This is a genomic window from Streptomyces sp. NRRL S-350 (assembly GCF_000719705.1).
Classification (GTDB): domain Bacteria; phylum Actinomycetota; class Actinomycetes; order Streptomycetales; family Streptomycetaceae; genus Kitasatospora.
Window position 1 is genome coordinate 1 of sequence record NZ_JOHO01000003.1, and the last position, 230,686, is coordinate 230,686.

189 protein-coding genes, 5 tRNA genes and 3 pseudogenes (1 of these 197 cut by a window edge) are annotated in these 230,686 nt (G+C 73.3%); 129 read left to right on the top strand and 68 right to left on the bottom strand.

What is annotated here, in order from left to right; translation table 11 throughout:
* From IF30_RS40940 to IF30_RS0103860, 4 genes are all read right to left on the bottom strand, one after another.
* Positions 1-469 (bottom strand): response regulator transcription factor (locus IF30_RS40940; protein ID WP_030231934.1); only part of this gene is annotated, 469 nt, incomplete at its 3' end.
* A complete protein-coding gene (locus tag IF30_RS48555; RefSeq protein WP_199807819.1) occupies positions 466-1,329 on the bottom strand; it encodes a hypothetical protein in 864 nt (287 codons plus the stop codon). The genes IF30_RS40940 and IF30_RS48555, both read right to left, overlap by 4 nt.
* A 360-nt stretch (positions 1,330-1,689) precedes the next feature.
* Positions 1,690-2,541 carry a class F sortase gene (locus IF30_RS0103855; protein ID WP_234322576.1) on the bottom strand — a complete coding sequence of 284 codons (852 nt, stop codon included), beginning with the start codon at positions 2,539-2,541 and terminating at the stop codon, positions 1,690-1,692.
* Positions 2,528-2,959 carry a hypothetical protein gene (locus tag IF30_RS0103860; protein ID WP_037898943.1) on the bottom strand — a complete coding sequence of 144 codons (432 nt, stop codon included), beginning with the start codon at positions 2,957-2,959 and terminating at the stop codon, positions 2,528-2,530. The genes IF30_RS0103855 and IF30_RS0103860 overlap by 14 nt, the downstream gene beginning before the upstream one ends.
* 537 nt (positions 2,960-3,496) lie before the next feature.
* On the opposite strand from IF30_RS0103860, the gene IF30_RS50135 reads away from it, so the two are divergent.
* The 3 genes from IF30_RS50135 (at position 3,497) to IF30_RS0103880 (ending at position 6,585) form a co-directional block, all read left to right on the top strand.
* Positions 3,497-3,625, top strand: coding sequence for a hypothetical protein (locus IF30_RS50135; protein WP_267884497.1), 129 nt, complete (start codon positions 3,497-3,499; stop codon positions 3,623-3,625).
* 90 nt (positions 3,626-3,715) lie between these two features.
* Entirely contained in the window at positions 3,716-5,755 is a 2,040-nt protein-coding gene (locus IF30_RS49045; protein ID WP_234322585.1) for an ABC transporter ATP-binding protein, read from the top strand.
* Positions 5,752-6,585, top strand: coding sequence for a serine/threonine-protein kinase (locus IF30_RS0103880; protein WP_051709252.1), 834 nt, complete (start codon positions 5,752-5,754; stop codon positions 6,583-6,585). Before IF30_RS49045 ends, IF30_RS0103880 begins: the two co-directional genes overlap by 4 nt.
* Before the next feature lie 39 nt (positions 6,586-6,624).
* Here IF30_RS0103880 and IF30_RS0103885 read toward each other — a convergent pair whose 3' ends face one another.
* Positions 6,625-7,434 carry a hypothetical protein gene (locus IF30_RS0103885; protein WP_030231945.1) on the bottom strand — a complete coding sequence of 270 codons (810 nt, stop codon included), beginning with the start codon at positions 7,432-7,434 and terminating at the stop codon, positions 6,625-6,627.
* 201 nt (positions 7,435-7,635) lie between these two features.
* On the opposite strand from IF30_RS0103885, the gene IF30_RS0103890 reads away from it, so the two are divergent.
* The 5 genes from IF30_RS0103890 to IF30_RS0103910 all read left to right on the top strand — a co-directional run bounded on the left by IF30_RS0103890 (position 7,636) and on the right by IF30_RS0103910 (position 13,108).
* Positions 7,636-8,907, top strand: a complete 1,272-nt coding sequence (locus IF30_RS0103890; RefSeq protein WP_030231947.1) for an MFS transporter — start codon at positions 7,636-7,638, stop codon at positions 8,905-8,907.
* 183 nt (positions 8,908-9,090) lie between these two features.
* Positions 9,091-9,324, top strand: a complete 234-nt coding sequence (locus IF30_RS0103895) for a hypothetical protein (protein WP_030231950.1) — start codon at positions 9,091-9,093, stop codon at positions 9,322-9,324.
* A gap of 188 nt (positions 9,325-9,512) precedes the next feature.
* Complete coding sequence (locus tag IF30_RS0103900; protein ID WP_324605605.1) at positions 9,513-10,058, top strand: methylated-DNA--[protein]-cysteine S-methyltransferase; 546 nt, start codon at positions 9,513-9,515, stop codon at positions 10,056-10,058.
* Between the two features lie 352 nt (positions 10,059-10,410).
* The gene (locus tag IF30_RS0103905) at positions 10,411-11,829 is read left to right on the top strand and encodes a family 2B encapsulin nanocompartment shell protein (protein WP_030231957.1); all 1,419 of its coding nucleotides are present in this window, start codon (positions 10,411-10,413) and stop codon (positions 11,827-11,829) included.
* A gap of 229 nt (positions 11,830-12,058) precedes the next feature.
* The gene (locus IF30_RS0103910) at positions 12,059-13,108 is read left to right on the top strand and encodes a family 2 encapsulin nanocompartment cargo protein polyprenyl transferase (protein WP_030231960.1); all 1,050 of its coding nucleotides are present in this window, start codon (positions 12,059-12,061) and stop codon (positions 13,106-13,108) included.
* A 150-nt stretch (positions 13,109-13,258) separates the two neighbouring features.
* Here IF30_RS0103910 and IF30_RS0103915 read toward each other — a convergent pair whose 3' ends face one another.
* Positions 13,259-14,299, bottom strand: coding sequence for an NAD-dependent epimerase/dehydratase family protein (locus IF30_RS0103915; RefSeq protein ID WP_030231963.1), 1,041 nt, complete (start codon positions 14,297-14,299; stop codon positions 13,259-13,261).
* Between the two features lie 426 nt (positions 14,300-14,725).
* Here IF30_RS0103915 and IF30_RS0103925 point away from each other — a divergent pair, with 426 nt between their 5' ends.
* Positions 14,726-16,060 carry a DUF1254 domain-containing protein gene (locus IF30_RS0103925; RefSeq protein ID WP_030231967.1) on the top strand — a complete coding sequence of 445 codons (1,335 nt, stop codon included), beginning with the start codon at positions 14,726-14,728 and terminating at the stop codon, positions 16,058-16,060.
* Between the two features lie 41 nt (positions 16,061-16,101).
* Here the strand turns inward: IF30_RS0103925 and IF30_RS0103930 are convergent, their stop codons facing one another.
* Positions 16,102-18,081 carry a BACON domain-containing protein gene (locus tag IF30_RS0103930; protein ID WP_158834731.1) on the bottom strand — a complete coding sequence of 660 codons (1,980 nt, stop codon included), beginning with the start codon at positions 18,079-18,081 and terminating at the stop codon, positions 16,102-16,104.
* A 309-nt stretch (positions 18,082-18,390) separates the two neighbouring features.
* On the opposite strand from IF30_RS0103930, the gene radA reads away from it, so the two are divergent.
* Together radA and disA are read left to right on the top strand one after the other, a co-directional pair.
* The gene (radA, locus tag IF30_RS0103935) at positions 18,391-19,938 is read left to right on the top strand and encodes a DNA repair protein RadA (RefSeq protein ID WP_030231971.1); all 1,548 of its coding nucleotides are present in this window, start codon (positions 18,391-18,393) and stop codon (positions 19,936-19,938) included.
* 199 nt (positions 19,939-20,137) lie between these two features.
* Positions 20,138-21,196: a DNA integrity scanning diadenylate cyclase DisA gene (disA, locus tag IF30_RS0103940; protein WP_030231972.1), complete on the top strand. Its 1,059-nt coding sequence runs from the start codon at positions 20,138-20,140 to the stop codon at positions 21,194-21,196.
* Positions 21,197-21,345: 149 nt separating this feature from the next.
* Here the strand turns inward: disA and IF30_RS47505 are convergent, their stop codons facing one another.
* A complete protein-coding gene (locus IF30_RS47505) occupies positions 21,346-22,248 on the bottom strand; it encodes a hypothetical protein (RefSeq protein WP_030231974.1) in 903 nt (300 codons plus the stop codon).
* Between the two features lie 274 nt (positions 22,249-22,522).
* Here IF30_RS47505 and IF30_RS0103950 point away from each other — a divergent pair, with 274 nt between their 5' ends.
* On the top strand, positions 22,523-23,398 hold the full coding sequence (locus IF30_RS0103950) for an A/G-specific adenine glycosylase (protein WP_107054327.1): 876 nt from the start codon (positions 22,523-22,525) through the stop codon (positions 23,396-23,398).
* Positions 23,399-23,623: 225 nt separating this feature from the next.
* Here the strand turns inward: IF30_RS0103950 and IF30_RS0103955 are convergent, their stop codons facing one another.
* Complete coding sequence (locus IF30_RS0103955; protein WP_030231977.1) at positions 23,624-25,219, bottom strand: MDR family MFS transporter; 1,596 nt, start codon at positions 25,217-25,219, stop codon at positions 23,624-23,626.
* Positions 25,220-25,430: 211 nt separating this feature from the next.
* Here IF30_RS0103955 and IF30_RS40950 point away from each other — a divergent pair, with 211 nt between their 5' ends.
* Positions 25,431-26,087 carry a TetR/AcrR family transcriptional regulator gene (locus tag IF30_RS40950; protein ID WP_234322577.1) on the top strand — a complete coding sequence of 219 codons (657 nt, stop codon included), beginning with the start codon at positions 25,431-25,433 and terminating at the stop codon, positions 26,085-26,087.
* Positions 26,088-26,165: 78 nt separating this feature from the next.
* Here IF30_RS40950 and IF30_RS43215 read toward each other — a convergent pair whose 3' ends face one another.
* The 16 genes and pseudogenes from IF30_RS43215 to IF30_RS40955 form a co-directional block, all read right to left on the bottom strand.
* Positions 26,166-27,110, bottom strand: coding sequence for a M23 family metallopeptidase (locus tag IF30_RS43215; RefSeq protein ID WP_051709178.1), 945 nt, complete (start codon positions 27,108-27,110; stop codon positions 26,166-26,168).
* Positions 27,111-27,611: 501 nt separating this feature from the next.
* Positions 27,612-29,960 carry an immune inhibitor A domain-containing protein gene (locus tag IF30_RS0103970; protein WP_037898946.1) on the bottom strand — a complete coding sequence of 783 codons (2,349 nt, stop codon included), beginning with the start codon at positions 29,958-29,960 and terminating at the stop codon, positions 27,612-27,614.
* Positions 29,961-30,303: 343 nt separating this feature from the next.
* Positions 30,304-32,823 carry an ATP-dependent Clp protease ATP-binding subunit gene (locus tag IF30_RS0103975; RefSeq protein ID WP_030231988.1) on the bottom strand — a complete coding sequence of 840 codons (2,520 nt, stop codon included), beginning with the start codon at positions 32,821-32,823 and terminating at the stop codon, positions 30,304-30,306.
* A gap of 650 nt (positions 32,824-33,473) precedes the next feature.
* Positions 33,474-33,824 carry a histone-like nucleoid-structuring protein Lsr2 gene (locus IF30_RS0103980; protein ID WP_030231991.1) on the bottom strand — a complete coding sequence of 117 codons (351 nt, stop codon included), beginning with the start codon at positions 33,822-33,824 and terminating at the stop codon, positions 33,474-33,476.
* Positions 33,825-33,916: 92 nt separating this feature from the next.
* Positions 33,917-34,453 (bottom strand): amino-acid N-acetyltransferase, encoded by a 537-nt coding sequence (locus IF30_RS0103985; RefSeq protein WP_030231994.1) that lies wholly within the window; start codon positions 34,451-34,453, stop codon positions 33,917-33,919.
* Between the two features lie 9 nt (positions 34,454-34,462).
* Positions 34,463-34,909 carry a BlaI/MecI/CopY family transcriptional regulator gene (locus IF30_RS0103990; protein WP_030231997.1) on the bottom strand — a complete coding sequence of 149 codons (447 nt, stop codon included), beginning with the start codon at positions 34,907-34,909 and terminating at the stop codon, positions 34,463-34,465.
* Between the two features lie 305 nt (positions 34,910-35,214).
* Positions 35,215-36,771: a bifunctional lysylphosphatidylglycerol synthetase/lysine--tRNA ligase LysX gene (lysX, locus tag IF30_RS0104000; RefSeq protein WP_078891114.1), complete on the bottom strand. Its 1,557-nt coding sequence runs from the start codon at positions 36,769-36,771 to the stop codon at positions 35,215-35,217.
* 101 nt (positions 36,772-36,872) lie between these two features.
* On the bottom strand, positions 36,873-37,622 hold the full coding sequence (locus IF30_RS0104005) for a hypothetical protein (protein ID WP_078891115.1): 750 nt from the start codon (positions 37,620-37,622) through the stop codon (positions 36,873-36,875).
* A 156-nt stretch (positions 37,623-37,778) separates the two neighbouring features.
* The gene (locus IF30_RS0104010; RefSeq protein WP_030232009.1) at positions 37,779-38,564 is read right to left on the bottom strand and encodes a type III pantothenate kinase; all 786 of its coding nucleotides are present in this window, start codon (positions 38,562-38,564) and stop codon (positions 37,779-37,781) included.
* A gap of 46 nt (positions 38,565-38,610) precedes the next feature.
* Complete coding sequence (gene nadC, locus IF30_RS0104015; protein WP_030232013.1) at positions 38,611-39,579, bottom strand: carboxylating nicotinate-nucleotide diphosphorylase; 969 nt, start codon at positions 39,577-39,579, stop codon at positions 38,611-38,613.
* Positions 39,580-39,583: 4 nt separating this feature from the next.
* Entirely contained in the window at positions 39,584-41,254 is a 1,671-nt protein-coding gene (locus tag IF30_RS0104020) for an L-aspartate oxidase (RefSeq protein ID WP_030232015.1), read from the bottom strand.
* 16 nt (positions 41,255-41,270) lie between these two features.
* Entirely contained in the window at positions 41,271-41,720 is a 450-nt protein-coding gene (gene panD, locus IF30_RS0104025) for an aspartate 1-decarboxylase (RefSeq protein WP_030232018.1), read from the bottom strand.
* Positions 41,721-41,857: 137 nt separating this feature from the next.
* Positions 41,858-42,763, bottom strand: a complete 906-nt coding sequence (panC, locus tag IF30_RS0104030; protein WP_030232020.1) for a pantoate--beta-alanine ligase — start codon at positions 42,761-42,763, stop codon at positions 41,858-41,860.
* Positions 42,764-43,615, bottom strand: a complete 852-nt coding sequence (locus IF30_RS0104035; RefSeq protein ID WP_051709259.1) for a Rossmann-like and DUF2520 domain-containing protein — start codon at positions 43,613-43,615, stop codon at positions 42,764-42,766.
* 210 nt (positions 43,616-43,825) lie between these two features.
* Entirely contained in the window at positions 43,826-44,515 is a 690-nt protein-coding gene (locus tag IF30_RS0104040; RefSeq protein WP_030232026.1) for a response regulator, read from the bottom strand.
* A gap of 34 nt (positions 44,516-44,549) precedes the next feature.
* Positions 44,550-45,418 (bottom strand): annotated as a pseudogene (locus IF30_RS40955) (sensor histidine kinase).
* Positions 45,419-45,583: 165 nt separating this feature from the next.
* On the opposite strand from IF30_RS40955, the gene IF30_RS0104050 reads away from it, so the two are divergent.
* Both IF30_RS0104050 and IF30_RS0104055 read left to right on the top strand, forming a co-directional pair.
* Positions 45,584-46,648: an SAM-dependent methyltransferase gene (locus tag IF30_RS0104050; RefSeq protein ID WP_030232029.1), complete on the top strand. Its 1,065-nt coding sequence runs from the start codon at positions 45,584-45,586 to the stop codon at positions 46,646-46,648.
* Entirely contained in the window at positions 46,645-47,814 is a 1,170-nt protein-coding gene (locus tag IF30_RS0104055; RefSeq protein WP_030232031.1) for an NADH-quinone oxidoreductase subunit D, read from the top strand. Before IF30_RS0104050 ends, IF30_RS0104055 begins: the two co-directional genes overlap by 4 nt.
* A 61-nt stretch (positions 47,815-47,875) precedes the next feature.
* Here IF30_RS0104055 and IF30_RS0104060 read toward each other — a convergent pair whose 3' ends face one another.
* Positions 47,876-48,802 (bottom strand): hypothetical protein, encoded by a 927-nt coding sequence (locus IF30_RS0104060; protein ID WP_078891117.1) that lies wholly within the window; start codon positions 48,800-48,802, stop codon positions 47,876-47,878.
* 153 nt (positions 48,803-48,955) lie between these two features.
* On the opposite strand from IF30_RS0104060, the gene IF30_RS0104065 reads away from it, so the two are divergent.
* From IF30_RS0104065 to IF30_RS0104085, 5 genes are all read left to right on the top strand, one after another.
* Positions 48,956-49,918 carry a Ppx/GppA phosphatase family protein gene (locus IF30_RS0104065; protein WP_030232037.1) on the top strand — a complete coding sequence of 321 codons (963 nt, stop codon included), beginning with the start codon at positions 48,956-48,958 and terminating at the stop codon, positions 49,916-49,918.
* 643 nt (positions 49,919-50,561) lie between these two features.
* Positions 50,562-51,365: a sugar phosphate isomerase/epimerase family protein gene (locus IF30_RS0104070; RefSeq protein WP_030232039.1), complete on the top strand. Its 804-nt coding sequence runs from the start codon at positions 50,562-50,564 to the stop codon at positions 51,363-51,365.
* Between the two features lie 68 nt (positions 51,366-51,433).
* Positions 51,434-52,204: a class I SAM-dependent methyltransferase gene (locus IF30_RS0104075; protein WP_030232042.1), complete on the top strand. Its 771-nt coding sequence runs from the start codon at positions 51,434-51,436 to the stop codon at positions 52,202-52,204.
* A gap of 205 nt (positions 52,205-52,409) precedes the next feature.
* Positions 52,410-54,254, top strand: coding sequence for a dihydroxy-acid dehydratase (gene ilvD / locus IF30_RS0104080; protein ID WP_030232045.1), 1,845 nt, complete (start codon positions 52,410-52,412; stop codon positions 54,252-54,254).
* 80 nt (positions 54,255-54,334) lie between these two features.
* Positions 54,335-54,877 carry a hypothetical protein gene (locus IF30_RS0104085; RefSeq protein WP_030232048.1) on the top strand — a complete coding sequence of 181 codons (543 nt, stop codon included), beginning with the start codon at positions 54,335-54,337 and terminating at the stop codon, positions 54,875-54,877.
* Between the two features lie 4 nt (positions 54,878-54,881).
* Here IF30_RS0104085 and IF30_RS47510 read toward each other — a convergent pair whose 3' ends face one another.
* On the bottom strand, positions 54,882-56,243 hold the full coding sequence (locus IF30_RS47510; protein WP_037898950.1) for a hypothetical protein: 1,362 nt from the start codon (positions 56,241-56,243) through the stop codon (positions 54,882-54,884).
* A 123-nt stretch (positions 56,244-56,366) separates the two neighbouring features.
* The gene (locus tag IF30_RS0104095) at positions 56,367-56,816 is read right to left on the bottom strand and encodes a hypothetical protein (RefSeq protein WP_158834734.1); all 450 of its coding nucleotides are present in this window, start codon (positions 56,814-56,816) and stop codon (positions 56,367-56,369) included.
* 187 nt (positions 56,817-57,003) lie between these two features.
* Between IF30_RS0104095 and proC the strand changes: the two genes are divergently transcribed.
* The 7 genes from proC (at position 57,004) to IF30_RS0104125 (ending at position 63,539) form a co-directional block, all read left to right on the top strand.
* Positions 57,004-57,831 carry a pyrroline-5-carboxylate reductase gene (gene proC / locus IF30_RS0104100; protein ID WP_030232056.1) on the top strand — a complete coding sequence of 276 codons (828 nt, stop codon included), beginning with the start codon at positions 57,004-57,006 and terminating at the stop codon, positions 57,829-57,831.
* Between the two features lie 126 nt (positions 57,832-57,957).
* Positions 57,958-59,181, top strand: a complete 1,224-nt coding sequence (locus IF30_RS0104105; protein ID WP_030232059.1) for an MFS transporter — start codon at positions 57,958-57,960, stop codon at positions 59,179-59,181.
* Between the two features lie 147 nt (positions 59,182-59,328).
* A complete protein-coding gene (locus IF30_RS0104110; protein WP_051709185.1) occupies positions 59,329-60,525 on the top strand; it encodes an acetoin utilization protein AcuC in 1,197 nt (398 codons plus the stop codon).
* A 224-nt stretch (positions 60,526-60,749) separates the two neighbouring features.
* Complete coding sequence (locus IF30_RS0104115) at positions 60,750-60,959, top strand: helix-turn-helix domain-containing protein (protein WP_045699258.1); 210 nt, start codon at positions 60,750-60,752, stop codon at positions 60,957-60,959.
* 190 nt (positions 60,960-61,149) lie between these two features.
* Positions 61,150-61,248: a 30S ribosomal protein bS22 gene (locus tag IF30_RS44880; RefSeq protein ID WP_003948845.1), complete on the top strand. Its 99-nt coding sequence runs from the start codon at positions 61,150-61,152 to the stop codon at positions 61,246-61,248.
* A gap of 148 nt (positions 61,249-61,396) precedes the next feature.
* The gene (locus IF30_RS0104120) at positions 61,397-62,518 is read left to right on the top strand and encodes an NAD-dependent epimerase/dehydratase family protein (protein WP_051709261.1); all 1,122 of its coding nucleotides are present in this window, start codon (positions 61,397-61,399) and stop codon (positions 62,516-62,518) included.
* A 7-nt stretch (positions 62,519-62,525) separates the two neighbouring features.
* On the top strand, positions 62,526-63,539 hold the full coding sequence (locus IF30_RS0104125) for a lysophospholipid acyltransferase family protein (protein WP_030232072.1): 1,014 nt from the start codon (positions 62,526-62,528) through the stop codon (positions 63,537-63,539).
* A gap of 114 nt (positions 63,540-63,653) precedes the next feature.
* Here the strand turns inward: IF30_RS0104125 and IF30_RS0104130 are convergent, their stop codons facing one another.
* The 3 genes from IF30_RS0104130 to IF30_RS0104140 all read right to left on the bottom strand — a co-directional run bounded on the left by IF30_RS0104130 (position 63,654) and on the right by IF30_RS0104140 (position 67,689).
* A complete protein-coding gene (locus IF30_RS0104130; protein ID WP_030232074.1) occupies positions 63,654-64,952 on the bottom strand; it encodes a DUF5667 domain-containing protein in 1,299 nt (432 codons plus the stop codon).
* 270 nt (positions 64,953-65,222) lie between these two features.
* Positions 65,223-65,930, bottom strand: a complete 708-nt coding sequence (locus IF30_RS0104135) for an ECF subfamily RNA polymerase sigma factor, BldN family (protein WP_420791119.1) — start codon at positions 65,928-65,930, stop codon at positions 65,223-65,225.
* A 742-nt stretch (positions 65,931-66,672) separates the two neighbouring features.
* Entirely contained in the window at positions 66,673-67,689 is a 1,017-nt protein-coding gene (locus IF30_RS0104140; protein WP_030232078.1) for an HAD family hydrolase, read from the bottom strand.
* A 111-nt stretch (positions 67,690-67,800) separates the two neighbouring features.
* On the opposite strand from IF30_RS0104140, the gene IF30_RS0104145 reads away from it, so the two are divergent.
* From IF30_RS0104145 to hemB, 7 genes are all read left to right on the top strand, one after another.
* Positions 67,801-68,076, top strand: coding sequence for a glutaredoxin family protein (locus tag IF30_RS0104145; RefSeq protein WP_030232080.1), 276 nt, complete (start codon positions 67,801-67,803; stop codon positions 68,074-68,076).
* A gap of 160 nt (positions 68,077-68,236) precedes the next feature.
* The gene (locus IF30_RS50140; RefSeq protein ID WP_051709187.1) at positions 68,237-68,983 is read left to right on the top strand and encodes a 3'-5' exonuclease; all 747 of its coding nucleotides are present in this window, start codon (positions 68,237-68,239) and stop codon (positions 68,981-68,983) included.
* Between the two features lie 107 nt (positions 68,984-69,090).
* On the top strand, positions 69,091-69,987 hold the full coding sequence (locus IF30_RS0104155) for a redox-sensing transcriptional repressor Rex (RefSeq protein WP_051709265.1): 897 nt from the start codon (positions 69,091-69,093) through the stop codon (positions 69,985-69,987).
* Positions 69,988-70,012: 25 nt separating this feature from the next.
* Positions 70,013-71,353, top strand: a complete 1,341-nt coding sequence (locus tag IF30_RS0104160; protein ID WP_051709188.1) for a glutamyl-tRNA reductase — start codon at positions 70,013-70,015, stop codon at positions 71,351-71,353.
* Between the two features lie 41 nt (positions 71,354-71,394).
* On the top strand, positions 71,395-72,402 hold the full coding sequence (gene hemC / locus IF30_RS0104165; RefSeq protein ID WP_107054317.1) for a hydroxymethylbilane synthase: 1,008 nt from the start codon (positions 71,395-71,397) through the stop codon (positions 72,400-72,402).
* On the top strand, positions 72,399-74,048 hold the full coding sequence (locus tag IF30_RS0104170) for a uroporphyrinogen-III synthase (protein WP_030232091.1): 1,650 nt from the start codon (positions 72,399-72,401) through the stop codon (positions 74,046-74,048). The genes hemC and IF30_RS0104170 overlap by 4 nt, the downstream gene beginning before the upstream one ends.
* A 74-nt stretch (positions 74,049-74,122) precedes the next feature.
* Positions 74,123-75,103, top strand: a complete 981-nt coding sequence (gene hemB / locus IF30_RS0104175; protein ID WP_030232092.1) for a porphobilinogen synthase — start codon at positions 74,123-74,125, stop codon at positions 75,101-75,103.
* Between the two features lie 72 nt (positions 75,104-75,175).
* Here hemB and IF30_RS0104180 read toward each other — a convergent pair whose 3' ends face one another.
* The 3 genes from IF30_RS0104180 to IF30_RS0104190 form a co-directional block, all read right to left on the bottom strand.
* Positions 75,176-75,442, bottom strand: a complete 267-nt coding sequence (locus IF30_RS0104180; protein ID WP_158834737.1) for a hypothetical protein — start codon at positions 75,440-75,442, stop codon at positions 75,176-75,178.
* A 210-nt stretch (positions 75,443-75,652) separates the two neighbouring features.
* Positions 75,653-75,997, bottom strand: coding sequence for a hypothetical protein (locus tag IF30_RS0104185; RefSeq protein WP_030232096.1), 345 nt, complete (start codon positions 75,995-75,997; stop codon positions 75,653-75,655).
* A gap of 84 nt (positions 75,998-76,081) precedes the next feature.
* Positions 76,082-76,426, bottom strand: coding sequence for a hypothetical protein (locus tag IF30_RS0104190; RefSeq protein ID WP_030232098.1), 345 nt, complete (start codon positions 76,424-76,426; stop codon positions 76,082-76,084).
* Between the two features lie 300 nt (positions 76,427-76,726).
* On the opposite strand from IF30_RS0104190, the gene IF30_RS0104195 reads away from it, so the two are divergent.
* Positions 76,727-77,446, top strand: a complete 720-nt coding sequence (locus tag IF30_RS0104195) for a hypothetical protein (RefSeq protein ID WP_030232100.1) — start codon at positions 76,727-76,729, stop codon at positions 77,444-77,446.
* A gap of 75 nt (positions 77,447-77,521) precedes the next feature.
* Here the strand turns inward: IF30_RS0104195 and IF30_RS0104200 are convergent, their stop codons facing one another.
* The 3 genes from IF30_RS0104200 to IF30_RS0104210 form a co-directional block, all read right to left on the bottom strand.
* On the bottom strand, positions 77,522-77,902 hold the full coding sequence (locus IF30_RS0104200; protein ID WP_037898953.1) for a hypothetical protein: 381 nt from the start codon (positions 77,900-77,902) through the stop codon (positions 77,522-77,524).
* 113 nt (positions 77,903-78,015) lie between these two features.
* Complete coding sequence (locus IF30_RS0104205) at positions 78,016-78,285, bottom strand: chaplin (protein WP_030232104.1); 270 nt, start codon at positions 78,283-78,285, stop codon at positions 78,016-78,018.
* 109 nt (positions 78,286-78,394) lie between these two features.
* Positions 78,395-78,637 (bottom strand): chaplin, encoded by a 243-nt coding sequence (locus IF30_RS0104210; protein WP_030232107.1) that lies wholly within the window; start codon positions 78,635-78,637, stop codon positions 78,395-78,397.
* Positions 78,638-79,206: 569 nt separating this feature from the next.
* Between IF30_RS0104210 and IF30_RS0104220 the strand changes: the two genes are divergently transcribed.
* Positions 79,207-79,446 (top strand): chaplin, encoded by a 240-nt coding sequence (locus IF30_RS0104220; protein WP_030232109.1) that lies wholly within the window; start codon positions 79,207-79,209, stop codon positions 79,444-79,446.
* 252 nt (positions 79,447-79,698) lie between these two features.
* Positions 79,699-81,333, top strand: coding sequence for an RICIN domain-containing protein (locus IF30_RS0104225; protein ID WP_234322578.1), 1,635 nt, complete (start codon positions 79,699-79,701; stop codon positions 81,331-81,333).
* Here the strand turns inward: IF30_RS0104225 and IF30_RS0104230 are convergent.
* Complete coding sequence (locus tag IF30_RS0104230) at positions 81,318-81,947, bottom strand: DUF4291 domain-containing protein (RefSeq protein ID WP_051709192.1); 630 nt, start codon at positions 81,945-81,947, stop codon at positions 81,318-81,320. The genes IF30_RS0104225 and IF30_RS0104230 overlap by 16 nt on opposite strands.
* Positions 81,948-82,104: 157 nt before the next feature.
* Here IF30_RS0104230 and IF30_RS0104235 point away from each other — a divergent pair, with 157 nt between their 5' ends.
* Both IF30_RS0104235 and IF30_RS0104240 read left to right on the top strand, forming a co-directional pair.
* Entirely contained in the window at positions 82,105-83,385 is a 1,281-nt protein-coding gene (locus IF30_RS0104235) for a glycosyltransferase family 39 protein (protein WP_030232116.1), read from the top strand.
* Between the two features lie 63 nt (positions 83,386-83,448).
* A complete protein-coding gene (locus IF30_RS0104240) occupies positions 83,449-83,937 on the top strand; it encodes a MarR family winged helix-turn-helix transcriptional regulator (RefSeq protein WP_030232118.1) in 489 nt (162 codons plus the stop codon).
* A 27-nt stretch (positions 83,938-83,964) separates the two neighbouring features.
* Here the strand turns inward: IF30_RS0104240 and IF30_RS44885 are convergent.
* Positions 83,965-84,847, bottom strand: a pseudogene (locus IF30_RS44885) (sensor histidine kinase).
* Between the two features lie 233 nt (positions 84,848-85,080).
* On the opposite strand from IF30_RS44885, the gene IF30_RS0104255 reads away from it, so the two are divergent.
* From IF30_RS0104255 to IF30_RS0104340, 18 genes are all read left to right on the top strand, one after another.
* On the top strand, positions 85,081-86,625 hold the full coding sequence (locus IF30_RS0104255; RefSeq protein ID WP_078891120.1) for a glycosyltransferase family 39 protein: 1,545 nt from the start codon (positions 85,081-85,083) through the stop codon (positions 86,623-86,625).
* Positions 86,626-86,692: 67 nt separating this feature from the next.
* Entirely contained in the window at positions 86,693-96,286 is a 9,594-nt protein-coding gene (locus IF30_RS0104260) for a non-ribosomal peptide synthetase (RefSeq protein WP_051709193.1), read from the top strand.
* A complete protein-coding gene (locus IF30_RS0104265) occupies positions 96,273-108,647 on the top strand; it encodes a non-ribosomal peptide synthetase (protein WP_051709195.1) in 12,375 nt (4,124 codons plus the stop codon). The genes IF30_RS0104260 and IF30_RS0104265 overlap by 14 nt, the downstream gene beginning before the upstream one ends.
* 2 nt (positions 108,648-108,649) lie before the next feature.
* Positions 108,650-110,161 (top strand): serine hydrolase domain-containing protein, encoded by a 1,512-nt coding sequence (locus tag IF30_RS0104270; RefSeq protein WP_078891121.1) that lies wholly within the window; start codon positions 108,650-108,652, stop codon positions 110,159-110,161.
* The gene (locus IF30_RS0104275) at positions 110,158-111,468 is read left to right on the top strand and encodes an MFS transporter (RefSeq protein ID WP_078891122.1); all 1,311 of its coding nucleotides are present in this window, start codon (positions 110,158-110,160) and stop codon (positions 111,466-111,468) included. Before IF30_RS0104270 ends, IF30_RS0104275 begins: the two co-directional genes overlap by 4 nt.
* Positions 111,469-111,596: 128 nt before the next feature.
* Positions 111,597-112,619 carry a guanitoxin biosynthesis L-enduracididine beta-hydroxylase GntD gene (gntD, locus tag IF30_RS0104280; protein WP_030232136.1) on the top strand — a complete coding sequence of 341 codons (1,023 nt, stop codon included), beginning with the start codon at positions 111,597-111,599 and terminating at the stop codon, positions 112,617-112,619.
* Between the two features lie 51 nt (positions 112,620-112,670).
* On the top strand, positions 112,671-113,792 hold the full coding sequence (mppP, locus tag IF30_RS0104285; protein WP_030232139.1) for an enduracididine biosynthesis enzyme MppP: 1,122 nt from the start codon (positions 112,671-112,673) through the stop codon (positions 113,790-113,792).
* Positions 113,789-115,048: an enduracididine biosynthesis enzyme MppQ gene (gene mppQ / locus IF30_RS0104290; protein ID WP_051709198.1), complete on the top strand. Its 1,260-nt coding sequence runs from the start codon at positions 113,789-113,791 to the stop codon at positions 115,046-115,048. The genes mppP and mppQ overlap by 4 nt, the downstream gene beginning before the upstream one ends.
* Positions 115,035-115,898, top strand: a complete 864-nt coding sequence (mppR, locus tag IF30_RS0104295; protein ID WP_234322579.1) for an enduracididine biosynthesis enzyme MppR — start codon at positions 115,035-115,037, stop codon at positions 115,896-115,898. The genes mppQ and mppR overlap by 14 nt, the downstream gene beginning before the upstream one ends.
* A 36-nt stretch (positions 115,899-115,934) precedes the next feature.
* On the top strand, positions 115,935-116,837 hold the full coding sequence (locus IF30_RS0104300) for an ArsR/SmtB family transcription factor (RefSeq protein ID WP_158834740.1): 903 nt from the start codon (positions 115,935-115,937) through the stop codon (positions 116,835-116,837).
* Positions 116,838-116,849: 12 nt separating this feature from the next.
* A complete protein-coding gene (locus tag IF30_RS0104305) occupies positions 116,850-117,062 on the top strand; it encodes an MbtH family protein (RefSeq protein WP_030232149.1) in 213 nt (70 codons plus the stop codon).
* A gap of 63 nt (positions 117,063-117,125) precedes the next feature.
* Entirely contained in the window at positions 117,126-117,788 is a 663-nt protein-coding gene (locus IF30_RS0104310) for a response regulator (RefSeq protein WP_030232151.1), read from the top strand.
* Positions 117,789-117,881: 93 nt separating this feature from the next.
* Positions 117,882-119,057, top strand: coding sequence for an acyltransferase family protein (locus IF30_RS0104315; protein ID WP_030232153.1), 1,176 nt, complete (start codon positions 117,882-117,884; stop codon positions 119,055-119,057).
* 137 nt (positions 119,058-119,194) lie between these two features.
* On the top strand, positions 119,195-120,535 hold the full coding sequence (locus IF30_RS0104320) for a sensor histidine kinase (protein WP_234322580.1): 1,341 nt from the start codon (positions 119,195-119,197) through the stop codon (positions 120,533-120,535).
* A gap of 59 nt (positions 120,536-120,594) precedes the next feature.
* Positions 120,595-121,008, top strand: coding sequence for a hypothetical protein (locus tag IF30_RS0104325; protein WP_234322581.1), 414 nt, complete (start codon positions 120,595-120,597; stop codon positions 121,006-121,008).
* Between the two features lie 32 nt (positions 121,009-121,040).
* Positions 121,041-121,943, top strand: coding sequence for an ABC transporter ATP-binding protein (locus IF30_RS0104330; protein WP_030232156.1), 903 nt, complete (start codon positions 121,041-121,043; stop codon positions 121,941-121,943).
* Complete coding sequence (locus tag IF30_RS0104335) at positions 121,940-123,562, top strand: ABC transporter permease (RefSeq protein WP_030232157.1); 1,623 nt, start codon at positions 121,940-121,942, stop codon at positions 123,560-123,562. The genes IF30_RS0104330 and IF30_RS0104335 overlap by 4 nt, the downstream gene beginning before the upstream one ends.
* A gap of 10 nt (positions 123,563-123,572) precedes the next feature.
* The gene (locus IF30_RS0104340) at positions 123,573-123,764 is read left to right on the top strand and encodes a hypothetical protein (protein WP_030232160.1); all 192 of its coding nucleotides are present in this window, start codon (positions 123,573-123,575) and stop codon (positions 123,762-123,764) included.
* 210 nt (positions 123,765-123,974) lie between these two features.
* Here IF30_RS0104340 and IF30_RS0104345 read toward each other — a convergent pair whose 3' ends face one another.
* Positions 123,975-124,604 (bottom strand): hypothetical protein, encoded by a 630-nt coding sequence (locus IF30_RS0104345; protein WP_420791118.1) that lies wholly within the window; start codon positions 124,602-124,604, stop codon positions 123,975-123,977.
* Between the two features lie 312 nt (positions 124,605-124,916).
* On the opposite strand from IF30_RS0104345, the gene hemL reads away from it, so the two are divergent.
* From hemL to IF30_RS0104380, 7 genes are all read left to right on the top strand, one after another.
* Positions 124,917-126,245, top strand: coding sequence for a glutamate-1-semialdehyde 2,1-aminomutase (gene hemL, locus IF30_RS0104350; RefSeq protein WP_030232164.1), 1,329 nt, complete (start codon positions 124,917-124,919; stop codon positions 126,243-126,245).
* A gap of 62 nt (positions 126,246-126,307) precedes the next feature.
* On the top strand, positions 126,308-126,958 hold the full coding sequence (locus IF30_RS0104355) for a histidine phosphatase family protein (protein ID WP_078891139.1): 651 nt from the start codon (positions 126,308-126,310) through the stop codon (positions 126,956-126,958).
* 153 nt (positions 126,959-127,111) lie between these two features.
* Complete coding sequence (locus tag IF30_RS0104360; RefSeq protein ID WP_030232169.1) at positions 127,112-127,729, top strand: TlpA family protein disulfide reductase; 618 nt, start codon at positions 127,112-127,114, stop codon at positions 127,727-127,729.
* Positions 127,726-128,517 (top strand): cytochrome c biogenesis protein CcdA, encoded by a 792-nt coding sequence (locus IF30_RS0104365; protein WP_107054318.1) that lies wholly within the window; start codon positions 127,726-127,728, stop codon positions 128,515-128,517. Before IF30_RS0104360 ends, IF30_RS0104365 begins: the two co-directional genes overlap by 4 nt.
* 2 nt (positions 128,518-128,519) lie before the next feature.
* A complete protein-coding gene (gene resB, locus IF30_RS0104370) occupies positions 128,520-130,400 on the top strand; it encodes a cytochrome c biogenesis protein ResB (RefSeq protein WP_063752487.1) in 1,881 nt (626 codons plus the stop codon).
* A 3-nt stretch (positions 130,401-130,403) separates the two neighbouring features.
* Positions 130,404-131,534: a c-type cytochrome biogenesis protein CcsB gene (gene ccsB, locus IF30_RS0104375; RefSeq protein WP_030232176.1), complete on the top strand. Its 1,131-nt coding sequence runs from the start codon at positions 130,404-130,406 to the stop codon at positions 131,532-131,534.
* Positions 131,535-131,655: 121 nt separating this feature from the next.
* Positions 131,656-132,066 carry a hypothetical protein gene (locus tag IF30_RS0104380; RefSeq protein WP_030232179.1) on the top strand — a complete coding sequence of 137 codons (411 nt, stop codon included), beginning with the start codon at positions 131,656-131,658 and terminating at the stop codon, positions 132,064-132,066.
* Positions 132,067-132,088: 22 nt separating this feature from the next.
* On the opposite strand, the gene IF30_RS0104385 is transcribed toward IF30_RS0104380, so the two are convergent.
* Positions 132,089-133,189, bottom strand: coding sequence for a ScbA/BarX family gamma-butyrolactone biosynthesis protein (locus tag IF30_RS0104385; protein ID WP_158834743.1), 1,101 nt, complete (start codon positions 133,187-133,189; stop codon positions 132,089-132,091).
* 349 nt (positions 133,190-133,538) lie between these two features.
* Between IF30_RS0104385 and IF30_RS49055 the strand changes: the two genes are divergently transcribed.
* Positions 133,539-134,165 carry a ScbR family autoregulator-binding transcription factor gene (locus IF30_RS49055; RefSeq protein WP_051709212.1) on the top strand — a complete coding sequence of 209 codons (627 nt, stop codon included), beginning with the start codon at positions 133,539-133,541 and terminating at the stop codon, positions 134,163-134,165.
* An 18-nt stretch (positions 134,166-134,183) separates the two neighbouring features.
* Here the strand turns inward: IF30_RS49055 and IF30_RS0104395 are convergent, their stop codons facing one another.
* From IF30_RS0104395 to IF30_RS0104410, 4 genes are all read right to left on the bottom strand, one after another.
* The gene (locus IF30_RS0104395; protein ID WP_037898958.1) at positions 134,184-134,798 is read right to left on the bottom strand and encodes a ScbR family autoregulator-binding transcription factor; all 615 of its coding nucleotides are present in this window, start codon (positions 134,796-134,798) and stop codon (positions 134,184-134,186) included.
* Positions 134,799-134,978: 180 nt separating this feature from the next.
* Complete coding sequence (locus IF30_RS0104400) at positions 134,979-135,188, bottom strand: acyl-CoA carboxylase subunit epsilon (RefSeq protein ID WP_030232188.1); 210 nt, start codon at positions 135,186-135,188, stop codon at positions 134,979-134,981.
* A 74-nt stretch (positions 135,189-135,262) separates the two neighbouring features.
* Positions 135,263-136,864: an acyl-CoA carboxylase subunit beta gene (locus tag IF30_RS0104405; protein ID WP_030232190.1), complete on the bottom strand. Its 1,602-nt coding sequence runs from the start codon at positions 136,862-136,864 to the stop codon at positions 135,263-135,265.
* Positions 136,865-137,346: 482 nt separating this feature from the next.
* Positions 137,347-137,766 carry a PLD nuclease N-terminal domain-containing protein gene (locus tag IF30_RS0104410; RefSeq protein ID WP_030232193.1) on the bottom strand — a complete coding sequence of 140 codons (420 nt, stop codon included), beginning with the start codon at positions 137,764-137,766 and terminating at the stop codon, positions 137,347-137,349.
* Between the two features lie 92 nt (positions 137,767-137,858).
* Here IF30_RS0104410 and IF30_RS0104415 point away from each other — a divergent pair, with 92 nt between their 5' ends.
* Together IF30_RS0104415 and mqnP are read left to right on the top strand one after the other, a co-directional pair.
* Positions 137,859-139,316 carry a menaquinone biosynthesis decarboxylase gene (locus IF30_RS0104415; RefSeq protein WP_030232194.1) on the top strand — a complete coding sequence of 486 codons (1,458 nt, stop codon included), beginning with the start codon at positions 137,859-137,861 and terminating at the stop codon, positions 139,314-139,316.
* Positions 139,316-140,212 carry a menaquinone biosynthesis prenyltransferase MqnP gene (mqnP, locus tag IF30_RS0104420; protein WP_030232196.1) on the top strand — a complete coding sequence of 299 codons (897 nt, stop codon included), beginning with the start codon at positions 139,316-139,318 and terminating at the stop codon, positions 140,210-140,212. Before IF30_RS0104415 ends, mqnP begins: the two co-directional genes overlap by 1 nt.
* 32 nt (positions 140,213-140,244) lie before the next feature.
* Here the strand turns inward: mqnP and IF30_RS0104425 are convergent, their stop codons facing one another.
* From IF30_RS0104425 to IF30_RS0104450, 6 genes are all read right to left on the bottom strand, one after another.
* Positions 140,245-141,039 (bottom strand): hypothetical protein, encoded by a 795-nt coding sequence (locus IF30_RS0104425; protein ID WP_030232200.1) that lies wholly within the window; start codon positions 141,037-141,039, stop codon positions 140,245-140,247.
* A 164-nt stretch (positions 141,040-141,203) separates the two neighbouring features.
* Positions 141,204-142,202: an ABC transporter permease gene (locus IF30_RS0104430; RefSeq protein ID WP_030232203.1), complete on the bottom strand. Its 999-nt coding sequence runs from the start codon at positions 142,200-142,202 to the stop codon at positions 141,204-141,206.
* Positions 142,199-143,095 (bottom strand): ABC transporter ATP-binding protein, encoded by an 897-nt coding sequence (locus IF30_RS0104435; protein ID WP_030232206.1) that lies wholly within the window; start codon positions 143,093-143,095, stop codon positions 142,199-142,201. The genes IF30_RS0104430 and IF30_RS0104435 overlap by 4 nt, the downstream gene beginning before the upstream one ends.
* A gap of 54 nt (positions 143,096-143,149) precedes the next feature.
* Complete coding sequence (locus IF30_RS0104440; protein WP_030232209.1) at positions 143,150-143,536, bottom strand: GntR family transcriptional regulator; 387 nt, start codon at positions 143,534-143,536, stop codon at positions 143,150-143,152.
* Between the two features lie 254 nt (positions 143,537-143,790).
* Positions 143,791-144,507 (bottom strand): MOSC domain-containing protein, encoded by a 717-nt coding sequence (locus tag IF30_RS0104445; protein ID WP_030232211.1) that lies wholly within the window; start codon positions 144,505-144,507, stop codon positions 143,791-143,793.
* Positions 144,508-144,582: 75 nt separating this feature from the next.
* Entirely contained in the window at positions 144,583-145,335 is a 753-nt protein-coding gene (locus IF30_RS0104450; RefSeq protein ID WP_030232214.1) for a cyclase family protein, read from the bottom strand.
* 66 nt (positions 145,336-145,401) lie between these two features.
* On the opposite strand from IF30_RS0104450, the gene IF30_RS0104455 reads away from it, so the two are divergent.
* From IF30_RS0104455 to IF30_RS0104480, 6 genes are all read left to right on the top strand, one after another.
* Positions 145,402-146,076, top strand: coding sequence for a UbiX family flavin prenyltransferase (locus tag IF30_RS0104455; RefSeq protein WP_030232216.1), 675 nt, complete (start codon positions 145,402-145,404; stop codon positions 146,074-146,076).
* A gap of 119 nt (positions 146,077-146,195) precedes the next feature.
* Complete coding sequence (locus tag IF30_RS0104460; RefSeq protein WP_030232219.1) at positions 146,196-146,654, top strand: Lrp/AsnC family transcriptional regulator; 459 nt, start codon at positions 146,196-146,198, stop codon at positions 146,652-146,654.
* Between the two features lie 3 nt (positions 146,655-146,657).
* Positions 146,658-147,620, top strand: coding sequence for a threonine ammonia-lyase (locus IF30_RS0104465; protein ID WP_030232220.1), 963 nt, complete (start codon positions 146,658-146,660; stop codon positions 147,618-147,620).
* A 52-nt stretch (positions 147,621-147,672) separates the two neighbouring features.
* Positions 147,673-148,836 (top strand): aminofutalosine synthase MqnE, encoded by a 1,164-nt coding sequence (mqnE, locus tag IF30_RS0104470; protein WP_030232223.1) that lies wholly within the window; start codon positions 147,673-147,675, stop codon positions 148,834-148,836.
* A 127-nt stretch (positions 148,837-148,963) separates the two neighbouring features.
* Positions 148,964-150,289, top strand: coding sequence for a L,D-transpeptidase family protein (locus IF30_RS50515; protein WP_051709214.1), 1,326 nt, complete (start codon positions 148,964-148,966; stop codon positions 150,287-150,289).
* Between the two features lie 160 nt (positions 150,290-150,449).
* Positions 150,450-151,394, top strand: a complete 945-nt coding sequence (locus IF30_RS0104480; RefSeq protein ID WP_030232229.1) for a beta-ketoacyl-ACP synthase III — start codon at positions 150,450-150,452, stop codon at positions 151,392-151,394.
* A gap of 279 nt (positions 151,395-151,673) precedes the next feature.
* On the opposite strand, the gene IF30_RS0104485 is transcribed toward IF30_RS0104480, so the two are convergent.
* Positions 151,674-152,321 (bottom strand): TetR family transcriptional regulator, encoded by a 648-nt coding sequence (locus IF30_RS0104485; protein WP_030232231.1) that lies wholly within the window; start codon positions 152,319-152,321, stop codon positions 151,674-151,676.
* Between the two features lie 447 nt (positions 152,322-152,768).
* On the opposite strand from IF30_RS0104485, the gene IF30_RS0104490 reads away from it, so the two are divergent.
* Positions 152,769-155,162, top strand: coding sequence for a PQQ-binding-like beta-propeller repeat protein (locus tag IF30_RS0104490; RefSeq protein ID WP_030232232.1), 2,394 nt, complete (start codon positions 152,769-152,771; stop codon positions 155,160-155,162).
* A 55-nt stretch (positions 155,163-155,217) separates the two neighbouring features.
* Here the strand turns inward: IF30_RS0104490 and galE are convergent, their stop codons facing one another.
* Positions 155,218-156,204 (bottom strand): UDP-glucose 4-epimerase GalE, encoded by a 987-nt coding sequence (gene galE / locus IF30_RS0104495; protein WP_030232233.1) that lies wholly within the window; start codon positions 156,202-156,204, stop codon positions 155,218-155,220.
* A 244-nt stretch (positions 156,205-156,448) separates the two neighbouring features.
* On the opposite strand from galE, the gene IF30_RS0104500 reads away from it, so the two are divergent.
* The gene (locus IF30_RS0104500) at positions 156,449-157,522 is read left to right on the top strand and encodes a S1C family serine protease (RefSeq protein WP_420791120.1); all 1,074 of its coding nucleotides are present in this window, start codon (positions 156,449-156,451) and stop codon (positions 157,520-157,522) included.
* Between the two features lie 183 nt (positions 157,523-157,705).
* Here the strand turns inward: IF30_RS0104500 and IF30_RS0104505 are convergent, their stop codons facing one another.
* A complete protein-coding gene (locus IF30_RS0104505; protein WP_030232235.1) occupies positions 157,706-158,875 on the bottom strand; it encodes a sensor histidine kinase in 1,170 nt (389 codons plus the stop codon).
* A 388-nt stretch (positions 158,876-159,263) separates the two neighbouring features.
* Between IF30_RS0104505 and IF30_RS0104510 the strand changes: the two genes are divergently transcribed.
* From IF30_RS0104510 to htpX, 11 genes are all read left to right on the top strand, one after another.
* Positions 159,264-159,680, top strand: a complete 417-nt coding sequence (locus IF30_RS0104510; protein ID WP_030232236.1) for an NADH-quinone oxidoreductase subunit A — start codon at positions 159,264-159,266, stop codon at positions 159,678-159,680.
* Positions 159,671-160,330 carry an NADH-quinone oxidoreductase subunit B gene (locus IF30_RS0104515; protein ID WP_030232238.1) on the top strand — a complete coding sequence of 220 codons (660 nt, stop codon included), beginning with the start codon at positions 159,671-159,673 and terminating at the stop codon, positions 160,328-160,330. The genes IF30_RS0104510 and IF30_RS0104515 overlap by 10 nt, the downstream gene beginning before the upstream one ends.
* Complete coding sequence (locus IF30_RS0104520) at positions 160,327-161,517, top strand: NADH-quinone oxidoreductase subunit C (RefSeq protein WP_051709216.1); 1,191 nt, start codon at positions 160,327-160,329, stop codon at positions 161,515-161,517. The genes IF30_RS0104515 and IF30_RS0104520 overlap by 4 nt, the downstream gene beginning before the upstream one ends.
* The gene (gene nuoH, locus IF30_RS0104525) at positions 161,514-162,473 is read left to right on the top strand and encodes an NADH-quinone oxidoreductase subunit NuoH (protein WP_030232245.1); all 960 of its coding nucleotides are present in this window, start codon (positions 161,514-161,516) and stop codon (positions 162,471-162,473) included. Before IF30_RS0104520 ends, nuoH begins: the two co-directional genes overlap by 4 nt.
* Positions 162,470-163,090 (top strand): NuoI/complex I 23 kDa subunit family protein, encoded by a 621-nt coding sequence (locus IF30_RS0104530; protein WP_030232248.1) that lies wholly within the window; start codon positions 162,470-162,472, stop codon positions 163,088-163,090. Before nuoH ends, IF30_RS0104530 begins: the two co-directional genes overlap by 4 nt.
* Positions 163,087-163,821 (top strand): NADH-quinone oxidoreductase subunit J, encoded by a 735-nt coding sequence (locus IF30_RS40970; protein WP_051709218.1) that lies wholly within the window; start codon positions 163,087-163,089, stop codon positions 163,819-163,821. Before IF30_RS0104530 ends, IF30_RS40970 begins: the two co-directional genes overlap by 4 nt.
* A complete protein-coding gene (nuoK, locus tag IF30_RS0104540; protein ID WP_030232254.1) occupies positions 163,821-164,195 on the top strand; it encodes an NADH-quinone oxidoreductase subunit NuoK in 375 nt (124 codons plus the stop codon). Before IF30_RS40970 ends, nuoK begins: the two co-directional genes overlap by 1 nt.
* A complete protein-coding gene (locus IF30_RS0104545) occupies positions 164,192-166,252 on the top strand; it encodes an NADH-quinone oxidoreductase subunit L (protein WP_030232257.1) in 2,061 nt (686 codons plus the stop codon). The genes nuoK and IF30_RS0104545 overlap by 4 nt, the downstream gene beginning before the upstream one ends.
* 68 nt (positions 166,253-166,320) lie before the next feature.
* On the top strand, positions 166,321-167,952 hold the full coding sequence (locus IF30_RS0104550) for a complex I subunit 4 family protein (protein WP_030232260.1): 1,632 nt from the start codon (positions 166,321-166,323) through the stop codon (positions 167,950-167,952).
* Between the two features lie 56 nt (positions 167,953-168,008).
* The gene (locus IF30_RS0104555) at positions 168,009-169,601 is read left to right on the top strand and encodes an NADH-quinone oxidoreductase subunit N (RefSeq protein ID WP_030232264.1); all 1,593 of its coding nucleotides are present in this window, start codon (positions 168,009-168,011) and stop codon (positions 169,599-169,601) included.
* Positions 169,602-169,789: 188 nt separating this feature from the next.
* Positions 169,790-170,653, top strand: coding sequence for a zinc metalloprotease HtpX (gene htpX / locus IF30_RS0104560; RefSeq protein WP_030232267.1), 864 nt, complete (start codon positions 169,790-169,792; stop codon positions 170,651-170,653).
* Between the two features lie 32 nt (positions 170,654-170,685).
* Here htpX and IF30_RS0104565 read toward each other — a convergent pair whose 3' ends face one another.
* Positions 170,686-172,140 (bottom strand): PLP-dependent aminotransferase family protein, encoded by a 1,455-nt coding sequence (locus IF30_RS0104565; RefSeq protein ID WP_030232271.1) that lies wholly within the window; start codon positions 172,138-172,140, stop codon positions 170,686-170,688.
* Between IF30_RS0104565 and IF30_RS0104570 the strand changes: the two genes are divergently transcribed.
* The 3 genes from IF30_RS0104570 to IF30_RS0104580 all read left to right on the top strand — a co-directional run bounded on the left by IF30_RS0104570 (position 172,139) and on the right by IF30_RS0104580 (position 174,618).
* Positions 172,139-173,047, top strand: a complete 909-nt coding sequence (locus IF30_RS0104570) for a DMT family transporter (RefSeq protein WP_051709221.1) — start codon at positions 172,139-172,141, stop codon at positions 173,045-173,047. The two genes, IF30_RS0104565 and IF30_RS0104570, sit on opposite strands and share 2 nt — an antisense overlap.
* A 194-nt stretch (positions 173,048-173,241) precedes the next feature.
* On the top strand, positions 173,242-173,667 hold the full coding sequence (locus tag IF30_RS0104575; protein ID WP_051709222.1) for a BlaI/MecI/CopY family transcriptional regulator: 426 nt from the start codon (positions 173,242-173,244) through the stop codon (positions 173,665-173,667).
* Between the two features lie 3 nt (positions 173,668-173,670).
* On the top strand, positions 173,671-174,618 hold the full coding sequence (locus IF30_RS0104580; protein WP_030232277.1) for a M48 family metalloprotease: 948 nt from the start codon (positions 173,671-173,673) through the stop codon (positions 174,616-174,618).
* 188 nt (positions 174,619-174,806) lie between these two features.
* Here IF30_RS0104580 and mug read toward each other — a convergent pair whose 3' ends face one another.
* The 3 genes from mug to IF30_RS0104595 all read right to left on the bottom strand — a co-directional run bounded on the left by mug (position 174,807) and on the right by IF30_RS0104595 (position 177,635).
* Complete coding sequence (gene mug, locus IF30_RS0104585) at positions 174,807-175,349, bottom strand: G/U mismatch-specific DNA glycosylase (protein ID WP_030232278.1); 543 nt, start codon at positions 175,347-175,349, stop codon at positions 174,807-174,809.
* Between the two features lie 14 nt (positions 175,350-175,363).
* Positions 175,364-176,362, bottom strand: coding sequence for a phosphatase PAP2 family protein (locus IF30_RS0104590; RefSeq protein ID WP_051709225.1), 999 nt, complete (start codon positions 176,360-176,362; stop codon positions 175,364-175,366).
* Between the two features lie 100 nt (positions 176,363-176,462).
* A complete protein-coding gene (locus IF30_RS0104595; RefSeq protein ID WP_051709227.1) occupies positions 176,463-177,635 on the bottom strand; it encodes an aminopeptidase P family protein in 1,173 nt (390 codons plus the stop codon).
* Between the two features lie 561 nt (positions 177,636-178,196).
* Between IF30_RS0104595 and IF30_RS0104600 the strand changes: the two genes are divergently transcribed.
* Positions 178,197-178,691 carry a hypothetical protein gene (locus tag IF30_RS0104600; RefSeq protein WP_030232281.1) on the top strand — a complete coding sequence of 165 codons (495 nt, stop codon included), beginning with the start codon at positions 178,197-178,199 and terminating at the stop codon, positions 178,689-178,691.
* Positions 178,692-178,820: 129 nt separating this feature from the next.
* Here the strand turns inward: IF30_RS0104600 and IF30_RS0104605 are convergent, their stop codons facing one another.
* A complete protein-coding gene (locus IF30_RS0104605; RefSeq protein WP_030232283.1) occupies positions 178,821-179,309 on the bottom strand; it encodes a YajQ family cyclic di-GMP-binding protein in 489 nt (162 codons plus the stop codon).
* A 216-nt stretch (positions 179,310-179,525) separates the two neighbouring features.
* Between IF30_RS0104605 and IF30_RS0104610 the strand changes: the two genes are divergently transcribed.
* From IF30_RS0104610 to IF30_RS0104645, 7 genes are all read left to right on the top strand, one after another.
* Positions 179,526-179,606 (top strand) — tRNA-Tyr (locus IF30_RS0104610).
* 703 nt (positions 179,607-180,309) lie between these two features.
* Positions 180,310-180,399 (top strand): K(+)-transporting ATPase subunit F, encoded by a 90-nt coding sequence (gene kdpF, locus IF30_RS46355; RefSeq protein ID WP_037898961.1) that lies wholly within the window; start codon positions 180,310-180,312, stop codon positions 180,397-180,399.
* 1 nt (position 180,400) lies between these two features.
* On the top strand, positions 180,401-182,065 hold the full coding sequence (kdpA, locus tag IF30_RS0104625) for a potassium-transporting ATPase subunit KdpA (protein ID WP_030232285.1): 1,665 nt from the start codon (positions 180,401-180,403) through the stop codon (positions 182,063-182,065).
* Positions 182,065-184,179, top strand: coding sequence for a potassium-transporting ATPase subunit KdpB (gene kdpB, locus IF30_RS0104630; RefSeq protein WP_030232288.1), 2,115 nt, complete (start codon positions 182,065-182,067; stop codon positions 184,177-184,179). Before kdpA ends, kdpB begins: the two co-directional genes overlap by 1 nt.
* A 14-nt stretch (positions 184,180-184,193) precedes the next feature.
* Entirely contained in the window at positions 184,194-184,823 is a 630-nt protein-coding gene (gene kdpC / locus IF30_RS0104635; protein ID WP_030232290.1) for a potassium-transporting ATPase subunit KdpC, read from the top strand.
* Between the two features lie 131 nt (positions 184,824-184,954).
* Complete coding sequence (locus IF30_RS0104640; protein WP_030232292.1) at positions 184,955-187,621, top strand: sensor histidine kinase; 2,667 nt, start codon at positions 184,955-184,957, stop codon at positions 187,619-187,621.
* Positions 187,618-188,292 carry a response regulator gene (locus IF30_RS0104645; protein ID WP_030232295.1) on the top strand — a complete coding sequence of 225 codons (675 nt, stop codon included), beginning with the start codon at positions 187,618-187,620 and terminating at the stop codon, positions 188,290-188,292. The genes IF30_RS0104640 and IF30_RS0104645 overlap by 4 nt, the downstream gene beginning before the upstream one ends.
* 100 nt (positions 188,293-188,392) lie before the next feature.
* Here IF30_RS0104645 and IF30_RS0104650 read toward each other — a convergent pair whose 3' ends face one another.
* Complete coding sequence (locus tag IF30_RS0104650; RefSeq protein ID WP_030232298.1) at positions 188,393-189,661, bottom strand: hydrolase; 1,269 nt, start codon at positions 189,659-189,661, stop codon at positions 188,393-188,395.
* A gap of 254 nt (positions 189,662-189,915) precedes the next feature.
* Between IF30_RS0104650 and IF30_RS0104655 the strand changes: the two genes are divergently transcribed.
* From IF30_RS0104655 to IF30_RS0104690, 8 genes are all read left to right on the top strand, one after another.
* Positions 189,916-189,988, top strand: a tRNA-Thr gene (locus IF30_RS0104655).
* Between the two features lie 43 nt (positions 189,989-190,031).
* Positions 190,032-190,104: transfer RNA gene (locus tag IF30_RS0104660), tRNA-Met, on the top strand.
* Between the two features lie 83 nt (positions 190,105-190,187).
* Entirely contained in the window at positions 190,188-190,352 is a 165-nt protein-coding gene (rpmG, locus tag IF30_RS0104665; RefSeq protein WP_006604855.1) for a 50S ribosomal protein L33, read from the top strand.
* Positions 190,353-190,494: 142 nt separating this feature from the next.
* Complete coding sequence (locus tag IF30_RS0104670) at positions 190,495-190,953, top strand: MaoC family dehydratase N-terminal domain-containing protein (RefSeq protein WP_030232308.1); 459 nt, start codon at positions 190,495-190,497, stop codon at positions 190,951-190,953.
* A gap of 5 nt (positions 190,954-190,958) precedes the next feature.
* Positions 190,959-191,381 carry a MaoC family dehydratase gene (locus tag IF30_RS0104675; protein ID WP_030232311.1) on the top strand — a complete coding sequence of 141 codons (423 nt, stop codon included), beginning with the start codon at positions 190,959-190,961 and terminating at the stop codon, positions 191,379-191,381.
* A 134-nt stretch (positions 191,382-191,515) separates the two neighbouring features.
* Positions 191,516-192,079, top strand: coding sequence for a TetR/AcrR family transcriptional regulator (locus IF30_RS0104680; RefSeq protein ID WP_234322582.1), 564 nt, complete (start codon positions 191,516-191,518; stop codon positions 192,077-192,079).
* Between the two features lie 88 nt (positions 192,080-192,167).
* Positions 192,168-193,652, top strand: coding sequence for an MFS transporter (locus tag IF30_RS0104685; protein ID WP_037898964.1), 1,485 nt, complete (start codon positions 192,168-192,170; stop codon positions 193,650-193,652).
* 56 nt (positions 193,653-193,708) lie between these two features.
* Positions 193,709-194,752, top strand: a complete 1,044-nt coding sequence (locus IF30_RS0104690) for a UDP-N-acetylmuramate dehydrogenase (protein WP_030232320.1) — start codon at positions 193,709-193,711, stop codon at positions 194,750-194,752.
* Here the strand turns inward: IF30_RS0104690 and IF30_RS0104695 are convergent.
* Positions 194,749-195,840 carry an adenosine deaminase gene (locus IF30_RS0104695; RefSeq protein ID WP_030232323.1) on the bottom strand — a complete coding sequence of 364 codons (1,092 nt, stop codon included), beginning with the start codon at positions 195,838-195,840 and terminating at the stop codon, positions 194,749-194,751. The genes IF30_RS0104690 and IF30_RS0104695 overlap by 4 nt on opposite strands.
* A 109-nt stretch (positions 195,841-195,949) precedes the next feature.
* Positions 195,950-197,197: a pyridoxal phosphate-dependent aminotransferase gene (locus IF30_RS0104700; protein ID WP_030232325.1), complete on the bottom strand. Its 1,248-nt coding sequence runs from the start codon at positions 197,195-197,197 to the stop codon at positions 195,950-195,952.
* Positions 197,198-197,481: 284 nt separating this feature from the next.
* On the opposite strand from IF30_RS0104700, the gene IF30_RS0104705 reads away from it, so the two are divergent.
* From IF30_RS0104705 to IF30_RS0104790, 18 genes are all read left to right on the top strand, one after another.
* Positions 197,482-197,554 (top strand) — tRNA-Trp (locus IF30_RS0104705).
* Positions 197,555-197,701: 147 nt separating this feature from the next.
* Positions 197,702-198,040, top strand: coding sequence for a preprotein translocase subunit SecE (secE, locus tag IF30_RS0104710; protein ID WP_030232328.1), 339 nt, complete (start codon positions 197,702-197,704; stop codon positions 198,038-198,040).
* 209 nt (positions 198,041-198,249) lie between these two features.
* On the top strand, positions 198,250-199,167 hold the full coding sequence (gene nusG / locus IF30_RS0104715) for a transcription termination/antitermination protein NusG (protein ID WP_030232331.1): 918 nt from the start codon (positions 198,250-198,252) through the stop codon (positions 199,165-199,167).
* 165 nt (positions 199,168-199,332) lie between these two features.
* A complete protein-coding gene (gene rplK, locus IF30_RS0104720) occupies positions 199,333-199,767 on the top strand; it encodes a 50S ribosomal protein L11 (RefSeq protein WP_030232334.1) in 435 nt (144 codons plus the stop codon).
* Positions 199,768-199,843: 76 nt separating this feature from the next.
* Positions 199,844-200,566: a 50S ribosomal protein L1 gene (gene rplA, locus IF30_RS0104725; protein ID WP_030232341.1), complete on the top strand. Its 723-nt coding sequence runs from the start codon at positions 199,844-199,846 to the stop codon at positions 200,564-200,566.
* Between the two features lie 202 nt (positions 200,567-200,768).
* On the top strand, positions 200,769-201,551 hold the full coding sequence (locus IF30_RS0104730) for a hypothetical protein (protein WP_030232344.1): 783 nt from the start codon (positions 200,769-200,771) through the stop codon (positions 201,549-201,551).
* A 124-nt stretch (positions 201,552-201,675) separates the two neighbouring features.
* Positions 201,676-202,530, top strand: a complete 855-nt coding sequence (locus tag IF30_RS0104735; protein ID WP_030232347.1) for a hypothetical protein — start codon at positions 201,676-201,678, stop codon at positions 202,528-202,530.
* A gap of 97 nt (positions 202,531-202,627) precedes the next feature.
* Complete coding sequence (locus IF30_RS0104740) at positions 202,628-203,572, top strand: hypothetical protein (RefSeq protein WP_051709232.1); 945 nt, start codon at positions 202,628-202,630, stop codon at positions 203,570-203,572.
* 225 nt (positions 203,573-203,797) lie between these two features.
* Positions 203,798-204,676, top strand: a complete 879-nt coding sequence (locus IF30_RS0104745) for a hypothetical protein (RefSeq protein ID WP_030232353.1) — start codon at positions 203,798-203,800, stop codon at positions 204,674-204,676.
* A 358-nt stretch (positions 204,677-205,034) separates the two neighbouring features.
* Positions 205,035-205,598 (top strand): 50S ribosomal protein L10, encoded by a 564-nt coding sequence (gene rplJ / locus IF30_RS0104750; RefSeq protein ID WP_030232356.1) that lies wholly within the window; start codon positions 205,035-205,037, stop codon positions 205,596-205,598.
* Positions 205,599-205,686: 88 nt separating this feature from the next.
* Entirely contained in the window at positions 205,687-206,070 is a 384-nt protein-coding gene (rplL, locus tag IF30_RS0104755) for a 50S ribosomal protein L7/L12 (RefSeq protein WP_030232358.1), read from the top strand.
* 700 nt (positions 206,071-206,770) lie between these two features.
* Positions 206,771-210,247: a DNA-directed RNA polymerase subunit beta gene (gene rpoB / locus IF30_RS0104760; RefSeq protein WP_030232361.1), complete on the top strand. Its 3,477-nt coding sequence runs from the start codon at positions 206,771-206,773 to the stop codon at positions 210,245-210,247.
* Positions 210,248-210,347: 100 nt separating this feature from the next.
* Entirely contained in the window at positions 210,348-214,241 is a 3,894-nt protein-coding gene (locus IF30_RS0104765; RefSeq protein WP_030232364.1) for a DNA-directed RNA polymerase subunit beta', read from the top strand.
* A gap of 285 nt (positions 214,242-214,526) precedes the next feature.
* Positions 214,527-214,600, top strand: a tRNA-Met gene (locus IF30_RS0104770).
* Positions 214,601-214,767: 167 nt separating this feature from the next.
* Complete coding sequence (locus IF30_RS0104775) at positions 214,768-215,442, top strand: DUF4097 family beta strand repeat-containing protein (protein WP_030232367.1); 675 nt, start codon at positions 214,768-214,770, stop codon at positions 215,440-215,442.
* 121 nt (positions 215,443-215,563) lie between these two features.
* Positions 215,564-216,742, top strand: coding sequence for a sensor histidine kinase (locus IF30_RS0104780; protein ID WP_051709234.1), 1,179 nt, complete (start codon positions 215,564-215,566; stop codon positions 216,740-216,742).
* Positions 216,739-217,419, top strand: coding sequence for a response regulator (locus tag IF30_RS0104785; RefSeq protein WP_030232372.1), 681 nt, complete (start codon positions 216,739-216,741; stop codon positions 217,417-217,419). Before IF30_RS0104780 ends, IF30_RS0104785 begins: the two co-directional genes overlap by 4 nt.
* Before the next feature lie 159 nt (positions 217,420-217,578).
* Positions 217,579-218,280: a hypothetical protein gene (locus IF30_RS0104790; RefSeq protein WP_199807821.1), complete on the top strand. Its 702-nt coding sequence runs from the start codon at positions 217,579-217,581 to the stop codon at positions 218,278-218,280.
* A 128-nt stretch (positions 218,281-218,408) separates the two neighbouring features.
* On the opposite strand, the gene IF30_RS0104795 is transcribed toward IF30_RS0104790, so the two are convergent.
* A complete protein-coding gene (locus IF30_RS0104795; protein WP_030232378.1) occupies positions 218,409-220,199 on the bottom strand; it encodes a DUF2201 family putative metallopeptidase in 1,791 nt (596 codons plus the stop codon).
* Positions 220,196-221,260 carry an ATP-binding protein gene (locus IF30_RS0104800; RefSeq protein ID WP_030232381.1) on the bottom strand — a complete coding sequence of 355 codons (1,065 nt, stop codon included), beginning with the start codon at positions 221,258-221,260 and terminating at the stop codon, positions 220,196-220,198. Before IF30_RS0104800 ends, IF30_RS0104795 begins: the two co-directional genes overlap by 4 nt.
* Positions 221,261-221,372: 112 nt before the next feature.
* On the opposite strand from IF30_RS0104800, the gene IF30_RS0104805 reads away from it, so the two are divergent.
* From IF30_RS0104805 to IF30_RS0104815, 3 genes are all read left to right on the top strand, one after another.
* The gene (locus IF30_RS0104805) at positions 221,373-222,125 is read left to right on the top strand and encodes an SIR2 family NAD-dependent protein deacylase (protein WP_030232383.1); all 753 of its coding nucleotides are present in this window, start codon (positions 221,373-221,375) and stop codon (positions 222,123-222,125) included.
* A 168-nt stretch (positions 222,126-222,293) separates the two neighbouring features.
* The gene (locus IF30_RS0104810; protein ID WP_030232386.1) at positions 222,294-223,508 is read left to right on the top strand and encodes a cytochrome P450; all 1,215 of its coding nucleotides are present in this window, start codon (positions 222,294-222,296) and stop codon (positions 223,506-223,508) included.
* A gap of 18 nt (positions 223,509-223,526) precedes the next feature.
* Entirely contained in the window at positions 223,527-224,525 is a 999-nt protein-coding gene (locus tag IF30_RS0104815; RefSeq protein WP_030232389.1) for an ADP-ribosylglycohydrolase family protein, read from the top strand.
* Between the two features lie 61 nt (positions 224,526-224,586).
* Here the strand turns inward: IF30_RS0104815 and IF30_RS0104820 are convergent, their stop codons facing one another.
* Positions 224,587-224,898 carry a hypothetical protein gene (locus IF30_RS0104820; RefSeq protein WP_030232392.1) on the bottom strand — a complete coding sequence of 104 codons (312 nt, stop codon included), beginning with the start codon at positions 224,896-224,898 and terminating at the stop codon, positions 224,587-224,589.
* Positions 224,899-224,990: 92 nt separating this feature from the next.
* Between IF30_RS0104820 and IF30_RS49060 the strand changes: the two are divergent.
* The 3 genes and pseudogenes from IF30_RS49060 to IF30_RS0104835 form a co-directional block, all read left to right on the top strand.
* Positions 224,991-225,164: pseudogene (locus IF30_RS49060) on the top strand (XRE family transcriptional regulator); the annotation flags it as partial.
* Positions 225,151-225,618, top strand: a complete 468-nt coding sequence (locus IF30_RS0104830; protein WP_030232396.1) for an NUDIX hydrolase — start codon at positions 225,151-225,153, stop codon at positions 225,616-225,618. The pseudogene IF30_RS49060 and the gene IF30_RS0104830, both read left to right, overlap by 14 nt.
* A gap of 41 nt (positions 225,619-225,659) precedes the next feature.
* Positions 225,660-226,976: a serpin family protein gene (locus tag IF30_RS0104835; protein WP_051709236.1), complete on the top strand. Its 1,317-nt coding sequence runs from the start codon at positions 225,660-225,662 to the stop codon at positions 226,974-226,976.
* Between the two features lie 52 nt (positions 226,977-227,028).
* Here IF30_RS0104835 and IF30_RS0104840 read toward each other — a convergent pair whose 3' ends face one another.
* From IF30_RS0104840 to IF30_RS0104850, 3 genes are all read right to left on the bottom strand, one after another.
* Entirely contained in the window at positions 227,029-228,141 is a 1,113-nt protein-coding gene (locus IF30_RS0104840) for an ADP-ribosylglycohydrolase family protein (protein ID WP_030232402.1), read from the bottom strand.
* Between the two features lie 55 nt (positions 228,142-228,196).
* Complete coding sequence (locus IF30_RS0104845) at positions 228,197-229,468, bottom strand: DUF2786 domain-containing protein (RefSeq protein WP_051709238.1); 1,272 nt, start codon at positions 229,466-229,468, stop codon at positions 228,197-228,199.
* A 144-nt stretch (positions 229,469-229,612) separates the two neighbouring features.
* Positions 229,613-230,686, bottom strand: the 3' portion of a protein-coding gene (locus IF30_RS0104850; protein WP_037898968.1) for a hypothetical protein. Its footprint extends 549 nt past the window's final position; the window shows 1,074 of its 1,623 coding nt (coding positions 550-1,623); its start codon lies off the right edge, out of view — the gene reads right to left on this strand; its stop codon occupies positions 229,613-229,615.

Genomic DNA, 230,686 nt, shown 5'->3' on the forward strand with positions numbered 1-230,686 from the left:
CGGGAGGGGAGGACGGGGAGGACGGGTCGGGCGGGGAGGACGGCGGCGCCGCGGCGGGGGCCACCGGGGCGACCGGGATGCGCCGCAGCACGGTACGGATCCGGGCGACCAGCACGGCGCTCTCGAAGGGCTTGACGACGTAGTCGTCCGCACCGGCCTCCAACCCGGAGACGACGTCCACCGGGTCGGTGCGCGCCGACATCATCAGGATCGGCAGCTGGCTCTCCTCGCGGATCCGGCGGCAGAGGCCGACCCCGTCGAGCAGCGGCAGCATGACGTCCAGCAGGAGCAGGTCGGGCCGGACGGCGTGGAAGGCCTCCAGCCCCTCCAGGCCGTCGGCGGCCGTGCTGACCGGGAAGCCGTAGCGCTCCAGCGCCATCCGGGTGGCCTCGCGGATCACCTCGTCGTCCTCGACCAGGAGGATGTGCGGGTGGGCGGGGGCGGCGGCGGGGTGCGTCGCGGGGGTCATCGCTTCGGCTCCGGGGACACGGCAGGGGCGGAGGGCTGGGAGGACTGGGAGGGTGGCCGGGGCGCGCGGGGGGACGGGGCGGCCGCGCCGGCGGAGGGGGTGGCGGTCGGAGGAGCCGGCGGGGCGGCCGGGGCGGCGGACTTCGTGGCCTTGTCGGGCTGAGCCGGGTCCGGGCCGGTGGGCGGCAGCACGCCGAGGCCCTCGTCCTTCCGCTCCAGCAGGACGAGCCTGGCGCCGTCCCACTGGTAGTGGCTGCTGGTCCGGACGTAGAGGCCGGTCGACTCGTACAGCCACAGGTCGGAGCCGATGGTCTCGGCGTTGAAGGTCCGTTGCACCTGCACCCGCAGGACGGGCAGGAGGCGGTCCTCGGCGGGGGTGTAGACGTGCAGCACCACGGGGCCAGGGGTGATGACGGCCGTGATCAGCGAGATCCGGCCGTCCCCGGTGAGGTCGCGGAACTCGGGGCTGCGGACCTCGCAGCCGCTGCAGGAGCCCAGCGCCAGCCGTTCCTCCGTGCTCACGGCCGGGTCGTTGGCGAGGACGGCGCGGAGGTCGAGCGCGGTGACGCCCTGCCCGGGGACGGTCACGCCGGGCACGGGCTGCGGCGGTTGCTGGGTGGTGCCACCGGCGCCGGTTCCGGTGGCGGGCGGGGTCGGGGCCGGTGAAGCGTCCAGGCCCGGCCAGAGCGTCTGGGGAACGGGCGGCGGCGTGACAGTTCTTACCGGGCCCTGGTCCTGCAAACCACCGGGTGTGGAGCTGCCCAAGGCCAGCGCGGCGAGGGTGAGGAGGACGAGCAGACCGGCCAGGGCCGCCACGGGGACGGCGCCGGGACGGCGGCGCGGTACGGGTGGTGTTGCCACGGTCGGTGCTCGTCCTCCTGATCTGTGGTGATGCGGTCGGAAATCCGGAGATCCGTAGACCCGGAAGCCCGGAAGCCCGGAAGCCCGGAAGCCCGGAAGCCCGGAAGCCCGGAACCCCGGAACCCCGGAGACCGAGCGGCCGAGCGACCCGGAGTGCGGGTCGGCGTGCGACGCCGCAGCCGACCCTCGACCGCCCGGGCCCCGCTGTTAGGTCGTTCGGACGGCGGTCGGGGGTTCCATCGGGAGTTACCGGCGCCGCCGGGAGCCACCGGGACGGATCAGGATGAGTGACGGCAGGTGAAGCAGGGTGAAGCAGGGTGAAGCAGGGGGAAAGCAGGGGTGGGCCGGGGCCGGGACGAGTCAGGCCGGGTCGGCCAGCACGATGATGTTGTCCGTCCAGTGGCCGTCCGAGCCGATCCGCCCGCCGCAGGTGATCAGCCGCAGCGCGGGTGCGGGCGTGTTGCCGTAGACCTGCTCGGTGGGGAAGCCGTCCTTGGCGGCCTGGAGCAGTGTACGGACCTTGAAGTCCACGGTGCTGCCGTCGGCCCGCCCGACCCGGACGAGCTCGCCGGGCCGCAGTTTCGGCAGCTGCCGGAAGACCGCCGGGCCGTGCACGGTGTCGTAGTGCCCGATCAGGACGGCCGGCCCGGTCTCGCCGGGGCTGGGGCCGTTGCGGTACCAGCCCACCTCGTCGCCCCGGTCGGCCGGCGGCACCTGCACGGTGCCGTCTGCGTTCAGTCCGAGGCCGGTCACCGGTGCGTCCACTCCGGCGGAGGGGATGAGCAGCCGCGTCGGCGGGGAGGGCGGGAGGGGCTTGGTGGCGGTGGTCGCAGGGCCGCCGGTGGGTCCGACGGCCTTGTCGGCCGGTGCGGGCGGCGGGGTGTCGGCGGTGCTGCTGCCGTGTCCGGAAGCCTCGATCCGCACCACCGGGGTCTCCCGGCCGGACAGCGCCAGGGAGACGCCGAGCACCAGACAGAGCAGGCCCGCCGTGCCGAAGGCCGTACGGCGCAGGGCACCCGGGCCGGGTTTGGCGGCGCGGCGCCGTCCGCGCCGGTTCGTCGGCCCGTGGCCGGACCGGCTGTCGCGCCTTCGGCGGCCGGTGACGGTCCCCGCCGTCGGGGCGGCCCCGGCGCCGTTCCCCGCACTGGCCGGGTGCGGGGGAACGGCGCCGGGGTGCCCGGCGGACTCGGGACCGGTGTCAGCCGCGCGCACCGGAGCGGCGGCGCAGAACGGCGAAGCCCAGCGCGGCGGCGCCGACGGCCGCGACGGCGCCGCCGCCGGCGAGCATCAGGCCGGAGCTGTCGGAGGCACCGGAGCCGTCGCCCGCCTGCGCGGCGCCCTTGGGCACCTCACGGACCTGGGGCTGGGTGCCGCTGGGGGCCTGCGGCGCGGCCGCGCTGGGGGCGGCCGGTGCCGGGGCGGCGGTACGCGCGGCGCTGGGGGCGGCGGGTGCCGGGGTGGGGGTGGCGGTGGGCGCGGCGCTGGGGGCGGCCGGCGAGGCGACGGGCTTCGGCGCGCCGTCGGCCCAGGCCTGTCCGCCGGTCATGGCGGTCAGCAGCGCGGCCCCGGTGAGGGCGCAGACCGCCAGGACGCGGCGGGCGGGCGAGCGATCGGTACGGCTCCTGGTCATGCGGTGGTCTCCATCTGCATCGGTGGTACGTCGGTACGTCGGTACGTCGCCATGCGGGTGTGTCCGTACGCGGGTACCTCGGTACGTCGGTCGTCGGTACGGGGTCGATCGCGTCACGTGCGGCGTCGCGGACCCCGTCGTCCGGGGACGTCGTGGAGCGTGACGCGGCGTGATGCGCTGCGGTCGCGGACGTTCGTCGTCGGCGCCGGACGCGTAAGTCCTCGTCGCGGACGCCCCGGCCCGGTGGACCCGGTGCGGCCGGTGGGTCCGGTGCAGCCGGTCCGGCCGGGGCGTTGACCTGACGGTAGGAGAGCCGTGTCGCGGTCTTCGACCGGCTGTGTCACGGCCGTCCATCGGCTGCGTAACATCCCTCGCCGCACCCCGCCGCACCCCGCCGCACCCCGCCGCCCCGCTGCCCGCCCCGCCCCGCCGCCGCGCCGCCGTCCGGAAACCCGATGTCCGGTGAGCACCCCCGGCCCCCGGTGCGTACCCATGAGTGGGGGGCAGGACAGATCGGACCACAGAAAGGTGGCAGTGATGAGCCTGCTGGCCAACCTGGTGCCGGCGATGCGGCATCCGCACAAGCGGACCGGAACCGGCAAGGAGACCAGGAACACGAAGACGAACGACCGTCGCCGCCGTCGTGGAACCAAGTCGGGGCACTGACGGCTTCGCCGTCCTGTCAGGGCCGGGTCCTCGTCGACCCGGCCACTCCCCAGGGTCTGGACACGTACCGTGTGGTCGCTGCGGCGGCTGATGGCCGTCGACGGGGACGGCGGCGAGGGCCGGGCTGATCCGGTCGTCGAGCCGGCCCCGCCCGTCCCGTTGCGCCGGGTCTTCGGGCGGTTCTGGCCCTACACCCGTGGGGGTCGGCGCTGGCTGGTCCTGCTGCTGGGGTTCGTCCTGCTCGGGCCGGTGGTCGACGCGACCGCGATCTGGCTGTTCAAGGTCGTCGTCGACGAGGTGCTGGTGCCGCGCAGGCTCGACCTGTTCCTGCCGATCGCGCTCGGGTACGCCGGGTTGACGTTGGTGGCAGGGGGGCTGCGCTTCGCCGACGAGACGACGTCGGCCTGGGTCAGCGAGCGTTTCCTGCTCGCGCTGCGCACCGACGTCTTCCGGCACCTGCAGGGGCTCTCCCTGGGCTTCTTCGAGCGGCGGCGGCTCGGCGACGTGCTGTCGCGGCTCACTTCGGACGTCGAGGCGGTCGAGACCTTCCTCCTCTCTGGCGTGATCGACGCGGTCGCGTACGTCGCCGAGTTGGCCGTCTTCCTGGGCGTGCTGTTCTACCTGCGCTGGGACCTCGCCGCCGTGGCCCTCGTCGTCGCGCCGGTGTTCTGGTTCACCGCGCGGCGCTTCTCGGTGCTGGTGAAGGCCGCGTCGCGGGAGCGGCGGCGGCGCAGCGGCTCGGTGAGCGCGCTCGCCGAGGAGACGCTGGGCAACATCGCGTTGGTGCAGGCGTACAACCGGCAGGACTGGGAGCAGGAGCGGTTCCGCCGGGAGAGCCTGGCGCGGTTCCGGGCGACGATGGCGGCGACCCGGCTGAGGGCGTTGTTCGCGCCGATCGTGGAACTGCTGGAGCTGGTCGGGGCGTTGACCGTGCTCGGGCTGGGCGCCTGGGAACTGGCCAACGGCCGTCTGACCCTCGGCGAACTCCTCGTCTTCGTCGCTCTGTTGAGCCGCCTGTACAGCCCGATCCGGGGGATCTCACGGCTCAGCAACGGCTTCTACTCCGCCTCGGCCGCCGCCGAGCGGATCATCGAACTGCTCGACCAGCGCCCGCAGGTGGCCGATCCGCCGAGCTCGCTGAGCCCGCCGAGCCCGTCCCAACCGCCCCAGCCAGCACAGCCGTCCCGGCCCTCCCAGAGCTCCCAGAGCTCCCAGAACTCCCAGGACTCCCAGCCGTTCCGGCCGCGCTGCCCGTCCCGGATCCGTGGCGCGGTGGACTTCGACGGGGTGTGGTTCCGCTATCCCGACACGACCCGGGTGGCGTTGTTCGACGTGTCCTTCCACGCCGAGCCGGGCGAGACGGTCGCCTTGGTGGGGGAGAGCGGGGCGGGCAAGTCCACGGCCGCCAAACTCCTGCTGCGGTTCTACGACCCGGAGCGCGGAGCCGTCCGGCTGGACGGCGTCGACCTGCGCGAACTGGCCGTGGCCGACCTGCGGGAGCACATCGCGGTGCTGCTGCAGGAGACCCTGGTGATCCACGGCACCGTGCGGGAGAACATCGCCTACGGGCGGCCGGATGCGACCGACGCGCAGATCGTCGCGGCTGCGAAGGCCGCCGACGCGCACGAGTTCGTCAGCCGGCTGCCGGACGGCTACGACACGCTGGTCGGCCGACACGGCGGCCTGCTCTCCGGCGGCCAGCGGCAGCGGATCGCGATCGCCCGGGCGATGGTCCGGGACGCGCCGGTGCTGCTGCTGGACGAGCCGACCACGGGCCTGGACGCGGAGTCCGGGCAGCGGGTCCTGGAGCCGCTGGGGCGGTTGATGAACGGCCGGACGACGATCATCATCTCGCACAACCTGCTCACCGTACGGAACGCGGACCGGATCGTGCTGCTCCGCGGCGGCCGGGTGGCCGCCTGCGGCACCCACGAGGAACTGCTGGCCTGCGACGACGGCTACGCCCGGCTCGCCCGGCTGCACCAGCCGCACACACCGGACCAGCCACACCAACCGGACCAACCGGACCAACCGGACCAGCCGGACCAGCCACACCCGAGACACCAGCCGGACCAGCCGGACCGGCAACACCAGAGGCCCCGGCCGCCACACCAAGGAGCGGTCCGATGAGGCCCCGACAGCCGGTCCCCGCCGGGGAGTCCATCGCCCCCGGCTACCAGGCCCTGGCCCAGCTGTGCCGCACCGGCTGGCTCGACGTCTACGACTGCTGGAGCGAGGAACGGGACTGCCGCTGTGTGGTGAAGGTGCTCCGCTCCGACCGCCGCCGTGAACGCCGACTGCGTGAACGCCTGCTTCGCGAGGGCCGCTGGCTGACCGAGTTCACCCACCCGCACCTCGTCCGCGGCTACGGCACCGGCGAACGCCCGCAGCCGTACGCGGTACTGGAGACCCTCACCGGCGAAACCCTCGCCCACCTGCTGGACGTCCGGCCGCGCCGCCCGGCCGCCACCGACCTGGCCCTGCTCGGACTCCACCTCTGTTCCGCCATGCACTACCTGCACGGGCAGGGCCTGCTCCACCTCGACCTCAAGCCCTCCAACATCGTGATCGACTGCCGCCACGCCAAGGTGCTCGACCTCAGCATCGCGCGTCCTCCGGGCCCGGGCACCCCCGGCATCGGCACCGAGGGCTACCTCGCCCCCGAACAGGCCGCCGGGGGCCTCCTCACCGCGGCGACGGACGTCTGGGGCATCGGCATCACCCTCTACGAGGCGGCCACCGGCACCGTGCCCTTCGACGGCGAACCCACCGGCCCGACACCTCCGGTGACCCGCTTCCGCCGCCTCCCCCGCCCCCTCGCCGAGGCCATCGACACCTGTCTCCGCCCCGCCGCCGAGGACCGCCCGACCCTTTCCGGACTCGCCTGCTCGCTCGACCGGTTGCTTCCCCGGAGCCGCCGCGCCGCGCCACCGGCGGAGGACTGGCCGGCGGAGGACTGACCGGTGCCGCCATGGCCGGGGCACCGGGCCCCGGGGCCGCTAACCCGCCGCCCGTAGCTGCCGGAGGGTCCAGCCGGGCCCGAGCTTCCCGGTGTGGCTGGTGAAGAGTTCGGCGGCACGGCGGTAGGAGAGGCGGGCGCGGCCGGTGTGGGGGCAGCGGTCGTGGGCGGGGGTGCCGGTGGGGGCGCGGCGGTCGGTGAGGAAGAGCGGGCCGGTGGCGCGGCCGACGATCAGGAGGGGGAGGAGGCGGGCGGCGCCGGACCGCCAGTGGACGGGGGTGTGGCCTGGTCGGACGCGGCGGTGGGCGAGGTCGAGGTGGTCGGTGTCCAGGGCCAGGACGGTCTCGATCGGGGCGCCGGATTCGTGCAGCAGGTGCCAGAGGGTCTGTTCGCGCAGTGGGGCTCGCAGGGCGAACAGGGCGCGTAGCTCGTCGGGGGTCAAGGGGGCGGCGGACGCGGTGGGGCCGGGTGGGGGCAGCGGGCGCAGGCCGGTGGTGGGGTCGCCGTCGATCCAGCCGCGGGCACGCCACCAGGCCGCGGCCGCGCGCAGGGTGGAGAGTTCCCGGTTGAGGGTGCGGGGGTCGGTGTCGGCGCCGCGTCGGGCGACGGCGGCGCGGAGCCGGCCCGCGGTGTCCGGGTGGTCGAGCAGGGCGAGCGGCAGGACGGGCGGCCGGGCGCGCCGCCGTCCGGGGCCGGTGGGCGCGGGCCGGTCGGCGAGCGCCCAGGCCCAGGTGTGCAGCGCGATGCGGTAGATCCGCCGGGAGCCTTCGGCGAGCCGGGCGGCGGCCAGGTAGTGCTCGACGGCGACGGCGTACTCGACCGGTGGGGGCCCTGCCGTTGTCTCTGCCACGATTTCCCACTTCCGCAGTAAACGGATCCTCCCAAGGCTCGGACAGAATAGCCGGATCGCGCAGTAAATAGCAGGTGGGGCGGCCTGATCGAGGCGATTTACTGCGGTTGTCGGGCGGATCCCTAAATTGATTCCGAAAGGCTCAGGTTTTTTCCCGGAAACCCTTGAACCCCGCCGCCTTCGAACCCAGACTTGCTGCCCATGGCCTTGCAGACCGAACGGATCCCGGCCCCCCGAAGGCGGCTGGGAGACCGTCTCGCCGTGTTGGGCGAGCGCGAATTCAGGTGGTTCTTCCTCGGGTACACGACCTCGCTCATCGGCTCCTCGATGGCGCCGGTGGCGGTGGCCTTCGCCGTGCTCGACGGCGGCGGCAGCGGCACCGACCTGGGGTGGGTGATGGCGGCCCGGATCCTCCCCGTGGTGCTGGTGCTGCTGGCCGGCGGGGTGATCACCGACCGGTTCGGCAGCCGCCGGTCGATGCTCGGCTCGGACGTCCTGCGCGGCCTGGTCCAGGCGCTGTTCGCCGCGCTGTTGGCGGTCGGGCACGCGCCGGTGTGGGCGATGACCGCCCTGGTGGCGGCCTGGGGGGTCGGCGAGGGGCTGTTCATGCCGGCCTTCGGTGCGATCGTGCCCGACCTGGTGCGCCGCAAGGAGCTGGCGGCGGACGCCAACACCCTGCTGGGGCTGTCCCGTTCGGTGTCGACCGTGGTCGGCCCCGCCGCGGCCGGCCTGGTGACCGCTACCTGGGGGCCGGCCGTGGTGCTGCTGGCCGACGCGGTGACGTACGGAATCGGCGTGATCGCGCTGGCCGGGCTGCGGCTGCCGCGGCGGGCGGCGGTGGCGGCCGGCGGCGGGTCGATGGTCCGGGAACTGCGGGCCGGCTGGTCGGAGTTCGCCTCCCGCCCGTGGCTGTGGATCACCACCGCGCAGATGGGCCTGTTCAACCTGCTGGTCTGGGCCCCTTTCCTGGTGCTCGGCCCGCTCACCGCGCAGCGGGACCTCGGCGGAGCCCGAGCCTGGGGCCTGGTGATGGGTGTGTACGGCGCGGGCGCGGTGCTGGGCGGTCTGCTGATGCTCGGCCGTCTGCCCGCCCGCCCCCTCGCGGTGGCGTCCGTGGCGGCGTTGGGGTGGGCGTTGCCCTCCGGGGCGCTCGCGGCGGGCGCGGCGCTGCCCTGGGTGGCTGCCGGCGCGCTGGTGGCCGGGGGCGGCTCGGCGGTCTGCGGGACGCTGTACAGCACGACGACGCAGAAGTGGGTGCCGGCGGAACTGCTCGGCCGGCTGACCGCCTTCGGCGTGTTCGGTTCCTTCGCCCTCGGCCCGCTCGGCCTGGCCGTGGCCGGTCCGCTGGCCGGCCGGTGGGGCGCGGACACCGTGCTGCTCCTCGGGGCTGTCTGGCAACTCGCCGCCGGGGCCGTAGTGTTGGCCGTACCGGCGGTGCGGCAGCGCCGCTGGGAGGAAGGCCCGGACAGCTGACCAACCCCTCGGACGGCTTCGGGGCGCACCCCCGGCCCCCGGTGCGGCCCACCGCGCACCGCACCCGGCCGGCCCCGGAGCGCAACCGGCTGCCCCACCCGCGCACGCACGCCTCCGCGGCGGGCGGGGCGGCCGACCCGGTCGTACCGTGGAGGGTGCGGGGGTGACGGAGGAGGTCGACCAATGCCCGGTTCGCTCACCATCAGCCACCACGAATCCGCGGTCACCCTGGACCACGCGGACGCCGAGCGGCTCGCCACGGTCCTGGCCGAGCTGGCGTACCTGCTGGAGATCCCGGGCCCGAACCGGATCAACGACGCGCAGCTCTCGCTGCTCTGCGAGGGCCGGTCCCCGGACCGCGCCGAACTGGCGCACTGGTCCCAGGCGCTCTCCACCCAGCTGAAGGGGCGGCTCTGACCGGAGTCGCCCGGTCCCGGGGCACGGACCGCCCCGGGGTCCCCGACCGCCGCCCCGGCCGCCCCGGCCGCCCCGAGGTCTCCGGCCGTCCCGCCGACCGCCCGCCGTACGATGACGGGCGGGGCGGGGACGCCCTCCGGGTGCCGGGGTGGCCGGCGGCCGGTCCGGCGGAGGGTGGGGGCCCGAGCGTGCCGCAGTCCTGGTCGATGTCCTGGCTGACCGTGCCGACGCCGCTGCCCAGCGGCCCGATGCACATCGCGGTGACGCCGCTCGGCGTGGCGGCGGCCGGCTACGGCGGGCCCGACGGCGAGGCGCCGCCCTGCACCGACGAGTCGAAGGCCGCCGCCGTCACCGAGCGGATCGGCGCCTACCTGGCGGGCCGCACCCGCGAGTTGGGCCTGCCGATCGACTGGAGCCTGAGCTCCGGCCCGCACCGGGCCGTCCTGCAGACGCTCTGGCGCGAGGTGCCGTACGGCCGGACCATCACCTACGGCGAACTGGCCGCCCGAAGCGGCGTGTTCGAGGACGTTGCGGAGCCCGGCCTGGCCGCCCGGACGGTGGGGCAGATGATGGCCGCCAACCCCGTCGCCCTGCTGGTGCCCTGCCACCGGGTGGTGGCGGCGGACGGGCTCGGCGGCTTCGGCGGCGGCCGGGTCGGCATCGAGGTGAAGCGTTGGCTGCTCACCCTGGAGGGTGTGCTGGAGCCGACGCTCGACTGGGACGGGCCGCTGTGAGGGCGGTTCTCCGTCCTTCCGCCGGTCCCGCCCCGTCCGCCCGTCCGTCCGCCCGTCCACCCGTCTCCCCGTCCACCCTTCTGCCCGTCCGCCCGATCATCCTTCGCCCGGCCCCGGCCGGACTGCCGATGGTGTTGGATGGGGCGGGGGAATTCCGGAACGTCCCGGTGTTTTCGAATGAATAGTCGAACGGATATCGATCAGACGAACTAGTCGTACTATTTGTTCGGTTGTTTAGAACCACTCGTACGAGTGATTGCGGGTCGCCCCCGAACGGGCCCACCATGAAGCTGCAGCACGACTGCGCAAGATGACGCTTCATCGGGCACCGGGTATGCGAAGGGCTCCCCTCATGTCGACCGAAACCAATGCCGGTATTCCAGTGCCTGGTGCGCAGTCGGAGATCCGGCAGCAGCAGAGTCTGAGCACGGCGGGCGCGCGGAACCTCGCCACGACCACCAAGTCCGCGCCGCAGATGCAGGGCATCAGCCCGCGTTGGCTGCTCAGGAAGCTGCCGTGGGTGCAGGTCTCCGGCGGCACCTACCGGGTCAACCGCCGTCTGCGCTACTCGGTCGGCCGCGGCCGGGTGAGTTTCGTCAAGACGGGCAGCGAGGTGCGGGTGGTCCCGCCGACGCTCGTCGAGGTGCCGGTGCTGCGCGGCTTCCAGGACGAGGCCGTCCTGGCGGAGCTGGCCTCCCGCTTCGTGCAGCGGGACTTCGCCGCCGGGGACGTCCTGGTCGAGGCCGGCGCGCCGATCGGCGAGGTCTTCCTGATCGCGCACGGCAAGCTCGACCGCCTGGGCACCGGCAAGTACGGCGAGGAGGCGGTGGTCGGCACGCTGGCCGACGGCGACCACCTCGGCGACGAGGCGCTCCCGCAGGACGACGGCACCTGGCCCTACACCGTCCGCGCGGCGACGTCCGGCACCGTCATGGCGCTGTCCCGGCCCGCCTTCCAGGAGCTGCACGACCGTTCCGAGGCGCTGCAGCTGCAGGTCATCGAGTACCTGAACGGCTTCCAGCAGGCGCAGAACAAGTACGGCGAGGCGGCGATCGACCTCTCCGCCGGCCACGTGGGCGAGTACGAGCTGCCCGGCGCCTTCGTGGACTACGAGCTCAAGCCCCGCGAGTACGAGCTGAGCGTGGCGCAGACCATCCTCAAGGTGCACTCCCGCGTCGCCGACCTCTACAACCAGCCGATGAACCAGACCGAGCACCAGCTCCGGCTGACCATCGAGGCGCTGCGCGAGCGCCAGGAGCACGAGCTCGTCAACAACCCCGAGTTCGGCCTGCTCAGCAACGCCGCGTACGACCAGCGGATCCAGACCCACTCCGGCCCGCCCACCCCGGACGACATGGACGAACTGCTCAGCCGCCGTCGCGGCACCAAGCTGTTCCTGGCCCACCCCAAGGCCATCGCGGCGTTCGGCCGGGAGCTCAACAAGCGCGGCATCTACCCGGGCACGGTCGAGGTCGAGGGCAAGCAGATCATGGCCTGGCGCGGGGTGCCGGTCTTCCCGTGCAACAAGATCCCGGTCGTCGGTGACACCAGCTCGATCATCGGGATGCGAATCGGCGAGGACAACCAGGGTGTCATCGGCCTGCACCAGACCGGAATTCCGGACGAATACCAGCCGAGCCTTTCGGTGCGGTTCATGGGAATCGACGACAAGGCCATCATTTCCTACCTGGTGAGCGCCTACTACTCCGCCGCCATCCTGGTGCCGGACGCGGTCGGCGTGCTGGAGAACGTGGACATCGCGCACCGCTGACGGCACACCGGGGCCGCCGGATCCGTGCCGCCCGACCGGGGCGCCGACCGACATCCGGCCGGCACCCGGCCGCGCGGCGCGTACGGGCGGGCTCCGCCGCGCACGGGCATGCCCCGACTCCTACGGGCGTGCCCGGCGCCCGCCTCCGGCCATCGCCCGACACCAGAGCGCAACACCGGCCCGTCCGTGCCGGGCCATCCATGACAGGTGCCACAGGGGGGAGAGACCCATGACGACTCAGGCGTTGGAACGGGACCACAAGGAGGGGCACGAGGCGGCGGACATCCTCGCCCGCGCCCGCGCGCTGGTCGACCCGGTCATGCGGGCCGCCGTCGACTCGCTGCCCGGCACGATGCGCAGGGTCGCCGGCTACCACTTCGGCTGGTGGGAGGCGGACGGCACCGCGGCCACCGCGCCCGCCGGCAAGGCGATCCGGCCGGCCATGGTCCTCGCCGCCACCCAGGCCCTGGGCGGCACGCCGGGCCAGGCCGCAGCCGCGGCCGCCGCCGTCGAACTGGTGCACAACTTCACCCTGCTTCACGACGATGTCATCGACCGGGACGACACCCGCCGCCACCGCCCCACCGCCTGGCGGGTGTTCGGCACCACCGAGGCCATCCTGGCCGGAGACGCCATGCACTCTCTGGCGCTGCGCCTGCTCGCCGAGGACGCCCACCCGGCCGCGCAGGGCTCGATCCGGCGGCTCGCCGACTGCGTGGTCGAGCTGTGCGAGGGCCAGCAGATCGACTGCGCCTTCGAGCAGCGCAACGACGTCTCGCTCCCCGAGTGCCTGGCGATGGCGGAGGCCAAGACCGGGGCCCTGCTCGGCGCCGCCTGCGCGATCGGCGCCCTGTACGGGGGCGCGTCCGAGGACGCGGCGCAGGCGATGGACGGGTTCGGCCGGGAGATCGGCCTGGCGTTCCAGTTGATCGACGACCTGATCGGCATCTGGGGTGATCCCGCGGTCACCGGCAAGCCGGTCGGCGCGGACCTGGTCGCCCGGAAGAAGTCGCTGCCGGTGGTCGCGGCGCTCGGCTCCGGCACGGTCGACGGCAAGCGGTTGTCCGAGCTGTACGCCATCGAACGCCCGCTGACCCCGGAGGAGTTGGCCCAGTGCGCGGCCGCCGTCGACGGGGCCGGGGGGCGCGGCTGGGCGCAGGGCCAGTCCTGCGAGCGGATGGCCGCGGCGATGGCGCAACTGGCCGCCGCTGTCCCGGAGCCGGCCGCGGCCGACGAGCTGCTGGCCCTCGCCGAACTGGTGACCCGCCGCACGCACTGAATGCCGGGGTGAGGGAGTGGGAAGTCGGGCCGGCCGACTTCCCACTCCGCCGTGTCCCGGCACCTGCGCGCCGCCCCGCACCGGTTCGCCGCGCCGCCACCAGCTCCGCCCCAGCTCCGCCACCAGTTCCGCCCCAGCCCAGCCCCCCGCTCACCCGAAGGCGGCCAACAGCCGCTGCTCCTTGCCGGGTTCGATGCCCTGCCGCACCGCCGCCCCCGGCCGCCCCTTGCGTCCGTCGCTGTCGGTGTCCTCGACCGGCCCGCGGGCCTGCAGCCACTCCCAGGTGTCCCGCGCGGTCTCCTCGAACGGGCGGCAGCGCAGCCCGGCCGCCTCGGCGCGACCGGTGTCGGCCAGCCAGACGCCCGCCAGTTCGGGCAGGTCCGGTGCCCAGAACGGGAGTTCGCTCCACGGCTCGACCCGGTCCGGACCCTCGGCGAGCAGCGGTCCGTCCGCGACCCACACCAATTCGGTGTCCGGGGCGCCCGCGACCGCCCGACAGGTCTCCAACCACTCGCCGAAGCGCAGCCGTCCGGGCGGCGCCGTGGTGACGAACCGGCCCGCCGTCCGGGCCGTCAGCAGGTCGAGGCCGAAGGCGGCGAAATCCCTGACGTCGATCACCTGCATGGATCGCTGCGGATCCCCCGGGGCGAGCACCCGCCCGCCGCGCGCCATCCGTTCCAGCCACCAGGGCAGCCGCCCGCCGATCTCGTACGGTCCGATGAGCAGTCCGCTGTTGAGGACCAGTGAGCGCTCGGCGCCGAACCACTCCAGCACCGCCCGCTCGCAGCCGGCCTTCAGGGCGCTGTCGAACGGTTGGCCGGGCGGGGTGTCGGCCGGGCAGGGGTGCCGCGGGGAGTCCTCGTCGATCACCCGCCCGGGCCAGTCGGCGAAGGCGTGCACCGAGGAGACGAAGGTGTAGTGGCCGGCCTGCTCGCGTAGCAGTCGCGCGGCGAGGGCGGCCTGGGCCGGCTGCTGGGCGGAGGTGTCGACGACGGCGTCCCAGCGGCGGCCGTCGACGAGTCGGGCGAGGTCCTCGGCACTGTCGCGGTCGCCCCGGACGGCCTCGACGCCGGGCAGGTCGGCGGCGCTGCGGCCGCGGTTGAAGGTGGTCACCTGGTGGCCCCGGGCAAGGGCCTCGGCGGCGTAGGACCGTCCGAGGAAGGACGAGCCTCCGAGCAGAAGGATCTTCATACCGGCCACCTTCTCCCGGCCGTCCCGCTCGTACGCCTTAATTCGCGGTGGGCAGAGGCCGCGGGGCGTCCGATCCGACATGCCGCCCGATCCCGGCCCACTTAGCATCCGATCTGTACCGATTCGACCCTATTCGGCAATGGGAGAGCAACAGCATGGTCAACCCGGCACCTGTGGACCCGGTCACCGTCCGCGCGACCGCCGCCGAAGCCTGGACGCGCGCCCATCCGATCCCGCGCGCGCATCCGATCCCGCGCGCCCACCGCACCCACCGCACCCACCGGGCGCCCCGCACCTGCCATGCCCCCGCCGCCCAAGCCCCGGACGGCGCGGACGGCGAGGCCGGTGGCTCCCCGCCCTGCCGCGCCCACCCCCTCCCGACGCCCCACTTCCCATCGCCCTGACCGACCGTACGAAGGACCCGCGATGAACCAGCCCGAGCTGGAGGCCCTGGCCGCCGACGCGTACGTCTACGGCTACCCGCTGGTCGCCGGCCTCACCATGGTCGACCGCTTCACCAGGGGCGGCCTGGGCACCCTGCCCGCGGCTCCGTTCAACCACTTCAGCCACGCCACCCGGCTGGCCGGCCCGGCCGACGACTTCGTCTCGGTCAACAACGACACGGTCTACTCGATCGCCCAGCTCGACCTCTCCGAAGGCCCCCAGGTGCTGCACGTCCCCGACACCGGGGGTTCCTACTACGTGTTGCAGTTCATCGACGCCTGGACGGACAACGTCGCCTACCTCGGCCGCCGCGCCACCGGCACCGGTGCGCAGACCTGGCTGATCGTCCCGCCCGGTTGGCACGGCACCCCGCCGGACCCGGACCGCGTGATCGAGCTCCCCACCACCGTCGGCACCGTGGTCGGCCGTTTCGCCTGCGCCGGCCCGGACGACCTGCCCCGGGTCCGGGCCCTGCAGTCCGCTCTCACCCTGGAACCGCTGGAGCTGGGCGGCCTGGTCGCCGGGCTCCCGGAACCCGACCAGGACGTCCCCGAGCGGCTCGCCTTCTTCGAACGCCTGCGGGTGTGGATGCAGGCCTTCCCGCCGGCCACGGCGGACATCGAGTACCAGCGCCGCTTCGCCCCGCTCGGCCTGCTGGACGACGGTGCCTCGCCGTACCGGGCGGCCGCCCCCGAGTGGACGCTCACCCTGGCCAAAGGCCTCGCCGCCGGACGCGAACGGGTCGAGGACGCCACCCGCCCGCCCGAAGACCACCCGCCCGGCGAATGGCGCTCCGCGCTCCACCTCTTCGACTACAACACCGACCACCTGGGGCCCGGCACCCTGGACGACCCCGAGTGGCGCATCCCCGACCGCCGCGCCGCCTACCTCAGCCGCGCCGCCGCCGCGCGGGCCGGCCTCTGGGGCAACCACGCCTACGAGGCCTCGTACGCGATGACGTACGACGACTCCGACGGGCGGCCCCTCAACGGCGCCAACAGCTACACGCTGCGCTTCGAACGGCAGCCCCCGGCCGAGGCCTTCTGGTCCGTCACGATGTACTCCGTCCCGGACTACTACCTGGTCGAGAACCCGATCGACCGCTACTCGATCGGTGACCGCACCCCCGGCCTGGTGTACGGCGACGACGGCTCCCTCACCCTGACCCTCCAGCACGACCAGCCCGAGGACCCCACCGCCGCCGCCAACTGGCTCCCGACCCCGCCGGGCGAATTCCGCCCGATCATCCGCCTCTACCAGCCGAAGCCCGAGGTCCTCGACGGCACCTACCAAGTCCCCCCGATCCACCGGGCCTGACGCCCACGGCACCTGGCCCGCCCTGCCTCGGCGGGCGCCCGCTAGTGCCCCGGTGTCGATGCCGGAGCCGGCGCCGGCGCCGATGCCGATGGCGATGCCGGTGCCGATGCCGTGGGCGTCCCCGTCGGATGCGGTGTTGCACTGGCTGTCCGGCTCGGCGTCGGCGTGCCGGAGGGAGTGGGAGAACCCGTCGGTGCGCCGGACGTGGGTGCGGCCGTCGGCGAGCCGGGTGCCGGTGGGCCCGACGGTGACGGCGTGCCCGTGGCCGTCGGTGTGGAGCCGGCCGTCGGCGAGGCGGACCCCGACGGGTCCGCCGGGGCGGAGGTGGAGCCGCCGCGGTTGTGCGGGCCGCCTTCCAGCGTGACCACCGCCTGTGAGGGCGGCAGGGCGATGCGGGCGGTCCACTGCGTCGTGGGTGCCAGGTCCTCGTCCACGGTGACGATCACGGTGATCCGCTGGCCGGGCGCGAGCGTGCCGGAGTCACGGCTGAGCCGGAGCCAGCCGGCGTCCGTCACGGCGTGCCAGTGGACCTCGGTGGTGCCGGAGTTGGTGAGGGTGAGGACCGTACGGCTGCCGTATTCGCCTGCCTCGACGGTGAGCAGCCCGGCCGGGGCGGGTTCGGTGGTGCCGGGCTCGGAGGCCCGTTCGACCTGGGGGGCCGGGGCGGCGACGAGGGTCGGGCTGCTGAGCGGGGTGGCGCCGTGGGCGGGGACGGGGACCACCGCGCCCTGGAAGGTCAGCCGTGGAAAGCCAGGAAGCAACGTTTCTGCACCGCCGATGCCGGCCCCACCCGCGCCCGCCAGCTCCAACCCCGGCATTCCCGGCGCCCCCGGCGCCTCCTGCCCCAACGGGACCCCGGCCGCCGCCCAGGGCTGCGGCGGTCGCTGCCCGACCTCCCGGCCGGCCTCGTCCACCCGCACCGCCGACACCGAGGCCGCCGACCCCGGTCCGCCCCCGCCCCGGTGCCCGGCCCAGAGCGCGATCACCGGCGCCGCCAGGACGGCCGCGAGCACCCCGGTGGTCACCACCCGCCGACGGACCGCCAGCCCGCGCCCCGCGTCCGGCGCCCGGTGGCGTGGGAAGCCGCCCTGGTCGAACCGCAACCCCGGCTCCGCCCAGGCCGGAGCACCCACCGGAGCACCCGCCGAAGAAGGCACGGAGACCGAAGAAGGCACGGAGACCGAAGAAGGCACAGCGACCGGAGAAGCCCCGGAAACCGGAGAAGCGCCGGAAGCCGGAGAAGGCGCGGGAGCCGGAGCCCGCAGCAGCGGCAGTCCCGACAGCCCTGCCGTGCCCTCCGCCGCCCCGCCGGCCACCCGCTCCGCCGTCCCCCGGCAGGTCGGGCAGTCCACGACGTGCTGCACCAGTTCCCGCCGCAGCGCCGGGCCGAGCACCCAGTCCCGCCAGGACTCCGCCCCGGCTCCGCCGAGCCGGTCCAGCTCCGGGCAGCTGCCCACGCCGAGCACCAGCAGCGCCGTCCTGGTCCGGGCGACTTCGGCCTCGGCGCCGGCCAGCAGTTCCCGGGTCCGCTCGAACGGCAGGCCCAGCACGGCCGCGACCTCCAGTGGGGTCAGGCGGTGCCGGACGGACAGTTCCAGCGCCTCGCGCTGCTCGGGGTCGGTGCCGGCCGCCTCCGGCCAGGCCAGTGAGGCCAGCTCGCGCCGTCGCCGGGCCGCCTCGGCCTCGCTCGGCTCGGCTCCGGACTCGCGCCCGGTGCCGGCCCCGGCCTCGCCGTCGGTACCGGTCCGGATCCCGGCCCCGGCCCCGGCTCCGTCCGCGAGCCGCCGCAGGCAGCAGTACCGGGCCAGCGAGAACAGCCAGGCCCGTACGAGCCCGGGCTCGGCCAGCCGGGCGCCGTGCCGCTGTGCCAGCTCGCGGGCCTCGCGCAGGGCGTCGGTGGCGGCGTCGTGCTCGCAGAGCACCGAGAGGCAGTAGGTGAACAGGCCGTCCACCTGCCGGTCGTAGGCCGCGAGCACGGCGGCGGCCTGAGGCCCGGCCGGCCCAACAGTTCGCGTTGTCACCCGTCCGACGGTAGAGACACCGGACGCCTCTCCCTCGCCATTCCCCGCGTATGTACTTCTTTCGGGTAACAACATCGCCCATCTGTGTGGACGCACGGCGAGCCCAGTGGCGGACGACCACCACTGCCGTACTCGAGCGCCGCCCTCGCACCCCGAGCCCCACGCCCGGGACCACGCCCGCGCCCCACGCCCCGAGCCCCACGCCCAGGACCACGCCCGCGCCCCGAGCCCCGAGCCCCACGCCCCGAGCCCCACACCCCGAGACCGCGCCCGGCCTCGTTGTCGTACCCAGGCGCTACCGTGGGCCGCATGCCTCCGCGTTCCAAGACCACCGCCAAGCCGCGCCCGGCGTACCGCTGCACCGAGTGCGGCAACCAGCTGCCCAAGTGGGTCGGCCGCTGCCCGGAGTGCAACGCCTGGGGCACGGTCGAGGAGTACGGCGCGGTGCCGATCCGGACGACGGCGGCCGGCCCGGTCAGCTCGCCCGCCCGCCCGATCGCCCAGGTGGACGGCCAGGTCGCGACGGCCCGCTCGACGGGCGTGCCGGAGCTGGACCGGGTGCTCGGCGGCGGGCTGGTCCCCGGTGCGGTGGTGCTGCTGGCGGGCGAGCCCGGTGTCGGCAAGTCCACCCTGCTGCTGGACGTCGCGGCCAAGGCGGCCACCGACCGGCACCGCACGCTCTACGTCACCGGTGAGGAGTCGGCCGGCCAGGTCCGGCTGCGGGCGGACCGGATCAACGCCCTGTCCGAGCACCTCTACCTCGCCGCCGAGTCCGATCTCGGCGCCGTGCTGGGGCACGTCGAGGCGGTCGGCCCCGGCCTGCTGATCCTGGACTCGGTGCAGACCATCGCCTCGGCCGAGCTGGACGGCGCCCCTGGCGGCCCGGCCCAGGTCCGGGAGGTGGCGGCCGCGCTGATCCGGGCGTCCAAGGAGCGCGGCATGGCCACCCTGCTGGTCGGCCACGTCACCAAGGACGGCCAGATCGCCGGCCCGCGCCTGCTGGAGCACCTGGTGGACGTGGTGCTCAGCTTCGAGGGCGACCGGCACGCCCGGCTGCGCCTCATCCGCGGCGTCAAGAACCGTTACGGCGCCACCGACGAGGTGGGCTGCTTCGAGCTGCACGACGAGGGCATCGTCGGTCTGGCCGATCCGTCCGGCCTCTTCCTGACCAGGCGTGACAAGCCAGTGCCCGGCACCTGCCTCACCGTCACCCTGGAGGGCAAGCGCCCGCTGGTGGCCGAGGTGCAGGCGCTGATGGTGGATTCGCAGATCCCGTCGCCGCGCCGCACCACCTCGGGTCTGGAGTCGCCCCGGATCGCGATGATCCTCGCGGTGGTCGAGCGGCACGGCGGGGTGAAGCTCGGCAAGCAGGACATCTACACCGCGACGGTCGGCGGGGTGAAGCTGAGCGAGCCGTCCGCCGACCTCGCGGTGGCGCTCGCGGTGGCCAGTTCCTCCACGGACACCCCGCTGCCCAGCAATCTGGTGGCGATCGGCGAGGTCGGGCTGGCGGGCGAGGTGCGGCGGGTGACGGGCGTGCAGCGGCGGCTCGCCGAGGCGCACCGGCTGGGCTTCACCCACGCCCTGGTCCCGCCGGACCCGGGCAAGGTGCCGCCGGGCATGAAGGTGGTCGAGGTGGCCGACATCGGCGAGGCGCTGCGGGCCATCCCGGGCCGTCGCCGGGCCGCCGCCAAGCCGCGCGGCGACGCTCGTGCGGAGGCCCGTGGTGGGGGCCGTGCGGAGGCCCGTGGTGAGGCCCCGTCGGCGCCGCCCGCCCCCCGCTCGGCGCCGGTCGCGGCCTACCCCGAGGAGCTGATGGACGGCTGGGAGCCGCTCGACTCCGACGAACTGCGCTGACCCAAGCTCTGCCGAAGCCACACACAGTTAGACTTTCCCCAGTCTCATTGGCCAGAAGGCAGTACCGAGCGGTACTGAGCGACAGAGCAACAGACCGCGGACCGGCGCACGGCGCGAGGCGCGGCACGGGGTCGACCGGAGGAGTCACGTGGCAGCCAGCGACCGGGGGGCGGACAAGGCCTCCCGTGAGGAGGCCCTGCTGCGGGCCTCCCTCACCGCCATCGCGCCCGGCACGGCGTTGCGTGACGGCCTGGAGCGGGTCCTGCGGGCCAACACCGGCGGCCTGATCGTGCTGGGTTTCGACAAGGCGGTCGAGTCCCTCTGTACCGGCGGCTTCGTCCTGGACGTCGAGTTCACCGCCACCCGGCTGCGCGAGCTGTGCAAGCTCGACGGCGCGGTGGTGCTCGACAAGGACATCACCAAGATCGTCCGGGCCGGCGTGCACCTGATGCCGGACTCGACCATCCCCACCGACGAGACCGGCACCCGTCACCGCACCGCCGAGCGGGTCAACCGGCAGACCGGTTATCCGGTGGTCGCGGTCTCGCATTCGATGCGGCTGATCGCGATGTACGTCAACGGCACCCGCCGGGTGCTGGAGGACTCCACCACCGTGCTGTCCCGCGCCAATCAGGCGCTCGCCACCCTGGAGCGCTACAAGCTGCGCCTGGACGAGGTGGCGGGCACGCTGTCCGCGCTGGAGATCGAGGACCTGGTGACGGTGCGCGACGTCACCGCCGTGGCCCAGCGCCTGGAGATGGTCCGGCTGATCGCGACCGAGATCGCCGGCTACGTGCTGGAGCTCGGGATCGACGGGCGCCTGCTCTCGCTGCAGCTGGACGAGCTGATCGCGGGTGTGGAGCCGGAGCGCGAGCTGGTCGCCCGGGACTACTTCCCGGAGCGGGCGGCCAAGAAGGGCCGGACGGTCACCGAGGTGCTGGCCGATCTGGAGGCGCTCACCCACGCCGAGCTGCTGGACCTGCAGACGGTCGCCAAGGCGCTCGGCTACTCGGGCACGCCGGAGTCCCTGGACTCCGCGGTCTCGCCGCGCGGTTACCGTCTGCTGGCGAAGATCCCGCGCCTGCCCAACACGGTGATAGAGCGTCTGGTCGAGCACTTCGGCGGCCTGCAGAAGCTGCTCGCCGCCAGCATCGACGACCTGCAGACGGTCGAGGGCGTCGGCGAGACCCGGGCCCGCTCGGTCCGCGAGGGCCTGTCCCGCCTTGCCGAATCGTCCATCCTGGAACGCTACGTCTGACCCGCCGGCCGGCGGCGTACACCGGTCGGCGGACGGCCTCCGGGGAGATCCCTCCCCGGGGGCCGCCGTCTTTCCCGCTGCGGCCCGGTGACACCGGAGCCCCCCGGCCGCACGGCGACCGGGGGGCTCCGAACCGAGGTGACCGGCCCTCAGTTGTCCAGTCGGATCGAGGTCCGCGCCGAGACCTTGTCGCCGGTGAGTCCGGTGAGTTCGGCGAGCACCACGTAGGTGCCGTTCGCCGGGGCGGTCTGGTCGGTGGTCGCGCACTGCGGCTTGCTGCGGCTGCGGTCCCAGGTGAAGGTCTCGGTCTGGCTGCCGTTGGCGGCCAGCTGTACCCAGATGCTGCCGCGGTCGGCGGGGCAGTCGCCGGAGGACCAGACCCGGTCGCCGTTGCTGGCGCTCACGGTGATCGCGGAGGCGGCCCGGCCGAGGTCCACCCGGCAGTTGGCGCCGGAGGAGTTCTTGACCGTCAGGGCCAGCTTCGGCTTGTCCTTGGGCTGGTATGAGTTCTGGGTGCCGGCCAGTTCCAGGGCGACCTGCGAGGAGGCGCAGACCGGGAGCGCCATGATGTCGGGGGTGTTCACCGGCGGGGTGCCGCCGGAACCGCCGGTGCCGCCGGAACCACCCGATCCGCCCGAGCCGCCGCTCCCGCCCGCCGTTCCGCCGCCGGCTCCGTTGCCCGCTGCCGGGCCGCCGGCGGGGGCCGGGTTGGCGCCGGTGCCACCGCTGAGGTTGACCTCGGTACCGCCGCCGCCGGCCACCGGGCCGCCACCGGGGTTGGACCCGCCGCTCCCGCCGCTGCCGCCACCGGGGCGCGCCGCAGGGCCGCTGGGCGAAGCGCCGGGCGTGATGGATTCGACCGGGGTCTGGGACTGGGACGGAACCGGCTGGGCGGTCTTGCTCCGTGATCCGCCGTCACCGCCTCCGCCCTGATCGGTCATCAGCCAGGCGATCAGGGCGATGACCGCCGCGGCGGCTACGAGCACGACGACGCGCCGTCGCCAGTAGATCGAGGCCGGCAACGGTCCCACGGGTTGACGCAGAGAGGGCACGACCAAACTCTACGAGACTGTGTGTGGCGATTGACTCACCAACACCGCACAGTCGTCCCTTCCTTCACATGATCCGCCATTTGATCCGTTCGAGGGAGCCCCGGACGGCTGATTCCCGCGGGAGTTCCGGCAAGACCCGGAGCGTCCTCCTCCACTTCGGCCGGGCCGGTGGGCATGGCAGGATCGAAGGGCCATGACTGCCATCACCGCCACCGCCACCGCCGCCGCCGTCGACGTCACCCGGGCCGCCACCGCCGACGCCCCCCGGCTGCCGATGCCCCTGCCGCTGTTCCACTCGACCGTCCTGGACTGGTACGAGGCGAGCAAGCGCGACTTGCCCTGGCGGACCCCCGACGCGACGCCCTGGGCGGTCATGGTGAGCGAGTTCATGCTCCAGCAGACCCCGGTCAAGCGCGTGCTGCCCGCCTGGGAGGCCTGGCTGACCCGCTGGCCGACCCCGGCCGACCTCGCCGCCGAGGCGCCGGGCGAAGCGGTGCGGATGTGGGGCCGGCTGGGCTACCCGCGCCGCGCGCTGCGGTTGCACGCCGCCGCCGTGGCGATCACCGAGGAGCACGGCGGCGAGGTCCCGGACGACCACGCCACGCTGCTGTCGCTGCCCGGGGTGGGGGAGTACACCGCCGCCGCCGTCGCCTCCTTCGCCTTCCGCCAGCGGCACGTGGTGCTGGACACCAACGTCCGCCGGGTCTTCGCCCGCGCGGTGACCGGCGTCGAGTACCCGGCCCAGGCCACCACCGCCGCCGAGCGCCGCACCGCCACCGTCCTGCTGCCCGACGACGCCGAGACGGCCGCCACCTGGGCGGTCGGCGTGATGGAGCTGGGCGCTCTGGTCTGCACCGCGCGCGGCCCGGAGTGCGGGGAGTGCCCGCTGTTCACCGGCTGTGCCTGGCAGCGGGCCGGCCGTCCGCCGTACGAGGGCCCGGCGCGGCGCGGCCAGTCCTACGAGGGGACGGACCGCCAGGTGCGCGGCAAGCTGCTCGCGGTGCTGCGCGAGGCGCACGGCGACGTCGGGCAGGCCCGGCTGGACGCGGTCTGGCCGGACGCGGTGCAGCGGGCCCGGGCGCTGGACGGCCTGGTGGCGGACGGCCTGGTCGAGCCGGTCGAGCAGGGCGTGTACCGCCTGCCCCGGTAGGGCGACGGGGTACGACCGCGGGCAACCGCGGCCGACGGCAGCCGAGCGCGACCGACGGCAGCGGAGCGCGACCGACGGCAGCGGAGCGCGACCGACGGCAGCCGTCCGCGGCCGAAGACCGCCGGCCGTAACCGAAGACCGCCGACCGCAACTCAAGACCGCAACCGACGGCGCCCCCGGGAGGACGAACCTCCCGGGGGCGCCGCGGTCGTACCGGACGGGCTGTCAGACGGCAGCCGCCTCCAGCGAGGCCTCGGCCGGCTTCTCGCCCTTGCCCGCCCCGCGCAGCGGCACCTCGCGCAGGAACACCGCGGCGGCGATCGCGATCACGGCGACCCCGGCGCCCCACAGGAAGACGGTGTGCATGCCGTTGGCCACCGCGTGGTGGTAGGCGTCCTGGATGTTCTCGGGCAGCTTGCGCAGGGCGGCCGGGCTCATCTGGCCCGGGTCCTTCACGCCGCCGCCCGCGGTGGCCTGCTCGCCGAGCTTCTCCTTCATGGTGTCGGCCACCCGGTTGTTGAACAGCGCGCCGAACAGCGCGACCCCGAAGGAGCCGCCGATGGTGCGGAACAGGGTGGCGGTGGAGCTGGCCACGCCCATGTCCTTGAGTTCGACGCTGTTCTGCGCGACCAGCATGGTGATCTGCATCAGGAAGCCCATGCCGGAGCCGAGCACGACCATCCAGCAGGCCGAGGTGAGGCTGCTGGTCCCGGTGCCCATGGTGGAGAGCAGGACGAGGCCGCCGGCCATCACGATGGTGCCGATGATCGGGTAGATCCGGTACTTGCCGGTCTTGGTGACGGCCTGGCCGACCACGAGCGAGACCACCAGCATGCCGAACATCATCGGCATCAGCAGCAGGCCGGAGTTGGTGGCCGAGGCGCCCTGGACGATCTGCTGGTAGAGCGGCAGGAAGACGGTCGCGCCGAACATCACGAAGCCGACGACGAAGCCGATGACCGAGACCAGGGTGAAGTTCCGGTTCTTGAACAGGCTCAGCGGGAGCATCGGCTCCTCGACCCGCTGCTCCACGTAGCAGAAGGCGATCAGCGAGGCGGCGGCGAGCGCGGCCAGGCCGAGGATCTCCTTGGAGCCCCAGGCGTACTGCTGGCCGCCCCAGGTGGTGATCAGCACGAGCGAGGTGATGCCGACGGTGAGCAGGACGGCGCCCAGGTAGTCGATCTTGGCGCTGCTGCGGACCTTCGGGAGCTTCAGGGTGACGATGACCAGGGCGAGCGAGACCACGCCGAGCGGCAGGTTGATGTAGAAGGTCCAGTGCCAGCTCAGGTGGTCGGTGATGAAGCCGCCGACCAGCGGGCCGCCGATGGTGGCGAGGGCCATCACCGCGGCGAACATGCCCTGGTACTTGCCGCGGTCCCGCGGCGGGACCAGCGCGCCCATGATCGACATGACGCCGACCATCAGACCGCCGGCGCCCAGGCCCTGGACGGCGCGGAAGCCGATCAGCTCGTTCATGTTCTGCGACAGGCCGGACAGCGCCGAGCCCACCAGGAAGATCACGATCGAGGTGAGGAAGGTGCCCTTGCGGCCGTACATGTCGCCGAGCTTGCCCCAGATCGGGGTGGAGGCGGCGGTGGCCAGGGTGTAGGCGGTGACCACCCAGGAGAGGTGCTCGGCACCGCCCAGGTCGCCGACGATGGTCGGCATCGCGGTGCCGACGATCAGGTTGTCGAGCATGGCCAGCAGCATGGTGACGACCAGGCCGACCATGACGAGGCGGATCTCGCGGGGTGACCGCGGCTGCTCCTCCTCGGCCGTCGTGTCCTCCGGTGCCGGGCCGGCGGTCTTGGACTGTGACATGAGGTGGATCTCCCGGAGGGGTGGTTCGGACGGAGCGTCGCGCCGGGCGGCGGTTCACTTACTTGTCGCCCGGCTAGTTTTAGTAATCGTCGGCACGGTAAGTTGTTCCCTAGCCGGTCGTCAAGCCAGTTTTCCGACCGAGCACCTGGGCAGGGAGAATGTTGCCCGGGGCGGACGCCACCGGGAGTCCGCAGCAGTCACCGACGCAGTCATGAGGCAGGCCATGGGCACTCCGCACAGCCCCCGCAGCGACACCCGGGCTCGCATCATCGAGGTGTCGTTGGAGCTCTTCTCCGAGCAGGGCTACGAGCAGACCTCGCTGCGCGAGATCGCCGACCGCCTCGGGGTGACCAAGGCCGCGCTCTACTACCACTTCAAGACCAAGGACGACATCGTCCTCGGCATCGTCGAGCGGATGGCCGCGCCGATCGACGAGACCATCGCGTGGGGCCGCGAGCAGGCGTGGAGCCCGCGGATGCGCGACGAGCTGATCCGCCGCTTCGCGGACGGGATGGCCGAGCGGGCCCCGCTGCTGCGCTTCTTCCACGAGAACCAGCCCGCGCTGCGCGAATCCCCGGCCGGCCTGGCCTTCCGGGACCGCATGATCACCATGATGCAGCTGGTGCACGGGCCCGACGCGGACTTCACGGACCGGCTGCGGGCCGCGATGGCGCTGTTCACCGTCCACTCGGCGCTGTTCCTGCTCAAGCAGGACCACACGGACGGCTCCCACGCCGAGAACGTCTGGGGCGAGCCGCTGGACGCGGCGACCACGCTGGACGAGGCGATCGGAGCGGCCCGGGACGTCGCCCTGGAGATCGGCGGCCGGATCAGCCACCCGGCCCCGGCCGCGTCGGCCTCCCGGTAGCGCGCCGGCTCTCCGGTGCCGCGCCGGCCCTCCGGGTCGCGCTGAGCCGCGCCCGGCTCAGCGCGCCGGGCGCCCGGCTCAGAAGTTCGTGACGCCGTGTCCCGCGAGGTAGGCGATCGGGTTGACCACCGCGCCGTAGCGGTTGCTGGTGCGGATCTCGAAGTGCAGGTGCGGCCCGGTCGAGTTGCCGGTGCTCCCGGACAGCCCGATCCGCTGGGCCGCCGAGACGTGCTGGCCCGCCGAGACCGCGACCGAGGACATGTGCGCGTACTGCGCGAAGCGCCCGTCCGCGAGCCGCAGCACGACCTCCTTGCCGTACGCGCCGTCCCAGCCGGCCGACACGACGGTGGCGTTGCCGACCGCCAGCAGCGGCGTGCCGGGGGAGACCGCGAAGTCCACCCCGGTGTGGTAGCCGGCCGCGTACCCGCGATTGGCCACCCCGTACGGGTTGCTGGTCGGTGCGTCCGGCACCGGCGCGGACCACTCGGGTGCGGGTGCGGGTGCGGGTGCGGGCGCGGGCGCGGGCGTCGGTTCGGGCTGGGGTGCCGGAGCGGCGGCGGGCTCCGGTTCGGCGACCGGGGCGGGCGGTCGGAGCGGCAGCAGGTTGGCCGCCACCGCCACGAACTGCTGGGCCTTTTCGCCGTCCCCGGGCAGCCGGTACGGGCTGGGCCCGGCCACCTGGACCACCCCCGGGTCCGGCACCTCCGCCCGCGACGCGGTGAAGGCCGAGCTGCCCGGGGTGGTGGGCAGGACGGTCTGCGCCGTGGCGGTGCCGGGCGAGGCCACCAGCAGCGCGCTGGCGAGCAGCGCCGCGGTCGCCCCGGCCACGACCAGTGCGTGGTCGTGCTCGGCGCGCTGGCGGCTGCCGGGCAGCGTGGCGTGCCGGGGCGTGGCGAGCACGCGCAGGGGCGCGGCGTGGGTACGGACGGCGTGGCCGAGCCGGGGCTGCCAGGCCGCCGCCTGGGCCGCCGTGCGGGCGGCGAGCCGGCGCAGGGCCGGCCCCACGGGCGGGACGGTGGACATCGGTGGCCGTTACCTCACGGTCGTACGGGGGCAGCACGAAAGGGCCCGTTCGGGGCGCGTGCTGAGCGGGGGACCACTCAGGTGTAACGGTCACGGAGCGCACGCCCAAACCGACCGACGTACTACGGCGGGTAGTCGGCGTGGTGGCGGACGTTCGAACGGGCGGAGCGATGATCACGCGATCGCTGGGCTTGCGTCCGCGCCGGGGCGGTCGGAGTGCCCGTCCCGCCCGCTACTACCGCCCGTCGTACCGCGGCGGAGGCCTGTGACCAGAGCCACGCACCGCAGGGGCCCCGCCCGGGCCCGCTGGGGGCCGCTCGGGTTCCGCTGGAGCCCCGCCCGGGTCCGCGGGGGCCGCCGGGGCCTGCCCGCCCCCAGGAGGGCCGTCCGGGCGCGCAAAAGCGTCCGGCCCGCCCCCGCGCGGTGCGGGGACGGGCCGGACGTGGAGTTGTCAGAGCTGCCTGGTCACAGGCCGATCGCTACCCGAGGTGCGAGGGGCGATCAGTTGTCGACCGGGCGGACCCGGATCCAGGTCTCCAGGTAGTTCGAGGACTCGTTCTCGACCTCGATGCTGGTCCCGGTCTTCGGAACGTCGACACCGCTGTACGGGTCGTCCGCGGACCACCACGACTTCAGGTCCGAGAACTCGTCGACACCCTTGGCCTTCGGGGTGACGGTCTCGACGCCGGCCTTGTGCAGGGTCAGCGCCGGGACGCGGCGCGAACCGAAGGTGGAGTCGAAGCCCTGCATGCGCGGACGCATCAGGGAGCCGTCGGCCCACTTCAGCGGGGCCGGGTGCGAGTCGACCGGCAGGACCAGGCCGTGGCCCGGGTGGGCGCTGACGTTGTTGTCGGTCTGCGACGCGTCCCAGTACCAGATCAGCAGACCGGGCTGGTACGCGTAGTGCTCGACCCAGCCCGGCTTGTCGGCGAAGCCGAAGTTGTACGGGCCGGTCTTCAGGGTCGCGTCGAACGAGACGTACTGCTTGTTCTCCGCGATGTAGTACTGCGCGTAATCCTTGGTGAACGAGCCACCGAAGCGGGTGAAGCCGGTGGCGGCCCAGCCGTTGTCGGACTTCTCCACGTCGTCGCTGAACACGGTGGCGCCGTCGGCGGTCACGGTGATGTCGTCCAGCGCCAGGCCACGGTAGTGCAGGCCGCCGTCGGTGGTGTTGTGGTAGCGGAACTGGACCTTCTGGCCGGCGTAGGCGTCCAGGTTGAAGGACAGGTCGCCCCAGGTGGCGGCGAGACCGTTGACGGCCGGGCGGCCGTTCTCCTTCGGGAGCGGGGCGCCGTTCCAGGTGCCGTCCACGACGGTCCAGGTCTTGCCACCGTCGGTGGAGACCTCGCCGAAGGCGTAGTCGAAGTCCGGCTCCAGCTCGTACCAGGCCTTGGCGTTGATGGCGGCCTTGGTCTTGCCGGTCAGGTCGAGCTCACGGGTGAGCGTGACGTTCAGGTTGTCGGCGCTGCCGCTCCACCACTCACCGGTGCCCGCGAAGGGCTTGTTGATCTCGGTGGTGATGCTCTTCTTCGGCAGGTCGACCATGAGCGCCTGCGGCAGGTTGGTGTTGTACTCCACCGGGCCGATGTGGTGGGTCGACTCGGTGCCGGCCTTGGCGTGGTCGACCTTCAGCCAGCCGAGCTGGTACTTGCTCCAGGCGTCGAGGTCGTTCGGCATGTCGCCGATGTTGTCCTTGCCCTCGCCGAGCCAGGAGCCGGAGGACATCAGCGACCAGAAGCCGACCGAGTTGTCGATGCCCTTGCCGGCGGTGTCGTAGAGGTCCGGCAGACCGAGGTCGTGGCCGTACTCGTGGGCGAAGACGCCGAGGCCGCCGTTCTCGGGCTGCATCGTGTAGTCGCCGATCCACAGGCCGGTGTTGCCGACCTGGACGCCGCCGAGCTTGTTGCCCTCGGGGCCGGCCTGGCCCGTCAGGTTGCCGTAGACGTAGGAGCGGTGGGCCCACAGGGCCTTGCTGCCCTGCTTGCCGCCGCCGGCCGACTTGTCCTCACCGGCGTGCACGATCTGGAAGTGATCGATGTACCCGTCGGGTTGGTTGAAGTTGCCGTCGTGGTGCGAGCCGTAACGGTCCCACTGGTCGTACTGGGCCAGCGTCGCCTTGATCTGCTCCGGCGTCTGACCCTTGGCCAGCTGGTCCTTGTTCCAGATGTCCACGGCGTCGCGGATCAGGTCCTGGGCGCTGGCGCAGACGTTGGAGCCGCAGTAGTCGGAGCCGTAGCGGGCCTCGTTCCACGGCACCCGGACCCAGTCCGAGACCACGCCGTCGACCGAGTAGCGGCCCGAGGACTGCTTCTCGTAGAAGGTCTTCAGCGAGGGCTTGTCCTTGGAGAAGTACAGGTCCTGGTAGTGCTGCTGGTTGTAGTCGGCCTGCCAGGCGGTCGAGTTGTTGGTGGTGCGGTCCGGCTGCGCGATCTCGTTGTGCTTCGGGCCGGGCTCACCGCCGTACTTGACCTTGCCGTCGGCGGTCTTGGTGGTGTTGTCCACCTGGTCGCCGAAGTCGACCAGGATGGTGAAGATCTTGTCCGTGCGCTCGCGGGCGAGCTCCACGTACTTGTCCTTGCCGAGCTTCACGCTGGTGCTGCCGTTGTGCTGCTCGACCTCGGCGGTGCCGTTGAGCAGCTTCTCGGTGGCGGCCTTCTGCTCCGCCTCCACCTTCGCGGTCAGCGGGCCCGGAATGTTGTGCTCGGTGTTCTGCTGGACGGCGTCAGCCGGGTCCTTCGGCGCGGGGGCCGAGCCGGCCGCCACGGCGGTGCTCGGGAACAGACCCGCGCCGAGCGCGACTATGACCGCCGCGGCCGTCGCGGCCGCAGCGGTTCTCCTGGTGTTCTTCAACGGTGTGACGTCCTCCCCGACCGGGGCCAGCTCTCAGCCAAAGCCCGGCAAACCAAAATGAAAGACAGGTGAACGTCATTTGATACAAGCGCGCATGGAAAAGATAGATCTTGACCATGACATGGTCACGGCGCTATGCTCCGCGACTTCCCATCAGCTGACCATCTGTCAACCGTATGTTCCTTAAACCTGACTGAGAAATCGAGCGTATCCGTACCAACCGGCGCGGAGGCCGTCCGCCCCGACCCGCCGGCCCCGCCGTACCGGAGCGCCGGAACGCACCGAGCCCCCGGCGCGAACGCCGGGGGCTCGGTTGCTGTGAAGTTGTCTGTTAAAAGTTGGGCTACTTCGTCAGGTCCGGACCGGACGAGGCGACCGCGGCCGGGGTGTCCGCGACGGCCGACTTCTCCTCGCCGCGGAAGGTGAACTTGGCTTCCTTGCCCTCGCCCTCGACGTCGACGACGACGATGTGGCCGGCCCGCAGCTCACCGAAGAGGATCTTCTCGGAGAGGTGGTCCTCGATCTCGCGCTGGATGGTGCGGCGCAGCGGGCGGGCGCCCAGGATCGGGTCGTAGCCGCGCTTGGCCAGCAGCTTCTTGGCCTCGACGCTGAGCTCCAGGCCCATGTCCTTGTCCTTGAGCCGCTCGTCCACCTTGTCGATCATGAGGTCGACGATCTGGATGATGTCGTCCTCGGACAGCTGGTGGAACACCACGATGTCGTCGACGCGGTTCAGGAACTCGGGGCGGAAGTGCTGCTTGAGCTCCTCGCCGACCTTCGCCTTCATCCGCTCGTACCCGGTCTGGGTGTCACCCGTGGCCGCGAAGCCCAGGTTGAAGCCCTTGGAGATGTCCCGGGTGCCGAGGTTGGTCGTCATGATGATGACGGTGTTCTTGAAGTCGACCACGCGGCCCTGGGAGTCGGTCAGACGGCCGTCTTCCAGGATCTGCAGCAGCGAGTTGAAGATGTCCGGGTGCGCCTTCTCGACCTCGTCGAAGAGGACCACCGAGAACGGCTTGCGGCGGACCTTCTCGGTCAGCTGGCCGCCCTCCTCGTAGCCCACGTAGCCGGGCGGGGAGCCGAACAGCCGGGAGACGGTGTGCTTCTCGGAGAACTCGGACATGTCGAGTGCGATCAGCGCGTCCTCGTCACCGAAGAGGAACTCCGCCAGCGTCTTGGACAGCTCGGTCTTACCGACGCCGGACGGGCCGGCGAAGATGAACGAACCGCCGGGGCGCTTCGGGTCCTTGAGGCCCGCACGGGTGCGCCGGATGGCCTGGGAGAGCGCCTTGATGGCGTCCTTCTGGCCGATGACGCGCTTGTGCAGCTCGTCCTCCATGCGCAGCAGGCGCGAGGTCTCCTCCTCGGTCAGCTTGAAGACCGGGATGCCGGTGGCGGTGGCCAGGACCTCGGCGATGAGCTCCTCGTTGACCTCCGCGACGACGTCCATGTCGCCGGCCTTCCACTCCTTCTCGCGCTTGGCCTTGGCCTGCAGGAGCTGCTTCTCGTCGTCGCGCAGGGACGCGGCCTTCTCGAAGTCCTGCGCGTCGATCGCGCTCTCCTTCTCGCGGCGCACGTCGGCGATCTTCTCGTCGAACTCGCGCAGGTCCGGCGGCGCGGTCATCCGGCGGATGCGCATCCGGGAGCCGGCCTCGTCGATCAGGTCGATCGCCTTGTCCGGCAGGAAGCGGTCCGAGATGTACCGGTCGGCCAGGGTGGCGGCGGCGACCAGGGCGGCGTCCGTGATGGAGACCCGGTGGTGGGCCTCGTAGCGGTCGCGCAGGCCCTTGAGGATCTCGATGGTGTGCGGCAGCGAGGGCTCGGCGACCTGGATCGGCTGGAAGCGGCGCTCCAGCGCGGCGTCCTTCTCCAGGTGCTTGCGGTACTCGTCCAGGGTGGTGGCACCGATGGTCTGCAGCTCGCCGCGGGCCAGCATCGGCTTGAGGATGCTGGCGGCGTCGATGGCGCCCTCGGCGGCGCCCGCGCCGACCAGGGTGTGCAGCTCGTCGATGAACAGGATGATGTCGCCGCGGGTGCGGATCTCCTTGAGCACCTTCTTCAGGCGCTCCTCGAAGTCACCGCGGTAGCGCGAGCCGGCCACCAGGGCGCCCAGGTCCAGCGTGTAGAGCTGCTTGTCCTTGAGCGTCTCCGGGACCTCGCCCTTGACGATCGCCTGGGCCAGGCCCTCGACGACGGCGGTCTTGCCGACGCCGGGCTCACCGATCAGCACCGGGTTGTTCTTGGTGCGGCGGGACAGCACCTGCATGACCCGCTCGATCTCCTTCTCGCGCCCGATGACCGGGTCGAGCTTGGCCTCGCGGGCGGCCTGGGTGAGGTTGCGGCCGAACTGGTCGAGGACCAGCGAGGTCGACGGGGTGCCCTCGGCGGGCCCGCCGGCCGTGGCCGACTCCTTGCCGCCGCCGGTCTGGTAGCCGGAGAGCAGCTGGATGACCTGCTGGCGCACCCGGTTGAGGTCGGCACCCAGCTTGACCAGGACCTGGGCGGCGACGCCCTCGCCCTCGCGGATCAGGCCCAGCAGGATGTGCTCGGTGCCGATGTAGTTGTGGCCGAGCTGAAGGGCCTCGCGGAGCGACAGCTCCAGGACCTTCTTCGCCCGGGGGGTGAAGGGAATGTGACCGGACGGGGCCTGCTGGCCCTGGCCGATGATCTCCTCGACCTGCTGGCGAACGGCCTCAAGAGAAATCCCGAGGCTCTCCAGGGCCTTGGCGGCGACGCCCTCGCCCTCGTGGATCAGACCCAGGAGGATGTGCTCGGTGCCGATGTAGTTGTGGTTGAGCATCCGGGCTTCTTCCTGAGCCAGGACGACAACCCGCCGCGCGCGGTCGGTGAACCTCTCGAACATCGTTTATCGCTCCTCAGAGCGGTCGGGCAGTTCGGGGTCCGTCCCCGCCCTGTCCTTCCGCATGCTAGTCCCGCTCAGCGGCGCGGCCCACGGATTCACTCCCCGGTACGGGAGCGAGATGCTGCGCGACCAGCCGACACCAATCCCAACCTGATGCTGGGAAACGGTGTTCCCGCAGGAGGGCCGGATGCACCGGAATCCGCTACGCCATCGGCGAACAAGCGCCGCCAGGCGGAGCCGGACCCCCTGCGGCCGGTCGCACATACTGCCCCTGGACGGGTCGAGAACCCGTCCACCTGCATTCATACCCGGTATCGGGGCGCTTCTCGCGCAGTTTCCGCGGTGGCGGTGTTCGCCTGGCGAGAAGTCGGGCCGCGGTGAAGGTGGTTGGACGTCGGCCCGGATGGTCGGTGCGCCATCCCGGCGGTGTCCGCGTTACCGCTTCGCCCCTACAGCGTTGCACAGCTCGTGATTGTTCCGCCGCCCGAGTCCGGGCCGCCGGTGACCCCCGGTACCGGGAGCCGCGCAGCCGTCCGGGCGCGCACCGCGGGGCGCGGAGGAGACTCCTCCGCGCCCCGCGCGTGTGTCGTCGGCGCCGCGAGCGGCCACCGGGGCCCCGCACCCGCTCCGGCGTGCCGGCGGCGCCGGGATCAGGACGCGTTGGCCTGCTCGTAGGCCTCGCGGACGCCGCTGGGCACCCGGCCCCGGTCGTTGACCTCCATGCCCTGCTCCTTGGCCCACGCGCGGATCTTCGCGGTGTCCGGAGCGCCGCCGGCGGGGCGCTGGGCCGAGCCGCGGCCCGGACGGCGCGGGCCGGCGAGCCGACCGCTCTGCTTGCGGCCCTTCTCCACGTACGGCGCCAGCAGACCGCGGAGCTTGTCCGCGTTGGCGCTCTTCAGGTCGATCTCGTAGGCAACGCCGTCGAGCGCGAACGTCACCGTCTCGTCCGCCGAACCGCCGTCGAGATCGTCTTCAAGAATGACCTGCACCCTCTGTGCCACGGGCTTCCCTTTCCGCTAAACGACCCATTGCCTGAGGAAAGGAAAGCGCTTTTCTCCGGAAAACACAAACCCTTGACCCCCGGCGGAGCCGCTCAGAGGTGCAGCAGCATGCGCGAGTTGCCCAGTGTGTTGGGCTTCACGCGCTCCAGGTCAAGGAACTCGGCGACGCCTTCGTCGTACGAGCGCAGGAGTTCTTCATAGACATCCGTAGCGATCGCCGCCGGGTCTGTCGTACCATCATCGGTTTCCTGGAGCTCCCCGATCTCGACGAAACCGTGTTTCGCGAAGAACGCGACCTCGAACGTCAAGCAGAAAATCCGACGGACGCCGAGCCAGCGCGCCGTCTGCACCAGCTTCTCCAGCAGCAGATGTCCGATCCCGTGGCCCCGGCAGGCCGGATCCACCGAGAGCGTCCGGACTTCGGCCAGGTCCTCCCACATCACGTGCAGGGCGCCGCAGGCCACCACCTCGCCGTTGTCGTCCCGTTCGGCGACCCAGAACTCCTGGACGGATTCGAACAGTGTGACAGTGGGCTTGTCCAGCAGAATGCCGTCGCGCGAGTAGGCGTCGATGAGCCTGCGTACTGCGCGCACGTCCGTGGTCCGCGCGCGGCGGATGGTGACCTCCATGGCGGGACGTTATCGCGTCGGCCCCGGCCCGGTCTCCCCGGTATCCGCCCCGTCCGCTCCGTCCGGCGCGGAATCCGCGCCCGGCGGATCGGGCGGGAACAGAGCGGCCACCCGCAAGGCGTCCCGGAGCGCCTCGCGTTGCTCGGGCGACATCAGGCCGAAGAAGTGCACCAGGGCAGCCGCCGGATTGTCGCTGGTGGCCCAGGCGTCGTTCATCAGGGCCGCCGTGTACGCCTCCCGCGAGGAGACCGGTTCATATCGATAGGCCCGGCCCACCCGGTCGCGGCGCAGCCAGCCCTTTCTGTGGAGCTTGTCCAGGACGGTCATCACCGTGGTGTACGCGATTTCGCGTTCCGCCCGCAGATCGAGGAGAACCTCGCGAACCGTCACCGGTCGGTTCCACTGCCACACCCGGGTCATGATGGCGTTCTCAAGTTCGCCGAGTTGCCGGACCATAGTGCGGCCAGGATAGGGAGTGAATGGGGCAAATCTTGTGAAGTGCGCCAAACCGGCGCGCCGCCACCCCCGGAATCGGGAATGGCGGCGCGCCGGTCGTTCGGGGCGGCTGACGGCGTCAGTCGCGGGTCCGCTCGCGGGTCGGTCCGGGGGCGGCGGATCGTCCGGCCCCCCGGGGCGGTCAGTCGAAGTCTTCCTTGGCCTTCTGGTTCCCGCCCTGGCTGCGGACGATGGCCCGCACCAGGAACCCGAAACCGATCGCCATGACCAGCGGCGGCACGATCGCGCTGACGTAGTCCATCAGGTCACTCCTCCTCGGTCTTCTCCGCCGTCGCGGCGGAAGCCTTGGGCTCCGGCTTCACCAGCGGGAAGAGCACGGTCTCCCGGATGTTCTTGCCGGTCAGCAGCATGATCAGGCGGTCCACGCCGAGGCCGAGGCCGCCGGTCGGGGGCATCGCGTACTCCAGGGCGCGCAGGAAGTCCTCGTCCACCTGCATCGCCTCGACGTCGCCGCCGGCCGCCAGCAGGGACTGGGCGGTGAGGCGGGCGCGCTGCTCGACCGGGTCGACCAGCTCGGAGTAGGCGGTGCCGATCTCGGTGCCGAAGATCACCAGGTCCCACTTCTCGGCCACGCCCGGGATCGAGCGGTGCTGGCGGGTCAGCGGGGAGACCTCGGTCGGGTAGTCCTTGATGAAGGTCGGCCGGACGGCGTTCTCCTCCAGCAGGCGCTCGACCATCTCCAGCACGATCTGGCCGTGGCCCCAGTCCTTCTCGAAGGGGATGCCGTGCTCGGCGGCCAGCTTGCGCAGCTCCTCGACGCCGGTCCCGGGGGTGACCTCCGCGCCCAGGCGGGCGGAGATGCCCGGGTAGACGCTGATCTCCTCCCACGGCTCGGCCAGGTCGATCTCGTGCTCGACGCCGTGCGCGTCCACGCCCTTGATCACCGTGGTGCCCAGCGCGTCCCGGGCCGCGTTGACGATCGTCTCGCGGATCAGCTCGGCCTGGGTGTCGTAGTCGCCGTAGGCCTCGTACGACTCCAGCGAGGTGAACTCCGGGTTGTGGGTGGAGTCCGCGCCCTCGTTGCGGAAGTTGCGGTTGATCTCGAAGACCTTCTCGGCGCCGCCGACCACCAGGCGCTTGAGGTACAGCTCGGGCGCGATGCGCATGTAGAGGTCGATGTCGTACGCGTTGATGTGCGTCTTGAACGGACGGGCGTTGGCGCCGCCGTGCACCGGCTGCAGCATCGGGGTCTCGACCTCGATGTAGCCGCGGTCCTCGTAGGTGCGGCGGATCGAGCGGACCACGCGGCTGCGCAGGTGCAGGATCTCGCGGGCCTCGGGGTTGACGATCAGGTCCACGTACCGCTGGCGGACCCGGGCCTCCGGGTCGGTCAGGCCCTTGTGCTTGTCGGGCAGCGGGCGCAGGCACTTGGCGGTGAGCTCCCAGCGGTCCACCATCACCGACAGCTCGCCGCGCTTGGACGTGATCACCTCGCCTTCGACGCCGACCTGGTCGCCGAGGTCGATGTCGGCCTTCCAGGCGGCCAGGCGCTCCGCGCCCAGCTTGTCCAGGGAGAACATCACCTGCAGGTCGCCGGTGCCGTCGCGCAGGGTGGCGAAGCACAGCTTGCCGCCGGTGCGGGAGAGGATCACCCGGCCGGTGACGCCGGCCCGCTCGCCGGTGGCCGTGTCCGGCTCCAGGTCGGGGTGCTTGGCGCGCAGGTCGGCGATGGTGCTGGTGCGGGGGAATCCGACCGGGTACGGGTCGACACCGGCCGCCCGGAGCCGGTCCAGCTTCTCGCGCCGGACGCGCATCTGCTCGGGAAGGTCGTCGGTCGCGGGGACAAGGCTCTGATCGCTCACCCCACAAGGGTAGCCAGCCACACACGGTGCTCCGTGACGGGATGACGCGCGGGGGGAGGCCGTCGGGTCGACGGCCTCCCCCCCGCGCGGGTGCGGGTGGCTCAACCGGTGCCGGTGGCGAGTTCCAGGTCGTCGGGGGTCTGCTCGGCGGGCGGGGCGGGGTGGACCGGGGGCTTCGGGCGGCGGCCGAAGAGCTCGGCCGGGGTGGGCATCCGGTGGGGGCGGGGCGGGGTCTTCGCGGCGGAGGGCTCGGCGGGCTGCTCCGGGCGGGAGTCGGTGCTGCTCATGGTGGTCCGTCCTCCTACGTGGGTGGGGTGACTGCTGGGGGGTGCGGCGGGGCTCGGTACGGCCACCAGGTGGCGCGGCTGTCCGGTGGTGAGGGCGAGGCGTTCGCGGACGGCGGCCTCGGCCAGGGCGTGGCAGCGGCCGGCCAGGCGGGAGCGGCGGGACCGTTCGCCCTGCCCGCAGGGCTGACGGGACAGCCCGCGCAGTGCGGTGAGGTCCTCCGGCCCGGGCAGGTACCCGTCGGACACCGCCTCCTCCAGCCGTTCCAGGTAGCCGCGGGCGCTGCCGGGCAGGGCGGAGCGGTAGCGTCCGAGGTCGGCGAGGAGGAAGGCGCGCAGCCGGCCGCCCTCCTGGACGGCCTCGTCGATCGCCTCGGTGAGGCGCAGCGCGTCCTGGACGTCCTCCGCCCACAGTTCGGCGCCGGGCCCGGCGAGCGCCGTCCGGTCGGGCCCCTGGAGGTGGACGGGGACGGCGGGGTGCAGGGCTTGGGCGAGGGCTCGGCGCAGCACGCGGACTTCGTCGGCGCTGAAGGCCATGCCGCCGCGCGATCCGTGTGGCGTAGGCATGGGCTGACACTACGTGAGGAATATCCGATTTGTCGGTAACCTCGCGCCGACTTACCCACGGTCGGCCCGGCCGGCGGCGCCACCCGGCGGCGCGGCGGCCCCGCCGGTGCCCGGCCCCGGGAGCCGGCCCTTCGAGGGCTGGCTCCTGAGGGCTGCTCAGCTCGGGCGGTTGCGCTCGTACACCAGCCGCAGGCCGATCAGGGTCAGCCAGGGCTCGTGGACGTCGATGGTGGTGGCCTCGCCGAGGACGAGGGAGGCGAGGCCGCCGGTGGCGATCACCTGGACGTCGTCCGGGTCCTTGGCGAGCTCGCGGGCCATCCGCTCGACCAGGCCGTCGACCTGGCCGGCGAAGCCGTAGAGGATGCCGGACTGCATGCCCTCCACGGTGTTCTTGCCGATCACGTTGCGCGGGCGGGCCAGCTCGATCTTGCGCAGCTGGGCACCGCGGACGCCGAGCGCCTCGACGGAGATCTCGATGCCGGGGGCGATCGCGCCGCCGACGTAGTCGCCGCGGTCGTTGACGGCGTCGAAGGTGGTCGCGGTGCCGAAGTCGACCACGATGCACGGGCCGCCGTACAGGTGGTTGGCGGCGAGGGCGTTGACGATCCGGTCGGCGCCGACCTCCTTGGGGTTGTCCATCAGGACGTGCACCCCGGTCTTCACGCCGGGCTCCACGATCACCGCGGGGACGTCGCCGTAGTAGCGGCGGGTCACCTCGCGGAGCTCGTGGAGCACGGCGGGAACGGACGAGCAGATCGCCAGGCCCTCCACCGCGGCCTCCCGGACCGCGGTGTGGTTGCCCATCAACCCCTGCAGCAGCACCGCCAGTTCATCGGCCGTGCGACGCGGATCGGTGGAGATCCGCCAGTGTTCCACCACGGTCTCGCCGTCGAACAGGCCGAGGGTGGTCTGGGTGTTGCCGACGTCGATGGTGAGGAGCATGGGGCGCTTTCTGCGAGTCGGGACGGGTCTGCGCTGGTCCTGACGGTCAGGCGCGCAGGTCCAGGCCGATGTCGAGGATCGGCGAGGAGTGCGTGAGCGCGCCCACGGCCAGGTAGTCGACACCAGTCTGGGCGACCTCGCGCGCGTCGGCCAGGGTCAGTCCGCCGGAGGCCTCCAGCTTCGCCCGGCCGGCCACCAGGGAGACGGCCTCCTTCAGCTGCCCGACGGTGAAGTTGTCCAGCAGGATCAGGTCGGCCCCGGCCTCCAGCACCGGCGCGATCTGCTCCAGGCCGTCCACCTCGACCTCGACCGGCAGGTCCGGGTACGCGGCCCGGACGGCCCGGAACGCCTCGGCCACGCCGCCGGCCGCGACCACGTGGTTGTCCTTCACCAGGGCGGCGTCGGACAGTGCCATCCGGTGGTTGGCGCCGCCGCCGCAGCGCACCGCGAACTTCTCCAGCGCGCGCAGGCCCGGGGTGGTCTTGCGGGTGTCCCGGACGACCGCGCCGGTGCCGTCCAGGGCGTCCGCCCAGGCGCGGGTCGCGGTGGCGATGCCGGACAGGTGGCAGAGCAGGTTGAGCGCGCTGCGCTCGGCGGTCAGCAGGTCGCGGGTGCGGGAGCGGACCGACAGCAGCACCTGGCCGCCCTCCACCCGGTCGCCGTCCTCGACGTGCCGCTCGACCTCGAACTCCTCCTCGCAGACCAGCGAGAGGACCGCCTCGGCGACCCGCAGGCCGGCCACCACGCCCGCCTGCCGGGCGGTGAAGTCGGCGGTGGCGACGGCGTCGGCGGGCACGGTGGCCACCGAGGTGACGTCCTCGCCGCCGGCCAGGTCCTCGGCCAGCGCCAGGGTGGCGATGTCCTCGACCTCGACCGGGTCCAGCCCGGCCTGCTCCAGCAGTTCGGCCAGCTGCGGGTCCAGACCGGTCTCGTAGCCCTCGCCGTCCCCGCAGGCGCAGCCGTCGCCGCAGCCGCCCTGGTCGGCCAGGGGGAGTTCCTCGTGGGAGTGGGTCATGGTTCTACTGCTCCTCAGGGGTGCTGACGGGACCGCCGGTGGCGGCGAGGGTGGTGATCAGGTGGCGCCGCCAGTGGGCGTCGTCGCGCTCGGGGAAGTCCTCGCGCCAGTGGCAGCCGCGGGTCTCCTCGCGCTGCGCGGCGGCCGCGACCAGCGCGGTGGCGACGAGCAGCAGGTTGGCGGCCTCCCAGGTCTCCACCCGGGGGTCGGCCGGCTTCTCCTCGGCGACGTGCGCGTACGCCTGCTCGGCCAGCAGGGCGAGCCCGGCGGCGGTGTCGGCCATCGAGGCGGCCGAGCGCAGCACGCCCGCGCCGCGCGACACCAGCCGCTGGATCTCGGCGCGCGCCTCGGACGGCGGCAGCGGGACGGGGTGCGCGGCCCGCGCGGCGGCGACGTCCACGACGCGCTCGGGCAGCTCGCCGGACCGGTGCCGCCGGGCCAGGTCGGCGGCGATCCGCTCGGCGAAGACCAGGCCCTCCAGCAGCGAGTTGGAGGCCAGCCGGTTGGCGCCGTGCACCCCGGTGCAGGCGACCTCGCCGCAGGCGTACAGGCCGGGGACGCTGGTGCGGCCGTGCCGGTCGGTGCGGACGCCGCCGGAGGCGTGGTGCGCAGCCGGGGCGACCGGGATCGGCTCGGTGACCGGGTCGATCCCGTGCGCGCGGCAGGAGGCGAGGATGGTCGGGAAGCGCTGCTCCCACATCGCGGCGCCGAAGTGCCGCCCGTCCAGGTACATGTGCTCGGCGTCCTGCTCCTGCATGCGCCGGGTGATCGCCTTGGCGACGATGTCGCGCGGGGCGAGTTCGGCCAGCTCGTGCTGCCCCACCATGAAGCGCACGCCGTCGGCGTCCACCAGGTGGGCGCCCTCGCCGCGGACGGCCTCGGAGACCAGCGGTTGCTGGCCCTCGGCCTCCGGGCCGAGCCAGAGCACGGTCGGGTGGAACTGGACGAACTCCAGGTCGGTGACGGCCGCGCCGGCCCGCAGGGCGAGCGCCACGCCGTCGCCGGTGGAGACCGCCGGGTTGGTGGTGGCGGAGAAGACCTGGCCCATTCCGCCGGTGGCGAGCACCACCGCGCGGGCCCGGACGGCGCCGACGCCGTCGCGCTGGCCCTCGCCCATCACGTGCAGGGTGAGCCCGGCCGCGTGGCCGTCGGCGTCGGTGAGCAGGTCGAGCACGAGCGCGTGCTCGATCAGCTCGATCTCGGGGTCGGTGCGGACGGCCGCGACCAGGGCGCGCGATATCTCGGCACCGGTGGCGTCCCCGCCGGCGTGCGCGATCCGGCGGCGGTGGTGGCCGCCCTCCCGGGTCAGCAGGATCTCGCCGTCCTCGCCGCGGTCGAAGGCGGCGCCGACCGCGATCAGCCGGCGGACGGCGTCCGGGCCCTCGGTGACCAGGGTGCGCACGGCCTCCTCGTCACAGACCCCGGCGCCGGCCACCAGGGTGTCCTGCAGGTGCTGCTCGGGGGTGTCCCCGTCGGCCAGGGCGGCGGCGATGCCGCCCTGGGCCCAGCGGGTGGAGCCGTCGTCCAGCATCGCCTTGGTGACCACCAAGACCCGCAGGCCGGCCTTGCGGACGTTGAGTGCGACGGTGAGGCCGGCGACTCCGGAGCCGACCACGACCACGTCCGTGGTGGCGGTCCAGCCGGGGGCCGGGGCGGTGAGGCGATGCGTGGACATGGCGTCAGTGGCTCCTTCAGCGCGCGGCGGCGGTGGCCGCGCCGTTGCCGCCACCGTACGCCGCGTCGCCGCGGAGCAGTCCGGTGCCCTCCTGGGCCTCGGCCGGGTCGCCGCCCAGGCCGGTGATCCGGTTCCGCTCGTCGACGAAGACGACCTTCGGCTCGTAGCCCTTGGCCTCGGCGGTGTCCATCTGCCCGTAGGCGATGATGATGACGAGGTCGCCGGGGTGGACCAGCCGGGCCGCGGCGCCGTTGATGCCGATCACGCCGGTGCCGCGCGGGCCGGCGATGGTGTAGGTCTCCAGCCGGGCGCCGTTGTTGATGTCGACGATGTGGACCAGCTCGCCGGGGAGCAGGTCGGCGGCGTCGAGCAGGTCCTCGTCCACGGTGACGGAACCGACGTAGTGCAGGTCGGCCTGGGTCACGGTGGCCCGGTGGATCTTGGACTTGAGCATGGTGCGGAGCATGGGGTCACGCCTCCTGTGAGTGCATGCCTGAAGGGGGTCCTGCTGCGGATCGGTGGGACGGTCTGTGTGCGATCGGTGCGCTGGTCGGTGCGCTGGTCGGTGCGCGGCACGGGCCGGCGCGGGGACGGGCGAACCGGTCAGCGCACGATGATGCGGACGTTGTCGATCAGGCGGGTGGAGCCCACCTTCGCGGCGACGGCCAGCACCGCCTCGCCCTGGAAGTCGTCCGCCGCCTCGGTGAAGTCGTGCGGGTCGATCAGGGCGAGGTAGTCGGGGGTGATGTCCTCGGCGGCGGCGAGGACGGCCGAGGCGGCCTCGCGGACGGCCTTCGGGCCCTGCGCGGCGGCGTCCCGGCCGGCGAACAGGGCCTTGGACAGGGTGAGGGCCCGCGCCCGCTCCTCCTCCGAGAGGAAGCGGTTGCGCGAGGACAGCGCCAGGCCGTCCTCCTCGCGGACGGTCGGCACGCCGACGACCTCGACGTCGAAGTCCAGGTCGGCGACCATCCGCTGGATGATCGCCAGCTGCTGGGCGTCCTTCTCGCCGAAGAGGGCGAAGTCCGGGTCGGTGATGTGCAGCAGCTTGGCGACCACCGTCAGCACGCCGTCGAAGTGGCCGGGGCGGGTGGCGCCCTCGAAGCGCTCGCCCATCGGGCCGGCCGTCATGCGCACCTGGGGCTCGCCGTTCGGGTAGACCTCCTCGACGGACGGCGCGAAGACCACGTCGGCGCCGTTCTCCTCGGCCAGCTTCACGTCCGCGTCCAGGGTGCGCGGGTAGCGGTCCAGGTCCTCGGCCGGGCCGAACTGCAGCGGGTTGACGAAGACCGTCACCGCGACCCGGCCCTCCGGGCCGACCTGCTTGCGGGCGGCCCGGATCAGCGCGGCATGGCCCTCGTGCAGCGCGCCCATGGTCATCACGACGGCGTTGTCCACCGGCCGCTCGTCCGGCCAGAACGCGGCCTCGAAGTCGTCCACGGTGCGGGTGACGACGGCCCGGTGGACCTTCGGGGTCCGCTGGGCCTTGCTCGGCTGCTTTCCGCGTGCCATCTAGCGCTTCTCCTCGTTCAGTACGTCCAGCAGCGCCGCCGCCGACGTTTCGTCGATCGTCCCGTTGGCGAGCGCCCGCTGCGCGGTGGCCCGGGCCATCGCCCGGTAGGCCGCCGGGATGTCGGGGGACACCGTACTGAGCTGCGCCAAGTGGCGCCGCACGGTGCCCGCGTCGCCCCGGGCGACCGGGCCGGTGAGCGCCGCGTCGCCGGAGCGCAGGCTGTTGTCCAGGGCGGCGCCCAGCAGCGGGCCGAGCATCCGGCCGGGCTCGGCGACGCCCGCCGTGCGCAGCAGCTCCATCGCCTGGGAGACCAGGGTGACCAGGTGGTTCGCGCCGTGCGCGAGGGCGGTGTGGTAGAGCGGGCGGACCTCCTCGGGCACCCACTCGGGCTCGCCGCCCATCTCCACGACCAGCGCCTCGGCGACCGGCCGCAGCTCCTCGGGGGCGGTCACGCCGAACGGGCAGCCGGCCAGCCGGGCCAGGTCGACCGAGGTGCCGGTGAAGGTCATCGCCGGGTGGAGGGCCAGCGGCAGCGCCCCGGCCCGGGTGGCGGGATCCAGGACGGCGACGCCGTGCGCGCCGGAGGTGTGCGCGACCAGCTGGCCGGGGCGGACGGCGCCGGTGGCGGCCAGCCCGGCGACCAGGTCGGCCAGCGCGTCGTCGGGAACGGTCAGCAGGACGAGGTCGGCGGCGGCCAGCACCTGGGGCGGGGTGACGATCCGCACCCCCGGCAGCAGCGCCTCGGCGCGCCGGCGGGAGGTGGCGGAGACCCCGGAGGCGGCGACCACGGTGTGCCCCGCGAGCTGCAGGGCGGCGCCCAGCGCGGGGCCGACCCGGCCGGTGCCCACCACGCCGACGGCGAGCCGGGCCGGCCGGGCGGCGGGGTCGCCGAGGTCTCCGAAGGCGGCGTCGCCGAGGCCGTCGGCGAGCGGGGCGAACTCGCCGGAGCCGGCGAAGTCGGACGGATCCACGCATCCACCCTTGTCCTGAATGACCGTTCCGGTCCCTCTGCGGGTACCGGACGTACCGCCCCAGTGTACGGGCGCCCCCGTCCGGTGGCCCTAGTCGGTGGCCCCGGCCCGGATCAGCCCGGCCTCGTACGCCAGCACCACGGCCTGGACCCGGTCGCGCAGGTTGAGCTTGGCCAGGATCCGGCCGACGTGGGTCTTCACGGTCGCCTCGGAGAGGACCAGCCGGGCCGCGATCTCGCCGTTCGACAGGCCCTGGGCGACCAGCAGGAACACCTCCCGCTCGCGCTCGGTGAGCGGGCCGAGGGCGTCCGAGCCGGGCGCGCTGTGGGGCGTGGGCAGCACCTCGGCGAAGCGGTCGATCATCCGGCGGGTGGTGGTCGGGGCGACGACCGCGTCCCCGCCGTGCACCGCGCGGATCGCGGCCACCAGCTCGGTCGGCGGGACGTCCTTGAGCAGGAAGCCGCTGGCCCCGGCCTTCAGCGCGGCGAAGGCGTACTCGTCCAGGTCGAAGGTGGTGAGGATGAGCACGTGCGGGGCGCCCGGCAGCGGGCTGCCGTCCTCGGCCAGGCAGATCCGGCGGGTCGCCTGGACGCCGTCCAGGCGGGGCATCCGGACGTCCATCAGGATCACGTCCACCGCGGTGTGCCGCAGCAGCTCCAGGGCCTGCGCGCCGTCGCCCGCCTCGGCGGCGATCTCGATGTCCCCCTGGGACTGCAGGATCATCCGGAACCCGGTGCGCAGCAGTTCCTGGTCGTCGACGAGCATCACGCGGATGGTCAAGGTGGGCTCCTAGGCAGAGGGGAAGCGGGCGGGGCTAGTGGGCCGCCTTGAGCGGGAGGACGGCGCGGATCCGGAAGCCGCCGCCGGGGCGGGGGCCCACGTCGAGGCTGCCGCTGACCATGCCGACCCGCTCGCGCATGCCGCGGAGGTGCGGAGCACGCCGAGCAGGCGGCGCATCTCGACCAGCGCCTGGCGGCCGGTGGAGGCGATCGTGCCGAGCGCCTCCTTGGCCTGCTGGGGCGAGTTGTCGAGGACGTACGCGGCGCCGTCGGCTTGGACGATCATCACCGAGACGTTGTGGGCGACGACGTCGTGCAGTTCGCGGGCGATCCGGGCGCGTTCGGCGGCGACCGCGACCTTGGCCTGGGCGTCCCGTTCGCGCTCCAGCCGGGCCGCGCGGTCCTCCAGCTCGGTCAGGTAGGCGCGGCGCACCCTCGTCAGCCGGCCCCACGCCCAGCACAGGATGAACGGCGTGCTCATCAGCAGCATGATCGCCGCCGACTCGCCGGCGCCGTACGGGTGGGAGGCGTAGTGCCCGTCGCCGATGTCGACCGTCTTCATCGGGTGCATCTGCCAGAACACCAGCGGCCCGGCGGACAGGCCGACGGTCAGTGCCAGCCGGGAGGTCCACTTCTGGCCGAAGGCGGCGCCGGTGTAGGCGAAGACCAGGTAGGCGATCGAGGAGCCGCCCGGTTCGACGTCGGCGAGCACCTGGCTGACGCCGAGGCCGATGGCGGCGGCCACGGTCACGTCGGGGTGGCGCCGGCGGAAGACCATCAGCGCGGGCAGCATCAGTGCGACCAGGAGGTCCGCGGAGAAGCGCCAGCCGTCGTCGGGGAGGTTGTCGTTCGGCAGCAGGCCGATGACGAGCACGATCGCCGCCCAGGCGGAGTCGACCACCATGGGGTGACGGCGGAGCCAGGCGTTGAGTCGATGCACGTGTCCAGCGTAGGCAGTCGCTCCGCGTGTCCAGGTCCGCCGGTAGGGCGATCCGTCCTACTCCGTAGGTCGGAGAAGCCCCGGCTCCGATTGGAAGGGGTCTCCCGCGGCCCGGTAGCGTCGCGCCCCATGACTTGGATGCGGTGGGCGCCCGCCATGGAACAGGCCCTGTACGACCCCGACCGGGGGTTCTACCGCAGGCCGGAGGGTCCCGCCGGTCACTTCCGCACGTCCGTGCACGCCTCCCCGAGGTTCGCCCGTGCGGTGGCCCGGCTGCTGCTGGAGGTTGACGAAGCCCTCGGTCGTCCGGAGGAGCTGGCCCTGGTCGACGTCGGGGCCGGACGGGGCGAACTGCTCGCCGGGGTGGTCGCCGAACTGTCGGGGGAGGCCGCCGGGGGGCTGCCCGGCGGCGCGCGCGGCGCCGGGCGCGGTGACGTGCTGTCGCGGCTGCGCCCGTACGGCGTGGAGATCGCGGACCGTCCCGCCGGACTGCCGTCCACAGCCCTGTGGACGGACGAACTGCCGCGCGGCCTGACCGGGCTGCTGTTCGCCAACGAGTGGCTGGACAACGTGCCGCTGGACGCCGGCGAGGTCGACGCCGACGGGGTGCTGCGCTACGTCGAGGTGGACACCGCGACCGGCGGGCAGCGCCTCGGCGAACCGGTCTCGGCGGCCGACGCGGCCTGGGCCGAGCGCTGGTGGCCGGTCGACGGACCCGGGGCGGTGGTGGAGTTCGGCGGCCCCCGGGACGCGGCCTGGGCGCGGGCCGTCACCGGGCTGGAACGCGGACTGGCCGTCGCCGTCGACTACGGGCACACGGCCGGGCGGCGCCCGCCCTTCGGTACCCACACCGGCTTCCGGGACGGCCGGGAGGTGGCCCCCCTGCCGGACGGCTCCTGCGACATCACCGCGCACGTCGCCCTGGACTCCGCCGCCGTGCCCGGTCTCCACAGCCTGTGGACGACCCAGCGGGAGGCGCTGCGCGCGCTCGGCGTCAGCGGCGGGCGGCCGCCGCTCGCACTCGCCTCCACCGACCCGGCGGGCTACCTGCGGGCGCTGGGCGGCGCGGGGGAGGGCGCCGAACTGACCGACCCGGGCGGCCTGGGCGGCTTCGGGTGGCTGGTGCAGACCGTCCGCATGCCGGTACCGGCGAGCTTGGAGCCCCTGCCGGGATGGCAGACTCTGGGGGCATGAGGGAGACCACGGTCGGCATCGGGGCGGGAGCCGAGAACTTCACCGGCGAGGCGGGCACCACCGACATGGTGCTCAACATCGGCCCGCAGCACCCGGCCACGCACGGCGTGCTGCGCCTGCGCCTGCTGCTCGACGGCGAGCGCATCGTCACCGCCGAGCCGGTGATCGGCTACATGCACCGGGGCGCGGAGAAGCTGTTCGAGGCCCGCGACTACCGGCAGATCATCATGCTGGCCAACCGGCACGACTGGCTCTCCGCCTTCTCCAACGAACTCGGCGTCGTCCTCGCCGTCGAGCGGATGCTCGGCATGGAGGTCCCCGAGCGGGCGGTGTGGGTCCGCACCCTGCTCGCCGAACTCAACCGGGTGCTCAACCACCTCATGTTCCTCGGCTCGTACCCGCTCGAACTCGGCGGCATCACCCCCGTCTTCCACGCCTTCAACAGCCGCGAAGACCTCCAGCACGTCCTCGAAGAGGCCTCCGGCGGCCGGATGCACTACATGTTCAACCGCGTCGGCGGTCTGAAGGAGGACCTGCCGGCCGGCTGGCTCGGCCGGGTCCGCACCGCCGTCGCCGCCGTCCGCTCCCAGCTGCCGGTCTTCGAGGACCTCGTCCTCGGCAACGAGATCTTCCGCGCCCGCACCGCCGGCGTCGGCGTCCTCACCAGGGACCAGGCCCAGGCCTACGGCGTCAGCGGCCCCATCGCCCGGGCCAGCGGCCTCGACTTCGACCTGCGCCGGGACGAGCCCTACCTCGCGTACGACTCCGAGGAACTGCGGCAGGTGCTCACCGTCGTCACCCGCGACGAAGGCGACTGCCTCGCCCGCTTCGAATGCCTGCTGGAGCAGACCGCCAACTCGCTGGACCTCGCCGACGCCTGCCTCGACAAGCTCGCCACCCTCCCGGCGGGCCCCGTCAACCAGCGGCTGCCCAAGGTGCTCAAGGCACCCGAGGGCAGCACCTACACGTGGACCGAGAACCCGCTCGGCATCAACGGCTACTACCTGGTCTCGCGCGGCGACAAGACGCCGTGGCGGCTCAAGCTGCGCTCGGCGTCCTTCAACAACGTCCAGGCGCTGACCGAACTGCTGCCGGGCACGCTGGTTGCGGACATGGTGGCGATCCTGGGGTCGATGTTCTTCGTGGTCGGCGACATCGACAAGTAGCCCGACGAGCAGCCCGACGAGTGGCGCCCCGGGCAGACTGCCCGGGGCGCCACTCGTCGGGCTACTTGGCCTTGGGCTTCTTGGCGGGCTCGGCCTTCCTGACCGGGTCCGCCGGGTGCGGGGCGACCCTGCGGTCGCCCTTGGTGGCGATCCGCTCCTCGCACAGGCCGGCCAGCACGTCGTAGGCCGCCCGGCCCATCAGCTCGGTGAGCTCGGGGCGGTAGCTGACGTACACCGGCTCCGCGCCCTGGTGTGCCGCCGGGGCTCCGGTGCACCACCAGTGCAGGTCGTGGCCGCCCGGGCCCCAGCCGCGCCGGTCGTACTCGCCGATCGAGACCTGCAGGTAGCGGCTGTCGTCCGGGCGGTCGATCCAGTCGTAGGTGCGACGGATCGGCAGCTGCCAGCAGACGTCCGGCTTGGTCTCCAGCGGCTCCCGGCCCTCCTTGAGGGCCAGCGCGTGCAGGGCGCAGCCGGCGCCGCCCGCGAAACCGGGGCTGTTCACGAAGATGCAGGCGCCCCCGACCCGGCGGGTCTGGCGGTCGCCGTCCTCGTCCAGCATGGTGATGCCGCCGGAGGTGCCGTCGCCGGACGTGATCCGCCCCTTGGCGTCGGTGCCCTCGGCGAAGTTCTCCCACAGCTCGGGCGTCAGCCGCGCCGCGTGCCCCAGGACGCGCTTCTCGTCGTCCTCGTCCGAGTAGTGCGCGCCCAGCGTGCAGCAGCCGTCCGACTCGCCGCGGCCCTCGCGGATGCCGTGGCAGCCCTGGCCGAACACGCAGGACCAGCGGGAGGTCAGCCAGGTGAGGTCGCAGCGGAAGACCTGCTCCTCGTCGGCGGGGTCGGCGAACTCGACCCAGGCGCGCGGGAAGTCGAGCGGAACCTCGTCGCGCGGGATCTCGCGGCGCAGGGTCGGCATCGCGAGGTCGACGGGGGCGGGGGAGGCCTTGGGCTTCGCCTTGGCCTTCTTCTTGGACGTTTCTGCTGGTGCCACCCGGCAAGGGTAGAGCTTTCGCGGGGGCGATGACGGGCTCGGTGCGGGGAAGGAGCGGGCCGGCGCGCGCCGCCGCGTCCCAGCGGTCCGGACCAGCGCGAATACCGCCGCACCCGCTCTCGCCCGGACCCGCATCGCGTAGCGTGGAGCGTTATGCGACTCGGTGTGCTCGACGTAGGTTCCAACACGGTCCACTTCCTCGTGGTGGACGCCCATCCGGGCGCTGCTCCGCTGCCCGCGTACTCGCACAAGGCCGAACTGCGCCTGGCCGAGCTGCTGGACGAGAACGGCGCGATAGGCGAGGCAGGCATCGAGCGGCTGGTCGGGCACGTCGCCTCGTCGCTGCGGGTCGCCGAGGACAAGGGCGTCGTGGACATCCTCCCGTTCGCGACGTCCGCCGTGCGCGAGGCCGCGAACGGCGAGGAGGTGCTGCGGCGGGTGGCCGCCGAGACGGGCGTCGAACTGCGGGTGCTGTCCGGGCAGGACGAGGCCCGGCTCACGTTCCTGGCCGTCCGCCGCTGGTTCGGCTGGTCCTCCGGCCGGCTGCTCAACCTCGACATCGGCGGCGGCTCGCTGGAGATCGCCTGCGGCCTGGACGAGCAGCCGGACGTCGCCTGCTCGCTGCCGCTGGGTGCCGGCCGGCTGACCGCCCGCTGGCTGCCCGGCGACGTCGCCGACCCGGCCGGGCTGCGCGAGTTGAGGCGCCACATCCGCGCCGAGATGGCCACCGTGGTCGGCGAGATAGCCCGACTTGGGCCGCCGCAGCACGCGGTCGCCACCTCCAAGACCTTCAAGCAGCTGGCCCGGATGACCGGCGCCGCCCCGGCCGACGCCGGCCCGTACGCCGACCGCCGGCTCACCCGCCGGGGGCTGGCCGCCTGGCTGCCGCGGCTGTCCTCGATGACGGTCGCCGAGCGCGCGCAGATCCCCGGAGTGTCCGAGGGGCGCGCCAAGCAGCTGCTGGCCGGCGCGCTGGTCGCCGACGCCGCGATGGACCTGCTCGGCCTGGAGGAGCTGGACGTCTGCCCCTGGGCGTTGCGCGAGGGCATCATCCTGCGCCGCCTGGACACCATGGACAGCCCCGCGGACCGGCGCCGTCCGGCGCTCACCCCGTAGGACGGCGTCCCGTTCGGCGCGCGCTCCGCTTACGCTGTCTCCCGTGGTGCAACCAGCGGGCGAGGACGGGACGCGGGAGGGCCGCGCTCCCGGGGACGGGCAGCCGCGGCCGGACAGCCCGCGCCGCCGGCTCGGCAAGGCGGTCAAGGGCGCCACCGCCGCGCAGGCGGCCAAGGCGGCCAGGGCTGCGAAAACAGCCAAGACTGCGAAAACAGCCAAGGCGGCCAAAACGGCCAAGGCCGGCAAAGCGGCCGAAGCGGCCGAAGCGGCCAACGGGACCACGGAGGCCAAGGCGGCCTCGGCCACCGCGAAGAAGGCCTCCGGGACGAAGCCCACGACGGCAACGCCCCCGGCTACGACCGCCGCCATGGCCAAGCCCTCGACGAAGCGGACCCCGTCGGCCGCTCCGACGGAGAACCCGGCCGACCGGAGCGGGCACCCCGCCGAGAAGCCCACCCGGAGCCGCGCCCCCCGCAAAGCCGCCGCCAAGGCCGCGCCGAAGGAGACCCGCACCGCCCGGGCCGCCGGAGCCGCCAAGGCCGCCGTCCAGTCGGTGCGCTCGGTCAAGGCCGCCCGCCGGGACGCCGCCCGTCCGCCGCTGCTGCGCACCACGGACCGGCTGGTGCTGCCCCGGCACCCGACCCTGCACATTCCCGACACGAAGGTGGTCCTGTCCACCGCCTCGGTGTACCCGGCGAGCACCGCCGTCGCCTTCGAGTCGGCCGCCAAGCTCGGCTACGACGGGGTCGAGGTGATGGTCTGGAACGACCCGGTCAGCCAGGACGTCGACGCCCTGCGCCGGCTCTCCGACGCCCATCAGCTGCCGATCCTGGCGGTGCACGCGCCCTGCCTGCTGATCACCCAGCGGGTGTGGACGACCGACCCGTGGACCAAGCTGGTCCGGGCCCGGGCGGCGGCGGAGAAGCTGGGCGCGAGCGCGGTCGTCGTCCATCCGCCGTTCCGCTGGCAGCGGCAGTACGCCCGGGACTTCGTCGAGGGCATCAACCGGATGGCGGGCGAGACCGATGTCCGCTTCGCCGTCGAGAACATGTACCCGTGGCGCTACCGGGACCGCGAGGTGCTGGCGTACGCCCCCGGTTGGGACGTCACGGACGAGGAGTACCGGCACTTCACCATCGACCTGTCGCACGTCGCGACCTCCCGGATCGACACCTTCGCCATGGTCGAGCGGATGGGCGAGCGGCTAGCCCACGTCCACCTGGCCGACGGCAGCGGCTCCGGCAAGGACGAGCACCTGATCCCCGGCCGTGGCAAGCAGCCGTGCGCCGAGTTGCTGGAACACCTGGCCCGTACCGGTTTCGACGGTCACGTGGTGCTGGAGGTCAACACCCGCCGCGCCGCGTCCCCCGCCGAACGCGAGGCCGATCTGGCCGAGGCGCTGGCCTTCACCCGCTTGCACCTGGCCACCCCCTCGCGCGTACGCTGAGCCGTGCGGAGCTCGTCCCGGAACGGCGAACTCCCTTGCGGAGGGGGCGACATGGCGGAGGGGGAGAGTTGACGGAGCAGCGGAACTACCGGGCGGCCGCCGGGAGCTTCGGCGCGGTGGCCGCCGAGTACGAGCGGGGCCGCCCCGGCTATCCCGACGAGCTGTTCGACGCGCTGGAGCGGCTGTGGGGCCGCGGCCTGAAGGGCGCCCGGGTGCTGGACGTCGGTGCCGGCACCGGCATCGCGACCCGGCTGCTGGCCGCCCGGGGCGCGGCCGTCGTCGGCGTGGAGCCCAGTGACGGCATGGCCGCCCGGTTCCTGGCCTCCTCACCCGGGCTGCCGCTGGTCCGCGGCAGCGGCGACGACCTGCCGTTCCACGACGACTCGGCGGACCTGGTGACGTACGCCCAGGCCTTCCACTGGACGTATCCGGAGCGGTCCGTCCCGGAGGCGGTCCGGGTCCTGCGGCCCGGCGGCGCCGTCGCGGCCTGGTGGAACGTGCACGACGAGACCGTCCCGTGGGTCCGGGCGCGGGCCGAGCGGATGGCCGCCGCCCTGCCCGCCCGCTACCACGGCTACGGCGGGATCACCGGGCACACCAGCCACTTCGCGCCGGCCGGTCTCGCGGTCGAACGGACGGTGCTGCACTGGGAGCGGCGGGTCACCGTCGACCACGTGCTCACCGACCTCACGTCCCGCTCGTACCTGGCCTCGCTCAGCCCGAAGGAGCGGGCGCCGGTGCTGGCCGCCGAGCGGGAGGCGCTGCTCGCCGAGTTCCCGGACGGGACCGTGGTCGAGCCGTTCAGCCTGGACCTCACCGTGGCCGTCGCCCCGGGGTGACCCCGCCCCGTGCCCGCAGCCCGCGCCCCGCACCTGGCGTCCCGGCGCCCCTGTCTCGACACCATGCCCCGGCGCCCCCGGCCCTGACCGCATCGCGGACGGCCGGTCCGTCGGCCGGACGGCGGGCGTAGGCTCGGTAGCCACAGCGGCCCCCGCACCCTCCCACCGGCGGGGCGCCGGCGAGAGCCCGAAGGAGTGGAGCACAGTGCCCGAGCTGAGGTCCCGTACGGTCACCCACGGTCGCAACATGGCAGGCGCCCGGGCGCTTCTCCGGGCGGCAGGCGTAGCCCGCGAGGACTTCGGCAAGCCGATCATCGCGGTCGCCAACTCCTTCACCGAGTTCGTCCCCGGCCACACCCACCTCCAGCCGGTCGGCCGGATCGTCTCCGAGGCGATCAAGCGGGCGGGTGGCATCCCGCGCGAGTTCAACACCATCGCCGTGGACGACGGCATCGCGATGGGCCACGGCGGCATGCTCTACTCGCTGCCCTCGCGGGACCTGATCGCCGACTCGGTCGAGTACATGGTCAACGCGCACTGCGCGGACGCCCTGATCTGCATCTCCAACTGCGACAAGATCACCCCGGGCATGCTGATGGCCGCGCTGCGCCTGAACATCCCGACCGTCTTCGTCTCCGGCGGCCCGATGGAGGCCGGCAAGGCCACCCTGGTCGACGGCACGGTGCGCAAGCTGGACCTGGTCGACGCGATCTCCCAGGCCGTCAACGAGAACGTCTCCGACGAGGACATCGCGATCATCGAGGAGAACGCCTGCCCCACCTGCGGGTCGTGCTCCGGGATGTTCACCGCCAACTCGATGAACTGCCTCACCGAGGCCATCGGCCTGTCGCTGCCCGGCAACGGCTCGGTGCTCGCCACCCACACCGCGCGCCGGGCGCTGTACGAGAAGGCCGGCGAGACCGTCGTCGCGATCACGAACCGCCACTACGGCGGTGACGACGCCTCCGTCCTGCCGCGCGCGATCGCCACCCGCGCCGCCTTCGAGAACGCCATGGCCCTGGACATCGCCATGGGCGGCTCGACCAACACGATCCTGCACCTGCTCGCCGCCGCCCAGGAGGCCGAGCTGGACTTCGACCAGCGGGCCATCGACGCGATCTCGCGCAAGGTGCCCTGCCTGTCCAAGGTCGCGCCCAACGGCTCCTACTACATGGAGGACGTCCACCGGGCCGGCGGCATCCCGGCGATCCTCGGCGAGTTGTACCGCGGCGGGCTGCTCAACGAGGACGTCCACACCGTGCACTCCGACTCGCTCGCCGAGTGGCTGAAGACCTGGGACGTGCGCGGCGGCTCGCCGTCCGCGGAGGCCGTCGAGCTGTGGCACGCCGCCCCGGGCTGCGTCCGTTCCGCCGAGGCCTTCTCGCAGTCCGAGCGCTGGGAGTCGCTGGACACCGACGCGGCCGGGGGCTGCATCCGCAGCGTCGAGCACGCCTACTCCGTCGAGGGCGGCCTGGCCGTGCTGTACGGGAACCTCGCCGAGGACGGCTGCATCGTGAAGACCGCCGGCGTGGACGAGTCGATCTGGACGTTCAGCGGCCCGGCCGTCGTGGTCGAGTCCCAGGAGGACGCCGTCGAGGCGATCCTCGCCAAGCGGGTCAAGGAGGGCGACGTCGTCGTCATCCGCTACGAGGGCCCCAAGGGCGGCCCGGGCATGCAGGAGATGCTCTACCCGACCTCCTTCCTCAAGGGCCGCGGCCTCGGCAAGGCCTGCGCCCTGGTCACCGACGGCCGCTTCTCCGGCGGCACCTCGGGCCTGTCCATCGGCCACGCCTCCCCGGAGGCGGCCTCCGGCGGCACCATCGCGCTGGTCGAGGACGGCGACACCATCGCCATCGACATCCCCGGCCGGACGATCTCCCTGGAGGTCCCGGACGAGGTCCTCGCCGAGCGCCGCCGCGCCCTGGAGGCCTCGGGCGGCTACCGCCCGAAGAACCGCGACCGCCAGGTCAGCCAGGCCCTGCGCGCCTACGCCGCGATGGCGACCTCCGCCGACAAGGGCGCCGTCCGCGACGTGGCCAAGCTCGGCTGAGAGCGGTGGACGACGGAGGAGCCGCCCCGGCGCGGGACGGCTCCTCCGGCACGTGCGGCGGCCGGGTGATAATCGACGGCGTGAGCGAGCAGCCCCCCACCCCCGCCCCCGCCCCGGCCCCCATGCCTGCCGGCGCCCCCGAGCCGGAGCCGATCCGCTGGTTCGGCACCAGCTGGCTGAACCGGGACGACGGCTACTGGCTGCGCCGGGTCGCCGTGTCGGCCGGCTCCCTGGTCGCGGCCGTCGCCGTGGTGCTGGTGCTGCGCTTCGGCGTCGAGGGCATCGCCCTGTCCGACAACGGCACCTTCCTCAACGCGCTGCTGACCGCCGCCATCGCGGTCTGCTCGATGATGTCCGTCCGGCGCACCTGGAAGGTGCTCACCGAGGGCAAGGACCGGCTGACCGGCTGGATGGCCGAGGACAAGTCGCTCGGCGCGGTCTGGTTGATCGGCGGCGCGGGCTCCCTGCTCGCCTACTTCGCCCGCAGCCTGGTGGAGGCCCCCGGCGAGGCGCTCCACCGGGCCTCCTACGAGCGCGCCGTCGCCCAGTATGAGAAGCGGCGGGCGAGCCGCAGCGGCCGGCCCGCCGCCAAGGCGCCGGGCCGGACCAAGCGCAAGCGCTGACCGGTCAGTCGCGGCTGATGGTGCCGCACCCCTCGGCCTGCTGGACGTCCTTGCTGCGGTCGTACGGGTCGACCGCCGGGCCGGTCGGCCGGGAGTCGGGGTTGTCCGGCTGCAGCGCGGCGAACTGGTCGAACTGCGGGTGGAAGAAGCCGTCGTAGACGTTGCAGGCCGAGTTGGCCGGGTCGGTCTGGCTCTTGGCGTACACGATCTTCTTCGGCTGGACCCGGTAGCGGCCCGGGTCGTAGAAGCGGAAGGTGTCCACCCGGCGCACGATCGTGCGGGTGGTCCAGGTGTCCCCGGCCACGTCGGCCGCCCGCACGACCAGGCCCACCGGCTTGGCGGTGCCGCCCTGCGGCGGGGCCGGCGTCGTGGGCTTCGCCGGCTGCGGGGCGCCGGTCGTCGGCTGGGGCGACCCGGCGCGCTTGGCGGCCTCGGGGCCGGGGCGCAGCGCGTACACGTAGCTGAAGTCGGTGTGGATCAGGACGCCCTTGTCCCCGTCGCCTTCGTAGGTCATCCGGCCCTGGACCTTGACGGTGTCGCCCACCGGGATCGCGTCGCGGGGGTCGAACCGGCTGAACCAGTCGGTCGGGTCGGTCTCCTTGGACGGGTGCTCCAGCGCGGCCCTCGCCCCGTCCTGGTCCTGCCGTTCCAGCATCGCCAGGGCGGCGTCCGGCCGCCCGCCCGCGATCACGTTCGGATCGAGGTTGGCGGCGACCAGGTAGTCCTTGACGGACTGCAGCTGGGCGGCCACCTGTTCGGTGGAGAACACGCCGGTGGCCTGGGCCTCGGGGACGACGAAGGCGTCGGCGCCGTTCGGCCAGCCCTCGGCGGGGGAGCCCGCCCAGGGGTGGTCGACGGTCGGCTGCTGTTCGTCGACCTTCGGCGGTGCGGTGGTCGGCTTGGCCGTCTCGGGGGCGACGGTCGGCACGGGGGCGTGGGCCGACGAGGAGCCGCCGTTGTGGTCCGCGTACCAGTTGCGCAGCCCGCCGATGTTCAGTGCGGCGAGCAGGACGGTGACGGTCAGCACGACGTAGAGGGGCGTGCGCCACTGCGGGCGGCGGCGCGGGCGCGGGTTGCCCCAGGGGTCGACCGCCTGGGGCTTCGGCTTGCGGCCGAAGCGCCGTTTGGGCGTGGGGCCGTCGTTGACCGAGCGGCGGCCGCCCGGGTCGACCGGCGGGGTGTGCTTCCACCGGGCGGAGAGCATGCGGGTGCGTCCGCTCTGCTCCTTGACGGCGGCGTTGCGGATGAACTCCTCGTCCAGGACGAGGTCGGCGAACGGGTCCCTGGAGCCCGTCCCGGACGGGTCGGACCCGCCCGGCTCGTCGCCCCGGGCGGGGCGCGGTTCCGGATCTTCGGCTATCGGCATCGCGCCAGTATGACGACGGGGTGTGACCATGCGTCGATCGGGGGCGCACCAGGTGGTGAACCGGTGTGTGCCGGGTGGTGATTCACCCCGTTTCGCCTGGAGCCGTGCCGGTGTCCGGCCTGCTCAGCCCTTGCGCCGGGCCTGCTTGACGGACCCCACCACCCCGGCGATCGCCAGCAGCAGGCCCGCCGGCAGCAGGGAGAGGAAGAAGGCGCCGAACAGGCCGGCGTCGCCGAGGAACAGCTGTGCCACGGTGTCGAGCACCAGCAGCCCGCCGGCGGCCGGGAGCGCCGACCGCCACGGGTGGTCGTTCGCCCAGCGGCTCAGCCGCCGGTCGGCGGTGTCGCGGCGCAGTTGCCCGCCGACGGTGCCGACCAGGAAGAAGAAGAACAGGGCCCAGCCGGCCGGTCCGGCCAGCATGCCCAACGACCAGCTCCCGGAGATCGCTTCGATCCCCAGGGCGGTCGCCCCCACCACCGCACCGACCCCCGCGGCGGTCCGCCACGGGCCCACGGTCGCTGCGGCGACGGCGAGTTGTCGGTTCTCACGTCGGGTCATTTCGTCGTGTGCCATGGCTCAACGGTGCGCCCGCCCGAGTCGGGTGGCCATAGGGGAATCCCCTGGTTTCCTCCCTAGGGCCCGTCGGGGACAGGCCCGGTGGGGCGCCCGGGGTGACGCGGGCGCCCGCGGACCGGACGGTCCCGGCGGGCCTCGTCGCGCGGTGCGAGGATGGCCGCAGTACCGAGGCAAGGAGCGGACGATGGGCAGCAGCGCAGCACACGGACAGAAGATCGCCTTCCTGGGCACCGGCAAGATCGGCGAGGCCCTGCTCTCCGGCCTGCTGCGGGCCGGAAAGGACCCGGCGGACGTCCTGGTGACCGCCCGCCGCCCCGAGCGCGCCGTCGAACTCGCCGCCCGCTACGGCGTGGTGGCCGTCTCCAACGCCGAGGCCGCCAAGCTGGCGGACACCCTGATCCTCGCGGTGAAGCCGCAGGACATGGGCACCCTGCTGGAGGAGCTGGCCCCGCACGTCGGCGCGGACCGGCTGGTGATCTCGGCGGCGGCGGGCGTGCCCACCTCGTGGTTCGAGGAGCGGCTGGCGGCCGGCACCCCGGTGGTCCGGGTGATGCCCAACACGCCGGTCCTGGTGGACGAGGGGATGAGCGTCATCTCGGCCGGCTCGTACGCCTCGGAGGAGCACCTGGTGCGCGCCGAGGAGATCTTCAGCTCGGTCGGCAAGGCGCTGCGGCTGCCCGAGTCCCAGCAGGACGCGGCCACCGCGCTGTCCGGCTCCGGCCCGGCCTACTTCTACTTCCTGGTCGAGGCGATGACCGATGCCGGCATCCTGCTCGGCCTGCCCCGGCAGGTGGCGCACGACCTGATCGTGCAGTCCGCGATCGGGGCGTCGGTGATGCTGCGCGACTCGGGCGAGCACCCGGTGAAGCTGCGCGAGGCGGTGACCTCGCCGGCCGGCACCACCATCGCCGCCATCCGCGAGCTGGAGAACCACGGGGTGCGCGCCGCGCTGCTGGGCGCTCTGGAGGCGGCCCGGGACCGCTCCCGGGAGCTGGCCTCCGGCGGCAGGTAGCCCGGGGCGGCCCGGCAGAAGTCCCTGCGCGACCCCTCCCGCAATCGCGGCACACCGCCTACGCTCTCGCCAACCTCGCCCTACCGGCTGGTAGCGAGGTCGCCCGGAGGCCCTGTGGAGGTCCGTATGAGTGCCGTGCCGTCCGCGATCCCGCCCGGCCTGCGCGTGGGGCGGGCCGCGCTCGCGGGCGGCTTCCTGCTCCAGGGCACCGTCTTCGCGCTGCTGGTCACCTGCATCCCGGAGATCCAGCACCGGTACGGGCTGAGCGACGGGCTGCTGCCGGTGTTCCTGGCCGCGGTGCCGATCCTGGCCGGGGTCGGCTCGATCACCTCCGAGCAGGTGGTGAAGCGCACCGGTGCCCGGGCCGTGCTGCGGGTCGTCCAGCCTGCCGTCTGCCTGATCCTGGCGGCGGTCGGGTTCGGTGACGGGCTGTGGCAACTCGCCCTGGCACTGGGCTCGTTCGGACTGCTCGTGGGGGCGCTGGACGCCAGCATGAACATGCTCGGGGTGAGCCTGCAGCACCGCTACGGCCGCTCGATCATGCTGGGTTTCCATGCCGCGTTCAGCCTCGGCGGCATCGTCGGCGCGGCCCTGGCGGGCCTCGGGTCGCACTACGGCCTCGGGCTGCCGGCGCTGTTCGGCGCGGCCGCCGCGGTCGTCGCCCCGCTCGCGGTGGTGACCGGCAGCCTCCCCCAGCCTCCGGCCGACCGGACTCCCGCCGCCGGCCCGGCCGGACCCGGCGACGCCGTCCGGGAGGCCGCCGAAGCCGCCGCCCGGTCCGTGCCGTGGCGGCCGCTGCTGCCGCTCTGCCTGGCGATGGCCTTCGCGTACATCGCGGACGCCTCGGTCTCCAACTACAGCGTCAAGTACCTCACCGACGGGCTGGGCAGCCGTGCGGACCTCGCCAAGCTCTCCTACCTCGGCTACATGGTCGCGATGCTGCTCGGCCGCACCCTGGGCGACCGCGCGGTGCAGCGCTTCGGCGCCGTCCCGGTGGTCCGCGGCGGTGCCGCGCTGGCCGCGTTCGGCTTCGGGGCGGCCGCCGTCGCACCGGCCGCCTGGGCGGGCATCGCCGGGTTCACCGTGCTGGGCTTCGGCATCTGCGCGATCATCCCGCAGGTGTTCGCGGCGGGCGGCCGGCTCTTCCCGGCCGACTCGGACGCCGCGGTGGCCCGGCTCAACCTTTTCAACTACGTGGGTTTCCTGGTCGGTTCGCCACTGGTCGGGGCGATCGCCGACGCGAGTTCGTACCGCTGGGCGCTGCTCGCCCCGATGCTGCTGGTGCTCGCCGTCGTGCCGCTGGCCGACCGCTTCGCCCCGGCGCCGGTGCCGGCCCCCGTCGCCGCGTGACGCCGGCCGGGTCCCCCACCCGGCCGAACCCGTAGGAGAGGCAGGACGCGGGGGCCACCGGGTGCGGACTGCCGTGCCGCCGCCCGGACATGCCCCCCACGTGCCCTGGCGGCCGCCCGGCCGCCGCCACCCGCTACGGTGGAGGCCATGCCCGAAGCCGAGCGTGACACCCCCTGCGGCCTGCACCTCTTCTGGGACGAGGCCGTCACCGCCTACGACTTCGGCCCCGGCCACCCGATGGATCCGACCCGGCTGGCCCTCACCATGCGCCTGGTCGAGGCCCTCGGACTGAACGGCGGCCCCGGGGTGACCGTCCGCTCCGCGCCGCCCGCCGGCGAGTCCACCCTCCGGCTGGTGCACACCCGGGAGTACGTCGAAGCGGTCAAGCACGCCGCCGCCCACCCCGAGCGGAGCGACCCCCGGCACGGCCTCGGCACCGACGACAACTGGTCGTTCCCCGCCATCCATTCGGCCTCGGCGCTGATCGCCGGGCAGTCCGTGGCCGCCGCCGAGGCGGTGTGGCGCGGCGAGACCCCGCACGCCGTCAACTTCGCCGGGGGCCTGCACCACGCGATGCCCGGCAAGGCCTCCGGCTTCTGCGTCTACAACGACCCGGCACTGGCCATCGCCCGGCTGCTCGAACTCGGCGCCGAGCGGGTCGCCTACGTCGACGTGGACGTCCACCACGGCGACGGCGTCCAGGAGGCCTTCTGGAACGACCCCCGGGTGCTCACGGTCTCCCTGCACGAGCACCCCGCCACGCTCTTCCCGCAGACCGGCTGGCCGACGGAGACCGGCGGCCCGGACGCCCCCGGCTCCGCCGCCAACCTGCCGCTGCCGGCCGGTACCGGCGACGCCGGGTGGCTGCGCGCCTTCCACGCCCTGGTGCCCGACCTGCTGGACGCCTTCCGGCCACAGGTCCTCGTCACCCAGCACGGCGCCGACACCCACCTGGAGGACCCGCTCGCCCACCTCGCCGTCACCCTGGACGCCCAGCGGCTGATCGCCGAGGAACTGCACGAGCTGGCCCACCGGCACGCCGACGGCCGCTGGGTGGCCACCGGCGGGGGCGGCTACGCCGTGGTGGACGTCGTCCCCCGCAGCTGGACGCACCTGGTCGCCACCGCCGCGGGGCGGCCCGTCGACCCGGCCACCGAGACCCCCGAGTCCTGGCGCGCCGAGGTCTACCGCCGCACCCGCCGCCCGGCCCCGCTGCGGATGACCGACGGCGCCCGCCCGGCCTGGCGCGACTTCGACGCGGGTTACGATCCGGCCGACCGGCTCGATCAGGCCATCCTCGCCGGCCGCCGTGCGGTGTTCCCCCACCACGGCCTGCTGGCCTGATCCCGCCGCCCCGCCCGGGGCCCGCCGGGCGGTGCGTACGTCGACCGGTGCGATCGGCGGAGCGGCTACGTACTGCAACAGTCCTATCTCTCACCGTACGAGGACTGCACTTCCCCTCTTCCCACTGGTACCACCCATAACTACTCTGGGGATACACGTGTGCCGGTGGAGTCACCGGAGGGGAAGCCGGTGCCTTGCACACGGGTAAGGGTCGGGTGATGGTCATGAGTTCCGTGGAGCGTCCCCTGCAGGAAGTCGTCTTCCTGACCGTGGCGGAGGTCGCTGCGGTCATGCGGGTGTCCAAGATGACGGTGTACCGCCTGGTGCACAGCGGAGAGCTGCCGGCCATCCGGGTCGGACGGTCCTTCCGGGTGCCCCAGCAGGCGGTGCACGAGTACCTCAAGGAGTCGTACGTGCGGCTCGAGAGCGCGTAGCACCAGGGTCGGCGGGGCCCGGTCCGCAGCCGTGGACCGGGCCCCGTTCGCCCCGGATTTCCCCGGAGTTTCCCGGTCGCCCGGAGCGCGATTACGGCCCCGGCCGTGCGGACGGTAGGCTAGGCCCCCACGTCAGTCGTATGGACTCCGTCTCTCACGGACGAGAGTCTCAGTGAGCGAGGGTTGTTCCGTGGGCTCTGTCATCAAGAAGCGTCGCAAGCGTATGGCCAAGAAGAAGCACCGCAAGCTTCTGAAGCGGACCCGCGTCCAGCGTCGCAACAAGAAGTAAGCGTCCCCGGCCGCGCACCGCGCGCCCGACGCTTCCACCGCCCGTCCGGCCCCCGTGGCCGGGCGGGCGGTGTCGTTTCACCGCCCGGTGGGGCGGCGCGGTACGGTGCACGCAGGCCGATCGGGTCGTGGGAATGGGGTGCAGCACCGTGGGCGTGGTCGTGCTCGTCACCGGCGTGGCGCGCCATCTCGGTGCCCGTTTCGCCGCTGAGGTCCGCCGCCGCCCGGGCGTGGACCTGGTCGTCGGGGTGGACGTGCAGCCGCCCCGGTCGCCGGCCGCGGAGCCGGACGGCCCGGCCGCCCCCTACCGCTTCCACCAGCTCGACCTGCGCCGCCCGGCGCTGTCCCGGGTGCTCGCCGAGCACCAGGTCGACACCGTGGTGCACCTCAGCGTCAGCGCCACCGGCCTGGGCTCCACCAACCGCTCCGCGGTGAAGGAGTCCAACGTCATCGGCACCATGCAACTGCTCGGCGCCTGCCAGAAGGCGCCGGCGGTGCGCCGACTGGTGGTCAAGTCCACCACCGGCGTGTACGGCTCCGCGCCCCGCGACCCGGCGGTGTTCAGCGAGCGGATCCAGCCGAAGGACCCGCCCGGCGGCGGCTTCGCCAAGGATGCGGCCGAAGTCGAGGGCTACGCGCGCGGCTTCGCCCGGCGCCGGCCGGACGTCGCGGTGACGGTGCTGCGGTTCGCCAACATCGTCGGCCCGAACGCGGACACCCCGCTCAGCGAGTACTTCGCCCTGCCGGTGCTGCCCACCGTCCTCGGCTACGACCCCCGGCTGCAGTTCGTCCACGAGGACGACGCCGTCGCCGTGCTCTGCCGGGCCGTCGGCGAGCCCGAGCCGGGCACCACCAACACCGGGACCTTCAACGTGGCCGGGGAGGGCGTGCTGCTGCTCTCCCAGTGCGCCCGCCGGCTCGGCCGGCCGACCCTGCCGCTGCTGCTGCCCGCGGTCAGCTGGATGGCCGTCCTGGCCCGGCAGACCCGACTGGTCGACGTCTCGACGGAGCAGCTGCGGCTGCTCACCCACGGCCGCGTGGTGGACACCTCGCGGTTGCGCGAGACCTTCGGCTACCGCCCGGCGTTCACCACCCCGGAGGCCTTCGCCGACTTCGCCGCCGCCCAGGGGCCGGGCCTGCTCCCGCCCGAGCGGCTGGCCGCCGTCACCGACCGGCTGACCGCCCTGCTCGGCCCGGAAGGGCCCGCCGGCACCGCCACCGCCACCGCCACCGCCGCCGTACCGAACCGCCCCCGCCGACCGAGGAGCTGAACCCGCGATGAGTGCCGCAGCCGAGAACGCGCCGGGCGAGGCCAAGGTCATCCCGATCGAGTCCGCGCCCAGCTGGTCCGAGCCCGAGGGCCCGGGCGCCGGGCTGGCCGACCGGCTCGCCGGGGCGGTCGGCGCAGCGCTGTCCGGGCCGCTCGGGCCGACGGCCGCCCGGCTGTTCGGCAAGGGCTGGGAAGGCCGCGCCGCCGAGGGGCTGGCCTTCCTGCGCCGCCGGGTCACCGGCGACTACGAGGTCGACGAGTTCGGCTTCGACCGCGAGCTCACCGAGGAGGTGCTGCTCGCACTGCTGCGCCCGCTGGCCGAGAAGTACTTCCGGATCGACGTCCAGGGCGTGGAGAACATCCCGGCCGAGGGCGGGGCGCTGGTCGTCGCCAACCACTCCGGAACGATCCCGCTGGACGCCCTGATGACCCAGGTGGTCATCCACGACCACCACCCGAACCGGCGGCACCTGCGGATGCTCGCCGCCGACCTGGTCTTCGTGCTGCCCGGCGTCAACGAGCTGGCCCGCAAGGCCGGCCACACGCTGGCCTGCAACGAGGACGCCCAGGCGCTGCTGGAGCGCGGCGAGGTGGTCGGGGTCTGGCCGGAGGGCTTCAAGGGCATCGGCAAGCCGTTCTCCGAGCGCTACAAGCTCCAGCGGTTCGGCCGCGGCGGTTTCGTGGCCTCGGCGCTGCGGGCGAGGGTGCCGATCGTGCCCTGCTCGATCGTCGGGGCGGAGGAGACCTACCCGATGGTGGGCAACGTGAAGACGCTGGCCCGGCTGCTGGGCCTGCCGTACGTGCCGATCACACCGACGTTCCCCTGGCTGGGCCCGCTCGGGATGCTGCCGCTGCCGACCAAGTGGACGATCCGCTTCGGCGAGCCGATCGCCACCGACGGGTACCCGGCGGAGGCGGCGGACGACCCGATGCTGGTCTTCGACCTGGCCGACGAAGTGCGCGAGACCATCCAGCACACGCTCTACCAGCTGCTGGTGCAGCGGCGCTCGGTGTTCTTCTGACGCTCGGGCGCCCGCCGCACGGCGGGCAGCAGGGCGGCAGGGCAGTAGGCAGTAGGACAGCAGGCCGGGGGCCCCGCGGATATCGCACTCCGCGGAGCCCCCGGCCTGCGGCCGTCAGCCGCCGAGGATCCGCAGCCCGGGCAGCAGGCCCGGGACCAGCGGGGGCACCTCGACGCCCTGCTGCCGGGCCGCGTCCGGGGTGCCCGGTGTGCCGGACGGCTGCGGCGCCTGCGACGGGGCCGCGTCGGAGCTCGGCGAGGGCTTGGTGCCGGTGAGCCCGCCGGTGAGGTCGCCGACCAGCCCGTTGACGGCGTCCGGCGCGCTGGTGGGCAGGGTGCCGGGCAGCCCGCCGCCCTTGCCGAGGCCGCCGGTCGCGCCGGCGCCGGGGTTGGCCGGGGCGCGCTCGGTGCTGCCGGGGCGGTTGCCGCCGGTCGCGCCGCTGCCCGGGGACTGGGCGCCCGGCGCGTCGGCGGAGCCGCCGGTCGGGGCGCCGGCCGGGGATCCGCCGGCCGGGCCGGACGAGTCGCCGCCCGCTCCGGGGCCGGCCGTGCCACCGCTCTTGGCGGGGGCCTGGACCAGCCGCAGGGGCGCGACGTCCTCGCTTATGTCGTCGAAGAGCCGGTTGACCAGGTCGGCCTGCTGGGTGAGCTGGACGGGCAGTTTGCCCTGCAGTTCGGACCAGCGGCCGTCCTCGTCGTGGGCGAAGCCGGCCAGCGCGCGCATCGGGTCGAGGGAGCCGTTGCTGCGGTAGACCGAGCGCAGCAGCTCGCGGCCCTTGAGGGCGTCGGCGTGCATGTCGTCCAGCGCGTGGCGGACCTGCTCGACGGTGGCTGGGCTCAGCCCGCCGGCCGGGCCGGTGCGGCCGACCAGGGCATCGGCCTCGCCGAGCCGGGTGGCCGCGTTGTCGAGCAGCAGTTCGCCGCGCTCGGCGTCGGAGCCCGCGAAGTCCAGCCGGAGCCCTTCGAGGCCGCGCTTGAGGCCGTACAGCGTGTCCCCGGGGAGGGCGTTGGAACTCGCCGCGGCGGCGCCGGTCAGGCTGCCGACGGCGAGCCCGGCGACCAGCCCGCCGATGGCGAACCGGCGGCTCCAGCGGCCGCGCGGCGCCGTCCGGATCGCCCGGTGGCGGCGCTGGCGGGGCACCGTGGCGCCCGGCCCGCCGGCGAAGGCCTGCTCGAACGCGGCCATCAGCTGGGCTCGTTGGACCGTTCGGACCTCCCGGTCCAGCGCCGGACCGGGTAGCGCCCCCAGCGATTCGGTCAGGCCGACCAGTTCGGCCATCGCGACCGAACCGGCGGCGGCGCCAGTGGTGTTGGCCGATTCCGCGTTGGCCGCAGCGCGTTGCTCCGTCTGGTGGGCCTCCAGCGCCTCGGCGAAGGCCTTCGCCCGCCGGTGCTCCAGCACGTTTGCCGTCACGGGCCACACCTCCCTTCGTCGTTGTCGACACGCCGGCCTGCCGGACGGTTGCCCCGGCTGGCCAAAGCCACTCCATCGGGTGACAGGTCGCAATTCGGCTTGACCGTACGCCTGGTGGAGGCTTGCACGCTGGCCAACGAGCGGTACGGGCGGTCGGTTACGCACGGCTGATCATCGGACCGACCGTTCACCCTGACGTGTCGGCCGGGTGCGGACGGTGACGTACGGCCGGGCGGCCGCGCGGCTATCTCCCCGTCGGTCACGACCGGCTCACCGCGCGTCGGGCGGGAGCAGCCGGGCCAGCGTGCGCACGGCGCGGTACTGGAGGGTCTTGATGGCGCCCTCGTTCTTGCCCATGATCCGGGCCGTCTCGGCCACCGAGAGCCCCTGGAGGAAGCGCAGGGTGACGCACTCCTGCTGCTGCGGGTTGAGCCGGCGCACCGCGTCCAGCAGGGCGGCGTTGGAGAGCGACTCCAGGACCGACTCCTCCGGGCTGCGCTCGCACTCGTTGGAGTCGAGCATCTCGCCGGTGGTGACCTCCAGCCGGAAGCGGCTGGACTTGAAGTGGTCGGCGACCAGGTTGCGGGCGATGGTGACCAGCCAGGCGCCGAAGTCCCGGCCCTGCCAGGTGAAGGTGCCGATCCGGCGCAGCGCGCGCAGGAACGTCTCGCTGGTGAGGTCCTCGGCGGTGGCCCGGCTGCCGACCCGGTAGTAGATGTAGCGGTAGACGGTGTCCGCGTAGTGGTCGTAGAGCCGGCCGAAGGCCTCGCTCTCGCCGGCCTGGGCCCGCTCGACCAGCTCCATGATGGGGTTGTGCTCGGTCTCGTAGCCGGGTCCGGTCGTCGTCCGGGAGCGGCCGCGCCCGGTGCCGGTGGTGCCGGTGCGGCCGCGCGATCCGGTGCCGGTCGAGCCGGCGGCGGTGGTGCGCAGCGCCAGGCCGGCGTGGTGCGCGTGGCCGAACGGTCCGCCGGCGGGCACGAGTTGGGGCGAGGCGGCGAGCTGGCTGCGGAGCAGGGTGCGCAGCAGGTCCAGGCCGGTGGAGATCTGCCGCTCGGCGGCGGGGCGGCCGCGGTGGCCGGTGCGGGGGCGCAGGGGCGCGGACGACGGGCGGGAGGGTGCAGGCGCGTCGTTCCGGACGGGTGGGTACACGGGACTCCCAGAGGCAGAACTGTGGACGGATCACCTCCGCCTGCGCGGAGAGCACTCCCGACGCACCCGTTCGGGCGGGACGCGTGGTGACGTGCATCCAGGAGAGAATAACGCTTTGTGCAATGACAGCTACACCGTGTGGTCGAAGTGGTCGTTTGGGATCCAGTTGTTGTGCATATTCGGCTGACACTGACCGGAGCTGTCATCGTTCATCCGGCTCAACGTGATCGAACAGGCGCTCAGGGTGACCAATTCGGGGGTCCGCCGGGCGGTTTCCCAGCCTTGGGGCTCGGCAACCCCCGACTTTCCCGGTCTGGCGAACGATCAGAACCGGTCAGCGGCTGGCAGGTTCGTGCATTGGCCCCGGACTGTACTGCGGCGAAAGGGAGTTCGCCCGTACGAGCGGCCAGGTCAGGGGCCTGGTTGACGCCTCGTCACCCGCCCGGGCGAGCCCGGCGGAGTGACCCGCGCAGGCCCGCTGACGGCCCGGTGACGGCCCGCTCTCGGCCCCGGAGACGCCCGGAGGCGCCCGGAGAGGCCCGCACCGGGCCCGCCCGGAGACCGCGGCGCTTCAGGCGCGGCGGCGGCGCCGTCGGTACAGCGCGACCCCGGCCGCCGTGGCGCCGGCCGCCACCCCGAGCGCGGCCGCCGCCGGCAGGCCCACCCGGGCCGCCTTCCGCCCGGTCCGGAAGTCCCGCACCCGCCACCCCTGGGCCCGGGCGTGGCGGCGCAGCGCGCCGTCCGGGTTCACCACGTACGGATGGCCCACCAGCGAGAGCATCGGGATGTCGTTGGCGGAGTCGCTGTACGCGGCGCAGCGGTCGAGGTCGAGCCGTTCGCGCCGGGCCAGCGCCCCGACGGCGGCGGCCTTGGCCGGTCCGTGCAGCAGGTCGCCGACGAGCCGGCCGGTGTAGCGGCCGTCCCTGGCTTCGGCGACGGTGCCGAGCGCGCCGGTCATGCCGAGTCGGCGGGCGATGATCCGGGCCACCTCCAGCGGGGCGGCGGTGACCAGCCAGACCCGCTGGCCGGCATCCAGGTGCATCTGGACGAGGGCGCGGGTGCCCGGCCAGATCTTGTCCGCGACGACCTCCTCGAAGATCTCCTCGCAGATCGCCTCCAGGTCGGCGGTGGGCTTGCCGGCGACGATGCCGAGGGCGGTGTGCTGGGCGTCCGAGATGTGCTCCGGGTCCTCGGCGCCGTGCAGCCGGAACCAGGCCTGCTGCCAGGCGAAGCGGGCGATGTCCCGGTGGGTGAGGAAGCCGCGGCGGTAGAGGCCGACGCCGAGGTAGAAGATCGCGGCGCCGCGCAGGATGGTGTTGTCGCAGTCGAAGAAGGCGGCGGCGTGGGGGTCGCCCGGCTCCGGGGTGTGGTTCTCGGTCGGGGCCTTGGGTGCCTTGGCGGCCTTTCCGGGCGAGGGCGCGGCCGGCGCGGCCCCGGCCTCCCGGTCCGTGCCGGTGTCCGGGTCGGCAGCGGGGACGGGCTCGGCGCGCAGCGCGGCCTCGGCCGCCTCGGCCGCGGCTTCGCCGGCCAGGGCGCTCCGCTCGGTGGTGGAACGCTTCGCCTGGGTGAGCCTTCGGAGCACGGCCATGCCATCGAGCATAGCCAGCCGGACGCGGAGCGTCCGTGACGGAGCCGTGCCCGGGAGGTGAACAGCGCGACCGGGCGCGGACCGGTCCTGCGGCGGCCGCAGAATGGGGTGGTGAGCCCACTGCTGCGACGTAAGAGCCCCCGGCCCGCGGACCGGACCGTGACCCTGGTCGGCAAGCCCGGCTGCCACCTGTGCGACGAGGCCCGCGAGGTGATCGTCCGGGTGGCGGGCGAGCTCGGGGCGTCCTTCGAGGAGAAGGACATCACCCAGGACGAGGAGCTGTACCGCCGCTACTGGGAGCAGATCCCGGTGACCCTGATCGACGGCCGTCAGCACGACTTCTGGCGGGTCGACGAGCGCCGGCTGCGCACCGCCCTCGGCGCCTGACCTCCCGTTCGCGCGCCGGCCGCCCCCGCCACTCGGCGGGGGCGCTTCGCCGAATCGTTGCCAAAGACACTCCGTTCCGGCTTGGGGCGGGGCGGGTTGGTCGGCTTACGATCGAACGCGTTTGCGCCCATGGGGGGCTGAGCACACGAGGAGTGCCGCCATGCTTCCCGGTCCTACCCCTGGGACGCCCGGAACCCCGCCCGGGGCCGGGGGCTTCGCCGTGGTGGACGTGGAGGCGACCGGCCGCAGCCCGTGGCGGCACCGGGTGGTCGAGGTCGCGGTGGTGCTGCTCGACGAGCGGCTGCGGCCCGAGGGCGAGTTCGCCACCCTGCTGGACCCGCTCGGCCCGGTCGGCCCGACCCACGTGCACCGGATACGCCAGAGCGACGTCGAGGGCGCCCCGCGGTTCCGGGAGGTCGCCCCGCTGCTGCTGGAGCTGCTGGCCGGCCGGGTGCTGGTCGGCCACCACGTCAGCTGCGACCACGCCTTCCTGGACCGCGAGTTCGCCCGGATCGGAGTGCCGCTGCCGCCCGTCCCGCTGCTGTGCACGATGCGGCTGGCGCGGGCCCACCTGCCGGAGGCGCCCGGGTACGGCCTGGCGGCCTGCGTGGAGTCGGCCGGTCTGGGCTGGTACCCGGCGCACACCGCGCTGGGCGACGCCCGGGTGACCGCGGAGCTGCTGCGGCACTGCCTGGGTGCCCCGTCGTGCCCGCCGGACGACTGGACGGGCCCGCTGCGCGAGGCGGCCCGGGTGCCCTGGCCGCGGCTGGGCCGGGCCCGCTCCCGCCCGTCCGGCGCGGCCGTCCCGCTGCTGCGCCGGGAGGCGCCGTACGGCCCCTGGCTGCCCGACGCGCAGGCCCCGGAGGTCGTACTGACGCAGGCCGGTGCTATGCGCTCGACGGCGTGATGCGCATCACTGTGCCGGGACAAATCGGACACCATCTTTGTGCACACGTTCACAAACGCATAGCCTGGCTGTCAAAGCCCAGCTTCACCCACAGGAGCACCGTGGCAATCGGCCGATCACCACAGAGCAGTTCGCAGACGCCCGACCAGGGCGCCGCGCGCCGACCCTCGCGTGCCCGGGGCATCCCGGAGGCGACCGTCGCCCGGCTCCCCCTGTACCTGCGGGCCCTCACCGCGCTCTCCGAGCGCTCGGTGCCGACCGTCTCCTCCGAGGAACTGGCCGCCGCGGCCGGCGTGAACTCCGCCAAGCTCCGCAAGGACTTCTCCTACCTCGGCTCCTACGGCACCCGGGGCGTCGGCTACGACGTCGAGTACCTCGTCTACCAGATCTCCCGCGAGCTCGGCCTGACCCAGGACTGGCCGGTCGTCATCGTCGGCATCGGGAACCTCGGCCACGCCCTCGCCAACTACGGCGGCTTCGCCTCCCGCGGCTTCCGGGTGGCCGCCCTGCTGGACGCCGACGCGAACGTGGTCGGCACCAGTGCCGCCGGCCTGCCGGTGCGCCACATGGACGAGCTGGAGTCGATCGTCGAGAGCCAGCACGTGTCCATCGGCGTGATCACCACCCCGCCCGGTGCCGCCCAGCAGGTGTGCGACCGGCTGGTCGAGGCGGGCGTGACGAGCATCCTGAACTTCGCCCCGACCGTGCTGACCGTCCCGGACGGCGTGGACGTGCGCAAGGTGGACCTCTCCATCGAGCTGCAGATCCTCGCCTTCCACGAGCAGCGCAAGGCCGGCGAGGAGCCGGACGACCGCGCCGAGTCGGTGCTCGACCGCGCCCCCGGCCCGGTCCGGGCGGCCGCCGCCAAGCTGCGCCGCGCGGCCGGCGCCACCGGCAAGGCCCGCGGCACCGCCGAGGCGGCGGCCAAGGAACCGGCCGACCAGGCCAAGGCGAAGACCGCCAAGGGCGGCGACGGGGATCTCTCCGCGGTGATGCCCGCATGAACACCGAGAGCTGTGAGGGGCGGGCATGAGCCTTCTCGTCGTAGGGCTGAGCCATCGCACGGCCCCGGTCGGGGTGCTGGAGCGCGCCGCGCTGACCGGTGACGTGCCGACCCGGCTGCTGCACGACGCGGCCGCGACCGCCACGGTCGGCGAAGCCGCGCTGCTGAACACCTGCAACCGGATCGAGCTGTACGCGGACGTGGACAAGTTCCACGCCGGCGTCGCCGAGCTGTCGCTGCTGCTGGCCCACCACAGCGGTGTGGACCTGGAGGAGCTGACCTCCCACCTGTACGTCCACTACGAGGACCGCGCCGTCCACCACCTCTTCTCGGTCGCCTGCGGCCTGGACTCGATGGTGGTCGGCGAGGGCCAGATCCTCGGCCAGCTGCGCGACGCGCTGGCCAAGGCGCAGGAGGAGCACACCGCCGGGCGCGGCCTGAACGAGCTGTTCCAGCAGGCGCTGCGGGTCGGCAAGCGGGCGCACAGCGAGACCGGCATCGACAAGGCCGGCCAGTCGCTGGTCACCTTCGGCCTGGAGCAGGTCGCCGCGGGCGCGGGCGAGATCGCCGGCAAGCGCGCGCTGGTGGTCGGCGCCGGCTCGATGAGCTCGCTGGCCGCCGCCACCCTGGTCCGCTCCGGCGTGACCGACCTGCTGATCGCCAACCGGACGCCGGCGCGCGCCGAACGCCTGGTCGAGATCCTCGGCCCGGACGTGGCCCGCACCCTGGACCTCGCCAAGGTGCCGGAGGCGCTGGCCGACGTCGACCTGGTGATCTCCTGCACCGGCGCGGCCGGCGTGGTGGTCAGGGCCGAGGACGTGGCCGCCGCGGTCGCCCTGCGCACGGCCCCCGAGCCGCTCGCCCTGCTGGACCTGGCCATGCCGCGCGACGTCGACCACGCCGTGCACGAGCTGGCCGGCGCCCTGCTGGTCGACCTGGAGAGCCTCTCCCACGCGCACGCCGCCAGCCCCGGCGCCGGCGACGTCGACCAGGTCACCCGGATCGTCGCCGACGAGGTGAGCGCCTTCGGCGCCGCCCAGCGGGCCGCCCGGATCGCACCGACCGTGGTCGCCCTGCGCTCGATGGCCTCGGACGTGGTCGCCGCCGAACTGGGCCGGCTGGACTCCCGGCTGCCCGACCTGGACGAGCGCTCCCGCGCCGAGATCGCCCAGACCGTCCGCCGCGTCGTCGACAAGCTGCTGCACGCCCCGACCGTCCGGGTGAAGCAGCTGGCCGCCGAGCCCGGCGGCGCCTCCTACGCGGAGGCCCTGCGCGAGCTGTTCGACCTCGACCCGGCAGCCGTGCACGCCGTGTCCGGCACGCCGGTCGGCGGCCCGCCCCAGCCCTCCGCCGGGGGCACCAGATGAACCGTCAGCCATCCCACGAGTACCACCGGGACGATCACCTCATGAATGGTCAACCGATCACGGAGCAGCCTCCGGGCACCGCGCCCCTGCGGCTCGGCACCCGGCGCAGCGCCCTCGCCATGGCCCAGTCGGGCATGGTGGCCCGCGAGGTGACCAGGCTCACCGGGCGCCGCGTCGACCTGGTCGAGATCACCACCTACGGCGACACCTCGCGGGAGGCGCTGGCGCAGATCGGCGGCACCGGCGTGTTCGTCTCCGCGCTGCGCGACGCGCTGCTGGAAGGCCGGATCGACTTCGCCGTGCACTCCCTCAAGGACCTGCCCACCGCCGCCCCCCGGGGCCTGGCGCTGGCCGCCGTCCCCCGGCGCGAGGATGCCCGGGACGCCCTGGTCGCGGCCGAGGGCCTGACCCTGGACGAGCTGGTCGAGAAGCTGGCCGGAGCCGGTCGCCCGGCCCGGATCGGCACCGGCTCGCCCCGCCGGATGGCCCAGCTGAACGCCTGGGCGGCCGCCCGCGGCGCCCAGCTGGAGACCGTCGCGATCCGCGGCAACGTGGACACCCGGATCGGCTACGTGGCCGGCGGCGAACTGGACGCCGTCGTGCTGGCGACGGCCGGCCTGAACCGGCTCGGCCGCGGCGCCGAGGTCTCCCAGCACCTCGACCCCGAGCTGATGCTCCCCGCCCCCGGCCAGGGCGCGCTCGCCATCGAGTGCGCCACCGCCGACACGGAGCTGACCGCCGCGCTCGCGGCCCTGGACCACGCCCCCACCCGGGTCGCCGTGGTCGCCGAGCGCGCCCTGCTGGCCACCCTGGAGGCCGGCTGCTCGGCGCCGGTGGCCGCGCTGGCCACCTGGGGCCGGGAGAACGAACTGCGGCTGGACGGAGTGGTCGGCAACCCCGACGGCTCCGCCCTGCTGAAGATGTCCGCCAACGGTCCGATCGTCCTCGACGAGACCGCCGAGCAGCAGGCGGCGGCCCTCGGCCGCGCACTGGCTGACCGGCTGCTCGGCGCGGGCGCGGCCGCCCTGATGGGGGAGCGAGCCCGATGAGCCCCACCGCCGCCACCGACGCCCTGTTCCCGGCGGGACAGCCCGCCACCGGACGGTGCACCTTCCTGGGCGCGGGCCCCGGGGACCCGGGCCTGCTGACCCTGCGCGCGGTCGAGGTGCTGTCCACGGCCGACGTCCTGGTCGCCGACCCGCTGACCGCGGCCGCCGTGCGCAGCCACTGCCCGGCCGCCGTCCAGGTGCACGCCCCCGCCACCGAGGGCACCGACTTCGACCTGGCCAAGCTGGTCGCCGAGGCCGTCCGCTCGGGCAAGCACGTGGTCCGCACCGTCGACGGCGACCCGGGCCTGGACGGCTGCGCCGCCGAGGAGATGCTCCGCTGCGCCGGCGACGGGATCCCGTTCGAGGTGATCCCGGGCGTCGCCCAGTCGGTCGGCGTCCCGGCGTACGCGGGCGTTCCGCTGCGGGGCGGCTCCGGCACTGACGTGCGCTTCGTGGACGGCGTCCAGCTGCTGTCCGGCGCGCCGGTGGACCTGGGCGCGGCGGAGACCACCCTGGTGGTCCGCACCACCCTGGGCCAGCTGCCGGCCACCGCCGCCGCGCTGGTCTCCAACGGGCGCAAGCCGGAGTCGGCGCTGAGCGCGACGCTCTCCGGCACCACCACCCGCCAGCGGACCTTCACCTCCACGCTGTCCGGCATCGCGGCCGACCTGAAGGCCGCCAGGGTGCTCCCCTCGCCGGTCTCCGCCCCGGTCGACCCGGCCACCCCGGTGATAGCCGTGGTGGGCGAGCAGGTCGCCCACCGGGCCTCGCACTCGTGGTTCGAGACCAAGCCGCTGTTCGGCTGGAACGTCCTCGTGCCGCGCACCAAGGAGCAGGCCACCGGCCTGTCCGAGCAGCTGCGCTCGTACGGCGCGGTGCCGCAGGAGGTGCCGACCATCGCGGTCGAGCCGCCGCGCACCCCGCAGCAGATGGAGCGGGCCATCAAGGGCCTGGTCACCGGCCGCTACGAGTGGATCGCCTTCACCTCGGTGAACGCGGTGCGCGCCGTCCGGGAGAAGTTCGAGGAGTACGGCCTGGACGCCCGGGCGTTCGCCGGGATCAAGGTCGCGGCGGTCGGCGAGACCACCGCGCAGGCCCTGGTGGACTTCGGTGTGAAGCCGGACCTGGTGCCCTCCGGCGAGCAGTCCGCCGCCGGTCTGCTGGAGGACTGGCCGCCGTACGACCCGGTCTTCGACCCGATCGACCGGGTGCTGCTGCCGCGCGCCGACATCGCCACCGAGACCCTGGTGGCCGGCCTGGTCGAGCTCGGCTGGGAGGTCGACGACGTGACGGCGTACCGGACGGTGCGCGCCTCGCCGCCGCCGGCCGAGACCCGCGAGGCGATCAAGGGCGGCGGCTTCGACGCGGTGCTGTTCACCTCGTCCTCGACCGTCCGCAACCTGGTCGGCATCGCCGGCAAGCCGCACAACGTCACGGTCATCGCCTGCATCGGCCCGGCCACCGCCAAGACCGCCGAGGAGCACGGCCTGCGGGTCGACGTGATGGCGCCAGCGCCGTCGGCGGCGGCGCTGGCCCAGGCGCTGGCAGACTTCGGGGCCAAGCGTCGGGACACCGCGACGGCCGCCGGCGAGCCGGTCTACCGGCCCAGCGAGCGCCGTCCGGGATCCCGCCGCAAGGCCCGCTGAGGATTCCCGACCCTGGTGCCGGGGGCGGCGGTCCGCCACCCCCGGCGCCGCACAACCGTTCGGAGAGAGAAGCCGTGTCCGCTGAATTCCCGTACGTTCGCCCGCGCCGACTGCGGCAGAGCCCGGCGATGCGCCGGCTGGTGGCCCAGACCCGGCTGCACCCGGCGGAGCTGATCCTGCCGCTGTTCGTCCGCGAGGGCGTCACCGAGCCCGTCCCGGTCACCTCGATGCCGGGCGTGGTCCAGCACAGCCGGGACACCCTGCGCAAGGCCGTCGTGGAGGCGGCCGAGGCGGGCCTGGGCGGCGTCATGCTGTTCGGCGTCCCGCAGGTGCAGGACGCGATCGGCAGCGAGGGCACCAACCCGGACGGCATCCTGCAGCAGGCGATCCGGGACGTGGTCTCCGAGGTCGGCGACGCCCTGGTGGTCATGTCGGACCTCTGCCTGGACGAGTACACCGACCACGGCCACTGCGGCGTGCTGGCCGCCGACGGCAGCGTGGACAACGACGCCACCCTGGAGCGCTACGCCGAGATGGCCCGGGTGCAGGCGGACGCCGGCGTCCACCTGGTCGGCCCCTCCGGCATGATGGACGGCCAGATCGGCGTCGTCCGGCGGGCGCTGGACGAGGCCGGGCACCAGGACGTGGGCATCCTCGCCTACACCGCCAAGTACGCCTCGGCGTTCTTCGGCCCGTTCCGCGAGGCCGTCGGCTCCTCGCTCAGGGGCGACCGCAAGGCCTACCAGCAGGACCCGGCCAACGCCCGGGAGGCGCTGCGCGAGCTGGAGCAGGACCTCGCCGAGGGCGCCGACCTGGTGATGGTCAAGCCGGCCATGGCCTACCTGGACGTCCTGCGCCAGGTCGCCGACGCCTCCCCGGTGCCGGTCGCCGCGTACCAGGTGTCCGGCGAGTACGCGATGGTCGAGGCGGCCGCGGCGAACGGCTGGATCGACCGGGAGCGGATGATCATGGAGACGCTCACCTCGATCCGCCGGGCCGGCGCCGAGCAGATCCTCACCTACTGGGCCGTCGAGGCCGCCGCGATGCTCAGGTAGCGGGCACCCGTCCGCGCGACGCGAAGGCCGGGCCGCTCCCCGCGGGGAGCAGCCCGGCCTTCGCGGCTTCCGCTACATCCAGCCCTTGATGTGGGCGAAGCCCTCGCCGCCGCCGACGAGGTCGGTGGAGGTGGCGGCGACGGCACCGAAGCCGCCGGCGGCGGTGTCCGTGGTGTGGGCGAGGCCGAAGCCCTCGGCCGCCAGGAACGGCTGGTCCGCGGTGGCGACGAACGCGCCGCCGCCGGCCAGGCCGACGTGGGCGAAGGCCGGGGTGGCGGCACCCGCGAGCGCCAGTGCGGCGGTGGCGGTCAGTGCGGCCTTGGCCAGCATGCTCTTCATGGATCTGCCCTCTCTCTGGGAGCGCCCGGGCGGGCGCTCTGACACGTGTTCACCTCCGGCCGCCCGGCCCTGCGCCCACGCGCCGGTCCGGACGGCCGCTCACCCGGCCGGTCCGCCCTGCGGCGGCCGGCCGGACACTTCGTCCGCCAAGCCCGGAGGGCCCGGGGAGACCTTCCTCCCCGGGCCCTCCGTCCGTGCCGTGCCCCGTGATCAGCCGATCAGGTGCGAGACGCCCGCGTCGCCCGAGGACTGGGTGTTCTGGCCGACGTTGCAGATCTGCTTCGGGGTGCTGTTCAGGACCGGGACCTCGACCGGAACCGCGACGCCGATCACGGCGACGGCGATGTTGTGGATCTCCGGCAGGCAGATGTTCGCGTTGTCCAGGGTGTGGAAGTTCGGGCTGGCGTTGCCGTGGGTGCCGGTCTGGTTGGTGCCGCCGTTGCCCTGGACGGAGGTGGCGGCGCCGTCCGAGTCGACGATGGCGGAAGCCGAGCCGGCGGACATCGCGATGGCGGCGGCGGCCAGACCGGCGGCGGCGAGGGACTTCTTGATCATTTCCGGTTTTCCTCTCAAGGGTGAATCGGGGAGCGATTCGAAGGTGGATCAGAGGGGGGTGGTGCAGGGGAGCTGAGCGGAGCGTCAGCCGATCAGGTGGGACACGCCCGCATCGCCGTGGCTCTGGGTGCCCTGGCCCTGGGTGCAGTACTGCTTGCCGCCGCTGTTGGCGATCGGGACCTCGACCGGGACCGCCACGCCGAGCACGCCGACGGCGATGTTGTGGATCTCCGGCAGGCAGACGTTCGCGTTGTCCAGGAAGTGGAAGTTCGGGCTGTTGTTCCCGACCGTGCCGGTGAAGTTGGTGCCGCCGTTGCCCTCGATGGAGGCGGCGGCGCCGTCCGCGTCACCGATGGCCGAGGCGGGCGCGGCGGCGGCGGCCAGCGCGGCGACGGCCAGGCCGGCAGCGGCGAAGGACTTCTGGATCATGGGGAGATCCCTCTCTGAAATGCTCTTGGATTCCGTGGCGTACAACGCGTAGAACGCTCAGACCCGGTCTGCAGTCACTGACGTCCAGATCAAAGAATGACGGCACGGAAGGTTACGGGGATTTTTGAAAAGAGTCCGGGAGGCGCGGCGACGGGTGGTTTCCGGTCGGATTATTACGCCGAACCGGTTAACCGGCGCAATCCGCGCTCCCGGTCACTCGTTGAGACAGATTGTTTCCGGCTGCGCCCGCGCAGCCGTTCCTCAGTGAACCCCAGTACGGACAGCAGAACGGTGAAAAGCATGAAGTTCTCCAAGCGGGCCGGCGCGATGTTGCTGGCGGTCGGTGCGGGCATGCTCGCCTCCCAGGGACCGGCCTCCGCCGCCCCGGTCGGCCTCGACCACGTCGGAGCCCTGGAGGACGCGCTGGCCACCCAGCAGGTCCCCGCGGACGTGCCGCTCACCCCGCTGGGCAGCCACCTCTCGGCCGGCATCCCGACCTCGCTGCTCATGCCGCCGGTGCCCGGCCGGACCACCAGCACCAGCACCGAGCTGGTCCCGGAGCGGATCGTCCCCCAGCTGAGCACCGGCAAGGTCGGCCCGAGCGCCAAGGCCGAGCTGCCGCTCCCGCTGGTCGACCAGGGCGCCGACCTCGGCCGGGTGCTGCTCGACGCCCCGGCCGCGCCGCTGCACGCCGACACCCCCGGCCTCACCCTCGGCAAGCCGCTCTCGCTCGCCGAGGACGGCGCCGGCCAGCTCGCCGACGGCCGGCTCAAGGTCGGCGAGGTCGACCCGCGGCTGCTCACCGGCGCGGTGCAGGCCGTCCCCGGGGCCAGCGCGAGCCTCGGCGGCGAGGACCAGCGGCTCTCCGTCACCGACGAGGTGAACGCCCTGACGGCGACCACCACCGCCACCACCGCCGGTGTGGTGCAGCAGACCGGGCTGTCGGACCCCGCGGCCACCACCGCGACCGCCACCGGGGTCCTGCAGCAGGCCGGGCTGACCGGCCTGACCCAGCTCTGACCAGGCGTCGGGCGCGCCAGGAGCCCGGTACCCCGCCGCGTGAGCGGGGTACCGGGCTCCGGCGTGCCCGACGGCTCAGCCCGGCAGGACGCCGGTCAGCCCGCCGACCAGCGGGAGGTCCTTGACGCCGCCGCCCGCGCTCAGCGGGCCGGTCAGTGTGCCGGTGCCGACCGGGGCCAGGCCCTGGTCCGGCTGGACGGTCGCGCCGTTGTTCAGCACGTCGGCCGCGGAGTTCGCCCACGGGTCCAGGCGCAGGCTCTTGATCGGCGCGATGCCGTAGCCGAGCCCGGAGGTCGTGCCGTTGAGCGCCTGGCCGACGTCGGTCCTGGCCAGCGTGGCCGGGCCGGCCGGCGCCTGCCCGGCCGGCGTGGTGGCGGCCTGCGCCGAACCGGCGCCGAGCAGGACCGCGGCACCGACGGCGGCGGCCAGGCCGGCCCCGCTCTTCTTCGAAACCATGCGGATCACCCTTCGGTGGATCGGGAGTCCCGGACGGCCGTCCGGGGATGCCGAACTGCCCCCCGGCCGGCTGGTCGGGGGGCAGGACGGCCGGAACGCGTGCCGATCGGGGATCAGCAGTCGTCCGCGGGCTTCGGGTGCATCTCCACGTTGGCGCAGCTGTTGCCGAAGGCCGGGTTCAGCAGGCCGATCACGTTGATGGAGTTGCCGCACAGGTTGACGGGGATGTGCACCGGGACCTGGATCTGGTTGCCGGAGACGACACCGGGGGAGCCGGCGGCCACGCCCTCGGCGCCGGCGCTGGCGGCGGCGGAGCCCGCCGCGCCCAGCACCAGACCGGCTGCGGCGGCGGAGAGGACGGCGGCCTTCTTCACGTTCTGCATGGGGGTTGATCTCCTCGATCACACACGGGTGGAGCGTGCCGCGCCCCGGTGGTCCGGAGCGCGGCACGGGCTCGGTGAATCAGCTGTCGCCGGTGCGGCGACGGCCCGTTCAGCCTGCGTTGACGCAGGTGTTGCCGAACGCCGGGTTCAGCAGGCCGATGATGTCGATGCTGTTGCCGCAGAGGTTGATCGGGATGTGGATCGGCACCTGGAGCTGGTTGCCGGAGAGCACACCCGGGGAGCCGGCGGCGACGCCCTCGGCGCCCGAGCTGGCGAACGCGCCGCCGGCCGCACCGAGCACCAGACCGGTGGCGGCCAGGGACAGGGCGGCGGCCTTCTTGAGGTTACGCATGTTGTTCCTCCGATTTCTGCCCGACGGAAGGGGAATGTCGGGAGTCGGGCGAGCACGAATATCGCCCGAAGGGTTCAGGGATTGCCGTGATTGTCACTCGGGTGGCGCACACCGGCGTGTTCCGCCCATGGCTCGGGCGTGGACGCAGCCGCCGATTTGCGGCGCCTCTCGGAACGATTCCCGCACGGCCGGGAAAGGCTCTGGCGAAGGCGCGACCAGGCGGAATTCCCGGTCAGGCGTGCCGACGGGGATTGCCGGACGCCGCGTTCGTGAGGCCCGCCACGCCGATCGAGCCGCCGGTGGCCGCGGTGCCGACGACGCCGTGGGCTCGCTTGCGCATGGGCGTACTCGATTCGTGTGTGGGGGCCGATGGATCGGGTTCCGTGAGGGAGAACGAGGCACGGCGCGCGGGGAAACGGTCCGGCCGAAGCCGATCACCCGAATGCCGACCGGCGACGCCGTTGCTCCGGATGGGTGACAGTGCGGGCACCGTCGCAACCGGTCCGGACGGGTCTCGTTCTAGATGTCGCACTCCCCGTGCATCTCTGTTGAACAGTCAGGAGGCTCGCATGAGCATCAAGAAGACCGCCGCTGTCGGTGCGGCCGTGGTGGGCATCGTGGCCGCCGGTGCCGGCACCGCGATGGCCAGCGCCGGCGCCGAGGGTGTTGCCGCCGGTTCCCCCGGTGTCATCTCGGGCAACCAGATTCAGATCCCGGTGCACATCCCGGTCAACGCCTGCGGCAACACCGTCGACATCATCGGCCTGCTGAACCCGGCGTTCGGCAACCACTGCGTCAACGCGGGCTGAGACCGCACCCGGTTCGGCCGGTGCGAGCCGCCGTTCCGTGCTTCCCTCCTGGGGCGCGGAACGGCGGCTCTTTTTTCTGTGCCCGCGCGTTCCCGTGGCCGCGCGGCCGCACGGAGTGCTGTCGGACGTCTTGTTGGACTACTTGTCAGTACCTAGAATCCGAGTCCTGCTCACCTTCCTGCTCCTCCCCTTGGTCCGCGCCGCTCGGCGCCCCCCGGCCGGGCGGTTCCCCACCCCCGCAAGGAGTCGCGTGTGACCAGGTTCCGAACACCGGCCGTGCTGCTCGCCATCGGCGCCCTCGTCGCCACCCTCGGTCTGACCGGCGCACCCGCCGCCCTCGCCGACCCCGCCCCGGCGCCCGCCGCCACCCGCCCGGCCGCGGTCGTCGCCCTCGGCGACAGCGCCATCTCCGGAGAGGGCGCGGGCACCGACACCGGCGACGGCTACTTCCCGGAGACCGACAGCCCCACCAACTACTGCCACCGGCACCCCAAGTCGGAGATCTTCGTCTCCGACATCCCCGGCGTCACCCCCATCGACCTCGCCTGCTCCGGCGCCCAGACCGGCGACCTGGTCAGCGACCCGGAACTGGCCAGGATCACCGGACCGGGCAGCGGCGACTTCGGCGAGCCCAAGCAGGACGTCGAACTCGCCGGCACCGCGGCCAAGTACGACGTCAAACTCGTCGTCGTGACGATCGGCGCCAACGACGACTTCGACTTCAGCGGCGTCATGATGCACTGCCTGGCGCAGTACTTCCCCATCCCCAAGGACCAGGGCTGCCGCGACACCATCGGCAGCGACGAGATCGTCCGACGGGCCAAGGCCGTCCAGCCCAAGGTGGTCGCCGCACTGCAGAACATCCGGCAGACCATGCGCAAGGCCGGCTACGCCGACTCGTCCTACCAGCTGGTCTACCAGTCGTACTTCAACCCGATCACCCCGGACATCCGGCGCAACGACTACCTCGGCAAGATCGCCGACGGCTGTCCGGCCTTCCCCGAGGACCTCGCCTGGGGCCACAACTGGGTCGTGCCGACCTTCAGCGACGCGCTGCGCGGCGCGGCCGAGCAGGTGCCCGGCGTCCGCTACCTCGACCAGCGGCGGGTCGCCTTCGGGCACGAGGTCTGCGCGGAGTGGACCAGCTCCCCGTACGAGTACAGCAACGGGGACGTCATCAACCTCTCCGAGTGGGCGCGCAACGGCTGCGACTCGCAGATCGGCATCCCCGGCCTGTGCATGAACATGGTCCGCCAGTCCTACCACCTGCGGGTGGCCGGCTACCGGGGAGAGGGCGTCTGCCTCGGACAGTTCTACGCCCGGCCCGAACTGACCCAGGCCTACTGCACGCTCAACCAGCAGAACACCACGTCCATCCAGCCGCTCACCCCCGGCAAGCCGTTCCCCGACACCCCGGAGGACGGCTCCTGGTACCAGCTCACCAACGCGGCCACCGGCAACGCCCTCGACCTCACCGGCGGCGGCACCTACGGCGACTCCGCCGACGGCCGGGCCGCCATCACCTATCCGGCCACCGGCGGCCTCAACCAGTCCTTCGTCCTGGAGGCCAAGGCCGGCGGCAGCTACGAGCTCGACTTCAGCGGCAACCGCGACATGTGCCTGGACGCCAACGCCGCCTCCACCGCCCCCGGCACCCGGATCCAGCAGTGGGGCTGCACCGGCGGCGGCAACCAGCACTGGATGTTCGAGCCGGCCGGCGACGGCCGCTACAAGATCGCCGACTCCCAGGACCGGAACAAGGTCCTCTCCGCCGCCGGCCCCGCCGACGCCAAGGGCAACCCGTCCGTCGTGCTCGCCGCCGACACCGGGGCCGCCGAACAGCTCTGGCAGCTCACCAAGCTCGGCATCGTCTACGTCAAGGGCTGATCACCGGCCCCGCCCGGCCCCACCGCCCGACCCGTCGCCGCCCCCAACCGGGCGGCGACGGCCGCGTCCAGCGGGTACGCCGTCTCGACGGGCAGCAACGCCGGATCCCGCTCCACCCGCACCCGCCCCGCCAACGCGGTGACGTCCGTGATCCGCCGGATCCACTCGTCCGCGTACCGCCGCACCGCCTCGCCGCGCAGCCCGACCTGGACCGCCCGGCGCTCCAGGGGCCGCAGGCCCAGATCCCGATCCGGATCCCACTGCACCCGCACCGGGCTCTGCCGCAGCTCCCGTTTCCACGCCGCCTGCGAGTCGTGCACCCGGCCGGTGTAGGCGCTCAGCACCGCCCGCTCCAGCGCCCAGTCGAAGCCCTCCCGGCTGATCTCCAGCGCGAGCACCCGCTCCTGCCCCGCCCCGCGCCCCCAGTCGCTGCGGTGCATCATCCACAGGAACGACGGCTTGATCCAGGTCATCCGGTCGCGCGCGAACGCCTCCGGGAACCGGCCCTCGGCTGCCGCCGGTTCGGCGATCCCGGGCGGGAAGGCCTGGTAGACGGTGACCGTGTCGGCGGTGTGCGCGGCCCGGACGAGGCGCGTCGGGGAGGTGTTCGGCATGCGCGGCATCGTCGCGGGCGCAGGCGTCCGGGCGCCAGGGGATTTCCGTCCGGGCGGGGGTCGGTCGGGGGGCCGGGGGCGTGCCGTAGGCTCACGGGAAAATCGTTGCGCCGGAGCCGCGCGGAACCATGAGCGGGGCGGGGAGTACCCAGAGCAGATGAGCACGGCATCGAGCACCGAGTCGTCCAGCACCGAGCCGGAGGCGCCCGCCGCGGCGACGGCCGGGCCGTCCGAGGAACGGGCGGGCCGGGCACCCGGGCGTCTCGGGGCGCTGGTGGACCGCTTCGCGCCCGCCCTGGGCGCCTACGCGGTGGTCAAGGCCATCGGCCTGACCGTCTTCCTGCTGCTGCTGTCGCACACCGGCGACTACCTGAAGAAGCAGCCGGGCCGCGGCGGCGGCGCCAACCCCTGGGACGTGCTGGGCACCTGGGACGGCGTCTGGTACCAGCGGATCGCCGAGAACGGGTACGACCCGCAGCTGATCCCGCTGCACGGCTTCCCGCTCGCCACCTACTACGAGAACTCGGCGGCCTTCTTCCCGCTCTACCCGTGGCTGATGCGGCTGGTCGGCGCGGGCACCGGGCTCGGGCCGTACGGCTCGGGGATAGCGGTCTCGGTGCTCGCGTCGCTGGTCGCGGCGGCCGGGATCTTCGCGATCGCGGAGCGGCTCGGCGGCTTCCGGGCGGGCGTGATCGCGGCGGTCGTCTGGGGCCTCTTCCCGGGTTCCGGGGTGGAGTGGGCGGTCTACTCGGACTCGCTGTTCGTCGCGCTGTCCGCCTGGGCCTGCTACTGCGTGATGACCCGCCGCTGGCTCGCCGCGGGCCTGCTGGCGCTGGTGGCGGGCCTCAACCGGCCGACCGCCGCCGCGCTGATCGCCGCCGTGTCGATCGCCGCGCTGGTGGCGCTGGTCCGCCGGACCGACGGCGTGGCCCGCCCGCTGACCGCGATGCTGATCACTCCGTGGGGCCTGATCGGCTACGTCGCCTGGGTCGGCTGGAGGATGGGCGACTGGGGCGGCTACTTCAAGCTCCAGCGGGGCGCGTGGAACCGCTACTTCGACGGCGGTGCCTCCACCGTCCGCACCGTCATGGACGTGATCACCGGCCACTGGGACTTCTGGCAGTCCAACCCCGTCCCGGACCTGATCGCGATCGCGCTGCTGCTCACCCTGCCGGGCCTGCTGGTGCTGCTCCGGCGGGTCCGGCCGCCGCTGGTCCTGTGGGTGTACACCGCGCTCACCCTCATGACGGCGCTGAGCAGCAACCAGATCTTCGGCAACATCTCGCGCTACCTGCTGCCGGCCTTCCCGCTGTTCATCGGCCTGGCGGTGGCGCTGCGCCGGGTGCGGACCTCCTCGCTGGTCGGGCTGTTCGCGATGCCCGTCCTCGCGGCCGGCTGGTACGCGGGCTATGCGCTGTTCGAGTTGGGCATCCCGTAGACGCGGGGTTGGTTGGCAACGGGATCATCCGGCAGCGGACGGGCCGTTGCTAGTGTCGGACGTATGACCACGACCCCGCCCGTGCGCCGGATCCGTGACATCTCCGGCCTGCTGGACCACGCGAGCCACGTGCTGGCGACGCGGATGGCGGCCGCCTTCACCGAACTCGGGATCACCCCCCGCGCGTACTCGGTGCTGTTCCACGCCCAGGAGGCCGAGCGCACCCAGATCCAGCTGGCCGAGCTGGCGGACCTGGACAAGACCACCATGGTGGTCACCGTCGACGAGCTGGAGAAGGCGGGCCTGGCCGAGCGCCGCCCGTCCGCGACCGACCGCCGGGCCCGGATCGTCACGGTCACCGAGGCGGGTGCGCGCGCCGTGGTGCAGGGCACCGCGATCGCCGACCGGGTGCACCGCGAACTGCTGGAGGCGCTGCCGCAGCCCGAGCGCGAGGTGTTCGTCTCGGCGCTGACGCGCCTGGTGGGCGGCCACCTCGCGGAGCCCGCGGAGAGCGAACGCACGGTCCGCCGGCCCCGGCGCTCCCGGGGCTGAACCACCCCGGCCACGGCGGGAGGCCGGTCAGGACGGGGCCTTGAGCGGGAGGACGGCGCGGATCCGGAAGCCGCCGCCGGGGCGGGGGCCCACGTCGAGGCTGCCGCTGACCATGCCGACCCGCTCGCGCATGCCGCCGGTAGACGGTCAGTTCGACGCCGCGCGGCAGGTCCCGCGGGTGCCCGGAGGTCGCGTAGTCCACCTGCAGCGCGCCCAGTGCCTCGCCGGCTTGTCGGGGGGAGTCGTCGAGGACGTGGGCGGCGCCGTCCGCCTGGACGACCATCACCGAGACCTTGTGGGCGACGACGTCATGCAGCTCGCGGGCGATCCGGGCGCGTTCGGCGGCGACCGCGACCTTGGCCCGGGCGTCCCGCTCGCGCTCCAGCCGGGCCGCGCGGTCCTCCAGCTCGCTCAGGTAGGCGCGGCGCACCCTCGCCAGCCGGCCCGACGCCCAGCACAGGACGAACGGGGAGGCCAGGAACCCGGAGAGCAGGACCGTCCGCAGCACGCCGCCCGTCGGCCCGCCGGGATCGAAGCGCAGCACGGCCAGCGGGCCGGCCAGGGCGCCGCCGGCCAGCGCGAGCCGGAGGGCCCAGACCGGGCCGTACGCGGCGGCGCTGTACGCCAGGACGAGGTAGCCGACGGCCACCGGGCCCGCGGGGACGCCGAGCGCGACCTGGCCGACCCCGAGCAGGACGCCGCCGACCGTGGCCGGTCCGGGGGCCCGGAGCCGGACGGCGAGCAGTGCGGGCACCAGGACGGCCAGCAGGACGGTCGCGGCCGCCCGCCAGGCCGGTTGCGGTCCGGCGAACCGTGCCGCGTGCACCAGGCCGACGGCCGACAGCAGCCCGGCCCAACCGGGGCTGACCGTCGTCGGGCGGCTGCGCAGCCGGACGTGGAGTCGATGCACATCCTCAGGCTAGGCAGCCGTGCGCGATGCCCAGGTCCGCCGAAAGTCTGAGGCGGCATCAGCCGCAGGGTGGAGATGGACCCGTCAAAGGGCGCCCGGGAGCAGCTGCTTAGCGGACGAGTCAAACAGGTGGAGCCTCGCTCGGTAGTTCGAGGAGGATCCGACACGGCTCGTGACGCCCGGCGTCCGGCCTGCCCAAGTGTCCTCAGACCTACCGGTACGTGAGGGTTGTGATGGCTACCACTGGAACAGACGAGACACGGCTCTCCGAACGACGGGAAGCCGAGGTCGCCACGTCGGCCGCGGCGACGGCCTGGCGGCCGGTGGCCGCGGTGGCGGCCGGGACGGCGATCGTACTGCTGCTGTTCATCAATGAATACGGCTACGACGCGGACGAGTTGTACTTCCGAATGCTGGGCGCCCGCGGGCCGGCCTGGGGCTACGTGGACCAGCCGCCGGCGCTGCCGATGGTGGTCCGGGCGGCCACGCTGCTCCTGGGGGACAGCCTCTGGGCGATCCGCATCCCGGCCGTGCTGTGCGCGGCGGCGGTGGTGGTGCTCGGGTCGATGATCGCGGTCGAGCTCGGAGCCACCCGGCGGGCGCAGCTGATGACGGCGCTCGGGCTCGGCAGCTCGGTGATGGTGCTGAGCGTCGGTCACTGGATCCTGACCAGCAGCCTGGACGCGGTGGCCTGGTGCCTGGTGATGCTGTTCGTGCTGCGGGCACTGCTGCGGCGGGACGGCGGCCGGTGGTGGCTCTGGGCCGGTGTGGTGTGCGGTGTGGCGCTGTACGCCAAGTACATGGTGCTGCTGCTGCCGGTGTCGCTGCTGCTCGGCCTGGCCCTGGTCGGGCCCCGGCAGGTCTTCCGCGACCGACGGCTCTACCTGGGAATGGCGCTGACACTGGTGATCGGGGCGCCGAACCTGATCTACCAGATCACCCACGACTTCCCGCAGATCCAGATGGCGCACGCGCTGGGCGCCAGCGACGGCTCGGCGAACCGCTCGCTGTTCGTGTCGAACCTGCTGCTGCTGCTCGGCCCGGGCCTGGCGGTGTTCTGGATCGCCGGCCTGATCGGGCTGTTCCGCAAGCGGGAGTGGCGTCCGGTGCGGGCGGTGGGGGTCGGCTACCTGTTGGCGACGGTCGCCGCGCTGATGATCGAGGGCGGCCGGCCGGACTACACCGGCGGGTTCCTGATCGCGCTGTTCGCGGCCGGGGCGATCCGGGCCGACCGCTGGATCGCTCGCGGCCGGCGGCGGCTGCCGGTGGTGGCGGTCGGACTGGTGCTGACCGCGCTGGCCCAGTTGCTGCTGACGCTGCCGCTGGTCCCCCAGAAGTCGCTGCACCGGGCGGCGTTCAACAGCATGGCCCTGGAGACGGTCGGCTGGCCGACCACGGTGGCCCAGGTGGCGGCGGTGTACGACGGACTGCCGCCCGAGGAGAAGGCCCGCGCGGTGCTGCTGGCGGGCAACTTCGGCGAGGCCGGCGCCCTGGACCGCTTCGGCGGGAAGTACCGCCTGCCCGAGGTCTACAGCGGGCACAACGAGCTCCACAACTGGGGACCGCCGCCCGACTCCGCGGACGTCGTGGTCGCCGTGGGGGTCGACCAGGCCCGGCTCACCGCCGACTTCGAACGGTGCGTGGCCGCCGCCCCGCTCGACAACGGGCTCGGCGTCAACAATCCGGAGCAGGGCCGGCAGATCTCGGTCTGCCGGGGGCCGCGCGCGCCGTGGAAGACGCTGTGGCCCGCGTACCGCCACCTCGGCGCGTACGAGTGACGGGCCGAGGACGCCCGTGAGTCGCAGCCCCGCAGAGCAGGCCGAAGGCCGAGGAGGAGTAGTTCCGATGGGTGTCGCACAGGATCGTTGCCTGGACCGGCTGTTCGTCGAGCAGGCGGCTCGGACGCCGGACCGGATCGCGCTGACGTACCGCGACGAGTCGATCAGCTACGCGGAACTGGACGCCAGGTCCGACGAGTTGGCTCGACTGCTGGTCGCCGAAGGGGCCGGCCCCGAGCGGTTCGTCGCGCTGGTGCTGCCGCGGTCGGCCGAGATGCTGGTGGCGGTCCTCGCGGTGCTCAAGTCCGGTGCGGGCTACGTGCCGATCGATCCCGAGTACCCGGCCGAGCGGATCGCCTACGTGCTGGCCGACGCCCGGCCGGTGCTCACCCTCACCACCGCCGAGGTGGGCGGGGCGCTCGCCGGGCTCCGGACGGACGGCCACTGGCTGGCCCTCGACGACCCGGGCACGGCCGCGGCCCTGGCCGCGGCGGCGACCACGGCCCTGCCCACGGCCGGCCGCAGCCCGCAGGACCCCGCGTACGTCATCTACACCTCGGGCTCCACCGGGCGGCCCAAGGGCGTCGTGATCCCGCACGGCAACGTGGCGCGGCTCTTCGCCTCGACCGCGCACTGGTACGGCTTCGACGAGCACGACGTCTGGCCGCTCTTCCACTCCTTCGCCTTCGACGTCTCGGTGTGGGAGATCTGGGGCGCCCTGCTGCACGGCGGCCGGCTGGTGGTGGTGCCGCAGGCGGTGACCCGCTCGCCCGCCGACTTCCTGCGGCTGCTGGCCGACGAGCAGGTCACGGTGCTGAACCAGACCCCCTCGGCCTTCTACCAGTTGATGCCCGCCGACCGCGCCGAGCCGGAGCTGAGCGCCCGACTGGCCCTGCGCTGGGTGGTCTTCGCCGGGGAGGCGCTGGACCTCGGCCGGCTGGGGGAGTGGTACGAGCGGCACAGCGACAAGGCTCCGACCCTGGTCAACATGTACGGGATCACCGAGACCACCGTGCACGCCTCCTTCCTCGCGCTCGACGAGGCCGGGGCGGCCGCCGCCGTCGGCAGCGACATCGGCACGGCCATCCCGGACCTCGACTTCCACGTGCTGGACGCCGGACTGCGGCCGGTGGCGCCGGGCGCGACCGGCGAGCTGTACGTGGCCGGGCCCGGCCTCGCCCGCAACTACGCCAACCGGCCCGACCTGACCTCCGCCCGGTTCGTGGCCTGCCCGTTCGGAGCGCCGGGTGAGCGGATGTACCGCTCGGGCGACCTGGTGCGGCTGCGCGCCGACGGCTCCCTGGAGTACCTGCGGCGCAGCGACGACCAGGTGAAGCTGCGCGGCTTCCGGATCGAACTCGGCGAGATCGAGGCCGCGTTGAAGCGCGAGCCGACGGTCGGCGCGGCCGCGGTGCTGGTCCGGGAGGACCGCCCGGGAGACCGCCGGCTGGTCGCCTACCTGGTGCCCGCCGGGCCGGAGGCCGTCGTACCGTCGCCGTCGCGGCTGCGCGAGCTGCTGGCCGACCGGCTGCCCGGCTACATGATCCCCTCCGCCTTCCACGTCATGGAGCGGTTCCCGCTCACCACCAACGGCAAGCTGGACCGCCGCCGGCTCCCGGCACCGACCCGGCAGGACAGCGTGGCGGCGGAGTCCGTCGCACCGCGCGACGCCGTCGAGGAGACCCTGGCCGGGGTCTGGCGCGAGGTGCTGGGCCTGGCCGACGTCGGGGTCACCGACGACTTCTTCGAACTCGGCGGCGACTCGCTGTCCGCGGTGCGGGCGATCTCCCGGATCCGGGCGGAACTCGGCTGGGACCTGAGCGTCCGGGCGCTGTTCCAGGCCCGGACCGTCGCCGGCCTGGCCGACGGGCGGTCCGAGTCGGCCGCCGGGGCGCCGATCGAGCCCGTCGACCGCGACGGCCGGCTGCCGCTCTCCTCCACCCAGCGGCGCTTCTGGTTCCTCCACGAGTTCGATCCGGGCAGCGCGGCGTACAACGTCCACGTCGGCCACCGGCTGCGGGGCGCGCTGCGCGAGGACGCGCTGCGCGCGGCCCTGGCCGGGCTGGTCGAGCGGCACGAGCCGCTGCGCACCGTGATCTCCGGTGAGGACGGCGAGCCGTACCAGGTGGTCCTCCCGGCGTCCGAGGCGGAGGTGCCGCTGACCGTGGCCGACCTCTCCGCGGTGCCCGCGCAGGAGCGCGCCGCGGAACTGGAGCGGGTGCTGGCCGAGGAGGCCGCCCGGCCCTTCGACCCGGGCACCGGACCGGTGCTGCGGGCGCTGCTGGTCCGCCTGGCCGAGCACGACCACGTACTCGCCCTCGGGATCCACCACCTGGCCACCGACGGCTGGTCGATGGGCCTGATCGCCGACGAGCTGAGCGCGCTCTACACCGCGGCGGGTGAGGGGCGGCCCGCCGCCCTGGAGCCGCTGCGCATCGGCTACCCCGACTACGCGGCCTGGCAGCGCGAGCGCGTCGCCGGACCGGCGGTCGACGGGCAACTCGACTACTGGCGCGACCGGCTGGCCGGACTGAACCCGCTGGAGCTGCCGCTGGACCGGCCGCGCCCGGCCGTCCGCACCGCGGCCGGCGCGGTCCACCGCTTCGGGATCGACCACACCGTGGTGACCGGGCTCAAGGCGCTGGGCGGGGCCAACGGCGCGACGCTGTTCATGACCCTCGTGGCGGCCTCCCAGGTGCTGCTGGCCCGGCTCTCCGGCCAGTCGGACATCGCCGTGGGCACGGCCGTCTCCGGCCGTGACCGGCCCGAACTCGAGCAGCTGGTCGGCTCGTTCATCAACACCGTGGTGCTGCGCTCCGAGGTCGACGGACGGGCTCCCTTCCCGGAGCTGCTGGCCCAGGTGCGGGAGACCGTGCTCGGCGCCTTCGCCCACCAGGACATCCCGTTCGAGGACCTGGTGGACGAGCTCTGCGAGGAACGCGACCCGAGCCTCACCCCGCTGGTGCAGGCCATGGTGGTGCTGCAGAACGCCCCCGCCGGGGTGCTCGACCTCGCCGGGGTCCGCAGCGAGCCGTACGACCTGCCGCGCCGGTCGGCGGTGCTCGACCTCACCCTGGAGTTCACCGAGCGGGACGGCGCGCTCGACGTCATGGTCGAGTACAACGCCGACCTGTTCGACGCGCGGACCATCGAGGCCATGGCCGACCGGCTGCGGGTGCTGCTCGCCGCGCTCGGCACCGACCCGTACCGCAGCATCGCCGAACTCCCGCTGCTCACCGGCCCCGAACGCGAACAACTGGTGACCGGCTGGAACGACACCGCCGCCGACCACGACACCGCGCGGCCCGTCCACCGGCTCTTCGCCGAGCAGGCCCGGCGCACCCCGGCCGCGATCGCCGTCGGCGCCGGACAGCAGCGGCTCGACTACGCCGAACTCGACGAGCGGGCCAACCGCTTGGCACACCACCTGGTGGCGCTCGGCGTCACCCCCGGTGCGCGGGTCGTGCTGGTGATGGAGCGGAGCCCGCTGCTGCCGGTGGCGATGCTCGCCGTCCTGAAGGCGGGCGGGGCGTACGTGCCGCTGGCCCCCGACCTGCCGGCCGAGCGGGTGCGCCTGGTGGTCGAGGACACCGGCGCGCCGGTGCTGATCGCCGCCACCGCCGGCCGGCTGCCGGACACCCCCGCCACGGTGGTCGAACTCGACCGCGCCTGGCCGGAGATCGAGCGCCGGCCGGCCGTCGACCCGGACGTCCGGGTGGCACCGGAGGACCTGGCGTACGTCATCTACACCTCCGGCTCCACCGGGGTGCCCAAGGGCGTGATGATCTCGCACCGCTCGCTCGCCGACCTCTGTGCCTGGCACCGGCGGGCGTACCGGATCGAGCCCGGGGACCGGGCCACCCAGCTGGCCGGGCTCGGCTTCGACGCGGCCCAGTGGGAGCTCTGGCCGTACCTGACCGCGGGCGCCCGGATCGACCTGCCGGAGCCGGAGGCGCTGGACGACCCCGCCGCCCTGGTGGACTGGCTCGCCCGGGCGGGGACGACGGTCTGCTTCCTGCCCACCCCGCTGGCCGAGGTCCTGCTGGACCAGCCGGGCCTGGCCGGCACCGCCCTGCGCACCGTGCTCACCGGCGGCGACGTGCTGCACCGGCGCCCCGCCGCCGGCCTGCCGTTCCGGCTGGTCAACAACTACGGGCCGACCGAGGCCACCGTGGTCGCCACGGCCGGCGAGGTCGGCCCGGACGACTCCGACGGCCGTCCGCCCGGCATCGGGCTGCCGGTCGACAACACCGCCGCCTACGTGCTCGACCCGTACGGACAGCCCGTGCCGGTCGGCGTGGCCGGCGAACTCCACCTGGCGGGCGACGGGCTGGCCCGCGGCTACCTCGGCCGGCCGGACCTGACCGCCGAGCGCTTCGTCGCCTGTCCGTTCGGCCCGCCCGGGTCGCGGATGTACCGCACCGGCGACCTGGTGCGCCGCCGCCCGGACGGGACGCTCGACTACCTCGGCCGGGTGGACACCCAGGTCAAGGTGCGCGGGTTCCGGATCGAGCTCGGCGAGATCGAGAGCCGGCTGGGCGCCCTGCCGCAGGTCGCGCAGTGCGCCGTCACACCGACCGCGGACGGCCGCCGACTGCTCGGGTACGTCACCCCCGAGCCGGGGGCCGAACTGCGGACGGAGGCACTCGCCGCCCGCCTGCGGGAAGTGCTGCCCGGCTACATGGTGCCGGACGTCTTCACCGTCCTCGACCGGATGCCGCTCACCCCGAACGGGAAGGTCGACCGGCGGGCACTGCCCGTACCGGCGGCCGCCCCCGCGTCGGCGGGGCCGGACGCGCCGACCACCGGCACCGAGCGCGCCCTGGCGGAGATCTGGGCCGAGGTGCTCGGCGTCGACCGGATCGGCGTGCGGGACAACTTCTTCGCCCTCGGCGGCGACTCGATCCTCAGCCTCCAGGTGGTCTCCCGGGCCCGCCGGGCCGGCCTGCGGCTCACCTCCAAGGACCTGTTCCGCCGGCCGACCGTGGCCGAGCTGGCGGACGCACTGGCGGACGGGCCGGAGCCCGGGCAGCCGGCCCCCGCATCGGCGAGGGCCGACCGGGTCGCGGGACCGGTCCCGCTGACGCCCATCCAGCACCTCTACTTCGAGCACGTCCACGCCGACGGCGCGGCGGCGTTCAACCAGTTCGTCACCGTCGAACTCGCCGAGACCCCGGACGAATCGGCGCTGCGCGCCGCCCTGGCGGCCCTGCCGGAGCAGCACGACGCCCTGCGGATGCGCTTCACCCGGGCCGACGGCCGCTGGTCGCAGCAGCCCGCCGCCGAGGAGGACGCCGAGCTGCTGCGGGTGGTGGACGTCACCGGGCTCCCGGACGCCGAAGCCGCGGTCGCCGCCGCGACCGAGGAGGCCCAGCACGCCCTGGACCCGACCCGGGGCCCGCTGCTGCGCGCCGTCCTGTTCACCGCCGACGGCGCCCCGGCCAGGCTGCTGCTGACGGCCCACCACCTGGTGGTCGACGGCGTGTCCTGGCGGATCCTGCTGGAGGACCTGGAGACGGCCTACCGGCAGGCCCTGGCCGGCCGCCCGACAGAGCTCGGCGCGCCCGGCGGTTCGCTGCGGGAGTGGGCGCACCGGTTCACCGAGCTGGCCGCCGGTCGGCACTTCGACGGCGAACTCGCCCACTGGCAGCAGGCGTTCGCGGACGCCGAACACCGGCTGCCGCAGGACGGCGACGGCCCCAACCCGGTCTCCGCGACCGGGGAGGTGCTGGTCCGGCTGGACGCCGCCGCCACCGAGGCGCTGCTGCGGGACGTCCCCGAGGCCTACCGCACCGAGGTGAACGACGTCCTGCTGGCGGCCCTCGCCCCGGTGCTGGCCCGCTGGACCGGCCGGCCGCGTACGGTGATCGCCCTGGAGGGGCACGGCCGCGAGGAGCTCTTCGACGACCTGGACCTCTCCCGCACCGTCGGCTGGTTCACCTCGTACTTCCCGGTGCTGCTGGACGGCACGGCCGACCAGGCCGGCCCCGGCGCCCTGCTGAAGTCGGTCAAGGAGCAGCTGCGGGCGGTGCCCGGCCGCGGCCTGGGCTACGGCGCGCTGCGCCGCACCGTCGGTGCGCCGGAGCTGGCCGCCGACCCGCTGCCGCAGTTCGGCTTCAACTACCTGGGCCGCTTCGGCGGCACCGCCCGCGGCGGGCTGTACCGGACGGTCTCCGGGATCGGCCTGTACCAGGACGGCGACGGCGCCCGGCTGCACCTGATCGACGTCGTCGGCGCCGTCCGGGACGGGCGGCTGGAGTTCAGCTGGCAGTACGGCGAGCGGGTGCACCGCCGGGAGACCGTCGAGCGGCTCGCCCACGAGTACCTCGCCGCGCTCGCCGCGCTGGTCGCGCACTGCGCCGAGCCCGGGGCCGGCGGCCGTACCCCGTCCGACTACCCCCTGGCAGGGCTGGACCAGGAGGCGCTGGACCGGCTGGTCGGCGACGGCCGGCAGGTCGCGGACGTCTACCCGCTCACCCCGATGCAGAGCGGCATGCTCTTCCACAGCCTGGTGGACCGGCAGCGCGGACTGTACCTGGAGCAGAACCACTTCGAGCTGTCCGGCGTCCGGAGCCCCGAGCTGCTCGGCCGGGCCTGGCAGCGGGTGGTGGACCGCACACCGGTGCTGCGCACCGCGGTCCGCTGGGACGGCCTGCCGGAGCCCATGCAGGTGGTCCGGACCGAAGCCGCCCTGGAGGTGGCACGGCTGGACTGGACGGAGCTGGACGAGGCCGGCCGCCGGGCGGCCGTCGAGCGGTTCCTCCACGAGGACCGCGAGCGCGGACTCGACTTCGCCACCGCGCCGCTGATGCGGATCGCGGTCGCCGTCCTGGACGACAGCCGGGTCCGGGTGTTCTGGACCTTCCACCACGTGCTGCTGGACGGCTGGAGCGCGGCCCGGCTGCTCGCGGAGGTGCTCGCCGAGTACACCGCCCTGGCCGGGCCGCCCCGGGCCGCCGACGACGCCGAAGGGCCGGAGGGCACGACCGGCCGCGGCCGCGCCCCCGAGCGCCGCCGCCCGTTCCGGGACCACGTGGCCTGGCTGCGCGGGCTGGACTCCGCGGCGGGCGAGGAGTACTGGCGGGGCGTGCTGGCGGGCTGGGAGTCGCCGACGCCGCTGCCGTACGACCGGCCGCCGGCGGCGGGCCGCCGGAGCGCCTCCTCCGCGGAGGTGGCGCTGGGGCTGTCGGCCGAGCTGTCCGAGCGGCTGAACGCGGTGGCGCGCGAGGCGCGGGTGACGCTGAACACGGTGCTGCAGGGCGCCTGGGCGCTGCTGCTGGCCCGCTACAGCGGTGAGTCGCGGGTCTGCTTCGGCGCCACGGTGTCGGGCCGGTCGGCGGAGCTGGACGGCGTGGACGACATGATCGGCCTGTTCATCAACACCCTGCCGGTCCGGACCGAGGTCGACCCGGGCGCCGAACTGGTCGACTGGCTGCGGAAGCTGCAGGACGACCAGGCCCAGGCCCGGCAGCACGAGCAGGTGCCGCTGACCCGGCTGAAGCAGTGGGTGGCCCCGGACAGCGAGACCGAGCTGTTCGACAGCGTGGTGATCTTCGAGAACTACCCGGTGGACGACCGGCTGGCGGCCGACTTCGGCCTGGAACTGGTCGGGATCAAGGCGCGCAGCGGCACCAACTTCCCGCTGAACCTGGTCGCCTACGCCGAGGACCGGCTCTCGCTGCTGCTCCACTACGACCCCGCGTGCTTCGACGCCGCGACCGTCGAGCGGATGGCCGGACACCTGGAGGTGCTGCTCGCGGCCGTCGCCGAGGACCCGCACCGGCCGCTCGGCCGGCTGCCGGTGCTCACCGCGGCGGAGCGGCACACCCTCGGGCAGGAGTGGAGCGGCACCGTCACCGCGGACGTCGTCGACCGCCGGGTGGAGCAGGTGATAGCCGAGCTGGCGGAGCGCCGGCCCGACGCCGCCGCACTGGTCGCGGGCGACACCGTGATCAGCTACGCCGAACTCGACCGGCGGGCCAACCGGCTCGGTCACCACCTGGCCGCGCTGGGCGTCGGCCGGGGCGACGTGGTCGGGATCGCGCTGGACCGCGGCCCGGAAGCCGTGCAGGCCATCCTCGGCGTGCTCAAGGCCGGGGCCGGCTACCTGCCGCTCGACCCCGGCTTCCCGCCGGAGCGGCTGAACGGCATGCTGGCCGAGGCCCGGCCGCCGGTGCTGCTGACCCGGCGCGAACTGGCCGACCGGTTCGCCCAGGACGGCACCGCCGTGGTCTGCCTGGACGAGGAGGCGGCCGCGATCGCCGCCCGGCCGTCCACCGCACCGGAGACCGGCGCGGGCCCGCGCGACCTCGCCTACCTGATGTTCACCTCCGGCTCCACCGGCCGGCCCAAGGGCGTGATGATCGAGCACCGCTCGCTGTACAACATCGTGCTGATGGCCGGCCGGGCCTACGGGCTGGGCCCGGGCAGCCGGGTCCTGCAGTTCTACACGCTCAGCTTCGACGGCGGCGTCTGGGACGTCTTCAAGACCCTGGTGGCGGGCGCCACCCTGGTGCTGGCCAGGCCCGACGCGGTGCAGAGCCCGGAGCTGCTGCAACGGCAGCTGCGGGAGGACCGGATCGGCGCCCTGACCGTGCCGCCGGCCCTGCTGCCCGCGCTGGACCCGGACGCGCTGCCGGACCTGGCCGTCCTCGGCGTGGCCGGCGACGTGCTGCCGCCGGAGCTGGCCGAGGAGTGGTCGCACGGCCGGCGTCTGTTCAACATCTACGGCCCGACCGAGACCGCGATGGCGGTCTCCATGTTCCCGGTCGAGCCGGGCGCCGGGCACCGCACCGTCCCGCTCGGCAGGTCCGCGCCGAACATCCGGGTGCACGTCCTGGACCCGGCCCTCGCGCTGGTGCCGGTCGGCGTCACCGGTGAGCTGTACGTCGGCGGCGTCGGGCTGGCCCGCGGCTACTTCGAGCAGCCCGGGCTGACCGCCGGCCGGTTCGTCGCCGACCCGTTCGGCCCGCCCGGCTCCCGGCTGTACCGCACCGGCGACCTGGTGCGCTGGAACGCCGACGGGCAGCTGGAGTTCGCCGGCCGCGCGGACCAGCAGGTGAAGATCCGCGGCTTCCGGGTCGAGCCGGCCGAGGTGGAGAACGCGCTGCTCGGCCTGGACGGGGTCGGCGAGGCGGTCGTGGTCGCCCGCGAGGAGGAGTCCGGGCACAAGCGCCTGGTCGCCTACGTGGTGCCCGCGCCGGACGGCCCGGCGCTCGACTCCGCGGGGCTGCGCCGGGCGGCCGCCGGCATCCTGCCGGGCCACCTGGTGCCCTCGGCCTTCGTCGTCCTGGACGCCCTGCCGCTGAACCCCACCGGCAAGGTCGACCGCAAGGCACTGCCCGCGCCGACCCGCCGGGACACCGTGGCGGACGGCTACCTGGCGCCCCGGACGCCGACCGAGGAGGCGCTGGCCCGGATCTGGGCCGAGGTGCTCGACGCCGAGCGGATCGGCGTCGAGGACAACTTCTTCGACCTCGGCGGGGACTCCATCACGAGTCTGCGGCTGATGTCGCGGATGGCGGGAGCGTTCGGCGTCGAGCTCTCGCCGGGGGACTTCTTCGACCGGCCGACGGTGGCCGCTCTCGCGGAGGTCCTGGAGGAAATGATCCTGAGCAGTCTGGAAGCGGCGGTAGGGGGCGGTACGCATGGCAGGGCGTGACGGGAAGGACACCGTGGACGACACCGCTTCGAGGGAGGCCCGGATCGCCGCGCTGCCGGCCCACCTGCAGGAGATGCTGCGCAGCCGGCTGATGGGGCAGGCGCTGGACGACTGGGAGCAGGACCGGATCACCCGGGTCTCCCGGGAGGGCGGCTCGCCGATCTCCTCGGCCCAGCAGCGGCTCTGGTACCTGCACGAGATCGATCCGGAGAGCGTCGAGTACAACACCCTGCGGGCGGTCCGGCTGAGCGGGGAGCTCGACGTGGCGGCGCTGCGGGCCGCGCTGGACCTGCTGGTGGCCCGGCACGAGTCGCTGCGCACCGTCTTCGACGCGGTGGACGGGGTCGGCCTGCAGCACGTCGGGCCGGCCGGGCCGGTGCCGCTCGCCGTCACCGACCTGTCCGGACTGCCGAACGACGAACGGGAGTCCGCCGTGCAGGCGGCGCTGCTGGCGGAGGCGCGGAACCCCTTCGACCTGCGCACCGGGCCGGTGTTCCGGGCCGGGCTGCTGCGGCTGGCACGGGACGAGCACGTCCTGGTGCTGGGCATGCACCACATCGTCACCGACGGCTGGTCGCTCGGCGTCCTGATCGGCGACCTGGCCGCGCTGTACTCGGCCGAGACCACCGGCCGGCCCGCCGGACTGCCCGAACTCGCCGTGCAGTACGCGGACTTCGCCGCCTGGCAGCGGGACCGGGCGGCCGGCCCGGCGCTGCGCGGGCAACTGGACCACTGGCGGGAGCAACTGGCCGGTCTCGCCCCGCTCGACCTGCCGACGGACCACCCCCGGCCGCCGGTCCGCAGCGGCGCCGGCGGGCTGCACGAGTTCCGGGTGCCCGCCGAACTGGCCGCCCGGCTGCGCGAGGTGGGCCGCGACGGCGGCGCCACCCTGTTCATGACCCTGGTCGCCGGGGTGCAGCTGCTGCTGTCCCGCTGGGCGGGCCGCGACGACGTCGCGGTGGCGACCGCGGTCTCCGGCCGCGGCCGCGCCGAGACCGAGCCGCTGGTCGGCTTCTTCGTCAACAACCTGGTGCTGCGCAGCCGGATCGACGAGTCCCGGTCGTTCGCCGGCCTGCTGGACTCGGTGCGGACCACCGTGCTGGCGGCGCTCGACAACCAGGAACTCCCGTTCCAGCAGGTGGTCGAGGCGCTCCGACCGGAGCGCGACTCCAGCCGGCCGGCGCTGGCCGAGGTGGCGGTCAACCTGCACAACACCCCGGAGCCCGCCGCGGCGCCGGCCGGCCTGCGGATCGCGGACGTCCCGCCGCCGGTGGTCACCAGCAGCATGGACCTCTCCTTCGACTTCTTCGAGCGGGCGGGCGAGCTGACCGGCTACCTCGGCTACAGCACCGACCTGTTCACGCCGCAGACCGTCGCACGGCTGGCCGACCACCTGGTGGTCCTGCTCGGCCGGATCGCCCGGGCGCCCGGCGAGCCGATCGCCGCCCTGTCGATGCTCGGCCCCGACGAGTGGCACCGCCTGGTCGAGGAGTGGAGCGGTACGGCGCAGGGGCAGGAGCCCCGGACCGTACCGGAGCTCTTCGCGGCGCAGCTCGCCCGCGACCCGTCCGCGCCCGCCCTGGTCTCCGCCGAGGAGACCCTCAGCTACGCCGAACTCGACCGGCGGGCCAACCGGTTGGCACACCTGCTGATCGCCCGGGGCGCCGGGCCGGAGAAGCTGGTCGCGATCGGCCTGCCGAAGTCGGTGGCGGCGGTGGTCGCGGTGCTGGCCGTGCTGAAGAGCGGCGCCGCGTACCTGCCGCTGGACCTCGACCACCCGCAGGAGCGGATCCGGCTGGTGCTCGACGACGCCGAGCCCGTCCTGCTGGTGACCGGGACGGCCACCGCCGAGCGGCTCGCCTCCACGGCAGCGGCGGTCTGCCCGGACGCACCGCACACCGCCGCCGAGCTCGCCGCGCTCCCGGACACCGCGCCCGAGCCGGCGCAGGCCCTGCTCCCGGCACACCCCGCCTACGTCATCTACACCTCGGGCTCGACCGGCCGCCCCAAGGGCGTGGTCGTCACCCACGCCGGCATCCACGGCCTGGTGGCCGGCCAGTCCGCCCACTTCCGCACCGGCCCGGACACCCGGGTGCTGCAGTTCGCCTCGCTCTCCTTCGACGCCGCCTTCTCCGAGATCGGCATGGCCCTGCTCTCCGGCGGCGCCCTGGTGGTCGCCGGCAAGGACGACCTGGTGCCCGGCGAGCCGCTGGCCGCACTGCTGACCCGGCACCGGGTCACCCACGTCACCCTGCCGCCGAGCGCCCTGACCGCGCTCCCGGCGGAGCGGATACCCGCCGGCCTCACCCTGGTCGTGGCCGGCGAGGCCTGCCCGCCCGCGCTGGCCAGGCTCTGGTCGGCCGACCGCCCGATGATCAACGCGTACGGGCCGACCGAGTCGACGGTCTGCGCGACGATGAGCGCCCGGATCGACCCGGCCGCCCTCGGCGACGGCCCGGTCCCGATCGGCCGCCCGCTGCCCGGGGTCCGGGTGCGGGTGCTGGACGGCCGGTTCCGCCCGGTGCCGGCCGGCGTCCCGGGCGAGGTCTACCTCTCCGGCCCGGCCCTGGCCCGCGGCTACCTGGGCCGGCCCGACCTGACCGCCGAGCGCTTCGTCGCCGACCCGTACGGCGCGCCGGGCACCCGGATGTACCGCACCGGCGACCGCGCCCGGTGGCTGGCCGACGGCACCCTGGACTACCTGGGCCGGGCCGACGACCAGGTCAAGCTGAGGGGCTTCCGGATCGAGCCCGGCGAGATCGAGTCCGTGCTCGCCCGGCAGCCCGCCGTGACCTCCGCCGCCGTGGCCGTCAAGCAGGACGCGCGCGGCACCCGCCGGCTGGTCGCCTACCTGGTGGTCGAGGCCGACGGCCCGGGCGTGGACGAGCTGCGGGCCCACGCCCGCGGGCAGCTGCCCGAGTACATGGTCCCGGCGGCGTTCGTGCTGCTGGACCGGCTGCCGCTGAACGCCAACGGCAAGGTCGACCGGCGCGCCCTGCCCGACCCCGACCTGCGCCGCGACCCGGCCGCCACCCGGGTCGCGCCCCGCAACCCGGTCGAGGAGACCCTCGCCCGGATCTGGCAGGAGCTGCTCGGCGTCGAGGAGATCGGCGTCGAGGACAACTTCTTCGACCTCGGCGGCGACTCCATCCTCAGCCTCCAGGTGGTCGCCCGGGCCCGCGAGGCGGGCCTGCCGATAACCGCCCGGCAGACCTTCCTGCGCCAGACCGTCGCCGAACTCGCCGCCGAGGCCGCCCAGGCAGCCGAAGCCGCCGAGGCCGCCGAGGCCGCAGGGACCGGAGCCGCGGCCCGGCGCGGCCCGACGGCCGGAGACGTCCCGCTGACCCCGATCCACCACTGGTTCTTCGAACGGCTCACCGACAGCCTCGACCGGTTCAACCAGGCCGTCTGCCTCGAACTGTCCGCCGACGGCGCCGACGAGGCCGCGCTCCGCGCCGCGCTGGACGCGCTGGTCGGACACCACGACGCGCTCCGGCTGCGCGCCGAGCGCACCGACGGGCAGTGGCGGCTGCACCACCCCGCCGACGGCGCCGCCGACTTCGAGCGGATCGACCTCGCCGGCCTCACCCCGGAACGCCGGGAGGCAGCCGTCCGGGAACTCGTGGAACGGGCCCAGACCGGCTTCCCCCTGGCGGACGGACCCCTGCTGCGGGCCCGACTGCTCCCGGCCGGCGACGGCCCGGACCAGCGGCCGCGACTCCTGCTCGTCGCCCACCACCTGGTGGTGGACGCGCTGTCCTGGCACATCCTCCTCGCCGACCTGGAAACCGGCTACCGGCAGGCCCTGCGCGGCGAACCGATCGTCCTGCAGCCCCGGAGCACCTCCTTCCAGGAGTGGGCCACCCGGCTCGGCGAGCACACCCGCTCCGGCGGCTTCGCCGGCCAACGCGCCTACTGGGACGGCGTGGAGGCGGCCGTGGCGGCCGCCGCCCCGCTGCCCGTGGACCGCGCCGGGGAGAACACGGCCGGCTCGGCCCGCACCGTCTCGGTCCGGCTGGACGCCGACCGCACGGACGCGCTGCTGCGCAAGGTGCCGGGCGTCTACCGGACACAGGTCAACGACGTGCTGCTCAGCGCACTCTGGCGGGCGCTCTCCGGCTGGACCGGGGACGGCGCCGTGGCGGTCGCCCTGGAGGGCCACGGCCGCGAGGACCTGTTCGCCGACGTCGACCTCTCCCGTACGGTCGGCTGGTTCACCACCCTGTTCCCGGTCGTCCTGGCCGCCCCGGTCGGCGCCGGCTGGGGCGAGGTGCTCAAGACGGTCAAGGAGCAGCTCCGGGCCGTGCCGTCCAACGGCCTCGGCTACGGCGCGCTGCGCCGACTCGGCGGGACGGAGGGCGCCGGGGCCGCCGCCGAGCCCGGCATCAGCTTCAACTACCTGGGCCGGCTGGACGCGGGGGCGGCGCAGTCCGGCCTGTTCCTCGGCCGGCTGCCGGTCGAGGGGCACGAGCGCGGTGCCGGCCAGGCCCGGCACCAGCTGCTGGAGGTCAACGGCTGGGTCGCGGACGGACACCTGGAGTTCCACTGGGTCTACTCCGGCGAACTGCACGAGGAGTCGACGGTGCGGCGGGTCGCTGAGGCCTTCCTGACCGCACTGGGGGAGATCGTCGAGCACTGCACCACCCCGGGCGCGGGCGGCTGCACCCCCTCGGACTTCCCGCTCGCCGCACTCGACCAGGCCACGGTGGACCGGCTGGTCGGCGACGGCCGCGCGGTCGAGGACGTCTACCCGCTCACCGCGACCCAGAGCGGCATGCTCTTCCACGCCCTCTCCGAGGCCGGCCGGGACATGTACACCGGGCACTTCGGCGTCCGGCTCGACGGCGTCGAGGACGTGGCCGCACTGGCCGCGGCCTGGCAGCGGACGGTGGACCGCACCCCGGTGCTGCGCACCGCCGTGGTCTGGGAGGACGTCCCCGAGCCGCTGCAGGTGGTGCACACGGGCGTCCCGGTGACGGTCGAGCACCTCGACCTGCGCGCCCTGCCCGAGCCGGAACGCGAGGCCGAGACCGACCGGATCTGGGCGGAGCGGACCGGGCAGAGCCTCGACCTCGGCACCGCCCCGATGCTCCGGGTGGGCATCGTCCGGCTCACCGACGACGCCGTGGAGATGTTCTGGTCGACCCACCACATGATGCTGGACGGCTGGAGCTTCGCCGGAGTGCTGTCCGACGTCTTCCGGGAGTACGCGCTGCTCACCGGCGGCCAGGGCGGTGACGTCACCGCGCGCCGCCCGTACCGCGACTACGTGCAGTGGCTGGCGGCGCAGGACGACGCCGAGGCCGAGCGGTACTGGCGCGGCGCGCTGGACGGCTTCTCCGTGCCCACCCCGCTGCCCTTCGACCGGCAGCCGGTGCGGGCGCACGGCACCCGGTCCTCCCGCGAGGAGCAGGTGGGCCTCGGGCCGGAGCGCTCCGACCGGCTGTACGAGGCGGCCCGGGCCGCCCGGCTGACCGTCAACACCCTGGTCCAGGGCGCCTGGGCGGTGCTGCTCGCGCGCTACAGCGGAGAGTCGCAGGTGTGCTTCGGCGCCACCGTCTCCGGCCGCCCGGCGTCCCTGCCCGGCGCGGAGGGCATGGTCGGCCTGTTCATCAACACCGTGCCGGTCCGGGTGGCCGTCGACACCGCCGCCGAGGCCGCCGAGTGGCTGCGCGGCGTGCAGGCGGCCCAGGTGGAGGCGCGCCAGTACGAGCACGTCGACCTGACCCGGATCCAGCGCTGGAGCGGCAGCCCGAGCGGCCTCTTCGACAGCATCGTGGTCTTCGAGAACTACCCGTACGACGAGGCGGAGGCGGCCCGGTCGGGCCTGCGGGTCGGCGCGTTCCGCGGCGACGAGCACACCAACTACGCACTCACCCTGACCGCCCACGCGGGCGAGGAACTTCGGCTGGCGATCGGCTACGACCCGGCGCTCTTCGACCCGGAGACCATCACCCGGATGACCGGGCACCTCACCACCCTGCTGGACGCGCTCGCCGCGGCGCCGCACACCCCGGTGGGCGAGCTGCCGGTGCTCACCGAGGCCGAGCGGCACCGGCTGCTGGTGGAGTGGAACGACACCGCGACCCGTCTGCCGCGCGCCCGCCCCGTGCCCGAGCTGTTCGCCGAGCAGGCCGCCCGCACCCCGGACGCGATCGTGGTCAAGGACGACGACGAGGAGCTGACGTACCGCCGACTCGACGAGCGGGCCAACCGCCTGGCGCACCACCTGAAGGGCCTCGGGGTGGCGCCCGGGGTGCTGGTGGGCGTCTGCGTCACCCGCGGCGCGAACGCGGTCGTCGCCCTGCTCGCGGTGCAGAAGGCCGGCGGCGCCTTCGTCCCGCTGGACCCGGAGTACCCGGCGCAGCGGCTGCGGCAGATGCTGTCGGACGCCGACGCCCCGGTGGTGGTCACCGAGGAGCGGCTGCTCGACCGGGTCACCGGGGACGGCGCCCGGGCCGTCTGCCTCGATCGCGACCGGGAGCTGCTGGCGGCCCTGCCGGCGAGCGCGCCGGAGGGCGGCGCGACCCCGGACGACCTCGCCTACGTGATCTACACCTCCGGCACCACGGGCCGGCCCAAGGGCGTCATGGTCGAGCACCGGCACGTCCACCACATGATCCACGGCTGGGACGCCCGCTACGGCCTCACCGCGCTGCGGCCCCGGGTGCTCTCGGTCTCCAGCGTCTCGGTGGACCTCTTCTTCTCCGACTTCCTGCTGGCCGCCCTGTTCGGCGGCACCATGACGGTCTGCCCGGCGAAGGCGGTGAGCGACCCGGTCGCCCTGGCCGACCTGCTGCTGGCGGACCGGTCCGAGCTGATGATCACGGTGCCGACCCTGGCCCGCGCCCTGGTCGCCGAACTCGGCTGGCGCGGGGTCGAACCGGAGTCGCTGAAGGTGCTGATGGTCGGCTCCGAGGGCTGGCCCGTCGACGCGGCCGCCGAGGTGCTGGCCGGGCTCGCCCCCGGCACCGTGCTGGTCAACGCCTACGGCTCCACCGAGACCACGGTCGACTCGACCGTGTTCCAGCTCGGCGGCGACCCGCTGGGCGACGCGGCCTTCGTGCCGATCGGCCGTCCGCTCGCCAACACCCGGATCTACGTGCTGGACCGCGACCTGCGGCCGGTGCCGACCGGGGTGGTGGGCGACTGCTGGATCGCCGGCGGCGGCGTCTCCCGGGGCTACCTCAACCGCCCCGAGCTGACCGCCGAGCGCTTCCGGACCGACCCCTTCGCCACGACCGACGGCGCCCGGATGTACCGCACCGGCGACCTCGCCCGCTGGCGGCCCGACGGCAACCTGGAGTGCCTCGGCCGGGCCGACGACCAGGTGAAGATCCGCGGCTTCCGGGTGGAGCTCGGCGAGGTCGAGGCCGCCCTGGCCCGCCACCCCGCCGTGCACTCGGCCGCCGCGGCCGTCCGCACGGACGCCGGCGGCCCGAGCCGACTGGTCGGGTACGTGGTCGGTACCGGCCCGCTGCCCGAGCCCGCCGAGTTCCGGGCCTTCCTCGCCGAGAGCCTGCCGGCTGCGGCCGTACCCACCGCCTACGTCGTGCTGGACGCCCTGCCGGTGACGCCCAGCGGCACGGTCGACCGGCGGGCACTGCCCTCCCCGGCCGCCCCGGACACCGCCGACCTCCCGTACACCGCCCCGCGCACCGACACCGAGGAACTGCTCGCCGGGATCTGGGCCGAAGTGCTCGGCACCGCCCGGGTCGGCGTCGAGGACGGCTTCTTCGACCTCGGCGGCGACTCGATCCTGAGCATCCGGGTGATCTCCCGGATCCGCGCCGCCCTCGGCCTCGCGGTCTCCCCCCGTCAGCTGTTCGACACACCCACCGTGGCCGCACTGGCCGCCTGGCTCGACGGGCAGGGCGTCGCCGAGGAGGCCGGCCCGGTGCCGGTCGACCGGAGCGGCCCGCTGCCGCTCTCGTCCGCCCAGCAGCGCCTCTGGTTCCTGCACGACTTCGCACCCGGGGGCACCGAGTACAACACCGTGCTCGGGCTGCGGCTGGACGGGCCGCTGGACGTCGACGCGCTGCGCACGGCGCTCGCCGCCCTGGTCGAGCGGCACGAGCCGCTGCGCACCGTCTACCACACCGTCGACGGCCGCGGCGTCCAGCTGGTCCGGCCCGCCGAACAGCCCGAACTGCTCCTCTTCGAGCCGGACCGGGCGGACACGCCCGGAGCCGACGCCGAGGCCGCGGCGCAGGAGTGGCTCCGCGAGCGGATCGGGCAGCCCTTCGACCTGGTCGACGGCCCGGTGCTACGGGCGGCCCTGGCCCGGACCGGCCCGGACCGGCACCTGTTCGCACTGGTCATCCACCACATCGCCACCGACGGCTGGTCGATGGACCTGCTGGCCCGCGACCTCGGCGCCTGCTACACCGCCGCGCTGGACGGCACCGCGGCCGTCCTCCCGCCGCTGCCCGTGCAGTACGCCGACTACGCCGCCTGGCAGCGCGGGCGCCTGGACACCCCGGAGCAGCACCGCCACCTGGAGTACTGGCGGGAGCGGCTGGCCGGGCTCGCCCCGCTGGAACTGCCCACCGACCGGCCGCGCCCGGCGGTCCGGGAGACGGCGGGGGCGGTACTCGCCGTCGACCTGCCCGCGTCGCTGGCGGACCGGCTCCGGGCGCTGGCCCGGCAGCAGGACGCCACCCTGTTCATGGCCCTGGTCGCCGCCGTCCAGGTCGTGCTGTCCCGGGCGTCGGGGCAGTCGGACCTCGCCGTCGGCACTCCGACCTCCGGCCGGGGCCGCCCCGAACTGGAGGACATCGTCGGCTTCTTCGTCAACACGGTGGTGCTCCGCACCACCGTCGACGAGTCGATGAGCTTCCCGGAGCTGCTCGGCCGGGTCCGGGAGGCCGTCCTGGAGGCCTTCGTCCACGAGGAGACGCCGTTCGACCAGCTGGTCGAGGCGCTCCGCCCGGACCGCGACCCCAGCCGCAACGCCCTGGTCGAGGTCATGGTCGGCCTGGAGACCGACCGCTCCGGCGAGATCCGGCTGCCCGGCCTCCGGGTCGAGCCGACCCCGCTGGTCAGCGACGAGATCGGCCACGACCTGAGCTTCAACTTCTACGAGCAGCAAGGGCGGCTGAAGGCGGTGATCGGCTACAGCACCGCCCTGTTCGACCCGGGGACCGTCGCGTCGCTGGCCGAGCAGCTGCGGGTCCTGCTGGCCGGCGTGGTCACCGGCCACCGCCGCCTGGCGGACCTCCCGCTGCCGGACACGGCGGATTCCCCCGCCGGCCCCGAACTGCCGGGCCCGTTGGAAGGGTTCGTCGAGAGGTTCGAACGGCAGGCCGCCGACACCCCCGAGCTGACCGCGCTGGTCGGCCCGGACGGCACGCTGACCTTCGCCGAGGCCAACGCCCGGGCGAACCGGCTGGCGCATCGGCTGATCGCCCGGGGCATCGGCCCCGAGCAGCTGGTCGCCGTGGCCGGGGTCCGGGCGGTGCACACCGTGGTCGCGGTCCTCGCAGTGCTGAAGGCCGGCGCCGGGTACCTCCCGGTCGACCCCGAAATGCCCGCCGAGCGCGTCGCGTTCATGCTCGACGACGCCAGGCCGGCCCTGGTGATCGGCGAACTGCCGGGCGGGCCGCACGGCGTGCCGGTGCTCGAGGACCCGCACCCGACGGCAGAGCCGGCCGGGAACCCGACCGGGAACCCGACCGACGCCGACCGTACCGGGCCGCTGCGCCCCGAGCACCCGGCCTACGTCATCTTCACCTCCGGCTCCACCGGCCGGCCGAAGGGCGTCCTGGTCGAGCACGCCCAGTTCGCCAACTTCTGCCGCGCCATGGACGAGCGGATCGGTGGTGGCCCCGGAGACACCTGGCTGGCCGTCACCAGCCTCTCCTTCGACATCTCCACCCTCGAACTGCTGTGGACCCTCACCCGGGGCTACCGCGTCGTGGTCGCGGCCGGCACCACCGCCGACTGGGCCGCCCACCGCCGCCTGGACCCCACCCACCTGCAGTGCACGCCGTCCTACGCCCGGCTGCTGCTCGCCGACGCCGAGGGCCGCGCCCTCGTCGGCGGGCTGCGCCGGATGCTGGTCGGCGGCGAGGCCCTCGACCGTGGCCTGGCCCGCAAGCTGGCCGCGCTCTGCCCGGGCGAGGTCGTCAACATGTACGGCCCGACCGAGACGACCGTCTGGTCCTCGACCTGGACGCTGGAGGCCGGCGCGCTGGAGCGGGGCGAGGTCTCGCTCGGCACGCCCGTTCTCAACACCGTCTTCCACGTGCTGGACCAGTACGGCCGCCGGGTGCCGCGCGGCACCCGGGGCGAGCTGTGGATCGGCGGCCTCGGCGTCGCCCGCGGCTACCACGAGCGGCCCGAACTGACCGCTGAGCGCTTCACGGAGGACCCGTACGCCACCGAACCAGGCGCCCGGATGTACCGCACGGGCGACCTGGTGCGCTACCGGGCGGACGGCAGCCTGGAGTTCTGCGGCCGCATCGACGCGCAGGTCAAGCTGCGCGGCCACCGGATCGAACTCGGCGAGGTCGAGGCCCTGCTGCAGGGCCACCCGACGGTGGCCGACGCCGCCGCGGCGGTCCGGCCCGGGGCGGCCGGGGCGCCGCAGCTGGTGGCGTACGTGACCGCCGCCGGTGCCGAGGCGCCCGACCCGGCCGGGCTGCGCGCCTTCGCCCGCCGGGCGCTGCCGCACTACATGGTCCCCGCGGCCGTCGTGGTGCTGGACGCGCTCCCGCTCACCCCCAGCGGCAAGGTCGACCGACGGGCCCTGCCCGCACCCGGGCCGGTCGAGGGCGCGGAAGGCACGTACACGGCGCCGCGCACCGGGACCGAGCGGATCCTCGCGGAGGTCTGGGCGGACGTCCTCGGCCTCGAACGGGTCGGCGTGACCGACGACTTCTTCGAGTCGGGCGGCGACTCCATCCTCAGCATCCAGCTGGTCCACCGGATCCGGCAGGCCGGCCTGCGGGTGGCCTCCCGGGACCTCTTCCTGAACCCGACCGTCGCCCGACTGGCCGAGGTGGTCACCCCCGAGACGGCCGACGAGCCCGAGCCGGACGGGCCGACGACCGGGGAGGTACCGCTGACCCCCATCCAGGCCGCCTTCCTGGGCGCCGACCCGGTGGCCCCGCACCACTTCACCCAGTCGGTGCTGATCGAGCTGACCGACGACGCGGACGAGCCGTCCCTGCGCGCCGCCCTGGCCGAACTGCCCACCCGCCACGACGCGTTGCGCCTGCGCTACCGGCGGACCGCCGACGGCTGGCAGCAGTACGCGGTCGCCGCCGACGCGGTCGACCTGCTGCGGCGCCACGACCTGTCGGAGCACCCCGAGCCGGACCAGGCCGCGGAGATGGACCGGCTCGCCGCCGACGCGGACGCCGGCCTGGACCTCGGGGAGGGACCGCTGCTGAGCGCCCTCTGGTTCGACCTGGGGGCGGGCCGGCGGCCCCGGCTCTTCCTCACCGCGCACCACCTCGTGGTCGACGCGGTCTCCTGGCGCATCCTGCTGGACGACCTGCAGAGCGCCTACCGGGCCCGGCTCAGCGGTGAGCCGGCCGCACCCCCGCTCCGCAGCGCCTCCTTCCGCCGCTGGGCCGAGAAGTTGCGGCGGCACACCCGGGAGGGCGGCTTCGACCGGGAGGCGCCGTACTGGGAGGCCGTCCGGCCGGCCGCCGAGCTGCCCCGGGACGGCGACGGGCCGAACCTGGCCGGCTCGGTGGACACCGTGACGGTGGTCCTGGAGCCGGAGGAGACCGCGCAGTTCCTGCGCGCGGTCGGCCGGCTGCGCACCCCCGCCCGGGACCTGCTGCTGGCCGCGCTGGCCCGGACCCTCGGCGGCTGGACCGGCGAGCGGCAGGTGCTGATCGACCTCGAGGGGCACGGCCGTGAGGAGATCTTCGACGACCTCGACCTCTCCCGGACCGTCGGCTGGTTCACCACGATCCACCCGGTGGCCCTGGAACTGCCCGAACCGGACGCCGACTGGCCCTCGCTCGCCCGGTCGGTCCGGCGCCAGCTGCGCGCGGTGCCCGGCAACGGCCTGGGCCACGGTGCCCTGCGGTACCTGAAGGAGCCGGCCGGCCCCGTCGGTGCCACCGCGCAGGTGGTGTTCAACTACCACGGCCAGGCGGACCCGACGGCCGGGGGCGGTGACGGCGGGCTGTACCACGCGTTCCATCCCTCCATCGGCCGGGACCGCAGCCCCGACGCCGAGGTCGGCCACCTGCTGGAGGTGGTCGGCGGGGTGAGCGGAGGCAGCCTGCGCCTCAGTTGGTACTACTCCCGGAACGTGCACCACCGGGCCACGGTCGAGCGGCTCGCCGAGGACCTGCTGGCCGACCTGCGGTCGGCGGCCCGGCACGCGGCGGGGCGGTGACCATGAACGACCAAGCGACCATGAATGGCCGGGTGGCGATGAACGACCAGGCGACGATGAACGACCAGGCGCCCGTGAACGGCCGGGCTCCCGTGGACGACCAGGCGCCCGTGAACGGCCGGGCTCCCGTGAACGGCCGGGCGCCCGTGGACGGCGAGCACCGGATCGACGAGCCGGCCCTGTCCGCGCTGCTGGGACGTCTGGCCGGTGTGCACCGGGTCCCCGGGGCCCAACTGGCCATCCACCACGGCGGCCGAACCGTCTCGGTGGCCGTCGGGGAGCAGGTCCTCGGCGGCGGCCGGCCGGTCGGCCGGGACACCGCCTTCCCGCTCGCCTCGCTCACCAAGCCGTTCACCGCGGCGCTGGTGATGACCCTGGCCGCGGACGGGGACGTCGAGTTGGACGACCTGGTGACCCACCACCTCCCGGAGGCCGGACCGGCCACCGCCGGGACCGTCCGGCAGGTGCTCAGCCACACCGCCGGGCTGCCGGCGGCCCTGTCCGAGGCCGCCGGACGGGCGGGCGGAGCCCGCCGCCGGGCCGCCGGACCCACCGACCGGCAGGCTCCGGTGGCCGCGCCGGGCACGGCGTTCTCGTACTCCAACGTGGGCTACGCCCTGGCCGGCGCGGTGGTCGAGGAAGTGACCGGCATGGACTGGCCGGAGGCGCTGGAGGCGATCCTGCTCTCCCCGCTCGACATCGTCCCGGCCTTCGTCGGGGACGTCCGCGATCCGCGCGGCCGCTCCTCGGCCGGCGGCCACGTCGTGCGGGGCTCGGGGCGGCGGACGCTCCCGGTCGCCGAGCAGGACGTGCCGGTGGTCGAGGCGCCGGCCTCGGCGCTCGCGTTGAGCGCCGAGGAGACCGCCCTGTTCGCCCGCCAGTTCCTGGCCCCGCCGGGGCCGTTGCTGGCCGCCGAGACGGTCGCCGAGATGTGCCGCGACCAGCTCGCGGGCGTCCCCTTCGGGCCGTACGGGATGGCCGACGGCTGGGGGCTGGGCTGGGCCCGCTACCGGGACGGCGGCCCGGACTGGTACGGCCACGACGGCACCGGCGACGGGATCTCCTGCCACCTCAGGTTCGACCCGGCCGCGGGCACCGTGGTGGTCCTCACCACCAACGCCAACACCGGCCAGAACCTCTGGGCCGACCTGGTCGGCTGCCTCCGGGCGGCCGGGCTCGCCGTCCCCGGCCCCGCCCCCGTCGGGCCGTGCGACGGTCCGGGCCCGGTGCCCGAGGACTGCCTGGGTGACTACGCCAACGGGGACCTGCGCTACACCGTCTCCCGGGGCAGGCCCGGGCAGTTGCTGCTCGGCCTCGGCGGCCCGCCGCAGTACGCGCTCAGCTGTACCGCCGACCTGCGCTTCACCATGTGTGAGGCGGGCGGCGACCCGGCCGGCGGCCCGGTCTTCGCCGGGCGCTTCCTCCGTGATCCCGGCACCGGCCGGGTCGAGTACCTCCAGGTCTCCGGCCGGCTCGCGCGCCGCGAGCCGGCCCGAGGAGTGGTGAGCCGGTGACGGTCGCCCGCCCGCCCGACGGGTCGACCGACCTACCGACCGTCGAGCGGTCCGACGAGCCGACCGGCCCGCCCCCGCCGACCCGGCCGCTGTCCCGCAACCGCAGCTACAACATCCTCTGGACCGGCCAGCTGCTGTCCGAACTCGCCTTCGAGATCGCGATGGTGGCCGTCCCGCTGCTGATCCTGGCGCACACCGGATCGGCGATCCAGATGGGCGTCGCCTCCTCGGTGCTCGCCGCCGTCCGGATGCTGGCCGCCGTGCCGGCCGGGGCGATCGCGGACCGCTGGAACCGGCGCACCGTGATGCTCGTCTGCCAGGGCCTGCGGGCCGTCGGCATGGGGAGCCTCGCCGCCGCGCTGGCCCTGGACCGCTACGCCTACTGGCACCTGCTCGCCGTCGTGGTGCTGGAGGGGGTGCTCGGCTCGGTCTTCGAGCCGGCCGAGCACGCGGCCCTGCCGCAGGTCGTCCCGGAGTCCCAGCTCTCCACCGCGGTGGCCCGCAACGCCGCCCGCCCGTACGTGGCCACCCTGCTCGGCCCGTCCGTCGCCGGCTTCCTGTTCAGCGTGCACCCGACCGATCCGTTCACGGTGACGGCCGCCATGCTCGCCCTGTCGGCCGGCGCGCTGACCCTGCTCCGGCTGCCCCGGGCGCCCCGCCCGGACACCACGGAGGCGGACAGCGGGATGGGCGGCGAGATGGCCGCCGGGTTCCGCTGGGTGCTGCGCAACCGGGTGCTGAGGACCACCCTGCTCTGGATGATGGGCACCAACCTGGTCTTCAACGCCCTGTTGGTGATCGTCCTGGCGCTGTCCCACGAGGACCACACCGCCCCGGGCGAGATCGGCCTGATGATGGCCTGTCTCGGGGCCGGCGGCCTGCTCGGGGCCGCCCTGGCGCCCTGGCTGCACCGGAAGCTGTCGGCCCCGGTGCTCGTGCTGGGCTTCGCCTGGCTGGCCGCCGTGGCGACCGTCCTGATGGCCGCCGTCTCGGGCGGGGTGCCGCTCGGCGTGCTGCTCGGCCTGGCCGCCCTGTTCGCGCCCGTGGCCAACACCACGGTGATGACCCATCAGCTCCTGGTCACGCCCGACGGCCTGCGGGGCCGGGTCAGCTCCATCAGCGCCCTGTGCTCCAGCGGCGCCGGGGCGTTGGGCCCGCTGGTGGGCGGGGTGCTGGCGGCCAGGCCGGGGGGCGGTACGGACGCCGTGCTGGCCTGTGGCGGGGCGCTGGCCCTGATCGCCGTCGCGACGACCGCCAGCCCCGTGCTGCGCCGCTTCCCGACGTCGTCCGCCCAGCCCCACGAGTAACGACCGTGACGGGCGAACGGCAATTTCACTCTCGATTCAAGTGACTGGAAACCCCGGGTGGACATCGGTGAGGCTCCGAGTGTGCCGAGGCGTTTCCGACGCAGACCTGCCAAAGGAGGTACCCGCTCGTGATCCGTATCCGACTCACCGGTGACGAGGTCTCGGCCGTCGAGGCGATCGCCGACGAACTCGCCCAGCGGTACGACACCGTGGAGGCACCGGCCTTCCAGCGCGAGAGCCGCACCTACGCACAGGAGCTGCCCCGGCGGCTGCGCGCGGAGCTCAACGAGTTCCGGCTGACCGAGAAGTCCGGGACCTTCGTGGTCTCCGGCCTCCGGGTCGAGGACACGGCGCTCGGCGCCACGCCGGCCGAGCGCCGCAGCAAGCCGGCGCCGTCCCCCTCGCTCCGCCAGGACATCGCCTTCTTCCTGATCGGGAGCGTGCTCGGCGACCCGATCGGCTGGGCCACCCAGCAGGACGGCCTGATCATGCACGACGTCTACCCGGTCCAGTCGCACGAGAACGACCAGATCGGCTGGGGCAGCGCCGAGACCCTCAGCTGGCACACCGAGGACGCCTTCCACCCGCTGCGCACCGACTACCTCGGTCTGATGTGCCTGCGGAACCCGGACGGCGTCGAGACGACCGTCGCGGACATCGCCGACGTCGAACTGGACGAGGAGACCCGGGCCGCGCTCAGCGAGCCGCGCTTCCGCATCCTGCCCGACGACGCGCACCGCGGCGGCACCCGGTCCGCCGGGGCCGAGGACCGCGAGGAGCGGCTGCGCCGGCTCGCCCTGGACCGGGTCGAGCGGGCGCTGGAGCAGCCCGACCCGCTGGCCGTCCTCTTCGGCGACCCCGACGACCCCTACCTGGTCATCGACCCCTACTACATGCAGGGCGTCCACGGCGAGGAGCAGCAGCGGGCGCTCGACGCCGCCGGCGCCGCCATCGACCGCGCCCTCACCGGTGTCGTGCTGGAGCCCGGCGACATCGTCTTCCTCGACAACTACCGGGTGGTGCACGGCCGCAAGCCGTTCCGGGCCCGCTACGACGGGACGGACCGCTGGCTGCGCCGCCTCAACATCGCCCGTGACCTGCGCAAGTCCCGGGAGTACCGGCTCAGCGCCGACTCCCGCGTCATCTACTGACCGTCACCGACGGTTCCCCACTTCTCTCACACGAGGTTAACCGTGACCGGAATGCTGCAGAGCAAGGGCAACTTGACCCAATGGGAGTTCCTGGCCCTCAACAGCGAGCTGAACATCGCGGACGGGCACGCCCGGCAGGCGCTGACCCTGGGCCAGACCAAGATCGTCGACGAGCTCCCGCTGCTCTTCTCCGAGGGCGAGCGCCGTCCCGTCGAGCAGATAGAGCGGGAGGCGCACGAGGCCTACTTCACCCTGCTCGGCCAGCACAGCTACCCGACCGACCACGGCCGGGTGATGAGCTGCTACTCCTCGTCCGTCGCGATGGAGATCTTCTCCCGGGCGCTGTCCGCCAAGGTGGACACGATCGCCCTGGTCCACCCCACCTTCGACAACATCGCCGACCTGCTGCGCGGCAACGGCCTCAAGCCGGTCCCGCTCGCCGAGGACCCGCTGCACGGCGAGGACCTCCCGGCGGAGCTGCTGGCCTCGGTGGGCTGCGTCTTCGTGACCACCCCCAACAACCCCACCGGCCGGGTGCTCGCCGAGGACCGGCTGCGCCGGCTGGCCGAGCAGTGCGCCGAGCACGACGTGGTCCTGGCCCTGGACACGTCCTTCCGCGGCTTCGACACCCGCGCCCACTACGACCACTACGCGGTGCTGAACTCCGTCGGCTGCCGCTGGGCGGTCATCGAGGACACCGGCAAGCTCTGGCCCACCCTCGACCTGAAGGCCGGCCTGCTGGTCGTCTCCGAGAACCTCGGGCTGCCGGTGGAGAAGATCTACTCCGACATCCTGCTGGGCGTCTCGCCGCTGATCCTGGCGCTGATCCGCCGCTTCGCCGAGGACGCGGCGTCCGGCGGCCTGGCCGAGCTGCACGAGTTCATCGCGGGCAACCGGGCCGCGGTCCGCTCCGGCCTGGCCGGCCTGCCGGGCGTGGACTTCCCGGATCCGGACAGCCGGACCAGCGTGGAGCGGGTCCGCTTCTCCGGCCGGACCGGCACCGAGGTGTGGGAGTCGCTGCAGGAGCACAACGTCTTCGCCCTGCCCTGCGAGCAGTTCCACTGGGCCGACCCGTCCGAGGGCAGCCGGATGCTGCGCATCGCGCTGGCCCGCTCGCGCGAGCCGCTGACCGAGTCGGTCCGCCTGCTCAGGACCGTACTGGAGAGCCGGTGACCCTGGCGACGGCTGCCGCCCGCCACACCCGGCGCTGGCAGCTCGGCGTGGTGCAGGAGACGGCCGAGCCCGGGGTGATCGACCTCGGGCCCGGCTACCTCGAGCCCGCGCTGCTCCCGGTGGAGTTGCTGCGGGACGCCCAGGCGGCCGCCCTGGCCGAGTTCGGCGCCGCCGCGCTGGCGTACGGGAGCAACGCCGGCGCGGCCCCCCTGCGGGAGGCGCTCGCCGAGCGGACCGCCCGCGCGGACGGTCACCCGTGCTCGCCGGAGAACGTCCTGGTGACGTCGGGCAGCTCGCAGTCGCTGTACCTGATCGCCACCGCGCTGGCCTCCCCGGGCGACGCGGTGCTGGTCGACGACCTCTGCTACGACCTGGCGCAGAAGCTGTTCACCGACTGCCGCCTGACCCTCCGGCGGGTGCCCGCGGACGCCCTGGGCACCTCGCCGGAGGGTCTGCGGGAGGCCCTCCGGGGGCTGCGGCGGGAGGGCGTGCGGCCCGCCTTCCTGTACCTGAACCCGACGTTCCACAACCCGACCGGCCGAACCCTGCCGACCCTCCGGCGGCGGGAACTGCTCGCGGTGGCGGCGGACCACGGGCTGCTGGTCGTCGAGGACGACGCCTACGCCGGGCTGGCGCTCGACCCGGCGGTGGAGCCGCCGCCGTCGCTCGCCGCGCTGTCGGGGCACCGTGGGGTGCTCCGGCTGGGCACCTTCTCCAAGACGCTGGCCCCCGGACTGCGTCTCGGCTGGCTGCTCGGCGATCCCGAGCTGGTCGACCGGCTGGCCTCACACGGCCTGTTCGTCAGCGGCGGTTCGCTCAACCACGTCGCCTCGCTGGCCGCCGCCGTCATGATCGCGAGCGGCGACTACGACCGCCATGTGGCGTTCCTGCGCGAGCAGTTGAGGTCGCGCCGGGACGCCCTGGCGGAGGGTCTGCGGGCGGTGGACCGGCCGGAGCCGGTCCGCTTCCGGCTGCCGTCCGGCGGCTACTTCCTCTGGCTGGAGCCGGCGGTGGGCCGACCGGAGGCGGAACTGCTCCGGGCGGCCGCGCAGGCCGGCGTGCGGATCGCCGCCGGCTCGCGGTTCGGCCCCGGTGGCGCGCACTCGTTCCGGCTGGCCTTCAGCTTCAACTCGCCCGAGCGGTTGGCGACGGCCGCCGAGCGGCTGGCCGCCGCGTGGCGCGCCCTGCCCCACCCGTCGGTGCCTCACCCATCGACGTCCCAGCTACCGACAGGAGCAGAACGTGTCCGTGACTGACGAGGTGTCCGTGGCCGACGGGACGCCCGTGGCCGACGGGCCGATGCCCGCCGTCGTGGGCGGCCTGCGCGGGTACAGCCTGCCGCTCTCGCCGTCCGGCCGGGCCTCCATGATCACCCCGCCCCCGTGGCACTTCACGGGCGAGGTGGTGATGGTGGACTACCGGGTGGATCCCGAGGCCGCGGCGGCCTTCCTGCCGCCTGGGCTGACCCCGGGCCGGGACGCCGGCGCGGCCGCGGCGGTCTTCGCCGAGTGGCAGTGGTGCTCGGAGTCGGGGGAGGAACTGGCCGAACCCGGCCACAACCGCTTCGCCGAGTTCCTGGTGCTGCTCTCCTGCGAGTTCGAGGGCGAGCCGATGGCCCGCTGCCCGTTCGCCTGGGTGGACCAGCCGGTGCCGATGATGCGCGGGTGGCTGCAGGGCATGCCCAAGCAGTTCGGGTCCGTCCACCAGAGCCGCGCGGCCACGGTGGGACGGGCCGCACCCCGGCTGGAGGCCGGCGGGAAGTTCTCCGGAACACTGTCAGTGCGTGGACAGAGGGCGGTGTCAGCAACCGTCAGCCTGAAGGGAATTGCCCCCGAGCCGCCGGCGTTGCACATGGTACCGTTGGCGCACAATTTGCACTTCCCAGACTGGACCATGACCAGCCCGATTAAGCCGACTCTCGTGGCGTCCCAGGTGTCAGGTGTGGAGTTCTCGGAAGTCTGGTCGGGTACGGCCGAGATGGGGTTCTTCGACGTGCTGGGTGAGGACTTCGCGTCCCTCGCACCCGTCGAAGTCGGAGCAGGTCACGTGTTCTCGTACGCCGAGACGCTGCACGGCGGGCGAGTCCTGGAGGACGGCAAGGCGTAACCAGCGAAAGACAGCGACTACGGGGGTTGCTTTGTGTTGAGGATTCATTTCACTGTCGAGGACCTGGCCAGGCTGCGGATGGTCGCGGGCCTGGGCCCGCTGACCGAGGGCATCTTCGCCCTCCACCGGTTCAGTCACAGCGGTAGCGTGCTGTTCCACCCGTGGCGCATGCGGGTGCGCGCCGCGCTGAGGACGCGCACCGCCGAACTCGAGGCCCTGGCCCAGCAGGCGCCGAGCTTAACCGAGTTGACCGAACTGCTCGGTCCGTCCGCGGACGGCGAGGGGCAGTCCGGTCCGGCCGCGCTGCTGGGCAGGTTCACCCAGGTCGCGGTCCTGCCCTACTGGACCGAGATCAGGCCGCAGCTGGAGCGGGTGCGGGACGCCCGGGGCAGGATCGCGATCGCCCACGGTTCGGAGCGGCTGCTGAGCGCCATCCATCCGACGCTGCGCTGGAACGCGCCGGTCCTCGAAGTCCGCGGCGGACCCGACCGCGACGTCCACCTCGGCGGCCGGGGGCTGGTGTTGAGCCCCTCCTTCTTCCTCAACGACCCGTCCTGCGTGTTCATCGACGACGACCGGGAGGCCGGCGGGCCCGCCGTGTACTTCCCGATCGGCTCGGCCGCCAAGCCCGGGATCTGGGACTCCTGGGAGGCGGACGAGCAGGCACTCGGAGCCCTGGTCGGCCACACCCGGGCCGCGGCGCTCCAGGCGCTCACCGACAGCTGCACCACCGGTGAACTCGCCGAACGGCTGGGCATATCGCTCGCCGGAGCCAGCAAGCACGCGGCGGTGCTGCGCCGGGCGGGCCTGATCACCACCGCGCGCAACCGGAACACCGCACTGCACACCCTCACCACGCTCGGCATGGCCCTGCTGCAGAGCCGCGAACTCGTGCCGATGCCGTTCCGCAGCCACCAACGAACCGACATCCCGGCCTGAGGAGGCGCAACGATGAGCACCCCCAACCCCTTCGACGACCCCGACGGCTCCTTCCACGTCCTGGTGAACGACGAGGGCCAGCACTCGCTCTGGCCGGTCTTCGCGGACGTGCCGGCCGGCTGGCGCACCGTCCTGGCAGGCGCCGACCGCGAGGCCGCGATCGCCTACGTCAACGCCAACTGGACGGACATGCGGCCCGCGAGCCTGGCGGCCCAGCAGGGCTGACCGGGCTCCGGCCCACCCGGCGGACGGGATCGTGCGACCGCCGGTATGACAGAATTCCTGCCTGTGACCATTCGATTACTGCTCGCAGACGACCAGGAGATGGTCCGCCGCGGTATGCGGCGGATCCTTGAGAACCAGCCGGACATGGAGGTGGTCGGCGAAGCTGAGGACGGCGTCGCGGCAGTGCAGGCGGCGCGCCAACTCCGGCCTGACGTGGCACTGGTGGACATCAGGATGCCGCGCATGGACGGGCTGGAGGTCGTCCGTCTGCTCGCCGGCCCCTCGGCGGCGCCGCCGATCAAGGTCGTCGTCGTCACCACCTTCGATCTCGACGAGTACGTGTACCCGGCGCTGCGCCACGGCGCCTCCGGATTTCTGCTCAAACGCTCGGGCCCGACGCTGCTGGTCGAGGCGGTCCGGGCCGCGGTGGCGGGCGACAGCCTGATCAGTCCGTCCATCACGGTCCGGCTGCTCAAGCACGTCACCGGCGGCCGGCCCGGCGGCCCGGCCCTGGTCGAGCCGCTCACCGGGCGGGAGACGGAGATCGCCGGGAAGGTGGCCGAGGGCAAGACGAACTCCGACATCGCCGGCGAGCTCTTCATCTCGGCGGGCACGGTGAAGACCCATGTGGCCAGCATCCAGCGGAAGCTGGGCGTCAAGAACCGGGTCGGAATCGCCGTGCGCGCCTTCGAGATGGGATATGCGACCGGCCGATTGGCGGAGTGAGGACTTCCTCCGGCCGGCGGGTGCCGGAGAACTCGTGGATCAGGGGTGGCCGGTCCGGTGCACGTGCAGCACCGAAACAGCGAAAGGCATCCCATGCACAATCGAGAAAAGGGAATCCGACTGGATTCGCTGACCGGTCTCCGGTTCCTCGCGATGATTCCGGTATTCCTCTTCCACAGTTCACTCGAAGGAATCTTCAACGACACCCAGGCGGACTGGGACTTCCTGAACGGCGTCGGCACCTCCGGGCACGTCGCGGTCTCGTACTTCTTCGTCCTCAGCGGCTTCGTGCTCACGTGGTCGTACCGTCCGGCCGACCGGGCCCGCAGATTCTGGCGCAGGCGGGTGTTCAGAGTCTTCCCCAGCCACCTGGTCGCCCTGGTGGCGGTGATCCTCCTGATCAGCCACTACGCCGACCTGCCGGACTGGAAGGGCCTCGGCGCCCAGGCCCTGCTGCTCCAGGCCTGGATACCCGACCCGGCCTACTTCGACATCGGCAACTCCGTCACCTGGTCCCTCTCGGTGGACCTCGCCGTCTACGCGCTCTTCCCGCTGCTGTACCGGCTGGTCGAGCGCATCCGGCCGGGCCGGCTCTGGGCCTGGGCCGGCGTCGGCGTGCTGGTCGTCGCCCTGGTGCCGGCGGTGGCCCAGAACTTCGTCCACGACGACCGGCCGATGCCGCTGTTCGGGGTGTCGATCGGCCAGTACTGGCTGGTGTACTTCTTCCCACTGGCCCGCCTGGTGGAGTGCCTGCTCGGCATGCTGCTGGCGCGGATCGTCCTGACCGGCCGCTGGATCGGCTGGATGCGGCCGTACGTGGCCGCTCCGCTCGTGGTGGTCGGTTACTGGATCGGACAGCAACTGCCCTACCTGTACCGGACGAGCGCCGCCACGGTGATCCCGGTCGGCCTGCTCACCGCCTCCCTCGCCGTCGCCGACATGGCCGGCCGGCGCACGGTGCTGAACCACCGCTTCGTCGTCCGCCTCGGCGAACTCTCCTTCGCCTTCTACCTGTTGCACAACCCGGTACTCAAGTACGGCCACCTGGCCCTGGGGGCCGTGGAGAAGGACGGCGACCTGGTCGGCCCCAGCTACGGCATGGCGGCCGGCATCGCGCTCATCGCCGCCGCCTTCCTGCTGTCACTGCTGCTGGCCTGGGTGCTGAACGTCCTGGTGGAGCGGCCGGCCATGCGCCGCTGGTCCAGGCCCCGGCCCACGCCCTTTCCCGCACCGGCCCCGACACCGACCCCGACGGGCGGGGCGGTGTGACCGGCCGTCAGTCCATTGTGCCGTACGCACGCGTCCGAAAGATCTGTCGAACGGCAGATGTCTGATCGACGGTCATCTGCAGGGCGCCACAGAGGTCCTGCGCCGTGCGTAGGCTCGGCTCCGTGCAGACCGAACTGATGCCTGACTCGCATCGCCGCCGCACGGTGTGCGCGACGGCGACGATCCTGGTCGCCGCTCCGGCGGCGATCGCCCCTCCGAGTGCGTGGGCCGTGGCCCTCGTCGCCGTGCTGGCGATGGCGGTCGCGATCCTGCGCCGGCCGCCGGGACCGGTCTCCCCGGTCCAGGCGGCCGGCCTGGTCGCGGTGCTGTCGGTCGCCGTCACCATCGGCTACCCCGGCCGGCAGGGACTGGTACTGCCGTGGCTCCCGTTCGAGTTCGCGTCGATGCTGGTACTGGCCGGGCGGGTGGTCCGGCGGGCGGACGTGCGCCAGGCGGCGCTGGTCGGCTCGGCGCTGACCCTGGCGCTGATGTCGCTCCCGCTGCGCTTCACCCTCCGGCTGCCGCAAGCGGTGCTCGCTCCCTCCGTGGTCGCCGTCGCGCTGGCGATGTTCCCGGCGGCCTGCGCCGTGGGCGTCGGGCTCTACCTGCGGGCGAACGACGACCGCCGGGTCCGCGCGGTCCAGCGGGCCCGCCGGGAGCAGCGGCTCGAAGTGGCGAGGGACCTCCACGACTTCGTCGCCCACGAGGTGACCGGCATCCTGCTGGAGGTCCAGGCGGCCCAGGTCGGCTCGTACGACGAGGAGCAGACCAGGGAACTGCTGGGCCGGCTGGAGGCGGCCGGTCTGCGGGCGCTGGACTCGATGGACCACACCCTGCAGACGCTGCGCGACCCGGAGGCTCCGGCCGCCGCCGAACCGCCGCCGACCAAGGTCCACGGCCTCGCCGACCTGCCCGAACTGGTCGACCGCTTCCTGGCCTCCGGCACGGTCGGCGGCGTGCTCGACCTGGAGCCGGGCCTGGCCGGGACGGCGCCGCGGGAGATCGAGGACGCCGCCTACCGGGTCGTCCTGGAGGCGCTGACCAACATCCGCCGACACGCCCCGAGCGCCGGCCGGCTGGCGGTCGAGGTGGTCCGCACCGACGGCCCCGCCCTGCGGGTCACCGTCACCGACAGCGGACGGCAGGGCGGCTCCGGCGGCCTGTCGGCCCGCCGCCCCGGTGGTGGCGGCACCGGCCTGGCCGCCCTGTCCGAGCGGATCACCGCCCTCGGCGGCGACCTGGCCGCCGGCCCGCACGCCGGGGGCTGGCGCGTCTGCGGCGTGCTGCCGCTGCGCCCCGCCCCGGCCGCCCCGGCCGTCCGGGAGGCTCCGGCGGCCCCGGCCGTTCCGGATGCCCCGGGCGGGTGGGAGACCCCGGACGGGCGGGACGGGTGGGACCGGTCGGACCGACTCGACCAGGCCGACCGACTCGACCCTGCCGACCGGCCGGACCAGGCCGATCGGCAGGGGCGGCAATAGCGGCAATATCTGCCGAACGGCAGATGGCAGCGGGCCGCGGATCGACGAAGCTCTCAACCGTGCCCAATCCCAGCCTTCCGGAGGAACCGGTGGTCTCGCGCAAGAAAGCCGTACCCGCCCTGCTCGCCCTCGCCGTCGCCGCCCTCATCCCGCTGACCGGCTGCGCCAAGGCCACGGACAGCGCGCCCGAGGACAAGACGTTCGAGTTCAGCGGCAAGTCCCTGAACGTGTCGTCGCACGGCATCCCCACCGACCTCGTCCCGGCCGACCGCAAGGACGTCAAGGTCACCCGCTGGTTCGACAAGGGCTCCAAGGTGGGTGACACCAAGGAGGTCTGGAAGCTGGAAGACGGAACGCTCGAACTCCAGGCGCAGTGCACCGGATTGGCCAACTGCGACGCCAAGTTCCGGGTGGAGGTCCCGCGCGGCGTCGCCGTGACGCGCGACGGCAAAGAGACGGACCTGAAGGGCTGAGGCCGGCCGGTCCGACGGGGAAGAAGATGACAATGCTCGAACTGATCGACATCACCAAGGTGTACAAGGGCGGCAAGCGCGCCGTCGACGACATGACCATGCACCTGAAGCCCGGCATGCTGGGCCTGTTGGGGCCCAACGGCGCCGGCAAGTCCTCGCTGATGCGGATCGTGTCCACGGTCACCAAGCCCACGAGTGGCCAGGTCCGCTACGAGGGGACCGACGTGGTCGCCAACCCGGACCGGCTGCGCCGCGAACTCGGCTACCTGCCGCAGGACTTCGGGGTCTACCCGAACCTGACCTCGCGGGAGTTCCTGTCCTACCTGGCGGCTGCCAAGGGTCTCTCCGCGCGCTCCGCCCGGGCCCGGATCGACGAGCTGATCCAGCTCGTCAACCTCACCGAGGCGGTCAAGCGCCCGCTCGGCAAGTACTCCGGCGGCATGCTCCGCCGGGTCGGCATCGCGCAGGCCCTGCTGGCCGACCCCAAGGTGATCGTGGTCGACGAGCCGACGGCGGGCCTCGACCCGGAGGAGCGGGTGCGCTTCCGCAACCTGCTCAGCGACCTCGCGGCCGACCGGGTGGTGATGCTCTCCACCCACATCGTCTCCGACGTCGAGTCGGTCGCCTCCGACATCGCCGTGGTCGCCCAGGGCCGGCTGCTGCGCCGGGGCGCCCCCGACGAGCTGCTCCGGGAGATCGACGGGCAGGTCTGGGAGGTCATGGTCGCCCCCGCCGAGGTGTCGACCGTGCAGGCCCGGCACGTGGTCAGCCGCATGGTGCGGACCGCGAACGGGGTGCGGCTGCGGGTGCTCGCCGTCGCACCGCCCACCCGGGACGCGGTCCGGGTCTCGCCCGACCTCGAGGACGCCTACCTGGGGATCATCCACCGGCCCGCCGAGCGGACGCCGGCCGAGCAGCAGGCGGTGCGGTGGTGAACGTGCGCCTCCTCACCGGCCTGGCGGTCGGCGACTTCCGCGACCGGGTGCGCCGGCCGGCGTACGCGGTGACCCTGCTGGCCGCGATCGGGCTCGGCTACCTGGCCGTGCCGAATGTGGACAGCACCTGGGTGATCATGGACGTCGGCGGCAACCGGGGCGTCTACAACAGCGCCTACGTCGGTGCGGTCACCGCCCTCGCCGGGGCGCTCTGGCTCACCTTCGGCGGCTTCTACGTGGTGCGCAGCGGCATCGCGCGGGACGAGACCAGCCGGGTCGGCCAGATCCTCGCCGCCACACCGCTGCGGACGTCGAGCTACCTGCTCGGCAAGTTCCTGAGCAACCTGCTGGTGCTCGCCTCGATGACCGGCGTGCTGGCGGTCACCGCGCTGGTGATGCAGTTGGCCCGGGGCGAGAACCGCTCGGTCGACCCGGTCGCCCTGGTCGAGCCGTTCGTCCTGCTCTCGCTGCCGGTGATGGCGCTGACGGCGGCGGCCGCGATCCTGTTCGAGACGGTGCCGCTGCTGCGGGCCGGCTTCGGGAACGTGGTCTGGTTCGTCCTGGCCCTGGCGATCTCGATCGGCGGCCAGTCCGCCTCCGCCCCGTTCGGCGGCCTCGGTGTGAACCAGGTCGCGCAGTCGCTGAACGCGGCGCTGGAGAACCAGCACCTGCAGTCCGGCGGGGGCGGGTTCAGCCTCGGTCTGACCAAGGTGAGCAAGCCGTTGGGCACCTTCCTCTGGGACGGCTTCGACGCGTCCGGCGGCTTCGTCCTCGGCCGGGTGGTGCTGGTCCTGCTGGCCTGCGCCGTCGCCCTGCTGCCGGCGCTCTGGTTCGGCCGGTTCGACCCGGCCCGCGCGGCCGGTTCGGTGGTCCCGGCGAAGGCGGGGGCGGAAGGGGAGTCCGCTTCGTCGGCCGTCGAGTCCTTCGGCACCGCCGCGCCGGAGCCGGCCCCGGCCGTCACCTGGTCCACCGCTCCCGGTGCTCTCCCGACGACCCAGCCGACCCGGGCCGGAGCCTTCGGGCGCCTGCTGGTCGGGGAGGTCCGGATCCTGCTGCAGGGCGTCTCGCCCTGGTGGTGGGCGGTGGCCGGCGCGCTGACCGTGGCCGGCTTCGCGCTGCCGATGGACACCGTGACCGGCATGCTGCTGCCCGGCGTCTGGCTGTGGCCGGTGCTGATCTGGTCGAGGCTGGGCAGCCAGCAGGTCGAGAACGGCCTGGAGGTGCTGCTGGGCGCCTACCCGACGGCCCGGCGCAGGCTGCTGGCCGAGTGGGGGTCAGGGCTGGTGCTGACCGCGGTGATGGGTGTCGCCCCGCTGGTGCGGATGCTGGCCGCGGGTGACGGCCCGGGCGTGGCCTGCTGGGTCGGCGGCGTGCTGTTCATCCCGTCGCTCGCCATGTCGCTGGGTGTGCTGAGCCGCACCCACCGGGTCTTCCAGGCGATCTACCTGCCGATCTGGTACATCCTCGTCAACAACGTGGCGGCGCTGGACTTCATGGGCGCGGTCCGGGTGGACGGCAAGCCGGCCGGGCCCAGCCCGCTGCTGGTCACGGCACTGTCCGCGGCGATGCTCGCGGTGGTGTTCCTGGTGGGGACGGCCCGGCGGAACGTCAAGGGATAACCGGTAGTCGATGTCCGAGGCGGAGGAGGACGCCATGTGCGAGGCCCACACCCGACGCATCGCCCGGCTGGAGTCCGAGGTCGAGGAACTCCGTTCGGCCAACGAGCTGCTGAGACGGGTCGCCGAGTTCCTCGCCGAGCGGCCGCACCACTGCGGCCCGGTCGACCCCGGTCGCCCGCCCCGGCGGCGCGGCCCCGGCTGACCGGACGCCTCCATGCCACCGGCGGAGCCGATCGAACAAAGGCGCCGACCGGTCGGGCCGCCGCCCTCGCGAACCCCCGCGCGAGGGCGGCGGCTTTTCCGTACGGCCGTCCCCTCCCGCCGGGCCGTCCCCTCCCGCTGGGCTGACCTCCCGCCCGGCCGGCCTGCCGCGGGGAGCCGACGGGAGGTCAGGAGCCGCCCGGTGCCGGGGCTACGGCCAGACCAGGCAGTACAGCTGGTGCCCGGCCTCGTGCAGCCGGTTGGCGAAGTCCTGCCACTCGTGCAGCATGCTGTAGATCACGAAGGCGTCCCTCGGACCGCGCCGGTCCGGGACGGTGGACCAGATGAAGGCGGCGGCGCCGAGCTCGGTCTCATCGGCCTTGCGGAGCGGTTCGACGACGTTCTGGGGGAGCTGGACGACGGCGTAGTCGGGGTGCAGCACCACGAGTTCCAGCGGCGGCACCTGGTGCAGGGGGACGCCCTGGATGCCGGTGAGGACCATGGCGCTCATGGTCTCCGGCTTGATCTTGGTGGAGAGGTGGCCGGTGGGGGAGCCGCTGGTCTCCATCAGGTCGCCGAGCCGCCCCAGCGAGCCGAGCTCCCCGGCGTCCAGGCCGAGCCCGCCCGGGCCGAGCGCGGTGGGGACCCTGGCGGCGGTCGCGCGGTCGGGGGCGCCGAAGTACTTGTAGGTCACCCCCACGCGTCCCTCACCCCGCCTCTCACCGCCGCGACGACCACGGCCCGTACCCGCTCCCGTACCCCCGCGTGCGGTCTCGGCGGGCCTGCGGGGGCCCCCCGCGGCCTCGTCGTAGCCGTCCTGCGCCTCGGACACTCGGACCATCCTCACCGGAATTCGCCGGAATCGACAGACCCCCGCACGTCCGGCGTCCCACCGGACGTGCTCCTTACCCGTCATGCGCCGCCGTACCCACTCTCGGTACGTGGCAGTCCTCTCCCACACCCCTGCACACAACCGGAGCACTCGCGCACTCTGTGTACACAGTCTGACTGGTCCGTCCCGCGGAGCAGTCGGCGGCCCCGTCCGTACGGACTGTACGGACAGCCGTGGACAACCGTACAGACAACGGTGCCCGGATCATCGTTCCAGATGATCGGGTCCGACATGCAGAGCGCAAGGACACGATTTGAGACCATGTCCTTTGTGAGCTATCCCTACGAAGCCCCCCAGTCCCAGTCGCTGTTCGACCGCGCCTCCGTGGTGACGCCCGGCGGCGTCAACTCGCCGGTGCGCGCCTTCCGCGCGGTCGGCGGCACGCCGCGCTTCATGGTGTCCGGCACCGGCCCCTACCTCACCGACGCCGACGGCCGCGAGTACGTCGACCTGGTGTGCTCGTGGGGTCCGATGATCCTCGGCCACGCGCACCCCGCGGTGATCGACGCCGTCCAGCGGGCCGTCGCCCACGGCACCTCCTTCGGCACGCCCGGCCAGGGCGAGGTCGAGCTGGCCGAGGAGATCGTCGCCCGGGTCGCCCCGGTCGAGCAGGTCCGGCTGGTCTCCTCCGGCACCGAGGCCACCATGTCCGCGATCCGGCTGGCCCGCGGCTTCACCGGCCGGGCGAAGGTGGTGAAGTTCGCCGGCTGCTACCACGGCCACGTGGACGCCCTGCTGGCCGCCGCCGGTTCCGGCGTGGCCACCTTCGGCCTGCCGGACACCCCCGGCGTCACCGGCGCCCAGGCCGGCGACACCATCGTGCTGCCGTACAACGACCTCGCCGCCGTCGAGCAGGCCTTCGCCGCCCACCCGGGCGAGATCGCCTGCGTGATCACCGAGGCCTCGCCCGGCAACATGGGCGTCGTCCCGCCGCTGCCCGGCTTCAACGCGGGCCTGGCCCGGCTCTGCCAGGGCAACGGCGCGCTGTTCATCTCCGACGAGGTGATGACGGGCTTCCGCGTCTCCAGGGCCGGCTGGTACGGCCTGGAGGCTGCGAACGAGGGCTGGGCGCCGGACCTGCTGACCTTCGGCAAGGTCATGGGCGGCGGCTTCCCGGCCGCGGCCTTCGGCGGCCGCGCCGACGTGATGGCGCACCTGGCCCCGGCCGGCCCGGTCTACCAGGCCGGCACCCTGTCCGGGAACCCGATCGCCACCGCGGCCGGCCTGGCCCAGCTGCGCGGCTGCACCGACGAGGTGTACGCGCGGGTGGACGAGGTCGCCGCGGAGGTCTCCGGCCTGGTCACCGAGGCGCTCGCCAAGGAGGGCGTGGCGCACCGGCTGCAGACCGCCGGGAACATGTTCTCGGTGTTCTTCACCGAGTCCCCGGTCACCGACTACGACCAGGCGAAGACCCAGGAGGCGTTCCGCTTCACCGCCTTCTTCCACGCGATGCTGGCCGAGGGCGTCTACCTGCCGCCGTCCGCCTTCGAGTCCTGGTTCGTCTCGGCGTCCCACGACGAGCGGGCGATCGAGCGGATCGCCGCCGCCCTGCCGGCCGCCGCGCGCGCCGCTGCCGCCGCCACGGCCTAGCCGACCCCGAGCCCCAGGAGTACTGAGAAGTGAGCGCCAACGAGATCACCGTCGTCCACGTCATGCGGCACGGTGAGGTGCACAACCCGGAGGGCGTGCTCTACGGGCGCCTGCCGGACTACCACCTGTCCGAGCTGGGCCGGCGGATGGCCGACCGGGTGGCCGAGGACCTGGCCGACCGGGACATCACCCACGTGGTGGCCTCGCCGCTGGAGCGGGCGCAGGAGACCGCCGAGCCGATCGCCAAGGCGCACGGCCTGGACGTCGCGCAGGACGCGCGGCTGATCGAGGCGGAGAACGTCTTCGAGGGCAAGACCTTCGGCGTGGGGGACGGCTCGCTGCGCAACCCGGGCTACTGGAAGTACCTCACCAACCCGCTGAAGCCGTCCTGGGGCGAGCCGTACCTCGACCAGGCGGTGCGGATGATGGGCGCGCTCGGCGCCGCCCGGGACGCCGCGCGCGGGCACGAGGCGGTGTGCGTCAGCCACCAGCTGCCGATCTGGATCGTCCGCTCCTTCGTGGAGCGCCGCCGGCTCTGGCACGACCCGCGCAAGCGGCAGTGCTCGCTGGCCTCGCTGACCAGCTTCACCTTCGAGGGGGACCGGATCGTCTCGGTCGGCTACCGCGAGCCGGCCCGCGACCTGCTGCCCGCGCACCTGGTGGGCAAGGGCCGCAAGGGCGACAAGCCGGTGGGCAGGAGCTTCGGCGCGTGACCGCCGCCCACCGCGCGTAAGCGGTGCGTAAGTATGACTTCGGGTCACCCGGTGGATGCCGGGTGACCCGAAGTCGTCCCAGGTCAGAGGGGGTGCGCCGCGCAAGGCAGGACCCCCCCGAACCTGCCCGGAACTCCATGCGAAACTTTTCACATGTCTGCCATGGCGCGCCCCCGTCCCCGTGTCGCCGCAGCTGCCGCCGCCACCGCCGCCGCCGCTGCGCTCGCCCTCACCGGATGCTCCTCCTCGGGCTCGTCGGGCGGCGGCGCGGGCCAGGTCGGCTTCGTCACGGTCAAGGGCACCAACCTGTCCAAGGCGGACGCCGGCCGGCGCGGGGCCGCGCCGGACATCTCCGGGGAGACCCTGGAAGGCGCCCAGGCCAGGCTCTCCGACTACCGCGGCAAGGTCGTCGTGCTGAACGTCTGGGGCTCCTGGTGCGGGCCGTGCCGGGCCGAGGCGAAGAGCCTGCAGACCGTCTCGGAGAAGTACAAGGACCAGGGCGTGCAGTTCCTCGGCATCAACACCCGGGACACCGAGCGGAACAACGCCGTCCGTTTCGAGCAGGAGCAGGGCGTCACCTACCCGAGCATCTTCGACCCGGCCGGCACCCAGCTGCTCAAGTTCGCCAAGGGGAGCCTCAACCCGCAGTCCATCCCGACCACCCTGATCGTCGACCGGGACGGCAAGCTGGCCGCCCGCGCCGTCGGCGGCACGACCGAGGACGCGCTGGAGTCGATCCTGCAGCCGGTGGTAGCGGAGCAGAAGCAGTGAGCCTGCCACCCCTGCCCGCGGCCGGACTCCAGCTGGCCGACACCACGTCGACCGTCCAGGGCGGCGCGCTGCTGGTCGCGGCGCCCGTCGCGCTGGTGGCGGGGCTGGCGTCGTTCTTCTCGCCCTGCGTGCTGCCGCTGGTCCCCGGCTACCTCTCGTACGTGACCGGGTTCTCCGCCGCCGACCTCGCGGACGCCCGCGGCACGCGCCGCGGCCGGATGCTGCTCGGCGTGGTGCTGTTCATCCTCGGCTTCACCGCGGTGTTCGTCTCCACCGGCGCGCTGTTCGGCTACTTCGGCCAGGAGCTGCAGGACTACAAGCGGACCATCGACATCGTGCTGGGCTCGCTCACCGTGGTGATGGGCCTGGCCTTCATGGGCCTGGTGCCCGGGCTGAGCATGCGCGAGGTCCGCTCGCACCGCCGCCCGGCCGTCGGCCTGCTGGGCGCCCCGGTGCTCGGGGTGGTCTTCGGCGTCGGCTGGACGCCCTGCATGGGACCGACCCTGACCGCCGTGCAGAACCTCGCGCTCAACCAGGCCGACGCCCAGCGCGGCGCGCTGCTGACGACCTTCTACTGCCTGGGCCTGGGCGTACCGTTCATCCTGGCCGCGGTGGCCTTCCGCCGGGCGCTGGGCGCCTTCGGGTGGGTCAAGCGGCACTACCCGCTCGTGATGCGGATCGGCGGCGGCATGCTCGTCGTGGTCGGTCTGCTGCTCGTCACCGGGGTCTGGGACTCCATGATGAGCCAACTGCAGTCCTGGACCGCCGACTTCCGGATCGGAATCTGACCGTGAGCAACACCACGACCGAGACCGAGCAGCCCCCGGCGCCGGACGACAGCGCCGCCGAGCGGCTCAGCACCGCGCCGGTCGAGTCCGAGGGCCCGACCGGCATGGGGCCGTTCGGCTGGGCGCGCTGGATGTGGCGCCAGCTGACCTCGATGCGGGTCGCCCTGATCCTGCTCTTCCTGCTCTCGCTGGCCGCCATCCCCGGTTCGCTGATCCCGCAGTACCAGAACGGCCAGGGCCAGCTGAAGGTCGAGGCCTGGAAGGCCCAGCACGCCACGGTCGCGCCGATCTACGAGAAGCTCCAGCTGTTCGACGTCTACAGCTCGGTCTGGTTCTCCGCGATCTACATCCTGCTGTTCGTCTCGCTGGCCGGCTGCATCGTGCCGCGCACCTGGCAGTTCGTCGGCGTGCTGCGCTCCCGGCCGCCGGCCGCGCCGCGCAACCTGACCCGGATGCCGGTGCACGCGGCCTGGCGCACCGAGGCGGACGCCGCCGCGGTGCACGCCGCCGCGCACCGGCTGCTGCGCCGGCGCGGCTTCCGCGCCAACCTGTCCGGCGGCTCGGTGGCCGCCGAGAAGGGCTACCTGCGCGAGGTCGGCAACCTGCTCTTCCACCTGTCGCTGTTCGCCCTGCTCGGCGGCTTCGCCTGGGCCAGCCTGGCCTCGGGCACGGGCGGCAAGCTGATGGTCGAGGGCGAGGGCTACTCGAACACCATCACCCAGCTCGACGACTTCAACGGCACCCGGTTCTACGGCAACCAGGACCTCGACCCGTTCTACCTGAAGCTGGACGGCTTCACGTCCGAGTTCCAGACCAAGGGCGACCAGATCGGCGCCGCCCGGCAGTTCACCGCGAACGTCGAGTACTACTCGGGCAGCGACGACTCGAAGCTGAAGAAGTCCACGATCGAGGTCAACCACCCGCTGGAGATCGGCGGCAGCAAGGTCTACCTGATCGGCCACGGCTACGCCCCGGTCGTGACCGTCCGCAACGGCAAGGGCGACGTCGTCTACCAGGGCGCCGTCCCCTTCCTGCCGCAGGACAGCAACCTGACCTCCACCGGCGTCGTGAAGGTCTCCGACTACGGCGCGGGGCCCGACGGCACCAGGACCCAGATGGGCTTCTCCGGCTTCTTCCTGCCGACCGCCCCGCTGAGCTTCGAGGGCACCGGCCCGGTCTCGCTGTTCCCCGGCGACGCCGCCCCCGAACTGGTGCTGAACGCCTTCGCGGGCGACCTCGGCACCGACTCGGGCCTGCCGCAGAACGTCTACCAGCTCAACACCCGCAAGCTCACCCAGCTGACCCAGGACGGCCAGCCGGCCAAGGCCCGGCTCAAGCCCGGCCAGGGCTGGACCCTGCCCGACGGCTACGGCTCCATCACCTTCGAGGGCTACAAGCAGTGGGCCAGCTTCAACGTCACCCACCGCCCGGGCAACGAGATCGCCCTGGCCGGCGCCGTGCTGGCGATCCTCGGCCTGGTCGGCTCGCTGTTCATCCAGCGCCGCCGGATCTGGGTGCGGGCGGTGGCCCTGCCGGGCGGCGGCACCCAGGTGGAGCTGGCCGGCCTGGCCCGCAGCGAGTCGGCGAAGATCGCCGAGGAGCTGGCCGAACTCGCCGTGGACCTCCAGGACGACGCCCCCGCCTCCGACGACCAGGACGACGACCAGGACGACGACCAGGACGACGACCAGGACGACGACCAGGACGACGACCGGGTCGAGGACCAGGACGACGGCCGGGAAGACCGGCACGACCACGGCGACCGGCACGACCGGCACGCCACCCCGGCTCCGGACGGCAGGGAAGCCGCCGCCGGATCCGACGACCCCGAGGCCGAGGCCTCAGCCCCCGCAGTCCCTGCCGACCAGAACTCCAAGGAGTAGACGGTGCAACTCGCCTCGGCGGTCGACCCACAGCTGGCCGACCTCTCCAACAAGCTGATCTATTCGGCGATGGTGGTCTACACGCTCGCCATGTTCGCCCACATGATCGAGTGGACCTTCGGCAGCAAGGGCGCCGTCGCCGTCCGCTCGAAGGAGCAGGCCGGCAGCCTGGCCGAGACCGTCGCCGCGGCCGCGAAGAAGCCCGGGAAGAAGGTCACCGTCACCGTGGCGGCAGCCGGCGGCGGCACCACCACGCTCACCCGCACCGCGATCGCGGGCGAGGGAGCGACGGTGGTCACCAGCGGGCGCGGCGCCGACGAGGAGGACGGCCCCGGCGCGGCCGGCACCAGCTCGAGGGCGGACCTGGCCGGCCGGATCGCGGTCTCGCTCACCGTGCTGGCGCTGCTGCTGCACGGCGGCGGGATCGTCGCCCGCGGCCTGTCGGTGTCCCGCTGGCCGTGGGGCAACATGTACGAGTTCTCCTGCGCCTTCGCCTTCGCGATGGCGGCCGCGTACCTGGTGCTGCTGGCCGCGAAGAAGAAGGTCCGCTGGCTCGGCCTGCCGGTCGTCCTGGCGGTCCTGCTGACCCTCGGCATCGCCACCACGGTGCTGTACACCGACTCCGAGCAGCTCGTCCCGGCGCTGCACTCGCCGTGGCTGGCGATCCACGTGTCCACCGCGATCTTCTGCGGCGGCGCCTTCTACGCGGCGTTCATCGCCACGCTGCTGTACCTGGGCAAGGAGTCCTTCGAGAAGCGCGCGGCGGCCGGCCTGACCACCGGACCGCTGGGCACCTCGGCGTCGATCTGGCGCCGGCTGCCCGCCGCGTCCACCTTCGACAAGCTGTCCTACCGGATCAACGCCCTGGTCTTCCCGCTGTGGACGTTCACCATCATCGCGGGCGCGATCTGGGCCGAGGCGGCGTGGGGCAAGTACTGGGAGTGGGATCCGAAGGAGACCTGGTCGTTCATCACCTGGGTCGCCTACGCCAGCTACCTGCACGCCCGGGCGACGGCCGGCTGGAAGGGCCGCAAGGCCGCGTACCTGGCGCTGGCGGCCTTCGCCTGCTGGCTCTTCAACTACTACGGCGTGAACATCTTCGTCACCGGCAAGCACTCGTACGCGGGGATCTGACCGGGGCGCGTTCACCCACCGGCCCGGCTTTCCGCAGAAGGTGGCCGGGCCGCGGTGTGACAGGGGTAGTCCGTGCCGGCCGCCGGTCGGCACGACAGGGAACTGAGGAGGAAATCGCGCAATGGAGTGCGACGAGGTCATGCTGACCGTCCGAATCACCGCCGCCGAGCGCATGCTGCTCCGCCGGCTCGCCCAGGGACACCGGAGCGACGTCTCCGAGGTGGTGGCCGACGCTCTGCTGGACATCATCCCCACGCTCAGCGCGCCGGGGGACGCCTACCGCCTGCTGGGCGCGCTCGCGGTGCCCGCACCGTGTGCCCTGACGGTGTGGCTGCCGACCCCGCTGGCCGACCTGCTGGTGCCCGGCGCGGCCCGGATCGCGCAGCTCACCGACGTCCGGATCGAGTCGGCCAGCGCCGCCCTGGGCGCGGCGCTGCGGCTCTGGCTGGCCCAGGACCCGGTCACCCTGGCGGGCAACCTCAGCGTGATGCACGCCGGGCGGCGGCCGTCGTCGGCACTGGTGGCCGCCTGACGGCCGCCGGGCCCGGCAGGGCTCAACTGGCCAGCGGCAGCCGGGTGCTGCCGAGGCCCGGCGCGGCGGGGCGGTCGTCGAGGGCGTCCCGCCGGGCCGGCACCGCCGGGCGCTCGGCGGGCCCGTCCAGCGGTTCGGTGAGGAGCAGGCACTCGGCCGCCGTCCGGCCGTCCTGGAGCAGTTGGACCCGTACGGGCAGCCTGCGGCCGTCGGCCGCGGCCTCGGGGACGGCCCGGACGAGGCAGGGCCGGTCCAGTTCTATGTAGTGGTCGAAGGAGGTCACCAGCTCGACGGGGACCACCGGCTCGGGGTGGCGCAGCCGCTGGGCGGCCTGCCGGGCGGCCTCCAGCACCAGCATTCCGGGCACGTGGTCCAGCTCGTGGTCGAACAGCACCGGGTGCGCGGCGTCGGCGCGCAGCACCCAGGTGTCCGGTCGCAGGGTCGGGCTGAGCACCACGTCCGCGGGCTGGGCGCGGCCGACGAGTTCGGGCGCGGTGGGGGAGGGCGGCCGCAAGGGGGTGACGGCGCGGCGGCCGGCCCCGCGCAGCCGGGCGTACGAGTCGGGGGAGACCACCCGCAGTTGGCCCGAGCCGTGGCCGACGGGGCGGCCGTCGCGGGTGATCTCGGCGCGCACCCGGAGCGAGGCCAGTCGGCCGTGCCGCATCCGGACGTCCTCGCAGCCGACGGCCAGCATCAGCGAGGCGGGGCCGGTGGTGACGGCCAGGCCGGGCAGCCCGGGGCCGCCGAGCGCGTAGGAGAGGTCCTCCATGACGAAGTGGTGGCCGCGGGGCACCCCGAACCCGGCGTGGCCGATCAGCAGTCCGGCCTGCCGGACGGTCTCGGCCAGCAGCACGGGGTCGTGGTAGCGGTCGCCGGGGAGCCGGTAGAAGCCGTGCAGGCGGGGCCACTGGGCGCCGAGCAGGAAGTCGTACGGGCCGGTGGCCTGCCACCCGGTGAGGAAGACCTCGGAGACCGCGGCGCGGTGCACCAGGTGCCGGGAGACGGTCCGGTCGTGGAAGTCGTAGCCGGTGCTGGTGCTGGTGCTGGTGCTGGTGCCGGTGCCGGTGCCCGGTCCGGGGTGGGCGTACGGGCCCTGCTGGCCCGGCTCTACGATCGATGGCATGACGGGCCCCGCTCCCAGGGTGTCGGTCGAGCGGCCGCCATGGACGCCCGAGCAGAACATACATACCACCCGGTTTGTGTTCGACGACTGGGGGTGCCCCGGCCACGCGGGCCGGGCCCTTCCACGCTACCCGCCCGTGGACTGCGGCGATGCCCCACCGGGAGACCGCAGACCTTGGGCGGGGGCCCCTCCCCGCTGGACGGCGGGGGCGAAGCAGGCGGTAGATTAGATACCAACCATGCGGTTTCGGTCGCAGCCGTCCGCATGCGAGCGCCGCTCCCCGCAGGGGGCGCGCCGACAGCAGCCGGGCGGGGCGGGGATCGCGCCCGGTCGAGTCCGGAGGGGACCAGTGGTCAAGCAGGAACGGGCTGGGCGGACCCGGCAGGCCGTGCTGCTCGCCGCGGCGGAGACCTTCGCGCGGGTGGGCTTCGAGGCCGCCAGCCTGGTCGACATCAGCCGCCGGGCCGGGGTCAGCAAGGGCGCCCTCTACTTCCACTTCGTGTCCAAGCAGGCCCTCGCCGACGGGGTGCGCGGCGCCGCCGGCCGGGAGATCGGCTCGGCCGCGCTGCGCGCCCTGCGCGCCGAGGGGCCGGCCCTCCAGGGCCTGATCGACTTCTCGCACGAACTGGCCCGGATGCTGCGCGAGGACGTGGTGGTGCGGGCGGGCGTCCGGCTCGGCCGCCAGGGCCCGCGCCGCGGCGGCGCCCCGGGCGCCGATCCCGGCCCCGACGCCGCCTGGCGCAGTCTCACCGCGGTCGTCCACCGGCTGCTGGACCGCGCCGCCGAGGCCGGCGAGCTGCGCCCCGACGTGGACCGCAGGGCCGCCTCCGAGCTGCTCACCGCGGTGGCGGCGGGCCAGGTGCTGCTGGCGGGCGAGGAGGCCGACCGGCCGCGGCCGGAGGCCGTGCGCCGGGTCTGGACGGCCGCGCTGCCGGCCCTGGTGGCGGCGGAGCACCGGGCCGGCTACCGGGTCTGATCCCGGCGGGCCGGCGGCTCAGGAGGCGCGCTCGGCCACGCTCAGCCGGGCGAGCGCGTGCGGCTGGACCAGACCGGGCAGCAGCAGCGTCCACAGGTCGGCCATCCGCTGGATCAGGTCCTGCCGGTCGGCCAGCACCTGGGAGCTCAGCTGGATCCCGGTGACGGCCCCGGTGATCACGCCGGCGGCCGCGGCGAGGTCGATCCCCGGGTGGAGGTCCCCGTCGTCCCGGGCCTGCTCCAGCAGCTCGCGGACGAGGTCCATCCAGCCCTGGTAGGCCGCGATCTGCGGCTGGGTGAAGCTGCCGTGCTCGATCGTCAGCCGGATGCTGCCGCGCACCAGCGGGTCGCCCTGCAGGGCGCGGCCGAAGGCGTACGCGAGGTCGATCAGGTTCTGCACCGAACTGTCGGAGGCCGGCTGCCAGCCGGCGATCCAGGCGCCCTGCCCCTCGATGACGGCGAGTGCCAGCTCCTCCTTGGAGCGGAAGTGGAAGTACAGCGCGCCCTTGGTGACGCCGGCGCGGTCCAGGATCTCGGACATCGTGGCGGCGGCGTAGCCCCGCTCGTCGAAGACCTCGGCCGCCGCGAGCAGTACCGTCTGGCGGGTCGCCAGCGCGCGGGCCTGCCTGGCCATCGCAGCCTCCCTGGAAAGTTCTGGTACCTCGGCAGCGGCCGATCCTATGGGGCCGACGGGGTGGCGGAGGCATACCGTCCAGTAGGCATCCTACCGAGCTGCCCGCAGGCGGCGCCGGGGAACGCCCGACGGCCGGTCACCCGAACGGGGTGACCGGCCGTCGGCGGAGGCCGTGGGCCGTCAGGCGGCCTGCTGCCAGCTGACCGGCGAGAAGTACGCCGGGCGGCGCTCCAGCCGGTGCCAGGTGGCGATCGGCTCCATCGGCGCGGCGGCGGCGGCCTGCTGCGCGGCGGCGGCGCGCGCCATCAGGACGGCGGTCAGGGCGGCGAGTTCCTCGTCGGTGAGGCTGCCGCGGACGATGTGGACGAGGGGTTCGGCGGAAGCGGTCATGTCCTGGTTTCTCCCCCGGTGGCTGTGGTGTGAGGTGGTGCCCGGTACGGCCTGCTGCGGTGTGGACCGCGCCGCTACATCGGCGGGTTGCCGTGCTTGCGGCTGGGCAGGTCGGCGTGCTTGGTGCGGAGCATCGCCAGTGCGGAGGCGATCACCTGGCGGGTTTCGGCGGGGTCGATGACGTCGTCCACGAGGCCGCGCTCGGCCGCGTAGTACGGGTGCATCAGCTCGCTCTTGTATTCCTTGATCTTCTGGGCGCGCATGGCGTCCGGGTCCTCGGCGGCGTTGATCTCGCGCCGGAAGATGACGTTGGCCGCGCCCTCGGCGCCCATGACGGCGATCTCGTTGGTGGGCCAGGCGTAGGACAGGTCGGCACCGATGGAGCGGGAGTCCATCACGATGTACGCGCCGCCGTAGGCCTTGCGCAGGATCAGCGAGATGCGCGGCACGGTGGCGTTGCAGTACGCGTACAGCAGCTTGGCGCCGTGGCGGATGATGCCGCCGTGCTCCTGGTCGACGCCGGGCAGGAAGCCGGGGACGTCGAGCAGGGTGACCAGCGGGATGTTGAAGGCGTCGCACATCTGGACGAAGCGCGCGGCCTTCTCGCTCGCGTTGATGTCCAGCACGCCGGCCAGCGACTGGGGCTGGTTGGCGATGATGCCGGTGACGTGGCCGTCGATCCGGGCCAGCACGCACAGCACGTTGGTGGCCCAGCGCTCGTGGACCTCCAGGTACTCGCCGTGGTCGACGATCTCCTCGATCACCTTGCGCATGTCGTACGGGCGGTTGCCGTCGGCGGGCACCAGGTCCAGCAGGCCGTCGTTGCGCCGCTCGACCGGGTCCTCGCTCAGCACCGACGGCGGCATCTCGCGGTTGTTCTGCGGGAGCAGCGACAGGAGGTAGCGGACCTCCTCGATGCAGGACTGCTCGTCGTCGTAGATGAAGTGGGCGACACCGGAGACGCCGGCGTGCACGTCCGCGCCGCCGAGGCCGTTCTGGGTGATCTTCTCGCCGGTCACGGCCTGGACCACGTCCGGGCCGGTGATGAACATCTGCGAGGTCTCGCGGACCATGAAGACGAAGTCGGTCAGCGCGGGGGAGTACGCGGCCCCGCCGGCGCACGGGCCGAGCATCACCGAGATCTGCGGGATGACGCCGGAGGCCTTGGTGTTGCGCTGGAAGATGCCGCCGTAGCCGGCGAGCGCGGTGACGCCCTCCTGGATGCGGGCGCCGGCGCCGTCGTTCAGCGAGACCAGCGGCGCACCGGCCGCGATGGCCATGTCCATGATCTTGTGGATCTTCTGGGCGTGGGCCTCGCCGAGGGCGCCGCCGAAGATCCGGAAGTCGTGCGCGTAGGTGAAGACGGTGCGGCCGTGGACGGTGCCCCAGCCGACGACGACGCCGTCGGTGTGCGGCTTCTTGGCCTCCAGGCCGAAGCCCTGGGCGCGGTGCCGGCGCAGCGGTTCGACCTCGCGGAAGGAGCCCTCGTCCAGCAGCAGCTCGATGCGCTCCCGGGCGGTCAGCTTGCCCTTGGCGTGCTGGGCCTCGGTGGCCTTGTCGCTGGGGCCGCGGCGGACCTTCTCGCGCAGCTCGTGCAGCTCGGCGACCCGACCGCGGGCGTCGGCCGGGACCTCGGGGACCTCGCCGTCGACCGGCGCCTCATGCACAACCGTCATCTCGAACCACTCCAAGGGTGAGGGAACTGTCCGACAGCCAACGTCTGCTGTGCCCCCGGCCGCGAATCACTTTCTTCACTTATGACTGTACGAGGGGCCGTGCGCTGGTTTCGGCGTCGATTCCGTACAAGGTCGAGTTCGTTTAGCTGTCAGGCCTGTACAGAAGCGGTCGCACCGGGGCCGGGGCGCTCGGTGATCGTTCGAATACCGGGGGTTGTCGGGCAGGTGATGGTCCGATGATCTGAGCATGAGGAAAAGCGCAGGTCAGGGCCATCCCTCCGTAATGTAAACGAGTCGTCTCGGGCGGCGCTCAAGGCCCGCTCAAGCCGCGTGCCGGACCGGCGGTCATTCGCAGGAGAGGGCTCGCAGTCGTAGGGAAGCGCCAAAAACGCCACAGCCCACCCGGGCTCGGCCCGCGTGGGCTGTTGGAGGGAGCGCGCGCACCGCTCCGACCAGGTGCTCCCCGTTCCGCCCGGCTCCCGTCAGCCCTTCCGGCCGTCCTCCGGCTCGTCCCGGTCGCGCAGTTCCCGCTCCCGGCGGCGCAGATCCGCCTCCCACTGCTTGAGCATGTCCTCGTGCTCGTTGTCGCCCTTCTTCAACGAGGCGAGGAACTCCGGGTCGTCGTCCGGCGCCTGCGGGCGCCCGCCGCGAGCGGCGGGGTGCCCCGGGCCGGCGGACGGGTGGCCGGGGTACCCGCCGGCGGTCGCGGTCCGCAGGAAGCCGCGCTGCCGGCCGGCGATCAGCCAGGCGATCGGGCCCAGCGGCGGGAAGAGCAGCACGATCAGCACCCACACCACCTTCGGCAGGTGCCTCACCTCGTCCTCGGGCGTGGTCAGGCAGTCGACGAACGCCCAGACCCAGAGCGCGAGCGGAAGGACGATGGTCAGCAGAATCCGCAACATGGCTGCGATCTCCCCCCAGCGGGCGGCAGTGGCGGGCGCCTTCCCGGGGCCCTTGACCGAGCCAGGCTATCGGGTGGCGGATACTGACAGGCATGGCATACGACGATCTCCGCTCGTTTCTCCGAGCCCTCGACCGTGAAGGCGACCTCAAGCGCGTCAAGGCGGAGGTGGACCCCCACCTGGAGATCGGCGAGATCGTCGACCGGGTGCAGAAGGCCAAGGGGCCGGCGCTGCTCTTCGAGAACGTCAAGGGCTCGTCGATGCCGCTCGCGATGAACGTCTTCGGCACCGAACGGCGCCTGGCCAAGGCGCTCGGCCTCAAGGGCCCGGACGACGTCTCCGAGAAGATCGCCGGCCTGCTCAAGCCCGAACTGCCGCAGGGCTTCACCGGCTTCCGCGACGCCTTCGGCAAGCTCGCCTCCATGGCGCACGTCCCGCCGCGGCAGGTGAAGTCCGGCGACGCCCCGGTGCAGGAGGTCGTGCTCACCGGCGACGACGTCGACCTCGACGCGCTGCCCGCGCTCTTCACCTGGCCGATGGACGGCGGCTCCTTCTTCAACCTGGGCCTCACCCACACCAAGGACCCGGACACCGGCATCCGCAACCTGGGCCTCTACCGGCTCCAGCGGCACGACCGGCGCACCATCGGAATGCACTGGCAGATCCACAAGGACAGCCGCAACCACTACGCGGTGGCGGCCAGGCGGGGCGAGCGCCTCCCGGTCGCGATCGCCTTCGGCTGCCCGCCGGCCGTCACCTACGCGGCGACCGCGCCGCTGCCCGGCGACATCGACGAGTACCTCTTCGCCGGCTTCATCGCGGGCGAGCGGGTGCGGATGGTCGACTGCAGGACCGTCCCGCTGCAGGTCCCGGCCGACGCCGAGGTCGTGCTGGAGGGCTGGCTGGAGCCCGGGGAGATGCTGCCCGAGGGCCCGTTCGGCGACCACACCGGCTTCTACACGCCGCAGGAGCCGTTCCCGGCCCTGACGATCGACTGCGTGACGATGCGCCGCCGCCCGATCCTGCAGTCCATCGTGGTCGGCCGCCCGCCGACGGAGGACGGCCCGCTGGGCAAGTTCACCGAGCGGTTCTTCCTGCCGCTGCTGAAGATCATCATCCCGGACATCGTCGACTACGACCTGCCCGAGGCCGGCGGCTTCCACAACTGCGTGATCGTCTCGATCGACAAGAAGTACCCCAAGCACGCCCAGAAGACGATGCACGCGATCTGGGGCGCGCACATGATGTCGCTCACCAAGCTGATCATCGTGGTGGACGCGGACTGCGACGTCCACGACTACCAGGAGGTCGCCTGGCGGGCCTTCGGCAACGTCGACTACAGCCGGGACCTCACCGTCGTCGAGGGGCCGGTGGACCACCTCGACCACGCGTCGTACCAGCAGTTCTGGGGCGGCAAGGCGGGCATCGACGCCACCCGCAAGCTGCCCGAGGAGGGGTACACCCGGGACGGCGGCTGGCCGGAGATGGTCTCGTCCGACCCGGCCACCGCCGCGTTGGTGTCGCGTCGCTGGAAGGAGTACGGGCTCTGATGAGTACGGCTGCTGTCGAAACCCCCGGGCGCACGAAGGCGTTCCTGCGCCTGGTGATGATCGAGCACTCGGTCTTCGCCCTCCCCTTCGCGTACATCGCCGCGCTGACGGCGATGTTCCTCGCCGACGAGCGGGTGCACTGGGGCGAGCTGTTCGTCGTCACGGTGTGCATGGTCGGGCTGCGGACCTTCGCCATGGCCGCGAACCGGATCATCGACCGCGAGATCGACGCCCGCAACCCGCGCACGGCGTCGCGCGAACTCGTCACCGGCGCGGTGTCGTTGAAGACCGCGTACGTCGGGTCCGCGGTCGCCCTGGTGGTCTTCCTCGGCGCGGCGGCGATGCTCAACCCGCTCTGCCTGGCGCTCGCGCCGGTGGCCGTGGTGCCGATGGTGGTCTACCCGTACGGCAAGCGGTTCACGGACTTCCCGCAGGCGATCCTGGGCGTCGCCCAGGCGATGGGCCCGGTGGGCGCGTGGCTCGCGGTGACGGGCAGCTGGTCCTGGGACGCCGTCGTGCTCGGTGTCGCGGTCGGCATCTGGATCGGCGGCTTCGACCTGATCTACGCCTGCCAGGACGTCGAGTCCGACCGGGAGCACGGCGTCCGGTCCGTGCCCGCGCGGTTCGGCGTGCCGGCGGCGATTCGGGGCGCGCGCGCCTGCCACGTCCTCACGACGCTCCTGCTGGGCTGGTTCGGGCTCCGCACGGACGCCGGCGCGGCCTTCTGGGTCGGCCTCGTGGTCGTCGCGGGCGCCTTCGTCTACGAGCACACCATCGTCAGGCCGAACGACCTGTCGAGGCTCAACCGCGCCTTCTTCCAGACGAACAGCTTCGTGGGGATCTCGCTGTTCTTCTTCGCGCTCGTGGACCTGGTGGTCCGCGGCCTCGGAACCTGATCCGGCAGGGCCGCCGAACCGGCGGCGGGCGGTCAGCGGAACAGCGCGGCATGGTCCGCGGCCCAGGCACGGAAGCTCCGGGCCGGGTGGCCGGTCAGGTCCTGGACCGTCGTGGTGGCCGGCTCCGGTGCGGCGATGCGGGCCTGGACGAGGTCCAGGATGCCGTCGACCGCCGCCGGGGGCCGGCCGGCCGCGCACAGGCGGCGGCGGGCGCTCTCGCGGGGGATCTCCTCCCACGTCACCCGCCGCCCGGCGGCCCGGCCGATGATGCCGACCTGCTCCGCCTGCGTCGGCGACTCCGGGCCGGTCAGCACGTACCGCGCACCGTCGTGGCCGTCCTCGACCAGGGCGCGGACGGCGACCGCCGCGACGTCCCGCTCGTCCACCGGGTTCAGCCGCGCCGCGCCGCCGTAGCCCCGCACGACGCCACCGCCGCGGATCTCCTCCGCCCACTGCAGCGCGGCGGCGAACCCGTGCGCCCGCAGCACCGTGTGCCGGACCCCGCTCCCGGCGAGCATCGCCTCGATCTCGCCCTCCGGCGGGCCGGGGCGGGCCGATGCCAGGAACACCACCCGCCCGACCTCCCGGGCCAGCACGCCCACCGCCTCGGCGGCCCCCTCCGCGGTCGGGAACGGCCACCCCAGCAGCACCGCGCCGACGCCCTGCGCCGCCGCCTCCAGCGACTGGGGGTCGAGCAGTGCCCGCGGCGTCAGCGTCCGGGCCCGCACCCCGGTGGCCGCGAGCTGCAGCCCGACGTGTCGCCCGACCGTTCCGGAGGCGCCGACCGCCAGCACGGGCGCGACCTCGTCAACTCGCCTGTCTGTCATGTCTCGAACGTAATCGAGGAAGATGAGACGCCCAATGCGTGCGGGTCTAGGGTCCATGCGCCATCGTCTACCCGGCGCGCGCCAACTCCCGTGTGTCCCAGGGACCTTCGCGTGCCGTCCGGCGCCGGGGCGGGTTCGGGGAGCGGGCCGGAGGCCTGAACGCCTCAGGCGATCCGGCGGATCCGGCGGACGGCGAGGAACAGCAGGAGCGCGGTGAGAGCGAGGAACAGGCCCGTCTCGATCGCCTGGAAGGTCCAGAAGCGGTCGGCCGGCTGGTACTCCTGCCAGTTGGTGTACGGGGCGGGGCCGAAGCCCTGCCCGGCGAGGTCGGCCGTGCACGTGGCGCTGCCCCCGCTGCCCGCACCGCCCGCCGGCCCGCAGCTGATCTGGGCGTCCGCCATGACCAGTTCCCCGAGGCCGTTGCGCAGCCCCTTGGCGTTGATCCAGTCCCCGGCGAAGCGGTTGGCCATCGCGGGGCTGTCGACCGCGTAGCTCAGCGTCTTGGCCGGCAGGAAGTGCGGTCGCGCCAGCAGTTCGACGGCGGCCCGGACGGCGAGGAAGGCGGCGAGTGAGATGCCCATCGAGGGCAGTACCTTCCGGCACAGCGTGCCGACGAAGATGCCGAGCGCCACCGCGAACAGGGTGTAGCCGATCGGCGCGGTGCCGTTGATGTCGAACACCAGGTAGCGGAACCGGCCCAGGCCGTCGTCGGCCAGCGGTGCGAACCACCAGGAGACGCCGAGTGCGTACACCACGGACAGGACCAGGGCGGTGCCGCCGACCAGGCCGAACTTGGTGGTGATCCAGCGGCGGCGGCTGATGCCCTGGGTCCAGACCATCCGGTGGGTGCCGTTCTCCACCTCCCGGGCGACCAGCGGGGCGCCGAAGAACAGGCCGACCAGCACCGGTAACAGGACGAACAGGATGGCGACGTAGGCCATCCCGCCGTACTGGTTGTCGAACCGCTGGCTCAGCGCGTGGCAGTCGCCGCCGGTCACCAGCTCGGCGTGGCCGAGCCCGCGCAGGCAGGCGCCCAGGCCGGAGTCTTCGAAGGCCGAGCGCATCGACAGGCCGGTGGGGACCACCAGGGCGGCCAGCGCGGCCAGCGCGATCGCCGTCCACAGGGCCTGCTTGCGGTGTTGGCGCCAGGTCAGCCAGATCACGCGGCCACCTCCGGGGCGGTGTCGTCGGCGGCGGCGTCGGCCGTGCCGAGGTAGCCGAGGGCGAGGTCTTCGAGGGTCACCTCGTGGACGGTCCAGACGCTCTCGTCCACCGGCCCGTCGGTACGCACGAGCAGCGTCGACTGGCGTTCGGTGTGGCTGGCGCGGACGACCGCGGCCACCCCGGGGACGGCCTCCGTCCCGATTCGAGGCCCGACGATCGTGCAGTGTTCGGCGAGCAGTTCGTCGACCGGGCCGGTCAGCTGGACCCGCGCCGTCTGCAGCACGACCAGGTAGTCGCAGACCCGCTCAAGCTCGGCGAGCAGGTGGGAGGAGAGCAGCACGGTGGTGCCGCTCTCGGCGACGGCTCCCATCAGCTCCTGCATGAACGCGTGCCGGGCCAGCGGGTCGAGGGCGGCCACCGGTTCGTCGAGGAGCAGCAGTCGCGGCTGTTTCGCGAGTGCGAGTGCCAGTGCCACCTGGGCGCGTTGGCCGCCCGACAGGGTGCCGACCGGCTTGTCGGTGGGGATGCCGAGCCGGTCGAGCCGGTCCTGGGCGGTGGTCCGGTCCCAGCGGCGGCGGTTGAGCTTGCCGCCCATGGTGATCAGCTCGGCGGCGGTGAAGTCCGGGTAGAGCGGGGTGTCCTGGGCGACGAAGCCGATCTCGGCCAGCGCCTCGGTGGTGCCGCGCGGATTCCGTCCGAACACCCGGACCTGTCCGGCGTCCGGTTCCAGCAGGCCGACGGCGAGGTGCAGCAGGGTGGACTTGCCCGCGCCGTTCGGGCCGACGAGTGCGGCGATCCGCCCGGCCGGCAGTCGAAGTGAACAGCCCTTGAGCGCCCATGACTTGCCGTATCTCTTGCCCAACTCTCGGGTCTCCAGCGCGACTTCCGTCATGTCTTCCCCCTGGTGGTCTCGTGGGTGCCGGCCGGTGCGGGGCGCCCTGGCGGGTCACGGTCGGTGGAGCGTGGCCCGCACCGTGGTGTCGATCAGTGCGGCGATGTCCTCGTGGGCGAGCCCGGCGGCCTCGGCCTTGCGCAGCCAGACCACCAGGTCCTCGCGCAGTTCGGCCTGGTTGGCCAGCGCGGGCCCGGCCAGCGTGCCGATCAGGAAGGTCCCGACGCCCGGCCGTCCTTCGGCCAGCCCCTCCAGCTCCAGTTCCCGGTAGGCCTTCAGGACCGTGTTGGGGTTGATCGCCAGGGCCCGTGCCACCTCGCGCACCTTGGGCAGTTGGTCGCCGGGCTGTGCCAGCCCGACTCGCAGTGCCTGTTTCACCTGCAGCACGAGCTGCATGTAGGTGGCCACCCGTGAGCGGCCGTCGAGGACGAACTCGATCACTGTTGTTCTCCTGTCTTATGACAGTAAGACAGCATGGTGCCGTGGAGGTCAAGTGGTCAAGGAAGGAAGGGGGTTGCCCGAGGGTCGACCGACGCGGCGGCGCCCGCCGCGGACTTGGCGGCGTCGTCCGGACCGCTGTGGGCGAGCGTGCCGCCGTCCGGCTGTGCGGCGCGGGCGGGTAGAGCGTCTTCGCCGTCCCGGTCGGGCACCCGTTCTGCCTGATCGACTCCCCACGGGAGCCGGTTGACTGGTCGTCAGTCGAGCGTGAGGCGGTCGCCGACCCGGAGCCGGCCGGGGGCGGCGACCTCCGCGAGGGCGTCGAGGCGGCCGTCGTGGGCGTGCACGATGGCCTTGAGGATCTCGGGTGCGCGGGGCAGCCCCGGTTGTGGGGCGCCGGTCATCGCGCAGCGCTCGCTGGAGGTGACGAAGGCGAGGCGGGCGCTGTCGGGGGCCTCGCCGCGCGCCTGGCGGCCGAACCAGGTGTCCTCGACGAAGGGCGGGGTGCCGGGCGGGGTGCGCAGCACGAGGTTGGGGCGGAACCGGCGTTCGTCGACGGCGGTGAAGGGGGCGGTCTCGCGGACCCAGTCCAGGGTGGCGGTGGTGAGCACGCTGACCGGCCGTTGGTCGAAGTGCGAGACGGCGTCCTCGCGGGCGAGTTCGACGTCCTCGCGCTGGAGGTAGGCCCGCAGGAAGGCGGTCGGCCGGTCGACCGGCCGACCCAGCGGGTCGAACAGCTCGGGGCCGTCGATCCGGCGGCCGAGGCGGGCGGAGAGGCGGAGCAGGCCGTCCATCCGGCGGAAGCGGCGGGTGTTCTTGCCGGAGCCGAGTTTCCCGGCCGCGTCGCGGACGGCGTAGAGGCGGTCGCCGGCCAGGCCGCGCTCGTCCACCTCGACGGAGTCGAGCCGCTCGCCGCCGGTGGATTTCACGGGGTAGCGCCAGAGTCGCTCGATCACTCCGATGATCTCAGCCATGGCCGGACAGCGTACTGGCGCCACCGGGGGATGGTCTAGACCAAGTGGCGTACGGGTGGGGCGGCGGGGGCGGGATCAGCCCAGCCGGGCCACCGCCCGCACCGGCGCGCCGTCCGCCGCCACCAGCCGCAGCGGGAACAACGAGACCTCCACCGGCCGGCCGGCGTCCTGGGCCGCCAGGAGCGCCCGCAGGTCGGTCAGGTTCTCGGCGATCACACCGCCGCCGGGCGCCCCCAGCAGCACCCGGTGCGCGGCGAGCGACGGCTCGTCGGCGGTGCCCTGGTCGTGCTCGTCGGTGAGGTCGGCGAGCAGCGCGGCCACCGTGGGGTCGCCCGGGCCGGGATCGGGGGTGGGATCGACGCTCAGCGCGTCCACCCCGACCGTCCGCACCCCGGCGGCGACGATCGCCTCGGCGGCCTCGCGGGTCAGGCTGGGGTGGGCGAGGTAGGCGTCGGTCCCCCAGTGCCGGGCCCAGCCGGTGGCCAGCAGCAGCACGGTGCCCTCGCCGGAGTCCGCGGCCCGCTCCAGCGCCGGCGCCAGCAGCTCGGGGGTGACGGCCGCCCGGGGGGCCGCCCCGCGCAGGTCGGCGACGACCGCCGGGCCGGTGAACCGCTCCAGCGGCAGCCCGTCCAGGGTCGGCCAGGTGACGTCCACGTGGTACGGCGCGTCCACGTGCGTCCCGGACTGCGAGCCGAGGTGCAGGGCCAGCACGTTCACCCCGGCGGTGGCGGTGGTGAGCGCGGGCTCCAGCAGGACGGCCGGATCGCCGGGGTAGACCGGCATCGCGGTGGTCACCTGATGGGTGAGGTCGACGAGGGTCGCTGCCATGCCCCCCATCCTTCCAGGGCGATCGCGGATGCGGCCCCGCCGGAGGAAGCCGGATAGAAATGCCCCATGGGAACTGCGAAGCGTCAGCCGTGGGTGGTCGGGGTCTCGGGTGCGTCGGGGACGCCGTACGCGGCGTCGGTGATCCGGGCGCTGCTGGCCGCCGGTGAGGCGGTGGACCTGATCGTCAGCCGGGCGGCCCGGCTCACCATCCTGGACGAGACCGGCATCGCCTTCCGGGACGCCCACTGGCGCGCCGACCTGGGCTCCTGGCTGGGGAGCGACGACGGCCTGGACGACGTCCGCTACTGGCCCGCCGGGGACTTCGCGGCCGGCCCGTCCAGCGGCTCGTACCCCGCCAAGGGCATGCTGGTGGTGCCCGCGACGACCGGGGCGGTGGCCGGGATCGCGCTCGGCCTCAGCAAGGACCTGCTGCAGCGGGCCGCCAGCGTCACCCTCAAGGAACGCCGTCCGCTCGTCGTGTGCGTGCGCGAGACGCCGCTCAACGGGGTGACGTTGAAGCACCTGGTGGAGCTCGACGCGCAGGGCGCGGTCGTGCTGCCCGCTTCGCCCGGTTTCTACGCCGGTGGTTCCACCGTGCGCGAACTCGTGGATTTCGTGGCCGGAAGGGTGCTGGATGCCGTTGACGTGCCGCATTCCCTGTACCTGCGCTGGGAAGGGGAGTTGGGGGCGGCGGCCCGCCGGCCGGGCGGCGGGCGCGGCGTTCCGGTTGAGGGGGAGTAAGGAGCGCGAGGGCGGGAGAGTATCTTCTCTGCGATATCCGGGTCGGTCGGCGCACGGCGCCTTTGAATCCGGATAATGATCTGTGGGTCTGGCGAGGTTCGGAAGGACGCGGACGGTATATGGACACGGTGGACAGACAGCTCATCCAGGCGCTCCGGGAGAACGGCCGTGCGTCCTACGCCGAGCTGGGCCGATTGGTCGGACTCTCCGGCCCGAGCGTCACGGACCGGATCAACCGCCTGGAACAGGCCGGAGTGATCACCGGCTACCGCGCGACGGTCAACCCGGCCTCGCTCGGCTTCGGCGTCACGGCCCTGATCGGCCTTCAACTCACGGACGCGGCGGACCACGAGGACGTCGCGTTCCGGCTGAAGGACCTCAACGAGGTCGAGGACTGCTGGTTCATCGCCGGTGACGACTCGTACATGCTCAAGGTCCGGGTGGCCGACGTGGCGGGCCTGGAATCGGTGGTCAAGCGGATCTCGGGCACGAAGGGCGTGGCCCGCACCCGTACCACCGTCGTACTCTCCACGAAGTGGGAGAACCGGGTGAGCGAACTCCCTCCCGAAGGAGAGTGACGTATGGCACTGGTCGGTCTGGAGGAGCTGCGAGCCGCTCGGCAGCGGATCGCGGGGGTCGCCGTGCGGACCCCGCTGGTCCCTGCCCCCTGGGCGGCCGAGGGGGAGCGGCAGCTCTGGCTCAAGCCCGAGAACCTCCAGCCGACCGGGGCCTTCAAGACCCGCGGCGCCTACAACCGGCTGGCCGCGCTCACCGCGGACGAGCGGGCCCGCGGCGTGGTCGCCCAGTCCAGCGGCAACCACGCGCAGGCCGTGGCGTACGCGGCCCGGATCCTCGGCATCAAGGCCGTGATCGTGATGCCGGACACCTCGCCGGCCGTGAAGGTGGCGGCCACCCGGGCGTTCGGCGCCGAGGTGCTGCTGGTGTCCCCGGCGGAGCGGGACGCCCTGCCCGGCGAGCTGGCCGAGAAGCACGGCTACGTCTGGGTGCCGCCGTACGACGACCCGTTCGTCATCGCGGGCCAGGGCACGGTCGGCCTGGAGATCGCCGAGGACGCCCCGGCCGAACTGGACACCGTCCTGGTGCCGGTCAGCGGCGGCGGCCTGATCGGCGGGACGGCGGCCGCCCTCAAGCTCACCCGCCCGGGCATCCGGGTGATCGGCGTGGAGCCTGAGCTGGCCGCCGACGCACAGGCCGGGCTGCGGGCGGGGCGCCGGGTGGAGTGGCCGGTCGCCGACACCTACCGCACCATCGCGGACGGCCTGCGCACCCCGGCCGTCGGCGTGCTGCCCTACGAGCACATCACCGCCTACGTGGACGACATCGTCACCGTCACCGAGGACGAGATCCGCGCCACCGTCGCCCTGCTGGCCCGCCGCGGCCGGCTGGTCGCCGAGCCGTCCGGCGCGGTCGCCCCGGCCGCCTACTTCCACCGCGCCGCCGAGACCGGGGGCCAGGCGGTGGCGGCCGTGGTCAGCGGGGGGAACATCGAACCCGCACTGCTCGCAGAGCTGCTCTCGGCATAGGCGTACGCTCGTTCCGGCAACGAACCGAACGTCGGAGGAGGCGGGGCACCGCATGGACGCAGGGCTCAAGCGCGAGCTGGAGGCGAAGGTCTACGCGGGTGAGCGGCTGACCCGCGAGGACGGGATCGCGCTCTACGAGAGCGACGACCTGGCCTGGCTGGGCGGGCTGGCCCACCACGTGCGGACGCGGAAGAACGGCGACGTCGTCCACTTCAACGTCAACCGCCACCTCAACATGACCAACGTGTGCAGCGCCTCGTGCGCGTACTGCTCGTTCCAGCGCAAGCCGGGCGAGAAGGACGCCTACACGATGCGCATCGAGGAGGCCGTCCGCCTCGCCAAGGCGATGGAGGTCGACTCCCTCACCGAGCTGCACATCGTCAACGGCCTGCACCCGACCCTGCCGTGGCGCTACTACCCGCGCTCGCTGCGGGAGCTCAAGGCGGCGCTGCCGAACGTCTCGCTGAAGGCCTTCACCGCCACCGAGATCCACTGGTTCGAGAAGATCAGCGGCCTGTCCGCCGACGAGATCCTCGACGAGCTGATCGACGCCGGCCTGGAGTCGCTGACCGGCGGCGGCGCGGAGATCTTCGACTGGGAGGTCCGGCAGCACATCGTCGACCACGACACCCACTGGGAGGACTGGTCGCGGATCCACCGCCTCGCGCACGCCAAGGGCCTCAAGACGCCCTGCACCATGCTGTACGGCCACATCGAGGAGCCCCGCCACCGGGTGGACCACGTGCTGCGGCTGCGCGAGCTGCAGGACGAGACCGGCGGCTTCCAGGTCTTCATCCCGCTGCGCTACCAGCACGACTTCCACGACTCCAAGGACGGCGTCGTGCGCAACAAGCTGATGGCCCGCACCGAGATGGCCACCGGAGCCGAGGCGCTGAAGACCTTCGCGGTCTCCCGGCTGCTCTTCGACAACGTCCCGCACGTCAAGGTCTTCTGGGTGATGCACGGCGTCGCCACCGCGCAGCTGGCGCTCAGCCACGGCGCGGACGACATGGACGGCTCGGTGGTCGAGTACAAGATCACCCACGACGCGGACAACTTCGGCACCCCGAACAAGCTCGGCCGCGACGACCTGCTCGGCCTGATCCGCGACGCCGGCTTCCGCCCCGTCGAGCGCAACACCCGCTACGAGATCATCCGCGAGTACGAGGGCCCGGACCCGATGCGCCGCGAGGCCCCGCAGGCGATGCGCCTCTGACCTGCCCTCCGACCTGCGGACTTCCCGCCGCCCGAGCCGCCCCGCGGCCCGGGCGGCGGTTGTCTTCACGGCCTCCGCACGCGACCCGGGTTTACCAACGGGTAGGGCGTTTGGCAGGATCGACAGCATGTCCGGTTCCCATCGCGCCACCGAGTACCCGCCGTACCAGCCGATGCAGGAGCCGGAGTACGGGGTGCCACAGCAGCCGTACGAGCAGTCGTACGAGCAGGCGTACACCCCGTACCAGCCGTACGAGCAGCCCTACGAGCAGCCCTACGAACAGCCGTATGAGCAGGCGTACGAGCAGCCCTACGAGCAGCAGGCACAGCCGTACGGCCACGGCGCGTACCAGCCGTACGGGCAGGACCCTGACGGGTACTCCGAGGCGTACGAGCAGCCGTTCCGGTCGTACGAGGCGCAGCCGGAGCCGTTCCACCAGCAGCCGGACCGGTTCCACCAGCAGCAGCCCGGGCAGTTCCACCAGCAGCCGGAGCCGTTCCGTCAGGAGCCGGTGTACGAGCCGGAGCCCGAGCCCCTGGCCCCCGTCGTGCCCCTGGCGTCCGCCGCCCCCGTCGTGGGGGCCCGGACCGCGGCCCGAGGCCGGCGCCGCAAGGCCAAGCCGAAACGTCACGGCAAGGCCGTGATGGCCGGCACCGCCCTGCTGGTCGCGGCCGCCGCCGGCTGGTACACCGTCGGCCAGGACGACGCCAAGCCCGGCCTGGCCGCCGCGGACGGCCCGGGCCCGGAGGGCGTCAGCACGCCCGACCGGCCCGGCGCGGCCCCCGCCGCGGCCCGGATAGCCTCCGACCGGCAGTCCGAGCCCCCGGCCGCCGACCGCAGCCAGACCCGCCAGGACGCCTCGGTGGCCGCGATACCCGGCCTCGGTGCGAGCTTCACCGCGAAGATCCCCGCCGAGACCGCCCAGGTCCTGGTCGCCTCCGGCGCGGACCGGAACACCGACAAGAACACCGTGGTCCTCTGGACCCGCACCCCCGAGGGCCGCTGGCTGGCCGGCGAGACCTGGCAGGGCCACAACGGCAAGAACGGCTGGACCGCCGACCACAACGAGGGCGACCTGCGCAGCCCGATCGGCGTCTACAGCCTCAGTGACGCGGGCGGCCGCAAGGACGACCCGGGCAGCAAGCTCCCGTACGACAAGGACCCGAGCTTCGTGGTGTCCGGTACGGGCTTCTTCGGCGACCAGCTGGCCGGCTCCTTCGACTACGTGGTCGCGATCAACTACAACCGGGTCGCCGGCAGCTCCCCGCTCGACATGCGCCGCCCCATGGGCCCCAAGAAGGGCGGCGGCATCTGGCTCCACGTGGACCACGACGGCCCGACCCACGGCTGCGTGTCGATCCCCGAGGACAAGATGGCCCAGCTGATCCGGACCCTGGACCCGGCCGCCCACCCGGTGATAGTGATGGGCGACGCGACCACGCTGGCCACCTGACCGGGCTGCGCGGCCCCCACCCGGGGGCGCCCCGCCGCCCCGCGGGCGGCCGCCGGCGGCTCCCCACCTGGCCCCTTGTCGATCTCCTACAGATCGCGGGGTCGGATCCTGTCGCCGGTCGTGCCCCGCTGACCAGCGGGTAACCCGGTTCCATGGCAGCATGAGCGGTTCGCGCATTGTGGCACTCGGCCACTACCAGCCCCCCAAGGTCCTCAGCAACGACGACCTGGCGGTGCTCGTCGACACCGACGACGAGTGGATCCGCACCCGGGTGGGCATCCGTACCCGGCACATCGCCGAAGGCGAGAGCCTGGTCGACCTCGCCACCGAGGCCGCGCAGAAGGCGCTCGCCCACAGCGGCCGCACGGCAGAGGACATCGACCTCGTCGTCGTCGCCACCTGCACCGCCATCGAGCGGAGCCCCAACACCGCCGCCGCCGTGGCCGCCCGGCTGGGGGTGCGCGCGCCCGCCGCGTACGACATCAACACGGTCTGCTCCGGCTTCTCGTACGCCCTGGCCACCGCCGACCACGCGATCCGGGCCGGTGCGGCCCGCCGAGCCCTGGTGATCGGGGCCGAGCGGATGTCCGACACCCTCGACTGGACCGACCGCTCCACCTGTGTGATCTTCGGTGACGGCGCGGGCGCCGCGGTGGTCGAGGCCCAGGAGGAGGGCGCCGAGCCCGGGATCGGGCCGGTGGTCTGGGGCTCCCAGCCGGAGAAGGGCGACGCCGTGGTGATCACCGGCTGGGATCCGGTGATCAGCCAGCAGGGGCAGGCGGTGTTCCGCTGGGCCACCACCCAGCTCGCCCCGCTGGCCCGGCAGGCCTGCGAGCGGGCCGGTATCGACCCGTCGGAGCTGAGGGGTTTCGTCCCGCACCAGGCCAACCTGCGGATCATCGACGCGATCGCCCGCAAGCTGGGCCTCGCCGACGCGGTGGTCGCCCGGGACGTGGTCGACTCCGGCAACACCTCGGCCGCCTCCATCCCGCTGGCCTTCTCCAAGCTGGTCGAGCGGGGCGAGCTCTCGCCGGGCGACCCGGTGCTGCTCTTCGGCTTCGGCGGCGGCCTGGCCTACGCCGGCCAGGTGGTGCGCTGCCCGTAAGGAGCGCCAGTCCGGTACCGGTACCGGACCGGCGGAGAGGTCTGCCAGGAACACTGCGGAGACATCGGAGACATCGGAGACATCGGCGGGCTTCGGAAGGCTGCCGCGAACGACGAATGCCGGTGGGCGGGCGCCCCGTGTGAGGGGTGCCCGCCCACCGGCATGTCTGGCGCGCGTGCGGCACGTCGGCGGACCTCCCCCGAGGACACGGCCGCCGTCCGTCGTTCCCCGGACAGGAGGCCGGGGCTGCGCGCGGAGCGGTTGGTGGGTCGGAGTCGGCTACCTGGGCGGCTTCTTTCCGGTGACGCCCAGGTACACCAAGGGAGCGAGGTTGGGCTTGAGGTCCTTGACCTTGACGCCCCAGGAGGTGAAGGCCTTCTGGTGCTCGGCCGCCGAGGCGAGCAGCGAGACCAGGGCCCCGGAGACGGCGTTGGGGTCGAGCGACTTGTCGGCCTGCCCCTTCCCCTGGAGTTCCCTGACGGCCTCCGCGAGTGGCTTGGCGACCGCGTTGAGGACCGTCATGCGGATCTTGAAGAACCGCTTGTCCCCTTCGGCGGCACCGAGCGTGACCACTCGGAGAATGGCGTCGTTCTTGCGCCAGAAGGCGAGGAATCCGTCGACCAGTTCTTCCGAAGTGGTCGGGCCGGACTTCCCTGCCCAGGACTTTCCGGCCACCAGCTCTTTGAGGGTGTCGGCGTCCTTGGCCATTTCCTCGGCGATTTCGAGGACTGCGCCCTCGACATCCGGGAAGTACTGGTAGAAGGTCGCGGGGGAGGTACCCGCCATACGGGCGACGTCGATGACCTTGACGTCCCGATAGGGCGACGTGCTGAGCATCTCGCGGAGGCAGTCGAGCAGCTTCTGCCGCGTCTCCTGTCCGCGTCGCCCGGCGACGCGACCGTCGACGGTGCGAACTTGTCCTGTCATGCCGTCAGCTTACCGTGGCACGATCTTGGCGCGATTCGGTGATGCGACTATTACTCCGCACGGGGGTTGGTATAGCGGCATGAACCCCTTCGGGCGGATATTCACCGGCCCCCGAAGGCGCTGTTGAAGCCCCCCCGTGTGCTTTTGATCTCACAGCGTGACGGCGAGTCCGCTGAGGGGTGGTCGTGTGACAGAGCGTGACGGGTCATGTGTCGGTGGCGTGCCGTCCGGAAGTGGACGGTCCGGCCGGTCGGCGCAAGTCACGGCCGGACCGAACGTCAGAATCCGGCCGTTCCGTCCTCGCTGACCGGGGGCCCGTCCGGCGCACCGTCCGGTCCGGGGCGGCGGTCTCCTCGGGTGGGGGAGGTTGGAGATGCGGCGGGCGGCATTGGAGAATCGGGTCCGGCACCACGCGGCGGGTGCGGACAACGGGGAGGTGGCAGCGGAGTGGACCAGCTGACGGCGCACGATCCGAGGCGGATCGGGCCCTTCGAGGTGCTGGGGCGGCTCGGCGCGGGTGGGATGGGGCTGGTCTACCTGGCGCGGTCCGCGTCCGGGCGGCGGGTGGCCATCAAGACCGTCCGGGGGGAGCTGGCCGAGGACGAGCTGTTCCGCGTCCGCTTCGCGCGTGAGATCGCGGCGGCCAAGACGGTCGGCGGCTTCTACACGGCGGCCGTGGTGGACGCGGACGCGGACGCGCGGGTGCCCTGGCTGGCCACCGCGTACATCCCGGCGCCCTCGCTGGAGGACCTGGTCGAGGAGTGCGGCCCGCTGCCGGTGGACGCCACCCGCTGGCTCGTCGCCGGCATCGCGGAGGCCCTGCAGTCCATCCACGCGGCCGGGCTGATCCACCGCGACCTCAAGCCCTCCAACGTCCTGGTGGTCGAGGACGGCCCGAAGGTGATCGACTTCGGCATCGCGGCAGGGGTGTCCAGCACCCGGCTCACGATGACCAACGTCGCGGTCGGCACCCCCGCCTACATGTCCCCCGAGCAGGCCCGGGACAGCCGGACCGTCCGGGGCGCCAGCGACGTCTTCTCGCTCGGCTCGCTGATGGTCTTCTGCGCCACCGGCCACCCGCCCTACCGCGGGACCAACCCGGTCGAGACGGTGTTCCAGCTGCTGCGGGAGGAGCCGGACCTGACCGGCATGCCGCCCGAGCTGATGGACCTCGTCCGCGCCTGCATGCAGCAGGCGTCCGAGCGGCGGCCCACCCCGGCGCAGATCCAGGCCGAACTGGCCCCGCACCTGTTCTCCCGCGACGACGCCTCCGGCGAGGCCGGGGACTGGCTGCCGGCCAACGCGCTGGAACTGATCGAGCGCCGGCGCGGCCGTCGCCCGACCGCGCCGGCGCCCCGCCCGTCCCCGGGCCCGGCCGAGCCGCCGCAACCGCCCCCGCACGCGCCCCCGCCGCACCCGCAGGGCCCGCCGCCCCACGGGCCGGCCGACCCGCGCACCAACCCCGGCCGGCACGCGCAGCCGCCGGCCGGGCCGGTGCACAGCGTGCCGGCGCCGGGCCGGGCCGTCGAGGCCGAGGCCGAGGTCGCGACCGCGAAGATCGCCTCCTCGAACCGGCACCGCGCGCCCGCCGACAGCGCCGCCGTCGAGGTGCGGCTGTCCGGCGCCTCGGTGCGGATAGGCCCGGGGCCGCGGGCCGAGCACGAGCAGCCCGGCTCGAACACCGCTCCGGCCGCGACCGACTGGGTCCGCCGGGCGGCCCCCACCCCGCCGGCCCTGCCGGCCCAGGCCGCCCGCTGGCGCCCCTGGCGGTTCCGGATGTCCAACGACGTCTGGGGCACCCCGCTGATCGCCGACGGCACGCTCTTCGTCTCCAGCTTCGAGGTGCACGCGCTGGACATCGCCTCCGGTGAGCGCCGCTACAAGACCCGGGACGTCGCCTGGGCGCTCGCGGTGGACGCCGGCCGGGTGCACGCCGCGGACGGCCCGCACCTGTACACCGTGGACGCCGCGGACGGCGCCGAGCGCTGGCGCACCTCACTGGACGGCTGGGTCTACTCGCTCTCCGCCGCCGACGGCGTGCTCTGCTGCGGCATCAGGGGCGGCGGCGTGCAGCTGCGCTCGGCGGCCAACGGCGCCGAGCTGTGGCGGGCCGACGACGCCCAGCAGGACTACGAGAGCCCGCAGTCCGGCCCGGTCCTGGTGGCCGGCGCCGCCTACTACTACGGCGCCGGGCGGCTGCGCTGCGTCGACCCGCGCGGCGCGGGCCTGCGCTGGTCCTTCCCGGTGGGCGAGGACGTGCCCTCGCACCCGGTCGAGCGCGGCGGCGTGCTGTACGTGACGGCCGGCACCAGGGTGTACGCGCTGGACGCCGCCAGCGGGGTCGAGCGCTGGCGCTTCGAGGCCCCGGTGGTGCTGTTCACCCCGCCGGCCCTGGACGCCGACGCGGTGTACGTGGCCGACTACCTGGGCACCGTCTACGCGCTGGACGCCGCCACCGGGCTGGACCGCTGGCGCGGGGTCACCGGCAGCCGCCAGGGCGCCGAGCCGGTGGTGGTCGGGGACGGCATGGTGCTGGTCGGCAGCGGAGAGGTGCTGTACGCCTTCGAGGCGTCGACCGGCCGGGAGCGCTGGCGCTACACCGCCCGCGGCGAGATCGTCGGCTCCCCGGCGGTGGCCGACGGCCTGGTGCACCTGGGCAGCCGGGACCACTCGCTGCACACCCTGGACCTGGCGAGCGGTCAGCTGCGCTGGGAGCTCGGCACCAAGGGCGAGCTCACCGGCTCCCCGGTGGCGGTCGGCGGGCGGGTCTTCGTCGGTTCCAAGGACCGCTGCGTGTACGCGCTGGACGCCTTCTACGGCACGGCGGTGCCCGCCCGCTGAGCGGGGCGGACACCGCCGTGCCGGTGGTGCCACCGGTCCGGGCCGGGGTGCGGGCTCAGGCCTTGCGGGCCTCCGGGTGGCGGCTGCACCAGCCCGCCCACGCGGAGGCGACCATCTCCTCCACGCCGTGGCGCGCGGTCCAGTCGAGCTCGCGGTGGATCAGGTCGGCGGAGGCCACCACCCGGGCGGGGTCGCCGGGGCGGCGGGGCGTCACCTCGGCGGTGGTGTCGTAGCCGGTGACCTTGCCGATCACCTGCAGCATCTCCTGGACGCTGACGCCCTCGCCGCGGCCGATGTTGAGCACCAGGGAGGTCTCCCCGGCCGGGTCGGCGGCCAGGCGCGCGGCGGCCGCCACGTGGGCCGAGGCGATGTCGGAGACGTGGATGAAGTCGCGCACGCAGGTGCCGTCCGGCGTCGGGTAGTCGGCGCCGAAGATCCGCGGGGCCTGGCCGGCGGTCAGCCGCTCGAAGACCATCGGGATCAGGTTGAAGACCCCGGCGTCGGAGAGCTCGGGGGAGGCGGCGCCGGCCACGTTGAAGTAGCGCAGGGCCACGGTCGACATGCCGTGGGCCTTCCCGGCCGCGGCGACCAGCCATTCGCCGGCCAGCTTGGTCTCGCCGTACGGGCTCATCGGGGCGCAGGGGGTCGACTCGGTGACCAGGTCGACGTCCGGCATGCCGTAGACCGCGGCGGAGGAGGAGAACAGGAAGCGCTTGACCCCGCCCTCGGCGGCCGCCTCCAGGACGGTCTGCAGGCCGATCACGTTCTCGCGGTAGTACAGGAACGGCTGCTCGACCGACTCGCCGACCTGCTTCTTGGCGGCGAAGTGCAGGACGCCCTCGACGCCGTGCTCGCGGATCGCGGCGTCCAGGGCCGCGCGGTCCAGGGTGGAGCCCTCGACCAGGGTGACGTCGGAGGGGAGGCGGGACGGGTCGCCGGTGCTGAGGTCGTCCAGGACGACGACGCGCTCACCGGCGTCGAGCAGCTGGCGGACGACGTGTCCGCCGATGTATCCGGCACCGCCGGTGATCAACCAAGTCATGTACCGATCCTAGGCGTTCGGATCCGGTCGACTTTTCGGGCGAGTCCGGCCAGCGAATCGGACAAATTGGTGGAATGCTGACAAAGATTTGCGTGCTCTCACGCCCGCGCCGACGGCGTGGTGACGAATCGGAGGCAGCCAGGTGAGTCGTAAGAAGGAACACTCCCGCCCCCTCCCCGCCGGGCCCCGGCCGACCGGGCCCCGGGCGGCGCACGGGCGCTGGCCCGCGGCCGCCGTCGCGGTGGTGACCACGCTGGTCCTCGCCGGGTGCAGCAGCGGCTCGTCCTCCTCGTCCTCGTCATCCTCCGCGGCGTCCCCGTCCTCCGCCGGCGGTCCGTCCGGCTCCGCCACCACCAAACCGGCCTCCTCCGCCCCCGCGCAGGGCGCCGTCCAGCTGCAGGACGCCTACCAGAAGGTGATCTCCGACGTGCTGCCCTCGGTGGTGCAGATCACCACCGGCGACAGCCTCGGCTCCGGGATCGTCTACGACGACAAGGGCGACATCGTCACCAACGCCCACGTGGTCGGCACCGCGACCACCTTCGCCGTGACCCTCGCCAACACCACCAAGGCGCTGGACGCCGGCCTGGTCGCCAGCTACCCCGACTCCGACCTCGCGGTGATCCGGCTGAGCAGCCCGCCGAGCGGCCTCAAGCCCGCGACCTTCGGCGACTCCGGCAAGGTCGAGCTGGGCCAGATCACCCTCGCCATGGGCAGCCCGCTCGGGCTCTCCAGCAGCGTCACCCAGGGCATCGTCTCGGCCACCGGCCGGACCGTCTCCGAGCCCCAGGGCGGCGGCTCGCCGGGCGCCACCATCGGCAACATGGTGCAGACCTCGGCGGCGATCAACCCGGGCAACAGCGGCGGCGCGCTGGTCAACCTGGACAGCCAGGTGATCGGGATCAACACGCTCGCCGCGACCGAGCCCGCGACCAACGGCGCGGCCGCACCCGGCATCGGCTTCGCCATCCCGGCGTCCACCATCACCAGCATCACCGACCAGCTGATCAAGCAGGGCAAGGTCACCAACTCCGGCCGGGCCGCACTCGGCATCACCGCCCGGACCAGCTTCAACCAGCAGTTCCAGCCCGCCGGCGCGGCCATCGTGGCGGTCAGCCCGAGCGGCGCGGCCGCCTCCGCGGGGCTGCAGCCCGGCGACGTCATCACCAAGATCGGCGACACCCCGGTCGACTCGCTGAACGCGCTCACCACCGCGCTCGCCTCGCTCACCCCGGGCACCAAGGTCACCGTCACCTACACCCGGGACGGCAGCACCAAGACCGCCGACGTCACCCTCGGCACGCTGGCGACCCCGTAACCCCGGTACGGCGCCGCCGGGCCGCACACCGCGCAAGGGTTCTGCGGCCGGCCCGTCGTACCGGACCGGCGCCGGGCCCCCGTCACTGCCTCGACGGGGGCCCGGCGCACTGCTGTTCCCGCACCGTCCGCCGCTCCCGCGGTCCAGGGGCGGTCAGCGGCGGACGGAGGCTGTCACGGGCGGTCAGCGGCGGGCGGCGCGGGTGCGCCAGGGCAGCTCGACCGTGACGGTCGTGGGGCCGGCCGTCGGGCTCTCCACCAGGAAGACCCCGTCCACCGCGCGGATCCGCTCGGCCAGCCCGGACAGGCCGCTGCCCGGGTAGGCGGCGGCGCCGCCCTTGCCGTCGTCCTGGACCAGCACCATCAGCTGGTTGTCCGAGCGCCAGACGTCGACCGAGGCGGTGCGGGCCCCCGCGTGCTTGGAGACGTTGGTGAGCAGCTCGCTGACGGTGAAGTAGGCGATGCCCTCGACCGCCGAGTCCGGCCGCTCCGGCTCGCCGTCCGGCCCGGCCAGGTCGACGTTCACCTTGACCCCGCCGGGGACGGTGCAGCGGGCCGCGACCGCGGACAGCGCGGCGTCCAGACCGCGGTCGGTGAGCACCGCGGGGTGGATGCCGCGGGCCAGGTCGCGCAGCTCCTGCAGGGCCAGCTTCACCTCGCCGTGCGCGTTGTCGACCATCTTCGCGGCGACCGCCACGTCGTCCTCGGACTCCACCTCCCGCAGCCGCTCCTTGGCCATGCCGAGGTCCATCGCCAGCGCGACCAGCCGGGCCTGGGCGCCGTCGTGCAGGTCGCGCTCGATCCGGCGCAGGTCGGCGGCGGCGGTGTCCACGACGGTGCCGCGGTCGTCCTCCAGCTCGCGCACCCGCTCGGCCAGGGCGCCGGGGAAGAGCAGCGACTCGATCAGGATCCGGTCGATCGCGGCCAAGCCGCGGATCACCCAGGGCAGCACCGGCCACAGCGCCAGGACCGACACCACGGTCAGGGCGAAGCCGAGGATGCCCCAGGGCAGCATCAGCACGTTGTAGAGCACGGTGCGCCAGTTCAGCAGGTCGGTGAGGTGGGCGATGGTGAAGCCCACCGCGCCCGGGCGCCGCGGGCTCACCGGCGCCGGCTCGTCGATCGTCGAGTCGTACGCCGTCCGCGCCCGGCGGCGGCCCAGTGCGCCCAGGCTGCGCGAGGCGGCCAGCCCGCCGGCGAGCAGGGGCAGGCCGACCACGGTGACCGACAGGCTCAGACCGACCGCCAGCGTCGTGACGGACAGGGCGAAGCCGGCGATGCCCAGCGGCAGGTTGAGCAGCAGCTGCCCGGCCTGGCGCCACATGCGCGCGCCGTACAGCGGAGGGCGCTCCATCCGGGCGTCCTGCTCCTTGATGGCGTCCATGGCGCGGCGGTGCAGCGGCTTCATCCGGATCTACCGTCCCTCGTGATCGTGCGGGTGGACCAAGCTTCCCGAACCGGGGGCGGCGGGTGCCATGGGGGTGATACATCTTCCCGGCCGGGGGTTATCCCCACCCCCGGCACCCCCGTCCCGGTCGCCTGCGCCCCGCCGGCCGTTCACCGGGGTGTCCACGGGCCGTCTTGCGGAGCGGGCAGGGTTCGGGCGGACCTCGGCCCTCCCCTTAGACTCACGCATTGGCCATGGTTGTGATCGTGGTTGAGACCCGTGGTTATGACCGTGCGAGGAAACGTCGTAGAACTGCCTTGAGGGGCGGTTTCACGGCCGAGGTGGAGGCGAAGGCATGGAGTGGCAGCACGCGGCTGCCGTCGCGGCCGACCCGGCGGCCGGCAGCGGCTACTTCGACGCGTACGCCGCGATGGGCCTGCTGGCCGTCGTCGGGGTGCTCTTCGTCACCGTGGCGTTCACCGCCAACCGCCTGCTGCGGCCGGTGGTGTACTCGCCCGAGAAGCTCCTCGCCTACGAGTGCGGCGTGGACCCGGTGGGCGAGGACTGGGCGCACACCCAGATCCGCTACTACGTGTACGCCTTCCTGTACGTGATCTTCGCGGTCGACGCGATCTACCTGTTCCCGTGGGCGACCGTCTTCGCCACCGCCGGGTACGGCGCCGGAACGCTGGTCGAGATGTTCCTCTTCATCGGCTTCCTCGCGGTCGGGCTGCTCTACGCCTGGAAGAAGGGCGTTCTCGAATGGACGTGACGCACTCCCACCCGCACGGCGCGCAGGGCGGCCCCGTCCCGCTCGGCCTGCCGGACCCCGCGCGCCCCGGCGCCGTCGAACGGCGCGGCCTCGGCCCGCTGGCACGGCTCGCGCCGGACCCGGTCAAGGTGGTGCTCAACTGGGGGCGCCGCTACAGCCTCTGGTGCTTCAACTTCGGCCTGGCCTGCTGCGCGATCGAGTTCATCGCCGCGTCCATGGCCAAGCACGACTTCATCCGGATGGGCGTCATCCCGTTCGCGCCCGGCCCCCGGCAGGCGGACCTGATGATCGTCTCGGGGACGGTCACCGACAAGATGGCGCCCGCCGTCAAGCGCCTCTACGAGCAGATGCCCGAGCCGAAGTACGTCATCTCCTTCGGCGCCTGCTCGAACTCCGGCGGCCCCTACTGGGACTCGTACTCGGTCACCAAGGGCGTCGACCAGATCATCCCGGTCGACGTCTACGTGCCCGGCTGCCCGCCCCGGCCGGAGGCGCTGCTCCAGGGCATCCTCAAGCTGCAGGAGAAGATCGCCGCCGAGTCCCTGCCCGGCCGCTACGCCGCGCCCGCGGGGGCGCTGCGCCGGCCGCTGGTCGCGGGCCCCAAGGCCGGGGCCGAGGCCGGGACTTCGAGTGAGGGAGGGGTCTCGTGACCACGGCCGAGCAGTACGCGGCGTCGGTCGGGGAGTGGGCGACCGGCGCCGAGGCGTACGGGCTGACCACCGTCGACGTCCCGGCCGAGCACTGGATCGAGGCGCTCACCAACGCGCGGGACGTCCTGGGCCTGGCCTACTTCGACTGGCTGAGCGCCGTCGACGAGCTCGCCGACGGCTTCTCCGTGGTCGCGCACCTGGCCGCCGTCGAGGCACCGGGCGTACGGCACCTCACGGTCCGCACCCGGCTGCCGCGCGACGGGGCGGCCCTGCCGACCGCCGTCTCCGTCTACGCCGGTGCCGCCTGGCACGAGCGCGAGACGCACGAGATGTTCGGCATCGACTTCCCCGGGCACCCCCACCTGGCAGCCCTGCTGCTGCCGGACGGCTTCGAGGGGCACCCGCTGCGCAAGGAGTTCGTGCTCGCCGCCCGGGTCGCCAAGGCCTGGCCCGGGGCCAAGGAGCCGGGCGAGTCGGACCACGGCGAGGGGCCGGTCAGGCGCAAGATGCAGCCGGCCGGCGTGCCCGACCCGAACGAGTGGGGACCGCTCAAGGGCACCCTGCCGCCGGTCGCCGAGCGGCCCGCGCGCGGCGCGCGGGCGGCGGGCGCCGCGGCGCGCACGCCCCGGGCGGCCGCGGCTGCGGGCGGGGCCGCGGCCGGGGCTGCCGGTGGCGGCGCTGGTGCTGCTGCCGAGGGCGCGCCCGTCCGGGCCGACCGGCCGCGGCGTACGCGCTCGGTGTCGGAGGGCTCGGCGAGCCAGGCCGCCCCGACCGCCGAGGGCGCGTCCGCGGTTGCCGGCCCCCCGGCCGCTGACGGCCCCGCGCCTGCCGGCGGACCATCGCCTGCCGAGAGCACCCCGCTGGCTGGTGACACCCCGCCTGCCGGCGGCGCCCCGGCGGCCGGTGCCGCTCCGGCCGTCGGCGAGGGGGCGCCCGCCGTACGGGCGGACCGGCCCCGGCGGACCAGGACGGCCGCCGACGGCTCCGTCGGCCAGACCGCCGACGCGCCCAAGACGGAGCGTCCGGGCCCCGCCCGGCCCTCGTCCTCCGACGCGCCCTGGCACAACCCGGTGCCCGCCCACGACGACGAACCGTCGGGCGGGAAGACCGCCGAGGAGCCGGGCGAGCCGGAGCAGAAGGACGAGACGCCGGCCGACCCGGCCGACCGGGACGGAGACGGCGCGTGAACCTGCTCGACACGGTGCTGCGCTGCGTCGCCACCCTCGTCGTCTTCCTCGTCTTCCCCCTGGTCATCGGCCAGACGGAGCACAAGGTCATGGCGCACATGCAGGGCCGGCTCGGCCCGATGTACGCGGGCGGCTTCCACGGCTGGGCACAGCTCGTCGCCGACGGCGTGAAGTTCGCGCAGAAGGAGGACATCGTCCCGGCCGGGGCGGACCGCCGGATCTTCCAGCTGGCGCCCGCCGTCTCCCTGCTGCCGTACCTCTTCGTGCTGCTGGCGATCCCGGTCGGCCCGAACGGCTTCGTCGGCCAGGCGATCGACGCCGGGCTGTTCTTCGTGCTGGCCGTGATGGGCGTCGGCGTGATCGGCAAGCTGATGGCCGGCTGGGCCTCGGCGAACAAGTTCTCGCTGCTCGGCGGCCTGCGCACGGCCGCGCAGCTGATGTCGTACGAGCTGCCGATGGTGCTCGCGGCGGCCTCGGTGGCGATGGCCGCGGGCACGCTGTCGCTGCCCGGGATCGTGGACTCCTGGCAGTGGTACTGGCTGCCCTGGCAGGTCGTCGGCGCGTTCGTGTTCTTCACGGCCGGTCTGGCCGAGCTGCAGCGCCCGCCGTTCGACATGCCGGTCGCCGACTCGGAGATCATCTTCGGCGCGTACACCGAGTACACCGGTCTGCGGTTCGCGCTGTTCCTGCTGTCCGAGTACGTGGGCATCCTCGTGGTGTCGGCGCTGACCGCGGTGCTCTTCCTCGGCGGCTGGCACGGGCCGATGGCGGACCAGCTCGGCTGGCTCTGGATGATCCTCAAGACCTTCGCGCTGGCCTTCGTGGTCATCTGGCTGCGGGTCACCTACCCGCGTCTGCGCGAGGACCAGCTGATGCGCTTCGCGTGGACGGTGCTGATCCCGCTCGCCCTGCTCCAGCTGGCCCTCACCGGCATCATCAAGGTGGCGATCTCATGAGCTTTCCCGGTGCCGGTCTCGCCAAGGGGCTGGCCGTGACGCTGCGGACGATGACGAAGAAGACCGTCACCGCGCAGTACCCCGACGTCCAGCCGGTGCTGCCGCCGCGTTCGCGCGGCGTCATCGCCCTGCTGGAGGAGAACTGCACGGTGTGCATGCTCTGTGCGCGCGAGTGCCCCGACTGGTGCATCTACATCGACTCCCACAAGGAGACGCTGCCGGCCGCGGAGCCGAACGCCCGGGCCCGCACCCGCAACGTGCTGGACCGGTTCGCCATCGACTTCTCGCTCTGCATGTACTGCGGGATCTGCATCGAGGTCTGCCCGTTCGACGCGCTGTTCTGGTCGCCCGAGTTCGAGTACGCCGAGACGGACATCCACGAGCTCACCCACGAGCGGGACAAGCTCCGCGAGTGGATGTGGACCGTCCCGGCGCCGCCCGCCCTGGATCCGGCGGCCGAGGAGCCCAAGGAGATCGCCACCGCGCGCAAGGCGGCGGACAAGCTGGCGGCTGCGGCTGCTGCCGCCGCCTCGGTGGAGGAGCCGGAGCCGCCGGTGAAGCCGGAGCCGGTGCAGAAGCCGGAGAAGTCGCAAGAGAAGAAGGGTGAGACCGAGTGAGTGTTCCCACCCTGCTCGCGGCGACCGGCTCGCTGGAGCCGGCCGCCCGTTCGTTCCTGTCCCCGACCGGCCAGGAGATCGTCTTCCTGCTGGTCGGGATCGCCGTGCTCGGCTCGGCCGTGGTCGCCGTCACCACCAGGCAGCTGGTGCACGCCGCGCTCTGGCTGGTCGTCGCGCTCGGCGGGCTCGCGGTGGAGTTCCTGCTGCTCACCGCCGAGTTCATCGCCTGGGTACAGGTGCTGATCTACCTCGGCTCGGTGGTCGTCCTGGTCCTGTTCGGCCTGATGCTCACCAAGGCGCCGATCGGGCGCTCGCCGGACGCCGACTCCAAGAACCGCTGGGTGGCCCTGGCGGTCGCGCTGGCGTCGGCCGGGACGCTGGTCACCCTGGTGGTCGACGCCTTCCGGACCTCCTGGATCGACCTCGGCGCGGGCGGCGGCTCCGCCGCCGTCACAGGCGCCAGCCTGTTCCGGAACTGGGTGCTGCCCTTCGAGGCGCTGTCCGTCCTGCTGCTGGCGGCGCTGGTCGGTGCGATCGTGCTGTCGCGCGGCTCGCAGCGGCGGGTGCCGGCACCCCGGGCGGGCAGGCTGCGCGCCGGGCGGCCGGTCGGGTCGAACGGGACGGTCGCCGCGACCGCGCCCAGGCCGACGGCGCCCGAGCCGGTGACGCCCGAGCCGACCGTGCCGGGCTCCGCCGCGCCGGGCTCCGCCGAGCCGGAGGAGAAGAGCTGATGCACCTCGCCTACCCCGTCGTCCTCGCCGCGCTGCTGTTCAGCGTCGGCGTGTACGGCGTGCTCGCCCGGCGCAACGCCGTCCTGGTACTGATGTCGGTCGAGCTGATGCTCAACGCCGTCAACCTCGACCTGGTCGCCTTCGACGCCTGGCTGCGCGACTCGCTGCACGCCGGGCAGGCGCTCACCCTGTTCACCATCACCGTCGCCGCCGCCGAGATCGGGCTGGGCCTCGCCATCGTCCTGCTGCTGTTCCGGGCCCGGGGCACGGCGGACATCGACCGCGCCACCGCGCTCGGCGATCCGGCCGAGCCGCTCGCCACCGAAGAGGCGTCGGCCGGAGCCGAGGCGCTGAAGGGCCAGGCCGCCGCATGAACCTCGCCCTGCCCGCACTCGTCCCCGCGCTGCCCGCGCTCGGCGCGGCCGCGACCCTCGCCGTCGGGAAGAAGGCGCCCGGGGCGGCCCGGCCGCTGGCGATCGTCCCGGTCGCCGTCTCGGCGGTGCTCGCCCTGGTGGTCGCCCTCCAGCTCGGCACCGGCCAGACCCTCGACGCGGCCACCCGCCTCACCCCGACCGGCGGACCGGACATCGCGCTCGCCCTCCACCTGGACGGCTTCAGCTCGCTGATCTCCGTGCTGGTCGGCCTGGTCGCCACCTGCGTCCAGGTCTACTCGACCGCGTACCTGAAGGAGGACCCGCGCTACCCCTCGTACGCGGCGCTGGTCTCCCTGTTCACCGCGGCGATGTTCCTGGTGGTCTACTCGGGCGACCTGATCGTGCTGCTGGTCGGCTGGGAGGTCATGGGCCTCTGCTCGTACTTCCTGATCGGCCACCACTGGGAGAGCGCGGACGCCCGCTCGGCCTCGCTCAAGGCCTTCCTGGTCACCAAGCTCGGCGACGTGCCGTTCCTGTTCGGGATCTTCCTGCTCGGCGCCGACGCCGGCAGTTTCCGGATCCCGGACGTGCTCGCGGCGGCGGGCGAGGGCAGGCTCGGCCACCCGACGCTGATCGCCCTGCTGCTGCTCGCCGGGGTGGCCGGCAAGAGCGCGCAGTTCCCGCTGCACACCTGGCTCCCCGACGCGATGGCCGGCCCGACGCCGGTCTCCGCGCTGATCCACGCGGCCACCATGGTCGCGGCCGGCATCTACCTGGTCGCCCGGTTGCTGCCGGTCTTCCTGCTGTCGGGCGCGGCGCTGGTCGTGCTCGCCGTGATGGCCGCCGTGACGATGATCGGCTCGGCACTGTGCGCGCTCGCCCAGGACGACCTCAAGCGGGTGCTCGCCTACTCCACCGTCGGCCAGCTCGGCTACATGGCCGGCGCGCTGGCCAGCGGGGACCGCGAGGCCTCCGTCTTCCACCTGGTCAGCCACGGCGCGTTCAAGGCGCTGCTGTTCCTGGCCGCCGGTGTGGTGATCCACGCCGCGCACACCAACTCGATCTCCGCGATGTCCCGGATCCCGGGACTGCGCAAACGCGTCCCGGACGCCTACTGGACGCTGGGCATCGCGCTGGTCGCCCTGGTCGGGCTGCCGCCGTTCTCCGGCTTCTTCAGCAAGGAGGCGGTGCTGACCGCCGCCGAGCACGCCGCCAAGGGCGAGGCGCTCACCAACGGACTCGGCCCCGCCTCCGCGGTGCCGCAGGCGGCCGGGTGGATCGTGCTGATCTCCGCCGGGCTCACCGCACTGCTCACCGCCGCGTACGCCACCCGGCTGTTCCTGGTCGCCTTCCACAGCCCGGCCGGTGCCGCCGCGGCCGCACCGCAGGTGCTGCCCGCCGCCGACCGGGCCACGGTCCCGGCCGACCACGAGGCGGACGCCCCGTACTCGCCCGAGCTGGACGAGGCCGACCCGGCCAGCGCCGAGCCGCCCGCGATGCGCTGGCCGCTCTGGGTGCTGGCCATCCCGACCATGGGCTTCGGCATCGCCGGCCTGCGCTCGGACTGGCTGCCCGCACTGCTGGACGGCGGCCCGCTGCGGCCCTCCGGCGTCACCGCCGTCACCAGCACGGGGCTCGCCGTGGTCGGCGTGCTCGCGGCGTACGGCGCCTGGCGCTCGGCGACCGCCCGGCTGGGCACCGGCCGACCCGCCCCGGCCGTCCTCGGCCGGGTGCCCGAGCAGGCCGGAGCCCCGGCCGTCGAGGTGATCGTCGCCGACCCCGGACGCACCCTGCTCGGCCCGCTGTTCGGCCCGGCCCGGCACGGCTTCGGCGTCGACCGGCTGTACGGGGCGCTGTTCGTCCGCCCGGTGGTCGCCGCCGCCCGACTGGTCCGCTTCCTGGACCGCGAGGTCGTCGAGACCTACGTGCGCGGCAGCGGGGTCGGGGCCAACCTGCTCGGCCGGGCCGTCCGGCTCGCGCAGACCGGCAACGCGCAGACCTACCTCAGCGCCCTGCTCGCCGCCGTCGTCCTGCTGGCCGTCCTGGTGGCGGTGTAGCCGGTGCCGCACTCCGCCCCCCGCCTCTCCGCCTCCGCCCCCTCGACCGCCGCACGTAGGAGCCCCCGATGAACGCAGTCCTCATCGCCCTCCTGGTGCTGCCGCTGCTCGGTGCCGCGCTCACCCTGGCCCCGGTGTTCGGGCCGGACCGGGCCGTCGCCGACCGGCGGGCGCTGCGGCTGAACACCGTCGTGACCGGCGCGGTGCTCCTGCTCACCGTCGCCCTCGCGGCCGGCTTCGACCACGACGAACCCGCCCGGATGCAGGCCACCACCGACGTGTCCTGGATCCCGGCCCTGCACGTGCGCCTCCACCTCGGCGTGGACGGCGTCTCGCTGCCGCTGATCGTGCTGACCGCGCTGCTCACCTTCCTCTGCGCGCTGTACTCGGAGAAGCGGCTGCCGGGCGGGGACGCCCGGGGCGGTGCCCCGGAAGGGCCCCGTCCGTCCGCGCAGGCCTTCGTCGGGCTGTTCCTCCTCCTCGAAGTGGGCATGCTCGCCACCTTCGCGGTGCTGGACCTCCTGCTCTTCTTCCTGGCCTTCGAGATCGTGCTGATCCCGATGTACTTCCTGATCGCCCGCTGGGGGAGCGGCGCGAAGGTCCCCGCCGCCAACCGGTTCATCCTCTACACGCTGCTCGGCTCGGCCGTGATGCTGCTCGGCTTCCTGCTGGTCGGCAGCAAGGCCGGCACCTTCGACATGCAGGCCCTGGCCGCCGCGCACGGCAGCGGCCTGAGCCACACCACCCAGGTGATCGCCGCGCTGGCGATCCTGGTCGGCCTCGCCGTCAAGGCCCCCGCCTGGCCGCTGCACAGCTGGCTCCCCGACGCGCACACCGCCGCCCCGACGGTGGGCTCGGTGCTGCTCGCCGGCGTGCTGTTGAAGATGGGCACGTACGGCCTGGTCCGCGTCCTCCTCCCGATCGTGCCCGGCGGCATCACCACGCTCGCCCCCTACCTGGGCGCCTTCGCCGCCGTCGGCATCGTCTACGGATCCCTGGCCTGCCTGGCGCTCGCCCTCCCGTCGTCGCCCACCGCCTCCCTGCTTTCGAGGCGCTCCGCGCCCGGTGACTCCGGCGCCAGGGGCGACCTCAAGCGCCTGATCGCGTACTCCTCCGTGGGCCACATGGGCTTCGTGCTGCTCGGCATCGCCTCCCTCACCCCGGTGGGCGTGAACGGCGCGCTGTTCGCCAACATCGCCCACGGCCTGATCACCGGTCTGCTGTTCTTCGTCGTCGGCGCGCTCAAGGACCGCTACGGCACGGCCGACCTCGACACCCTCTCCGGCGCCACCGGCGCCGCCCTGTACGGGCGGGCACCACGGCTCGGCGCCCTGCTCGCCTTCGCCGCCGTCGCCAGCCTCGGGCTGCCCGGCCTGGCCGGCTTCTGGGGCGAGCTGCTGGCCATGTTCGGCGCGTTCGACCCCGCCCAGGGGCTCTCCCGCCCCGCCTTCGTCACCTACATGGTCCTGGCCGGCCTCGGCACCCTCCTCACCGCCGCCTACCTGCTGATCGTCGTCAAGCGCGTCTGCATGGGCGACCCCGAGCAGCCCGCGCCGGTGGCCGAGGTGGCCGACGTGCGCCCGTACGAGGCCGTCAGCTGGATGCCGCTCGCCGCGCTCACCCTGCTCGCCGGCCTCTGGCCGGCGCTGCTGCTCGGCCTCTCGAACCCGGCCGTCAAGCACCTCCTCGGGGGTGGCTGACCGTGCTCGCAGCCCACACCGCCGCACTCGGACCTCACTCCACGGGGCAGCACACTGTGACCTCCCTCGCCGTAGCCAACCCGGGCAGCCTGATCCAGTCCGTGGACTGGGTGGCGATCGCGCCCCCGCTGATCGCCGCCGCGGCCGCCCTGGCCGTGCTCGTCACGGACCTGTTCCTGCCCGAGCGGCACAAGAAGTGGCTCGGCCGCCTCACCGCGGCCGGACTCGCCCTCGCCCTCATCGCACTCCTCCCCCTCACCGGAACGTCACCCCGGGCGACCTTCTGTGTTCGGAACGTAGCAGGCGCCACTGACACTGCGTCGATCAGCGGCTCCGTCGCGGGCGGCTGCTCGTACGTCGCCGACCACTTCGCCCTGGTGTTCCAGCTGCTCGCCCTCGGCGGCGCGCTGATCGCGGCGCTGCTCTCGGCCCACACCGTGGACGACGAGAAGCTGCCGAGGGGCGAGTACTGGTTCCTGCTGCTCTCCAGCGCCGCCGGTGCCGCCCTGCTGCCCGCCTCCCGGGACCTCGCCACCATGGTGATCGCCCTGGAGGTGGCCTCGCTGCCCGCCTTCGCCCTGGTCGCGCTTCGCCGGGACGGCCGGGGCGCCGAGGCCGCGCTCAAGTTCTTCGTCTCCTCGGTGACCGCGACCGCCGTGATGCTGCTCGGCGTCGGCTTCGTCTACGCGGCGAGCGGCAGCCTGCACCTCGGCGCCGTCGCCCAGGGGCTGGAGCACGCCCCCGCGCAGCTCCAGCCGCTCGCCGAGGCGGGCGCGGTGCTGACCCTCGTCGGCTTCGCGTTCAAGGTCGCCGCCGTCCCGTTCCACTTCTGGGTGCCCGACACCTACACCGGAGCCCCGCTGCCGGTGGCCGGCTACCTCTCGGTGGTCGGCAAGGCGGCCGGCCTGTCCGGGCTGGCGCTCGCCACCTCCATCGCCTTCCGCCCCTTCGCGCACACCTGGGGGCTGGTGCTCGCGGTGCTGGCCGCCGTCACCATGACCGTCGGCAACGTCGGCGCGCTGCGGCAGCGCTTCGACACCCGGTACAGCGCGGTGCGGCTGCTCGCCTGGTCCTCGGTCGGCCAGGCCGGGTACCTGCTGGTGCCGCTCGCCGCGGCCGGGTACGCGTCCGGCGGGGCCGGGCGCCCCGCGTTCGACCAGGGGCCCATCGGCGCCACCGCCGTGTACGCGCTGATCTACGGCGTGGTGAACCTCGGCGCGTTCGGGGTGGTCGCGGCGGTCGGCCGCCGGGCCGGGGCCAGCGTGGACGACTTCCGGGGCCTGTTCGCCCGCCGCCGCTGGACGGCGCTGGCGCTCGCCTTCTTCCTGCTCTGCCTGGCCGGGCTGCCGCCGGGCGTGATCGGCCTGTTCGGCAAGGTCGTGGTGTTCCGGGCGGCCGTCGACGCCGGGCTGGGCTGGCTGGCCGTGGTCATGGCGGCCAATGTGGTCGTCGCCCTGTACTACTACCTGCTGTGGACGGCGCGGCTGTTCGCCCCGGAGGCCGACCGGTCGGCGGGCGCCGCGGCCGGGGCCGAGCGCCGACTGCCGGTCGGCCTGACGGCGACGCTGGGGCTCACCGCCTCCGTGGCGGTGGTCCTGTCGGTGGCGCCCCAGCTCGTCCTGCAGGTCGCGGGCGGATCACTGTTCTGAGCGGCCCCCGGTCGACCGGGGACGGTGCGGCCGGATCGGCCCGGCGGGGCGGGCCGGTGGGGTGACGCGGCCGGGTACGGCGTTGTCGCGTCGGTCACAAGGGAACAAGCTCCCGGGCCCCACCCGTTGTCCGGGCACGAGGGACGAGGCAGAAAGGGCTTCCCCACCGCACCATTGGAGGGCCTGACGTGCACCGCCGGCACAACGGACTGAGGACCGCCGTCCTGCTCGGCGGCCTCTCGGCGCTGATCCTGGTGATCGGCGGCTTCTTCGGCCGCACCGGGCTCCTGATCGCCCTGCTGGTCGCCCTCGGGACCAACGCCTACGCGTACTGGAACAGCGACACGCTCGCACTGCGGGCCATGCGGGCCCGACCGGTCAGCGAGTTCGAGGCGCCCCGGCTGTACCGGATCGTGCGCGAGCTCTCCACCGCGGCCCGCCAGCCGATGCCCCGCCTCTACATCTCCCCGACCCCCGCCCCGAACGCCTTCGCCACCGGCCGCAACCCGCGCAACGCGGCGGTCTGCTGCACCGAGGGCATCCTGCGGCTCCTCGACGAGCGCGAGCTGCGGGGCGTGCTCGGACACGAGCTGAGCCACGTCCACAACCGGGACATCCTGATCTCCTCGGTCGCCGGGGCGCTCGCGTCGGTGGTGATGTTCCTGGTGAACTTCGCCTGGCTGGTCCCGTTCGGGCGCGACGAGGACGACGACGGGCCGGGGCTGTTCGGGATGCTCGCCATCATGGTCCTCGGCCCGCTCGCCGCCGGCCTGATCCAGCTGGCGGTCAGCCGCTCCCGCGAGTACCAGGCCGACGCCGACGGCGCCCGGATCACCGGCGACCCGCTCGCCCTCGCGAGTGCCCTGCGCAAGCTCGACGCCGGCACCCGCCGACTGCCCCTCCCGCCGGAGCCGCAGCTCCAGACGGCGAGCCACATGATGATCGCCGGCCCCTTCCGCCCCGGCGAGGCCGGCGCCAGGCTCTTCTCCACCCACCCCCCGATGGCCGAGCGCATCGCCCGCCTGGAGCGGATGGCGGGCCACGGGCGGTAGGGCGGCGGCCGTCGGGCCGGGGCGCCACGGAGTCACGCGGTGGCTTCGTCGTACGCCGTGCGGAGGCGGTGGATGCCGTCGGTGACCTGGGCGAGGCTCTCGGCGGCGGCGTAGCTGACGCGGAGGTGGGGGGCCGGGGGTTCGGCGGCGTGGTACGGGCGGCCGGGGGTGACCTGGACGCCGGCGCGCAGGGCCGCGGCGGTGACGGCGCCGTCGTCGGTGCCGTCCGGGAGGCGCAGCCACAGGTGGTAGCCGCCGGGGCGGTGGGTGGTGAGGACGTCGGGCAGTTCGCGGCGCAGGGCGGCGACGGCGGCGGTGCGGCGGTCGCGCAGTTCGGCGCCGAGGGTGCGCAGGTGGCGGGCCCAGGCCGGGTCGGCGACCAGTTCCAGCGTGGCCTCCTGGAGCGGCCGGGGCACGAAGAAGCTGTCCACCACCTGGGTGGCCCGTAGCCGGGCGAGGGCCGGGCCGCGCGCGGTGAGCGCGCCGACCCGCAGGTTGGGGGAGGCGGCCTTGGTCAGTGACCGCAGGTGCACCACCACTCCGTCCCGGTCGTCGGCGGCGAGCGGGCGCGGCAGCGCGGGGGCGTCGGCGTGGGCCAGCAGGCGGGCGAAGTCGTCCTCGACCACGAACGCCCCGGCCGCCCGGGCGATCCGCAGCACGTCCGCCCGCCGTTCGGGTGAGAGCACCGCGCCGGTGGGGTTCTGGAACAGCGGCTGGCAGACGAACACCCGGGCCCGGGTGGCGGCGAAGGCGTCCGCCAGCAGGTCGGTGCGGACCCCGTCGGCGTCGACGGGGACGGGCACGGGCCGCAGCCCGGCGGCCCGGATGACCGCGAGGATGCCCGAGTAGGTCGGCGACTCGACCAGGACCGGCGAGCCGGGGGCGGCGAGCGAGCGCATGGCGACGGTGAGCCCGCTCTGCCCGCCGGAGGTGATCAGGACGTCCCCGGCGCCGATCGGACCGCCGTGGCCGCCGATGTCGCGGGCGAACCAGCCGCGCAGTTCGGTGAGGCCGTCGGTGGGCGGCCGGTCCCAGGCGCCGGGACGCCGGCCGGCCCGGGCGAGCGCGGTGGCGAGGGGGCGTTCGGGCAGCAGCGAGGCGTGCGGGTAGCCGCTGTTGAGGTCGATGACGTCGGGCGGCGGCACCCGCAGGGTGGCGAACACGGGGGCGGCGAGCAGGTCGCGCGGGCCGGAGTCGGCGCTGAGCGCGACCTCCTGCCAGGAGAGGTCGCCGGGGCGGCCTGCGGGGGCGGCGGGCGCGGCCGGGGCCGCGCCGAAGGGCGCCGCGCGGAAGACCCCCGCGCCCGGCCGGGAGACCACCAGCCCCTCGGCGACCAGCACGGCGATGGCCCGGGAGACCGTCACCGGGCTGACCTGGTGGCGCTCCATCAGCGCCCGGCTGGAGGGCAGCTTTCGCCCCTCCTGGTAGCGCTCGACCTCCTGCCGCAGACTGTCGGCGAGTTCGGTCACGCTGCTACGCTCGTTCATGACGACACAAGATAGCGCTACCGTTCCTGAGGTGGTAGCACCGCAGCCCGTCCCGGCCTCCGGCGCCGTCCTCGCCGCCCTGGGAGTGGCCTCCTTCTCACTCAGCTTCCCCGCCACCGCGTGGTCCCTGACGGGCTTCGGCCCGTGGTCCTCGACCGGCCTGCGCGGCGTCCTGGCCGCGGCGCTCGCCGCGGCCTACCTGCTGGCCACCGCCGCCCCGCTGCCACAGCGCCGGCACTGGCCCGGCCTCCTGGCGGTCTCCGGAGGCTGCGTCGTCGGTTTCCCGCTGCTGACCACGCTCGCCCTGCGCACCTCCTCGACCGCCCACTCGGCGGTGGTCATCGGCGTCCTGCCGCTGGCCACCGCGGTGGTCTCGGCGCTGCGCACGGGCCGCCGGCCGTCCCGGGCGTTCTGGGCGGCGGCGTCGGCCGGGGCGGCGGCCGTGCTCGCCTTCACCCTGCTGCAGAGCCACGGCCGGCCGACCGTCGCCGACCTGTACCTGTTCGTCGGGGTGCTGGTCTGCGCGGCCGGGTACGCGGAGGGCGGGCGGCTCTCCCGGGACCTCCCGGGCGCCCGGGTGATCGCCTGGGCGGTGCTGGCCGCGCTGCCCGTGATGGTGCTGACCACGGCGTTCGGCCTGGCCGCCGAACCGGTGCGGCTCGGGGCGAAGGCGCTGGTCGGGCTGGGGTACATCGCGGCGGTGTCGCAGTTCGGCGGGTTCGTGCTCTGGTACCGGGGGATGGCCGGGATCGGCGTGCCGAGGGCCAGTCAGCTGCAGCTCGCGCAGCCGCTGCTGACGCTGGTCTGGTCGGTGCTGCTCCTCGGCGAGGACCTGCCGGCGGCCGCGCCCGTCACGGCGGTGGTCGTGCTGACGTGCATCGCGGTGACCCAGCGGGCCCGGAGCTGAGCCGCCGTACGGCCCGGAACGAGGCGGCGCGCGCCGCGACGGTCCGCCCCTCGCCCGGCCCGCGCCCGCCGCTCGCCCGGCCCGCGCCCGCCCCGCCCGCTCCTCGTCGGGACCGGTTCGGAGCGGCCCGTCGCTCGTTAGGATGAACGCGTGCCCGGCGGTCCGGGCGCGGCATCCGGAGGGAGTGGGCCGTCATGGCAGACGAGAGGCACGCCCCGGCGACCGGGGACGCGCCGGCCCGGCGACGCGGCCAGGGGGAGCTGGAGGCACAGGTGCTGGCGGTGCTCCAGCAGGCGCCCGGCCCGGCCGCCGCAGGGTGGGTCCAGGAGCGCCTGGAGGGCGACCTGGCGTACACCACGGTGATGACCATCCTGTCCCGGCTGCACGCCAAGAACGCCGTCACCCGCACCCGTTCCGGCCGCTCCTACCTGTGGCAGGCCTCCTCCGACGCCGCCGGCCTGGCGGCGCTGCGGATGCGCCGGATGCTCGACGGGGAGGCCGACCGGGACGCCGTCCTCGCCAGTTTCGTCAGCGCGCTGCTGCCGCACGACGAGGAACTGCTCCGGGCGCTGCTCGACGCCGCGTCCGCCGATCCGGCAGCGACCGACCGCGAGAGCTGAGCCGTGGGCTTCTTCGTCTTCCTCCCGCTCGTCCTGCCGCTCACCGCGGTCCCGATCGCGCGCCTGACCGAGCAGCACCTGCACCCGCGCGGCGCGGCCCGGCTGATGACCTCGATCAGCGCGGTGATGGCGGTGTGCAGCGTGCTCTGCCTCGGGCTGATCGGGGTCGTCGGCACCGCGCAGATCCCCGGCAACCCGCTGCCGGACAGCTGGTCCGACCCGGAGGTGCGGGCCGCGCTGCCGTACCACGAGACGGTCGGGACGGCCGCGATGTGGCTGCTGGCGCTGGTGGGCTCGGCCTGCGCCCGGACGGTCGGGCGGCACCTGCGGGTGCGGGCCCGGGCCCGGCGCGCGCTGACCGGACTGCCCGCCGGGACGGGGCCGTCGGACGACCTCGCGGTGCTGCCCGACCTCAACCCGTACGCCTACGCGCTGCCCGGCTCGCCCGGGCGGGTGGTGGTCTCCACCGGGATGCTGGCGGGCCTGGCCGCGGACGAGCGGGAGGCCCTGCTCGCCCACGAGCGGGCGCACCTGCGCCACCGCCACCACCGGTACCTGCTGGCCACTCAGCTCGCCGCCTGCATCAACCCCTTCCTGCGGCCGCTGCAGGACGCGGTCGCGTACAGCGCCGAGCGGTGGGCGGACGAGGACTCGGCGCAGGCCGTGGGGGACCGGCGGATCACCGCGCGGGCGGTGGCCCGGGCGGCCCTGGTCTCGCACGCCGCCCCGGCGCCCGGCTTCGCGGCCTTCGCCGCCCCGGCCGGCCCGGTGCCGCGCCGGGTCGCCGCGCTGCTCGGCCCGGTGCCGACCTCCCGCAACTGGCCGCCGGCCAAGACCCCGGCGGGGCTGGCGGCGATGGTCGCGGCGGTCGGTACGGCGGCGTCGGCGCTGTGCGCGCTCAACGCCGCCGTGGCCCTGCTGGTGGTGCTGAAGGCCGTCACCCCGCTGTAGGGCCGGTGACCCGTGGGGGCCGCAGGCGCCGGCGGTGACCGGCCTCCAGCCGTCGCCCGCTCAGCGCTCGACGGCGTTCGGCCGTCGCCCGCTCAGCGCTTGGCGGCGTTCAACCGTCGCCCGCTCAGCGCTCGGCGGCGTTCAACCGTCGCCTGCTCAGCGCTCGACGGCATGCAGCCGTCGCCCGCTCAGCGCTCGACGGCCTCCCGGAGCTTGCGGAACTCCTCCGCCAGCGCGTCCAGCGTGTAGTGCGCGTTGAGCCCGCTGGGGTTGGGCAGCACCCAGACCTCCGTGGCGCCGATGCCCTCCGGCTGGCGCCCGATCGTGGCCCGCCGCTGCCCGAAGGCCGTCCGGTAGGCGCCGATGCCGAGGACGGCCAGGGCCCGGGGGCGCAGCCGCAGCACCCGGGCGCGGAGCGCGGCGCCGCCCTCGCGCAGTTCCTCGGCGGTCAGCTCGTCCGCCTTGGCGGTGGTGCGCGGGGCGACGTTGGTGATGCCGATGCCCAGGGCGAGCAGTTCCTCCTGCTCGTCCGGCCGGAGTCGGCGGTCGGTGAAGCCGGAGCGGTGCAGTGCGGGCCAGAAGCGGTTGCCGGGGCGGGCGAAGTGGTGGCCGGTGGCGCCGGACCACAGGCCCGGGTTGATGCCGCAGAACAGCACCCGCAGGCCGGGCCCGGTGACGTCGGGGATGGTGGTGTCCTTGGCGGCCAGCAGCTGCTCGGCGGTGGGTTTCATCGGCGCGTGCGACTTCACCCGGCCAAGTCTGCCGTGCCGTCCGCCGGTGCGGTACGGCGCCCGCGCAGCCACCGCAGGCCGAACACCACGGCGGCCGCGTACGCCCAGCCGACGAAGACGTCGATGATGAAGTGCTCCGCGCCGTAGACCAGGGTGAACGTCATCGCGAGCGGATAGGCGACCAGCACCGCCCGCAGCCAGGGCTGGGCGGTGGGCCAGAAGAAGAAGAGCAGCATCGCCGGGTAGGCGGAGTGCAGCGAGGGCATCGCGGCGACGTCGTTGGCGAACTGGCTGCCGTTCTCCAGCAGCGAGTCGGCCTGCGGCAGGCCGCTCACCGAGATCACCTCCCAGACGACCCGGGACACGTGCGGGAGGTTGCCCTCCTGGGCGACCAGCCACGGCGGGTCGGCGGGGAAGAGCAGGTAGGTGGCGAAGCCCGCGAAGGTGAGCGTCAGGTAGCAGGCGAGCAGTTGTCGGAAGCGGTGGTGGGCGCGCCGCCAGAGCACGGCGAGCAGGAGGAAGACCACGAAGAAGTGCGAGAGGTAGACACCCACCGCCGCGTAGTCGTACCAGTGCGGGGAGCCGGGGGTGTAGAGCGCGTGCTGGAGCCGGACGGTCCAGGTCTCGCCGAAGCCGAGCACTTCGTCGAAGCGCAGCTGCGGCAGCCAGTGCGGCGACCACGGGGTGTGCGCGCCGTAGCCGCGCAGCAGTGAGTAGGCCCACACCACGGCCATCACCGGCACCCAGTCGCGCAGGACCAGGAGGAAGCCGCGGGCGCCGTGCCCGCTGTGCACGGCGGCGGTGAGCAGTGCCGCGATCAGCCAGAGGAACAGCACGTCGTTGGCGGCGGGGATGCCCTCGCTGTGCAGGAACCAGGCGAGGCCGGTCAGGTAGAGCGGCCACGCCAGGAGCCGGATTCTCGACCAGCCCGTCACGCGGGGGCGGGGCGGAGGCACCGGGCGTGATCGCCCGGGCCGCGCGGTCGGCGCGGCCGGGTCGAGGGTCTTGGTCATGCGCACCGAAACTAGCAATCCAAACTTGGAGGACTCTGGGTGAAGTATGACCGGATCGTAAGAACGCCCGATCCGGTGGGCCGTACGGCCGGCGTCGCGGTCACGCCACGATGCCCAGCTCGTGCGGGGTGTTGTTGAAACGGCGGCCGCCGGCCGTGGTGACGGTGACGATGTCCTCGATCCGCACCCCGAACCGGCCGGGCAGGTAGATGCCGGGCTCGATGGAGAAGCACATGCCCGGCACCAGCGGCCGCTCCTCACCCTCCACCAGGTACGGCGGTTCGTGCGTCGTGGTGCCGATGCCGTGCCCGGTGCGGTGGATGAAGTACTCGCCGTAGCCGCCCTCGGTGATCACCCGGCGGGCGATCCGGTCGATCTCCTGGCAGGCGACGCCGGGGCGGACGGCCTCGAAGGCGGTCTGCTGGGCGCGCCGGACCAGGTCGTGGACCTTCCGCACCTCGGCCGGGACGTCCGGGCCGACGTGCACCGTCCGGGTGGTGTCGGAGCCGTAGCCGTCCTTGAGGCCGCCGAAGTCCAGCACCACGGTGTCACCCGTCCGGATGACCCGGTCGCCGGCCTCGTGGTGCGGGTCGGCGCCGTTCGGGCCGGACCCGACCACGGTGAAGTCGACCTGGCTGTGCCCGTACTGGATGAGCAGCGCGCCGAGGTCGGCGGCCACGTCGGCCTCCCGGCGGCCCGCGAAGTCGACCTCCAGGATCCTCCGGTAGGCGGCGTCCGCGGCGCCGCCGGCCGCGGCCAGACGGTCCAGCTCCTCGGTGTCCTTGACGGCGCGCAGCATCGGCAGGGACTCGGTGAGCGAGGTGAAGGCGGTGCGGGGCAGCGCGGCCTGGAAGCCGAGCAGGTGCATCGCCCAGGTGTTGTCGGAGACGCCGTACTGCCCGGCCGGGTCGAGCAGCGGGCCGGCGGTGGCGAACGGGTCCTCGCCGTCCGACCAGTCGAGCAGCCGGACGGCCGCCACGCCGACCGCCTTCTCGGCGTCCGGGCGCTCCAACTTGGGCACGACCAGCGCGGGTTCGGCCCCGGCCGTGAGGACGAGGGCGGTCAGGCGCTCGGTGATCGCGGTGGGCGTGTACCCGCACAGGTAGGCCAGGTCGGGCCCGGGGGCGACGACCAGGCCGGCCAGTCCGGCGGCCGTCGCCTCGGCGGTGGCCCGGGCCATCCGGGCGGTGTAGTCCTCGACGGTGAAGGGGCGGGGCACGGCGGTTCCTCCTCTGGGGGCGGACGGGCTCTGCTGGGACTCCCGGGACTCCATCCTCCTGGAAATCCCCCAGGGCCTCGCCGAGTCGGCGAAGTGCCGTCGGAACAGGCCCTCGACGCGGGTCGGGTGGACGCCCTCCGCGTCGGGGTGGGTGTCGGCGAGGGCGTCGCCGCGGGGGATCGAGCCGTCCTGGCCCCAGCCCGGTCGGCAGCAGGAACACGACCGCCGGGGCGAGGCAGAGGAGGACCCGAGCCAGGCCGTGGACCGCCGTCGTGGCGGCGGAGCGCAGGCCGGCCGCTCGACTCGTCGTCATCGGCGGTCTCCTCCGGTACGGCCCGGCCGCCAGGGATCGGCTGCTGTCGGGCGCGGTCAGCGGTGTCCGACGGCACAGGCGCCGGGGGAAGGCCCCGGGGCGGGCCGTACCCGGCCAGTCCACCCGGACGCCGGGGCCGCCGCATGCGGCACGCACCCGAGCGGGTGACCGGCCGCAGGGCCCGGCGCTCCCCGGGCCCCGCGGCCGGCAGGACGGTGCTCAACCTGCTCTACGGTCTCCGGCCGGGCACGGAATCATAAATTCCGGGCCGACTGTCAGTGCCGTGGGACAGCATGACCGGCATGTCCTACGAACTCCAGGCGCTGATAGGAACATCGGAGCTGCTGCGGGTGGCGGCGGCGGAGGTTCCGGCGGCCCGGGTGGTGCCGCTGGGGCAGGGGTTGGCGCTGATCCCGGTCACCCCTGCCGTCCTCGCCGCCCTCCAGGGCGACGGCAGCCCGCGCAAGTCCACCGGAGGGGCCGGATCCGGCTGGTACTCGGCCGGCTTCGAACTCCGGCTGGCCGCCTGGTCGAAGGCCGGCCCGATCGCCTGCGTGGAGGCCGAGTACTCCGGCGGCAGCGGCACCCAGCGCGCCGCCGTCTGGGCCGACGGCCGGGTCGTCCTCGGCCCGCTCACCGGCGGCGGGTCCGAGCCCCCGACGCCCGACGGCACCCCGATCTCCCGCGCCCTGCGACGGATCGGGGCCCATACCGCGGACGGCCGGCTGGACGAGTTCGCGTCGGTCGGCCTGGACGCGCACCGCACCACCCAGGGCTGGGCGGCGGCGGCCGACTGAGCCCGCGCCCACCGCACGGCGCCCGCACGGCACTCGCACGGCACCCGGGTCGACCCCCTCCCGCCCACGCGGACGGCCCCGCTCCCGAGCCGGGAGCGGGGCCGTTTCGTCGTCCGGCCGACCGGTGGGTCAGCGGTAGTTCACGTACTGGATCGCGAAGTCCAGGTCCTTGCCCTTGAGCAGGGCCTGCACGGCCTGGAGGTCGTCGCGGCTCTTCGAGGTGACGCGCAGCTCGTCGCCCTGGACCTGCGCCTTGACGCCCTTCGGGCCCTCGTCACGGATGATCTTCGCGACCTTCTTCGCGTCCTCCGTGGAGATGCCCTCCTTGATGTCGGCGAAGATCTTGTACTCCTTGCCGGACAGCTGGGGCTCGCCGGCGTCCAGTGCCTTCAGCGACAGGCCGCGCTTGATGAACTTCGTCTGCAGCACGTCGAGGATGGCCCTCACGCGCTCCTCGCCGTTGGCCTTCATCTCGATCTTCTCGCCGGAGCGGCTGATCTCGCCGCCCACGCCCTTGAAGTCGAAGCGCGTCGCGATCTCGCGGGAGGTCTGGTTGATCGCGTTGTCGACCTCCTGCCACTCGACCTTCGAGACGATGTCGAAACTGGAGTCGGCCATGGGTGTTGGTCTCCTTGATGCTCTGGCTTCACGGGCACGGCCCGCCCCACGGGGCGTCCGCCGTCCCAGCCTATCCAGCGCCGCCCCGCGTTCGCCCGCCCCGGCGGCACCGCACTCCATGATCATCGCGCGGCTTATCGAGTGGCGAAGCACCCCCTGGCATCAGGTATGGTTTACCACGTCGAACGGGGCAAACACCCCGGTCGACGGAATCCTGGCTGGTTGCCCGAGCGGCCAAAGGGAGCAGACTGTAAATCTGTCGCGCAAGCTACGCAGGTTCGAACCCTGCACCAGCCACAGGATAGAGAAACGGCCCCCGATCTGCGGAAACGCGGATCGGGGGCCGTTTCGTTTTCCCGCCCCTCCCCGGCCTTCTCGGCCATTCGGGGCGTGCCGGCCGCTTCGCCCGTCCCGGGAGGCGTGCGCGGGCGCTCTTATTGCGTATCACTTGCAATTGCAGACCCTGGGCATCAGAGTTGGGGTTCGGGGGTGGGAGTCCTACCGAGCTGATCGTCTTCCCAACCGGCGCCCGCCGGGACAAACGGCTCACCCACCCCCGCCAACAGCCCCGGGCCGCGTCGCAGTGGCCCGATCGGAGCGTCGAGGCCCTGTCGACGCGCACGCGTCGCCGTGTCAGTGGCGCGCGGAGCCGGGGCGGCGATCGGGAACCGGCAGGTGGAGGGCCCCGGGTGGCAGGTTGCCGCCCGGGGCCCTCGGCTTTCCGGCGGGGTCTTCGTCGCGGGCGGGTGAGGCGTCCGTCAAGGTCGCGTCAACGCGGCGCTATCACCCGTATGGAGGGCGTCAGGGCTCCGGAACGCGCCTGTGGCCGCTGCTTTGCTGCATCTGCCGGTCTTCCTCCGGCGCCGCGTCGGCCCCTTCGGTCAGGGCGCGGCATCTCCCGATGCACGCTGGTGGAGCCCATGTCCGATCTCATCTACGTCGGTGTCACGGTCGCCGTGTTCGCCGTCATCGCCCTGATCGCGCGGGGGGTGGAGAGGCTGTGAGCGTCGAGAACGTCGCTGGTCTGGTCGTGGCCGTCGCGCTCGTCGGCTATCTCGTCGTGGCGCTGATCTTCCCGGAGAAGTTCTGACATGGGGTCCACTCTCGCGGGCTGGCTGCAGGCCCTCGCCCTCGTCGGCGCGCTGGCCCTGTGCTATCGCCCCCTGGGCGACTACATCGCCCGCATCCTGACCACCTCCAAGCACCTCAGAGCCGAGCGCGGCATCTACCGGCTGATCGGTGTGGACGGCGACGCCGATCAGCGGTGGCCGGTGTACCTGCGCTCGGTGCTGGCCTTCTCGGCGGTCTCGGTGCTCTTCCTGTACGGCCTGATCCGCCTCCAGGGCCGGCTGCTGCTGAGCCTGGGCGTGCCGCAGATGGCGGGCCACCAGGCGTGGAACACCGCGGTCTCGTTCGTCGCCAACACCAACTGGCAGTCCTACGCGGGTGAGTCCGCGATGGGACACCTGGTGCAGATGGCGGGCCTGGCGGTGCAGAACTTCGTCTCCGCGGCTGTCGGCATAGCCGTGGTGGCCACGTTGATCCGGGGCTTCACCCGCAACAGGACGGACCGGGTGGGCAACTTCTGGGTCGACCTGGTCCGGATCAACCTGCGCCTGCTGCTGCCGGTCTCGATCGTGTTCGCCCTGGTCCTGGCCGCCTCCGGGGTGATCCAGAACTTCCACGGCTTCCACGAGGTGACCACGCTCGGCGGCGGGGTGCAGAGGATCCCCGGCGGCCCGGTGGCCTCCCAGGAGGTCATCAAGCTGCTCGGCACGAACGGCGGCGGCTTCTTCAACGCCAACTCGGCGCACCCGTTCGAGAACCCCAACGGCTTCTCCAACCTGGTGGAGGTCTTCCTGCTCCTGGTGATCCCGTTCGCGCTGCCCCGGACCTTCGGCCGGATGGTGGGCGACAACCGCCAGGGCTACGCGATCGTCGCCGTGATGGGCCTGTTCTGGGTCGCCTCGACCGCCCTGCTCACCTTCGCCGAGGCGCAGCACCAGGGCAGCGCCCTGCAGGCCGCCGGCGCGGCGATGGAGGGCAAGGAGCAGCGTTTCGGCATCGCCGCCAGTTCGCTGTTCGCGGCCTCGACCACGCTGACCTCGACCGGGGCGGTGAACTCATTCCACGACTCGTACACGCCGTTGGGCGGCGGGTTGACGGTCTTCGACATGATGCTGGGTGAGATCGCGCCCGGCGGCACCGGCTCCGGCCTGTACGGGATGCTCGTGCTGGCGGTCGTGGCGGTGTTCGTCGCCGGCCTGATGGTCGGCCGCACCCCCGAGTACCTGGGCAAGAAGCTCGGCGCCCGGGAGATGAAGTTCGCGTCGCTGTACATCCTCACCACGCCGACGATCGTCCTGGTCGGCGCGGGTGTGGCGACGGCGCTGCCGGGCGAGCGTGCCGGGATGCTCAACGCGGGGGCCCACGGCTTCTCCGAGGTGCTGTACGCGTTCACTTCGGCGGCCAACAACAACGGTTCCGCGTTCGGCGGTCTCACCGTCAACACCGACTGGTACGACACGGCGCTCGGCCTGGCGATGGTCTTCGGCCGCCTCCTGCCGGTGGTGTTCGTCCTGGCGCTGGCGGGCTCGCTGGCCCGGCAGCAGCCGGTCCCGGCGACCCCGGGCACCCTGCCCACCCACAAGCCGCTGTTCGTGGGCCTGCTGTCGGGCGTGATCCTGATCGTCGTCGGCCTCACCTACTTCCCGGCCCTGGCTCTCGGGCCGATCGCGGAAGGTCTCACCTCCTGATGTCCACTCCCACGCTCAACCCCGCACCGGCTGCCGAGGCCGAGCCCGCCGCGCCGCACAGAGTGGCGAGCGGCCTCCTCGACCCGAAGCTGATCGTCGCGTCGCTGCCGGAGGCGGTGAGGAAGCTCGACCCCCGGGTGATGGTCAAGAACCCGGTGATGTTCGTGGTCGAGGTCGGCTCGGTGGTCACCACCGTGTCCGCGCTCGTCGACCCGTCCGTGTTCGCCTGGGTCATCACCGTCTGGCTGTGGCTGACGACGGTCTTCGCCAACCTGGCCGAGGCCGTCGCCGAGGGCCGCGGCAAGGCGCAGGCCGACACCCTGCGCAGGACCAAGAGCGAGAGCGTCGCCCGGCGCCTGCGGGACTGGCCGACGAGCCGGGCCGAGGAGGAGGTGCCCGGCACCGCGCTGAGGCTGGGCGACCACGTGGTGGTCGAGGCCGGCCAGACCATCCCCGGGGACGGCGACGTGGTCGAGGGCGTCGCGTCCGTCGACGAGTCGGCGATCACCGGCGAGTCCGCGCCGGTGATCCGGGAGTCCGGCGGTGACCGCAGCGCCGTCACCGGCGGCACCAAGGTGCTGTCCGACCGGATCGTGGTGAGGATCGCCGCGGAGCCCGGCAAGTCGTTCATCGACCGGATGATCGCCCTGGTCGAGGGCGCGGCCCGGCAGAAGACGCCGAACGAGATCGCGCTCAACATCCTGCTGGCCTCGCTGACCGTCGTCTTCCTGGTCGCGGTGGTGACCCTGCAGCCGATGGCCACCTACGCCGGTGCCCCGCAGTCGATGATCGTCCTGGTCGCCCTGATCGTGGCGCTCATCCCGACCACCATCGGCGCGCTGCTGTCCGCGATCGGCATCGCGGGGATGGACCGCCTGGTGCAGCGCAACGTGCTGGCGATGTCCGGCCGGGCCGTCGAGGCCGCGGGGGACGTCAACACCCTGCTGCTCGACAAGACCGGCACCATCACCCTGGGCAACCGCCAGGCCGCGGAGTTCCTCGCGGTGAGCGGTGTCTCCACCGACGAGATGGCCGGCGCGGCCCAGCTGTCGTCGCTGGCGGACGAGACGCCCGAGGGCCGCTCGATCGTGGTCCTCGCCAAGACCGGGTACGGCCTGCGGGCCCGCGCCCAGGGCGAGTTGACGCACGCCACCTGGGTGCCGTTCACCGCCCAGACCCGCATGTCGGGTGTGGACCTGGACGAGGCCGGGGGCGTCCACCAGGTCCGCAAGGGCGCGGCCGCGGCCGTGTCCGACTGGGTCGCCGAGAACGGTGGCCGGGTCACCGGCGAGGTGTCGGCGCTGGTCGACGGGATCTCCGCGGCGGGCGGCACGCCGCTGGTGGTGGCGACCAGGGTCGGTTCGGCTCCGGCCAGGGTCCTGGGGGTGATCCACCTCAAGGACGTGGTCAAGGAGGGCATGCGGGAGCGCTTCGACGAGCTGCGCCGGATGGGCATCAAGACCGTGATGATCACGGGCGACAACCCGCTGACCGCCAAGGCGATCGCGGAGGAGGCCGGGGTGGACGACTTCCTCGCCGAGGCCACGCCCGAGGACAAGATGGCCCTGATCAAGAAGGAGCAGGAGGGCGGCAAGCTGGTCGCGATGACCGGCGACGGCACCAACGACGCCCCCGCGCTCGCCCAGGCCGACGTCGGCGTCGCGATGAACACCGGGACCATGGCGGCCAAGGAGGCCGGCAACATGGTCGACCTCGACTCCAACCCGACCAAGCTGATCGAGATCGTGGAGATCGGCAAGCAGCTGCTGATCACCCGCGGCGCGCTGACCACCTTCTCCATCGCCAACGACGTGGCCAAGTACTTCGCGATCATCCCCGCGATGTTCGCCGGGGTCTACCCGGGCCTGGGCCACCTCAACATCATGGGTCTGCACAGCCCCCAGTCCGCGATCACCTCGGCGATCGTCTTCAACGCCCTGGTCATCATCGGCCTGATCCCGCTCGCCCTGCGCGGCGTGCGCTACCGCCCGTCCGACGCGGGCTCGCTGCTGCGGCGCAACATCGGGATCTACGGCTTCGGCGGCCTGGTGGTGCCGTTCGTCGGCATCAAACTGATCGACCTGATCGTCCAGTTCATCCCCGGCCTGAGCTGAGAGAGGAGAGTCCGATGTCCAAGCCCCTGCCCACCACCGTGCGCACCCACCTCACCGCGCTGCGGATCCTGCTGGTGCTGACGGTGATCCTCGGTGTCGCCTACCCGCTGCTGGTCACCGGGATCAGCCAGGTCGCGTTCAGCGACAAGGCCGACGGTTCGATCGTGAGGGCCGACGGCAAGGAGGTCGGTTCCAGCCTGCTCGGCCAGAACTACGACCTGCCCAAGGCCGATCCGGACGACCCGAAGGAGGAGGCCAAGCCGGACCCGAAGTGGTTCCAGCCGCGCCCCGCCGCCAACGGCTACGCCGGCGACAACTCCGGTGCGAGCAACCTCGGTCCGAACAGCGAGGACCTGCTCAAGGCCGTCAACGACCGCCGCGCCGCCGTCGCCGCGTTCGACGGCGTCGACCCGGCGGCCGTCCCGGCCGACGCGCTCACCGCCTCCGGCTCCGGCCTCGACCCGGACATCTCGCCGGCCTACGCCAGGGAGCAGGTCGACCGGGTCGCCCGGCACCGAGGCCTGCCGGTGCGGACGGTGGCCGAACTGGTCGACCGGTACACCGAGAGCCGCTCGCTCGGCTTCCTCGGCAACGAGTCGGTCAACGTCGTCCTGCTCAACAAGGCGCTCAGCGAGCAGAAGTGACGAACCATCACATGCGTAGGTGACCGGGTCGGCCCGGGCGTGGGAGCTCCCCTCCCGCGCCGGGCCGGCCGGCCCGCGTCCGCAGGCGCGCACCGACCGGCTGTCCCCTCCCGATGGAAAGAGCAGTGCCCATGGCCCGCGACCTCACCCCCGGCTCCGGCGTCCGCCGCGGCCGGCTGAGGGTGTACCTCGGCTCCGCGCCGGGGGTCGGCAAGACGTACCGGATGCTGGACGAGGCCAGGCGCAGACGGCAACGCGGGGCCGATGTCGTGGTCGGGTACATCGAGTGCCACGGCCGGCACCACACCGAGGGCATGCTGGCGGGCCTGGAGGTCGTGCCGCGGCTCCACCGCCCACACCGGGGCGCCCAGTTCGAGGAGATGGACCTCGACGCGGTGCTCGCCCGCCGCCCGTCCGTCGTCCTGGTGGACGAGCTGGCGCACACCAACGTCCCCGGCGGCCGCAACGCCAAGCGCTGGCAGGACGTCGAGGAACTGCTCGCCGCCGGGATCGACGTCATCACCACCGTCAACATCCAGCACCTGGAGTCACTGAACGACGTCGTCCGGAAGATCACCGGCATCCCCCAGCGCGAGACCGTCCCGGACGAGGTGGTCCGCCGGGCCGACCAGATCGAACTCGTCGACATGGCCCCGCAGGCACTGCGCCGCCGGATGGCCCACGGCAACGTCTACCGGGCGGAGAAGGTGGACGCCGCGCTCTCGAACTACTTCCGGGTCGGAAACCTCACCGCCCTGCGCGAACTCGCCCTGCTCTGGGTCGCCGGGCGCGTCGACGAGGGCCTGCGCGACTACCGGGCCGGCCACGGCATCGACCGGGTCTGGGAGACCCGCGAACGCGTCGTGGTCGCCCTCACCGGCGGCCCCGAAGGCGAAACGATCATCCGCCGCGCCGCCCGGATCGCCGACCGGACGGCCGGCGGCGAGCTGCTGGCCGTCCACGTCACCCGCAGCGACGGCCTGGCCGGCGCCTCCTCCGGCGCGCTCGCCCAGCAGCGGCAGCTGGTGGAGACCCTCGGCGGCAGCTACCACGTGGTGGTCGGCGACGACATCCCCACCGCGCTGCTGGCCTTCGCCCGCGCCCACGACGCCACCCAGCTGGTGCTCGGCACCAGCCGCCGCGGCCGGACCAGTCGCTTCCTGACCGGCCCCGGCATCGGCGAGACCACCGTGGACGCCTCCGAGGACATCGACGTCCACATGGTCACCCACGAGTTCACCGGCCGCGGCCGGCTGCCCTCCCTCGGCCGCCGCCACTCCAGGCGCCGCACCGTCCTCGGCTACGCGGCGGGCTTCGTGATGCCCTGGCTGCTCACCGCGCTGCTCTCCCAGGCGCACCACCGGATCAACCTCACCACCGACACGCTGGTCTTCCAGCTCGGCGTGGTCATCGTCGCCCTGCTCGGCGGCGCCATGTCCGCCCTGGTGGCCGCGCTCATCGCCTCGGTGCTGCTGAACTACTACTTCATCCCGCCGCTTCACAGCCTGACCATCGGCGAGACCAACAACATCGTCGCCCTGGTGGTCTTCGCCGCCATCGCGCTCGCCGTCTCCACCGTCGTTGACCACGCCGGCCGGCTCACCACCCGGGCCGCCCGCGCCACCGCCGAGGCCGAGACGCTCTCCACCCTGGCGGGCAGCGTGCTGCGCGGCGCGGACGCGGTGCCCGCCCTGCTGGAGAAGTCCCGGACGGCCTTCGGCATGCGGGCCGTCGCCCTGCTCTCCCGCGGCGACGGCGAGGTCCTCGCCCACTGCGACGGCGGGGATCCGGCGGGGAAACCGGCAGCGCCGCCGACCGGGCACCCGTACGCGCACCCGCACCCCACCGCGCCCACCCCGCCCCCGACAGCGCCCCCGGCAGCGCCGCCGACCGGGCACCCGGAGCCCGCCGACAGGCCGGACGAGACCACCGAGGTCCCGGTCGGCGCGGACGCCGTCATGGTGCTCACCGGCCGCCGGCTGCCCGCCGCCGACCAGCGGGTGCTGACCGCCTTCGCCGCCCACGTCGCCGCCGCGCTGGAACGCGACCGGCTGGCCCTGGCCGCCGCCGAGGTCGAGCCGATCAAGGCCGCCGACCGGATGCGCACCGCGCTCCTCGCCGCCGTCGGCCACGACCTGCGCACCCCGCTCGCCGCGGCCCGCGCCTCCGTCGGCTCGCTGCGCAGCTCCGACGTCGAGTTCTCGCCCGAGGACCAGGCCGAACTCCTCGCCACCGCCGACGAGTCGCTGGTCAAGCTCACCCGCCTGGTCGACAACCTGCTCGACATGAGCCGCCTCCAGGCCGGCGCGCTCACCCTGCACCTCACCGAGATTCACCTGGACGAGGTCCTGCCGCGGGCCCTCGACAGCCTCCCCGGCCCGTACCCGCCGAGCCGGCCGGGCGACCTGGCGGTCGACCTGGGCGGCGGTGCCCCGCCGGTGCTCGCCGACCCGCCGCTGCTGGAACGCGTCCTCGCCAACGTCATCGCCAACGCGCTGCGCCACAACGCCCCCGGCGCGCCCGTCCTGGTCACCGCCAGCCACCACGCCGACCGGGTCGAGATCCGGGTGGTCGACCGCGGCCCCGGCATCGCCCCCGAGGACCGCGACCGCGTCTTCCTGCCCTTCCAGCGCCTCGGCGACACCGACAACACCACCGGTGTCGGCCTCGGCCTCGCCCTGTCCCGCGGCCTCGCCGAGGCCATGGGCGGCAGCCTGGAGGTCGAGGACACCCCCGGCGGCGGCACCACGATGCTGCTCACCCTGCCCGCCGCCACCCCGGAGGAGCCCCCGGCATGAGTGAAATCCTGGTCGTCGACGACGAACCGGCCCTGCTGCGCACCCTGCGGATCAACCTCAGCGCCCGGCACTACGCCGTCCGCACCGCCGCCGGCGGCGGCGAGGCGCTCGACCGTGCCGCGCACCGTGCCCCGGACGCCGTCCTGCTCGACCTCGGGCTGCCCGACATCGACGGAATGGAGGTGCTGCGCGGCCTGCGCGCCCACAGCGCGGTGCCGATCATCGTGCTCTCCGGCCGGAGCGACGCCGCCGACAAGGTCGGCGCCCTCGACGCGGGCGCCGACGACTACCTCACCAAGCCGTTCCTGATGGACGAACTGCTGGCCCGACTGCGCGCCGTGCTGCGCCGGCTGCCGGGCGGCGCGGCCCCGGGCCGGCCGGTGATCGGCGAGCACACCGTGGACCTCGCGGCCACCACCGTGACCGGCCCCCGCGGCACCGTGCGGCTCACCCCGACCGAGTGGCGGATCCTCGCCCTGCTGCTCGCCAACCCCGGCCGCCTGGTGCCCGGTCGGCAGATCCTGCGCGAGGTGTGGGGGCCGGCGCAGGAGGGGCGCGGCAACTACCTGCGGGTCTACCTCGCCGGGCTGCGCCGCAAGTTGGAGCGCGACCCGGCCCGGCCGCGACACCTGGTCACCGAGCCGGGGATCGGCTACCGGTACGTGCCGTAGCGAGCCGGGCCCCGGACCGCCGACGGACCGCCACAACACTGCTGACGGATCGTCAACCAGTCGACTGTGCACCGTCGACGGGTGGTCGACGGTCGGGCGTTCAGTCCTCGGCGCTCCCGGACTGCCTGGGCAGTGCCAGGGCCACGGTGTCCGCGAACTCCCGCACCGCGCTGGTCCGGCTGACCACCCGGCCGCTGTGCACCACCAGCCTGCTGTGCCCGCCCGCGAGCGCCCCGGCGAGGCTGTCCCCGCGCACCGCCAGCAGTTCCGCGGGGAACCCGGCGTCCACCCGGACGGGCGGCAGCCCGAGCACCGCCCGGGCCTGGTTCGCCACCGCGTCGTACGCCGCGTCCGGGCCCAACTCCCCGCCCGCCGCCAGCAGGTACGCCGACTCCAGCGGATCCGCCCGGCCGACCGGGTTGGACGGATCGCGCAGCGCCCCGCTGCCCGCCGCCAGCGGCACCTGGGCCGCCGCCAACTCCCGCAGCAGGCCCGGCCGCAGGCCCGTCGCCCGGCCCTCCAGGCCGGTGCAGCCGCCGTTCTGCGGCAGGCAGACCACCCGCATCCCGCCGGTCGCCAGCACCGCCGACGCGCCGTGGGCCAGCGCGCCGCACGGCCCGAGCGTCACCCGCGGCCGCAGCGGCGCCAGGGCCCCGACCAGCCGGGAGAGCCGGACGGGGTCGCCGGCCGTGGTGTGCAGGTCCACCGGGCAGTCCGCCTCCCGGGCGGCCTCCAGCAGCAGCTGTACGTACCCGGACGGGTCCGGATCCAGCTCCGGGCAGCCGCCGGCCGCCGTGGCGCCCAGCTTGAGCGCTTCGCGCAGCTGCGCCCGGCCGTCCGCGCCGGCCCGTCCGGTGAGCAGCCGGGGCATCGCCACCGCCTGCAGCTCGGCCAGCCCGCGCAGCGCCTGCCGGGCGGTGAGCACCGCCTCCAGCCGGCGCAGGCCGTGCACGTCGCCGATCCGGACGTGGGTGCGCTGGGCGGTGGCGCCGTAGCCGAGCGAGGTGAGCGCGGCTTCGGTGGCCCGGCGGGTGAGGTCGGCCTGGGTGTCCGGCGGTGGGGCGGGCAGGGCGGCGGAGAAGGCGGTGTCGTAGTGGGCGTGCGCCTCGGCGGGGGCCGGGAGCAGCAGGTAGCCCTTGAGGTCGATCCGGGCGCCGGTGGTGACGGTGGGCGCGCCGGGCGGGGCGGGCAGCGGGCCGAGGCTGCCGACGGTGCCGACGGCCTGGATCCGGTCGCCGCTGATCCGGACGTCCACCACCCGCCCGTCGGCCAGCCGGGCGCCGGTGAGCAGCAGGACCGGGCCGTGCCCGAGCGGGTTGGCCGCCGGGCCGGGCCCCTGGTGCGACCCGTCGGCGGCTGCGCTGTCCATCGCCGGCTCCTTCTCGTGCCGGCCCGTGCGGTCGGCCGGTCGATTGCCCGATCAATGAGCGTCGAGCCTATGGCGCGCGGGGGCGGGGCGCCGGGAGGCGGGCAATAGTCGTATCGGGTCGGGCCGTGCGGCTCGCGGGCCGGTCGAACGCCCGGCCTTGGATCGTTCGCCCGTGCACCTCGCCGACCTGCGATCTTCGCCGCGGGATACGGATTTCACCTCAGGGCGCGGAACGTGTAATCTCTTCCTCGTTCGCCCCTATAGCTCAGTCGGTAGAGCGTCTCCATGGTAAGGAGAAGGTCTGCGGTTCGATTCCGCATGGGGGCTCTGGTGAGAGGCAGTCGGCTTCGGCTGTGCTGCGGATCACTGTGGCGGTGTAGCTCAGTTGGTAGAGCAAGCGGCTCATAATCGCTGTGTCACCGGTTCAAGTCCGGTCACCGCTACCCCGCGTAGTCGGTCGGGAGATCGCACTCCCGGTCGGCTACTCTTGTCGTGTTCTTATTCGTTGTCCAAGGAAGGCACTCCCGTGGCTGCCACCGATGTCCGCCCGAAGATCACGCTGGCCTGCGTGGAGTGCAAGGAGCGGAACTACATCACCAAGAAGAACCGGCGTAACGACCCGGACCGTCTTGAGATGAAGAAGCACTGCCCCCGCTGCAACTCGCACACCGCGCACCGCGAGACCCGCTGACCCTCTTGCAGGGCGTCGGGCCTGTGTGAACCAGGTCTTCGGCTCCGGGCCGCATCCCTCACGAGGGGTGTGGCCCGGAGCCTTTTTCGTATCCCCCGTTCCGCATCCATCCGTCCGTCCATCCGCGTTCCGAGGAGCTGCCATGGCACTCGACCCCTCCTTCATCGGGCGTAGCTACCCGCCCACCGAGCCGTACGAGGTCGGCCGGGAGAAGATCCGCGAATTCGCGACCGCGATCGGCGACGCCAACCCGGCGTACGCCGACGCGGAGGCGGCGAAGGCGCTGGGCCACCCGGACGTGATCGCCCCGCCGACCTTCCCGTTCGTGATCACCTACCGCGCGGCCGGCCAGGTGGTCCAGGACCCGGAGCTGGGCCTGGACTTCAGCCGGGTCGTGCACGGCGACCAGAAGTTCGCCTACACCCGCCCGGTGCGGGCCGGTGACCGGCTGTCGGTCGCGGTGACCATCGACAACATCAAGTCACTGGCGGGCAATGACGTGCTCACCGTGCGTGGCGAGGTGACGGATGCGACCGGCGAGCACGTGGTGACGTCGGTCATGACCCTGGTGGCCCGGGCCGCCGACGAGGCGGGGGAGTGAGCGCGATGGCGATCAGCTACGACGAGGTCGAGGTCGGCACCGAGCTGCCGGCGCAGTCCTTCCCGGTGACCCGCGACACACTGGTGCGGTACGCGGGCGCTTCGGGTGACTTCAACCCGATCCACTGGAACGAGAAGTTCGCGCTGGAGGTCGGCCTGCCGGACGTCATCGCGCACGGCATGTTCACCATGGCCGCGGCGATCCGGGTGGTCACCGACTGGGTGGGCGACCCGGCCGCGGTGGTCGAGTACGGCGTGCGGTTCACCCGGCCGGTGCCGGTGCCGAACGACGGGGTGGGCGCGGTGGTGGAGGTCTCGGCGAAGGTCGCCAAGAAGTTGGACGACCGCCGGGTGCAGGTCGACCTGCTGGCCACCACGGGCGGGCAGAAGGTCCTCGGGATGTCCCGCGCGGTCGTCCGGCTCGGCTGAGCCGGTCCGGTCCGGTCGGGCGGCCGGGCGGCCGGGCGGTCGCGGGTGGGGGTGCCGGTCGGGCCCCCCGCCTGCGGCCGCCCGGGGCCGCCCGGGGCTTGCCAAGATAGTGATTGGCCACTAACTTCGGACCCATGGCGAGGTCGAGCATCCGGATGAGTGCGGAGGAGCGGCGCGAGAGCGTCGTCCGTGCCGCGATGATCGAGTTCGCCCGGGGCGGCTACCGGGGCACCTCCACGGAGGCGATCGCCCGCCGGGTGGGCGTCTCGCAGCCGTACCTGTTCCGGCTGTTCCCGGGCAAGCAGGCCATCTTCGAGGCGGCCGCCGAACGCTGCGTCGAGGAGACCTGGCGGGTCTTCGACGAGGCGTCGGCCGGGCTGACCGGCGAGGCCGCCGCCGATGCGATGTCCGGGGCGTACCTGGGCCTGGTCGAGGACCGTGACCAGCTCATGATGCAGATGCAGCTCTACGTCTCGGTGTTCGCGGCCAGGGCGGCGGGCGAGGAGGGGATCGGGGAGAGCGCCCGGCGCCTGTGGGAGGACCTGTTCGACCGGGTCAGGATCCGGATCGGCGGTGACATGAAGGACGCCACGCGGTTCTTCGCGCACGGGATGCTGATCAACACGCTGGTGGCGCTGGGATACCCGCCGGACCACCGGATGTGGACCGGCCTGGACGGGTGTGAAGGGACGGAGTAGGCGGGCCGCGCGGTGGCGTCCGTGCGGCCTCTTTTCGGCCCACGAAAGTTATTGAGCAATAACTATCTAGAGGAATCCGGGACACATCATGACGGAGAAACCGGCTTTCGGCCGAGCCGCGGTCTGGACCCTGGTGATCGTCAGCGCGGCGAGCTTCATGGCCGCCCTGGACAACCTGGTGGTCACCACCGCACTGCCGTCGATCCGCGAGGAACTCGGCGGCGGCCTGTCCGACCTCGAATGGACGGTCAGCGCCTACACCCTGAGCTTCGCCGTGCTGCTGATGTTCGGCGCCGCCCTCGGCGACCGCTTCGGCCGTCGCAGGGTCTTCCTGATCGGCCTTGCGGTCTTCACCGCCGGCTCCGCCGCGGCCGCGCTCTCGCCGGGCATCGGCGAGCTGATAGCCGCCCGGGCCGTCCAGGGCGTGGGAGCGGCGGTGATGATGCCGCTCACCCTCACCCTGCTCACCGCCGCCGTGCCCGAGTCCAAGAGGGGGCTGGCCTTCGGCATCTGGTCGGGCGTCAGCGGCCTGGCCGTCGCCGCCGGGCCGCTGATCGGCGGCTCGCTCACCGAGCACTTCTCCTGGCAGTGGATCTTCTGGGTGAACGTCCCGGTCGGCCTCGCCCTGCTGCCGCTGGCCTTCCTGCGGCTCGGCGAGAGCCGGGGCGCCGACCGGGCCCTGGACGGACCCGGAACGGTGCTGGTCAGCCTGGGGATGTTCGGCGTCGTGCTGGGCCTGATCCGCGGCAACCCGGACGGCTGGACCAGCCCGCTGGTCCTCGGCGCCCTGATCGGCGGCGCGGCCCTGCTGGCCGCCTTCGTCTGGTACGAGCAGCGCGTGGCCGCCCATCCGATGCTGCCGATGCGCCTGTTCCGCAGCCGCGCCTTCTCGGCCGTCAACGCCGCCAGCCTGCTGATGTACCTCGGAATGTTCGGCTCGATCTTCCTGATCAGCCAGTACCTCCAGGGGGCCGGCGGCTACAGCCCGCAGGAGGCCGGCATCCGGATGCTGCCGTGGACGGCGATGCCGCTGCTGGTCTCGCCGATCGCGGGCATGGTCTCCGACCGGATCGGCGGCCGGCCGATCGTGGTCGCCGGGCTGGCACTCCAGGCCGCCGGACTGGCGATGTTCGCCCTCGTCGTGGACGGGAGCACCGGGTACGACTATCCGGCCCAGATCCCCGCCATCGTGGTCTGCGGGATCGGCATGTCCCTCTACTTCGGCCCGACCGCCCAACTGGTGATGGCGAGCGTCCGGCCGCAGGAGCAGGGGATCGCGTCCGGCGCCAACAACTCCCTGCGCGAGGTCGGCGGGGCGCTCGGGGTCGCCGCGCTCTCGGCGGTGTTCTCCGCCCGGGGCGGCTACCAGTCGGCGCGGGCCTTCACGGACGGGCTGGTGCCCGCGCTGTACGTCGGCGCGGCCGCCGTCGCGGTCGGGGCGCTCGCCGCGGTGTTCATCCCGCGCCGGCGCAAGGCCGAGGCCGCGACAGCCGCGACAGCCACGGCGACCACGGCGACCACGGCGACCGCGGGGCAGCCGGTGGCGGACCGGGCCGAAGCCGCCCGGGTGTGAGCCCGCGGGGGGAAGGGCGGCCGGGCGGCCGTCCTTCCCCCCTTACGCTGGTGGGCGTGCTGGTAGAAAACGACGCCCCCCTCGCCCCGCTGACCACGCTCCGGCTCGGCGGCCCGGCCCGCCGCCTGGTCACCGCCCACACCGACGACGACGTGATCGCCGCCGTCCGCGAGGCCGACGCGGCCGGGGAGCCGCTGCTGGTCCTCGGCGGCGGCTCCAACCTGGTGATCGGCGACGCCGGCTTCCCCGGCACCGTGCTGCGGATCGCCACCGAGGGGTTCGCCCTGGACGGCACGGCGCTGGAGGTCGCGGCCGGCGAGACCTGGTCCGAGGTGGTCCGCCGGGCGGTGCAGGACCACGAACTGGCGGGCATCGAGTTCCTGGCCGGCATCCCCGGCTCGGCCGGCGCGACCCCGGTGCAGAACGTGGGCGCGTACGGCCAGGAGGTCGCGCAGTCGATCACCGAGGTGGTCGCCTACGACCGCACGGCCGACGAGGTGGTCACGCTCTCGAACGCCGAGTGCGCCTTCTCCTACCGGCACAGCCGCTTCAAGGCCGAGCCCGAGCGCTACGTGGTGCTGCGGGTGCGGTTCCGCCTGGAGGACAATGACGGGCTCTCCACTCCCGTCCGCTACGCCGAGACCGCCCGGCACCTGGGTGTCGAGCAGGGCGAGCGGGTGCCGGTCCGCACGGCCTGGAACGCCGTCCTGCTGCTGCGCGCCGGCAAGGGCATGGTGCTCGACCCGGGGGACCACGACACCTGGTCGGCGGGCTCGTTCTTCACCAACCCGGTGCTCACGGCCGCGCAGTACGAGTCGTTCCGCACCCGCCCGGGCACCGAGAACGCCCCGGCCTACCCGGCGCCGGAGGGCTGCACCAAGACCTCGGCGGCCTGGCTGATCGACCGGGCCGGCTTCGGCAAGGGCTACGGCAGCGGCCCGGCGACGCTCTCCACCAAGCACACCCTGGCGCTCACCAACCGCGGCTCGGCCACCGCCGAGGACCTGCTGGCGCTGGCCCGGGAGATCCGGGACGGGGTCCGCGAGGCCTTCGGGGTGGAGCTGGTGAACGAGCCGGTGATGGTGGGCGTCGCGCTCTAGGCGCCGGCGCCCGCAGTGGCGTTCACAGTGGCAGCGGCGGTCGCGTCCGCGGGGGCGCGGCCGTCCACCAGCCAGGCGTCGATGTCCGCCAGCAGCTCCTTGCGGACGTCCTCCGGCGCGACCGAGCCGCGCACCGACTGCCGTGCCAGCTCGGCGAGTTCGGCGTCGGTGAAGCCCAGGACGTCCCGGACCAGCTCGTACTGGGCGGCCAGCCGGCTGCCGAACAGCAGCGGGTCGTCGGCGCCCAGCGCCATCGGCACCCCGGCGTCGAAGAGCCGGCGCAGGGGGACCTCCTCGGGGCGCTCGTAGACGCCGAGCGAGACGTTGGAGGACGGGCAGACCTCGCAGGTGACCTGGCGGTCCGCCAGCCGCTGCATCAGCCGCGGGTCCTCGGCGGCCCGCACGCCGTGGCCGATCCGGGTGGCGCCCAGGTCGTCCAGGCAGTCCCGGACGGACTCCGGGCCGGCCAGCTCGCCGCCGTGCGGGGCAGCCAGCAGTCCGCCGTTGCGGGCGATCGCGAACGCCCGGTCGAAGTCCCGGGCCAGGCCCCGGCGCTCGTCGTTGGAGAGCCCGAAGCCGACCACCCCGTGGTCGGCGTAGCGGACGGCGAGCCGGGCCAGGGTCCGGGCGTCCATCGGGGACTTCATCCGGTTGGCCGCGACCAGGACCCGGATGCCCACCCCGGTGGCCTCGGCGGCATGCCGCACCGCGTCCAGGATCAGCTCCAGGGCGGGGATCAGGCCGCCCAGCCGGGGCGCGTAGGAGGTCGGGTCGACCTGGATCTCCAGCCAGCGGGAGCCGTCCAGGCGCTCGTCCTCGGCGGTCTCCAGGACCAGCCGGCGGATGTCCTCCTCGTCCCGCAGGACGGAGCGGGCGGTGTCGTACAGGCGCTGGAAGCGGAACCAGCCGCGTTCGTCGGTGGCCCGCAGGCTCGGCGGCTCGCCGGAGCTGAGCGCCTCCGGCAGGCGGACGCCGTGCTTGTCGGCCAGCTCCAGCAGGGTGGCGGGGCGCATCGAGCCGGTGAAGTGCAGGTGCAGGTGGGCCTTCGGGAGGCCCCTGACGTCTCGCGGGTTCAACAGGCGTTCCATTCGCCGATACTGCCGTATCCGGACCCCAAACGGGAACCGCCCTCCTTCCGTCCCCCCAAGGGGTGAAAAGAGGGCGGTTCCCGGGTGGAGCCGGCGCGGCGGACCGACGTCAGTCGCGGGCCTCGCCGAGCAGCTTCTGGACCCGGCTGATGCCCTCGACCAGGTCGGCGTCCCCGAGCGCGTAGGAGAGGCGCAGGTAGCCCGGCGTCCCGAAGGCCTCGCCGGGGACGACGGCGACCTCGGCCTCGTCCAGGATCAGCGCGGCCAGCTCGCCCGAGCTCTCCGGGCGCCGGCCGCGGATCTCCTTGCCCAGCAGGCCCTTGACCGACGGGTACACGTAGAACGCGCCCTCGGGCTCGGGGCAGACGACGCCCTCGATCTCGTTGAGCATCCGCACGATGGTCTTGCGGCGGCGGTCGAAGGCCTCGCGCATCTCGGCCACCGCGTCCAGGTCGCCGGCGACGGCGGCCAGCGCGGCGCGCTGGGCGACGTTGGAGACGTTCGACGTGGCGTGCGACTGCAGGTTGGTCGCGGCCTTGATGACGTCCTTGGGGCCGATCACCCAGCCGACCCGCCAGCCGGTCATCGCGTAGGTCTTGGCCACGCCGTTGACGACGACGCACTTGTCGGCCAGCTCGGGCAGCAGCGCCGGCAGCGAGGTGAAGGTGGCGCCGCCGTACACCAGGTGCTCGTAGATCTCGTCGGTGAGCACCCACAGGCCGTGCTCCAGCGCCCAGCGGCCGATCGCCTCGGCCTCGGCCTCGGTGTACACCGCGCCGGTCGGGTTGGACGGCGAGACGAAGAGCACCACCTTGGTGTTCTCGGTGCGGGCGGCCTCCAGCTGCTCGACCGAGACCTTGTACCCGGTGGTCTCGTCCGAGACGACCTCCACCGGGACACCGCCGGCGAGCCGGACCGACTCCGGGTAGGTGGTCCAGTACGGCGCCGGGATGATGACCTCGTCGCCCGGGTCCAGGATCGCGGCGAAGGCCTCGTAGATCGCCTGCTTGCCGCCGTTGGTGACCAGCACCTGGGAGGCGTCCACCTCGTAGCCGGAGTCGCGCAGCGTCTTGGCGGCGATCGCGGCCTTCAGCTCGGGCAGGCCACCCGCCGGGGTGTAGCGGTGGTTCTTCGGGTCGCGGCAGGCTTCGACGGCCGCGTCGACGATGTAGCCCGGCGTCGGGAAGTCGGGCTCGCCGGCGCCGAAGCCGATGACCGGGCGGCCGGCGGCCTTGAGGGCCTTGGCCTTGGCGTCCACGGCGAGGGTCGCGGACTCGGCGATCGCGCCGATCCGGGCGGAGACCCGGCGGTCGGCGGGGCGGATGGACTGGTCGGGCTGCGGGGTGGAAGCGCTCATGCCTGCATCGTCGCAGAACCGGGACGGACCGGGCATGGGGGTTCCGGCATCCGTACCGGCCCCGTCCGCGTCCCGACCCCGGCGATCCGCCGGTGGGCGCCCCCGCGGACCGGACATCCGCCGGGAGGCGGGCCCTCCCGGAAGAAGAGGTTCGACCAAACACCCCTCGACCACGTACACTCGCTGCTCGACGGCCCGCCGAAAAGAACCGGAGCTCTCATCGCTGTGCAGACAGCGGGGGGAGATGCGGTAGGTTGGTCGCCACCGGAGCCGCGAGGCGCCGTAGGGCAATAGCTCAATTGGTAGAGCACCGGTCTCCAAAACCGGCGGTTGGGGGTTCGAGTCCCTCTTGCCCTGCTGCTTGAACCGTTTTCAGCCCGTTCGCTCCACAGAGCGAGCGGGCTTGATGCGGAGATGGCACCGATCAGCACCGCTACGCCGGCCGGTCGTGCCCCACCGGGTGCGCGGCGAAGTTCGGCAGGACCCGGATTCAGGTGAGGACGAGTGACGGAGACCACGGGCTCCACCGCAACGCCTGAGAGCGGCAACCCCGAGGGTGCCGACGGCGCTGCCGAGACCACGCCCGTCGAGGGCGACAAGAAGTCCGGCAAGCGCGGCAACCGCGACAAGAAGTCCGGCAAGCGGGCCAAGAAGGGCCTCTTCGCGCGGATGGGCCTCTTCTACCGCCAGATCATCGCGGAGCTGCGCAAGGTCGTCTGGCCGACCCGGGGCGAGCTCACCAACTACACCGCCGTCGTGGTCACCTTCGTCGTGGTCATGATGGCCCTGGTGGCGGGTCTGGACTACGGCTTCTCCAAGCTGAGCCTCTGGATCTTCGGCTGACGCAGCCGACCACCTTCGAACCAGCCTTCCGACCCGGGCCGACCTTCGGCCCGGGTCGAGCTGTCGGTGGCGCACGTACGCGCCGTTACCGTGGACTCGGTACTGTTGAAGTCTCCGAGACCTCTCCAGGCGCCCGCGTCAGCGGCAGCGCGCCGGGGCCGGTTCCGGAGCGCGCCACCTTCACCATCTCCAGGAAAGAAGCAGCCACCGTGTCTGAGTCCCCCCTGTACGACGCCGACGAGGCCGTCCGCGAGGCGGATGTCGCCGCCGAGCTGGACGCGGCCGAGCTGGCTGACGACGCCGAGTCCGCCGAGCAGATCGTCGACGCCGCGGACAGCGACGAGGACGAGGTCGAGGCGTACGACGAGGCCGAGGTCGGCGAGCCCGCCGAGGAGGCCGCGCTGCACGTGGAGGGCGACGTCGAGGCCGCCGCCGAGGAGGCCGGGACGGAGGAGGCCGAGGAGGCCGCCGCCGAGGACGAGGCCGAGGACGGGGCTGAGGCCGAGGAGCCCGCCGCCGAGGTCGACCCGGTCGCCAAGTTCCGCGAGGACCTGCGCTTCATGCCGGGCGAGTGGTACGTGATCCACACCTACGCCGGCTACGAGAACCGGGTGAAGCAGAACCTGGAGCAGCGTGCCGTCTCGCTGAACGTCGAGGAGTACATCTTCCAGGCCGAGGTGCCGCAGGAGGAGGTCGTCCAGATCAAGAACGGCGACCGCAAGACCATCCGCCAGAACAAGCTCCCCGGCTACGTCCTGGTGCGCATGGACCTCACCCCGGAGTCCTGGGGCGTCGTGCGCAACACCCCGGGTGTCACCGGCTTCGTCGGCAACGCCTACGACCCGTACCCGCTGACGCTGGACGAGGTCGTCAAGATGCTCGCCCCGGACGTCGAGCGCCAGGCGGCCAAGGAGGCCGGCAAGCCCTCGCCGGTCAAGCCGAGCGAGATCCAGGTGCTGGACTTCGAGGTCGGCGACTCGGTCACCGTCACCGACGGCCCGTTCGCGACCCTGCAGGCGACCATCAACGAGATCAACCCCGACTCGAAGAAGGTCAAGGGCCTGGTCGAGATCTTCGGCCGGGAGACCCCGGTCGAGCTCTCCTTCGACCAGATCCAGAAGAACTAGCCACACGGTCTTCGGATCCGGGGCGGGGCCTGGCGCCCCGCCCCGGATCCGTTTTGGTCCAGGGGCGCGAACGCGTTAGCCTGGTTCGATGTGTGTGTCGGCGGCCGGGTGTCGCCCCGGTTCCGCACGCACCAGCAATCACCTCTCGGAAGGACCCGGAGAGACATGCCTCCCAAGAAGAAGAAGGTCACGGGGCTTATCAAGCTCCAGATCAACGCCGGTGCGGCCAACCCGGCGCCGCCGGTCGGCCCCGCGCTGGGCCAGCACGGCGTCAACATCATGGAGTTCTGCAAGGCCTACAACGCTGCGACCGAGTCGCAGCGCGGCATGATCGTGCCGGTGGAGATCACGGTCTACGAGGACCGTTCCTTCACCTTCATCACGAAGACGCCGCCGGCCGCGCGCCTCATCCTGAAGGCCGCCGGCATCGAGAAGGGCTCCAGCGAGCCGCACAAGACCAAGGTCGCGAAGCTCACCAGCGCCCAGGTCCGCGACATCGCCACCACGAAGATGCCCGACCTGAACGCCAACGACCTGGACGCCGCGGAGAAGATCATCGCCGGCACCGCCCGGTCGATGGGCATCACGGTCGAGGGCTGATCACCCTTCTCGTCCCTGTGGTAGGGCCTGCGCAGGCCCGTGACACCACAACTCCAATCACCATTCAGGAGCAGCAGTGAAGCGCAGCAAGGCTCTGAAGGCCGCGGACGCTCAGGTCGACCGCGAGCGCCTTTACGCCCCCCTCGAGGCCGTCCGCCTCGCCAAGGCGACCAGCACCACCAAGTTCGACGGCACCGTCGAGGTCGCCATGCGTCTGGGTGTCGACCCGCGCAAGGCCGACCAGATGGTCCGCAGCACCGTGATCCTCCCGCACGGCACCGGTAAGACCGCTCGGGTCCTGGTCTTCGCGACCGGTGACCGTGCCGAGGCCGCGCGTGCTGCGGGCGCCGACATCGTCGGCTCCGACGAGCTGATCGACGAGGTCGCGAAGGGCCGTCTGGACTTCGACGCCGTCGTCGCCACCCCGGACCTCATGGGCAAGGTCGGCCGCCTCGGCCGCGTCCTCGGCCCCCGTGGTCTGATGCCGAACCCGAAGACCGGCACCGTGACCCCGGACGTCGCCAAGGCTGTCAACGACATCAAGGGCGGCAAGATCGAGTTCCGCGTCGACAAGCACTCGAACCTGCACTTCATCATCGGTAAGGTCTCCTTCACCGACGAGCAGCTGGTCGAGAACTACGCCGCCGCGCTGGACGAGGTGCTCCGCGCCAAGCCGTCCGCCGCCAAGGGCCGCTACATCAAGAAGACCGCCGTGTCGACCACCATGGGCCCCGGCATCCAGGTGGACCCGAACCGCACCCGCAACCTCCTCGTCGAGGAGGACCCGGCCGCGGTCTGAGCCCCAGTGCTCTAGAGCAGTCCGTACGACGGGCCCGCACCCCCTTCACCGGGGGGTGCGGGCCCGTCGTCGTTCCCGGGGGCCGGGCGGGAGACCGAACGGTTGCCGGATCGGGACCTGGACGGATGGGAACGGTTGCCCTGGACGTCGTACGCTCTGCCGGTCAGATCATGTGTAGAACCCGTGACCGCCGGAGTGTGCCGTGCCGCCCGCCTCCCGCTCCGCCGCCCTGGCGGCGGCCCTGGTGCTGATCGGCACCGCCACCGGCTGCAGCCTGCTGGCAGCCCCGGACGCCCGCACCCCCGGCAACCCCGCGCCCGTACCGCCCAAGCAGGTGGTGCTGAAGGCCGCGCAGGCACTGGACGACGCCGGCGGTGCCCGGATCGAGGTCGTCCAGGAGGGCCCGGCGGGCCGGCGCACCGCGAGCGGCACGCTGGTCTGGGGGCCCTCCGACGGGGCCGCGCTGACCGTCGCCGACGAGGCGGGCCCCGCGAACCTGGCCATGAAGGACGGCGCGATCGACCTCACGTACCAGGACGGCGCGGTCAAGCACGCCGACCGCGCGACCGCCGAGTCGATCGACCCGGCGGCGGCCCCCGCCCCGGACGGCTACGCGGGAGGCTGGATGACCGCACTGGTGACCGACCCCGGCAGCCGGGCCTACGCGATCGCACAGACCGTCAAACTCGGCTCGCTCGGCGGCGAGCAGCTGGCCGGGATGACCGTCGCGCACTACCAGGGCTTCGCGACGGCGGACGAATTCTTCGGCTCCGACCAGGAGTTGACCCCGCAGCGGCGGTCCGCGACGGTCGAGTGGTACCGGCAGCGCGGGGTGACGGCGATCGGCTTCGACGTCTGGGTCGGGCCCGGGGAGCGGTTGTTGAGGCTGCGGGAGACGGCCCGGGGGACTGCCGGAACCACGGTGACCACAACGGATGTCCCCTCTTCCGGGACGGACGACGCGACGCCTGCCGCAGGCGGCTGACCGGAGCGGGATATCCGGTGCGTGAGGCCACCGGCGATCCGTTAGAGTCCGGCTGGGCAATGCCCGGGAAGAACCGAAAATCGGCTCTTCCCAGGATCGGATCGCATCTCACGGGGGTACCTTCATGCGCGCTGTGCGCCTCGCCTCGGCCGTCGCCACGGCGGCCGTCCTGCTGGGAGCGGTCACCGCCTGCGGCAACAGCAAGGGCGGCAACGACGCCAAGGGCGGCGACACCAAGGCCGGCGACGCCAAGGGGGCCGACCCGATCGCGGCGGCGCTGACCGCAGACCCGAAGGCTGCCCTGAGCGCGGCCGCGCTGGTCATGCAGAAGGCCGGGAACGGCAAGGTCGACATGATCAGCCCGGACGACGCCAAGGGCGGCGGCACCGGGAGCGCCGACTGGAAGGACCCGGCCAAGGTGTCGGCGGACCTCGTCGGCGACATCGGGGGCAAGAAGCTCAAGATCCGGCTGGTCGGAGCGGACGCCTACTTCGGCGGCGACGACACCGCGGCCGCGGCCCTCGGCGGCAAGCACTGGGTCAAGCTGCCCGCCTCCAACGAAACCGGCAACGGCTTCCGGACCGTGGGCCAGATGCTGAACCCGGTCGTGGTGCTGACCGTCGCGGCCCAGAGCGGCAAGCTGTCGAAGGTCGGCCAGGAGAGCCTGGGCGGCGTCCAGACCACCCACTTCCAGGCGGTCGAGGAGACCTCCGTCCTGGTGGCCGGGATGTCGGCGCTCCCGGCGGACCAGCGCCAGGCCGTCCAGAAGACGCTGGAGGAGGACGGCAAGACGCTCACCTTCGACTTCTGGCTGAACGGCAAGCAGGAGCTCGTCCAGTACCAGGAGTACGGGGACTCGAACGGCGCGAAGGACGCCGCCACGGTCAAGTACTCCGACCTCGGCAAGGCCGCCGCGATCGCGGCGCCCGCCGCCGCCGACCTCGGCAGCGAGGCCGACCTCCTCAAGCTGCTCGGCTGATCCGGCCGGGCCCGACCGGAGCCCCTGGCGCTCCACCGCACCGACCGGCTACCACCCCGGGCGCATCTCGCGCCCGGGGGTCCTCAAGGGGGGAATCATGGCTGGAACCCGCAAGACCGCCGTCGCCGTCGTCCTCGCCGCCCTGGCGCTGACCGCGACCGCCTGCAACGACAACGGTGACAGTGGCAAGAACGCCGCCCCGGCCGCGCCGACCGGCGCAGCCGCGCCGACCTCCGCGCCCCCGGCCGCCGCCGACGCCCCGTCGACCGGCGCGAAGCCCGTCAAGCTGACCCCGGCGGTCTTCCTCGAGCAGGTCACCCAGAAGACCGCCGCCGCGAAGTCGGCGAAGGTCGACGAGGTGATCGCGATGGGCCAGGTCACCATGAAGGGCAAGGGCGCGATCTCCTGGGCCGACGGCCTCCAGGGCGAGATCGTCATGGACCTCTCCGGGTCCCCGCTGGCCACGGTCCTCGCGCCGGTCACCGGCGGCTCGACCGTGCCGTACCGCTACACCAAGGACGCGATGTTCATGCGCCTGGGCGGTGACGCTGTCGACACCTTCGGCGGCCGGCACTGGCTGCACTACAGCACGTCCGACATGGCCAAGGCGTCCGGCGGTTCGAGTGACCAGCTCAAGAGCGCGGACCCGGTGCAGGGCGTGCGGACGCTGATCGCCGGCGGCAAGGTCACCGAGGTCGGCCAGGAGACCGTCAACGGCAAGGCCACCACGCACTACAGCGGTGAGCTCAGCGGGGACGACATGGCCGGGGCCACCGGCACCGGCCTCACCCAGGACCAGCTGGACCAGGTCAAGGCGAACCTGAGCGCGGCCGGCATCACCAGCGAGACGATCGACGTCTGGGTCGACGACGACAAGCTGGTGGTCAAGCGGATCGAGCAGGCGGACACCAAGGCCGGTGCGCTGAAGGCCACCGTCAGTTACTCGGACTACGGCACCCCGGTCACCACGACGGCGCCGGACCCGTCCGACACGGTGGAGCTGTCCGAGCTGGCGAAGCTCGACCAGGGCGCCAACGGCTGACCCTCGCGGGAGCGGGGAGCCGGCCCGCCCGGCTCCCCGCTCCCCGCTCCCCGCTCCCCGCTCCCGGCTCCCGATTCCCGGCTCCCCGGCTCGGCCGACCGGTGGAACCGGCCGGTCCGGCACGACCCGACGCGGGGGCCGCCACCGGGCGGGCCGGTGACGGGTGGCATGGTGGCCGGACGAGGGCCTGCCGACGGGCGCGGGCAGGTGAGGGAGGGAACGGACGTGGCGGGACGGCAGCGGTGGGCGGCAGCGGCCGTCGTCGTCCTGCTGGCGGGCGGGCTCGGCGGGTGCGGCGGTGCGGACGACCCGCCCGGCGTGCCGTCCGGCAGCCCGACCCCGTCCAGCGCCCCGGCCACCAGTGCCTTCCCGACCGGGCCGGCCAAGCCGACCGACCGGTCCCCGCACGGCGTGCTGCTCTCCGCCGAGCTGGCCATGCAGACCGCCCGCCGGGCGAAGGTCGCCTACCGGCTCGGCACGGACGCCGGATCCGGTCCGCTGTTCTGGCAGCCCAAGACGGCGCTGCAGATCAAGCGCTCCACCCCGGCCGAGGCCGAACAGCTGATCGTCGTCGACACCGTCGCCTACCAGGGCGGGGACGCCGCCACCGCGGCCCGCCAGGGCGGCCGGCACTGGGAGCGCTTCACCGTCCCGCCGGCCCCGGACGGCCACCGGGAGGTCCCGTACGCGGCGCTGATCGACCTGCTGAACCCGGTCGAGGCGCTGGCCGCCGCCACCGCCGACGGGACGGACGCCCAGTTCGTCGCCGAGGAGAAGTACGAGGACGCGACCGTCGAGCACTACCGGGTCACCACCACCGCCGAGAAGTACGCGGCCGCCCAGACGCAGCTCACCCAGGCCCGCCGGGACGGACTGCGGGCCGCGCTCGCACCCGGCGGCTCGATCTCGCTCACCCTGGACCTCTGGCTCAACGACAAGGACCAACTGGTCCGGCTCCAGCGCACCGGCAACGGGGACAGCGGCCGGGCGGACGACTCGGTGCTCTACACCGACCTCGCCGGGGCGCTGCTCTCGGCGCAGGCGCCGCCCGAGACGGACACCGTGGACACCGGCGTCCGGACGGTCTCCCCGCTGGCCCGCTGAGCCCCGGCGCACCGGCCGGCGTTGCTCCGTCCGAGGGCGATTTGCACCTGGTGAACCGCTCCGGCTACTGTGGCGGAAGCCAAAGACCGCTGGTTGTCGCCGTGCCCCGTCAGGGAGTCGGCGGCCGAAGGATCTGCGCTTCGTCGCAGGCAGCCCGCGCAGGTGTGTCTGGAGCTTCGACTTCCGGGTCCGCGTCCGCGCGGAAGCCCGTCGAGGTCGTTCCGAGCCCCGTGCGCCTGCGCACCGGGGCTCGTTGCGTTTTCGCAGGAGCTTTCCTTCCCTCCATCCGGTCCGCGGCGACATTGGTCGACTTTCGTGGTCGGCCGGACTTCGACATCACGGAAGGAGGCGTAAGCCTATGGCCAGGCCCGACAAGGCTGCTGCCGTTGCCGAGATCACGGACAAGTTCCGTGGCTCCTCCGCGGCGCTGCTGACCGAGTACCGCGGTCTCTCGGTGAAGCAGGTCAAGACCCTGCGTCGCTCGCTCGGCGACAACGCCGAGTACGCCGTGGTGAAGAACACGCTGACCAAGATCGCGGCCAATGAGGTCGGGATCACGGAGCTCGACGACCTCTTCAGTGGTCCGACGGCTGTCGCCTTCGTCACCGGTGACCCGGTGGAGTCGGCGAAGGCTCTGCGTGACTTCGCCAAGGAGAACCCCGCTCTCATCATCAAGGGCGGTGTCCTTGACGGTAAGGCGCTGTCCGCCGATGAGATCAAGAAGCTCGCGGACCTCGAGTCCCGCGAGGTGCTGCTCGCCAAGCTGGCGGGTGCCCTGAAGGCCAAGCAGTCCCAGGCTGCCGCGCTCTTCCAGGCCCTGCCGTCGAAGCTCGTCCGCACTGTGGACGCGCTGCGCGACAAGGTCGAGCAGGGCGGTGCCGGTACGCCGGCTCCCGCCGCCGAGGACGCTGCCGCCGAGTAGTTCGGCAGGCTCACGCCTCGCTGCGGGCCCGCGCCCGCCAAACCCGTACATACGGCACCACCTGCCGATTTAGTGGAAGGACGCCATCATGGCGAAGCTGACCCAGGACGAGCTGCTCGCGCAGTTCGAGGAGCTCACCCTCATCGAGCTCGCCGCCTTCGTGAAGGCCTTCGAGGAGAAGTTCGACGTCACCGCCGCCGCGCCGGTCGCCGTCGCCGCCCCGGGTGCCCCCGGTGCCGCCGCTGAGGCCGTCGAGGAGCAGGACGAGTTCGACGTCATCCTCGACGGTGCCGGCGACAAGAAGATCCAGGTCATCAAGGAGGTGCGCACCCTGACCTCCCTCGGCCTGAAGGAGGCCAAGGACCTCGTTGACACCGCTGGTGCCAAGGTCCTGGAGAAGGTTGCCAAGGACGTTGCCGAGAAGGCCAAGGCCGCCCTCGAGGGTGCCGGCGCCAAGGTCACCGTCAAGTGATCACGCGCCCCCTCTGAGGGGGCGTACAGCCGGGCCGATCACCCTTGCGGGTGGTCGGCCCGGCTTTTTCGCGTTCCCGGGGCGCCCGGGCGGTGCCTTGGCGCCGTTGCCCCGTTCGGGTCGGCGGGGTCCACCGGTGTGGCCGACGGCCCACTCGGCACCGTCGGTGCCGGGAGGTATGGTGATCACCGTCGTCGGCACGGCCCCCACCACGGCTTCTGTAACGCCGGAGGGGTTCGGGGCGATAGACGGGTCGAGGTCCGCGCCGTCGGCGGGCCCTTGACGAACCAGGCGCGGCGCGCGATTCTCAAGGCGCGAGTCCGCCCGGTTGGTTCGCTGCTGGATGCATAACCAGCGGCCCGGGCGGGAAATGACTCCACGTGAGTTAGAGCAGTACCCGGTGGGCGTCCGCGCTCACCGGCTACCGGGAGGAGTCTCCGATTCGGTCTCCGAATCAGAGCTGGACAGCAGTGTGGCCTTTGGCTACACTGTCCCTTTGCGCTGCCTGTTAGCTGCTCCGTGACTCGTCGCCCGGAGTTTGCGTTTGCCCTGAAGGGGTCTGGCATCGCCTCCGCAAAGCGGCTCTGACCTGGGGTTCCGACCCCGGCGGAGGCCAGTGGCGAGGGAGGCGGGACCAAGCCCAAGCAGGCCCGGCTGGTACGCGCGTAGTGAGCTCCGAGCCCTCGGAAGGACCCCCCTCTTGGCCGCGCCGCGCAACGCCTCGAACAATTCCGCCGCATCCACCGCCCCGCTCCGCGTCTCCTTCGCGAAGATCAAGGAGCCCCTCGAGGTCCCCAACCTCCTGGCCCTGCAGACCGAGAGCTTTGACTGGCTGCTCGGCAATGCGGCCTGGAAGTCCCGGGTCGAGGCGGCGTTGGAGAACGGTCTGGACGTCCCCACCAAGTCCGGTCTGGAGGAGATCTTCGAGGAGATCTCGCCGATCGAGGACTTCAGCGGGTCGATGTCCCTGACCTTCCGCGACCACCGTTTCGAGCCGCCGAAGAACTCGATTGACGAGTGCAAGGACCGTGACTTCACGTACGCGGCCCCGCTCTTCGTCACGGCCGAGTTCACCAACAACGAGACCGGTGAGATCAAGTCTCAGACGGTCTTCATGGGCGATTTCCCGCTCATGACCCACAAGGGCACGTTCGTGATCAACGGCACCGAGCGTGTCGTCGTGTCGCAGCTGGTCCGCTCCCCGGGTGTGTACTTCGACTCCACCCTGGACAAGGTGTCCGACAAGGACATCTACTCCTGCAAGGTCATCCCCTCGCGTGGTGCCTGGCTGGAGATGGAGATCGACAAGCGCGACATGGTCGGCGTCCGCATCGACCGCAAGCGCAAGCAGTCCGTCACCGTGCTGCTCAAGGCGCTCGGCTGGACCAACGAGATGATTCTCGAAGAGTTCGGCGAGTACGAGTCGATGCGCAACACCCTGGAGAAGGACCACACCCAGGGCCAGGACGACGCGCTCCTGGACATCTACCGCAAGCTGCGTCCGGGCGAGCCGCCGACGCGCGAGGCCGCGCAGACGCTTCTGGAGAACCTGTACTTCAACCCGAAGCGCTACGACCTCGCCAAGGTCGGCCGGTACAAGGTCAACCGCAAGCTGGGCAACGCCGAGTCGCTCGACTCCGGCGTGCTCACCGAGCCCGACATCATCGGTGCGATCAAGTACCTGGTGAAGCTGCACGCCGGCGAGACCGAGTGGCAGGACGGGACGGGCCGCGACATCGTGGTCGAGGTCGACGACATCGACCACTTCGGCAACCGCCGTCTGCGCAACGTGGGCGAGCTCATCCAGAACCAGGTCCGTACGGGTCTCGCCCGCATGGAGCGGGTCGTGCGCGAGCGCATGACCACCCAGGACGTCGAGGCGATCACGCCGCAGACCCTGATCAACATCCGGCCGGTCGTCGCCTCCATCAAGGAGTTCTTCGGCACCAGCCAGCTGTCGCAGTTCATGGACCAGACGAACCCGCTGTCGGGCCTGACCCACAAGCGTCGTCTGTCCGCGCTCGGCCCCGGCGGTCTCTCCCGTGAGCGCGCCGGCTTCGAGGTCCGTGACGTGCACCCCTCGCACTACGGCCGCATGTGTCCGATCGAGACCCCGGAAGGCCCGAACATCGGTCTGATCGGGTCGCTGGCCTCGTACGGCCGGGTCAACGCCTTCGGCTTCATCGAGACCCCGTACCGCAAGGTCGTCGACGGTGTCGTCACCGAGCAGGTGGACTACCTCACCGCCGACGAGGAGGACCGCTACGTCATCGCCCAGGCGAACGCGCCGCTGACCGCGGACCTGCACTTCGCCGAGCCGCGCGTCCTGGTCCGCCGCCGTGGTGGCGAGATCGACTACATCCCCGGCAGCGAGATCGACTACATGGACGTCTCGCCGCGCCAGATGGTGTCGGTCGCGACCGCCATGATCCCGTTCCTCGAGCACGACGACGCCAACCGCGCGCTCATGGGCTCCAACATGATGCGCCAGGCGGTGCCGCTGCTGAAGAGCGAGGCTCCGCTGGTCGGCACCGGCATGGAGTACCGCTGCGCCGTCGACGCCGCGGACGTCATCACCGCCGAGAAGGCCGGTGTCGTCCAGGAGGTCTCGGCCGACTACGTCACCGTGGCCAACGACGACGGCACGTACACCACGTACCGCGCCGCCAAGTTCACCCGCTCCAACCAGGGCACCGCCTTCAACCAGAAGGTGCTCGTGGACGAGGGCGCCCGGGTCGAGGTCAACCAGGTGCTGGCCGACGGCCCGTGCACCGACGAGGGCGAGATGGCCCTCGGCAAGAACCTGCTCGTGGCGTTCATGTCGTGGGAGGGTCACAACTACGAGGACGCGATCATCCTGTCGCAGCGCCTCGTGCAGGACGACGTCCTCTCCTCGATCCACATCGAGGAGCACGAGGTCGACGCCCGTGACACCAAGCTCGGCCCCGAGGAGATCACCCGGGACATCCCGAACGTCTCCGAGGAGGTCCTCGCCGACCTCGACGAGCGCGGCATCATCCGCATCGGCGCCGACGTCGTCACCGGCGACATCCTGGTCGGCAAGGTCACCCCGAAGGGTGAGACCGAGCTGACCCCGGAGGAGCGCCTGCTCCGCGCGATCTTCGGCGAGAAGGCCCGTGAGGTCCGCGACACCTCGCTGAAGGTGCCGCACGGCGAGTCCGGCAAGGTCATCGGCGTCCGCGTCTTCGACCGCGAGGAGGGGGACGAGCTTCCCCCGGGCGTGAACCAGCTGGTCCGCGTCTACGTCGCCCAGAAGCGCAAGATCACCAACGGTGACAAGCTCGCCGGCCGCCACGGCAACAAGGGCGTCATCTCGAAGATCCTGCCGGTCGAGGACATGCCGTTCCTGGAGGACGGCACCCCGGTCGACATCATCCTCAACCCGCTGGGCGTCCCGTCCCGAATGAACCCGGGACAGGTCCTGGAGATCCACCTCGGGTGGCTCGCCAAGCAGGGCTGGGACGTCTCCGGCCTCGCCGACGAGTGGGCCCAGCGCCTCCAGGCGATCGGCGCCGACACCGTCCAGGGCGGCACCAACCTCGCCACCCCGGTCTTCGACGGCGCCCGCGAGGACGAGATCACCGGCCTGCTGGACAACACCACCCTCACCCGTGACGGTGAGCGCCTGGTGAACTCCACCGGCAAGGCCCGGCTGTTCGACGGCCGCTCCGGCGAGCCGTTCCCGATGCCGGTCTCGGTCGGCTACATGTACATCCTCAAGCTGCACCACCTGGTCGACGACAAGCTGCACGCCCGTTCGACCGGTCCGTACTCGATGATCACCCAGCAGCCGCTCGGTGGTAAGGCGCAGTTCGGTGGTCAGCGCTTCGGTGAGATGGAGGTGTGGGCCCTCGAGGCGTACGGCGCGGCCTACGCACTGCAGGAGCTGCTCACCATCAAGTCCGACGACGTCCTCGGCCGTGTGAAGGTCTACGAGGCCATCGTCAAGGGCGAGAACATCCCCGAGCCCGGCATTCCCGAGTCCTTCAAGGTTCTCATCAAGGAAATGCAGTCGCTCTGCCTCAACGTGGAGGTGCTGTCCTCGGACGGCCAGTCCATCGAGATGCGGGACTCCGACGAGGACGTGTTCCGCGCGGCCGAGGAGCTCGGCATCGACCTGTCCCGGCGCGAGCCCAGCAGCGTCGAAGAGGTCTGACGGAGGTCGGGCCGGCTGCCCGCGGCAGCCGGCCCCGCCCCCAGGCCCCCCTCAGACCACATGAACGACTCTCGACTTACGAAAGAGGGCTTGACGACCAGTGCTTGACGTCAACTTCTTCGACGAGCTCCGCATCGGCCTGGCCACCGCCGACGACATCCGCCAGTGGTCGCACGGCGAGGTCAAGAAGCCGGAGACCATCAACTACCGCACCCTGAAGCCCGAAAAGGACGGCCTCTTCTGCGAGAAGATCTTCGGCCCGACCCGGGACTGGGAGTGCTACTGCGGTAAGTACAAGCGCGTCCGCTTCAAGGGCATCATCTGCGAGCGCTGCGGCGTCGAGGTGACCCGCGCCAAGGTGCGCCGCGAGCGGATGGGCCACATCGAGCTGGCCGCCCCGGTCACCCACATCTGGTACTTCAAGGGTGTCCCGTCCCGCCTGGGCTACCTGCTGGACCTGGCGCCGAAGGACCTCGAGAAGGTCATCTACTTCGCCGCCTACATGATCACCTGGGTCGACGACGAGCGCCGCCAGCGCGACCTGCCGTCCCTGGAGGCGCACGTCTCGGTCGAGCGCCAGCAGATCGAGAACCGCCGCGACTCCGACCTGGAAGCCCGCGCCAAGAAGGCCGAGACCGACCTGGCCGAGCTGGAGGCCGAGGGCGCCAAGGCCGACGTGCGCCGCAAGGTGCGCGAGGGTGCCGAGCGCGAGATGAAGCAGCTGCGCGACCGCGCGCAGCGCGAGCTCGACCGCCTCGACGAGGTGTGGGCCCGCTTCAAGAACCTCAAGGTCCAGGACCTGGAGGGCGACGAGCTGCTCTACCGCGAGCTGCGCGACCGCTTCGGCACCTACTTCTCCGGCTCGATGGGCGCCGCGGCCCTCAAGGACCGCCTGGAGACCTTCGACCTGGCGGAGGAGTCCGAGCGCCTGCGCGAGATCATCCGCACCGGCAAGGGCCAGAAGAAGACCCGGGCGCTCAAGCGCCTCAAGGTCGTCTCCGCGTTCCTGCAGACCACCAACAAGCCCAACGGCATGGTGCTGGACTGCGTCCCGGTCATCCCGCCGGACCTGCGTCCGATGGTGCAGCTGGACGGTGGCCGCTTCGCGACCTCCGACCTGAACGACCTGTACCGCCGCGTCATCAACCGCAACAACCGCCTGAAGCGCCTGCTCGACCTCGGTGCCCCCGAGATCATCGTGAACAACGAGAAGCGCATGCTCCAGGAGGCCGTCGACGCGCTGTTCGACAACGGCCGACGCGGCCGTCCGGTCACCGGCCCGGGCAACCGCCCGCTGAAGTCCCTCAGCGACATGCTGAAGGGCAAGCAGGGTCGTTTCCGCCAGAACCTGCTCGGCAAGCGAGTCGACTACTCGGCCCGTTCGGTCATCGTCGTCGGCCCGCAGCTCAAGCTGCACCAGTGCGGTCTGCCGAAGGCCATGGCGCTGGAGCTCTTCAAGCCGTTCGTGATGAAGCGCCTGGTCGACCTGAACCACGCGCAGAACATCAAGTCGGCCAAGCGCATGGTCGAGCGGGCCCGCCCGGTCGTGTGGGACGTCCTCGAAGAGGTCATCGCCGAGCACCCCGTCCTGCTGAACCGTGCGCCCACCCTGCACCGCCTCGGCATCCAGGCCTTCGAGCCGCAGCTGGTCGAGGGCAAGGCCATCCAGATCCACCCGCTCGTCTGCACCGCGTTCAACGCGGACTTCGACGGTGACCAGATGGCCGTCCACCTGCCGCTCTCCGCGGAGGCGCAGGCCGAGGCCCGCATCCTGATGCTGTCCTCGAACAACATCCTGAAGCCGGCCGACGGTCGCCCCGTCACCATGCCGACCCAGGACATGGTGCTCGGTCTGTTCTTCCTCACCTCGGACCGCGAGAACGTGAAGGGCGCCGGCCGCACCTTCTCGTCGACCGCCGAGGCGATCATGGCCTTCGACGCCCGCGAGCTGGACGTCCAGGCCCCGATCGAGCTGCGCCTGCAGGCCGGCACCGTCCCGCCGCGCGGCTGGACCGCCCCGGTGGACGAGGACGGCCAGCCGACCTGGTTCGAGGGCGAGCCGTTCCGCCTGACCACCACCCTGGGCCGCGCGCTCTTCAACGAGCTGCTGCCCGAGGACTACCCGTTCGTCGACTACGAGGTGGGCAAGAAGCAGCTCTCCGCGATCGTCAACGACCTGGCGGAGCGCTACCCCAAGGTCGTCGTCGCGGCGACCCTGGACAACCTGAAGGCGGCCGGCTTCCACTGGTCGACCCGCTCGGGTGTCACCGTCTCGATCTCCGACGTCGTCGTCCCGCCGAGCAAGCCCCAGATCCTCGAGGGCTACGAGGCGAAGGCGGAGAAGGTCCAGCGTCAGTACGAGCGCGGCCTGATCACCAACGACGAGCGCAAGCAGGAGCTCATCGGCATCTGGACCCAGGCGACCAACGAGGTCGCCGAGGCCATGAACGCGAACTTCCCGAAGACCAACCCCATCTTCATGATGGTCGACTCGGGTGCTCGTGGAAACATGATGCAGATGCGCCAGATCGCCGGTATGCGTGGTCTGGTGTCCAACGCCAAGAACGAGACGATCCCCCGTCCCATCAAGGCGTCGTTCCGTGAGGGCCTCACCGTTCTCGAGTACTTCATCTCGACCCACGGTGCCCGTAAGGGTCTGGCCGACACCGCGCTGCGCACCGCCGACTCCGGCTACCTCACCCGTCGACTGGTCGACGTCTCCCAGGACGTCATCATTCGCGAGGAGGACTGCGGCACCGAGCGCGGCCTGAAGCTGGCGATCGGCTCCGTGGGCGCCGACGGCGTGCTGCGCAAGACGGACGACGTCGAGACCAGCGTCTACGCCCGCATGCTCGCCGAGGACATCACCGTCGACGGCAAGCTGCTGGCCACCGCGAACACCGACCTCGGTGACGTGCTGATCAACGAGCTGATCCGCCACGGCATCAGCGAGGTCAAGACCCGCTCGATCCTGACCTGTGAGTCGGCCGTCGGCACCTGTGCCATGTGCTACGGGCGCTCGCTGGCCACCGGCAAGCTGGTCGACATCGGTGAGGCGGTCGGCATCATCGCCGCCCAGTCCATCGGTGAGCCCGGTACCCAGCTGACCATGCGTACCTTCCACACCGGTGGTGTGGCCGGTGACGACATCACCCAGGGTCTGCCGCGTGTCGTCGAGCTCTTCGAGGCCCGTACCCCCAAGGGTGTGGCCCCGATCTCGGAGGCGCAGGGCCGCGTCCGCATCGAGGACACCGAGAAGACCCGCAAGCTGGTCGTCACGCCGGACGACGGCAGCGACGAGATCGCCTACCCGGTCTCGAAGCGCGTGAAGCTGCTCGTCAGCGAGGGCGAGGCGGTCGAGGTCGGCCAGAAGCTGACCATGGGCGCCACCAACCCGCACGACGTGCTGCGGATCATGGGCCAGCGTGCCGTCCAGATCCACCTGGTCGCCGAGGTCCAGAAGGTCTACAACTCGCAGGGCGTGTCGATCCACGACAAGCACATCGAGATCATCATCCGGCAGATGCTCCGCCGCGTGACGATCATCGAGTCGGGCGACGCCGAGCTGCTCCCGGGCGAGCTCGTCGAGCGCGGCCGCTTCGAGACCGAGAACCGTCGCGTGGTCTCCGAGGGCGGTCACCCCGCCTCCGGCCGTCCGCAGCTGATGGGTATCACCAAGGCCTCGCTGGCCACCGAGTCCTGGCTGTCGGCCGCCTCCTTCCAGGAGACGACCCGGGTGCTCACCGACGCGGCGATCCACGCCAAGTCGGACCCGCTGCTGGGCCTCAAGGAGAACGTCATCCTGGGTAAGCTCATCCCGGCCGGTACGGGTCTGCCCCGTTACCGCAACATCCGGGTCGAGCCGACCGAGGAGGCCAAGGCCGCGATGTACTCGGCCGTCGGCTACGACGACTACGACCTGTCGCCCTTCGGCGCCGGCTCCGGCCAGGCGGTCCCGCTGGACGACTACGACTACGGCCCGTACACCGGCTGAGTCCCCCTCCTCGCCCGCTTGCGGGCGGGAGTGGCATAGGTCACCGATCGCAGGGCGGTCACCCTTCACGGGGTGGCCGCCCTGCGGCGTTCCCGGGCGCGCCGGGCCTGGCCGGTGGCCTGTGGGGGCCCGTGGGGGCGCGCTGGGGGCCTGTGGGGATCTGCCAGGGGCTTGGTGGGCGCGTGGCCGGCCGCCCGGCCAGGGGCCCGGTCGGGGCCGCCGGGAGCCCGGATCGGAAACCGGTTAGGTCATTCGGCCGGTATCGCGTAAGCTCGTGTTCACCGACGCGGGGTGGAGCAGCTCGGTAGCTCGCTGGGCTCATAACCCAGAGGTCGCAGGTTCAAATCCTGTCCCCGCTACTCGTTCGAAGGGCCCGGAGGCTTCCAGTCTCCGGGCCCTTCGGCGTTCCCCGGTGCCTCCCCCGTGCGGGGGAGCGGTGGGAACCGCTCCCGGGAGGGAGGTGTGGGGCGGCGCCGCCGCGGGAGGCTTCCCGTGTCGGATGGCTGGGCTTGCGAAGGGGGCCGGGATGAAGCGGGTACTGGGTGCGGTGGCGATCACGGCGGGGGTGCTGGTCGGGATGTCCGGTTGTCTGCCGATCGGGGACGACCAGGAGCACCGGACGGTCGGCTACGGCGTGACCGAGCCGGTGACCGAGCTGGTGGTCGAGGGGAAGAACGGCGGCGTGGTGGTCACCGGCGGCGGCGACACCGTGCACGTGGTCGAGAACCAGAACTACCGGGGGGACGCCCCGAAGAGCACGCACGAGGTCAACGGCGGCGTGCTCCGGCTGACGTACGAGTGCGACCGGTGCGGCATCGGGTACACCGTGCAGGTGCCGGCCCGGACCAGGGTGCGGGTGAAGCAGGGCAACGGCGGCATCAAGCTGACCGGACTGGCCGCCGAGGCGGAGGCCGAGGTGCAGAACGGCGGGGTCGAGGCCCACGGGCTGACCTCGCCGCAGGTGAAGCTCACCGCGGTGAACGGCGGGGTGCGGGCCGAGTTCTCCGGCGCGCCGTCGAAGGTGGAGGCCACCACCACGAACGGCGGGGTGTGGCTGAAGGTGCCCGACGGGGAGGCGTACGCGGTGGACGCGCAGGCGTCGGTCGGCGGCGTGGACGTGAACGTCCCGTCGCAGCCGCAGGCGCCGCGCAGCATCACCGCGCGGGCGGTGACCGGTGGCGTGACGGTCACCGGTGCCTGACCGGGCCGTACCGGAGGAACTGCCGGTAGGGCATGATCTCCTCCACCGGGGCGGTGCCCCCGGCAACGGGGGAGGTAGCGGGGTGGAACGCGCGTCGGGCGGGCCCGGCCGGCCGGGGGGCGTGAGTCCGTACCTGCTGGACTCGGCCATGGCGGCGACGGCGGCCGGGGTCGCGCTGTGGTCGGTGTACCAGGACGGGACGCCCCGGCCGTGGTGGGTGTACCTGCTCGCCGCGGCGACCGCGCTGCCGCTGCCCTGGCGGCGCCTGAGGCCGCTGACGGTGCTGGCGCTGGCGACGGCGCCGTCGCTGGTGATCTCGATCGTGGCCCATTCGGCGAACCCCCAGGTGCCGCTGTCCGGGGTGGTCGCCCTGTACACGGTGGCGGAGCGGGCCTCGGAGCGGGCGCGGTGGAGCGTGCTGGCGGTCGTGGTGGTCGGCAACGTCGTCGGCACCCACTCGCCGAACGGTGCGCTGTTCAGCCTGGTCACCTCCGTCGGCACCTTCGTGTTCGGCTCGTTGGTGCGCGCCCAGCGGCAGCTGGCCCGGATCCAGGCGGAGCGGGCCCGGGAGGCCGGGGAGCGGGCGGCCAGCGACGCGGCGCGGGCGGTCGCCGAGGAGCGAGCCCGGATCGCCCGGGAGATGCACGACATCCTGGCGCACGCCGTCTCGCTGATGGTGATCCAGGCCGAAGCCGGGCCGGTGGTGGTGCGGAGCGATCCGGACCGGGCGATCCGCACGTTCGACACCATCGCCGACGCGGGCCGGGATGCGATGGTCCAACTGCGGCGCGTGCTCGGGGTGTTGAAGGACCCGGACGCGGGCCGGCAGCTGGCGCCGCAGCCCCGGCTGGCCGAAGTCGCCGACATGGCCGAGCGGGTGCGCGGGGCGGGCCTGCGGGTGGAACTCGAACTCCCGGAGGAGACGGACGCGCTGCCCGCCGACCTGGAGGCGGCGGCGTACCGGATCGTGCAGGAGGCGCTGACCAACACCGTCAAGCACTCCGGGGCCGACCGGGCCGTGGTCCGGGTGCGGCGCGCGGGGGAGGTGCTGGAGGTCGTCGTCTCCGACAACGGGCGCGGGGTGCCGCCGACGGCCGACCGTACGGTGGCCGGGCGCACGAGGGCCGGCCGGTCCGTGGGCGGCTGGTCCGGCGGACGCGGTCTGGTGGGCGTACGGGAGCGGGCGGCGGCCTGCGGCGGGCGGGCCGAGGCCGGTCCGGGCCCCGCGGGCAGGGGATTCGTGGTGAGCGCACGGCTGCCGCTGGCGGCGGGCGCGACGGTGGAGAGGGAGGGCGGATGACGCCGATCCGGGTGGTCGTCGCGGACGACCAGGAGCTGGTGCGGGCCGGGTTCGGGATGATCCTGGACGCGCAGCCCGACATCGAGGTGGTGGCCGAGGCGGCCGACGGCGCCGAGGCGGTCGAGGCGGTGCGAGTGCACGGCCCGGACGTGCTGCTGCTGGACGTCCGGATGCCGGTGATGGACGGCCTGGAGGCGGCCCGCCGGGTGTGCGCCGAGTTCCCGTCCACCAAGGTGATCATGCTGACCACCTTCGACGTCGACGACTACGTCTTCGACGCGCTGTACGCCGGGGCGAGCGGATTCCTGCTCAAGGACGTCCGGCGGGACGACTTGGCACACGGGGTGCGGATGGTCGCCTCGGGGGAGGCGCTGCTCGCGCCCTCGGTGACCAGGCGGCTGATCGGCGAGTTCGCCGCCCGGCGGCCCGGAGCGCCGGAGCGGGCCGTGCGGCCGCCGTCCAGGCTGCTGGAGCAGCTGACCGGGCGCGAGCAGGAGACCCTGCGGCTGATCGCGCGCGGGCTGTCCAACGCGGAGATCGCGGCGGAGCTGGTGGTCAGCGAACACACCGTGAAGACGCACGTCAGCAATGTGCTGAGCAAGCTCGGGCTGCGCGACCGGGTGCACGCGGTGGTGTTCGCGTACGAGGCCGGGGCGGTGGTGGCGGGGGAAGGCTGACGGACCGGGCCGGGAGGGGTCTTCAGCCGGGTCCTCACCCGGGCTCACCCCTGCGGGGGAGACGGCCGGTTCGCCGGTACGGGCGATCCGCGACGAGGGCTCCGGCGGGCAGCATCGGCGGTGTCGCAAACGGACCACGGAAACCGCAGGAGCCCGCAGATGGACGCCACTCGCAACACCACCGCCAGCACCGTCCCCAGCACCGTCCCCAGCGCCACTCGCAGCGCCGGTCGCAGCACCACCCGCCTCACCACCCGCAGCAACACCCGCCTCACCGCGTACGCCGTCGTCGGCGCCCCCGCGCTGATGGCCCTCTACGGCGGCATCCGGCTGGTGCCGGGCTCCCGGGAGCCCGGCCTCGGCTGGACGGTCGGCCACACCGCGATGTTCGCCGGACTGCTGCTGTTCGCGCCGCTCTTCCTCGCCCTGCGCCGGCTGCTCGCCCCGCGCGGCACGACGGCCGGTCGGGTCGCGGCGGGCGCGGCGCTGGGAACGGCCTTCGCTGGGCTCGCGGCCTCCCTGGTGCAGATAGGGATCGACCTGGTCGTCGGCCTGGCGGCGGCGGACAAGGCCGCGCAGGCGAGGTTGTTCGACCGGGTGCAGGACGTCCCGGGCGTGCTGCCGGCGGTCTACCAGGTCGGCCCGCTGCTGTTCTACGTGGGCCTGCTCGCCCTGCTGGTCGCGGCCGCGGTGGGGCCGGCCCGGACGCTGCGCTGGTGGAGCCCGGCGCTGGTGCTGCTCGGGACGGTCGCCTCGGCCGCCGACCTGGCGCTGATCCCGCTCGCCGCCGCCTGCTTCCTGGTGGCGCTGAGCCCGCTGGCCCGGCCCGGCGCCGCGGCGCCGCGCCCGGTACTGGCCTGACGAAGTCGGCCGGCCGGGGCGGCGGACGAGCGGCCGGCCGGAGCAGCGGACGCGCAGCCGGACGGATCGTCGGACGAGCGGCCGGACGGGCCCGTTCCCGCAGGGGGAGCAGCGGGCACCCGTCCGGCTCAGCTCATCCGGAAGACCGGCCCGCGCGGGGTGAACGGCAGCCCTGCCCCGCGGGGGATGAGGAAGGCGTGCTCCCGGCGCACCCGCAGCACGTCGCACCAGCCGTCGGTGATGACCAGGACCGGCGCCCCGGGCGGGAAGTCCTCGGCCCGCTCCAGCAGGTCGACGCCCGGCTGCAGGACGGTGCCGCCGCGCCCGCGCACCCGGACCCGCCCGGCGATCTCCTCGACCGGCAGGTACCCGGCGTCGTGCGGGGCGGCGTCGCAGTGCACCACCCGGGCGGCCGGGACGTCCCGGGCGGCGGCGTACGAGGCGATCGCGCCGAGCGCCTTGCCCAGCAGCGTCGGGTCCATCGAGCCGGAGGTGTCCAGGACGACGCCGAAGGTGCAGCGCGGCACCTCCTCCTCGGGGCGGTAGCGGCCGGCCCGGGGGATGTCCGGGGTGGCGGACTGCCGACGGGCGGGGCGGGAGTAGCTGCGCACCGGCTCCGGGCTCGGGACGAACTCGTCGAACCAGCGGGCCAGTCGGGCGTCCCAGGGCAGCGGCGGGTGGGCGAGCGCTCGGATCTCCTCGACCAACCCGGCGGGGAGCAGCCCGCGTTCGCGCCGGTGCAGTTCGAAGCCCTGCTGCAGGCCGCGCCGGTAGAAGTCGTCGAGGTCCACGTAGTCGCGCGGGCCGCGGTCGAGCGGTTCGCCGAGGATGTCCGGGCGGTTCTTCCCGGCCAGGGTGGCGAGGCGGCGGATCCGGCGCTGGTCGCGGACGATCCGGTCGTACACCTCCTCCGCCGAGAGGCCCTTCAACTGCGGGTCGTGCAGCAGTCCTTCGGGCATCTCGCCGACGCCCATCTCCAGCAGCCAGCCGTTGATGACGTAGTCGGCGGCGACGTTGAACAGGAACGGGTCGCGGCCGCCGCGGCGCTCGCCGTGCCGCAGGGCGGCGTGCAGCATCTCGTGGCCGAGGATGAAGCGCCACTCCTCGTCGGAGTGGTGGCGCAGCGGGTTGACGTAGATCTCGCCGGCCTCGGCGTTGACCGCGGCGACCGCGATGTCGTGGGCGCGGGCGAGTTCGGCGTCGGCGACCACGGTGAGGCCGGCCGCGATGCCGCCGAGCAGCGGGTACGAGGAGACGAACCAGTTCAGCGCCCTGGTCCAGGGCCGTTCGGGCAGACGCTCGCCGGTCCGCTCGTCGTACCGGCCGCCGGCCCGGTCCATCGCGGCGGACATGGCGCGGGTGAGTGCGGCGGCGAAGGCCGTCTCCCAGTCCTCGGGGGCGCGGGTGCGGCTGCGCCACTCGACCAGCAGCTGGTCGCGGTCGGCGGTGCCGGCCGTACCCGCCGCGTCGGCCGGCGGCAGGCCGTCGCGGCGCCAGCGGGCCGCCAGTTCCTCCTCGTCGCCGCCCGGGTACTCCTGCGGGAGGGCGAACGGGGCACGGCCGACCGGGAAGGTGGCCAGGAAGCGGTTGACGACCGCGCAGCGGGCGGCGGTCGCGAACCCGTCCGGCTGGACCCGGGTGCCGCGGGCGGCCGGGACGTGGCCGAAGCCGAGGTGCAGCAGGGTGTGCGCCAGCACCCAGGCCCACTCCTCGGGATCGGCCCGGCGGCGCGGGTCGACGTGCACCCGGCCGTCGGAGTCGACCACCGCCCAGTCGCCGGGCGGCGGAAGGGCGCAGTCCTCGGTGCGGCAGATCTCCGCGGGCAGGGCGCCGAAGGCCGGGTTGCCGCGCAGCAGCCGGACGCCCTCGGTGAAGGCCTCGGCGCCCGGATCCGGCTTCTTCGCCGCCGCGGGCCTCACCGGCGGGCCTCGACCAGCCGGGGCATGTCCCGGGCGGCCTCGATCAGGAACCAGGACGGCAGCACCGGGATGCCGTCCGTGCCGTCGGCGATCACCGTCTGGGCGACCTCCACCGAGATCTCGGCCAGCTGCACCAGCAGCGACTTGGCCCGGAACGCGGTCTGCCGCTGCGCCCCGGAGGCGTGCTCCTTGCTGGCGGGCAGCTCCTTGACCAGGCGGCCGCGGAAGGCGTCGGCCAGGTAGTAGAGCAGGTCGCGGTCCTCCGGCCGGTGCGGCCAGCGGGCGTCGCCCTTGAGGATCGACTCCAGGCCGTAGGCGTTGCGGACGATCTTCGCGTAGCCGCAGAAGGCGATCGCGTGCTGCGGGGTGAGCAGCCCGTACGCGAGCACCTTGAGCGTCTCGTCGTCCAGGGTGGGGCCGAAGGAGTGCAGCGTGTCGGAGAGCATGTGCCAGGCGCGCGGGGTGGAGAACGGCTCCTCGGACTTGGGCGGGGCGGACCACAGGTGGTCGGGCCGGTCGGTGAGGTAGTCGACGACCCAGGGGTGGATCCCGGCCCCGGCCGCCCACCGCAGCCAGTCCCCGGCGCTGGCCCGCAGGTGGACGTGCACCATGCGGTTGACCAGCGCGGACGCCATCGGGCGGGCGAGCGCGCCGTCGGTGGCGCGGTTTCCGGCGCCGATCACGATCGAGCCGGGCGGCAGCTCGTAGGAGCCGATCCGACGGTCCAGGATCAGCGAGTAGAAGGCCTTCTGGACGTCCGGCGAGGCCGCGTTCAGCTCGTCCAGGAACAGGCAGTACGGCTCGTCGCGGGCGATCTGCTCGGGCGGGCAGAACCGGGAGCGGCCCTCCGGGGTGAGCTGCGGGACACCGATCAGGTCCTCCGGGGCGAGCTGGGTGCCGACCAGGCTCACGCACTCCAGGCCGAGCGATTCGGCGAACGCCCTGACCAGGGAGGACTTTCCGATCCCCGGAGCGCCCCAGAGGAACACCGGGCGTACGGTGGCCAGGCCGAGCAGCAACTCGGGGATCTGGGCGGGCGAGACGCTGACTGCTCCCTGCACGGGGCTCCTTCGCGGTACGGCTGACGACCGGCCCAGTGTGCGGCGCGGGTTGACGCGCCGCACCCGTATTTTCGGTGGCCGCGGGCGGGGCGGCGGCCGTACCGTCCGGTGCATGAACGCGAAGCGCCCCCTGATCGCCGTGCTCACCGGAGCGGGCATCTCGACCGACTCCGGCATCCCCGACTACCGCGGCCCGCAGGGGCTGTGGCGGCAGGACCCGACGGCACAGGAGCTGGTCACCATCGGGCCGTACCGGGCGGACCCGGAGGTCCGGCGGCGGGCCTGGCGGATGCGGCTGGAGACGGGCGCACGGGGGGCCCGGCCGAACGCGGGGCACCTGGCCCTGGCCGACCTGGAGCGCTCCGGCCTGCCGCTTCGGGTGCTCACCCAGAACGTGGACGGCCTGCACCAGGAGGCCGGACTGACCGCCCGCAAGGTGCTCGAACTGCACGGCAACACGCGGGAGGTGCAGTGTCTGCGGTGCCGGGTGGTCGGGCCGATGGCGGAGGCGCTGGCCCGGGTCGAGGCGGGGGAGCCGGATCCGGCCTGCCGGGAGTGCGGGGGGATCCTCAAGCCGCGCACCGTGATGTTCGGGGAGAACCTGGACCCGGAGGTCCTCGGGCAGGCCGACTCGATCGCCCGGGCCTGCGACGTCTTCCTCGCGGTCGGCACCAGCCTGCAGGTGTTCCCGGTGGCGGCGCTGCCGTACGCCGCGGTGGAGTCCGGGGCGCGGCTGATCATCCTGAACGCCGAGGCGACGCCGTACGACGAGGCGGCGGACGAGGTGATCCGGGAGCCGATCTCCGAGGCGCTGCCCGTACTGGTGCGGCGGCTGGTGCGGGAACTGGTGCCGGACCGGGCCTGAGCGGGCGCCCAGGAGGGGGTCGACCGGGGCCGGAACGGGCTGGAACGGGGGGCCGGGAGGGGGCTGGAACGGGGGCCCGGAAGGGGGGCCGGAAGGGGCTTATATCGGGCGTACCGCGTGCGTACGATGATCCGTCCGGCTCCCCTTCACGGCCTGGAGTGATCGACGATGACGACGACGGCGAAGTTCGACCCCTGGTCGGCGGCGTTCGTGGCCCACCCGTACGACGCGTACGCCGACCTGCGCGAACACGCGCCGGTGACGTACTTCGAGCCGACGAACCAGTGGCTCGTCTCGCGCCACGAGGACGTCAGCGCGCTGCTGCGCGACCGGCGGCTCGGCCGCACCTACACCCACCGCTTCAGCCACGCGGAGTTCGGCCGCCCCGAGCCCGACCCGGCGCACGAGCCCTTCCACACCCTGAACGACCACGGGCTGCTCGACCTGGAGGCGCCCGACCACACCCGGATCCGCCGGCTCGTCTCCAAGGCCTTCACCCCGCGCATGGTCGAGGGCCTGCGCCCGACCGTCCGACGGCTGGCCGGCGAACTGGTCGACGACCTGCTCGCGGCCGGCGGGGGAGACCTGATCGCCACCGTCGCCGAGCCGCTGCCGGTCGCCGTGATCGCCGAGATGCTCGGCGTCCCGGACGGCGACCGGCACCTGCTGCGGCCGTGGTCCGCCGACATCACCGGGATGTTCGAACTCAACCCCACCGAGGAAGCCGCCCGCCGGGCCGTCACCGCGAGCACCGAGTTCTCCGACTACCTGCGCGCCCTGATCCGCGAGCGCCGGGCCGCCCCGGGCGACGACCTGATCAGTGCGCTCATCCAGGCCCAGGAGGGCTCCGACGCGCTCAGCGAGCAGGAGATGGTCTCCACCTGCGTGCTGCTGCTCAACGCCGGCCACGAGGCCACCGTCAACACCACCGGCAACGGCTGGTGGGCCCTGTTCCGGCACCCGGAGGAACTCGCCCGGCTGCGCGGCGCGGTGGACGGGCTGCTGCCCACCGCCGTCGAGGAACTGATGCGCTGGGACACCCCCCTGCAGATGTTCGAGCGCTGGGTCCTCGAGGACGTCGAGGTCCGCGGCGTCACCATCCCGCGCGGCGCCGAGATCGCCCTCCTCTTCGGCTCCGCCAACCGCGACCCCGAGCGCTTCGCCGACCCGGACCGCCTCGACCTCGGCCGCACCGACAACCCCCACGTCACCTTCGGCGCCGGAATCCACTTCTGCCTCGGCGCCCCGCTTGCCAGACTGGAGCTCACCGAGTCCTACGGCACCCTGCTGCGCCGGGCCCCGGGCCTGCGGCTGGTCCGCGAGCCCGAGTGGAACCCGGGCTACGTGATCCGCGGGCTCAAGGAACTGCTGGTCGAGGTCTGACGACGAGGGGGAACGGCCGTGGGCAAGGCGACGGGGGCGCTGCTGGGCTTGGCGATCGGTGATGCGATGGGCCGGGTGACCGAGTTCCAGGACGTCGAGCGGATCGCCGTCGACCATCCGGACTGGCGTCGACTCCCGCTGCCCGCCAGGGCGTTGGTCACCGACGACACCCAGATGACGCTCGCCCTCGGCCGCGGCCTGCGCGCCGCCCTGGCCCGCGGACCGCTGACCCCGCTGCGCGTGGAGCAGCCGGTCCGCGAGGAGTTCGTCGACTGGTGGCGCTCCCCGGAGAACAACCGCGCCCCCGGCATGACCTGCCTGCGCGCCTGCGAGCGGCTCAGCCGTCCCGAGTACCGCTGGCAGCAGGCCAGCGACGTCGGCTCCAAGGGCTGCGGCGCCAACATGCGGGTCGTCCCGGTCGGGCTGATCCGCGAACTGGACGCCCGGCAGCTCTCCGGCGCCGCCCAGCTGCAGTCCGCACTCACCCACGGCCACCCGACCGCCCTCGCCGCCAGCGACCTCACGGCGTATGCCGTCCGCAAGCTCGCCGAGGGCGCCCCACCCGCCGGCCTGCTCGCGGTGCTGCGGGCGTACGCGCTGGCGAGCCGCGGGCGCTACGACGAGTTCTGGCTCGGCGACCTCGCCGCCCGCTGGTACGGCGCCTCGCCGCAGGCCGTGCTCGCCCGAGGCTGGGACGACTGCCTCAAGGTCCTCGACCAGCTCCAGGCCGCGCTCGCCGCGCCCGACCTGGAGGCCGACCCCTGCCTGGCCACCGGCGAGGGCTGGGTCGCCGAGGAGGCCTTCGGCACCGGCCTGCTCTGCTTCCTGCTGCTGCCCGACGACCCGGTCGCCGCCGTCCGCCGCGCCGCCTACAGCTCCGGCGACTCCGACTCGCTGGCCTGCCTGACCGGCGCCTTCGCCGGCGCCCACCACGGCGAGTCGGCCTGGCCGCAGGAGTGGGTCGACCGGATCGAGCACCGCGACGAGCTGCTGGAGTTCGGGGCGCTCTGGGACTGACCGGTCGGATCAGACTTCCTGCTGCGAAGCTGCGACCGGAGAGCCACATAGCGGCGCCGCCTCATCGGGGCGCTTCATGACCAGCCGTGTACACCTTGACCACGTGGGGCGTCAGGCCGAGGAATGCGAGCGCCCGAACCTCGCCGTACGCCACGATCCGGTGGCCGATGCGCTGGACGGAGCCGGGGTCGAACAGCTCGTCGAAATACTCCAGTTGCTCGATGCCGAGCGGCAGTGCCCGCAGCGAGGCGAGCAGCGCCGACAGCGCGTCCGGCAGCTTGGCGAACTGCGCGGGTTCCGTGATGCCCTTGATCTCCACCACCACGGGACACGGGTCCGGCGAGGCCTCCTCGGATGCGCTCACGAGCCCCATCACGCACCACCTTCCGGGCCCACCAGAATGATCTTTCCAATGCCGTCCGGCCGGGACTCCCAGCCCCACTCCACGGACAGGGCCTCCACCAGAATGAGATGATCGTGACGCCGATCCTCGCCCGCCGGGCCGGCCATGACTCGCCGATGCTGCACCTGCGGCGAAGCCAGCCTGACGGCATGTTCGACCGCTTCGCCGGTCACGTCGAAGAACTGTGGGGGCGGGGGCGGAACATCTGGGAGGCGTCCGAGCATGGCCAGGCGTGACTACGAAGACGATCCGAACGCCCCCGAGGCCAACAGTCTGGTTCCGGCTGCTTCTGTGGTCGTCGTCGACGAGATCGGCCGAGTACTGCTGCACCGGCGCACCGACAACGGCATGTGGGCGCTGCCCGGCGGAAAGATGGAGCTGGGCGAATCTCTCGCGGGCTGCGGGATTCGCGAGACCCGCGAGGAGACCGGCATCGAGATCGAGATCAGCGGGATCGTCGGCACTTACACGGACCCGGGCCACGTCTTCGCTTACGACGACGGAGAGGTCCGCCAGGAGTTCTCCATCTGCCTTCTCGGGCGGGCGATCGGCGGCAGCCTCCGTACCTCGGACGAGTCCTTCGAAGTCGCCTGGTTCAAGCCGGACGAGATGGACGCGCTTCCCATGGTCGCCGGCATCCGCAAGCGGCTCCATGACTGGCGAAGTAGTCGGATCCCCGTCGTCCGGTAGCCGAGGCGGAACCGGTCGGCGAGGCGCCGCGTCGAAGGGGCATGACGAACCGCAGCATGCTCGGAAACCGCCGCCGTCGCCCGGCGGCGCTGCTGCTGGCCGCCGCGCTCGCCGCGCCGTTGGTCGCCGGGTGCGGCAGCACCGGGGCCGCCACCGGCGCGGAGCTGAGAGCCTCCGCGCCGGCCGCCCGGCCCGCCGTGGATCCGGCCCAGGTGGCCGCCGCCGCCAAGGGCACTGACGCCTTCGGGCTGGACCTCCTGCACACCCTCACCGCGGCGCCGGACGGCGCCGGGCGCAACACGGTGGTCTCGCCCGTCGGGCTGGCCACCGTGCTCGGGATGCTGTTGCCCGGGGCGCGCGGCGAGACCGCCGACGAACTCGCCAAGGCCCTGCACACCGAACTCGACCCGAAGCAGTACGCGCTCGCAGTCGGCGCGCTCGACCGGCGGACCGGGAACGGCGACCAGGACGCCCTGCACCAGGCCGACGAGGTCTGGACGCAGCAGGGCCTCCCCGTGGAGCCGGACTACCTGGCGACGCTCGCCGCCGCCTTCGACGCCGGAGTGCACACCACCGACTTCAAGAAGGATCCGGAGGGCAGCCGCAAGGCGGTCAACGCGGCCGTGGAGAAGGCCACCGAGGGGCGGATCAAGGACCTGTTCGCCCCGAGGACGATCGATCCGGACACCCGGCTGGTCCTCACCGACGCGCTCTACCTCAAGGCGAAGTGGGCTTCCGAGTTCAAGCCCGCGCACACCGCCGACCGGCCCTTCCACAAGCTCGACGGCTCCGCCCCGGCCGTCCCGCTGATGAGCCAGACCGGCGAGTTCAAGTACGCGGACGGCTCGGGCGGGATCGTCGGCGAGCCCTGGCAGGCCGTCGAACTCCCCTACGCGGGAACCACCTTGGCGATGGATCTGATCGTCCCCGCGCAGGGCGGCTTCGCTGCCTTCACCAAGGGGCTGGACCAGCCCCAGCTGGACCGGATCATCGGCGCCCTCGCCGAGCAGCCCGTCGACCTGCAGCTGCCGCGCTTCCACTTCGACACGTCCAACGAGCTCACCCCCGCGCTGCGCTCGCTCGGCGTCCACGCGGCCTTCGACAAGGCCGACTTCGGCGGCATCGCCAAGGATCCGCTCGCCGTGAGCACGGTGGTGCAGAAGGCCACCATCGAGGTCGACGAGGGCGGTACGGTCGCGGCGGCCGGCAGCGGCGCCGGGATCGCCGGGGCGGGGGCGCCGGCCCCGCGTCAGGCCGCCCAGCTGCACATCGACCGGCCGTTCCTGTTCCTGATCCGGGACACCACCAGCGGGCGACCGCTGTTCCTCGGCCAGGTCACCGATCCGCAGGCGAAGTAGCTACCAGAGGTAGCCGCCGGAAGCAGCCGCCGGAAGCAGCTGCCGGAAGCAGCTACCAAGCGGGGTAGCGCCCGCCGAGGGCCGGGTGGCGGGGGTCGCGACTGCCGAACAGCACCAGCAGGTCGTCCGCGACCCTCAGCAGCTCGGCCCGCCCCTCGACCGCCCCGGCCCACTCGGGCGGCAGCGCCGATGCGCCGTACGCGGCTCCGACCAGGTTGCCGCAGACCGCGCCGGTCGAGTCGCTGTCCCCGGAGTGGTTCACCGACAGCAGCAGCGCGGTGCGCACCGGGTCGGGGTCGAGGGTGGCCGCCAACAGCGAGTACACCGCGACGGCCAGGCACTCCTCGGCGATCCAGCCGAGCCCGACCCGCTCCACCGTCTCCGCCACGGGCTCGGCCTCCTGGGCCAGCCGCACCGCTCGGGCCAGTGCCTGGACGGTCTCCTTGGAGTTCGGCAGCTCGCGGATCTGCTCCACGGTCTCGCCGACCGCCGCCCACGGCTCCGTGCCGTTCGCCAGCCGCTCGACCAGCGCCGCGAAGGCGCCCGCCGCGAGGTAGCCGGTCGGGTGCCCGTGGGTCAGCTGGGCGCACTGCACGGCCAGCCCGAAGGACTGCTCGACGCCGAGCCGGGCCAGCCCGAACGGCGCCGAGCGCATCACGGTGCCGCAGCCCTTGGAGCCGGGGTTGACCGGCCCGGGCCGCCCGATCACGGACGGCGCCTCGAACACCGGGTGTTCGGACACCCCGCTCAGGCAGGCGTTGCCCGGGGCCCGCCGCGCGTACAGGAAGGGCTGCCGCAGCAGCCAGCCGTCGTACGGGCGGGGCTGCGGTTCGGCGTCCGGCGCGGGCTGGTGCTGGGTCAGCAGCCAGCGCCGGTAGGCGGCGTGCACGGCCTCCGGCACCGAGCCGCCGCCGCCCGTCCAGCCGCGGACGAAGCCGCGGATCAGGCCCTCGGCGGTGAACAGCGTCATCTGGGTGTCGTCGGTGACCTCGGCCGGCCCGGGGCCGGCCGGTAGCGCGGTCACGCCCTCAGGTCCGAATCCGCCCCGGATCTGGTGGAGTTGCTGGAACTCCACCGGCCAGCCCAGCGCATCGCCGATCGCTCCGCCGAGCAGTGCTCCGCGCACCCGGTCCCGGTACTCCGACTCGGCCGCCGGCTCCGTCACGTCGAATCCCCCTTGGTTCGTGGCGGAGTACGTTCTATCAGGTCTTCCTGCCCGGCTACCCGCGGATCTGTCCGGCACGCCCGTGCAGCGCGGCCCGGTCGGCGGCGGCGCGACCGGCCGCCCAGCCCACGCCGTCGCTGACCCGGACCCGCTGCGAGACCAGCTTCGGGAACAGTCGGCCGACTTCCTCGTCCACGGCCTCCGAGCGGGCGGCGAGCGCGGGCAGCAGCCGCTCGTCCGGCAGCAGTTGCTCCTCGGTGCCGTCCTCGCGCAGGTGCCGGCCGGCCGCGGCGGCGCTGGTGGTCCGCTCGGTGGCGGCGGTCAGCCGCTCGCGGATCCGCGCCGCGTACGCGACCAGGAAGGACTGCCGGAATGCCTTGCTGCGCGAGTCCCGGCGCGATCCCGCCGTGTTGAGCGCGTGGGTGGCCTGCACCAGCAGCGACGTGTAGAGCAGTTCGACGCCGTCGAGGTCGCCGTCGAAGCCGACGACGGTGCAGAACCCGAACTCCTTCGCCCACACGACCCGGCACCGGTTGGCCGCCGCGACCGCGTCCAGCAGCATCGTCTTCGGTCCCTCGTACGGGTTGTCGACCCCGATCCGCAGCGCCGCCGGGGCGTCGCGGTCGGCACCGGCGGCGGCCACCAGCGCCTCGTCGATGCTGTGCTGCGCCATCAGCTGCTGGGCCTTGGCGGTCAGCGCCTCGGCCTCCTCCGGGTACTCGGTGGACTCGGCCTTGGCGAGCAGCGCCCGGATCCGGGCCAGCATCCGCGGCTCGCCGGCCACCGGCCCGGCGTGCTGCGGCCGCACCGGCTGCCCGGGGGCCGGCCCCGCCGGGGCGATCGGGGGCAGCCGCCCCCAGGTGCGCAGCAGTTCCAGGACGGCGGTGGCGAGGGCGAAGCGGTCCAGCCGGTGCCGCTGGGCGAAGGACCCGAGGTACTGCTCGTCGCCGGGCCACCAGACCTCGGCCTCCAGCTCGCGCAGCTGCTCGTGCCAGCGCCGGTCGAGGGCCGCCGCGGGGTGGCGGCGGTTCTCGGCGGCGATCAGGTCCACGGCGAGGGCCAGGTGGACCGGCTTCAGCCCGCGCCGCACCACCCGCACCAGGTCCGCCGGGCGCCATCCGGCGGACCAGCAGCGGCCGACGGCGGTGTCCGCGTACCCCAGCAGCGCCCGGCTGACCGCCGGCCACTGCCCGGCCGAGGCGGCCAGCAGCGACGCCCCGGTGTCCAGCGCGAGGTCCAGACCCTCCTCGGAGGCCGTCAGCGTCGACCGCACCGCCTGCTCCAGCAGCGGCCCGGCGTCCCCGCCCTGCTGCGCGTGCTTGCCCACGGTGTGTCCCTGCTCTCCTCGACGGCCCGTTCCTCCTGCCCATGATGCCGGAGGCCGGTCCGGTGACCGGGGCCGGTCGGCGGCGGGGGCGCCCCGGGAGGGGCGGCTGGGGAGGCGGCGAGGGGGCGGCGGAGCGGCGGCGGGTCAGCGCTGGACGGCCTTGGCCAGGATCTCCGGGGTGCGTTCCAGCAGCCGGGTGGCGGCCAGCCGCACTCCGAGGACGGCGACCAGGGCGCCGTACAGCGGGCCGACCAGCAGCACCGGCCAGTTCGGCCCGTCCGAGGTCAGCGCCCAGGCGAGGTAGCCGCCCACCGGCAGGGCGAGCACCGCGACGCCGAACATCGAGCCGAAGGAGTTGAGCATCACCAGCCCGCTCTGGCCCGGAGCGGCGTTGCGCATGGGGTTGCTGTCGGCCGGCATGGTGTAGGGCGCCAGCACGCTGAACAGCGCTCCGAGTGCCACGCCGCAGCCGAGCACCGCGAGCGCCAGTCCGATCGCGGACGGCAGCTGCTCCCAGTGGCCGGTGACGGCCGCCAGCAGCAGCCCGAGCAGCAGCGTCACCGGGACGGCGTACGACAGCACCGCGTACGCCCGCCCGCGCAGCTCGTCCCGGGCGTCGGCCGGGGTGCGCAGGGTGGCGGCGACCATCCAGAACGCCGAGCCGTCCATGCCGAACAGGTTGAGCATCTGCAGCCCGAGGAACATCCCGGCCATCGCCAGCAGGTAGACGCTCGCCCAGCCCTGGACCATCGACAGCAGGCTGATCACCACCGTCATGCCGACGCTGGTGAAGAGCGCCGCCTTGGCCCGCGGCTCGCGCCAGGCGTACCGCAGGTGGCGCTGCATCACCGCGCCGGCCCGGCCCTCGGGCAGGAAGCCCCAGCCGCGCGAGCGCTGCACCCCGCGGGCCACCTCCTGGGTGGAGGCGTCGGCGGTGACCATCAGTTCCTGCAGGCTGCCGCGCCACCAGCGCAGCAGCAGCACCAGCAGGACGGCGGCCGAGGCGAGCTGCAGCAGCGCGAGCCCGTACCGGCCGTCGGCGGCGGTGCGGGCCGCGTCCGCCGCGCCGATCGGCGGGATCCAGCGCAGGACGGAGGCGATCGGCTGCAGCGGGCTGAGGTCGATGGTGTCGCCGGGGCGGCCGAAGACGCTCTGCGAACCGACGTTGGCCGCCTGGATCAGCAGCGCGAAGGCCAGGCCGCCGAAGATCGCGAAGTC

Excerpts from the sequence above, each read along its gene's own strand:
- IF30_RS0103860 (WP_037898943.1), bottom strand. The coding sequence starts at position 2,959 with ATGACCAGGAGCCGTACCGATCGCTCGCCCGCCCGCCGCGTCCTGGCG.
- IF30_RS50135 (WP_267884497.1), top strand. The coding sequence starts at position 3,497 with ATGAGCCTGCTGGCCAACCTGGTGCCGGCGATGCGGCATCCGCACAAG.
- IF30_RS49045 (WP_234322585.1), top strand. The coding sequence starts at position 3,716 with ATGGCCGTCGACGGGGACGGCGGCGAGGGCCGGGCTGATCCGGTCGTC.
- IF30_RS0103880 (WP_051709252.1), top strand. The coding sequence starts at position 5,752 with ATGAGGCCCCGACAGCCGGTCCCCGCCGGGGAGTCCATCGCCCCCGGC.
- IF30_RS0103890 (WP_030231947.1), top strand. The coding sequence starts at position 7,636 with ATGGCCTTGCAGACCGAACGGATCCCGGCCCCCCGAAGGCGGCTGGGA.
- IF30_RS0103895 (WP_030231950.1), top strand. The coding sequence starts at position 9,091 with ATGCCCGGTTCGCTCACCATCAGCCACCACGAATCCGCGGTCACCCTG.
- IF30_RS0103905 (WP_030231957.1), top strand. The coding sequence starts at position 10,411 with ATGTCGACCGAAACCAATGCCGGTATTCCAGTGCCTGGTGCGCAGTCG.
- IF30_RS0103910 (WP_030231960.1), top strand. The coding sequence starts at position 12,059 with ATGACGACTCAGGCGTTGGAACGGGACCACAAGGAGGGGCACGAGGCG.
- IF30_RS0103915 (WP_030231963.1), bottom strand. The coding sequence starts at position 14,299 with ATGAAGATCCTTCTGCTCGGAGGCTCGTCCTTCCTCGGACGGTCCTAC.
- IF30_RS0103925 (WP_030231967.1), top strand. The coding sequence starts at position 14,726 with ATGAACCAGCCCGAGCTGGAGGCCCTGGCCGCCGACGCGTACGTCTAC.
- radA (WP_030231971.1), top strand. The coding sequence starts at position 18,391 with ATGCCTCCGCGTTCCAAGACCACCGCCAAGCCGCGCCCGGCGTACCGC.
- IF30_RS0103950 (WP_107054327.1), top strand. The coding sequence starts at position 22,523 with ATGCCCCTGCCGCTGTTCCACTCGACCGTCCTGGACTGGTACGAGGCG.
- IF30_RS0103955 (WP_030231977.1), bottom strand. The coding sequence starts at position 25,219 with ATGTCACAGTCCAAGACCGCCGGCCCGGCACCGGAGGACACGACGGCC.
- IF30_RS40950 (WP_234322577.1), top strand. The coding sequence starts at position 25,431 with ATGAGGCAGGCCATGGGCACTCCGCACAGCCCCCGCAGCGACACCCGG.
- IF30_RS43215 (WP_051709178.1), bottom strand. The coding sequence starts at position 27,110 with ATGTCCACCGTCCCGCCCGTGGGGCCGGCCCTGCGCCGGCTCGCCGCC.
- IF30_RS0103975 (WP_030231988.1), bottom strand. The coding sequence starts at position 32,823 with ATGTTCGAGAGGTTCACCGACCGCGCGCGGCGGGTTGTCGTCCTGGCT.
- IF30_RS0103985 (WP_030231994.1), bottom strand. The coding sequence starts at position 34,453 with ATGGAGGTCACCATCCGCCGCGCGCGGACCACGGACGTGCGCGCAGTA.
- IF30_RS0103990 (WP_030231997.1), bottom strand. The coding sequence starts at position 34,909 with ATGGTCCGGCAACTCGGCGAACTTGAGAACGCCATCATGACCCGGGTG.
- IF30_RS0104005 (WP_078891115.1), bottom strand. The coding sequence starts at position 37,622 with ATGCCTACGCCACACGGATCGCGCGGCGGCATGGCCTTCAGCGCCGAC.
- IF30_RS0104010 (WP_030232009.1), bottom strand. The coding sequence starts at position 38,564 with ATGCTCCTCACCATCGACGTCGGCAACACCCAGACCACCCTCGGCCTG.
- nadC (WP_030232013.1), bottom strand. The coding sequence starts at position 39,579 with ATGACCCACTCCCACGAGGAACTCCCCCTGGCCGACCAGGGCGGCTGC.
- IF30_RS0104020 (WP_030232015.1), bottom strand. The coding sequence starts at position 41,254 with ATGTCCACGCATCGCCTCACCGCCCCGGCCCCCGGCTGGACCGCCACC.
- panD (WP_030232018.1), bottom strand. The coding sequence starts at position 41,720 with ATGCTCCGCACCATGCTCAAGTCCAAGATCCACCGGGCCACCGTGACC.
- panC (WP_030232020.1), bottom strand. The coding sequence starts at position 42,763 with ATGGCACGCGGAAAGCAGCCGAGCAAGGCCCAGCGGACCCCGAAGGTC.
- IF30_RS0104050 (WP_030232029.1), top strand. The coding sequence starts at position 45,584 with ATGACTTGGATGCGGTGGGCGCCCGCCATGGAACAGGCCCTGTACGAC.
- IF30_RS0104055 (WP_030232031.1), top strand. The coding sequence starts at position 46,645 with ATGAGGGAGACCACGGTCGGCATCGGGGCGGGAGCCGAGAACTTCACC.
- IF30_RS0104065 (WP_030232037.1), top strand. The coding sequence starts at position 48,956 with ATGCGACTCGGTGTGCTCGACGTAGGTTCCAACACGGTCCACTTCCTC.
- IF30_RS47510 (WP_037898950.1), bottom strand. The coding sequence starts at position 56,243 with ATGCCGATAGCCGAAGATCCGGAACCGCGCCCCGCCCGGGGCGACGAG.
- IF30_RS0104095 (WP_158834734.1), bottom strand. The coding sequence starts at position 56,816 with ATGGCACACGACGAAATGACCCGACGTGAGAACCGACAACTCGCCGTC.
- proC (WP_030232056.1), top strand. The coding sequence starts at position 57,004 with ATGGGCAGCAGCGCAGCACACGGACAGAAGATCGCCTTCCTGGGCACC.
- IF30_RS0104105 (WP_030232059.1), top strand. The coding sequence starts at position 57,958 with ATGAGTGCCGTGCCGTCCGCGATCCCGCCCGGCCTGCGCGTGGGGCGG.
- IF30_RS0104110 (WP_051709185.1), top strand. The coding sequence starts at position 59,329 with ATGCCCGAAGCCGAGCGTGACACCCCCTGCGGCCTGCACCTCTTCTGG.
- IF30_RS0104115 (WP_045699258.1), top strand. The coding sequence starts at position 60,750 with ATGAGTTCCGTGGAGCGTCCCCTGCAGGAAGTCGTCTTCCTGACCGTG.
- IF30_RS0104125 (WP_030232072.1), top strand. The coding sequence starts at position 62,526 with ATGAGTGCCGCAGCCGAGAACGCGCCGGGCGAGGCCAAGGTCATCCCG.
- IF30_RS0104140 (WP_030232078.1), bottom strand. The coding sequence starts at position 67,689 with ATGGCCGTGCTCCGAAGGCTCACCCAGGCGAAGCGTTCCACCACCGAG.
- IF30_RS50140 (WP_051709187.1), top strand. The coding sequence starts at position 68,237 with ATGCTTCCCGGTCCTACCCCTGGGACGCCCGGAACCCCGCCCGGGGCC.
- IF30_RS0104160 (WP_051709188.1), top strand. The coding sequence starts at position 70,013 with ATGAGCCTTCTCGTCGTAGGGCTGAGCCATCGCACGGCCCCGGTCGGG.
- hemC (WP_107054317.1), top strand. The coding sequence starts at position 71,395 with ATGAATGGTCAACCGATCACGGAGCAGCCTCCGGGCACCGCGCCCCTG.
- IF30_RS0104170 (WP_030232091.1), top strand. The coding sequence starts at position 72,399 with ATGAGCCCCACCGCCGCCACCGACGCCCTGTTCCCGGCGGGACAGCCC.
- IF30_RS0104180 (WP_158834737.1), bottom strand. The coding sequence starts at position 75,442 with ATGAAGAGCATGCTGGCCAAGGCCGCACTGACCGCCACCGCCGCACTG.
- IF30_RS0104185 (WP_030232096.1), bottom strand. The coding sequence starts at position 75,997 with ATGATCAAGAAGTCCCTCGCCGCCGCCGGTCTGGCCGCCGCCGCCATC.
- IF30_RS0104190 (WP_030232098.1), bottom strand. The coding sequence starts at position 76,426 with ATGATCCAGAAGTCCTTCGCCGCTGCCGGCCTGGCCGTCGCCGCGCTG.
- IF30_RS0104195 (WP_030232100.1), top strand. The coding sequence starts at position 76,727 with ATGAAGTTCTCCAAGCGGGCCGGCGCGATGTTGCTGGCGGTCGGTGCG.
- IF30_RS0104200 (WP_037898953.1), bottom strand. The coding sequence starts at position 77,902 with ATGGTTTCGAAGAAGAGCGGGGCCGGCCTGGCCGCCGCCGTCGGTGCC.
- IF30_RS0104205 (WP_030232104.1), bottom strand. The coding sequence starts at position 78,285 with ATGCAGAACGTGAAGAAGGCCGCCGTCCTCTCCGCCGCCGCAGCCGGT.
- IF30_RS0104210 (WP_030232107.1), bottom strand. The coding sequence starts at position 78,637 with ATGCGTAACCTCAAGAAGGCCGCCGCCCTGTCCCTGGCCGCCACCGGT.
- IF30_RS0104220 (WP_030232109.1), top strand. The coding sequence starts at position 79,207 with ATGAGCATCAAGAAGACCGCCGCTGTCGGTGCGGCCGTGGTGGGCATC.
- IF30_RS0104230 (WP_051709192.1), bottom strand. The coding sequence starts at position 81,947 with ATGCCGAACACCTCCCCGACGCGCCTCGTCCGGGCCGCGCACACCGCC.
- IF30_RS0104235 (WP_030232116.1), top strand. The coding sequence starts at position 82,105 with ATGAGCACGGCATCGAGCACCGAGTCGTCCAGCACCGAGCCGGAGGCG.
- IF30_RS0104240 (WP_030232118.1), top strand. The coding sequence starts at position 83,449 with ATGACCACGACCCCGCCCGTGCGCCGGATCCGTGACATCTCCGGCCTG.
- IF30_RS0104255 (WP_078891120.1), top strand. The coding sequence starts at position 85,081 with ATGGCTACCACTGGAACAGACGAGACACGGCTCTCCGAACGACGGGAA.
- IF30_RS0104260 (WP_051709193.1), top strand. The coding sequence starts at position 86,693 with ATGGGTGTCGCACAGGATCGTTGCCTGGACCGGCTGTTCGTCGAGCAG.
- IF30_RS0104265 (WP_051709195.1), top strand. The coding sequence starts at position 96,273 with ATGGCAGGGCGTGACGGGAAGGACACCGTGGACGACACCGCTTCGAGG.
- IF30_RS0104270 (WP_078891121.1), top strand. The coding sequence starts at position 108,650 with ATGAACGACCAAGCGACCATGAATGGCCGGGTGGCGATGAACGACCAG.
- mppP (WP_030232139.1), top strand. The coding sequence starts at position 112,671 with ATGCTGCAGAGCAAGGGCAACTTGACCCAATGGGAGTTCCTGGCCCTC.
- IF30_RS0104305 (WP_030232149.1), top strand. The coding sequence starts at position 116,850 with ATGAGCACCCCCAACCCCTTCGACGACCCCGACGGCTCCTTCCACGTC.
- IF30_RS0104315 (WP_030232153.1), top strand. The coding sequence starts at position 117,882 with ATGCACAATCGAGAAAAGGGAATCCGACTGGATTCGCTGACCGGTCTC.
- IF30_RS0104320 (WP_234322580.1), top strand. The coding sequence starts at position 119,195 with ATGCCTGACTCGCATCGCCGCCGCACGGTGTGCGCGACGGCGACGATC.
- IF30_RS0104330 (WP_030232156.1), top strand. The coding sequence starts at position 121,041 with ATGCTCGAACTGATCGACATCACCAAGGTGTACAAGGGCGGCAAGCGC.
- IF30_RS0104340 (WP_030232160.1), top strand. The coding sequence starts at position 123,573 with ATGTCCGAGGCGGAGGAGGACGCCATGTGCGAGGCCCACACCCGACGC.
- IF30_RS0104345 (WP_420791118.1), bottom strand. The coding sequence starts at position 124,604 with ATGGTCCGAGTGTCCGAGGCGCAGGACGGCTACGACGAGGCCGCGGGG.
- hemL (WP_030232164.1), top strand. The coding sequence starts at position 124,917 with ATGTCCTTTGTGAGCTATCCCTACGAAGCCCCCCAGTCCCAGTCGCTG.
- IF30_RS0104355 (WP_078891139.1), top strand. The coding sequence starts at position 126,308 with ATGCGGCACGGTGAGGTGCACAACCCGGAGGGCGTGCTCTACGGGCGC.
- IF30_RS0104360 (WP_030232169.1), top strand. The coding sequence starts at position 127,112 with ATGTCTGCCATGGCGCGCCCCCGTCCCCGTGTCGCCGCAGCTGCCGCC.
- IF30_RS0104380 (WP_030232179.1), top strand. The coding sequence starts at position 131,656 with ATGGAGTGCGACGAGGTCATGCTGACCGTCCGAATCACCGCCGCCGAG.
- IF30_RS0104385 (WP_158834743.1), bottom strand. The coding sequence starts at position 133,189 with ATGCCATCGATCGTAGAGCCGGGCCAGCAGGGCCCGTACGCCCACCCC.
- IF30_RS0104395 (WP_037898958.1), bottom strand. The coding sequence starts at position 134,798 with ATGGCCAGGCAGGCCCGCGCGCTGGCGACCCGCCAGACGGTACTGCTC.
- IF30_RS0104400 (WP_030232188.1), bottom strand. The coding sequence starts at position 135,188 with ATGACCGCTTCCGCCGAACCCCTCGTCCACATCGTCCGCGGCAGCCTC.
- IF30_RS0104405 (WP_030232190.1), bottom strand. The coding sequence starts at position 136,864 with ATGACGGTTGTGCATGAGGCGCCGGTCGACGGCGAGGTCCCCGAGGTC.
- IF30_RS0104410 (WP_030232193.1), bottom strand. The coding sequence starts at position 137,766 with ATGTTGCGGATTCTGCTGACCATCGTCCTTCCGCTCGCGCTCTGGGTC.
- IF30_RS0104415 (WP_030232194.1), top strand. The coding sequence starts at position 137,859 with ATGGCATACGACGATCTCCGCTCGTTTCTCCGAGCCCTCGACCGTGAA.
- mqnP (WP_030232196.1), top strand. The coding sequence starts at position 139,316 with ATGAGTACGGCTGCTGTCGAAACCCCCGGGCGCACGAAGGCGTTCCTG.
- IF30_RS0104425 (WP_030232200.1), bottom strand. The coding sequence starts at position 141,039 with ATGACAGACAGGCGAGTTGACGAGGTCGCGCCCGTGCTGGCGGTCGGC.
- IF30_RS0104435 (WP_030232206.1), bottom strand. The coding sequence starts at position 143,095 with ATGACGGAAGTCGCGCTGGAGACCCGAGAGTTGGGCAAGAGATACGGC.
- IF30_RS0104445 (WP_030232211.1), bottom strand. The coding sequence starts at position 144,507 with ATGGCTGAGATCATCGGAGTGATCGAGCGACTCTGGCGCTACCCCGTG.
- IF30_RS0104450 (WP_030232214.1), bottom strand. The coding sequence starts at position 145,335 with ATGGCAGCGACCCTCGTCGACCTCACCCATCAGGTGACCACCGCGATG.
- IF30_RS0104455 (WP_030232216.1), top strand. The coding sequence starts at position 145,402 with ATGGGAACTGCGAAGCGTCAGCCGTGGGTGGTCGGGGTCTCGGGTGCG.
- IF30_RS0104460 (WP_030232219.1), top strand. The coding sequence starts at position 146,196 with ATGGACACGGTGGACAGACAGCTCATCCAGGCGCTCCGGGAGAACGGC.
- IF30_RS0104465 (WP_030232220.1), top strand. The coding sequence starts at position 146,658 with ATGGCACTGGTCGGTCTGGAGGAGCTGCGAGCCGCTCGGCAGCGGATC.
- mqnE (WP_030232223.1), top strand. The coding sequence starts at position 147,673 with ATGGACGCAGGGCTCAAGCGCGAGCTGGAGGCGAAGGTCTACGCGGGT.
- IF30_RS50515 (WP_051709214.1), top strand. The coding sequence starts at position 148,964 with ATGTCCGGTTCCCATCGCGCCACCGAGTACCCGCCGTACCAGCCGATG.
- IF30_RS0104480 (WP_030232229.1), top strand. The coding sequence starts at position 150,450 with ATGAGCGGTTCGCGCATTGTGGCACTCGGCCACTACCAGCCCCCCAAG.
- IF30_RS0104485 (WP_030232231.1), bottom strand. The coding sequence starts at position 152,321 with ATGACAGGACAAGTTCGCACCGTCGACGGTCGCGTCGCCGGGCGACGC.
- galE (WP_030232233.1), bottom strand. The coding sequence starts at position 156,204 with ATGACTTGGTTGATCACCGGCGGTGCCGGATACATCGGCGGACACGTC.
- IF30_RS0104505 (WP_030232235.1), bottom strand. The coding sequence starts at position 158,875 with ATGGAGCGCCCTCCGCTGTACGGCGCGCGCATGTGGCGCCAGGCCGGG.
- IF30_RS0104510 (WP_030232236.1), top strand. The coding sequence starts at position 159,264 with ATGGAGTGGCAGCACGCGGCTGCCGTCGCGGCCGACCCGGCGGCCGGC.
- IF30_RS0104515 (WP_030232238.1), top strand. The coding sequence starts at position 159,671 with ATGGACGTGACGCACTCCCACCCGCACGGCGCGCAGGGCGGCCCCGTC.
- IF30_RS0104530 (WP_030232248.1), top strand. The coding sequence starts at position 162,470 with ATGAGCTTTCCCGGTGCCGGTCTCGCCAAGGGGCTGGCCGTGACGCTG.
- nuoK (WP_030232254.1), top strand. The coding sequence starts at position 163,821 with ATGCACCTCGCCTACCCCGTCGTCCTCGCCGCGCTGCTGTTCAGCGTC.
- IF30_RS0104545 (WP_030232257.1), top strand. The coding sequence starts at position 164,192 with ATGAACCTCGCCCTGCCCGCACTCGTCCCCGCGCTGCCCGCGCTCGGC.
- IF30_RS0104550 (WP_030232260.1), top strand. The coding sequence starts at position 166,321 with ATGAACGCAGTCCTCATCGCCCTCCTGGTGCTGCCGCTGCTCGGTGCC.
- IF30_RS0104570 (WP_051709221.1), top strand. The coding sequence starts at position 172,139 with ATGACGACACAAGATAGCGCTACCGTTCCTGAGGTGGTAGCACCGCAG.
- IF30_RS0104565 (WP_030232271.1), bottom strand. The coding sequence starts at position 172,140 with ATGAACGAGCGTAGCAGCGTGACCGAACTCGCCGACAGTCTGCGGCAG.
- IF30_RS0104575 (WP_051709222.1), top strand. The coding sequence starts at position 173,242 with ATGGCAGACGAGAGGCACGCCCCGGCGACCGGGGACGCGCCGGCCCGG.
- mug (WP_030232278.1), bottom strand. The coding sequence starts at position 175,349 with ATGAAACCCACCGCCGAGCAGCTGCTGGCCGCCAAGGACACCACCATC.
- IF30_RS0104590 (WP_051709225.1), bottom strand. The coding sequence starts at position 176,362 with ATGACCAAGACCCTCGACCCGGCCGCGCCGACCGCGCGGCCCGGGCGA.
- IF30_RS0104595 (WP_051709227.1), bottom strand. The coding sequence starts at position 177,635 with ATGGAGTCCCGGGAGTCCCAGCAGAGCCCGTCCGCCCCCAGAGGAGGA.
- IF30_RS0104600 (WP_030232281.1), top strand. The coding sequence starts at position 178,197 with ATGTCCTACGAACTCCAGGCGCTGATAGGAACATCGGAGCTGCTGCGG.
- IF30_RS0104605 (WP_030232283.1), bottom strand. The coding sequence starts at position 179,309 with ATGGCCGACTCCAGTTTCGACATCGTCTCGAAGGTCGAGTGGCAGGAG.
- kdpA (WP_030232285.1), top strand. The coding sequence starts at position 180,401 with ATGGGGTCCACTCTCGCGGGCTGGCTGCAGGCCCTCGCCCTCGTCGGC.
- kdpB (WP_030232288.1), top strand. The coding sequence starts at position 182,065 with ATGTCCACTCCCACGCTCAACCCCGCACCGGCTGCCGAGGCCGAGCCC.
- kdpC (WP_030232290.1), top strand. The coding sequence starts at position 184,194 with ATGTCCAAGCCCCTGCCCACCACCGTGCGCACCCACCTCACCGCGCTG.
- IF30_RS0104640 (WP_030232292.1), top strand. The coding sequence starts at position 184,955 with ATGGCCCGCGACCTCACCCCCGGCTCCGGCGTCCGCCGCGGCCGGCTG.
- IF30_RS0104645 (WP_030232295.1), top strand. The coding sequence starts at position 187,618 with ATGAGTGAAATCCTGGTCGTCGACGACGAACCGGCCCTGCTGCGCACC.
- IF30_RS0104650 (WP_030232298.1), bottom strand. The coding sequence starts at position 189,661 with ATGGACAGCGCAGCCGCCGACGGGTCGCACCAGGGGCCCGGCCCGGCG.
- IF30_RS0104670 (WP_030232308.1), top strand. The coding sequence starts at position 190,495 with ATGGCACTCGACCCCTCCTTCATCGGGCGTAGCTACCCGCCCACCGAG.
- IF30_RS0104675 (WP_030232311.1), top strand. The coding sequence starts at position 190,959 with ATGGCGATCAGCTACGACGAGGTCGAGGTCGGCACCGAGCTGCCGGCG.
- IF30_RS0104680 (WP_234322582.1), top strand. The coding sequence starts at position 191,516 with ATGGCGAGGTCGAGCATCCGGATGAGTGCGGAGGAGCGGCGCGAGAGC.
- IF30_RS0104685 (WP_037898964.1), top strand. The coding sequence starts at position 192,168 with ATGACGGAGAAACCGGCTTTCGGCCGAGCCGCGGTCTGGACCCTGGTG.
- IF30_RS0104695 (WP_030232323.1), bottom strand. The coding sequence starts at position 195,840 with ATGGAACGCCTGTTGAACCCGCGAGACGTCAGGGGCCTCCCGAAGGCC.
- IF30_RS0104700 (WP_030232325.1), bottom strand. The coding sequence starts at position 197,197 with ATGAGCGCTTCCACCCCGCAGCCCGACCAGTCCATCCGCCCCGCCGAC.
- rplK (WP_030232334.1), top strand. The coding sequence starts at position 199,333 with ATGCCTCCCAAGAAGAAGAAGGTCACGGGGCTTATCAAGCTCCAGATC.
- IF30_RS0104735 (WP_030232347.1), top strand. The coding sequence starts at position 201,676 with ATGCGCGCTGTGCGCCTCGCCTCGGCCGTCGCCACGGCGGCCGTCCTG.
- IF30_RS0104740 (WP_051709232.1), top strand. The coding sequence starts at position 202,628 with ATGGCTGGAACCCGCAAGACCGCCGTCGCCGTCGTCCTCGCCGCCCTG.
- rplJ (WP_030232356.1), top strand. The coding sequence starts at position 205,035 with ATGGCCAGGCCCGACAAGGCTGCTGCCGTTGCCGAGATCACGGACAAG.
- rplL (WP_030232358.1), top strand. The coding sequence starts at position 205,687 with ATGGCGAAGCTGACCCAGGACGAGCTGCTCGCGCAGTTCGAGGAGCTC.
- IF30_RS0104775 (WP_030232367.1), top strand. The coding sequence starts at position 214,768 with ATGAAGCGGGTACTGGGTGCGGTGGCGATCACGGCGGGGGTGCTGGTC.
- IF30_RS0104785 (WP_030232372.1), top strand. The coding sequence starts at position 216,739 with ATGACGCCGATCCGGGTGGTCGTCGCGGACGACCAGGAGCTGGTGCGG.
- IF30_RS0104790 (WP_199807821.1), top strand. The coding sequence starts at position 217,579 with ATGGACGCCACTCGCAACACCACCGCCAGCACCGTCCCCAGCACCGTC.
- IF30_RS0104805 (WP_030232383.1), top strand. The coding sequence starts at position 221,373 with ATGAACGCGAAGCGCCCCCTGATCGCCGTGCTCACCGGAGCGGGCATC.
- IF30_RS0104810 (WP_030232386.1), top strand. The coding sequence starts at position 222,294 with ATGACGACGACGGCGAAGTTCGACCCCTGGTCGGCGGCGTTCGTGGCC.
- IF30_RS0104820 (WP_030232392.1), bottom strand. The coding sequence starts at position 224,898 with ATGGGGCTCGTGAGCGCATCCGAGGAGGCCTCGCCGGACCCGTGTCCC.
- IF30_RS0104830 (WP_030232396.1), top strand. The coding sequence starts at position 225,151 with ATGGCCAGGCGTGACTACGAAGACGATCCGAACGCCCCCGAGGCCAAC.
- IF30_RS0104835 (WP_051709236.1), top strand. The coding sequence starts at position 225,660 with ATGACGAACCGCAGCATGCTCGGAAACCGCCGCCGTCGCCCGGCGGCG.